Source organism: Kitasatospora sp. NPDC032121 (assembly GCF_055580145.1).
In genome coordinates this window covers 762,966-988,125 of the sequence record NZ_JBVILX010000001.1, presented here as the reverse complement: position 1 = coordinate 988,125, position 225,160 = coordinate 762,966, and the positions used below count along the sequence as shown (strand labels likewise).

Sequence of the window (225,160 nt, the reverse complement as noted above, 5' to 3'; positions counted from 1 at the left end):
AGTAGCTGCTGTACGAGGTGTCCGGGCTGCTGCCGCCCTCCTGGTAGCCGCCGATCACGCCGACCACGGTGCCGGTCCTGGTGGCCGGGTCGAAGTCGGTGACCCAGGGGCTGCCGCTGGTGCCGCCGGTGTAGTCGGGGCAGTCGATCCGCAGCTGGGTGGGGCTCTGCTGGGCGGTGGTGTTGGAGCAGGTGATCGGGACGCCGCTGCTGCTCGGGTAGCCGGTGACCTTCACCGGGAGCCGGTAGCCCCGGTTGACGCCGAGCCGGTTGGCGCCGAGCACCTGTTGGACCTGCAGCCCGTTCTGCGCCTGGACGATCGCGAAGGCGACGTCCACGTCCGGGTCGGCGTGGTCGTTCCAGCCGTCGTCCACGGTGACGGCCAGCAGTGGCCAGATGCCGCTGGGGGTGTCGCCGTCGCGGTAGCCGGGGACGAAGACCAGGTCGCTGCGCCGGCCGAGCCGGGGGTCCCAGACGCAGTGGGCGGCCGTGACGACGAGGTTGAGCCCGGCGCTGTCGACCACGCTGGCGGTGCAGAAGTGGTCGCCGTCGGCGTTGCGCGTGAACACCGCGCCGACCAGGCCGTTGAGCACGGTGGGCTTGGCGGTGCGGGTGACGCCGGTGTGCCGGTCGGCCGCGCTCCTGAGCCGCTGCCGGTTCCAGCCGTGGCGGTCGGCGGAGGCGGCGGTGGGCGGCGCCGAGGTGACGGTCGGGGCGCTCCCGCCCGGCCCCGCCGCGGTGGTGCAGCCCGCCGCGGCCAGCACCAGTGCGAGTGCCGCGGCCGCCGCTCCCCTCCCACGTGTCGTCATCCGTCCAGGCTGCCCCGGACGGACGCCCCGCCGCCACCCGGGCTGCGCCGACCGGGAGTCGAGCACCGTCGCGTACCCAGCTGCGCCCCCGGCGCGCACCACGGGTGATCGACCGGCTATGCTGCCCGGGACGGCCTCGCTGGGGCCGTCTGCTGCTGCCGTGCCGACGACCGGCGCGTGCGGCGAACCGGGGCGGTAGCTCAGCCGGTTAGAGCAGGGGACTCATAATCCCTTGGTCGTGGGTTCGAGTCCCACCCGCCCCACCTTCTCGGTGTGCGACGAGCGTCGTACGCGTCTTTCGCGGGCGGGCCGCCGGGCCGGAGCCCCGCCGCCCTTTCACCGCCTGCGACGTCGCAGAGTCTAGGCCGCGGCCATCCCCTTTCCCGGGTGGCGCGCCGGAATTCACCCGCCCGTGGGCATCGGCCCCGACTCTCCCTGACGTCTGTCCGTCGCCTCCCCGCGGCGCTCGTCCCCCTTTCCCCGTTGCCGGACGCTGGCGCCGTGCGCGCAAAAAGTGATATCACTTTGACAGCTGAAGCGGGCACCCGCGCAGCGGACATCACCATTGGGGGAGTCGGTCCCATGACCACACTGCGTTCCACCGTCGAGGACGGCCCTGTCCTGGACCTCCCGGTCCCCAAGTTCACCGAACGGGCCATCACCGGGGCGGCCGGCCTGCCGGTGCTCGGCGGCACCCTGCTCGGCCTGCTCGCCGGCGTCGGCTCGTTCGTCGTCGGCGCGGCCCAACTGTCCGTGAAGGCCAACGGTTTGGGCATCGCCCTGGTGGTCGTCGGACCGCTGCTGGTGCTCGGCTCGGTGCTGCTGATGTGCGGGCTGACGGTGGTCTCGCCCGGCCAGGCCCGGGTGGTCCAGCTGCTCGGGCGCTACCGCGGCACCGTCCGCGCCGAGGGCCTGACCTGGCTGAACCCGTTCACCAGCCGGCGGCGGATCTCCACCCGGATCCGCAACCACGAGACCGAGACCACCAAGGTCAACGACGCGGACGGCAACCCGATCGAGATGGCCGCCGTGGTGGTCTGGCAGGTCGAGGACACCGCGATGGCGATGTTCGAGGTGGACGACTACGCCGACTTCGTCGCCATCCAGACCGAGACGGCCGTACGGCACATCGCCACCAGCTACCCCTACGACGCCCACCACGAGGGCCAGTTGTCGCTGCGCGACGGCGCGGACGAGATCGCCCGCAAGCTCTCCGCCGAGATCTCCGCCCGGGTCGCCTCGGCCGGGGTGCGGGTCATCGAGTCCCGGATCACCAGGCTCGCGTACGCTCCGGAGGTCGCCCAGGTGATGCTCCAGCGCCAGCAGGCCGGGGCCGTGGTCGCGGCGCGCAGGCTGATCGTCGAGGGCGCCGTCGGTATGGTCGAGGAGGCGCTGGACCGGCTCGCCGAACGCGATGTCGTGGAGCTGGACGAGGAGCGCAAGGCCGCCATGGTGAGCAACCTCCTGGTGGTGCTCTGCGGCGACCGCGGCACCCAGCCCGTCGTGAACACGGGCTCCCTCTACCAGTAAGGCGAGGCCTTGGCGACGGAACGGAAGAAGATCCTGTTGCGACTGGACCCTTCAGTTCACGACGCGCTGGCCAGATGGGCCGGGGACGAACTGCGCAGCACCAACGCCCAGATCGAGTTCCTGCTCCGCCGCGCCCTCACCGACGCGGGACGGATGCCCAGCGGTGCGGCCCGGCTTCCCCGGCGCGGCCGCCCACCCAAGGAGAGCCCGGAGAGCGGCGAGTCCGGCGAGGACTGACCGCGGACCGGGGCTCGGAGAACCTTCGGAGACCGAGATGGACCTGCCCGGCAACCTGCCCGAGAAGCTGTACCTGCTCGCCCACGACCCGCGGCGCGAGCGCACCACCCGGAACTCCTCGCCCAACCTGCTGCTCCAGGCGGCGGCGCTGACCGAGCTGCTGCGCAGGGGCCTGCTGTACGAGGAGGGCCGCAAGGCCGTCGCCCGGGCCCGCGGCGGCGCGGCCGAGGAGGGCCTCGATCCCTACAGCGCCCGTCTGTTGGGCCAGATCAGGGAGAGCCGGCCGCACAGCTGGAACTCCTGGGTCAGCCGTGCCAGGAGCACCGGCCACGACCAGCCGGTCCGCCGGGTCAGGGACGGTCTGGCGGACTCCGGCCGGCTCACCCTCCGGTCGCACCGGGCGGCCGGGCTGTTCCCGGTGACCCTGGTCACCCTGACGGACCCGGGGGTCCGCGAGGCGCTGGCGGCCTCCGTCACCGGGGCGCTGACCGGGCCGCTCAGCCGGGTCGACCCGGCCGACGCGGCGCTGACCGCCCTGGTCGCTGCGGGCCGGCTCGGCTCGGTCCTGAACGGCAGGCAGCGCCGGGAGCACCGCGGCCGGATCGCGAAGCTGGCCCCGGCGGCCGGCCCGGTCCCGCGCGCGCTCGGCACGGCGCTGGCCTGGCGGATGGCGGGCCACGCGGCGGAGAGCGCGGCCCTGGGCTGACGGTCCGTCCGCGGGGGAGACGGCCCGCAAGGGGGCGCGGAGCCCGGTCACCGGTCCGGTGGCCGGGCTCCCGGCCGTCCGGGCGTACGGACGTACCGGCCCGTAAGCTGGCCGGATGCTCGAACCCGCCCTGCTGCCGACCCCGCTGGTGGACTGCACCGACGAGGCCTACGCCCGGGCCGGGGTGGAGTTGCGGCTGAAGCGGGACGACCTGCTGCACCCGACCGTCCCCGGCAACAAGTGGCGCAAACTGGCGCCCAACCTGGCCGCCGCCGTGGAGCAGGGCCACACCCGGCTGCTGACCTTCGGCGGCGCCTACTCGACCCACCTGCGGGCCGTCGCGGCCGCCGCCGGGGCGCTCGGACTGGAGAGCGTCGGGCTGGTCCGCGGCGAGGAGCTGGCCGACCGGCCGCGCAACTGGTCGCTGCGGGCCGCCGAGGAGGCCGGGATGCGGCTGGAGTTCCTGACCCGGGCCGAGTACCGGGAGGCCACCGGCCGGGCCGAGGGGGAGCACGGCACGGACGCCCTGCTCCGCCGCTGGGGCCCCTGCCTGGTGCTCCCGGAGGGCGGCTCCAACGCCCTGGCCGCCGTCGGCGCGGCCGCGATCCCGGCCGAACTGCCCGGTCTCGGCGAGCGGGACGTGGTCTGCTGCCCGGTCGGCACCGGCGGCACCCTGGCCGGCATCGCGGCCGGCCTGCCGGCGGGCGCCCGGGCGCTCGGGGTCGCCGTGCTGCGCGGCGGCGAGGGCTACCTGGAGGCGGAGGTCACCCGGCTGCACCGGGCCGCCTACGGGCGGGGGTTCGACAACTGGCGGATCGACCACGCGCACCACGGCGGCGGCTACGGCAGGGTCCCGGCCGGACTGGCCGCCTTCGCCGAGCGGTTCGAGCGCCGCCACGGCATCGCGCTGGAGCGCCGCTACGTCGCCAAACTGCTCGCCGCGCTGGCCGACCTGACGGCGGAGGGCGCCTTTCCCCGCGGCACCCGCCTCACCGCCGTCGTCACCGGGCTGCCGGATCCGCGGTAGGGCCGCCCCGGCTCCGACGCGGACGGCCCGCGCTCCCGCCGTTCGGCGGGGAGGGCGGGCCGTCCGTCCGGCGGGAGGGCGCTATCAGCCGAAGGTCAGGTTCGCGCACGGGTCGGTGTCGGCGTTGCGGGTGTTCTCCGCTATGCCGGTGGGGATGCCGCTCGGCAGGCCCGGGGCGGTGCCGGGGGTGCTGCCGGCGGTGGCGCCCGGGATGGTGCCGGGGACGCTGCCCGGGGCGGCGCCCGGGGTGGCAGCGGCCGGGACGCCGGGCTCCGGGCTCGGGGCGGCCACCGAGTCGGTCCGGGTGCCCGCCGCGCGGTAGTCGGCGCCGAGGGTGACGGTGATCGCCTCCGTGCCGGGCTCCTCGACCGTGGTGGCGCCGGGGAAGAGCGCCGCGACCTGGTCGGCGGTGGCCTTCAGCGCGGGGTCGTAGGCGACCCGCGTGGTCTGCCGCCCGGCGGAGGTGTGGCCCAGCGTGACGTTGCGGAACCCGCGCGCCTTGAGGGTGTCGGCGCCGGAGCCGGCCAGGCCGGGCGTGCCGACCCCGTTGACCACCGTGATCGGCGCCGCGGCCTGCTCCGCGGTGAGCGGGGTGCCGGGGGCCGTCGCGGCGGCGCCCGGGTCGGCGGTGGGGGAGGAGGCCGGCTGGCCCGTCCCTGAGGTGCTCTGCCCGTCCAGGGTGCGGTCCTCGCGCAGCAGCTTCCAGAGGGTGTCGGCGTCCGGCTGGACCAGCCGCACCCGGTCGCCGGCGAAGCGCCAGGGGGCGGTGACGAAGGAGACGTCGGAGAGTTTGATGTCCTGGATCGAGTGGGCGAAGTCCACCAGCTTCATCGCGGTGCCCAGCCCCTCGTCCACGGTGAGCGACTTGGTGGCCGCGTCGGCCAGCGGCAGCAGGGTGGGCAGCGAGAAGCCCTGGCTCTGCACCTTCTTGATCATCGAGGAGAGGAAGGCCTGCTGACGCTTCATCCGGCCTATGTCGGAGTTGTCGCCGATGCCGTGGCGGGCCCGCAGGTAGTCCACCGCGGACTGCCCGGAGAGCTTCTGGAGGCCCTTCTTGAGGTGTATGCCGTACTCGTTGACGTCGTTGGGGACGCAGGCGTCCACGCCGCCCACGGCGTCGGACATCGCGGCCGCGCCCTTGAAGTCGACCACGACGGTGTGGTCGACCCGCAGTCCGGTGAGCTTCTCCACGGTGTTCTGGGTGCAGGCCGGGTTGCCCTTCTCGGCCAGGCCCACGGTGAAGGCGGAGTTGAACATCTGGTCGGTCTTCGGCGCCGTCCAGGTGCCGTTCGGCAGCTTGCAGGACGGGATGGTGACCAGGGTGTCGCGGGGGATCGAGACGCCGACGGCGTGCTTGTGGTCGGCGTAGACGTGCACCAGGATCGCGGTGTCCGAGTGGCCGACGCCCTCGTCGCCGCCGCCCAGCGAGTCGTTGCCCTCGTCGCGGGTGTCCGAGCCGAGCAGCAGCACGTTGACCGGTACGGAGGCGCCCGGGCTGGCCGGGACGGGGGCCGGCGGGCGTTCGGTGGCGACGCCGCCCGGGTCGAAGGTGGTGATGTTGTTGTCCAGCCGGTGGTAGAACCAGGCTCCGGCGCCCACCACCGACAGCACCAGTACGGCGGCCAGGCCGATGGCGGTCCGCAGATAGCGGCGCCGGCGCGTGCTGCTGCTCATCCTCCGTGCCCCCCGTCTTCAGGTCTCTCGCGTTCGATGTTCGAACGTTAGACGTTCCGGGAGGCGGTTCGGTTACCCCCCTGGGGCCTACGAGCAGCCCCCGGGTCCTGTGATGCTGGTCACGCGCCGGGGCCGGAGGCGCCCGCGAGCATCCTGCGGAGCAGGTCGCGCAGCGCCGTCCGCTCGTCCGGACCGAGCGCGGCCAGCGGCTCGCGGGCGAAGTTCAGCGACTCGCGGAGCTCCTCGGAGGCGGCCGAGCCGGTGTCGGTGGCGGCGACGAGCTTGACCCGGCGGTCGTGCCGGTCGGCCTCGCGGGTGACGAAGCCGCGGGATTCGAGCCGGTCGACGATGCCGGTGATGTTGGACGGCTCGCAGCTGAGCGTCTGGGCGATCTGGCGCATCGGCATCGGCCCGCGTCGCAGCAGGGCGAGCACCTTGGCCTGGGCGCCGGTGAGCGAGCGGGCGGCGGCGGCGTCCTCGTACTCGCGGTGGAACAGCGCGACCAGGTTGGCCATCAGGTCGACGACCTCGCGGGTGATCTCGTCGGGCTGCGGCGCGGCGTCCTCGACCGGCTGGGTGTCCATGGTCGAGAGTCTACCTGAAAAGTTGACAATGTGAACCTTTCATGCCCATCGTTACTTCAGTTGCTCAACCTTTTAGGTGTTCGAACCTCTCCGAACCCGCGTCCCGACCCGCCCCCGAACCGCAAGGAGCACACCCATGGCAGAGCAGGCCGCCACCCCCGCGACCGCCCGTGAATGGCACCTCGCCGCCCGCCCAAAGGGCTGGCCGGTGCCGGCCGACTTCGCCCTGGTCGAGGCCCCGGTCCGCACCCCGGGCCCGGGCGAGATCCTGGTCCGCAACGCCTACCTCTCGGTGGACCCGTACATGCGCGGCCGGATGAACGACGTGAAGTCGTACGTCCCGCCGTTCCAGCTGGGCCAGGCCATGGACGGCGGCGCGGTCGGTCACGTCGTCGCCTCCGGGGCCGAGGGCTTCGCCCCGGGGGACACGGTGCTGCACGGGCTCGGCTGGCGCGAGTACGCGACGCTGGACGCCCGGCACGCGGTCAAGGTCGACCCGGCCGCCGCCCCGCTCTCCGCCTACCTCGGCGTGCTCGGCATGCCCGGCCTGACCGCCTACTCCGGGCTGCTGGCCGTCGGCGGCCTCAAGGAGGGCGACAGGGTCTTCGTCTCCGGCGCGGCCGGCGCGGTCGGTTCGCTGGTCGGCCAGATCGCCAGGCTCAAGGGCGCCTCGCTGGTGGTCGGTTCGGCCGGCTCGGCGGAGAAGGTGGCCAAGCTGGTGGACGAGTACGGCTTCGACGCGGCCTTCAACTACAAGGACGCCCCGGTCGCCGAGCAGCTCGCCCAGGCCGCCCCGGACGGCATCGACCTCTACTTCGACAACGTCGGCGGCGACCACCTGGAGGCCGCGATCGGCGCGTTGAACGTGCACGGCCGCGCGGTGCTCTGCGGCGCGATCGCCCAGTACAACGACACCGCCGCACCCGCCGCCCCGCGCAACCTCGCGCTCGCCATCGGCAAGCGGCTGCGCCTGGAGGGCATGCTGGTGAGCGACCACGCGGGGCTCCAGCAGCAGTTCGTCGCGGAGGTGGCCGGCTGGTTGAAGTCCGGTGAACTGCGCACCGAGGAGACCGTGGTCGACGGCGTCGAGAACGCCGTCGAGGCCTTCATCGACCTGCTGCGCGGCGTCAACACCGGCAAGATGGTCGTCCGCCTGGGTGACTGACGAAGCGTCAGGCATCCTGATCGCCCCGCCGCCCCGACCGGGCGGCGGGGCGTTCGTCATGGGCGGACCGCCGCCGGGCGCGGGTGCCGGAGGCGCACTACCGCATTCCGGCCGGATCCGAAAGTGCGTCATCCATCCCGTGGCGCCGCGCGGTACGGTGGTTCGGCCGGTGATGGGGCCGTTCGGGGGAGAGATCCGGCCGAGGGGTAGACCTCGTTGAGGATTCGACTAGCATTGAGCGAAAGCCTGTCCGTTTTGCTCAATTTAGTAGCTTAATGTCAGCTAACGTGAGTAACTGCGGATCAACTGCAGGCACGAGGCAGCTGGGGAAGGCGACCCTCGTCCACAGCCTGGAGGTCCCGGTGACGACACGTGGAGTCCTGTACGTCCACTCCGCGCCCCGCGCGCTGTGCCCGCACGTCGAGTGGGCCGTCGCGGGGGTGCTCGGTGTGCGGGTGAGCCTGGACTGGATCCGCCAGCCGGCCGCACCCGGACACTGGCGCGCCGAGCTCTCCTGGCAGGGGGAGCCCGGTACGGCCTCGAAGCTCGCCTCCGCGCTGCGCGGCTGGCAGTTGATGCGCTACGAGGTGACCAGCGAGCCCTGCGCCACGGCGGAGGGGGAGCGGTACAGCAGCACGCCCTCGCTGGGCATCTTCCATGCCGTCACCGGCATCCACGGCGACATCCTGATCCCCGAGGACCGGTTGCGCGCCGTCCTGGTGCGCGCCCGCAGCGAGGGGGCCGACCTGGAGGCCGAGGTCGCCCGGCTGCTCGGCAAGCCCTGGGACGACGAGCTGGAGCCGTTCCGGTACGCGGGCGAGGGCGCGCCGGTGCGCTGGCTGCACCAGGTGGTCTGAGGCCCGCCCCGGGGCCGTACCGGGGACATGCGAAGGGGCCGGCGCTCGCGGAGAGCGCCGGCCCCTTCGTCGTGGGCGTCAGCGGGTGCGGAAGGCCAGCACCACGTTGTGGCCGCCGAAGCCGAACGAGTTGTTCAGCGCGGCGATCCGGCCCTCGGGCAGCTTGCGGGCCCCGCCGCGGACGATGTCGGCGTCCACGTCGTCGTCCAGCTCGTCCACGTTGATGGTCGGCGGGGCGACCCGGTGGTGCAGGGCCAGCACGGTGGCGACGGTCTCGATGCCGCCGGCGCCGCCCAGCAGGTGACCGGTCATCGACTTGGTGGCCGAGACGGCGATGTGGTCGAGGTCGTCGCCCAGTTCCTTGCGCAGCGCCTTCAGCTCGGCGGTGTCGCCCTGCGGGGTCGAGGTGGCGTGCGCGTTGACGTGCACGATCTCGGCCTTGTCCAGCTCGTTGCGCTCGAACAGGTCGGCCAGCGCGCGGGCCACGCCGGCGCCGGTCGGCTCGGGCTGGGCGATGTGGTGGGCGTCCGAGGACAGGCCCTGGCCCACGGCCTCGCAGTAGATCCGGGCGCCGCGCGCCTCGGCGTGCTCGACCGACTCCAGCACGACCACGCCGGCGCCCTCGCCCAGCACGAAGCCGTCGCGGGCCTTGTCGTACGGGCGGGAGGCGCGCTGGGGGTCGTCGTTCTTCTTGGACATCGCCATCATGTTGGCGAACGCGGCGATCGGCAGCGGGTGGATCGCCGCCTCGGTGCCGCCGGCCACCACGACGTCGGCGCGGCCGGTGCGGATCATCTCGATCGCGTAGCCGATCGCCTCGGCGCCGGAGGCGCAGGCGGAGACGGGGGTGTGCACGCCCGCGCGGGCGCCGACCTCCAGGCCGACGTTGGCCGCCGGGGAGTTGGGCATCAGCATCGGGACGGTGTGCGGGGAGACCTTGCGGGCGCCCTTCTCCTTCAGCACGTCGTACTGGTCGAGGAGGGTGGTCACGCCGCCGATGCCGGAGGCGATGACGGTGCCCAGGCGCTCGGGGGCGAGCTTGGAGGACTCGTCGGTGGCGGGGGTCTCGAAGCCGGCGTCGGCCCAGGCCTCGCGGGCGGCGATCAGCGCGAACTGGGCCGAGCGGTCCAGCTTGCGGGCCAGCGGGCGGGGAAGGATGTCGCCGGGCTCGACGGCGGTCCGTGCCGCGATCTTCACCGGCAGGTCCTCGGCCCACTCCTCGGTCAGGGCCGCCACGCCGGACGTGCCCGCGACCAGGTTCTCCCAGGTGCTGGCGGCGTCGGCGCCCAGCGGCGTGAAGGCGCCGATACCCGTGACGACCACGGTGCGATTTTCAGCGGTCACTGGTTTCTTCTTCTCTCACGTGTGCGGGGGTCGGCGGCGTGCCGAGGATGGGCCCGGCCGGGCGCCCGATGAGGGCGTCCCGGCCGGAGAGGCCGGCCAGGCTCGACGAGCCCGGCCGACCGGTCAGCCCGGGCCGGCGTACGGGACGCCGGACGGGCTGACCGAGTCGAACGAGTCGGTCGCTCAGGCGTTGAGGATGTAGTCCACCGCGTCGCCGACGGTCTTCAGGTTCTTGACCTCGTCGTCCGGGATCTTGACGTCGAAGCGCTCCTCGGCGGCCACGACGACCTCGACCATGGACAGCGAGTCGACGTCCAGGTCATCGGTGAAGGACTTGTCGAGCTGGACGTCCTCGGTCGGGATACCGGCGATCTCGTTGACGATCTCGGCGAGACCTTCCAGGACCTCGTCCTTGGTAGCCATACTGGCTGCTCCTCTTCGGTGTTGAACGTGTCCGGCCGGCGGCCGGGCACAGGCTTGTGGACGGCGCGAACGCGCCTAGGGGAGAGTAACGACTGCGGCGGCGTAGACGAGACCCGCCCCGAACCCGATGATCAGGGCCAGGTCCCCGCTGTGGGCCTCACCGCTCTCCAGCATGCGCTCCATCGCCAGCGGGATGGAGGCGGCGGAGGTGTTGCCGGTCTCGGCGATGTCGCGGGCGACGGGCACCGAATCCGGCAGCTTGAGCGCCTTGATCATGGCATCCGTGATCCGCATGTTGGCCTGGTGGGGGATGAACGCGCCGAGCTGGTCGGCGGTGATCCCGGCGGCGTCCAGCGCCTGCTGGGCCACCTTGGCCATCTCCCACACGGCCCAGCGGAAGACCGGCTGGCCGTCCATCTTCAGGGCCGGCCACTTCGTCTCCTCGCCCGCGCCGTTGACGGCGTCGGACTTGGCGAAGGCGGTGTCCCAGGCCTGGGTCTGGGTGATCAGCTCGGCCTGCGAGCCGTCCGAGCCCCAGATCAGCTTGCCGATGCCGGGCGTGTCGGACGGGCCGACGATCGCGGCGCCGGCGCCGTCGCCGAAGATGAAGGCGGTGGAGCGGTCCGACTTGTCGGTCAGGTCGCTGAGCCGCTCGACGCCGATGACCAGCACGTACTCGGCGTTGCCGCCGCGGATCATGCCGTCGGCCAGGCCCAGGCCGTAGCCGAAGCCGGCGCAGGCGGCCGAGATGTCGAAGGCCGGGGCGGTGCCGCAGCCGAGCCGCTCGGCGATCTCGGTGGCGATCGCGGGGGTCTGCTTGAAGTGCGAGACGGTCGAGACGATCACGCCGCCGATCCGGTCGGCGGTGATCCCGGCCTGGGCGATGGCCTTGCCGGCCGCCTGGACCGACATCTCGGCGACGGACTCGTCCGGGCCGGCCCAGCGGCGCTCGGCGATACCGCTGCGGGTGCGGATCCACTCGTCCGAGGAGTCGATCCACTCCAGGACCTCGGAGTTGGGGACGACCCGGACCGGACGGTAGCCGCCGACGCCGTGGATGCGCGCGTACTGCGCGCCGTTCACCGGGCGGATCTGGGGCTTGGTCATGCCTGGGTCTCCTGCTCCTGACCGCCGTGCTCCGCGACGAGCGCGCGGGCCTTGTCGAGATCGGCGGGGGTCTTGAGGGCGAGCGTGGCCACACCCTTGAGGTTGCGCTTGAGCAGCCCGGTGAGGGTGCCCGCGGGGGACAGCTCGATCACGGCCGTCGCGCCCAGCTGCCCGAGGGTCTCCATGCAGAGGTCCCAGCGGACGGGGTTGGAGACCTGCGACACCAGGCGCGAGAGCACCTCGGCGCCGGACTCCACGACCGCGCCGTCCTTGTTGGAGACGTAGCGGACCAGCGGGTCGGCCGCGGTCAGGGTCGGGGCCAGCTTGGCCAGCCGCTCGACGCCCGGGGCCATGTGCTCGGTGTGGAAGGCGCCGGCCACCTTGAGGGTGATCAGCTTGGCGCGCTCCGGCGGGTCCGCCTTCAGCGCCTCCAGCTGGGCCAGCGTGCCGGCGGCGACGATCTGGCCGCCGCCGTTGTTGTTGGCCGCGGTCAGGCCGTGCTCGGCGAGCTTCGCCGCGACCTCCTCCGACTCGCCGCCGAGCACGGCGAGCATGCCGGTCTCGGTGACGGCGGCGGCCTCGGCCATGGCCTGGCCGCGCTCGCGCACGAAGGCCAGCGCGTCGTGGGCGGTGAGCACCCCGGCGCCGGCGGCGGCGGTGATCTCACCGACGCTGTGGCCGGCCACGGCGCCGACCAGCTTGCGGGCGACGTCCTCGTCCGGGAACAGCTCCCGGGCGGTCACCAGACCGGCGGCGACCAGCAGCGGCTGGGCTACGGCGGTGTCCTTGATCTCCTCGGCGGACGCCTCGGTGCCGGCGTGCACCAGGTCGAGCCCGGCGACCTCCGACCAGCCGCGCAGGCGGTCGGCGACGCCGTCGAGCTCCAGCCAGGGGCTGAGGAAACCGGGGGACTGGGCACCCTGTCCAGGGGCGACGATTACGAGCACGGTTCAACCCTCTCTCGCCAGGCGCCCAGGGGCGGGTAGGCGACGGTAACGAAGAAAACCATCCGGGATTGTATGGTCCCTACACTCCGACTCAGCCGGGCTCTCCGACGGCGCCCAGCCGGCCGAGGGCCAGCGCGATCCGCAGCGTGAACGCCGAACGTACGTCGGAGGGGGCGTACCCCGTGACGTCAGTCACACGTCGCAGCCGGTAGCGCACCGTGTTGGGGTGCACAAAGAGCATCCGGGCCGCGCCCTCCAGCGAGGAGGCCTGCTCCAGGTAGACGCTCAGCGTCTCCAGCAGGGCGGAGCCGGCCTCGTCAAGCGGTGTGTAGATCTCCTCCACCAGCTGACGGCGCGCGGCCTGGTCGCCGGCCAGTGCCCGCTCGGGCAGCAGGTCGTCGGCCAGCACCGGGCGGGGGGCGTCCGGCCAGGCGGCGCAGGCGCGCAGGCCGGCCGCGGCGGCGTGGGCCGAGCGGGTCGCGGAGAGCAGGTCGGGCACGGTCGGGCCGACCACCACCGGGCCCGGCGCGAACTGGCCGATCAGCGCCCGGGCCGCGTGCACCGGCTCCTTGTCGCCGCCGACCACGACCACCAGGCGCTTGCCCAGCACCCCGGTCAGCACGTTCAGCTTGGCGTACCGGGCGGCCCGGCGGATCGCCTCGACCACCAGTTCGCTGTCGCCGTCCGGCGCGCTGCCCATCACCACCCGGACCTGGCTGGGCTGGCCCCAGCCGAGCGCCGCGGCCCGCGAGAGCACGCCCTCGTCGGCGTCGCCGGACAGCAGCGAGTTGACCACCAGCGCCTCCAGGCGGGCGTCCCAGGCGCCGCGCGCCTCGGCGGCCTGGGCGTACACCTGGGCGGTCGCGAAGGCGATCTCCCGGGCGTAGACCAGCACCGACTCGCGCATGTCCGCCTCGTCGCCGGGCGCGGCCACCTCCTCGATGGCCTCCTCCATCACCTCGATCGTGGTGCGGATCAGCTCGACGGTCTGGCGCAGGGTGATCGCCCTGGTCAGCTCGCGCGGGGCGGTGCCGAAGACGTCGGTGGAGATCGCCTGGGCGGCGTCGGGGTGGCGGTACCACTCGGTGAACGCGGCGATGCCGGCCTGGGCGACCAGGCCGATCCAGGACCGGTGCTCCGGCGGCATCCGCCGGTACCAGCCGAGCTGGTCGTCCATCCGCGAGATCGCGGCGGTGGCCAGCTTGCCGGAGGACTTCTCCAGCCGCTTGAGCGTCGCCGCCCGGCGCTCGGCGCGCTCGGCGGCGTTTCTGCGCTCCTGCGCGGTCAGGCGGGGCGCCGCGCGGCCCGGGCGGTCGCGGCCCGACCGGGCGGTCGGGCTCTTCCCGGTGGGGTCGGGTGCGGGGCTGGAGCTGGGGTCGTTCGTGGAGTTCGTGGAGGCGGCTGGCACAAGGACAAGACTGCCTCACGTGAGTGACTGCTCGTGCACAATCCCCGGCGGAGCGGCACGGTGGCAAGAGTCACACTCCGACGCCCACCCACTACGGTGGGGGCGTGACCGAAGCCGCCGCCCGCCCCCGTGCCGACCTGCGCCGCACCGCCGAGCGCTACCGTTCCGCCCCGGCCGAGGGCGTCGAGACCAGGCACGCGTTCTCCTTCTCCGGCCACTACGACCCGAAGAACACCCACTTCGGCGCGCTGCTCGCGTGCAACGAGGAACTCCTCGCCCCCGGGGCCGGGTTCGAGGAGCACAAGCACCGGGACACCGAGATCCTCACCTGGGTGCTGGAGGGCGCGCTGGCCCACCGGGACTCGCAGGGCCACAGCGGGGTGGTCCGGCCCGGGATGGTCCAGCACCTCAGCGCCGGCTCCGGCGTCACCCACACCGAGCGCAACGTCGGCGGCGCCACCGGTCCGGTCCGCTTCGTCCAGATGTGGCTCCAACCCGACGAGTTCGACGCGCCACCCGCGTACGGTCTGCGCAAGGTGGAACCGGCGGACGGCGGGTTGACGCTGCTGGCCTCCGGGCTGGAGCGCGACGCCGGGACGGACGCCCTGCGGCTGCGCCGCGGCGACGCCGCGCTCTGGCTGGCCACCGCCGGGCCGTGGCAGCCGCTGCCGCCGCTGCCCGAGGCGCCCTGGCGGTACGCGCACCTGACGGCCGGCTCGCTGGGCTACCGGACCGTCCCCGGGCCCAAGGGCGCCGGCCGCTCGATGGTGCCGGGCGACAGCGTACGGATCACCGGTGAGGCCTTCGCCGACCCGGCGGCGGGCGAGACCGGCGCCGAACTCCTGCTCTGGGAGATGCACTCGCCGGTCTCGTACGGCTAGCGCCGGCCGTACGGCTCGGCTCAGCCCTTCGCGAGCTCTCCGAGGACCGCGTCCGAGAAGGCCGGCCAGGCCTCGACCGCCCACGGGCCGAAGTCCCGGTCGGTGAGCGCGACGCAGGCCACGCCGGCCCGCGGGTCCACCCACAGGAAGGTGCCGGACTGGCCGAAGTGCCCGAAGGTCCCGGGGGAGTTGGCGGAGCCGGTCCAGTGCGGGCTCTTGCCGTCGCGGATCTCGAAGCCGAGGCCCCAGTCGTTCGGGCGCTGGTGGCCGTAGCCGGGCAGCACGCCGCTGGTGCCGGGGAAGGCGACCTCGCGGGTGGCCCGCAGGACGGTGGACGGGTCCAGCAGCTTGGGCGCCTGCAGCTCGGCGGCGAACCGGGCGAGGTCGGCGACGGTGGACAGGCCGCCGGCGCCGGCCGGGGACTTGTGCGCGGTGTGGAGCAGGGTGTCCGTCATGCCCAGCGGCTCGAACACCGCCTCGGCGGCGTAGCGGGAGAACTCGATCCCGGCGGCCTCGGACAGTGCCCGGGCCAGCGCGTCGAAGCCCGCGTTGGAGTAGAGCCGGCGCTTGCCGGGCTCACCGAACACCCGGTCCTCGTCGAAGCCCAGGCCGGAAGTGTGCGCGAGCAGGTGGCGGACGGTCGCCCCGGGCGGCCCGGCCGGGTCGTCCAGCTCGAACACGCCCTCCTCGACGGCGACCAGCGCCGCGTACGAGGTGAGCAGCTTGGTGACCGAGGCGAGCGGGAACAGGTGCTGCTGCGGCCCGTGCGCGCCCAGCACCGCGCCGTCCGCCCCCCGGACCACGGCCGCCGCGGCATGGGGCACCGGCCAGTTCTCGATCATCCGCAAGCTCTCCATGGGCCCGACTCTAGTCGCCGGGAAAACCTCCGGAGAAGGTGGTGGCGGAGCCACCCGGGTAGCGGCTTGCTTGGAGTGCACTCGAAGTCGGTAGCGTCGTTCACGTCGCACAGGACAGGGGGAACGAGCGATGGCCACACCCGAACGCGTCGAGATCGACCTGCGCAGCTGCTCCGAGGTGTTCAGCAGCCCGGCCGGCGATCCGGACCGCTCGCCGCGGCACACCATCAGCGAGGTCGCCGCGGCCAGCGGACTGACCGCCCACACCCTGCGCTGGTACGAGCGGATCGGCCTGCTGGACCCGGTCGGCCGGGCCGCGGGGGGCCGGCGCCGCTACTGCGACGCCGACCTGCACCGGCTGGCCTTCCTGGGCCGGCTGCGGCTGACCGGCATGTCCGTGGCGGACATGCTCAAGTACGTGGACATGGCCCGCCAGGGCGAGCGGACCTACGAGGACCGGCGGCTGCTCCTGGAGGCCCAGCGCGAGGAGGTCCGGCAGCGGATCGTGGACCTCCAGGCCACCCTCGCCGTCCTCGACTACAAGATCGATCTCTATGCCGGGAAGGTCGCCGACGGCACCGGTGCCCCGGTCCAATGCCAGAACATCCGTGTAGAGGAAGAGCAGAGCGCATGACTCAGACCGTCCTTCCCACCGTCGAACTCGGCACCGGAGGCCCGCTGGTGGGCGTCCAGGGCCTCGGCTGCATGGGCATGAGCGAGTTCTACGGCCACACCGACACCGGTGAGGCGCTCGCCACCCTGGACGCCGCGCTGGAGGCCGGCGTCACCCTCTTCGACACCGCCGACATGTACGGCTCCGGCCGCAACGAGGAGCTGATCGGCCCCTTCGTCCGGGCCAACCGGGACAAGGTGGTGCTCGCCACCAAGTTCTCCATCGTGCGCTCCGCGCAGGACGCCTCCGTCCGCGGCATCCGCAACGACCCGGAGTACATCCGGACCGCGGTCGACGCCTCGCTGCGCCGCCTCGGCGTCGACGTGATCGACCTGTACTACATGCACCGCCGCGACCCGGCCGTGCCGCTGGCCGACTCGGTCGGCGCCATGGCCGAGCTGGTGGAGGCCGGCAAGGTGCGCCACCTCGGCCTGTCCGAGGTGACCGGGGCGGAGCTGCGCGAGGCGCACGCGGTCCACCCGATCGCCGCGCTGCAGTCCGAGTGGTCGGTGTTCGCCCGCGACGTCGAGCGCACGGCGGTGCCGGCCGCCGCGGAGCTGGGCGTCGCCTTCGTGCCGTACTCGCCGCTCGGGCGCGGGTTCCTGACCGGCGCCTTCCAGAACGCCGAGGAGCTCCCGGCGGACGACTTCCGGCGGAACTTCCCGCGCTTCACCGGCGACAACGCCGCCGCCAACGGCGAACTGCTCGCCCCGCTGCGGGAGATCGCGGCGGCCCACGGCGTGACGCTCGCCCAGGTCGCGCTGGCCTGGGTGCACCAGCGGGCCGAGGTGCACGGGCTGGCCGTGGTGCCGATCCCGGGCACCCGCAAGCGCAGCCGGCTCGCCGAGAACACCGCGGCGGCGACGCTGCGGCTGACCGCCGAGGAGCTGGCGCTGCTGGAGCCGGTGGCCGGCCGGGTGGCGGGCAACCGCTACGCGGACATGAGCTCGACCTCGGCCGCGCGCGAGTAGCCGGACGCCGACGGCCCGGCGGGGCCGGGGAGTCCGTTCGGCGCTCCCCGGCCCCGCCGCGTCGGGTCAGACCGTACGGCCGGTCCAGGCGGCCAGCCGGGTGTGCACGTCGGCGTCCTCTGCGACCGGCCGGACGGCGGCGAACGGGACGCCCGGCACCCGCCGTTCGGCCGGCAGCGCGGACTCGGCGATGCCCAGCGCGGTCCGCGCCAGGTCGTCGTCCAGGGCGAAGCCGTTGTCCAGGGCGACGGCGATGTCCCAGGAGTGGGTCACCAGTTCCATCAGGTAGCCGCCCACCGCCGCCGCGCCGGGCACCTCGCCCCAGGGGGCGACGGTCGGGCGGCCGAGCTTGGCGTCGTCCGCCCAGGCGGCGGTCACCCGGGCCCGGGCGCGGCCCAGTGCGGCCGGCCAGCCCTCGTCCGAGGGGTCCTCGATGGCGGCCACGACGTCCCGGGCGTTGCCGCCCTCGCCCAGGTAGGCGAACCGGTGGACGCCGCCGACCACGTGGTTCAGCAGCTGGCGCAGGGTGAACTCGGGGCAGGGCGTGGGCCGTTCGAGGTCGGCCGGGGTGATCGTGGCGAACAGCTTCTCCAGCTGGTCGAGGGCACTGCGGTACTGCGGTCGGGCATCCTGGACGGCGGTCATCCGCGCTCAACTCCCTGGTGTCGGGTGGTTCTTCGGGCTCGGAACGCAATCTCCCAGTAAAACCTGACAACTGCCGTCAGGATTACTGGGATTCTTGGTGCATGAAGGCCGACCGCCTGCTCTCGATCCTCCTGCTGCTCCAGACCCGCGGCCAGGTGTCCGCCACCGAACTCGCCGAGCGGCTGGAGGTGTCCGTGCGCACCATCTACCGCGACGTCGAGTCGCTCTCCGCCGCCGGGGTGCCGGTGTTCACCGAACGCGGGCGGCACGGCGGCATCGGCCTGCTGCCCGGCTACCGCACCGACGTCACCGGCCTGACCGCGGACGAGGCCAGGGCGCTGTTCGTGCTCTCCGCCCAGGGCGCGCACAGCGACCTCGGGCTGGACGGCGCGCTCGGCTCGGCGCTGCGCAAGGTGATGGCCGCGCTGCCGGCCCCGCACCGGCCCGGCGCCGAGCGGATCAGCGAGCGGATCCTGGTCGACCCGGCCCGCTGGATGCAGACCCCCGGCGCGGCCGGCCCCGCCGCCGGGCCGGACCTCGGCGAACTGCAGTACGCCGTCTTCGCGGACCGGCGGCTGCGGCTGCGCTACCGGCACGGCGGCACGCCCGCGCCGGTGGAGTACACCGTCGACCCGTACGGGCTGGTGAGCAAGGCCGCGGTCTGGTACCTGGTGGCCGACCTGCACGGCGAGCCGCGGCTGTTCCGGGCCGACCGGGTGCTGGCCGCCGAGACCACCGAGGAGGCGGTGCGGCGCCGGGCCGGGGTCGGACTAGGCGACGTCTGGGCGGTGCTGCGCGAGCAGGTGGAGCGGCTGCCGAAGGACGTGCCGGTGCGGGTACGGGTCCGGCGCGGACGGCTGGACATGTTCCTGCGCATCCACGGCGGCCGGGTCACCGCCCCGCCGCCGGAGCCGGGCGCGGGGCCGGCCGAGGAGTGGGTCGAGGTGGCGATGGCCTTCCCGGCCCCGGCGGCCGTCCGGTCGCTGCTGGCCTTCGGGGCGGAGGTCGAGGTGTTGGCCCCGCCGGCCGCCCGGCGGGAGCTGGCCCGGGCGGCGGCGGACGCCCTGCGGCTGTACCAGGAGCAGGGTGCCTAGGCGCCGGGCGTCCAGGCGCCGGGCCCCTACTGGTTGGGGTTCGGCCGGAGCACGTCCTGGTAGTGGCCGAGCGAGATCGCCGCGAAGTTGTGCAGGCTGTCGGTGCCCCCGCTGAAGTAGCCGTTGTGGCCGACCGCGCGGGCCGAGGAGATCTGCTCGGATCCGAAGCCGCTCGCCGTCGGGTCGGCGCCGTGGCCGAGCCCGCCGACCTCCAGGAACGGCACGTTGCCGATCCAGTCGCTGGGGTTGCGGGTGGCCCAGACGTGCACGCCGGCGCCCAGCTCGGTGGTGCTCTGCACGCCCATGCCCGGGCTGCCGAAGACCATCAGGTCGGTGACGCCGGAGGTGTCGGACGGCGAGGCGGCCGCACGCGGGATGTCCGGAGCGGCGGTGCCGCAGACCACCGAGCCGTACGAGTGGCAGAGCAGCGACGGCGGCGCGTCCGGCCGGGTGGTCTCCTTGAGCCCGGCGAGCAGCCGCTCCAACCGGGGGGCGGCGACGTCGGCGAGCCGGGAGGTGGCCGCGTCCGGGCCGAGGCCGGAGGGGGTGACGTAGCCCGTCCAGGAGATCACGGCGGTCCGGGTGCCCGGCGCCTGGTGCCGCTCCTCGGTGTACAGGGCGCGGGCCATCCCGGCCGGGGAGCGCAGCGGATCGGCGGCCTGGTCGTGGTGGCCGAGGTCGGCGTCCGAGCCGGGGACGAGCACGGAGATCCGCTCGGCGTCGGCGAGGTCGCCCCACACCTCGGTGACCAGGCCGCGGCCGCGCGGGTCGAAGGCCAGGACCTGCCGGTCCGGGGCGAGCAGGTGCTCGACGTCGTTGGCGCGGGAGACGGCCAGCGCGCGGGCGTCGGAGTCCAGCTTTCGGTCCGCGGCGCGGGCCCGGGCCTGGTCGCGCTCGGCGGCCAGGGCGATCCGGTTGGCGCGGTAGCGCAGGTCCAGCGGGGCGCCGTCGTAGTTGCCGACGACCAGCGGGTAGTCCTGGATCAGCCGGTCCAGTTCGGTGGGCGCGAGCGAGGCGAAGAACGCCGCGGCGGCGGCCGGCGTGGTGGTGGCCGGGTCGGGCAGGGAGCGGCCGAAGGAGTGGTCCTGGATCCAGGCGGCGCTGCCGGCCGGAGGCGTGGAGATCGCCAGCTGTTCGGAGGAGACCGCGGCCGCGGCGGCGGAGGCTCCGGCGTCGGCGAGCACCGCGCAGCCGGCGAACGCCCCGATCAGTACCCGCTTCCAGCGTCGACGGTTGCGCACCGCACCAACTCCCTTGGGGCCCGTCACCGTTTCGCGGGCGGTGCCCGGAGGGTGCGATGGTTCTGCTGACTTCCCTGCGCAAGCCTAGGGGGCCCGAAGGGGCGGCGGGAACGCCTAAACTGTGGGATGGATCACATGAACCGGGGGTGTCCTCACGGCGTCTCCCAGTGGTTCGGGCGGTGCGTGCGGCCGGGTGCCACAGGGGCCGGCGGGTGGCGCTCAGGCGTCGAACTCGCGCACCAGGCGCTTCGGCGCCGTCCGCCGCCAGGCCTCGGTGACCAGGTCGTGCAGCTCGTCCCGGTCCACCAGGTCCAGCCGGACGCTCACCCAGCCGTGGCGCCCGACGTACGGGGCGGGGAAGAACACCTCGGGCTCGGCGGCGAGCAGTTCGGCCTGGTCCTCGGGGGAGGCCTTCACGCTGACGCGCTCCCCGTCGGGCGCGCCCATCGCGAAGATCCGGCCGCGGACCCGCAGCGTCTCGATGTCCCAGGTCGGCTCCTGGGCGGCCTCGGGCAGGGCCAGAGCCATCGCGCGGAACTCGTCGAACGTCACCATGGCGGCAGGGTAGGGCAGGGCACCGACAGCGCGCCCCCGGCGCGCGGCACGGCGCACCGGGGGCGGCTCACGCCTGGCGCGCCGTCACACCACGCCCAGCGCGTACGCGGCGAACAGCGCCGCCGCTGCCCCGGCCACCGCCTTGCCGCCCCGGGAGAAGGCCGTCCACGGGCCGTCGAACCGGCGGGTGAAGCAGCCGACCGCCACCAGTACGGCGCCGAACAGCGGCAGCAGCGCCAGCCGGGCGGCCACCCAGCCGAGCGAGTCCGGCGCGGTGGTCAGGCCCGGGACGGCGCCCAGGACGGCCGCGCCCGGCACCGCGACCGCGAGCATCGCGCTCTGGTGCCAGCAGAAGACCGTCATCGCCGACAGGTTGACCACCACGACCGGCAGCCACAGCAGCGGGCGGCGGGTCAGCAGCCGGCCCAGCCGCTCCCGCAGCAGCACCGCGGCGCCGCACTGGAACGCGGCCAGGGCGAGCACCAGCAGGGACGGCGGGTGCGAGTTGGTCCGCGCGGCCCCCGGCACGCCGACCATGCTGGCCGGGTAGTGGAAGACCAGCAGCAGCGCGGCGAACAGCGCCCCGCCGCCGAGCAGCAGCACCCGGGCCGCCGGGCGGCCGAGCCGGCCCTGTGCCCAGAGCACGCCCAGCTGGTAGCCGAACAACCAGCCCGGCAGGATGTTCAGCAGCGCCACCCAGGACGGCACCGCCCCGGCCCACGGCCCGTACCGCAGCAGGTCGACGGCGGCGACCACGAGCACCGGCAGGCCCGCCGACCAGCCGCCGAGCCGGCGCCCGGCGGCCACGCAGAGCGGGGTGAGCGCGGTCAGCCCCAGGTAGACGGCGATGTACCAGAGCGGCTGCACCACCAGGGTGGCGCCGGTGCGCAGGGTGTCCGCGGGGACGCCGAGCGCGGGCAGCAGCGGGACCAGTGCCGCCCAGACGGCCGCCACCCCGAGCACCGGGCGCAGCAGCCGGACGGTACGGGCCCACAGCCAGTCGCGGGTCCGCAGGCCCTTGGCCCGGGCGCGCTCCAGCGAGCGGACCGAGGAGTGGCCGCCGACCAGGAAGAACACCCCGAGCATCTGGAGCACCCAGCTGAGCGGGGCGAAGAAGCCGAGGGTGGAGAGCGGGCTGGCGTTGTGCAGGGCGCCGTCGGGGGTGCGGGTGAAGCCGCCGAGCATCCAGTGCCCGACGGGTACGGCGAGCAGGGCCAGGGCGCGCAGCCCGTCCAGGGCGCGGTCGCGGTCGGCCGGGGTCTTCGCGTCGACGCGGGCGGCGGCGCGGCGCAGGGCGGTGAGCGGGCTGGGGGTGGTGGTGCCGGCCATGGCGTGGTGTTCCTTCCGGTGCGGGCGGTCAGGCGTGGCCGAGCGCGACGTCGGCGTAGGCGGCGAGGGAGGCGGTGCCGGGGGCGAAGTAGCCGGTGTGGCCGTGGGATCCGGTCGCGGGCAGCGGGCGGGCCCCGAAGCCGGGGGTGGTCGGGTCGGCGTCGTGGCCGAGGCCGAACAGCCGGACGTTGGGCACCTCGCCGATCCAGTCGGAGCCGTTGCGGGCGGTGGCCCAGAGCGGGACGCCGGGGTCGAGGTCGGCGGCCGAGTCGACGCCCATGCCGGGCGAGCCGAGCACCACCACGCCGGAGGCCTGCGCGGGCGTGGGGCGGGCCAGGCCGCAGACCACGGAGCCGTAGCTGTGGCAGAACACGGTGGGCGGGGCCTGCGGGCGGGTGGTGACGGCGAGTCCGTCGAGCAGCCGGGTGAGGCGCGGGGCGCCGGCCCGGGCCAGGTCCTCGGTGGCGGCGTCCGGGCCGAGGCCGAGCGGGGTGGTGTAGCCGGCCCAGGCGATCACGGCGGTCTGCCCGCCGGTGGCGTCCAGGAGGGCGCGGGCCATGCCGGCGGGGGTGCCGTACGGGTCGGAGGCGCGGTCGAAGCGGAGCAGGTCGATGTCCGAGCCGGGGACGATCACGGCGGTGCGGTGGGCGGTGGCGAGGTCGCCGTACACCTCGGCGACCTGGCCGCGGCCGCGCGGGTCGAAGGCGAGGACCTGGCGGCCGCCGTCCAGCAGGGCGCGGTAGCGCTCGGCCCGGGTGCGGGCGGCCGCGTGGTCCTGCGGGGTGAGTGCGGGGTCGGTGGCCCGGGCGAGTTCGCGGGTGCGTTCGGCGGCCAGGGCGAGGGCGTTGGCCCGGTACCGGAGGGCGACCGGGGCGCCGTCCAGGTTGCCGACCACCAGCGGGTGCCGGGCGGCCAGGGCCTCCTGCGTGGCCGGGGCCAACCCGGCGAAGAACGCGGCGACCAGGGCCGGGGCGGCGGTGGCCGGGTCGGGCGGCCGCACGCCGAGCGAGGTGTCGGCGGTCCAGGCGGCGCTGCCGGGCGGCGGGCCGGTGACGGGGGTCTGGGTGTCGGCGGCCCAGCCGCCCGTGCCGAGCGCCACCGCCAGTGCCAGCGCGGTGGCGGCGATCGCCCGCCTGGTCCGGAACCTGCGCATGTCCGTGCTCCCCCTCGTCGGCGCGGCCGCCGAGTCGGTTCGGCGTCCGGTGGAGAGGAAGGTAGGAACGCGACGGCCCCGCGGACGTCACACCGCGGGGCCAACTCCCGGGTGCTACCCGGGTATCAGGGGGGTCGCCCGAGCGGGCGGGCACGAGCTACTGACCCGGTGTCACCAGGCCCGACTCGTAGGCCAGGACGACCGCCTGGGCGCGGTCGCGCAGGCCGAGCTTGGCGAGGATCCGCCCGATGTGCGTCTTGACGGTCTGCTCGGCGAGCACCAGTCCGGCGGCTATCTCCTGGTTGGACAGGCCGCGGGCGATCAGCTCCAGCACCTCGGTCTCGCGCGGGGTCAGGCCGTTGAGCCGCACCTTGGGGTCGCGGCGCTTCGCCGGGCGGGTGCGGGCGAAGTCCTCGATCAGCCGGCGGGTCACCGAGGGGGCGAGCAGCGCCTCGCCGGCGGCGACCACCCGGACCGCGGCGATCAGGTCGGCCGGCGGGGCGTCCTTGAGCAGGAAGCCGCTGGCCCCGGCGCGCAGCGCCTCGTACACGTAGTCGTCCACGTCGAAGGTGGTCAGCATCAGCACCTTGGGCCGGTGGGCGCCGGGCACCTCGGGGTCGAGCAGCCGCCGGGCCGCCTCCAGGCCGTCCATGACGGGCATCCGGACGTCCATCAGCACCACGTCCGGGTGGGTGCGGCCGTTGACCTCCAGGGCCTGGGCGCCGTCCGCCGCGTCCCCCACCACGTCGATGTCGCTCTGGGCGTTGAGCAGGGCCGCGAAGCCGGCGCGCACCATGGCCTGGTCGTCGACGATGATCACGCGGATGGTCATGCGGTGGTCTCCCGGGGGTTGTCGGGGCTGTCGGGGCGGTCGAGGGGCAGGGCGGCGGCCACCTTGAAGCCGCCGTCCGGCAGCGGACCGGTGTCCAGCCTGCCACCGACCAGCCGGACGCGTTCGCGCATTCCGACCAGCCCCTGCCCGGTGCCCTCCACCGAGGCCTCCAGCGACTCGGTGTGTTGCGGCGGGGGCGCGTTGACCACCGTCACCAGCAGCGCCGGGCCGTCCGTGGCCAACGAGACCCAGGTCCGCGCGCCGGGGGCGTGCCGCACCACGTTGGCCAGCGCCTCCTGCACGATCCGGTACGCGGACAGCCCGACGGCCTGCGGCACCAGGTCCGCCAGGTCCGCCGCGTCCGGCTCCAGGGTCAGTTCGGCCGGCACCCCGGCCCGGCCCACCGTCTCGACCAGCTGGGCGAGTTGGCCGACCCCGGGCTGGGGCGCCCTGTCCCCGCCGGACTCCTCGCTGCGCAGCACGCCGAGCAGCCGGCGCATCTCGGCCAGCGACTCGCGGGCGGTGCCGGCTATCGCGGTGAACTCCTCGGCGGCCTCGTCCGGTACGCCGCCGATCCGGTACGGCGCGCTGGCCGCCTGCACCGCGATGACCGACATGTGGTGGGCCACCACGTCGTGCAACTCCCGTGCGATCCGGGCGCGTTCCTCCAGCAGCGTGCGGCGTTCGCGTTCGACCTCGCTGATCTGCTCCTGCTCGGTGAGCAGTCGGCGGGCCACGGCGCGGTCCCGGACGGCCCAGCCGAGCAGCAGCGCGGCGCCGCTGAGTGCGATCAGCAGCACGGTGGTGCCGTCGCCGGGTCGGGGCAGGCCGAGGGTGGTGGTGACCACGGTGAGCAGGACGGTGGCGACCCAGACCGAGACCAGGGTGGCCCGGCTCTCCCGCAGCGCGAGGGCGAGCAGCAGGAAGACGTACGCGATGATCATCGGAGCCGTCCACGGCCAGCTGCCCATCGCCTGGTGGTGGCGGGCGGTGATGGCGGCGGTGGCGACCAGGCTGGCGGCGCTGATCCACCAGGCGGCCAGCGGCCGGGTGACGGCGAGGAACAGCGGCGTGGTCTGGGCGACGGTCAGCGCGCCGGCCACCGGCACCGCCAGGTCGTAGAAGTCGACCAGGTTGACGATCCCGGTGGGGATCAGCGAGGCCTGCAGGATGATCACGACGATGTACGGGAGCCGGCGCACCCAGCGCCGGCGGGAGTCCCCGAGCAGCGGGGTGTGGTCCTCGCTCGGGGTGGTCAGGTGGTGCCGCAGGGTGCGCAGTTGGCGCAGCGCGAACCCGCGGCCGTCGGCTCTGGTGGGCGTCTTCATCGGGGGCCACCCTAGGCGGCCGGGCCCGTGTCGGGCGTCGGACTGGAGCGCGAACTTCCGGGTGGTACCGGGGTATCGGGTGATACCCCGGTATGACGGGCGGGGCCCGGGCGGTGCTACGGGTGGGTGGTTGCCACGGGTGGGTGGTGCTACGGGCGCCAGTGGCCGGCCAGGGCGGGGCCGAGCTGGTCGAAGTAGCGCTCGATCACCGCGACCATGCCCTCGGGGCCGGCCGGCTCGCGTTCGACGCTCCAGGCCAGGTGGGCCGAGCGCAGCAGGCTGGCGAAGACGGCGGCGAGCACGGCCGGGCGCAGGTCCTCGGCCGGGTCCAGGCCCTCGCGTTCGGCGAGCACCTGGATCACCACCTGCTCCTGCTCGGTGACCCGGCGCAGGTGGGCGGCGAGCAGCGGGGGCGTCTCCTCGATCATCCGCATGAGTTCGAGGGCGCTGTGGATCGAGTCGGGGCCGGAGGCCTCCGCGCTGCCGAGGTCGAGCCAGGCCTTGACGATCGCGGCGCGCAGGGCCTGGAGCGGGGTCTCCTCGGCCGGGCGGCGGCGCAGGCACTCGATGAAGTAGTCCTCGGCCACGGCCATCACGGCGAGCGCGACCTCGTCCTTGTTGGCGAAGTAGCGGAAGAAGGTGCGCTGGGAGACGTCGACGGCGGAGGCGATCTCGTCGACGGTCGTGTGGGCGAAGCCCTGCCGGAGGAAGAGCACGTGGGCGGCCTGGATCAGGGCGTCCCGGGTCTGCTGCTTCTTGCGCTCGCGCAGCCCCGGTGTGCGGGCGGGGCCCTCCGGGGCGTCGGTGGTGCGGGGGGCGTGAGCGGCCATGGCGGGGGCCTTCCGGAGCGCGGGGTGTGGCGGGTGGGAGCACAACCTTAGCGCTCTGACAAATGTCAGTGCTGGTCAGAAGTCACTGTTTGCCGTATGTCAGAGGCTGACATAATCTGCCGAGGTGGCGCCCGTCGGGCCGGGGCACCTGTGGGGACGGGTGGGCCGGGGCGCCACGACCACGTCCTGAACCGAGCCACGCCCCCGGAGGGCCCAGATGAGCCAGTCCGTCGTGAAGAACTCCGAGGCGGACACACCGCCGCCGAACCCACCGTCGGGGGGCGGCCTCAAGGGGCACCCCTGGCTGACCCTGCTGACCGTCGCGGTCGGCGTCATGATGGTCGCGCTGGACGGCACGATCGTCGCCATCGCCAACCCGGTGATCCAGGAGAAGCTGCACGCGGCGCCCTCCGAGATCCAGTGGGTCACCAGCGGCTACCTGCTGGCCCTGGCGGTCTTCCTGATCACCGCCGGCAAGATCGGTGACCGCTTCGGCCACAAGACCACCTTCCTGGTCGGCGCGGTGGGCTTCGCCGCCACCTCGGCCGCGATCGGCTTCGCCGGCAACATCCAGACCGTGATCGCCTTCCGGGTGCTCCAGGGCCTGTTCGGCGCGCTGCTCCAGCCGGCCGCGCTCGGCCTGCTGCGCGGGGCCTTCCCGGCCGAGAAGCTCAACATGGCGATCGGCATCTGGGGCGGCGTGATCGGCGCCTCCACCGCGGCCGGCCCGATCGTCGGCGGCCTGCTGGTCGAGCACGTCAACTGGGAGTCGGTGTTCTTCATCAACATCCCGGTCGGCCTGATCGCGCTGGCGCTGGGCCTGTGGATCCTCAGGGACGTCCGGGCCGAGAACGCCGCCAAGTCCTTCGACCTGCCCGGCATCGCGCTGCTCTCGGTGGGGATGTTCGCGCTGGTCTTCGGCATCATCAAGGCCCCCGAGTGGGGCTGGGGCGACACCAGGACGCTGCTGTTCCTGGGCGGCGCGGTGGTCCTGATGGTGCTGTTCGCGCTCTGGCAGGGCCGGGCGAAGGAGCCGCTGATCCCGCTCGGCCTGTTCCGCTCGGTGCCGCTGTCGGCGGGCGTGCTGCTGATGGTGCTGATGGCCTTCGCGTTCTTCGGCGCGATCTTCTTCGTGACCTTCTACCTCCAGAACGTGCACGGGATGAAGCCGGTCGAGGCCGGCGTCCACCTGCTGCCGATGACCGGCATGATGATCGTCGGCTCGCCGCTGGCCGGCATCGCGATCGGCAAGCTGGGCCCGCGCATCCCGATCGTGGCCGGCATGCTGATCACCACCACCGCGATGTACGGCATGTCCACCCTGGACACCGGCTCCGGCAACGGCGTGATGTCGCTCTGGTTCGTCCTGATGGGCCTCGGCATCAGCCCGGTCATGGTCGGCGCCACCGAGGTGATCGTCGGCAACGCCCCGCTGGAGCTCTCCGGCGTGGCCGGCGGCCTCCAGCAGGCCGCGATGCAGGTCGGCGGCAGCCTCGGCACCGCGGTGCTGGGCGCGCTGATGGCCGCGAAGGTCGGCGACGTGCTTCCGGGCAACTGGGCCAAGGCCGGCCTGCCGCCGGTCGAGGGCGCGGCGGGCGAGGGCCTCAAGCAGGCCGCCCAGCTCGGCATCGCCCCGCCGGCCCCGGCCGGCACCCCGCAGCAGGCGGTGGACGCGATGGCCGGCGCCGTCCACGAGTCCTTCGTGAGCGGCATGTCGCTCGCCTTCGCGGTGGCCGCCGTGGTGGCCTTCGGCGCCGCCGTGCTCGGCCTGCTCACCCGCCGCGGCACCACCGACGCGGGCCCGGCCGTGCACATCTGACGGGCTCCCCCGACGCCGCAACGCCACGGCCCCGGACTCCTCGGAGTCCGGGGCCGTCGTGGTGCTCGCGCGGGCCCGGGGCCACACCGGGGGTGCGGGGCGGGCCCGCCGTTTACGCCGAAGGGCCGGACCCCCGTGCGGGAGTCCGGCCCCTCAGTGCCTACGGGCTGATCAGGCGTCGCCGCCGGCGGCACCCGGGTCGGCCGCGGCCACGTCCAGCAGCTGGTAGCGGTCGATCGCGTCCTTCAGCGCCGAGCGGTCGATCCTGCCCTGCTTGGCGAGCTCGGTGAGCACCGCCAGGACGACCGACTGCGCGTCGATGTGGAAGAAGCGACGGGCCGCGCCACGGGTGTCGGCGAAGCCGAAGCCGTCGGCGCCCAGCGACTGGTACTGGCCCGGCACCCAGCGGGCGATCTGGTCCGGCACCGCGCGCATCCAGTCGGACACCGCGACGACCGGGCCCTCGGAGCCCTGGAGCTTCTGGGTGACGTACGGCACCCGCTGCTGCTCCTCGGGGTGCAGCAGGTTGAACTCCTCGGCCTCCACCGCGTCGCGGCGCAGCTCGTTCCAGGAGGTCGCGGACCAGACGTCGGCCTTGACGTTCCACTCCTCGGCGAGGATGCGCTGGGCCTCCAGGGCCCACGGCACGGCCACGCCGGAGGCGAGGATCTGGGCCGGGATCTGGCCGGCGGTGCCCGGCGCGTACTTGTGCAGACCCTTGAGGATGCCCTCGACGTCCACGTTCTCGGGCTCGGCCGGCATCTTGATCGGCTCGTTGTAGACGGTGAGGTAGTAGAACACGTCCTCGCCGTGCGGGTGTTCGGCGCTGGAGCCGTACATCCGGCGCAGACCGTCCTGGACGATGTGCGCGATCTCGAAGCCGTACGCCGGGTCGTAGGCCACGACGCCCGGGTTGGTCGAGGCCAGCAGGTGCGAGTGGCCGTCGGCGTGCTGCAGGCCCTCACCGGTCAGCGTGGTGCGGCCGGCGGTGGCGCCCAGCACGAAGCCGCGGGCCAGCTGGTCGGCCATCTGCCAGAACTGGTCGCCGGTGCGCTGGAACCCGAACATCGAGTAGAAGACGTACACCGGGATCAGCGGCTCGCCGTGGGTGGCGTAGGACGAGCCGGCGGCGATCAGCGAGGCGGTGCAGCCCGCCTCGGAGATGCCGTCGTGCAGCATCTGGCCGGTCGGCGACTCCTTGTAGGCGAGGAGGAGGTCCCGGTCGACCGACTCGTAGGTCTGGCCGAGCGGGTTGTAGATCTTCGCCGACGGGAAGAGCGAGTCCATGCCGAAGGTGCGGTACTCGTCCGGCGCGATCGGCACGAAGCGGTTGCCGATGCCCTTGTCCCGCATGAGGTCCTTGAGCAGCCGGACGAACGCCATGGTGGTGGCGATGGTCTGGTTGCCGGAACCCTTCTTGACCGCCTTGTACGCGTCGTCGCCGGGCAGCTCCAGCTTCCGCGGGCGGACCTTGCGGGTCGGCACGTAGCCGCCGAGCTCCTCCCGGCGGTCGTGCATGTACTGGATCTCCTCCGAGTCGCGGCCCGGGTGGTAGTACGGCGGGAGGCCGTCCTCGAGCTGCTTGTCGGTGATCGGCAGGTGCAGCCGGTCGCGGAAGCGCTTCAGGTCCTCGACCGTCAGCTTCTTCATCTGGTGGGTGGCGTTGCGGCCCTCGAAGTTGGGGCCCAGCGTCCAGCCCTTGACCGTCTGGGCGAGGATGACCGTCGGCTGGCCCTTGTGCTCGCGGGCCGCCTTGAACGCCGCGTAGATCTTCTTGTGGTCGTGGCCGCCGCGACCCAGGTGCTGGATCTGCTGGTCGGACATGTTCTCGACCATGGCGCGCAGGCGCAGGTCGCCGCCGAAGAAGTGCTCGCGGATGTACTGGCCGGACTCGGTGGCGTAGGTCTGGAACTGGCCGTCCACCGTGGTGTTCAGCTTGTTCACCAGGACGCCGTCGCGGTCCTGCGCGAGCAGCGGGTCCCAGCTGCGGTCCCAGATGAGCTTGATCACGTTCCAGCCGGCGCCCCGGAACTGGGACTCCAGCTCCTGGATGATCTTGCCGTTGCCGCGGACCGGGCCGTCCAGGCGCTGCAGGTTGCAGTTGACCACGAAGGTCAGGTTGTCCAGGCCCTCGCGGGCGGCCAGGGACAGCTGGCCGAGCGACTCGGGCTCGTCCATCTCGCCGTCGCCGAGGAAGGCGTAGACCTGCGAGTCGGAGGTGTCCTTGATGCCGCGGTGCTCCAGGTAGCGGTTCATCCGGGCCTGGTAGATCGCGCCGAGCGGGCCGAGGCCCATCGAGACGGTCGGGAACTCCCAGAAGTCCGGCATCAGCCGCGGGTGCGGGTAGCTGGAGAGGCCGTAAGGCGCCTTCGACTTCTCCTGGCGGAACGCGTCGAGCTGCTGCTCGGACAGTCGGTCCAGCAGGAAGGCGCGGGCGTAGATGCCGGGGGAGGCGTGGCCCTGGAAGAAGACCTGGTCGCCGGACTCGCCCTCGGCGTCCTTGCCGCGGAAGAAGTAGTTGAAGCCGACGTCGTACAGCGACGCGGAGGAGGCGAAGGTGGCGATGTGGCCACCGACGCCGATGCCCGGGCGCTGGGCCCGGGAGACCATGACGGCCGCGTTCCACCGGGTCGCGTTGAGGATCTTGCGCTCGATCTCCTCGTTGCCGGGGAAGAACGGTTCGTCCTTGGTCGCGATGGTGTTGACGTAGTCCGTGCTGCGCATCTCGGGCACGGCGACACGCTTCTCGCGGGCGCGCTCGATCAGCCGCAGCATCAGGTAACGGGCACGCTCACGCCCCCGCTCGTCGATGGCCGCATCGAGCGACTCCAGCCATTCCGCGGTCTCCTCGGGATCGAAGTCCGGGACCTGACTCGGAAGGCCGCCAATGATGATCGGGTTGCGATCGGATCCGGAAGCCACGCTGTTCCTTCACTGTCGGTCGAAACTGAGGTGTGTCGCGCCGCCTCCATCGTGCTACCGCGCTCGGAGATCCGTCATCTCTACCGATCGGTAACCGTTCCGCCTGGTGGGCGGTCCGGTCTGGTGGCGCGCGGTGCGGGCGTCTTCGTCCGCTCCGCACACCCCCGGGTGTTACGAAAAGAGGTGGTCCGACCTGGTGTCCCGTCCGCCCGATGGCGGGCGGCCGGGGTGAGGGCCAACAGGAGACTCTACGCCCGCGCACGCGCGGACCCGAATGCCGTTCGCATCTCGGTCGTGCGTACGGCCTGTGGGCCAGGACCACCCGAAGCATCCTCGGCCCATGCAGAAAAGGGCAAATCGGTGTGATTCCCGCCACGCCGCGCGGCGTGTCCCGCTGCGACACGTCAACCTTTGGAGGGGATCGGGGGTCGGGTACTTGCGCGAACCGCCGCGCCCGTGTGGACTACGGCCACAGCCTCGGCATGGATGCCGAGCCGAATACTGGAGGTTATTCCCGTGAGCGCGACCGCGGACCCCGCGGACAAGTCCAACCCGGCGACCCGTCTCGGCTTCGAAGAAGGCCAGATCATCCAGGAGCTGGGGTACGACGAAGACACTGACCAGGACCTCCGCGAGGGCATCGAGGAGCTCACCGGTACGGATCTCGTCGACGAGGACTACGACGACGTCGCCGACGCCGTCCTGCTGTGGCACCGCGACGACGACGGGGACCTCACCGACGCCCTCGTCGACGCGCTGGAGTACCTCGCTGAGGGCGGCCTGATCTGGCTGATGACGCCCAAGACCGGGCGGGACGGCCACATCGAGGCCTCCGAGATCAACGACGCGGCCAAGACCGCGGGCCTCTCCCAGACCAGCTCGATCAACATCGTCAAGGACTGGGCGGCCACCCGGCTCGCCACCAAGTCCACGGCGAAGGGCGGCAAGCGCTGAGCGGGCTCTGAAGCCCCGCACCGGGCCCCGCCGGAGGAACCCCTCCGGCGGGGCCCGGTGCATTTCCCGGCGCCGCCCCCCTGGCGCGGCGTTCCCCGGCGCCCCCTCCCCGACACACCCGGACGGCCCCGCCGCCCCGTTCGCGCACGGCGAACGGACCGGGGCCGCGACCGGCCGCCTCATCCGTTCGGTCGAACCGCCGTAAACGAATGCGAGGATGTGGCCTGCCGCGCCCGCCGCGCGGCGCGGTCGCGTCAGAAAGGTCCCGTCCATGGCCATCGAGGTCGACACCCCGGCTCCGGACTTCGAGCTCAACAACCAGCACGGGGAGACCGTCCGGCTCTCCGACTTCCGCGGCCGCAAGAACGTCGTCCTGGTCTTCTACCCGTTCGCCTTCACCGGCGTCTGCACCGGCGAGCTGGGCGCGATCCAGCGGGAGCTGGCGGGCCTGCAGAACGACACCGTGCAGGTGCTCGGCGTCTCCTGCGACTCGCAGTTCTCCCAGCGGGTCTTCGCCGACCGGGAGGGGCTGGAGTTCCCGCTGCTGGCCGACTTCTGGCCGCACGGCGAGGTCACCCGCGCGTACGGCGTCCTCGACGAGGAACGGGGCTGCCCGCTGCGCGGCACCTTCGTGATCGACACCGAGGGCACGGTGCGCTGGAGCGTCGTCAACGGCCTCCCGGACGCCCGGGACGAGCAGGAGTACCTGAAGGTCCTCGCGGCGCTCTGAGGCCCCCGCCCAGCGCCCCGACGGCGCCGCGCTCGCTGCCGCGGCACCCGCCGGCCGGGTGTCGTCGGGTCGTGTCCGGCCTGATCAGGGGTGCGGACGGGAACCCCGTACTACGCTCGGGCCGTTGGCGGGGTGGGGTGCGGGAGCCGATGGGCCTCCCGACGCCCCGGACCGCACCACCGGGGGCACCACTGGACGTGCCTCCCGATTCTTGGAGGACTAGTGGGAGTCAGCCTCAGCAAGGGCGGCAACGTCTCGCTCACCAAGGAGGCACCGGGCCTCACGGCCGTGGTCGTCGGCCTGGGCTGGGACGTCAGGACCACCACCGGTGCGGACTTCGACCTGGACGCCAGCGCCCTGCTGTGCAACGCCCAGGGCAAGGTCGCGTCGGACGGCAACTTCGTGTTCTTCAACAACCTGAAGAGCCCGGACGGCTCGGTCGAGCACACCGGTGACAACCTGACCGGCGAGGGCGAGGGCGACGACGAGGCGATCAAGGTCAACCTGGCCGGCGTGCCGGTGGACGTGGAGAAGATCGTCTTCCCGGTCTCGATCTACGACGCCGAGACCCGCGGCCAGAACTTCGGCCAGGTGCGCAACGCGTTCATCCGCGTGGTGAACCAGGCCGACAACTCGGAGCTGGCCCGCTACGACCTCTCCGAGGACGCCTCCACCGAGACCGCGATGGTCTTCGGCGAGCTGTACCGCAACGGCAGCGAGTGGAAGTTCCGTGCCATCGGCCAGGGCTACGCCTCCGGCCTGCGCGGCATCGCGCAGGACTTCGGGGTCAACGTCTGAGCCTTCGGGCACACCCTTCGGCGCGGGTCCCGCGCCGTTCCGCCGGGGCGGCCCCGGACCTCCGTGGTCCGGGGCCGCCCCGGTTCCGTCCGCCCCGGTGCCGCGGTGGTCCGTCGCGCTGCGAGGATGTGAGTTCAGGAAGTTCAGCCGACCGGAGCCGGTCGGCCGGGGCCGCGGGGGATTACACCTGGAAGGCGCCCCGGGAGAAGCAAGGGAGGAAGAACGTCATGGTGGTCACGCTCGCCAAGGGTGGCAACGTCTCGCTCACCAAGGCCGCGCCGAACCTGACGCAGGTTCAGATCGGCCTCGGCTGGTCCGCCCGTTCGACGACGGGCGCCCCGTTCGACCTCGACGCGAGCGCCCTGATCTGCGGTGGCGGGCGGGTGCTCGGCGACGAGTACTTCGTCTTCTACAACAACCTCAAGAGCCCCGAGGGCTCGGTGGAGCACCAGGGCGACAACCTCACCGGCGGCGACGACACGGGTGACGACGAGGTGGTCCTGGTCAACCTGGACCTCGTCCCGGCCCAGGCCGACAAGGTGATCTTCGCGGTCTCGATCTACGAGGCCGAGGCGCGGCTCCAGAACTTCGGTCAGGTCCGCAACGCCTACATCCGGGTCGTCAACTCGGTCGACGGCCAGGAGATCGCCCGCTACGACCTGTCCGAGGACGCGTCCAGCGAGACTGCGATGATCTTCGGCGAGCTGTACCGCTACGCGGGCGAGTGGAAGTTCCGCGCGGTGGGCCAGGGGTACGCCTCCGGCCTGCGCGGCATCGCGCTCGACTTCGGCGTGAACGTACAGTAAGGGCGAAAATCGGACTTATCTCACCCGATCCGATCATGAGAACAAAAAGGGCAGTGCGGGGGTGACCTGACCGGGCCCGGCCCGGTCAGGGCGTCTCGGGACGAGGCCGCCCCCGGCACGGCCAGAACCCGAAAGGTAGCCAACTCCCGTGTTCCTCCGCACATTCGGCTGGTCGTTCGCGATCACCGCCATCGGTCTGGTCGCGGCCGGACTGCTCTGGGGAGCCCAAGGCTTCGGCATCGTGCTGATCCTCTCCATCCTGGAGATCTCCCTGTCGTTCGACAACGCGGTGGTCAACGCCACGGTGTTGAAGCGGATGAACCCGTACTGGCAGAAGATCTTCCTGACCGTCGGTGTCCTCATCGCGGTCTTCGGCATGCGCCTGGTCTTCCCGCTGCTGGTCGTCGGCCTCACCGCGAAGCTCAACCCCGCGACGGTCATCGACCTCGCGCTGCACTCCGACAAGACCCACGAGGGCCTCACCTACGCCCAGTACCTGGAGGCGGCCAACCCGGCCATCGCGGCCTTCGGCGGCGTCTTCCTGCTGATGATCTTCCTCGACTTCATCTTCGAGGAGAAGGACTACAACTGGCTGGCCTGGATCGAGCGGCCGCTGGAGAAGGTCGGCAAGCTGGAGGCCTTCTCCAGCGTCGTCGCCCTGGTCGCCCTGCTGCTGGCCTCCAACTTCTTCGCCGAGGAGCACGCGGAGACCGTCCTGCTCGCCGGCGTCCTCGGCCTGGTCACCTACCTCGCCGTCAACGGCCTCTCCTCGATCTTCGAGTCGGGCCTGGAGGCCGAGGAGGAGCGCGAGGAGGCGGCGGAGAAGGCTGGCAAGTCGATCGTCCAGGTCGGCGGCAAGGCGGCGTTCTTCCTCTTCCTCTACCTGGAGGTCCTGGACGCCTCGTTCTCCTTCGACGGCGTGGTCGGCGCGTTCGCCATCTCCAGCGACATCTTCCAGATCACCCTGGGCCTCGGCATCGGCGCCATGTACATCCGCTCGCTGACCGTCTTCCTGGTCCGCAAGGGCACCCTGGACGACTACGTCTACCTGGAGCACGGCGCGCACTACGCGATCGGCGCGCTGGCGGCGATCCTGCTGGTCGGGATCAAGTACCACATCCCGGAGATCGTCACCGGCCTGATCGGCGTCGCCTTCATCGGGCTGGCGCTCGGCTCGTCGATCCTGCGCAACCGGCGCGAGGGCGCGGACGAGGAACCGGAGCTGGTCGGCAGCGGCAACAAGTAACCGCCGTCCGACGACCGGCACGCGAAACGGCCGCCTCCGGGGTTTCCCGGGGGCGGCCGTTCGTCGTGTGTCCCTGGTCGTTCCTGTGGGTGCGGGGCCCGTTCCTGTGGGGTGCGGGGCCCGTCAGCCGAGCTGCTGCTCGATCGCGCGCAGCTTGCGCTCCAGCGAGTCCAGCTTCGGCATCGACAGGGTGTCGTCGTCGGCCGTCAGGTCGACGGTCGAGCCGCTGCGGGACGACCCGGTGCCGGAGGCCGAGGAGGACGTGTAGGAGGAGGACGCGTACGAGGAGCCGACGGCGGCGCGCGGCCGGCGGCCGGAGTCCAGGGTGGCCGGCTCGAGCGGGTCGGCGGACTGCTTCGAGGCCGAGTACGAGGAGGCCGAGGTCGAGGTGGTGGCGTCGGTTCCCGCGGCTAGGGCAGGCTCCGTAGCGCTCGGGCCGTCTCCGGCAGCCGTGAGGGCGGGAACCTGGCGGCCGCCGCGGGCCCGGGCGAGCATGCCGGTCTGGCGGGAGATGGCCTTCAGCTCGGCCCGCTCACGGCGGTCGGCGGTACGGGCGCGGGCCTTGGCGTCCAGCTTCGCCTGGCGCTCCTCGCGCACCTCGTCGACCGCCTCGTCCAGGCTGCGGACGTTCTCCAGCAGCATCAGCGACCAGGCCGCGTAGGTCTCGCGCGGGGCGCGCAGCCAGCGGACGATGCGGATCTGCGGCAGCGGGCGCGGCACCAGGCCCTGCTCGCGCAGCGCGGCCTTGCGGGTCTGCTTCAGCGCCCGGTCGAACAGGATCGCCGCCGAGATCGACATGCCGGAGAAGAACTGCGGGGCACCGTCGTGCGACACGCCGCGCGGGGCGTGCACCCAGTTGAACCAGGCCGAGGCGATCGCGAACACCCAGACCAGCAGGCGGGAGCCGAGCGCGGCGTCACCGTGGCTGGCCTCGCGGACGGCGAGCACCGAGCAGAACATCGCGGCGCCGTCCAGGCCGAACGGGACGAGGTACTCCCAGCCGCCGGACAGACCCAGGTTCTCCTTGCCGAAGCCGACCAGGCCGTGGAAGGACAGCGCGGCGGCGACACCGGCACAGCAGAAGAGCAGTGTGTACGAGGAGATGCCGTAGATCATCTCCTTGCGGCGGCGGCGCTCCTCGCTGCGCTCCCAGGAGTCGCCGGACTCGTCCTTCTTCGAGCTCTTGAAGCGCAGCGTCGCCACCAGGACGGCGACGAACAGCAGGGCTGCGCCGCCGACGACGGTCCAGACCAGCTGTATGGAGGTCAGGTTCATTGCGGGTCGGGCCTCGGGTTTCCGCAGGGGACAGGATCACAGTGCGACACAGACGGTCAGGACCCGCCGTGCGGGCACTGCCTGACGGTTCGTTCGTCGCCGCACGGCATGCCCGCCACGCCCGCGCAGGGGCGGACGGGACACCTGTGCGGCTAGACGATATCGCGTCCGAAGGGGCGGCATGTTACGGGAGGGCGGCTTCTCCGGGCCAATCGACCCGCCGGTCGGGCCCGGTTGGGTAGGGGAGGGGGTGAACGGGGTATCCGACGGCCGGGCCGATGCCCGATCATTGGTCGGCGGGCCGTCAGAACGCCTGACGGGAGCAGGGGGAGAGGACTGCATGGTCTCGATCTGGGAGTACCTGCGCGGGGACAAGAGCTACACCTTCGACAACCCCGGTGGTCAGCACAAGGTCATACTCACCAAGTCGGCCCCGCAGCACGCGATCACCGGGTCGGCCGCCACCACCGGCTACCTCTACGTCAACCTGCACTGGACGATGAGCTCCGGGGGGGCCGCCCGGACGAGCCCGCGGGAGTCCGTCAGGCGGTTCTTCAGCCCGCGGATCCTGCGGCCGCAGGATCCGGACTCGCCGCAGAACGCCGAGCCGACCAACGTCGACCTCGACCTGGCCTGCATGTACGAGCTCTCCGACGGGAGCACGGGCGTGGTGCAGCCGCTCGGCGGGCTGTTCGGCGACCTCCAGAACGCGCCGTACATCAAGCTCAGCGGCGACGACCAGTACGGGGCGCCGTCCGGCGAGACGATGTACGTCAACCTGGAGAAGAAGGACAAGTTCAAGCGGCTGCTGATCTTCGTCTACATCTACGACGGCACGCCGGCCTTCGAGCAGTCGAACGCGGTGGTCACGATCGTGCCGCAGACCGGGCCGCGGATCGAGATCAAGCTGGACGAGCGGGCCCGGGCGGCGCGTTCCTGCGCGGTGGTGCTGATCGAGAACGCGGGGGACAACCAGCTGAGGGTGCGCCGCGAGGTGCGGTACGTCAACGGGTTCCAGGCGGACATTGACCGGCTGTACGGGTTCGGGATGCAGTGGCAGCGCGGGTACAAGAGCGACTGAGCGGTTGAGCGGTTGAGTGACTGAGCGGTTGAGTGCGGCTGAGCGGCCGATGGCGATCGGTGGTCCTGTGGCGGGCGGGGCCGGGTTCGGCGGCGGGGCCGGCTCCTGGCGGGCGGGGCCGGGTTCGGCGGGCGGCCCCGCCGGGGGCGTCAGCGGGGCTGGAACTGCGGGCCCTGCGGGGGCAGCGCGAACTCCTCGCCGGTGGGTGCCGGGGGCTGGGCCGTCGGCGGCTGCGGCGGGACGGGCGGCTGCTGGCCGGTGCCGGGCTGCGGGTAGCCGTAGCCGGCGGGGCCCTGCTGCTGCGGGACGGGCTGGTGCTGGGGGGCGGGCTGGTTCGGCTGGACGGGCTGGTTCGGCTGGGGGTAGCCGTAACCGCCGGGCTGCGGGTAGCCGTAGCCGCCGGCGGGCTGCTGCTGGTGGGGGTAGCCGTAGCCCGTGCCGGGCTGGGGGTAGCCGTAACCGTTGCCGGGCTGACCGGGCTGACCGGGCTGGTGGGCCGGGGGCGCGGTGGGCGGCGGAGGCATGGTCGGCGGGGCCGCGGGCGGCGGCGGGGTCGCCGGTGCGGGCGCGGGGCCCGCGGCGCCGGCGGCGGCCGGTGCGGCGGCCGGAGCTTGGGCGGGCGGCTGGACGGGCGGTGTCTGCGGGACGGCCGGGGCCAGGGTGAAGGTGCCCGGCTCGGGGGTGGTCGAGCGCGGGTCCGGCATCGGGGTGCTGCGCGGGTCGAGCGTGCCGGCCGCGGTGGTGGTGGACCCGGGCGCCTGGGCCTGGGCCTGGTCGGCCTCCGCCTCGTCGTCCACGGTGATGCCGAAGTCGGTGGCGAGGCCGATCAGCCCGGAGGTGTAGCCCTGGCCGATCGCCCGGAACTTCCAGGCGCCGGAGCGGCGGTACAGCTCGCCCGCGACCAGGGCGGTGACGTTCTCGGCGTCGTCGATCCCGAACTCGGCGAGTGCGGGCGCGCCCTCGCCGGCCGTGGCGTCGAAGAGCAGCAGGCGCAGCCCCGGCACCGCGCGGAACGGCCCGCCCTCGGAGGAGCCGGCCAGCACCACGCGCTCCACCCCGGCGGGCAGCTTGCCCAGTTCGACCTCGACCGTGTCGATGATCTCGGCGCCGCCGGAGGTCTGCTGCTTGGGCAGGTGGCGGACCAGGCCGGAGGGGTGGCGGGGCTGGTTGTAGAAGACGAAGTCGGCGTCCGAGCGGACCTTGCCGGTGGCGCCGAGCAGCAGCGCGGACGCGTCCACGTCCGGCGCACCGGGCGTGGCGCTCCAGCGCAGCACGGCGCGGACCGCCGCCGCCGGCAGTGCGATGTTGGCGCCCTTGGCCATCACGTGCGTCATAGCCGACCATCCTGCCTGTTCGCCACCCCTTCGGACAACGTGACCGGAGCGGTCCGTGCCGCGTCGGACTTTGCCAAGACTTGCGCTTTCCGAGGTTTGCCGCCGTCGATTCCGAGGTCCATGGCCGTCACAACCGTGATCATCCATGATCGTCCAAGTGGACCGGGATGTTCCGGGAGTTCAGTGCCGGGGAACCGGGACCGGCCGGATCCCGTCCGTACGATGGGCGGTCGAAAGGTCCCCGGGGGGTCGGCACAGGGGCGTCCGGCGGAGGCGTGCCCGGGAACCATGGCACCCGGTCGGCCGGTTGACCAGGGTGTCGTCGGCAACGGGCCGCAGTCCGGTCCACTTCCTGGAGGAGAGCACCTTGCGCCATTTCGGCCACCTCGCCGAGGACGTACGCGGCCGGCTCTTCCTGGAACAGCCGCGCCCGTTCAGCGCGCGGAGCGGGCCGACGGTGCTCGCCACCGCCCTGGGCGGCACCCTCTACAGCCCGGCCACCAGGCCCGCGCTGGCCGCGGACATCCGCAAACTCGCTGGTCGGGGCGTGGTGTCGATGGTGCTCTGCCTGGAGGACGCGATCGCCGACCACGAGGTGGACGCGGGCGAGCGGAACCTGGTCGAGCAACTGAATGACCTGGTCAAGGATTTCACCGACTGTACACAGAGCCACCCCTTGCTCTTCATCAGGGTCCGTGCCGCCACCCAGATCCTTGACCTGGCCGAACGCCTCGGACCGGCCGTCGAACTGCTCAGCGGCTTCGTGCTGCCGAAGTTCACCCCGGCGAACGGCGGTGAGTACCTGGCCGCGCTGGCCGCCGCCGAGGCCGCGACCGGGCGGCGGCTGTTCGCCATGCCCGTCCTGGAGTCGCCCGAACTCGCCCACCTGGAGACCAGGCGGGAGCAGCTCTTCGGCATCGCCGAACTGCTCGCCGGCCACCGCGACCGGGTGCTCGCCGTCCGGCTCGGCGTCACCGACCTCTGCTCCGCGTACGGCCTGCGGCGCTCGCCCGACCTCACCGCGTACGACGTGGCGCTGGTCGCGGCGGTGATCGGGGACGTGGTCAACGTGCTCGGCCGGGCGGACGGCACCGGGTACACCGTCACCGGGCCGGTCTGGGAGTACTTCCCGGTGCAGGAGCGGATGTTCAAGCCGCAGCTGCGCCGGACCCCGTTCGCCGGGGCCTCGCTCTCCGCCGCCTCCGGGGCGCTCCGGGCCTCCGGCGAGGAGGTCCGCCGGCGGATCATCGAACACGACCTGGACGGGCTGATCCGGGAGGTCGAACTCGACCGGGCCAACGGCCTGCTCGGCAAGACCTGCATCCACCCCAGCCACGTTCCGGCCGTGCACGCCCTCTCCGTGGTCACGCACGAGGAGTACTGCGACGCCCGCGACATCCTCCGGCAGGAGCAGGACGGCGGCGGGGTGCTGCGCTCGGCGTACACCAACAAGATGAACGAGGCCCGGCCGCACCGGGCCTGGGCGGAGCGGGTGCTGCTGCGGGCGGAGGTGTTCGGGGTGGCCCGGGAGGACGTGAGCTTCGCGGAACTGCTGTCGGCCTGCCTGTGCGGCTGACCGTGCGGCCGGTTCCGGAGTGGCCGACTCCCGTACGGCTGGCTCCTGTACGGCTGATGCCTGTACGGCTGGCTCCCGTACGGCTCTCGCTCCCGGGTGGCCGGTACCCCGGGGCCGACTGTTTCCGTGGCCGAACCCGAGCCGTTCCCTCCGGTTCCCCCGGGGTGGATAGGACGGATCCGTGAGCGCGGATATGACCAACGCACCATCGCACCACCGAAGGCAGGACCAGTAGTGACAGCAACACCGCAGACGTGGACCGGCCGTTGGGTCGCCGACCGGGCCGGGATCGCGCTGACCGGCTCCGAGCGCCTCCCCGAACTCGTCGGCCTGGCCCTCCGCTCGGGGAACCCCAAGCGCTCCCACCTGCTGGTCTCCACCGTGCTCGGCAAGCACGTGCCGCAGCGGCCCTCAGTGGTCCACGGCACCGGACTCGAACTCGGCCGCCGGGTCCGCGAACTGCTCGGCGCGCGGGCGGCCGGGCAGGCCGTCGTGCTCGGCTACGCGGAGACCGCCACCGGCCTCGGCCACAGCGTCGCTGACGGCCTGGACGCCCCCTACCTGCACTCCACCCGCCGCCCGGTGCCCGGTGTGGCCCCGGTCGGCGGCTTCGAGGAGGAGCACTCGCACGCCACCTCGCACCTGCTGCTCCCGGCCGACCCCGGGCTCCTCGCCGGGGACGGGCCGCTGGTGCTGGTGGACGACGAGTTCTCGACCGGGCAGACGGTGCTCAACACCATCCGTGCCCTCCACGCCCGCCACCCGCGCGGGCACTACGTGGTGGTCGCCCTGGTGGACCTGCGCTCCGCGGCGGACCGGCGGCGGCTCGACCTGACCGCCGCCGAACTCGGCGTCCGGCTGGACCTGGTGGCCACCGCGAGCGGCGGCGTCGAGCTGCCCGAGGACCTGCCGAGCCGGGCCGAGCGGCTGATCGCCGAGGCGGCGGGGGAGGCGGCGGGGGATCCGGGGGTTGCGGGTCAGGGGGTTGCGGGTCAGGGGGTTGCGGGTCCGGGGGCTGGGCGCGCGGCGGCCGGGCACCCGGAGGCGGCAGGCGTCGCGCCGCTGGCCCGGGTCGAGCTGGACTGGCCCGCCGGCCTCCCGGACGGCGGCCGGCACGGCTTCACCGCCCGCGACCGTGCCCGACTGGACGCCGAACTGCCCCGGCTGGCCGGTCAGTTGGCCGAGGCCGTGCCCGCCGGGGTGCAGCGGGTACTGGTGCTCGGCTTCGAGGAGCTGATGTACGCGCCGCTGCGCCTGGCCGACGCCCTCGCCGAGCGGCTCGGCGGCGACCGCGTCCGGTTCTCCACCACCACCCGCTCGCCCGTCCTGGCGGTGGACGACCCCGGCTACGCCATCCGCACCCGGCTCGCCTTCCCCGCCCACGACGACCCGCAGGACGGCGGCTCGCCCGAGCGCTACGCGTACAACGTCGCCCCCGGCAGCGACCCGGCGCGGCGCTTCGACGCCGTGGTGCTGGTGGTCGACGACGTGGCCGACACCCCGGCGCTGCACAAGGGCGAGCGGGCGCTGCTCGGGCAGCTGCGGCGGGTGACCGACCAGGTGGTGCTCGCCGTGCTGCCCTCGCACCGGCCGGTGGCCGTGGCCGCCTCGGCGTCCGCGGGCGCTTCGCCATCTGCGGGCGCCTCGCCGTCCGTGGGTGCCTCGCCGTCCGCGGCGCGGTCCGTGGCCGAGGCACCGTCCGTGGTCGAGGCGCTGCCCGTGGTCGAGGTGCCGTCCGTGGCCGCGTCGCTGCCCGCACCCCTGTACGGGCCGGCGTTCTCCTCGTACCAGGCCGAGGAGGTGGCCTGGCTGCTCAAGGACCTCTCCGGGGTCGCGCTCGAGGCGCCCACCGAGGAGCGCGAGGAGGCCGTCCAGAACGGCGGCGCGCACTACGCCGAGTCGCTGCCGGTCGAGTACCAGCCCAGCCCCGAGTACCAGGAGCTGTTCCACCAGGCGCTGCGCGACTCCGCCGGCCGGATCGCGCTCGCCGTCGGCACCGTCGCCGAGACGCTGCTGCGCGAGCGCGGCCCGGGGCTGGTGCTCGCCTCGCTGGCCCGGGCCGGCACGCCCGTCGGCATCCTGGTCCGCCGCTGGCTGGCCTTCGCGCACGGCCTGTCCGTGCCGCACTACACGGTCTCGATCGTGCGCGGCCGTGGCATGGACCCGGTCGCGCTGCGCTACCTGGCCGCCCACCACCGCGCGGAGGACGTGGTGTTCGTGGACGGCTGGACCGGCAAGGGCGCGATCACCCGTGAACTCGCCGGCACACTGGCCGGCACCGGCTTCGACCCGGACCTCGCGGTGCTCGCCGACCCGGGCCGCTGCGTGCGGACGTACGGTACCCGGGACGACTTCCTGATTCCGTCCGCCTGCCTCAACTCCACTGTCTCCGGGCTGGTTTCGCGCACGGTGTTGCGGGCCGGGCTGATCGGGCCGGACGACTTCCACGGCGCCAAGCACTACGCCGAACTGGCCGGGAGCGACGTCTCGGCGGCCTTCCTGGACGCGGTGGCAGCCCGCTTCGGCGAGGTCCGCGCCGCGGCCGTCGCGGGCGCCGACCGGCTCGCCGACGACCCGCACCGGGCACCCGACTGGGCGGGCTGGGCCGCGGTCGAGCGGATCAGCGCCGAGTACGGCATCGACAACGTCAACCTGGTCAAGCCCGGCGTCGGCGAGACCACCCGGGTCCTGCTGCGCCGCGTCCCCTGGCGGATCCTCGCCCGGCGCGGCGCCGGTGCGGACCTCGACCACGTCCGGCTGCTCGCCGCCCAGCGCGGTGTGGAGGTCGAGGAGGTGGACGGCCTGCCGTACACCTGCGTCGGCCTGATCCACCCCCGCTACAGCCGCGGGGCGACCGGGGGCGACGGGCACGCCGTGGCGTCGGTTCCGGGGGCGGTTCCCGGTGCGGGTTCGGGCGCGGTTCCGGGCTCGGGCTCGGGCTCGCTTTCGGATCCGGTTTCGATTTCGGTCCCGGGGAGGGATTCCTGATGGGTGTTCTGGTGGCCAGTGACCTCGACCGGACGCTGATCTACTCCGAGCGGGCCATGGCCCTGGCGGCCCCCGACCGGTCGGCGCCGCGGCTGCTCTGCGTCGAGGTGTACCAGGGGAGGCCGCTGTCCTTCATGACCGAGCGCGCCGCCGGACTGCTCGCCGAACTCGCCCGCGAGGTCTGCTTCGTCCCGGCCACCACCCGGACGCCGGAGCAGTACGGGCGGGTCAACCTGCCGGGGCCGACGGCGGACTGGGTCCCCGCGTACGCGATCTGCGCCAACGGTGGGCAACTGCTGGTGGACGGCGTCCCGGACGGGGACTGGCGGGCCGAGATCACCGCGCGGATCGCCGCCGGTTCGGCCCCGCTGGAGGAGGTCGTGCGGCGGCTCGCCCTGTGCGCCGACCCGGAGTGGACGCACAAGCGGCAGGTCGCCGACGAGCTGTTCGCCTACCTGGTGGTCGAGCGCGCGGCGCTGCCGGAGGGCTGGCTGGCGGAGCTGACCGGCTGGTGCGCCGAACGCGGCTGGACGGTCTCCCTGCAGGGCCGCAAGGTGTACGCGGTGCCCGCGCCGCTCACCAAGAGCGCCGCGCTGGCCGAGGTCGTCCGGCGCACCGGCGCGGACACCGTGCTGGCGGCCGGGGACTCGCTGCTCGACGCGGACCTGCTGCTCGCGGCGGACGCCGGCTGGCGCCCCGGGCACGGCGAGCTCGCGGACAGCGGCTGGACGGCCCCCGGCGTCACCGCCCTGACGGAGGTGGGGGTGACGGCGGGGGAGGAGATCGTCCGGCGGTTCCTGGCGGGGGCGTCGGCGCTGCCGGTCGGGGTCTGACCGGCTCGGAACGACTTCCGGGTCAGCCGCAGCAGCCGCCGCCGCAGCAACCCCCGCCGCCCCCGCCCCCGGCGGCGGGGGCCGGCTGGGCACCGGCCGCGCCGGTGACGGCCACGGTGGACAGCAGCTTCACGGTGTCCTCGTGGCCCTGGGGGCAGACGGCGGGGTCGTTGGCCTGGGCCATCGGACGGCGGAGCTCGAAGGTGGCGCCGCAGGAGCGGCAGCGGAAGTCGTAGCGAGGCATACCGGCAGCGTACCCAGCGGGGCGCCCGCCGGTCGCCCGGTCGAGGTGTTGGTGACAGTCGCCCGGCCGCGCGTCACCGGTGGCCGCCGAGGTCCCCGCGGATCAGTTCGATCACCCGGGCCGCCGTGTCCCGCACCGCCGCGAGCTCGGTCAGGAAGTGCCAGTAGTCGGGGTGCCGGCCGGCCGCCTCCAGCGCGGCCACCGCGCGGTCCAGCCGGGCCACCGCCTCGTCCAGCGGGGCGGCGTGCCGCGGGTCCGGCGCGCTGCGCCCGGCCATCGCCAGCCGCTGGGCGTCCCGGATCGCGAAGCGGGCGCGCTCGATCTCCCGGTTGGGGTCGTGCTGCACCTCGTTCAGCTGCCGCAGCCGGTCGTTCACCGCGGACACCGAGCCGTCGGCGGTCTCCAGCAGCGCGCGGACCGTCCCGATCGCGGCAGTGGCGTCCGCCCAGCGCTGCTCGTCCCGGGCCCGGGCGGCCTCGGCGAGCTTGCGCTCGGCGGCGCGCCCGGTCTCCGCGACCTGCTCCGAGACCCGCTGGAGGTCCTGCCAGCAGGCGGTGCTGAACCGACGGCGCAGCTCGCTCAGGGCGGGCTCGACCGTCTCGGCCTTGGTCTCCAGCGCCTGGATGCGGGTGCGCAGGCTCGCCACCCGCCGGTCGATCTCCCGCGCCCGCTCCGGCAGCTGCCCGGCGTCGGCGGCGATCGCCTCGGCGCGCTGCTTCACGTCGTCCGCGCGCCGCAGGGTGTCCGCGACCCCGTGCCGGGCCGGGCCCTCGTTCAGCCGGCCGAGCTCGGGCGCCAGCTCGGCCAGCCGGGCCGCCAGGTCGTCCGCCCGCAGGCCGGCGCCGCGTGCCTCGTCCAGCGCGGTGGTGGCCGCGAGCAGCGCGCGCTTGGCCTGCTCGACCGCCGGGGTGACCCGCATCAGCTGCTGCTCGGCGTGCTGGATGGTCGGCTGCAGGCGGCGCAGGAAGTCGTTCAGCTCCGCCCGGGCCGAGCCGAGCTGGCCCTTCACGTCCTCCAGGAGGCGCTTGGCCTGCGCGGCCGTGCCCGCGTCCAGGGTCTCGCTGTCCAGGTTGTGGGCATCGAGCGCGGCGAGGTAGTTCACGGTGACCTGCTCGACCCGGCCGGAGATCGCCGCCAGATCGGCCAGCGCGTGCTGCGCCGCCCGGCCCTCCTCGGCCGCGCGGACCGTCTCCACCGCGAGCTGCACCTCGCGCTGGGTCTCCTCCAGCTCGTAGAACGCCTCCTGGGCAGCCGCCCGGGCCTCCCGGGCCTGCGCCCGTCCGCCCTCACCGCCGCCGCGCCGGCCCCACCAGCCGGTGCTCCCGGCCGAGGCCAGCCCGACCGCCCCCAGCGCACCCGCCAGCACCACCGGCAACACCAGTGCGTCGGCCAGCGCACTCCCCGCCCGACGCCGCCCCCGCCCGCTCCCGCCGGCCACCGTCACTGCGCGCTCCCTGCTCCGAACCGCTGATCCGGCCCCATTCTCCCCGATCCCCCCACCGGCCCGTCACCCCCTCCCACCCCGTCCACCCCACCGCGCCCCGCCCCCTCACCCGCCGCCCCACCAGACACCCGTCCCCCACCACCCCCCGGGACCAGGTACCCTAGGCACTCGTCGTGCGCCCGCCGGGCCACGACGGGGGGCGCGTAGCTCAGTGGTAGAGCGCTGCTCTTACAAAGCAGATGTCGGCGGTTCGAAACCGTCCGCGCCCACCGACCCGAGGGCCGGTCCGGGAGGTGTACGCCTCCCGGACCGGCCCTTGATCGTTCCCGGTGTCCCGCCGATCCGCCGCACGCACCTGCTGGTCCCCGTCGGTCGTACTGGGCCCGGCCGCGGGCCGGGAACGGGCCGGTGGTAGGGAGGGGGGATGGTGACCAGGGCGTTCGATGCGGTGCTGTGCGATGTGGACGGGGTGATCCGGTTCTTCGACGGGGACCGGGTGGCGGCGTTGGAGCGGGCGGCGGGGCTGGAGGAGGGGAGTACGGCGGCGGTCGGGTTCGCGCCGGAGAACGATCTGCCGTTGCTGCTCGGGCGGATCGGGAAGGCGGAGTGGGTGGACTCGATCGCGCGGGGGCTGTCCGGCCGGGTGACGCGGGCGCGGGCGCGTGGGCTGGCGGAGGCGTTCGCGGACTCGCCGTTCCGGGCGGACGAGGTGGTGGTGGGCCTGCTGCGGCGGGTGCGGGAGCACTGCCGGGTGGTGCTGGTGACCAATGCGACGGTGTGGCTGGACGAGGACCTGGCGCTGCTGGGGCTGACGGACCTGGCGGACGGGGTGGTGAACAGCTCCCGGGTGGGCAGCGCCAAGCCGGACCGGCGGATCTACGAGATCGCCGTCGAGCGGGCGGGCGTGGCGCCGGGGCGGTGCCTGTTCGTGGACGACCGGCAGGAGAACGTGGACGCGGCGGTGGCGATGGGCATGACCGGGGTGCGCTACCGAGGGCCGGAGGACCTGCGGCGGGCCCTGGCGCCGGTGCTGGACAACGCGTGGTAGGGGAGCCGCCGTTGAGGCGGAGGGTCTGTCCGGGGATGTGACGGGTGCCGGGGGAGTCGGGGAAGTGGGTGGTGCGGGCGCCGCGCGATCCTGGCGGGCCTGTCGGACGAACCGCTGGACGGCGTGCGGGTGCGGGGGACGGGGTGGGGGGTGAGGATCGGGGGGACCGGGCGGACCCATGGGAGTGGTGGGCGGATGGCTGAGCAGGTCGGGGAGTCGCGGGCGGAGCTGTCCTCGCGCCTGAACTGGCTGCGGGCGGCCGTGCTGGGGGCCAATGACGGCGTGGTGTCGACGGCCGGTCTGGTGACCGGTGTGGCGGGGGCGGCGGGTTCGCGGACGGCGCTGCTCGCGGCCGGGGTGGCCGGGCTGTTGGCGGGGGCGATGTCGATGGCGGCCGGCGAGTACGTGTCGGTCAGCACCCAACGGGACACCGAGCGGGCCGCGTTGGCGCAGGAGCGGCGGGAGCTCGCGGAGGATCCGGCGGGGGAGCTCGACGAGCTGACCGACTACTACCGGGGGAGTGGGCTGGAGGACGGGCTGGCCCGGGAGGTGGCGACGGCGCTGACCGAGCGGGATGCGCTGGCCGCCCACGCGCAGACCGAACTCGGCATCGACCCGGACGTGTTGACCAACCCGTGGGAGGCGGCGCTGGCCAGTGCGGCGGCGTTCACGCTGGGCGCGCTGGTGCCGCTGCTGGCGGTGCTGCTGCCGCCGGAGTCGTGGCGGCTGCAGGTGACGGTGGCGGCGGTGGTGGTGGCGCTGACCCTGTCGGGCTGGGCGAGCGCCCGGCTGGGGGGTGCCGGCCCGGGTCGGGCGGTCCTGCGCAACGTCATGGGCGGGTTGTTGGCGATGGCGGTGACGTACAGCGGCGGTGTGCTGCTGGAGCAGGTCGCCGGGTGACCGTGTGTCCCCGGCCTGCCGACCGGGCGCGGGCGTGACCCGGGCACGCCGGGTGACGGCGCCGGGCGGCTCGACAGGCGAGCGGGTGCGGCCTGTGTTTGTGTGGCTGCAAACCGCTTGGGAGAGGTGAATCGCCGTGACCATGCCCCCGTTCGGATCGAACGATCCGTTCTCCGACCTGCTCAGCCGGTTCTTCGGGATGAGCCCGCTGGCCTCTCCGCCCGCCGTGCAGCGGGTGCCGATCGGGCGGCTGCTCAGCGAGTCCTCGCAGGAACTGCTGACGCTGGCCGCGCGGCGGGCCGCCGAGGACGGCTCCAGCGACCTCGACACCGCGCACCTGGCCTGGGCGGCCACCCGGGTGGAGCCCTCGCGCCGGATGCTGGAGCGGGCCGGCATCGACCCGGACCGGCTCTCCGGCGACCTGGAGCGCGCCCTGCCGTCCGGAAGCCCCGACGTGGTGGGCGGCCGGCCGGCGCTCACCCCCTCGGCCAAGCGCGCGCTGCTCGCCGCGCACGCCCGCTCGCAGGAGGTCGGCGCCTCGTACATCGGTCCCGAGCACATCCTCGGCGCGCTGCTCGACCAGGAGCGCTCGGGCGCCGGCGTGGCGCTGCGCAACGCCGCGCCCTCGCAGGAGGCGCTGAAGTCGGTGCTGGAGGGGCACGGCACCGGCGGTGAGCGCAGCAGCACGGGAGCCCACCCGAGCGAGACGCCGACGCTGGACGAGTACGGGCGCGACCTCACCGAGGAGGCGCGCTCGGGCCGACTGGACCCGGTGGTGGGGCGGGCCGAGGAGATCGAGCAGACCGTCGAGATCCTCTCCCGGCGGACCAAGAACAACCCGGTGCTGATCGGCGAGCCGGGTGTCGGCAAGACCGCGATCGTCGAGGGCCTGGCCCAGCGGATCGTCTCCGGGGACGTGCCCCGGAGCCTGCGGGAGAAGCGGGTGGTCACCCTCGACCTGACCGCGTTGGTGGCCGGCTCCAAGTACCGGGGCGAGTTCGAGGAACGGCTGAAGAACGTGATCGACGAGGTCACCGCGGCCGAGAAGAGCGTCATCCTGTTCCTGGACGAGCTGCACACCGTGGTCGGCGCGGGCAGCGGCGGCGAGGGCTCGATGGACGCCGGCAACATCCTCAAACCGGCGCTCGCGCGCGGCGAGTTGAGCGTGGTCGGCGCGACCACGCTGGACGAGTACCGCAAGCACGTGGAGAAGGACGCCGCACTGGAGCGCCGCTTCCAGCCGGTGCTGGTGCCCGAGCCGAGCGTCGAGGAGACGATCGAGATCCTCCAGGGGCTGCGCGACGCGTACGAGGCGCACCACCAGGTGCGGTTCACCGACGAGGCGTTGGACGCCGCCGCGACGCTCTCCGACCGGTACGTCAGTGACCGCTTCCTGCCCGACAAGGCGATCGACCTGCTGGACCAGGCCGGTGCGCGGGTCCGGCTGCGCAGTCTGAGCGGGTCCACCGAGGCGACCGGGGTGCAGGACCGGATCACCAAGCTGAAGCGGGAGTTGGAGGAGGCCGTCGCGGACGAGGAGTTCGTCCGGGCCGCCAACCTGAAGACGGAGCTGCGGCAGACCGAGGACGAGCTGGCGGCGATCACCGAGTCCCACGAGGGGGTCGTCGACGTGACGGCCGACGACATCGCGCAGGTGCTGTCCTCCCGGACCGGCATCCCGGTCGCGGAGCTGAACGCGACGGAGAAGGAGCGGCTGCTCAAGCTGGAGGAGCACCTGCACGAGAAGGTGATCGGCCAGGAGGAGGCGGTCACCGCCGTCGCCCAGGCGGTGCGCCGCGGCCGGGCCGGGATGGGCGACCCGGAGCGGCCGACCGGCTCCTTCCTCTTCCTCGGCCCGACCGGCGTCGGAAAGACCGAGCTGGCGAAGGCGCTGGCGGCGCTGCTGTTCGGCGACCCGGACCGGATGATCCGCTTCGACATGAGCGAGTTCCAGGAGAAGCACACCGTCTCCCGGCTGGTCGGCTCCCCGCCCGGGTACGTCGGCTACGAGGAGGCCGGGCAGCTGACCGAGGCGGTGCGCCGCAAGCCGTACAGCGTGCTGCTCTTCGACGAGGTGGAGAAGGCGCACCCGGACGTCTTCAACCTGCTGCTCCAGGTGTTGGACGACGGGCGGCTGACCGACTCCCAGGGGCGTACGGTCGACTTCCGCAACACCGTGGTGATCATGACCAGCAACATCGGTTCGCAGCGGATCCTCGACCGTGTCGGAAACGTGGATGCCCGGAGCGGAGCTCCTGATCAGACACTCAAGGACGACCTGATGCGCGACCTGCGGCAGCAGTTCCGTCCCGAGTTCCTCAACCGGATCGACGAGGTGATCGTCTTCCACGCGCTCACCCGGAAGGACCTGCTGTCGGTGGTGGACCTGCTGCTGGAGCGCAGCCGGCGGCGGCTGCGGGCCCAGGACGTCCGCTTGGAGGTCACCGAGGCGGCCAAGGAGTACCTGGTCAACCGGGGTTACCAACCGGAGTTCGGGGCCCGGCCGCTGCGCCGGACGATCCAGTCGGAGCTGGACAACCGGATCTCCAACCTGCTGCTGGACGGTTCGGTGCGGGAGGGGGACACCCTGATCGCGGACGTGAGCGACGGGGAGCTGGTGGTCACCCTGGCGCGGCCGGAGGCGTCGGCGACCTTCGCGGAGGCGGAGGCGGAGGCGGAGGCGGGGGCCGGCGCGGCCGCCGCGGAGGGCTGAGGACGACCGGCCGAGGGCGTACTTCCCATGGGCGTACTCCAGCGGGAGTACGCCTGAACGCCACTGGTGGAGGACGCGCGGGGACGGGGCGCGGGTCTAGCTTGTGGGCATGATGCCGCCCACGCCCCCGCCGACCGAGCCGCCCCAGGCACAGCGGCCGGCGGAACAGCCACCGGGGCAGCCGCCCCGGAAGCCACCGGAGCGGCCGCCCGAAGAGCCGCCCGAGGAGCCGCCCGAGCCGTGGCGCCCGCCGTGGGCGCGTGCGGCCGGGGCGGGGTACCCGCTCGGGGTCGCGGCGGCGGTCGCGGTGCTCCAGGTGGTCGGCTCGACCTTCGCCGCGCACGAACAGCGCGGGCGGGCCCCGCTGGACGCCTTCGGCTACCTGCTGCTGCTGATCGGGCCGGCCCTGCTGGTGCTGCGCCACCGCAGGCCGGTCGCGGTGGTGGTCGGCACTTCGGTGGTCACCGCCGGGTACCTGGCCGCCGGGTACCCGTACGGGCCGGTCTTCGTGAGCTGGCTGATCGCCTGCTGCGTGGCGATCGGCTCCGGGCACCGCCGGGCGGCCTGGGCCGGCGCCGGCGGCGTCTACCTGGTGCACCTGCTCGGCTCCTTCGCCCTGCCGGAGAGCTGGCAGCGTGCCGCCCCGCCGTCCGGCAGCGTCTGGCCGCAGGAACTCGGGCTGCTGGCCTGGCTGCTGCTGGTGATGGCGGGCGGCGAGCTGGTCCGGTTCCGACGCGAGCGGATCGCCGCCCACCGGGCCTACCGACAGCAGCTGGAGGAGCGCCGGGCCGACGACGAACGGCTCAAGATGGCCCGGGAGTTGCACGACATCCTGGCGCACAGCCTGTCGCTGATCAACATCCAGGCCGGGGTGGCGCTCGCGTTGCTCGACCGGCGGCCGGAGGAGGCCCGCAGCGCTCTGGTGACCATCAAGTCGACCAGCAAGGAGGCGCTCGGCGAGGTCCGCCAGGTGCTCGCCACGCTGCGTGGGCCCGGGGCGGCGCCACGCGGGCCGGCCCCGGGGCTGGACCGGCTGGACGAACTCACCGAGCAGGCGGACCGGGTGGGCCTGGAGGCGGAGGTGCAGGAGCGTGGGGAGCGGCGCGCGCTCTCCGCCACCGTCGACCTCACCGCCTTCCGGATCGCCCAGGAGGCGCTCACCAACGTGGTCCGGCACTCGGCGGCCCGGCAGGCGGTCGTGGTGCTGGACTGGACGGACCAGGCCGTGCTGGTGGTCCGGGTGGAGGACCCGGGGCCGGCGGTGCTCGGCGACGCGGGCGGATCCGGCAGCGGGCTGGTCGGGATGCGGGAACGCGCGGCGGCGTTCGGTGGCACCATCAGCGCGGGGCCGCTGCCCGACGGCGGCTTCCGGGTCCGGGCCGAGCTGCCGACACCGAAGGCGGAGAGCGATTGATTCGGGTACTGCTGGCGGATGACCAACTGCTGGTCAGGGCGGGCTTCCGGGCCCTGCTGGACCTCCAGGACGACGTCACGGTGGTCGGCGAGGCGGACGACGGGGAGGCCGCGCTGCGGCTCGCCCGCGAACTCGTGCCGGACGTCGTGCTGATGGACGTCCGGATGCCGCGGATGGACGGGCTGGAGGCGACCAGGAGGATCGCCGACGACCCTGCGCTGTCCTCCGTGCGGGTGGTCGTGCTGACCACCTTCGAACTGGACGAGTACGTCTTCGAGGCGCTGCGCTCCGGGGCGGCGGGCTTCCTGGTCAAGGACACCGAGCCGGCCGACCTGCTGCGGGCGATCCGGGTCGCCGTCGCGGGGGACGCGCTGCTCTCGCCGGGGGTCACCAGGCGGCTGATCGGCGAGTTCGCCGCCCGGTCGAAGGCGCCCGAGGCCGGGCCGCAGGGGCTGCCGGACATCTCGATGCTGACCGAGCGGGAGCGCGAGGTGCTGGCGCTGGTCGGCATGGGGCTGTCCAACGAGGAGATCGCCCGGCGGCTGGTGGTCAGCCCGCTGACGGCGAAGACGCACGTCAGCCGGGCGATGGTGAAGGTCGGCGCGCGGGACCGGGCGCAACTGGTGGTCCTGGCCTACGAATCGGGGCTGGTGAGGCCGGGGTGGCTGGGCTGAGCGGGGCATGGTCCGTGAGCGGGTCGCGGTCCGTGAGCGGGCCTGCTTCCGGCCCGGCGTGTCGCGGACGGTGCCTACTCTCCGGGGAGTATCCCAACTGCCGCCGCTGGTGGGACGCGTGATGAGACCTCTCGGAGGGACGCTCTAGGCACCTCGGGAACCACCCGAGGTCCTGGAGGCCCACCACCGAGGAGTTGAACCACCATGTACACCCAGCTGGCCGACTGGTACGGCCCCGGCCCGTGGATCCTGCTGATCCCTCTGGTCTGGATCGCCGTGGTGGTCCTGGTGATCGCGCTGTTGCGCCGCACGGTCTGGCGGCGGCGCGCCTGCGCGTTCGGAGCCGGGTTCGGAGCCAGAGCCGGGGCCGGGGTCGGAGCCGCGGCGGAGCATCCGCTGGCCGTCCTCGGCCGCCGCTACGCCGAGGGCGAGATCGATGCCGAGGAGTACCGCGCCAAGCGGGCTGTGCTCAGCGAGCCGTCCCAGGACGACGCTGGGGGAGGTGGCGCCAGGTGACCACCCCGGAGGTCGTGCGGGGCGCCGCGGGCGGTGCCGCCGACACCGTGAAGGGCCACGTCGTCGGCGGCGCCGACCTCGGCCGAGCCGGAGGCGAGGCGGCAGGAGGCGGCGGAACGAAGGCGGTGGCGGGGCGGCTCAGCCCGCGGCCTGCGGGAAGACCTCCCGCAGCAGCGGGTCCGGCAGGCCGCGCTTGCGCCACTCGCGCGGGTAGCCGAGCGAGACCTCCGTGAACGGGACGCCGTCGTAGGTGGTCCGGCGCGGGATGTGGAGGTGGCCGTAGATCATCGCCGCGGTGTTGAACCGGGTGTGCCAGTCTGCGGTCAGCTCGGTCCCGCACCACTGGGCGAACTCGGGGTACCAGAGGATCTCGGTGGGCTGCCGGACCAGCGGGTAGTGGTTGACGAAGACGAGCGGGACGTCCGGGTCACAGGCCGCCAGCCGCTTCTCGGTCAGCCGGATGCGCTCGCGGCACCAGGAGTCGCGGTCCGGGAACGGGTCCGGGTAGAGCATCCGCTCGTCCGCGCACACGATGCCGCTCTCGTAGGCGGCCGCCAGGGAGGCCTCCTTGGTGGTCGTGCCGGGAGCACGGAAGGTGTAGTCGTAGAGGAGGAAGAGCGGGACGATGCGGACCGGTCCGCCGGGGCCCTCCCAGAGCGGGTACGGGTCCTCGGGAGTCACCACGCCGAGCCGGCGGCACAGCTCCACCAGGTGTTCGTAGCGGGCCACCCCGCGCAGCTGGACCGGGTCCTCCGGGTGGGTCCACAGCTCGTGGTTGCCCGGGACCCACACCACGCGGGCGAAGCGTTCGGCGAGCAGGCCGAGGGCCCACTCGATGCTGGTGGTGAGCTCGGCGACGTCACCGGCGACGAGCAGCCAGTCGTCGGGGTGGGAGGGTTGGAGCTTCTCCACCAGGTCGCGGTTCTCCTGGTAGGAGATGTGCAGATCGCTCACGGCGAGCAGCCGTCCCCCCGTCGGGGTGGGCCGCGTCGCCTGTGCGTCGCTGCGGTTCTCCGTGGTCACTCCTGCCCCCTGAGGTCGTCCGGCCGGTGCGGCCGATGGGCCCACTCTATGTGGCGGGCCGGGGGATCGGGGCAGGTTGACGGGATCAGTCGTTCGAACCGTCGGCCCGGGGGGCGAGGTTCGCCCGGTGCCTCAGGGGCGGACGGTGGCGCGGAGACGGATCGGGAGGTGCGGGACGGAGGTGCGGGACGGAGGTGCGGAACAGAGGGGGAGACGGAGTCAGGAGCCGGGAGTGGAAGGGGAGTTGTATCTGGTTCAGGAGCCGATGTCGATGATCACCCCGTGGGAGGTGACGGCGGTGACGGCGAGGATCACCAGCGAGGTGATGCCGAGGGTCAGGCCGAGGAGGGCGCGGCCGCGTCGGCGGGTGCCGCGGAGCAGGGCCAGGGTGGCCAGGGTGATGGCGATCGGTCCGAGGACGATGTTGAACAGCAGTAGGCCGGGCAGGCCGAGGAGGAAGGAGGCGATGGCGAGGCCGTCGGCCTCGGCCGTGCCCTGACGGGTGGTCGCCTGGCTGTGGGGCTCCGGGCGGCTGGTGCTCCGAGGGCCGATCGCCTGGCGGTCGGTGATGATGCTCATGGTGGTGCGGGTCCTCTCTGGGCAGTGGCCACGGGGCGGTCCGCAGTGCGGCTGGGTCGGCGGTGCAGCTGGGTCGGTGGTGCGGCCGGGGCGGCGGTGCAACTGGGTCGGTGGTGCGGCCGGGTCAGCGGTGCCGGAGGCGGGCGATGCCCTCGCGTGCGCCGAAGGCGAGCAGCCAGGCGGTGATGGCGGCGGAGGCGGCGAGGAAGACCGGGAGCGAGGTGTGGGCGGCGGTGCCGATCAGGATGCCCATGGCGACGAGGGCGGAGAGCAGGATCACGGCTGGCTCCTTCGGCTGCGGCTGGGACTGCGCCGATTTCGGTTGACAACTGTTCACTGACTTCGTCCTCACTGTACGCCCGGCTGGCCAAGTTCAGCAAACGAATGTTTACTGAATGGCGTGAGTCACACCGTTGGGGCCAGGCAGGCCCAGAAGCAGCAGAGTCGGCGGGCATTGCTGGACGCCGGGCTGCACCTGTTGGCCGATCAGAACCTGGCGAGCCTGGGCGTCCGCGAGGTCACCCGGGAGGCCGGGCTCTCGCCGGCCGCCTTCTACCGGCACTTCCCGGATCTCGCCGCCCTCGGGGTGGCGCTGGTCGAGGAGTCGCTGGCCAGCCTGCACGTCATGATCCGCTCGGTGCTCGCCGAGTCCGGCGGTGCCGAGGAGCTGATCGACCGTGCGGTGGACGTGATCGAGCGGCACGTCCGCGAACACCGGGGGCACGTGCGCTTCCTGGTGCGCGAGCGGCACGGCGGAGTGCGGCAGGTGCGCGAGGCGATCGACGCCGAACTCGGCCGCTTCGCCGCCGAGGTGGGGGCCGCCCTGGCGCTGCAGCCGGAGTCGCGCGGGTGGAGCGAGCAGGACCTGCGGATGCTCGCCGAGCTGTACGTCGACCACATGGTCTCCACGGCCGCCGCCTTCCTGGAGGCACTGGAGACGGACCCGGCGCGGGAGCAGCGGATCGCCGCCACCGCACGTCTCCAGCTGCGCCTGATCAGCATCGGCCGGGAGCACTGGCCGGCGGGCTGAGCGCCTCCTTCGGGGAGTTGACGGACACTTCGTGTGATGGACGGGCTGGGTCTCGGGCCGTGGGTCGCGGGTCTCGGGCCGCGGGTCGAGGCGGGCTGGGCCTCGTGCCGGGTGGCGGCGGTAACCGGCCATTGAGGCTTGGGCGGTTCTTGGTGTTGCTTTGACTCTTGACAGTGAGTCATGTCCGCGACAGCTTTGGTGCACCCCCACCCGTGGACCCCCACAGCGAGAGGTCTCTCATGAAGAAGCCGCTCATAGGCACGGTCGCCACGTTCCTGGTCGCCGGGGCCACCGCCTTCGTCGGTGGCGTTCCGGCTCAGGCCGCCGCCCCTGCCGCCACGTCTGTCACGTCTGTCACGTCCGCTGACAAGTCCGTCGCCAAGCCCGTCGCCGCCGTCAACTTCGCCGGGACGGTCGCACTCAGCAACTGCTCCGGGTCGTTGGTGCGGATGCCCGGCTCGACCGCGAGCGACCCGGCCCTCGTGCTCTCCAACGGGCACTGTCTGGAGACCGGCATGCCCGGCCCGGGTCAGGTGGTCCTCAACCAGTCCTCCAGCCGCAGCTTCACCCTGCTCAACGCGAGCGGCAGCGGTGTCGCCACGCTGCGCGCGACCAAGATCGTGTACGGCGCGATGACCGACACCGACGTGTCGATCTACCAGCTGAACACCACCTACGCCTCGATCCAGTCCCGGTACGGGATAGCCCCGTTGACGATCGCGGCCACCCACCCCGTCCAGGGCACCTCGATCAAGGTCGTCTCCGGCTACTGGAAGAAGATCTACTCCTGCTCGGTCGACGGCTTCGCCTACCGGCTGAAGGAAGCCGACTGGACCTTCAAGGACTCGCTCCGCTACACCTCCACCTGCAACGTGATCGGAGGGACCTCCGGCTCGCCGGTGGTCGACGCCTCGACCAACCAGGTGGTCGCGGTGAACAACACGATCAACGAGAACGGCGAGACCTGCACCCTGGACAACCCCTGCGAGGTGGACCAGAACGGCGCGGTGACGGTCCGTCCGGGCATCGGCTACGCCCAGGAGACCTACGGGATACCGGCCTGCTTCGCTGCCGGCAACCGCTTCGACCTCACCCTCCCGGGCTGCACCCTGCCCCGCCCGTAGAGCACCAGGGCAACCCCGCTGACCAGCACTTTCCTCCCGATGGGCCATCCGCGAACGGCGGGTGGCCCATTCGGCCGTCCATCGGCCGACCGCCGTACCGCCTGCCGTACCGACCGCACCGAGCGCACCGACCGCTGTACCGCCTGCCACACCGACCGCCGTACCGATCGCACCACCTGCACCGCAGATATGGAGAGTTGATGACCACCACCGTGAGAAGACTGCTGGCCTCCGCCCTGCTGATACCGCTGCTCGCGGTCGGCGGCCTGGCGAGCCCGGCGTCCGCCGCCGACGGCCGGAGCGCCACCCAGGGCGACCAGGGCGACCAGGGCGCGCAGGGCGGCCAGGGTGACCAGAACGACCAGGGCAACGGCTCCCGCCACGGCCGGAGCCCCGCCGACGACCCGACCGCCGACATCAAGGACCGCCTGGCGGCGATCCCCGGGGTGACCGTCACCGAGGAGAAGCCGACCACCACCGGTCACCGCTACTTCATCGCCACCTACACCCAGCCGATCGACCACAACCGCCCCTGGCTGGGCACCTTCCAGCAGCGCTTCAGCCTGCTGCACCGCGGCTACGACCGCCCGACCGTCTTCTACACCAACGGCTACACCCTGGGCACCAACCCGTCCCGCACCGAGCCGACCCGGCTGGTGGACGGCAACCAGGTGTCCATCGAGTACCGGTTCTTCACCCCCTCCCGCCCGGACCCTGCGGACTGGTCCAAGGCCGGCATCCGTCAGGGCGCCGCGGACTCGCACCGGCTGGTGACCGCGCTCAAGCGGATCTACCAGGAGGAGTGGCTCTCCACCGGCGCCAGCAAGGGCGGCATGTCCTCGACCTACTACCGCCGCTTCTACCCGGACGACGTGGCCGGCACGATCGCCTACGTCGCGCCGAACAACACCAACGTCAACGACTACGAGGCGTACAGCGAGTTCTTCCGCACCGTCGGCACGCCCGAGTGCCGGGCCCGGCTGAACGCCGCCCAGCGCGAGCTGCTGGTGCGCCGCGACCGTCTGGAGGCCCGCTACGTCGCCGACAACAAGGCGGCCGGCTCCACCTTCAACACCCTCGGCACCCCGGACCGCGCGTACGAGGCCGGCGTGCTGGACGTGGTCTGGGCGTTCTGGCAGTACAGCCTGGAGTCCGACTGCGCCAAGGTCCCGGTGGCGGCCACCGCGACCGACGACGAGCTGTACGCCTGGTTCGACTCGCAGTCAGGCATCACCGGCAACAGCGACCAGTCGCTGGCGAAGTACACCGCGTACTACTACCAGGCCGCGACCGAGCTGGGCGCGCCGTTCTTCGACGTCTCGCACCTCAAGGGCGTGCTGCACTACGACTACAAGGAGCTCTACTCGGTCCGCAGCTACGTGCCGAAGGAGATCCCGACCGTCTTCAACCCGAACGCGATGCCCGACATCGACCGCTGGGTGAAGCGCGAGGGTGAGCGGATCATGTACGTCTACGGCGGCAACGACCCGTGGGGCGCCAAGCCGTTCCACCTCGGCCGGGGCAGCGAGGACAGCTACGTCTACACCGTGCCCGGTGGCAACCACGGTTCCAAGATCGGGCAGCTGCCCGCCGCGCAGTCGGCGGAGGCCACCGCCAAGGTGCTGGAGTGGGCGGGCCTGAGCGACCCGAACGCCGCCCGCTCGCTCGCCAAGTCGCCGGGGGCGGGTGCGGACTTCGGTCCGCTGGACGTCGAGGGCCAGCGGCTGGAGCAGGAGCGCCGCCCGCTGTAACGCCGACGCGCGCAGCAGGCGGTACCACCAGGCACGCAGTCGAGGAGGCCGCCCCGGGTTCCGGGGTGGCCTCCTCGCGTCGTTCGGGGAACGGCGGGCGCAGCCGAAGAAGCCGCGGACCAACCCCTCCCCGAAGCAGTGAATCAGTGCTTCAATGCTTCCATGGCCTACCGACGCACGCCCGCCGTACAAGCCCGCCTGGACGCCCAGCGCGAAGCGGTGCTCCAGGCAGCGGTCGGCCTGCTCGCCGAGCGTGGTTACGGCGGCTGCACGATGGCCGCCGTGGCGGACCGCGCCGGGATCGCCACCGGCAGCCTCTACCAGCACTTCAGCGGCAAGGCCGAGCTGTCGGTGCAGTTGTTCCGCCGGGTGGTCACGCGCGAGATCGACGCGGTCAACGCCGCCGTCGCGCTCCGCGACACCCCGCGGCAGCGGATCGCCGCCGTGGTCGAGACCTTCGCCGCCCGCGCCCTGCGCGCACCCCGGCTGGCGTACGCGCTGCTGGTCGAGCCGGCCGACGCCGTCGTGGACGAGGAGCGCCTGGTGTTCCGGCGGGCGTTCCGGGACGTGATCGCCACCGAGATCGCCGCCGCGGTGGCGAGCGGCGAACTGCCCGAGCAGGACCCGGTGCTGACCGCGGCCGCCCTGGTCGGCGCGGTCGGCGAGGCGCTGGCCGGCCCGCTCGCCGCCGCACCGGTCGGAACCGCCCGGCCCGGACCCGGCGAGTCCGGCAACGGCAGGCCCGAACCCGGCGAGCCCGGACGCAGCGCGCCTGGAAGCGGCGAGCCCGGACGCGGTGAGCCCGGACACGGCGACTCCGAACACAGCAAGAACACCACGGTGGTCCCCGCCCTGGTCTCCTTCACCCTGCGTGCCCTGGGAGGACGCGATGACAGCGACGCATGAGGTCACCAACCAGGTGCCCCTGCCGTACGGACACGACACCGCCGCCGACCCCACCCTGCTCGCCGCCCTCCAGCGGGCCGACGCCGGCTGGGCCGAGCCCGAGCTGCGCGAGCTGGGCCGGCTGGCCGGCTCCGAGCAGGCCGCCGAGTGGGGCCGGCTGGCGAACGAGAACCCGCCGGTGCTGCGCACCCACGACCGCTTCGGAAACCGCGTCGACGAGGTCGAGTTCCACCCGGCCTGGCACGAGCTGATGCGCACCGCCGTCTCGTACGGCCTGCACGCCGCGCCCTGGCGCGACGAGCGTCCCGGCGCGCACTCCGCCCGTGCCGCCAGGTTCTTCGTCTGGGGCCAGGTCGAGGCCGGCCACACCTGCCCGATCTCGATGACCTACGCCGCCGTCCCGGCGCTGCGCGCCAACCCCGCGTTGGCCGCCGAGCTGGAGCCGCTGCTGGCCGCGCGGGAGTACGACTTCGGGCTGCGCGAGCCGCGCACCAAGCGCGGGCTGATCGCCGGCATGTCGATGACCGAGAAGCAGGGCGGCTCGGACGTCCGCACCAACACCACCACCGCCGCTCCGCAGCCGGACGGCACCTACCGGCTCACCGGCCACAAGTGGTTCACATCGGCGCCGATGTCCGACCTCTTCCTGACGCTGGCCCAGGCGCCGGGCGGCCTCAGCTGCTTCGCGCTGCCGCGCGTCCTGCCGGACGGCAGCCGCAACCGCCTGCAGCTGATGCGCCTCAAGGACAAGCTCGGCAACAAGTCCAACGCTTCCGCCGAGTTGGAGTACGACGGCGCGGTCGGCTGGCTGGTCGGCGAGGAGGGGCGGGGCGTCCCGACCATCATCGAGATGGTCAACATGACCCGCCTGGACTGCACCATCGGCGCGGCCTCCGGCATGCGCTACGGCGCCACCCGGGCGGTCCACCACGCCCTGCACCGGCGGGCGTTCGGCAAGGCGCTGGTCGACCAGCCGCTGATGCGCAACGTGCTCGCCGACCTGGTGGTGGAGTCCGAGGCGGCCACGATCGTCGCCATGCGGCTCGCCCAGGCCACCGACCGCACCCTCGCCGGGGACGGGAACGAGGCGCTGGTCCGGCGGCTGGGCCTGGCCGTGGCCAAGTACTGGGTGTGCAAGCGCGGTCCGGCGCACTCCGCCGAGGCGCTGGAGTGCCTGGGCGGCAACGGCTATGTGGAGGAGTCCGGGATGCCCCGGCTCTACCGGGAGGCGCCGCTGGTGTCGATCTGGGAGGGCTCCGGCAACGTCGCCGCCCTGGACGCGCTGCGCGCCATGGCCAAGCGCCCCGAGAGCGTGGAGGCCTTCCTCGGCGAACTCGACGCCGCCGCGGGTGCGGACCGCCGGCTGGACGCGGCCGTCGCCGCGCTGCGCAAGGAGCTGACCGACCTGGGCGACCTGGAGTACCGCACCCGCCGACTGGTCGAGTCGATGGCACTGGCCTTCCAGGGCTCGCTGCTGGTCCGCTACGGCAGCCCGGCGGTGGCCGACGCGTTCTGCGCGAGCCGGCTGGGCGGCGACCACGGCGCGGCCTTCGGCACCCTGCCGGCCGGGGTCGACACCGGAGCGATCATCGACCGCGCCCTGCCGGTGCCCGCGTGAACGACCGAGCGGCGAACGGCCGAACAGTGAGCGACCGAGCGGCGCACGGCCGGGCGGTGAACGGCCGAGCAGTGAACGGCCACGAGGCGGACGGTCCGGAAACGGACGGCCAGGAGGCCGAGAAGGTCAGGGAGTTCTGGCAGACGCTCGGCCTGCCCGGGCTGATCGACGTGCACACCCACTTCATGCCGAAGAACGTTCTCGACAAGGTGTGGGCGTACTTCGACGCGGCCGGTCCGCTGGTGAACCGTCCCTGGCCGATCACCTACCGCGAGGCCGAGGAGCAACGGGTCCGGCGGCTGCGGGACTTCGGCGTCCGGGCGTTCACGTCCATGCTGTACCCGCACAAGCCCGGCATGGCCGGCTGGCTGAACGCCTGGGCCGCCGACTTCGCCGCCCGCACCCCGGACTGCCTGCACACCGCGACCTTCTTCCCCGAGCCCGAGGCGACCGGCTACGTGGCCCGGGCGATCGAGGACGGCGCCCGGGTGTTCAAGGCGCACCTCCAGGTCGGCGGCTACGACCCGGCGGACCCGCTGCTGGACGAGGTCTGGGGGCTGCTCGCCGAGACCGGCACCCCGGTGGTCACCCACTGCGGATCCGGGCCGGTGCCGGGCAGGTTCACCGGCCCGGGCCCGATCGGCGCGGTGCTGGAGCGGCACCCCGGCCTGGTCGTGGTGGTCGCCCACCTCGGGATGCCCGAGTACCGCGGCTTCCTCGACCTGGCCGAGCGCCACCCGGCCGTCCGGCTGGACACCACCATCGCGTTCACCGACTTCGCCGAGGCGGACGACCCGTTCCCGCGTGAGGAACTGCCGCGCCTGCGCGGGCTGGCGGACCGCGTCCTGCTCGGCAGCGACTTCCCCAACATCCCCTACCGGTACGTCCACCAGCTGGAGGCGCTGGCCGGGCTGGGGCTGGGGGAGGAATGGCTGCGGGCGGTCTGCCACGACAACGCGGCCGCCCTCTTCGGCATCAAGCCCGAAGGCTGATCACCGCACCACTGATCCGGCACGACCGATCCGGCACCACTGATCCGGCAGCACAGGCCGGCGCCACAGGTCCCGAACCACCGAACACCGCACCGCCGAACACCGCACCACCCATCACCGCACCACCCATCACCGCACCACCCATCACCGCACCGTCCGCAGCACCTCCAGCGCCCGAGCGTGCAGCCCGGGCGCGGCGGCGAGGAAGCCGTCGGAGCCGGCCGTCCAGGCCGACCCGGCGGCGTCCGTCACCGCCGCGCCCGCCTCGCGCGCGATCAGCGCGCCGGGCAACAGGTTGCCCGCGTCGAGGCCGTACTGCCAGAACAGCGCGAGGTGCCCCGAGCCGACCTGGGCCACCTGGAGCGCGGTCGGGCCGAGGTTGCGCACCGCCAGGACCGCTCCCGCCATCGCGGACAGCGACTCGCCCGCCCGGCGCAGCGCCACCGGGTCGGCGGCCACCCGCGGCGGCTGGCTGGTGGCGGCGACGGTGACGGCCAACTCCCGTTCCAGCGGCGCGATCGGCCGCCCGTCCAGCCGGGCCCCGCCGCCGAGCACCGCCCGGTAGGTGCGGCCGTCCTGCTCCGGGGCGTGCACCACGGCCAGTACCGCCGTGCCGTCCCGCACCAGGGTGGCGGTCACCGCCCAGTGCGGCTGCCCGAGCAGGTACTGCACCGCGCCGTCGGTCGCGTCGCACAGCCACCACTCGCCCTCCGCGGGCACCGTGCCGTCCAGTTCCTCGGGCACCCAGCCGGCCTGCGGACGCAGTGCCGTCAGCCGCTCCCGCAACGCTGCTGCGGCCGGGCCGTCCAGTTCGGCGAAGGCGGCCGCCGCCTCCTCGATGGTCCGCGCCGTGACCGGGTCGGCGGACCGGCGTGCCGCCAGCCCCGCCCCGACCTCGCGCACCGCGGCCTCCACACCGTCCGCCAGCGTCCACAGTTCCTTCGTCACGGCGACTCCTCCTCGATTCCTCACGTTCGATTCCTCACGCCGGGGCGGGGCTCCGGCCCGGCGTCCGCTCCGTCCGCTCCGGCCGGTCGGTCGGGACAAGGAGTACCGTCAGGCTGCCGATCAGGACGCGACTACTGCCGAGAGTGACGGGAATCCGACACCATGGACCTCTCCACCACCGATCCGGACAGCGTGCTGGACACCCTGGACCGCCGCCTCGTGTGCGCCCTCCAGGTGGACGGACGGGCCGAGCCCGGCCGGATCGCCGGGGTGCTGGGCGTCTCCGCCCGGACGGTCACCCGCCGGCTGGGCCGGATGCGGCAGGCCGGGGTGCTGCGGGTGGTCCGGTTGCCGGACGTCGAGGACGCCGCCGTGGGCGCGCTGCTGCTGCGGGTCCGGGTGCTGAGCGGCCGGGTGGACGCCATCGCCCAGGCCCTCGCCGACCGCTCCGACGTCCCGTTCGTCGACGTGATGCTCGGCGGCCACGAGGTGGGCGCCGTGATGCTCACCGACGCCGGCTCCCGCGACCGGCTGCTGTACGGGCAGTTGCCCGCGACCGGTGCCGTCACCGAGACCACCACCCACGCCGTGCTGCACGCCTTCGCCGATGCCGGGCAGTGGCGGGCCGGGTACCTCACCGACGAGGAGGCCGCCGCACTCGCCAGGCCCACCACTTCCCGCCCAGCCACTTCCCGCCTGGCCACTTCCCGCCCCGCCGCGCCCCCGCCGCTGGACGGCCTCGACCGCGCGCTGCTGGAGCGGCTGGGCGAGGACGCCCGGCAGTCCCACGCCGCGCTGGCCGGGGCCGTCGGCGCGCCCGAGTCCACGGTGCGCCGCCGACTGCATCGGCTGGACGAGGCCGGGCTGCTGCGCACCCACGCCACCGTGGACCCGCGGCTGCTCGGCATGGCCGTGGACGCCAACCTCTGGCTGGACGTGCCGCCCGGCCGGATCGCCGAGGTCGGTACGGCGCTGGCCCGGCACCCGCAGGTGCACGGGGTGTTCGCCACCAGCGGCCCGGCCAACCTGCTGGCCACGGTGTTCTGTCCGGACCACGGCGAGCTGTACCGCTTCCTCACCGACACCCTCGGCCCGCTCGGTGCCGCCCGGGCCGAGACCACCATCACCGCCCGCGCGGTGAAGCGGGCCGGCGTCCTGCTCCGGCAGCCGGCCCGGCGGCCGTAGCGGGCCGGTCGTCACCCGTGGGGGAGACGGGCCCTCAGCCCCCGGCCCGGTTCCCGGGCCCTGCCCCCGGCCCGCCGTTACCTGAGGGGTAATCGACGCCCGCCGCCCCACGGGGCAGGGTGGTGGCATCCGGTGCGGCCGCCACGGCCCCGGGATCCCACCCCCTGACAGGAGGCGATCCGCCATGTCCGCCCACGCGAACACCCTCACGCCCGCCCGACCCGGTTCCGCCTTCTCGCCGTGGACGGTGCGCGGTGCCCTCACCCTGGACGCCCTGGTCACCGGCGGCAACGGTCTCGCCTACCTGGCCTTCTCCGGCCCGCTCGGCGAACTGCTCGGGGCCGGCCGCACCACCCTGGTCGACCTCGGGCTCCTCCTCCTCGGCTACGCGCTCGCGGTCGGCGCGCTGGCCGCCCGTCGGCGGCCGCCGGTGCTCGGGGTGCGGGCCGTGATCGACCTCAACCTCGTCTGGGTGGTGCTCAGCCTGATCGCGATGGAGCTGTGGCTGGAGCCGACCACCGCCGGGTTCGTCTGGATCCCGGCACAGGCCGCGGCGGTGGGCCTGTTCGCCGTCCTCCAGTTCACCGCCCTGCGGCGCCAGGCCCAAGGCCAGGCCCAAGGCCAGACCCGGGGTCAGGCCGCGGGCCAGGGCTAACGGTCCGGCCCGATCGCGGCTTGCAGGAACCGCACCGTCTCCGCGTCGGCCGGCAGGAAGGTCTCCATGGCCAGCTCGGAGACGGTGACGTCCAGCGGGGTGTTGAAAGTGGCGATGGTGGAGAGGAAGGAGAGCACCTGCCCGTCGTGCCGGACCCGCATCGGCAGCGCGAACGGGAACCCGTCGGCTCCCCCCGGAGCGCCCGCAGCCGCGCCGCCGCCCGCCGCGCCGCCGCCCGCCGCGCCGCCGCCCGCCGCGCCGCCGCCCGCCCCGCCGCCGCCCGCGCCCGGGTCGTCCGCGGGGTCGCCGACCGGCTCGGGGTAGCCGCGGACCTCCTCGTACAGCCGGCGCAGCGGCTCGGCCCGCACCAGTTCCAGCTGCCGTTCCATCCGCTCCAGCAGGTGCTGCCGCCACTGCCGAAGGTTGAGGATGCGCGGTGCCAGCCCGTCCGGGTGGAGGGTGATCCGGATCGCGTTGAGCGGCGGCTCCAGCAGGTGCGGGGCGATGCCGTCCAGCAGCAGTCCGAGCGCGCGGTTGGCCGCCAGCACCCGGAAGGAGCCGTCGACCACCACCGCCGGGTACGGGTCGTGGGCGGCCAGCAGCCGTTCCAGCCCGCCGCGCAGCGCGGACATCGACGGGTCGTCCAGCGGCGTCTCGGGGTAGTGCGGGGCGTAGCCGGCCGCGAGCAGCAGGGTGTTGCGCTCGCGCACCGGCACGTCCAGGTGCTCGGCCAGCCGCAGCACCAGCTCCCGGCTCGGCCGGGAGCGGCCGTTCTCGACGAAGCTGAGGTGGCGGGCCGAGGAGTCGGCCCGCAGCGCCAGTTGCAGTTGGCTGAGCTGTCGTCGCTCCCGCCAGCCGCGCAGCAGCGGCCCGACTCCGGTTCCCGTCGGGCTGCCCATGCCCGCCATGATCGTCATGGCCCAGGACGGTACTCGAACGACCCCGGTCGGCGGGAGGGGGCGGTGGCGATCAGGGGCCGGGGAGCAGCGGCCCGAAAGCCGGGGAGTCAGGGAGCAGGGAGCAGGGGAGCGGCGGCTCAGACGCCGGTGCTCGACCCCGGGCGGATGACCATGATCACCACGACCACGGCCCACAGCAGGTTGAACACCCCGGCGGTCATCGGCAGCAGCTTCAGGCCGCTGACGGCCTTGCCGTGCTGCTCGTCCGACGGGTCCAGTTCGAGCGCGTCCACGGCGGCCTGCTGGCCGGGCAGCACGAAGAGCAGCAGTGCGAGCGCGGCGAGGCCGGTCAGCACCATCGAGACGATCACCCAGGACTGCCCGAGCACGTCCATCATCTGGGCCAGGCCGATGCCGAGCACCGGCACCGCGACCCCGAGCAACGCGTAGATCTGGGTGATCCGGTGCAGTACGCGCAGCACACCGGCGTCGGAGGCCCGGTCCGGTCCGCCGGCCAGCGCGGCCTTCGCCCGGCGGGGGAACATGCTGACGGCCACCGCGACCGGGCCTATGAACAGGACCGACACGAGGACGTGCAGGCTCAGCAGGAACTTGGCCATGGCGGGGCACCCTTTTGAATCCGGTGGGCAGCTGGTCGGCGGGCGCGCGTCCGGCGTGCCCACGACCAGGCACGCTAACACCGCTTATCCACGGGCCCACCGCGCGGGCCCGCCCCGGCCCCGCTCGAAGGCCCGCCCCTGCCCCGCTCCAAGGCCCACCCCCCGCCCCGCTCAGCTCGAAGCCGTGAGCTCCACGATCCGGGGCGGGGCGGTGCTGACGGCCGCGACGGCGGCGACGTGCTCCGGGTCGGCCCGGTCGGTCCAGTCGAGCAGGTGCAGGTCCTCGTACCGGCTGCGCAGCGGCGCGCCCGGCGGGACGGCCAGCGGCAAGGCGGAGAGGTCGACCCGGCCGAGGGTGTCCAGGGTGGCCCTGCCGATCTTGATCAGCGACTCCTTGCGCACCCAGAGCCGCAGGAACGCCTGCTCCGGCTGCGGGTCCGCCTCGACGAGGGCGAGCTCGGCCGGGGCGAGCACCCGGCGGGCGACCGAACTCAGCGAGCCGCCCCGGGTGGACAGCTCGACGTCCACCCCGACCGGCTGGAACCCGGCACCGGCCGCGACCACGCCCCGGGTGTGGGAGAGGCTCACGTGCACCCCGGGGTGGTCCGGCAGGTAGGGCTTGCCGTGGTCGGCGAGCCCGCAGTCCGGGCACTGCTGGGCGAGGACGAGGCCGGCCGTCGGCACGCCGAGCAGCCGGGCGGCGCAGAGCCGGACCAGCAGGTGCCCGGCGGTGAAGTCGATCCGCCCGGACTCGTGCCGGAAGCGCGCGGCGCGCTCCCGCTCCATGGCGGTCAGCAGGTGCTCGCCCGCCTCGGGGTGCCGCAGTACGGCGCCGGCGGACGCGACGGCGACGAGCGGTGTGCTCTCTTCCTGGGCCTCGGTGCTCATGCCTCCAACCTAAGGCTTCCCTCGAACTCGCGTCCGCCCGGGCGGGCGCTGCTCCGTACGGATGAATTTCGGACCCGATCTGAGGATCCGTAGGGTGAGAATGTCTGATTTGATGTTTGATGTCCCGAATCTCTGGAATCGCCGGCAGACGTCGCAGGCGTCGCAGCAGCGCAGACATCACGTCACGGCAGGTCGTCCCGGCCTGCCCTTTCTCATGCACGGAGGAATTGTCGATGGGTCAGGCCACCGGTTCGCCGGAGCACAGAACGACCACCGTGAGAACTCCGGCCCCGCGCGGGCGCCGGGCCGTCCTGGTCGCCGTGGCGACCACCGTCACCGCGCTGCCGCTGGCCGCGGTCCTGACGGTCGGTTCGGCCGCTCCGCTGGCCCCGCCGCTGGGCGCCTGCTCCGGGCCCGACTGCCCCAGCACCTGGCCGCCGGCGGACAACGGCGACTTCCCCGGCCGGGACGCCACCGTCAACGTCTTCACCGGCGGCGACTACACCGTGAACGGCCGGGCCGCGGAGGCCGAGGGCAAGATCGTCGCGCTGGGGAACCTGACCGTCGACAAGAACGGCGGCGGCGCCTACAACATGGGTGTCGTCGGCGTCGGCTCGCGCGTGGTGCCGCCGAACGGCAGCGACTTCGTCACCACCGGCGGCGACGTCGACGTCAGGACCGGCAACACCGTCCTGATCGGCGGCATCGACTCGCGCGGCCCGGCCTTCGGCCATCTGCGCCACGCGGGCTCGGTCACCGGCGCCGTGAACATCGACCCCACGGGTGAGTCGATCCAGGACCCGAACGCCGCCGCGCCCTACCGATCGGTGCTGACCCGGATCGAGGAGGTCTCCGGCTGCGTCGGCCGGGCCACCGCGACCGGCACCGTCGCCGTCACCTCCAGCGAGGCGACCTTCACCGGCGACGGGACCAGCGCGAAGCAGGTCTTCAACGTCACCCAGGACCTCGCCTCGCCGTCCGGTGGGCAGATCGGCCTGGTCTTCGCCGGCATACCGGCCGGCGCCACCGTCGTGGTGAACATGCTCGGGGACAGCCCGGTCGTCAACACCTACACCGGCACCGGCCTGGCCGGGGACCAGACCACCGAGATGCGCTCGAAGCTCATGTACAACTTCCCGACCGCGACCTCGGCGCAGATCCTCGGCAGCGCCCAGTTCCAGGGCTCGGTCCTGGCCGGCAACCCCCGCGGCACCACGACCATCGCCCAGCCGGGCATGAACGGCCGGGTGTACCTCGCGGGCAGCCTGGTCCACACCGGCACCGGCGGCTACGAGATCCACAGCTACCCGTTCGACGGCGACCTGCCGGACTGCGCCGTGACGCCCAGCCCGTCGCCGACCTCGTCGACGCCGTCGCCCTCGCCGACGTCCCCGGCGCCCACTTCGCCGAGCCCCACCTCCCCGGCCCCGACCTCCCCGACCTCCCCGGCGCCCACCTCGCCGACCTCGTCCACCTCGCCGACCTCGCCGTCGGCCGGTGCGACGACGTCGAGCGCCGGCCCGGCCCCGACCGGCCTCCACCCGACCGAGGAGCCGACCGGCCACCCCGGTGGCGGCGGTCAGCTGCCCTCCACCGGCGCGGGCAACGCCCCGGTGGTCTTCGGCGTGGCGGGCGTCGGCCTGCTCGGCCTCGGCGGTCTGGCCGTGCTGGCCGCCCGCCGCCGTCGCGGCCGCCACGGCTGACGGCCGTACGGCCCGTACGGCCGAGAAGCCGGACAGCCGGACAGCCGGACCCCGGACAGTCGGACAGCCGAACTGCCGCGCAGGCCGCCCGAGTCGACCCGACCGGGCGGCCTGCGCCGTTCCCGCTCCGCCCTCGCCCTGCTCCGCCCTCGCCCTGCTCCGCCCTCGCCCCGAACGCCGCCCGGGTCGCCTACCGCCCGGCCGGGTAGTGGGCGAGGCCCGAGGCGAGCAGCCCGAAGGCCCGCTCGACCGCGGCCTCGACCCGGGTCCGTACCGTCCCGGCCGGTTCCCCGGCCACCATCGCCCGCCGGATCTCGCCGAGCACCGCCCGGTGGGCCCCCGCGACGGCTCCGGCCACGATCCGGGGGAGCGGGTCGTCCCGGTCGGCTCCCGACTCCTCGGCCAGGACGGCCGCCAGTGCCGCCTCGGCCCGGTCGCCGAGCTCCAGCAGTCGGGCCCGCAGGGCGGCGCTGTCCTCGACGATCCGCCAGAACGCCGCCACCCCGGGGTTCAGTCCGACCGTCGGTTCCCCCTCCGCGAAGGCCGCCAGCAGGTCGGCCCGGACGGCGTCCACGGCCGAACTGCCCGCGGGGCGGCGGCGGACCACCTCGGCGAGGCGGGCGACCACCTCCTCCTGCCGGTCGAAGAACAGGTCCTCCTTGGTCGGGAAGTAGTTGAAGACCGTGTTCGGCGAGACCCCGGCGGCCCGGGCCACCTCGACCACCGTGACCCGGTCGAAGCCGCGCTCGGCGAACAGGCCCATGGCGGTGTCGGAGAGCAGTTCCCGGGTCTGCTGCTTCTTGAGTTCGCGAAGTCCCATGGCCGGATCCTATCCGAGAATCATGGAGTCACTTGAAATTTGCAGTGACACCAAAAATATCCGCTACGGTGACGGCATGACCTTCACCTTCGGCATCTATCCCGGCGGACTCCTCGGTGACGACAGCGGCGTCATCGCGCCCGCCCGCCCCGACGAGCCGGCCCGGATAGCCGCGGCGCTGCGCGAACTCCAGGGCGACGCAAGGGAGTTCCTGGTCCGCGCCTACCGCTCGTACCCGGGCGGCGAGCACACCCCGGAACGGCCCGAGCAGTACGCCGGCGAGGGCCGCCGGCTCGACCTGGTGGTGCAGTACCGGGAGCGCGGCGGCGAGTTGGCGGGCTGGCTGGACTTCGTCCGGCGCACGGTCCGGGCCGAGGGCCACCGGCTCGCCCTGCTCCAGATCTGCGAGGAGCCCAACCTCGACCTCCCGCCCGTGGACGGGAGCATCCCGAACGTCCGCCGCGCGCTGGTCGAGGGCGTGGTCGCGGCCAAGGAGGAGGCGCTGGCCCGTGGATTCGACCGGCTGGCCGTCGGCTTCAACGCGGTGCCCTCCTTCGACCCCGCGGACACCTTCTGGTCCGAGCTCGGCCGGCTCGCCGACGAGCGCTTCCACCGTGCCCTGGACTACGTCGGCCTGGACTTCTTCCCGGACGTCTTCCGCCCCGTCCGACCGGAGCAACTCGCCGACGCGGTACGGGCGGTGCTCACAGGCTTCCGCCAGGGCGCGCTGCCCCGGGCCGGGATCGGGCCCGGCGTCCCGGTGCGGATCTGCGAGAACGGCTGGCCCACCGGCCCCGGGCGGAGCGAGGCGCGGCAGGCCGAGGTGGTGGCGGAGGTGGTCCGGGCCGTCGCCGGGCTCGCCGCCGAACTCAACGTCACCGGCTACGCGTTCTTCGCGCTGCGGGACGCGGACAGCGCGGGCGCCGGGCTGTTCCCGCACTTCGGCCTGCTGCGCGACGACTACACGCCCAAGCCGGCCTTCGCCGTCTACCGTGAACTGATCGCCGAGCTGACGCAAGCCGGCGGAGCGGACGGCGAACTCCCGCCCCGTGCAGGCTAGTTCGCCTCGAAGAAGCGCTCCACCGTGCGCCGCCGGGCGGCGACGGCGTGCACCGGCTCGCCGATCACCCGGCCGGCCAGGGTGACGGCCAGCTCGCCGACGTCCCGGCGCAGCACCCGGGCCGCCTCGGCCCGGTCGGCGGCGATCCGGGCGCGGCCGGCGGTGAGCAGTTCGTCCCGGTCGCGGATGCCCTCCGCGCGGGCCGCGACCATAGCCGCCGCGCCGCGCTCGGCGTACTCCTCGCGGATCCGGGCCGCCTCGTGCCGGGCCTCGGCCAGCTCCCGCAGGCGGGCCTCCCGGGTGGCCTCGGCCTCGGCGAGCAGGGCCTCGGCGTGTTCGGCGCGCCCCTCGGTGGCCTCCCAGCGTTCGGACTGCACCCGCTCGATCCGGGGGAGCAGGTGGCGGCCGAGCGTCCACAGCAGCAGGAAGAACAGCGCCAGCCCCAGGAGCAGCGGGGCCGGTTCGGGCTTGAGCGGGCCGAGTTCGAGGTTCACGCACTACCTCCCCAGGGTGTGACGTTCCGTCAGTCCGGAGCCTCCCCAAGGACGAAGGGGGTCGAACTCGGCCCGGACATGAGCTGCGTCACGACCGGCCCCGGCCCCGGCCCCCGGCCCCCGGCCCCGGCCCCTGGTCCCTGGGCTCGGCCCCGGCCCCCGGTCCCCGGTCCCCGGGCTACGTCACCTCGCCCCGGCGGGAGAAGCGCTCCGCCCGCCACTCGCCGCTCTCCAGCACCTCGGCCAGCTGCCGGGCCGCGTCCCAGACCTCGGTGTACGAGAGGTAGAGCGGGGTGAAGCCGAAGCGCATCAGGTCCGGCGCGCGGAAGTCACCGATCACCCCGCGCTCGATCAGCGCCTGCACCACCGGGTAGCCGTCGGCGTGCCGCAGCGCGACCTGGCTGCCGCGCCGGGCGTGCTCGCGCGGGGTCACCACCTCGACGCCGTCCAGCCCCTCGGTCAGCGACACGAACAGGTCGGTCAGGGCCAGGCTCTTCGCCCGCACCGCGGCCAGGTCGGCCCGCTCCCAGACGTCCAGCGAGGCGCCGAGGGCGGCCTGGCCGAGCAGCGAGGGCGAGCTGGTCAGGAAGCGGCCGATGCCCGCCTTCGGGTCGTACCCGGGCTCGAAGGCGAACGGTCGGGCGTGGCCGAACCAGCCGCTCAGCGGCTGGAGCGGGCCGGCCGCCAGGTGCCGCTCGGCGACGTACAGGAAGGCCGGTGAGCCGGGGCCGCCGTTCAGGTACTTGTAGGTGCAGCCGATCGCGAAGTCCGCTCCGGCGGCGTCGAGTTCGACCGGCAGCGCGCCCACCGAGTGGCAGACGTCCCAGATCATCAGGGCGCCCGAGGCCCGCACCCGGGCGGTGATCCCGGGCATGTCCAGCAGCTCACCGGTGCGGTAGTCCACGTGCGAGAGGACGACCGCGGCGACGTCCCCGTCCAGGTGCCGGTCCAGCTCCTCGGGGCGGATCAGCGCGCTGCGCGCGCCCTCGACCAGGCCGGTCACGCCCTCGGCGATGTACAGGTCGGTCGGGAAGGCCTCGGCGTCGCCGAGCACGGTGCGCCGGCCGGGGCGCAGCCGCAGCGCGGCCGACAGCACCTTGAACAGGTTGACCGAGGTGGTGTCGCAGACGACCACTTCCGCCGGGTCGGCGCCGACCAGCGGCGCGATCCGCCGCCCCAGCCGGTACGGCTGCTCGAACCAGCCGGCGTCGTTCCAGCTGCGGATCAGCTCCCGGCCCCACTCCTCCTCGACCACCCGGCGCACCCGCTCGGGCGTGCGCGCCGGCAGCGCGCCCAGCGAGTTGCCGTCCAGGTAGATCACCCCGTCCGGCAGGGTGAACTCCTTGCGGAATTCCGCCAGCGGGTCGACGGCGTCCAGCGCCGCGCAGTCCTCGCGCGTGGTCATGCCCGTCCCTCCCTCGTCATCCGTGTGCACGGTTCGTCCCGTCCAGTCCAGTCCCGTCCGGGCACGTCCGGGCACGTCCGTTCCCGTCCCGGTCGTGCCCCGCCCCGCGGCCCGCGCCGGCGAGCCACGGCCCGCGGCCCGCGCCGGCGAGCCACGGCCCGTCGCAGCCCGTCACAGCCCGTCCCGGATCGTCCAGAGCTCCGGGAAGACGTCCTGCTCGGCCGACTTGCGCAGCCAGGTCAGCCCGCTGGAGCCGCCCGAGCCGGGCTTGCCGCCCATGGTCCGCTTGACCGCCGAGAGGTGGCGCTGGCGCCACCGGGTGACCCGCTCGGCCACGTCCAGCAGGGCCTCGCCGAGCGGCTGCAGCGCGGCGAGCTCCGGCTCGGTGTAGACCCGCCGCCAGGCCGCCTCGACCTCCGCGGACGGCTGGTAGCGCTGCTCGGAGGGCGCCCGGTGCGGGGCCAGGCCGCGGCGGGCCAGCAGCGCCAGCGCCTCGTCGTACAGCCCGGGGGTGCGCAGCGCCTCGGTCAGCTCGGCCTGGGTGTCGGGCATCCCGTCGTACATCGCCAGCAGTGCGGCGTTCTTGTTGCCGAGCAGGAACTCCAGCCGCAGGAAGGCCGCGGACTGGAAGCCGGAGGCCTCGCCGAACAGCGCGCGGAAGGAGTTGAACTCGTGCGGGGTCATGGTGGCCAGCAGGCCCCAGGACTCCACCAGCACGTCCTGCACGTGGGTGCCCCGGCGCAGCGCGGCCAGGGCGGCGGCCAGGTCGTCCTCGCGCAGCGCCCGCCGGGCGAGCGTCCACTCGTGCCGCAGCAGGTCGAACAGCAGCTCCATCACCTGGGTGGTGACGATGAACGACAGCTCGGCCGGCTCCTCGCTGCGCGGGTGCTGCAGGCCGTGCAGCTCGTCCAGGCGCACGTACTGGGCGTACGGGGTGCCCCGACCCGGCGCTCCGCCCCGACCGAACGACAGGTTGGGTGTCTCCACCGTGTCGTGCCCCATCCCGATCCTCCTGCTCCTCCGGGCCCCGTCGCCCGGTCCGGTGAACCAGCCGGACTGCCGGGTTCCACCGGGTGCCCATTGTGCGGCGGCGGTGGCCCCCGCTTGAATGGGTGACGGGCATCGCAACCGCCCTTTGAGCTGTCGTTCGCGAGGCGTTCCGCCGATCCGCCTTACGAACGGAAACCCCTTGATCCCGACCGCCCGGGAGGCCGCCTTGGACGCCGTCGACCGCCGCCTGCTCGCCGAGCTCCAGGCCGACGCCCGGCTCTCGTACAACGAACTCTCCCGCCGGGTGAGCCTGTCCGCACCCGCGGTGGCCGAACGGGTCCGCCGGCTGGAGTCGGAGGGGGTGATCAGCGGCTACCACGCCCACGTGGACCTCACCCGGGCCGGGCTGCCGATCACCGCGCTGGTCCAGATCCAGTGCTACGGCCCGCGCTGCGTGCTGCGCGACCCGGACGTGCCGACCTGGCCGGAGGTGGTCCAGCTGCACCGGGTCACCGGCGGGGCGTGCTGCGTGCTGCTGGTCGCGGTGTCGACGATGGCCGAGTTCGAGGCGGTGTGCGACCGGCTCGGCGGCTACGGCCAGCCGTCCAGTTCGATGATCCTCTCCAGCCCGGTGCCCTGGCGGCCGGTGGTGCCGCGCTGAGCGCGGCCCGGGTGGTCCCCGGTGGTTCCCGGGCGGTTCCCGGCGGTCTCCCGGCGGTCCCGGCGTCCGCTGGCGTTGACGCGGGCGTCAAGGAGTAGGTTGCCCGGCATGCCGAACGAGCGCCACATCCTGCTGCTGCCCGGGAGCCTGCGGGCCGGTTCCACCAACGAGACGGTGCTGCGCACCGCGGCCGAGGTGGCCGCCGCCACCCCGGGCCTGCGGGCCACGTACTACGCCGGGCTGGCCGGGTTGCCGCACTTCAACCCGGACCACGACACCGACCCGCTGCCGGAGCCGGTGGCCGCGCTGCGGGCCGCTATCGAGGCGGCCGACGCGCTGCTGGTCTGCACGCCCGAGTACGCCGGGACGCTGCCGGGCGCGTTCAAGAACCTGCTGGACTGGACGGTCGGCGGGGTCGAGATCTCGGACAAGCCCACCGGCTGGATCAACGCCGCGGGCCCGGGCCGCGGTCTGGGCGCCGAGGCCACCCTGCGCACCGTCCTCGGCTACACCGGCGCCGCGGTGCTGGACGAGGCCTGCGTCCGGCTTCCGCTGGAGCGCGGCGCGGTCGGCCCGGACGGGCTGGTCGCCGACCCGCTGGTGCGCGAGCGGATCGGCGAGGTGCTGGCCCGCCTCGCGGCGGGCCGACCGGCGGGCTGACCGGCGGGACGGCCGACCGACCGACGGGCTGACCGGCTGACCGGCTGGCCGGCGGGACGGCCGACCGACCGGGCCGAGGGTGGCCCGGCTCAGTGCCCGTCCGGCAGGTGCACCCCGAGCCCGGACAGCCCCTCCAGGAACAGCTCGACGCCGACCGCCGCCAGCAGCAGTCCGAGCAGCCGGGACAGCACCTCCAGCGAGGTGCGGTGGGTGCGCCGCATCAGCGGGGCGAGCACCGCCACGCAGAGGTAGTTGATCACCGCGACGGCCACGTACGCCCCGGAGACGGCGGCCTTCCAGCCCCAGTTGTCCTGGTTGAGCGAGGCGACCAGGACGGCCGTGATGGCGAGCGGGCTGGCGATGTACGGCAGCAGCAGTTCGCGGATGCCGTCCACCAGCGGGTTCGCCAGGTGCTCGTCCTCGTCGCCGTCCGCGCCGAGGTGGACGCCGAAGACCAGCGCGACGGCGTAGACGAAGAAGATCGCCCCGCCGGCGAGCCGCAGGGACTGGTCGCTGATGTGGAACAGGGTGGTCAGTTCGTCGGCCCCGAAGCCGAGCACCAGGCCGATCACCGACGAGATGGCCGTGCTCAGGGCCGCCAGCCGGCGCAGCTCCAGGTTGCTCCTGGTCCCGGCCAGCCGGGCGAAGGCCAGCAGGGTCTTCGGTGGGCCGACCACGGCGAAGAAGGTGATGAAGGCGCTGCTCAGGTTGAAGACGAACATGGGCAAAGCATGACCGCGGGGCTGCGGGCGGCCGGTCCGCCACGCTCCGCGTCCGGGCGTGGCGTGCGTCTCGTCGGCCGCGGTTCATTCCCGGTCGCGGAGGAATTCGCCCGGATGGCGGCCCCGGCTCGAAGGGACGCGCGCTCTCGGGTCCCATGGAGGTAGGACTGCCGCCGAGCAGGACCACTCCGCCGCGGAAGCGAGGATGCGACATGGGCACGTGCCTGAACCGTAAGGACCTGGGCCTGCTGGCCCTGCGCGGCGCGGTCGGCGGGGTGCTGATCGCGCACGGCACCCAGAAGCTGTTCGGCTGGTTCGGGGGCGGCGGCCTGGAGGGCGCCACCCAGGCCATGGAACAGATGGGCTTCCACCCGGCGCGGCAGAGCGCGCTCGCGGCCGGCCTCGGCGAGGCGGGCGGCGGCGCGCTGCTGGTGGCCGGGCTGGCCACGCCGGCGGCCGGCGCGGTGGTGGCCGGGACGATGGCGGGTGCCGTGTCGGTGCACGCCCCGGCCGGCTTCTTCGCGATGTCCGGCGGCTACGAGTACCCGGCCTTCCTCGGCGCGACCGGGCTGGCGATCGGCCTGGCCGGGGCCGGCCGCTACTCGCTGGACCACCTGACCGGCCACGTCTTCGACCGGCCGTGGGTCGGCCTGGTGTCCTTCGTGACGAGCGCCGCCGGGGCGTACGCCACGGTCGCGCGGCGCCGGCACGTGATGCGGCTGCGAGAGGAGCGGGCCGCGGTCGAGGCGGACGCGCAGGAGGGCTCGGGGCTCTCCTAGGGACCGGACTGTCCCTTGGGTTCGGCGGACCGGGCAGGGATCCAAGCGAGGCCCTGGCCGGGAGCCGCCCCGGGCACCGGCCCGCGGCCGACTCACGGCGGCGCGGCCGGGTCACCCGGAGGCAGCAGCCCTGCTGGCGGCGGTCCGCCGGCCCTCGGAGGGTGGGCGGGGAGGTGTGCCGGGCAGCCCGGCGCCGACCGGAAGCGAGGGACCGCATGGACCGCCAGCCGCTCACCCGAGCCAGCCACCCGACCCCGCCGAGGGCCACCGTGCAGGATCTGGACGCGCCGCCGCTGAGCCGCCGACGGCGTGCGGTGGCAGGGGTGTTGGCCGTGGCGGTGGTCGGTGCGGCGGCGCTCGCGGGCTGCTCCTCCGAGAAGAGCGCGGAGAGCGTGGCCTCCTCGGCGGCGGCCGCGGTGAAGAAGGGCGCGAGCGCCGCCGCCTCCGCCGCCTCGGCGCTGGCCTCGGCGGCCGGCGGGGCGGGCTCGGCGATCGCCTCGGCCCAGGCGCAGGCCTCGGCGGCGGTGTCGGCGGCCTCCTCGGCCATCGCCGGGATCAAGGGCGGGCTGGACGCCAAGGGGGACATCACCGTCGGGGCGGTGACCACCGGTTCGGACGGCAAGCCGCAGGCGCCGTTGAGCGTCACCAACCACGGGCAGCAGTCGTACCGGTACGCGATCCAGGTGAACTTCACCGACGAGTCCGGCAAGGTGCTGGACGCGGCCGCGGTGACCGTCCAGGACGTGGCCCCCGGGCAGAGCGCCCAGGCCACCGCGCACGCCCACCGGGACCTCTCCGGCACGGTCAAGGCCGAGGTGGCCAACGCCGTCGGCTACTGATCTCCGGTGCCGGGGCCGGGTGCGGCCGCCCAGGTCGGTGCGGGGGTGGAACCTTAAGCGGGTCTCAAGGCCCGACGGGCCCCCTTGACGGGTGAGTTGGTCTAGTCCATTTTTATTGCCCAGGTGCAGGGAGCCCCTGAACCGGCGTCGGCGACCGCGTGTCGCCGGCGCCGGTTCGGCACATCCCGGTAGTCCGTCATGGCCCGATCCGCTCGATTCCCCACCCATGCCTGTCATGTCCCGGTCGTCCGGCCCCACCCCGGACGCGCGCCCCCGGGACGGCGGGAACCCCCACAACCAGGAGTCACGCACCCATGCTGCGCTCACGCATTGAAAGGGCCGGGACCCCGGCTCCGCAGGGCGGCCGCCGACGTCGCCCCAAGAGCATGGCCGCCATCGCGGCCGGCACCACCGCCTCCCTGCTGCTCGGCGCCGGCCTCGCGCTGTCCGGCGGCGGCGCGGCCAACGCCGCGACCACCAACTCCACCGGTGCGCCCGCCACCAGCGGCGGCATCAAGGTCGCGTACTACGACCAGTGGTCGGTCTACGCGAACGCGTACTACCCCAAGACGATCCAGGACACCGGCGTCGCCGGGAAGCTGGACTACCTGATCTACGACTTCGCCAACATCCACCCGACCGACCTCGGGTGTTTCGAGGCCACCAAGGCCGCGGACACGAACGACAACAACCCCAACGCGGGTGACGGCGCCGCCGACGCGTTCGCCGACTACCAGAAGAGCTTCGGCGCGGACATCTCGGTCGACGGCGTCGGCGACGTCTGGAACCAGCCGATCGCGGGCAACTTCAACCAGCTGAAGAAGCTGAAGGCGAAGAACCCGAACCTCAAGGTCCTGCTCTCGCTGGGTGGTTGGACCTACTCCAAGTACTTCTCGCCGGCCTCGGCCACGGACGCCTCGCGCAAGCACCTGGTGTCGTCCTGCATCGACATGTTCATCAAGGGCAACCTGCCCGTCGACGCGGGCTTCGGCGGTCCGGGCTCGGCGGCCGGCGTCTTCGACGGCATCGACATCGACTGGGAGTACCCGGGCGGCGGCGGCCACACCGGCAACATCTCCAGCCCGGCCGACAAGCAGAACTTCACGGCGCTGCTGAAGGAGTTCCGCACCCAGCTGGACGCGCAGGGCGCGGCCGACAAGAAGACCTACGCCCTGTCGGCGGCGGTCGGTGCCGGCCAGGACAAGATCATGAACGTCGAGACCGACAAGATCGGTCAGTACCTGACCTTCCTCGACGTCATGACCTACGACATGCACGGCGGCTGGGACGCGCAGGGCCCGACCAACCACCAGGCCGCGCTCTACGCGGGCCCGAACGACCCGTCGACCCCGGTCAAGCCGGGCAACGGCAAGTACTCGATCGACAACGCCATCAAGGCGTGGACGGTCGGCGACAAGGACTACGGCATCCCCGGCGGCTTCCCCGCCAACAAGATCAACATGGGTGTGCCGTTCTACTACCGCGGCTGGACCGGCGTGAAGGACAACGGCCAGCACGGCCTGTTCCAGCCCGCCACCCAGCCGGCGGCCGGTGCGGCGATGTCCGGCAACGTCCCCGGCATCCAGATGTACAAGGAGCTCGCGGGCTTCGTCGACAACCCGTCCAAGACCTTCTGGGACGACGCCGCGCAGGCCACGTACTTCTACGACGGCAACACCTTCTGGAGCGGTGAGGACGCCAAGTCGATCCAGGCCAAGCTCGACTACGCGCACTGCAACGGCCTCGGCGGCTCCTTCGCCTTCTCGCTGTACGACCTGGGTACCAAGACCGCCCTGTTCGACAAGATGGTGAGCGCCACCAACGGCTCCGCCACCGGCTGCCCGGCCCCGCCGTCCCCGACCCCGACCCCGACCGGTTCGGCGACCCCGACCCCGACCCCGACCGGCTCGGGCACCCCGACCCCGAGCCCGACCCCGACCAGCACCCAGACCACGCCGGCGCCGGCCTGCTCGGCGGCCCCGAGCTGGGATGCGAACACCACCTACGCGGCCGGTGGCACCAAGGTCTCGTGGAAGGGCCACTACTACACCAACAAGTGGTGGACCATGGGCGACGACCCGAGCCTGAGCGGCCAGTGGGGCGTCTGGACCGACAACGGCCCCTGCTGACGGCCGACCGGCCGCCGAGGGCCTTGACGGACCCTCGCAGCACCTGAAGTGACGAAGTCCGGCCCGCCGGGAGGATCATCCTCCCGGCGGGCCGGACCCGTTCGCGTTCCCGGAGCGGCTACACCAGGTCGTCGGTGCGCCCGAGCGCGTCCGGCTGGCTCTCCTCGATCCGCCGCAGCATCCGGCCCAGTGTCGCGGAGAGCTCGGCGCGCTCCTCGCCCGCGACGTCCTGGAGGAACTCCTCCTCGAACACCGCCGCCATCCGCATCGACTCCAGCCACTTGTCGCGGCCGGTCTCGGTCAGCTCGATGATCACCCGAACCCGGTTGGTCTCGTCCCGCTCCCGGGTGACCAGGCCGTCGGCCACCATCCGGTCGATCCGGTGCGTCATCGCGGCCGGGGTGAGCCCGAGCCGCTTGGCCAGCTCGCCCGGCCCCAGCCGGTACGGGCGGCCGGAGACCACCAGGGCCTTGAGCACCTCCCACTCGGCGGAGGTGATCCCGAGCACGGTCAGCTGCCGGTCGTACGCCACGCCCATCCGCCGGGAGACCCGTAGGAGGGTCTGCACGATGGTCTCCACCTGCGGGTCGACAGTGGGGAACTCCCGCTGGTAGAGCGCCACTTGCTCGGCGATGCCGAGCTCCAGGCGGGTGGCCGGGGCGGGCTTGTCGGCATCCGGCCGCGGCTTGTCCGTAGTCATGCCGACCAGTCTCCCACGTGCGTGCACCCCTTAAGCCTTTGACTCCGCACTCTTCCGGTGCTAAGACTTTATCTCGTCAAACTTTAGCTCTGAAATCTTCTGGACTTAAGAGTATCCAGTCGAAACCAGGAAGGGATGTGCACGGTGACCGGCACGGTGAAGCAGCAGAGGCGGCGGCGTGGAGCGGGCGGCCCGCTGCGCCGCGTCCAGATCGGCAACGCGCTCAGCGCGTTCGGCAGCGGATTCACGCTTCCGTACATGTACGTGTACGTGGAGCAGGTGCGCGGGCTGGGATCGATGGTCGCCTGGATGGTGTTTACGCTCTTCGCGCTGGCCGCCCTCGCCGTCCTCCCGTTCATCGGCCGCGGCATCGACAGGTACGGCCCCCGCCCGGTGCTGCTGGCCGGTACGGCGCTCGCCGCCACCGGCGCGTTCGCCTTCGGGCACGCCACCGGCACCCCGGGTCTGCTGGTCTCCTCCTTCCTGTTCGGCGCGGGCGTCACGGCCTGCCAGCCGGCGCTCGCCACGATGATCGTCCGCTGCTCCACGGCGGCCACCCGCTCGCACGCCTTCGCGCTCCAGTTCACCCTGGTCAACCTGGGCATGGGCATCGGTGCGCTGGTCGGCGGCCAGATCGTGAACGTGGCCGACCCTTCCAGCCTCACCCGGCTGTTCACCATCGAGGCGGCCACCTTCCTCGGCCTCGCCCTGGTCACCGGCACCGCCCGGATACCGAGGGCCCAGCTGACGGCGGTCCACGAGAAGGCGGACGGCCCGACGGGCCTGCGCGCGCTGGTCGCGGACAAGGCGATGCTGCGGCTCTGCCTGCTCGCCGGGCTGATCTTCTTCACCTGCTACGGCCAGTTCGAGTCCGGTGTCGCGGCCTTCGCCACCTCCACCGTCCACACCGCGCCGTCCACCCTGGGCTTCGCGATCGGCGCCAACGCGCTGACCATCGTGGTGCTGCAGATGTTCGTGGTGCGGATCACGGCGCGCCGCCGCCGCACCACCGCGATGGCCGCGGCCGGCCTGGTCTGGCTCGGCGCCTGGGCGATGGCCCTGCTGGCCGGCCTGATCCGGACCGAGACCATGGCCGCCACGATCGCCATCGTCTCCGTCTACGCCCTGTTCGGCGTCGGCGAGTCGCTGCTGGCGCCCACCATGGGCCCGATCGTCGCGGACCTCGCCCCGGCCCGGCTGCTCGGCACCTACAACGCCGGGTACGCCCTGGTGAAGCAGATCGCGGTCGCGGTCGGTCCGGCCGTCGGCGTGCTGCTGGTCGGCTCCGGCGCCTGGCCGCTCTACCTGGCGGCCATGGCGGGCTGCACGCTGCTGATCGTCACCCTGGCGCTGCGGCTGCGCCCGTACCTCACGCCGGAGCAGGACAACGCGGCCCCGGCCGTGGTCCACACCGTCCAGGTCCGGGAACTGCAGACCGCCGCGTAGCGGAACGGCCCGCGAGGGCGTTCGCGACGGGCGCCGGCCAGGTCACCTGGTCGGCGCCCGTCGCGCTTGGCTTCGCGCGCACCGCCACATAGTGTCAGTGGCTGTTGGCCGCCCGGCCCAGGCCGGAGCGGCACGACCCCGGGCGGAGCCAGGACCCGGGCAGAACAGACAGGCGAATCGGCGAGGCTATGACGCAAGCGGCGCTCACGCACCCACCGGCGGCCCCGGCCCCCGCGGCCCCGGCAAAGGCCTCGCGCGGCGGTCTGGTCCGCTGGGCGGCCGACCGCTCCGGCTGGCTCGGACCGATCGCCGTCGCGCTCTTCGCCGGCCTGCTGCGGTTCTGGAACCTCGGCCACCCCAACGCCTTCGTCTTCGACGAGACGTACTACCCCAAGGACGCGTGGTCCCTGCTCCAGCAGGGCTACGAGGGCACCTGGCCCGACCACGCCAACGCCGACATCCTGTCCGTCCCGCAGTCGATCCCGCTGAGCTCCGCGCCCGAGTTCATCGCGCACCCGCCGCTCGGCAAGTGGGTGATGTCGATCGGCGAGCAGCTGTTCGGGCTGAACCCCTTCGGCTGGCGGTTCATGACCGCCCTGCTCGGCACCGTCACCGTGCTGATGCTGGCCCGGATCGGCCGCCGTCTCTTCGGCTCCACCCTGATCGGTTGCACCGCCGCGCTGCTGATGGCGGTGGACGGCCTCCAGCTGGTGATGAGCCGGGTCGGCCTGCTCGACGGCATCCAGATGTTCTTCGTGCTGGCCTCCTTCGGCAGCCTGCTGATCGACCGCGACCACGCCCGCGCCCGGCTCGCCGCGGTCGCCGAGGGCGGCGGCGACGCCGACGCGGTGCGGCTCGGGTGGCGCCCCTGGCGGATCGCCGCCGGGGTGCTCGTCGGCGCCGCCTGCGCGGTCAAGTGGAACGGCGCCCCGATCCTCGCCGCCTTCGGCATCCTGACCGTCCTGTGGGACCAGGCCGGCCGCCGCGGCGCCGGCGCCCACCGCCCCTGGCGCTCCATGCTGCGCCGGGACGCCCTGCCCGCCTTCCTCGCCATGGTCGGCTCAGCCGTCGTGGTGTACGTCGGCGCCTGGAGCGGCTGGCTGGCCAGTGGCGGCAACGGCCAGGGCGGCTACGACCGGCACTGGGCCGACGGCCGCGCCGGGCTCTCCCCGGACAGCGTCCTCGGCATCCCGCTGCCGCAGGTCCCGATGAGCTGGGTGCCCGCCCCGCTGCGCAGCCTGTGGCACTTCCACTCGCAGATGTTCGACTTCAACACCGGCCTGAACCAGCCGCACACCTACCAGTCCAACCCCTTCGCCTGGCTGGTCGACGGCCGCCCGGTGTCGATGTACTGGGAGCAGATCCCGTATGGGCAGCACGGCTGCACCTCCCCGGGCGGCTGCGCGGCGCAGATCCTCGGCCTCGGCACGCCGTTCCTGTGGTGGACGGCCTGCTTCGCGCTGGTCTACCTGCTGTGGCGCTGGTTCTTCCGGCGGGACTGGCGCTCGGGCGCGGTGCTCTGCGCGGTGGCCGCGATCTACCTGCCCTGGTTCAAGTACCAGGAACGGACGATCTTCTCCTTCTACATGGTCGTGCTGGTGCCGTTCCTGTGCCTGGCCGTCGCCCAGATGCTCGGGGCGATGCTCGGCCCGGCCGGGTGCAGCCCCGAGCGCCGTCGGATCGGTGCGATCGGGGCCGGGGTGATCGTGCTCGCGATCGTCGGCTGCTTCGCCTTCTTCTACCCGCTGTACACGGCGGAGGTGATCCCCATGTCGTCCTGGCAGGACCGGATGTGGTTCACCAGCTGGATCTGACGGGCCGGACGTGACGCCGCCCTCGGCCCTGGTGCCCTCGGCCGGTCCGATGGCGTCCGGTGGCCAGCTGCTGCCCGTCACCCCGGTGCTCGGGGTGGTCACGGCCGTGCTGCTGCTGGCCGCCGTCGCGGTGGCCGGGTGGGGCCTGCTCGGGCACGGCCACGCGGTGCTGCGGGCCGGACTGCGCGCGGTGGTGCAGCTGGCCGCCGTCGCCGCGGTGATCACCTGGGTGGTCGGTTCGCTCTGGTGGTCGGCGCTGTTCGTGCTGCTGATGTTCTCGGTCGCGGTGCGCACCGCCGGGCGGCGGATGACCCGCGGCCCGGGCTGGGTCTGGGCGGCCGCCCCGATCGGGGCGGGGGTGCTGCCGGTGCTCGCCCTGCTGCTGGGCGTCGGACTGCTGCCGCCCGAGGGCCTGTCCGTCATCCCGGTCGCCGGCATCCTGATCGGCGGCGCGCTCAGCGCGACCTCGCTGGCCGGGCGGCGGGCCCTGGACGAGCTGCGGCTGCGGCGCGGCGAGGTGGAGGCCGCGCTCGCGCTCGGCTTCGAGGAGCGCGACGCCCGGCTGGAGATCTGCCGGACGGCGGCCGCGACCTCGCTCGTCCCAGCGCTGGACCAGACCCGGACGGTCGGCCTGGTCACCCTGCCCGGGGCCTTCGTCGGGATGCTGCTGGGCGGGGCCTCGCCGGTCCAGGCGGGGGCGGTGCAGCTGTTCGTGCTGATCGGGTTGCTGGCGGTGGAGTCGGTGGCGATCGTGGCGGTACTGGAACTGGTCGGGCGCGGGCTGGTCGCCGCCGAGCCGGAGGAGGGCTTCCGGTAGCGGCGGGCCGGTCGGCGCGGTCGGGTACGCTTGGGGCCGTTGAAGGGGAGTAGCCCTCCACCGGACCGTCGACATACTGGCCCCCAGGGGCCCGGCGCCCGGGGCACCGCCCGAAGGGGCGTTGCCGGCGAGACCTTCGGCCGCAGTGCTGTGACCATGACCAGTGCTGTCGGGCCGAAGCGTCCCCTGACGGGCCTGCGGAGGCCTGGCAGCCCGACCGAGGAACTCCTGATGAGTATCACCGTTGCCGCGTTGACCTTCGGCATCATCTTCCTGGCCGAACTGCCGGACAAGACCGCGCTGGCCAGCCTGGTGCTCGGCACGAAGTACCGCGCGAGCTACGTCTTCGCGGGCATCGCCGCCGCCTTCGCCCTCCAGGTGGGCATCGCGCTCGTGGCCGGGCACCTGCTCTCGCTGCTGCCGCACCGCTGGGTGGAGGGCGTCACCGGCGTGCTGTTCCTGGTCGGTGCGGCGATGCTGCTGTTCCACGGCGGGGGCGACGACGAGGACGGGCACGCGGCCAAGGAGCCGTCCTCGAACAGCTTCTGGAAGGTGGCCGGGGCCAGTTTCGTGGTCGTCGCGATCGCCGAGTTCGGCGACCTGACCCAGATCATGACCGCCAACCTGGCCGCCAAGTACGCCGATCCGCTGGCCGTCGGCATCGGCTCCTGGCTGGCGCTGTGCGCGGTCGGCGGGATCGCCATCGTGGGCGGGCAGAAGCTGCTCAAGTACGTGCCGATGAAGCTGATCATCCGGGTGGCGGCAGCGATCATGGTGGCGCTGGCGGGCTACAGCCTCTTCGGGGCGATCACCGGCTGACGACGGCCGGCGAGGCGCGGGTCGACGTGCGAGGCGACGGCTGCCGGTGGGCGGTCGCCGCCTTTCGCGTGTCGCGGGTCAGCCGCCGCCTTTCGCGTGTCGCGGGTCAGCAGCCCGGGTCGGCGGTGAGGGTGGCCTGGGTCTTGGGGCCGTAGACGCCGTTCTCGCCCTTGATCCGGTTCTCGCGCTGGTAGCCGCTGAGCACCGTCCTGGTCCAGTCGTCGAAGGTGCCGCTGACGATCGACTTGTCGACGAATCCGCATTCGGCCACGTACAGGCGCTGCTGCATGTCCCTGACGTCCGGCCCGGTCATCCCGACCTGGAGCAGCCGGGGGCTGGGCGTCGAGGTGGGCGTCGGCGTGGGTGCGGGCGTCGGGGTGGGGGCCGGCACGGGTGCCTGGACCGGGGGAGGCGGCGTCGTCGGCGCGACGGTCGGCGGCGGGGTGGCCGTCTTCGTCGGGCTCGGCTTGCGGGTGGGGGTGGGCGTCGGGCTCGGCGCCTCGCTGGTCGGCGGCGGCGCGCTCGGGGCGGGTGCGGCCAGGGTCGGCGGGTCCACCGGGGCGGGCGCCAGGGTGGTCGTCGGCAGCGGCTGCGCCTGCTTGGCCGACGGCTCGGCGGAGGGCGTCACCGCGTACGCGACGCCGATGGTGAGCGCCACCAGGGCGGCGCCGACCCCGGCGAGCAGCCCCTTGCGCTGGGCGAGCGGGCGGCGCCCGGCCTGCTCGGCCGCCCGTCGGGCGGCCCGGCCGCCCGCCTCCGGGCCGGACGGGCCCGGCCGGACGTCCTGGGCCTGCCCGAAGGGGAAGAGGCCGATCTCGTTCCCGTCCGGCGCCGAAGCCGGTGTCCGCGGCTGCGCGGCCGCCGCCGGGTACCCGCCCGGCCCGGCCGGCGGGACCGGGGGCAGCACGGTGGTGGCGTACGCGTCCGGGTGGCCGTCGCCGACCGGGTGGGCGCCGGTGCCCGGGTAGGCCCCGTCCGGGCCGAACGGCGCCTGCCCCGCACCGAACGGCGCCTGCTCCGGGCCGAACGGCGCCTGCCCCGGGCCGAACGGTGCCTGCTCCGAGCCGACCGGCGGCAGCACCGTGGTGGCGTACGCGTCCGCGTCCGGTCCCAGCGGGGGAACGACCGGCGACCCGGGCGCGGCAGGCTGCCCCGGAGGCACCGGCGGCAGCACCGTGGTCGCGAACGGGTCGACCACCGGGGTGTTCGGATGTGCCTCGTCGGCCACCTGGTCGGCCGTCCGCGGGACGTACGGGCGGACCAGCGGCGGGCCCTCCAGGTGGGGCAGGACGGCGGTCTCGGTGAGGCTCGGGTCCGGGACGCAGCCGCACCCGGTGGAGCGTGCGGCGCCGCACGTCGGGCAGTGCTGGTCCGGCATCGGCCGGTCCTCCTCGGTTTCGCGTCGAATTTCGTGGGCGGTCGTTCGGGTCGTTCGGGTCGTCCGTCCGTCGGTCGGCCGGCTGTCGTCCGGTCCTCCCGAGCGCGCTCAGGGCGGACCCGGGCGGCGCGCGGACGCGCCTGATTATGCAGGACCGTCCGAGGGGTGGACAGGGGCGTCCGTCCCTCGGCGGGGTGTCGTGCCGGTTGGTGCCGGTCGGCCCTTCGGGGAACGCCCGGAGCGCGGCGGTTGTCCCCGGCGCTTACGCTCGGCTCAAACCGACGGAACGAATCGGGACGAAACGACCAGCGTGGTCAGCTGGGAGTGATCATCCGCACGGCCCGGCCGACGGGCCCGCGACCCCATGGAGACGCCATGCCCACGGAGACGCCGTGACGCCCGCGGAGAAGCCGTGACGGAGCCGAGCACCGCGTCCGACCGGAGCCCGGCGGGCGAGCCGGTCCCGCCGGCGGTCACCGTGCACAACGTCTGGGTGCCGATCGGCGCCCTGCTGCTGGCGATGCTGCTCGCCGCCCTCGACCAGACCATCGTCTCCACCGCGCTGCCGACCATCGTCAGCGACCTCGGCGGCCTCGAGCACCTCTCGTGGGTGGTCACCGCCTACCTGCTGGCCTCCACCGCCGCGACCCCGCTGTGGGGCAAGCTCGGCGACATGTACGGCCGGAAGCGCTTCTTCCAGGCCTCCATCGTGATCTTCCTGCTCGGCTCGGTGCTGTGCGGGATCGCCCAGAACATGGGCGAGCTGATCGCCTTCCGCGCCCTCCAGGGCCTGGGCGGCGGCGGGCTGATCGTGCTCTCCCAGGCGATCGTCGGCGACCTCGTCGCCCCGCGGGACCGCGGCCGCTACCAGGGCCTGTTCGGCGCCGTGTTCGGCGTCACCAGCGTGCTCGGGCCGCTGCTCGGCGGACTGTTCGTCGACCACCTCAGCTGGCGCTGGGTCTTCTACATCAACCTGCCGATCGGCATCGTCGCCCTGGTGGTGATCGCGGCGGTGCTGCACGGGCTGGAGGTCCGGCGCGAGCACCGGATCGACTACCTCGGCACCGTCCTGATCGCCGCCGTCGCCACCTGCCTGGTGCTGATGACCTCGCTCGGCGGGACCACCTGGGCCTGGACGTCCTGGCAGATCGTCGGCCTCGGCGTGCTCGGGCTGGTGCTGCTGCTCGCCTTCGTCCTGGTCGAGCGGACGGCGGTGGAGCCGGTGCTGCCGCTGCGGCTGTTCCGCTCGCGGACGTTCAGCCTGGTCGCGGTGATCTCCTTCGTGGTCGGCTTCGCGATGTTCGGCGCGCTGACGTACCTGCCGACCTTCCTCCAGGTGGTCCAGCAGGTCTCGCCCACCCTGTCCGGCATCCACATGCTGCCGATGGTGCTCGGCATGCTGCTCACCTCGATCGGCTCCGGCCAGATCGTCGCCCGCACCGGCCACTACCGGATCTTCCCGATCGTCGGGACGGCCGTGACCACCGTCGGACTGCTGCTGCTCTCCCGGCTGGACGAGCACAGCAGCACCGCCGAGATGAGCCTCTACTTCCTGGTCTTCGGGCTCGGACTGGGCCTGGTGATGCAGGTGCTGGTGCTGATCGTGCAGAACTCGGTCGGCTACGAGGACCTGGGCGTGGCCACCGCGGGCGCCACCTTCTTCCGCTCCATCGGGGCCTCCTTCGGCGTCTCCATCTTCGGGACGGTCTTCGCGAGCGGACTGCGCAGCCGGCTCGCCGACGCCCTGGCCGGGGTGCCGCTGCCGCCCGGGTTCCAGCCGGAGGTCATCACCGCCGACCCGCGGGTCATCCCCCGGCTGCCGGCCGCCGTCCAGCCGGGGGTCTACCACGCGTACGCCGAGTCGATCACCCGGGTGTTCCTGTACGCGGTGCCGGTCGCGGTGGTCGCCTTCGTGCTGTCGCTGTTCCTGCGCGAACAGAAGCTGCGCTCCACCGTCACCGCCCCCGACCTCGGCGAGTCCATCGGGATCAACCCCGTGGAACGCAGCTCGCTGGACGAGATCGCCCGCGCCCTGTCGGTGCTGAACAGCCGGGAGGCCCGGCGCGACCTCTTCCGGCGGATCACCGAGACCGCTGGGCTGGACCTGCTGCCCGCCTCCAGCTGGCTGCTCCTCCAGATCCACCAGCACGGCTCGGTCGAGCCGGCCGAACTGGCCGAGGCACGGGTCGTCCCGATGGCCACCGTCGAGGAGGCCGTCCGGGAGGTGGAGGGCCGGGGGCTGGCGGCGCGGTCCGGCGGGCTGCCGCTGCGGCTCACCGAGCAGGGGGAGGAGACGGCCCTGCGGCTGGTGGCCGCCCGGCGCACCCAGCTCGCCGAACTGCTGGGGGACTGGGACGAGCAGCGGCACGCCGAGATCGCGGGGCTGCTGAACCGGCTCAGCTCCTCGCTGTGCGCGGACCCGCGGGACCGGCCGGACCCGTCGGGGCCGCAGGGGCCGTACCGTGGGGAGGGGCGGTCGTTCTGATGATCCGACGGTCCGACGGTCCGACAGCCCGATGGCTCGACGGCTTGACGGCCCGTTCGGCGTGATGGGGAAGGGTGGTGCGGCATGCCGCTGGAGATCGAGCGCAAGTTCCTGCTGAGCGCCTTCGAGCCGCCGCAGACGGCGGTGCGGCAGCACATCGAGCAGGGGTACATCGCGATCAAGGACGACGGGACGGAGGTGCGGCTGCGGCGGATCGGCGGCAGCCGCGTCCTCGGCGTCAAGCGGAGCGCCTCCTCCGCGGAGGGTTCCCCCGTCCGGATCGAGGTGGAACGCGAGCTGGAGGAGCAGGAGTTCACCGAGCTCTGGCCGGCCACCGAGGGCGCCCGGCTGATCAAGGACCGGTACACCTTCGAGGACTCCGGCGTCACCGTCTACGCGGACGTCTACCAGGGGGAGTTGGCCGGACTGCGCACCGTCGAGGTCGAGTTCGGCTCCGAGGCGCAGGCGGCGGCGTTCTCGGTGCCGGAGTGGTTCGGCGCCGAGATCACCGGCGTGAAGGCGTACAAGAACCAGACCCTCGCGACCCGGGGAATGCCCGAGTCCTGAATCCGCCGGGGGTGTTCGGCCCTACGGTGTGCCGAACCAGGGCGGGGTGTCGAGGCGGAACGGGTCGCCGGGGGCGAGTCGGCGCAGGCCGTCCTCCAGCAGTCTCAGCTGCTCCTCGCCGAGGACTTCCGACCACTCCGCGCGCAGCTCGTCGAAGATCCGGGCCGAGCGGAGCAGGCAGTCCGTCCCGCGCTCGGTGAGCCGGACCACCTTGCGCCGGGTGTCGGCCGGGTCGGCGGCGCGCTCGACGTAGCCGAGCTGCTCCAGATTGTCGACGGTCTTGCCCGCCGCCTGTTTGGTGACGCCGAGGCGGCGGCCGAGTTCGGAGGCGGTGGTGCCCTGCGGGCCGATCGCCTGGAAGACGAAGCCGTGCATCGGGCGCAGGTCGGGATGGCCCTCGCGGGTGATGCGCTCGTGCAGTTCGTCGATGATCGCCCGGAAGGCGAGCAGCAGGCGTAGCGGCAGCTCAAAACCCGGCGGGGGTGATTCACTTGGCACGATAGACAACCTCATTGACCATATGGACAACGGCATTGTCCAGCCTAGGGGGTTCCTTCGCCGCGCCCGCCCCGCCCACGCCTTTGGCGGCCCACGACCCGCCCACGCCTTGGCGGCCCACGACCCGCCCGGCCGTGAGGTGTAGCAGACTGCTCCCGTAGGCAGTCCCCGTCACCGCACCGGCGGCCGCACCAGCGCGCCGGCGGAGCAGTAAGGAGCCCCCATGTCCGTCGTCAAGATCAACGTCCTGACGGTGCCGGCCGAGCAGCGCGAGGTGCTGGAGCAGCGCTTCGCCTCCCGGGCCGGCGCGGTGGAGAACTCGGACGGCTTCGAGTGGTTCGAACTCCTCCGCCCCGTCGAGGGCACCGACCAGTACCTCGTCTACACCCGCTGGCGCAGCGAGGAGGACTTCAAGGCCTGGATGGAGGGCCCGATGAAGGCGGCCCACCAGCACGGCGGCGAGGGCGAGGCCCCCAAGCGCCCGGCCGCCTCCGGCTCCACCCTCTGGTCCTTCGAGGTCGTCCAGTCCGCGGGCCCCAAGAACGCCTGAGCCACCCCGTTCCGCCGGGCCCCTCCCCTCGACGGGGAGGGGCCCGGAGTGCTTCGCGGCCCCGGCTAGCGGCCGGCGGTGGCGCGGAGGCCGGGGAGGGGGGTGTGGTCGGCGGGCCAGAGGAGGCGCAGGTGGAGGGGCGGGGGGTCGAGGGGGAGGCGGACGAGGGCGCCGGTGGCGAGATGGTCGTGGACGGCGTGGACGGGGAGCAGGGCGATGCCGAGACCCTGGGCGGCGCAGGCGCGGGTGGCGGGGACGGCACCGGTGTGGAGGCGGCGGACGCGCCGGCCGAGGAGGCGCTCACCGGCGAGGCGGTAGGAGCAGCCGGGGGAGCCGACCAGGAGGCGGTGGCCGTGGAGGTCCTCGCCGGTGAGGGCGGTGGCGCGGGCGAGCGGATGGGTGGGGGCGGCGACCAGGGCGAGGGGGACGTCCTGGAGGTCGACGTGGTCGAGCGGGGCGGGCGGCAGGTGGAAGCCGAGGGCGCCGAGCGGGCCGGGGGCGTCGAGGACGAGGGCCGCGTCCAGGGCTCCGGCCGCGACGCCGTCGAGCAGGACGTCCCGGGTGGTGTCGGTGCGCAGGGACACGTCCAGGTCGGGCCGGTGGCCGGTGAGGCGGGCCAGGACGGCCGGGAGCTGGGCGGCGGTGACGGCCGAGAGGACGCCGAGGCGCAGGCGGGTCCGGGTGACGGCGACCTCGCGGCGGGCCTGTTCGGCCTGGGCGAGGAGTCGGCGGGACCAGGGCAGCAGCCGCTCCCCGGCGGAGGTGAGGGCCAGGTCGCACCTGGCCCGGTCGAACAGTTCGGTGCCGAGGCTGCGTTCGAGGGTGTGGACCTGCTCGGCTACGGAGGACGGGGCGAGTCCGAGGGCCACGGCCGCGCCGCTGACGGTGCGGTGGGTGACGACGGCCTCGAAGACGCGCAACTGACGTAGTTCCACTGGCTCCCCCGAACGCCCTCGCTCCCGGTGCTGCGGGACAGCGTACGGGGGACGGCGGTGTGGAGGGGCCTCAAGGGGCACCGGTGTCTCCCGGTCCATGTGGGTCGGCTTCTCCGGGTTGCGCACCGAGTGGATGCCGGTGATCAGCCCCTGGGGAGCTGCCACTTCGTGGGAAGTCGGACGGGCCGACTTCCCGCGCGGGTCCGTCTGCCGCCCCGCGGCCTACCCGGCGAGCGTGCCGTCCAGGTACTCCTGCACCGGCGGGAACATCGGGAACGGCACGTACTCGGCCAGCTCGGCGTGGGACGCCCACACCACCCGGTCCAGCTCGTCGGAGTCCATCACCATGGCGGTGCCGCCGACCACCTCGCAGGCCGTGTACGCCATCCGCCGCCCGCTCTGCGGATGCACCCGCTCGCCGAGCAGCCTGGCCGCGGCGACGTGGAGGCCGGTCTCCTCGGCGGTCTCGCGAACGGCCGCCTCCTCGGGGGACTCGTCTGGCTTGACCTCCCCGGCCGGGAACTGCCAGGACAGCTCACCCTCGGCGACCCGCCGCCGCACCATCAGCACCCGGCCGTCCCTGACCACGATCGCGACGGCGACGGCGGGGAGTTGCTCGGGGTTCTGCTCGGTCATCGCTCTGCTCCTCGGGCCTGCGCCGGTGTCGACGCCATCTTGGCCCGCGCCCACGGCCCCGGTCGGCAGGCCTCCGCCGGCCGCGTGTCGTGGGCCGCTGCGGGCTACAGGTGGGCTGATCCGTAGAGCGCGGACGGCGCGTCGGTGGCCAGCGCCCAGTAGCAGCCCCCGTACGACCGGTGCCACCAGTCGGTGGGGTAGTTGACGAGCCCGGCGCCGGTCAGGGCGTCACTGAGCAGCCGTCGGTTGGCGCGGGCCATGAGGGCGGCACGGACGCGGCGGGCGAGACGCGGGATGAGGAGCGCTTCCACCTGGGAGTGGCTGTGGAAGGCGTACTCGCCGATCTCACCCGGGACGGCTCGCCGTTGGGCGTGTCCCCCGGGCCCGAGCCGAACCCGCCCCACCGGAGCCGGCTGCGGGTGCACCTGTCCCTGGCTGGACGTCAGGCGAGACGGGCGGAAGGGCCCGGCGGCACTGGTATGTTCCAGGCGTGAACCGGGACATCAGCGATCTCGTCTCTCGTCTTGGTCGGCCTCTGCGGCTGATCGTCACCGGCGGCGGAACGGGCGGCCACACCTACCCGGCGCTCACTGCGATTCGCGCCCTGCGCTCGCGGCTCGCCGAGGCCAATGGTGTGCTGGAGGTGCTGTGGATCGGCACCGCCGCCGGCCTTGAGGCCAAGGTCGCCGTCGCCGAGAACATCCCGTTCAGGACCGTCGCCACGGGGAAGATCCGGCGCAGTGCCAACCCGTTGAAGCTGGTGTCGCCCGCGAACGTCAAGGACATGGGCCGCGTTCCCCTGGGAGTAGCACAGGCCCGCTCCGCGGTCGCCGAGTTCGGCCCGGACGTGGTGCTAGGTACGGGTGGCTACGTCGCGGTGCCGGTCGGGATGGCCGCCCGGATGTGCCATCGGCCGTTGGTGGTCCACGAGCAGACCGTTCGGCTCGGTCTGGGCAACCGGGCTCTGGCGCGGATGGCGACCCGGGTCGCGGTCTCCTCCGAGTCGACGCTCCGGTTCCTGCCCGAGTCGGCCCGTGCCACCGCCGTGGTGACCGGCAACCCGGTGCGCCCGGAGGTGCTGACCGGGCAGGGTGACAAGGCGGTCCAGGCGCTGGGGCTGTGGGGCTTCGACCGTTCGCTGCCGACCGTGTACGTCACCGGCGGTGCGCAGGGCTCCCAGCAGATCAACGAGTTGGTGAGCGAGATCCTGCCGTGGCTGCTCGGCCACGCCAATGTGGTCCACCAGTGCGGGCCCAGCCACGAGGAGCGGCTTCGGGCGCGGGCGGCGGTGCTGCCGGAGCAGTTGCGCTCCCGGTACCTGGTGACCGGCTTCGTCGGCCCGGAGCTTCCGGATGTGCTGGCCCTCGCGGATGTGGTCGTCTCCCGTAGTGGTGCGGGGACGCTGGCCGAGCTGACGGCGCTGGGGCGGGCCGCGGTGTTCATCCCGCTGGCGACGTCGGCCGGAAACGAGCAGGAGTACAACGCCCGTCACCTGGCGGATGCCGGGGCGGCGGTGGCCCTGCTCGGCCGTGCGGCGCCGGACACCCTCCAGGATGCGATCGGTCCGCTGCTGACGGACCCGGCCCGCCGCGCGGACATCGCGCGGCGGGCCGCCGAACACGGTCGGCCGGATGCCGCCGACCGTCTCGTGGACGTGCTGCTGTCGGTCGTGGACCGTTAGTTCGGCAAGTCCAGCAGGTGCCGGACGGCACCGGCCTGGATGGTGTCCACGCACGCCTGGTAGGCGGTGTAGTCGCCCTCCCAGGGGTCGGGCACGTCCTCGTCGCTGATGTAGAGGTCGAGCTTGCCTGCGGTCGGGGTGTCGTCCGTCATGGCCTTGAGTTCGGCGAGGACGGCGTGGTCCATGGCCAGCACGGTGTCGGCCCAGTCGAGCATGCGGTGGTTGACCTTGACCGCGCGGTGGTCGCGGATGTCGTAGCCGGCGGCCTCGGCGGCTCACCCTGTCCTTTGCTTCCGGGCCGCAACCATCACGCCGAGCCCGTAGCGTCGAGTGACGCTACGGGCTCGGTGCGTGAGGGAGTGTGCGAATGGCGCAGGACACAGCTGCTGCGATGAGGCGGTGTGACGCGCGCCCCGGGCTCACGAGCCCGGGGCGCGCCGGGTTGTGCGCGCACGCGCCGCCCGAATGGGTGGTGTGAGTGGGAGTTTGATGGAGCGTTACCGCATTACGGTGAACATTGCCGTGCCGGGTGCTCCACGGGGCGCTCGGTGCGTGAGCAAAAAGTGATCCCCGGCGGTGCGCCAACACCCCGGGGTTTGGCACCAGGAGAAAGCGCTCCAGATGCAGATTCATCGTATCCCGCAGCATGCGCCCGGATACACGATCCTCGACAACGGCCACGTCATCCGTAAGCACTCGCTGAGTTGGGCCGCGCGCGGGCTGCTGAGCTACCTGCTCAGCCTGCCGGACGGCGCCCGCGAGGACATTCGCACCCTCGCCGCCAAGAGTGTGGAGGGGCGGACGACCGTCGCCCGAGCGTTGCGGGAGCTGGAGGCGGCGGGGCACTACGTCCGACGCACGCAGCGGGACCCGCAGACCGGGCAGGTGCGGACGGTCGTCTCGGTGCACGAGGTGCCGGTGACGGGCAAAGCGGTGCACACCGTGCCGCCGCTTCCCGCGCCCCCGGCCGCCGGTGTCCCAGCTCCAGGCGTGCCAGCTGTCGGGAGGGCGGGAGGCCCGTCCAAGGAACCGGAAACCAAGGACGTGGAAGAGCCTTCCGTCCGTCCATCCGAGAAGTTGACGGCGGGCATGGCGCTGTTGCTCGAACTCGGCCGCCGGGAGCCGAGGATGGCCCTGGCGGGGAAGCCGCTGTGCGACCAGGCCGCGCGGGTGGAGGGGCTGCTGGCGGGCGGGTGGAGTCGTGAGGTGCTCGCCGGGATTCTGTCGGCGCCCCTCCCGGACAGGGTCACGCACAGCGTTGGGGCGATCGTGGCGGCGCGGATCGCCAAGGTGCCGGCCGTTCCCGCGCCCCGACAGGCGGGCGACGGCCCGAGGAGGCACGAGTGCCCCGGGCGCAGCGGGTTGTGCGGGCGGCCCGTGGCCGGGCCCGGGCAGGTGTGTGGCGCCTGCCGGGCGGCAGCGGAGTAGGAGTAACCCTCAGGGGATTCTCCGGTCGGCGGGAGGGGCATGGCCGGGCCGGGCGCGAAGGATCGGGCCTGTCGAGAAACCTGACTCCTGGCGGCCAACGCCTACTTCCGCCGCTCCCGGCGGCTCACGACTCCGGCGGGCGGAAGGCGACCGGGGCGTCGAAGGCGGCGCGGCGGGTCGTGCGGCGCAGGGCGCGCAGGACGGGGGTGCCGAGGGTGAGGCACAGGACGACGGTCAGGGCGGCCCGGGGCAGGTCCCAACCCAGGGACGTGGTCAGGCAGTACGCCGCGAAGCGGACCAGGTTGGCGGGCAGCGCGTCGCCCGGCACGAAGGAGATGGAGCCGGCCAGGCCGCCGATGTACGGCCAGCCCTGGAGGTTCATGATCGTGCCGTACAGCAGCGACGCGACGGCCCCGTACCCGGCGAGCAGCAGGAGTTCACGGCGGCCACGCAGGGAGGAGGCCCCCGGCAGCAGGCCCGCGCCCAGGCACACCCAGCCTATGGCGAGCATCTGGAACGGCAGCCACGGCCCGACCCCGCCCGTGAGCAGCGCGGAGGCGAACATCGACAGCGAGCCGAGAACGAAGCCGAAGCCCGGCCCGAGCACCCGCCCGGACAGCACCATCAGGAAGAACATCGGCTCCAGTCCGGCCGTGCCCGCGCCGAGCGGCCGCAGCGCCGCGCCCGCCGCCGCCAACACTCCCAGCAGGGCCACGGACTTGGCGTCCAGCCCGGGCGCCCCGCCGCCCGCCGTGCGGCCCTCGGAGATCTGGGCGACGACGACGGCGAGGAGCAGCGGCAGCAGCAGCGCGAACAGCCACGGCGCGTCCGCCGAGTGTCCGACCAGCGCCGACTTGGTGGAGGCGAGCAGCGGCCAGCCGAAGGCGGCGACGCCGACGAAGGAGACGGACAGCAGCGCCGCTATCGACCGGCGGCCCAGCGGGACGGGACGAGTGCTCATGCGCCCAGTGCCTCCGCGACCTGCCGCACGGTGAGCCACGGCCCGGGTGCCAGCACCTTGGCGACCTGCGGGGCGAAGGCCGGGGAGGAGACCACCACCTCCGCCGTCGGGCCGTCCGCGACGATCTCGCCCTCGGCCAGGATCACCGTGCGGTGGGCGAGATCGGCGGCCAGTTCGACGTCGTGGGTGGCGAGCAGCACGGCGTGGCCCTCGACCGCCAGCGAGCGCAGGATCTCCACCAGCCGGGCCTTGGCGGCGTAGTCGAGGCCGCGGGTCGGCTCGTCCAGGAGCAGCAGCGGGGGCCGGGCGGTGAGCACGACGGCGAGGGCGAGGGTGAGTCGCTGGCCCTCGGAGAGGTCGCGCGGGTGGGCATCGTCGGCGATGCCGGGCAGCAGGCGCTCGACCAGGGCGCGGCAGGTGCCGGCGGCGGCGCCCGCGTCGGTGTCGGCGGCGGCGCACTCGGCGGCGACGGACTCGCCGTACAGCAGGTCGCGCGGGTCCTGCGGGACGAGGCCGACCTCGCGGATCAGCTCGGCGGGCCTGGTGCGGTGCGGGGTGCGGCCGCCGACCCTGACGCTGCCGGAGGTGGGGGCGTGCAGGCCGACCAGGCTGCCCAGCAGGGTGGACTTGCCGGCGCCGTTGCGGCCCATCAGGGCGGTGATCTCGCCGGGGTGGAGGGCGAGGTCCACGCCGCGCAGCGCCGGGACGGGGCCGCGCCGGACGGCGAGGCGGTCGGTCACGGCCAGCGGGGACGCGGTCGGGGCGGAGGCGGGGGCCGGGCCGCGGCCGTCCAGTTCGGCGCGCAGCGGGGCGGCCTTGCGGCGGGCGTCGCGGACGGACAGCGGCAGCGGCCGCCAGCCCGCGAGCCGGCCGAGGCCGACCACCGGCGGGTGCACCGGGGAGTGGGCCATCACCTCGGCGGGTTCGCCGAGGACGGGCGGGGCGTCGGGGGTGAGCAGCAGCACCTGGTCGGCGTACTGGACGACCCGCTCCAGCCGGTGCTCGGCCATCAGCACGGTGGTGCCGAGGTCGTGCACCAGCCGCTGGAGGACGGACAGCACCTCCTCGGCCGCGCCCGGGTCGAGCGCCGAGGTGGGTTCGTCCAGCACCAGCACGCGCGGGTGCACCGTGAGCACCGAGCCGATCGCGACACGCTGCTGCTGGCCGCCGGACAGGGAGTTGAGGGAGCGGTCGCGCAGGTCGGCGAGGCCGAGCAGGTCGAGGGTCTCCTCGACCCGGCGGCGCATCACGTCGCCCGGCAGGCCCAGCGACTCCATGCCGTAGGCGAGTTCGTCCTCCACCGTGTCGGTGACGAAGTGCGCCAGCGGTTCCTGCCCCACCGTGCCGACCAGGTCCGCGAGTTCGCGCGGCCGGTGCTCGCGGGTGTCCCGGCCGTCCACGGTGACCCGGCCGTGCAGCACCCCGCCGGTGAAGTGCGGCACCAGGCCGCTGACCGTCCCCAGCAGGGTGGACTTGCCGGAGCCGGACGGGCCCACCAGCAGGCAGAGTTCGCCCTCGGGGACGGTGAGGTCGACGCCGTTCAGCACGGGCGCGGCGGAGTCCGCATACCGGACGGAGACCTGCTCGAAGGTGATCACGATGCCCTCCGGGGCGGGGTCGGGGCGGCGAACGCCGGTACCAGGCCGAGCAGGACGGTCAGCACGGCGGCCAGGGGCAGCGCGGGGACGGTCGGCGGGACGACGGTGGGGGCGAACGCGGCCGGGTCCTGCGCGGCCAGGTAGGTGGTGAGGGCCGCCACGGCCACTCCGGAGCCGGCGGTCAGCCACTCGGGAAGGGCCCAGGGGTCGGGTCGGTAGCGGCTCCTGATGGACCGTCGGCTGCCGAGCAGCAGTCCGGCGAAGGCGGCGGCCAGGCCGAGCGCCAGGACGGGCAGCGCCCAGCCCGCGCCGTCGGCGGTCAGCAGCCCGTACGCGGCCAGGCAGATCCCGAGCAGCCCGGCCAGGGTGAGCGCGGCCGTCGCCCGGGCGAGCCGGCGCGGGACGTCGGCGGTGCGGCCGAAGCCTCGGGTGTCCATCGCGGCGGCCAGCGCGATGGACCGCTCCAACGCGCCCTCCAGTACCGGGAGTCCGACGCTCAGCACGGCCGCGATGCCCTTGTCGGTGCGGCCGCGCAGCCGGCGGGCGGCGCGCAGTCGGCGGACGTCCGCGATCAGGTTCGGCGCGAAGGTCATCGCCACCACGACGGCGACGCCCGCCTCGTAGAGCGCGCCGGGCAGGGTGCGCAGCAGGCGGGCCGGGCTGGCCAGGGAGTTGGCGGCGCCGACGCAGATCAGCAGGGTCGCCAGCCGCAGCCCGTCGTACAGCGCCGCGAGCAGCCCCTCGACGGTGACCCGCCCGCCGATCCGCACGCCCTGCGCCCAGGCGGGCAGCGGGAGTTCGGGCAGTGTGAACAGCACGTGGGTGCCGGGGATCGGCGAGCCGAGGAAGACCGCGAACACTAGCCGGATGCCCAGCACCAGCAGGCCCAGGCGCAGGAAAGCCCCGTACGAGCGCGACCACGGCGCATCGCCGCGCCGGGCCGCGACCACGTACCCGGCGACGGCGGCGAGCAGCAGCAGGATCGCCGGATTGGTGGTGCGGGTCGCCGCCGCGCCCAGCCCGAGTGCCCACAACCACCAGGCCCCGGGGTGCAGTTGACGGGGGCCGGTGGGCGGCCGGGTGCTACGGGCGGCGGTGCTGCTCACGGAGGTTTCCTGAGTGGGGGACTAGGAGTGACGGCGGCGGCGGGCCTGCCAGACGGCTCCGCCGGCGAGGACGGCGACCAGCGCGCCGCCGGCGAGCAGGCCGACGTCGGGGCCGCTGCCGCTGCCCTGGTCGGCCGACGCGGCGCCGGCGTCCGGCTGGGCGGCGCCCGCCGCGCCGACCTGGTCGCCGCAGCCCGCCTTCGGGTACCCGGCGATGGCGCACAGCAGCCCGTTGGTGTCGTAGCGCAGCGGCGGGGCGACCGCGGCCAGCACCTCGGCCGAGGTGGCGCGGGGCGCGACGCTCGCGCAGGCCGTGCGCTGCTCGGGCGCGGTGGCCGAAGAGCCGGTGGCCGAAGAGCCGGTGGCCGAAGAGCCGGCGCCGGACGCGCCGGTGTCCTCGGCGGTCCCGAAGTCCAGCACGACGGCCACCCGCTTGCGCCCCTCCTGCGCGGGGGTGTTCGCGCAGATCCCGGCGAAGCTCCCGGCGGCCCGCGGCTTCGCGGCGTCCTGCCCGCCGTCCGGGCTCAGCGCGAACCGCCACCCGTCCACCGCCCCGTCCGGCGGCACCGCGACGGCGGGCCCCTGCTGCTGGTACGTCCAGCTGCCGCCCTCGCCGCCGCGCCAGAACGACCAGTACCGGTACCCGGCGGCCTGCGCGGGCGCGGCGAAGGCGAGCAGCAGCACCACCCCGAGGAGGGGCAGGAGCAGTGCGGCAAGGCCGGTGGAGGACCGCCGGCCCGGGGCGGGGAGGGGAGCGGCGCGCATCAGAGGTGCTGGTTGCGCTTGCGCTGGAGGCTGAGCAGGAGGCCGCCGCCGACGCCGATGAGGAGGCCGACGCCGATGAGCCAGTACTGGCCGATGCCGCCGTCCTTCTTCTCCTTCGGGGCCTGCGTCGCCGAGGAGGCCGAGGCGGCCGCAGTGGCCGCGGTGGCCTTGGGCGCCGGGCCGAGGGCGGTGAGCCGGCCGGTCAGGGCGGCGGTGTCGCGCTGGGCGGCCTGGTCGACCAGCAGGAGGGTGGCGGTGGCGCCGGCGTCGGTGCCGCCCTTCGTCCAAGTGGCGCCCTCCTGGTCGAGCCAGCCGACGGCGCCGGCGGCCTGCTGGGGGTGGCCGCTCTGGATGAGGGCGAGGGCGGCCCAGGCGGTGGCGGTGTAGTCGGGGGTGGGGGCGGCGCCCGGGGTGGTGAGGCTGAGGTGGTTGCCGCCGGCCGCGAGCTGGGCGGTCAGGTAGGCGCCGACGGCCTCGCCGGAGTCCGCGTGGGCGACCGGGGCCGGGGAGGCCGCCGCGGCGTCGGAGGCGCAGGCGAGGGCCTTGGGGGCGGCGTCGGCGCGCACCGAGGTGGCGACCGGCAGGTGGCCGCCGCCGGCGGCGAGCGCGGCCTGGGCGCTGGCCAGGGCGTTCGGGGTGAGGGCGCCGGAGGCCGGGTCGGGCTGGTACGCGAAGGCGCCGCGCTGGTCGGCGGGGGCGGCGCAGCCGAGTTGGAAGAGGGCGAGCCCGTCGAAGGCGGACTTGCCGGCCTTGGCGACGCCCGCCGGGTCGGTCCTGGCGGCGAACAGCGCGTTGACGGCGAGCCCGGTGGAGTTGGCGTCGCCCGGGCTGCCCGGGTTGTAGGCCCAGCTGCCGTCGGCGTTCTGGTTGGCCTTGAGCCAGGCGACGCCCTTGTCGACGGCGTCCCGGTGCCCGCCGAGGGCGACCAGGGCCTGGACGGCGACGGCGGTGGCGTTGCTGTCCTCGGTCTTGGGGTCGCAGGCCGCGCCGGCGGCCCGGTACGAGGGCCAGCCGCCGTCCTCGCACTGCTGTCCGGTGAGCCAGCCGACCGCGGAGTCGGCCGGGGTGACCTTGGCCGCCGTGAGCGCGGTGAGCGCCAGTGACTGCCGCCAGACGCCGTCGTACGTCGGGTCGCTCTTGCCGTACAGCCCGTCGGCGGTGGGCGGGGTCGGCGCGGGGCTGTCGGCGAGGGCCGGGCCGGCGGCGAGGCCGGTGAGCAGCGCGGCGGACAGGGCGGCGGCGCCCAGGCGGGCGGCGGTCAGCATGGTGCGGTGTGCCTTTCGGTGAGCGGTGGTGGCCCGGGGCGGGGCCGTTCCGTAGTCCTCGACGGTGCCGGGCGCGTGCGTCCGGACTGGCCGCTCGCCCCTCCCCGGGTGTTCCGACTCGCCCGGGCGGCCGCGTGCGGCGCCGGACTCACGGCTGCGGGGTCAGCGCCGGATTCGCACCGGCTTTCCCCGGGGGAGGAGCGGGATGGAGTTCTGCTGGCTGTCGACTCTAGCCGCCGGAGCGCGCGCAGCGGCCCGGGCCCGGCAGGAACAGGTTCCAGTCGGAGGGTGCGCAGGGGCTGTTCCGGGGCGCGGTGGTCGGCCGGTTCACGGCAGGGTGAGCAGCCGGGCCGCGGTGTGCAGGTCGGCCCGCACCTCGGCGATCGAGGCGCGGCCGGAGAGCCAGGCGACCAGCGCCGAGTGCCAGGTGTGCTCGATCACCCGCACCGCCGCGCGCTGGCTCTCGGTGGGCGGTTCGGACTGGCCGATCGCGTCCAGGATGAGCTGCCCGGTGGCGACGCTGACCCGGTCCACCTCGGCCCCGACCGAGCGGTCCGCGAAGGACAGCGCCCGGACCATCGCCTCGGCCAGCAGCGGTTCGCGCTGCAGCGCGTGGAAGGCCCGGGTGAGGGTGTCGGCGACCCTCGGCGCCGGTTCGAGGTCGGTCGGCGGGTGCCGCCGGATGTGCTCGCGCAGGCCCTGGAGCTGCTCCAGCATCACCGCGACCAGCAGGTGCACCTTGGACGGGAAGTAGCGGTAGAGCGTGCCGAGGGCGACGTGCGCGCCCTCCGCGACCTCCCGCATCTGCACCGCCTCGTACCCGCCCCGCACCGCCAGCGCGGTGGCGGCCCGCAGGATGCGCCGGCGCCGTTCGGCCTGGCTCGCGGTCAGCGGCGGCTCGCCGGGCGGCGGTACGGTCGGCGGGACCGGCGGCAGCGTCGAAGGAGGGGGTGGCGGCAAGGGTGCTCCCGGGCGGGCGAGAGTGGCGGCGTGCTCCACATGGTCGGCAGGATTCGCGTGGTGGGAATCACCAGCCCTGGCTCCTGAGGAAAAGCTACGGGCCGGTATCTTCGAGGTCTCTCATTGTTCACGTGGTCGACGGCGAGTTCCCCGGCCACTGAAACCTGATCTACTTTAGCGACCGGAAGCACGACCGGCAGCACCGTCAGCAGCTAGAGAAGAGGGCCCAGGATGATCGCGCAGCCGCTGCGGATTGCCCTGTTGTCGTACCGCGGTGACCCCTTCTGCGGCGGTCAGGGCGTGTACGTACGACACCTCTCCCGGGAGCTGGCCAGGCTCGGCCACCACGTGGACGTGATCGGCGCCCAGCCCTTCCCGGTGCTGGACGAGGTCGAGGGCCCCGGCTCGGTGCGCCTGGTCGAGCTGCCCAGCCTGGACCTCTACCGCGCCGACGACCCGTTCCGCACCCCGGCCCGCGACGAGTTCCGCGGCCCGGTGGACGTGCTGGAGTACGCCACCATGCGCACCGGCGGCTTCCCCGAGCCGCTCACCTTCTCGCTGCGCGCCCGCCGGTACCTGGCCGCCCACAAGGGCCGCTACGACGTGGTGCACGACAACCAGACCCTCGGCTACGGCCTGCTCGGCCTGGCCCGGCACGGCTTCCCGCTGGTCACCACGATCCACCACCCGATCACCGTGGACCGGCAGCTGGAGCTGGACGCCGCCACCACCCGGGGCAAGCGGCTCTCGCTGCGCCGCTGGTACGCCTTCACCCGGATGCAGCGCAGGGTGGCCGCCCGGCTGGACCACGTGATCACCGTCTCCGGCACCTCGCAGCGCGAGATCGCCGAGCACCTGGGCGCCGCGCCGGGCGCGATCTCGGTGGTGCCGATCGGCGCCGACACCCGGCTCTGGTCGCCGTCGGACGCGGTCGAGCGCGTCCCCGGCCGGATCGTCACCACCTCCAGCGCGGACGTCCCGCTGAAGGGCCTGGTCTTCCTGGTCGAGGCGCTCGCCAAGGTCCGCACCGAGCGGGACGCCCACCTGGTGGTGGTCGGCAAGCCGCAGAAGGAGGACGGGCCGGTGGCCGAGGCGGTGCGCCGCTTCGGACTGGCAGAGCACATCGAGTTCCGCAGCGGGCTGACCGACCGGGAACTGGTCGACCTCTACCGCTCGGCCGAAGTGGCCTGCGTCCCCTCGCTGTACGAGGGCTTCTCGCTGCCCGCCGCCGAGGCGATGGCCACCGGCACCCCGCTGGTCGCCACCACCGGCGGGGCGATCCCCGAGGTGGCAGGACCGGACGGGGAGACCTGCCTGGCCGTCCCGCCGGGGGAGGCGGACGCGCTGGCCGCGGCGCTCGGCCGGCTGCTGGACGACCCGAGGCTGCGGGCCGCGCTCGGTGCGGCCGGACGGGAGCGGGTGCTCGCCCGGTTCACCTGGGAGCGGGCGGCCGAGCTGACCGCCGAGGCCTACCGCGCGGCGATCGCCACCGGCGTCGGCGCCCGTGCCCGCTCGGGGCCGGGCTGGCGGTACGTGGCCTAGCCACGGCCCCGCCGTTGTCGGGCAGGCGGGGCTTGTCCGACGGAGCGTCAAGAACGCTTGGTAGCAAAAGGAATGGGAGTCCTGAAGTGCTGACCGTCGATTTCTCGCGCTTTCCGCTCGCCCCCGGCGACCGGGTGCTCGACCTGGGCTGCGGCGGGGGCCGGCACGCGTTCGAGTGCTACCGCCGCGGCGCCAACGTGATCGCCCTCGACCAGAACGCCGAGGAGATCGCCGAGGTCAGGAAGTGGTTCGCGGCGATGGAGCAGGCCGGTGAGGCCCCCGAGGGCGCGTCGGCGGTCGCGATGGAGGGCAACGCGCTGGCGCTGCCGTTCGAGGACGAGTACTTCGACAAGATCATCATCTCCGAGGTGATGGAGCACATCCCGGACGACAAGGGCGTGCTCAACGAGATGTTCCGGGTCCTCAAGCCGGGCGGCCTGCTCGCCGTCACCGTGCCGCGCTGGCTGCCGGAGAAGATCTGCTGGGCGCTGTCCGACGAGTACCACGCGAACGAGGGCGGCCACATCCGGATCTACCGGGGCGACGAACTGCTCGGCAAGCTCAAGGACGCCGGCCTGGAGCCGTACGGCACCCACCACGCGCACGCGCTGCACTCGCCGTACTGGTGGATCAAGTGCGCGGTCGGCGTCGACAACGACAAGGCGCTGCCGGTCAAGGCCTACCACCAGCTGCTGGTCTGGGACATCGTCGGCACCCCGGTGATCAGCACCCTCACCAAGGCAGCCGAGCGGGCGCTCAACCCGGTGATCGGCAAGAGCTTCGTCGCGTACGCCTCCAAGCCCAACCGCATCGAGCCCAACCGCATCGAGCCCGACCGCATCGAGCCAGACCACGCCGAGCCAGACCACGCCGAGGCCGACCACGCCGAGGCCGACCACGCGCCGGGCGGGTCGGCATGACCGCCGCCGTCCCCGAGGTGCTGCTGCTCGACGGGGTGCTCGACGCCGAGCAGGCCGCCGACACCGTGCGCAGCATCCTGGCCGAGCAGCGCCCCGACGGCGCCATACCCTGGTTCGCCGGCCACCACCTCGACCCCTGGGACCACACCGAGGCCGCGATGGCCCTCGACACGGCCGGCGAGCACGCCGCCGCCGAGTCCGCCTACCGGTGGCTCGCGGCCGCCCAGAACCCGGATGGCTCCTGGTACGCGGCGTACACCGACGGCGCGGTCACCGACCGGGCCAAGGAGAGCAACTTCTGCGCGTACATCGCGGTCGGGGTCTGGCACCACCACCTCAGCACCGGTGACGACGCCTTCCTGGAGTGGATCTGGCCGGTCGTCCGGCGCGCCCTGGACTTCATCGTCGGAATGCGGCTGCCCGGCGGCCCGATCGCCTGGCGGGTCGACGAGGACGGCGCCGCCACCGACGAGGCACTGCTCACCGGCTCGTCCAGCATCCTGCACGCCCTGCGCTGCGGCCTGGCCATCGCCGAGTACCTGGAGGAGCCGCAGCCCGACTGGGAGCTCGCGGCCGGGCGGCTGGGGCACGCCGTCTCCCACCACCCCGAGCGGTTCCTGGACAAGGACCGCTACTCGATGGACTGGTACTACCCGGTGCTCGGCACCGGCCTGCGCGGCGACGCGGCGCTGGCCAGGATCGAGCGGGACTGGGAGCGCTTCGTCGTCCCCGGCCTCGGCGTGCGCTGCGTCAGCGACCGCCCGTGGGTGACCGGCGGGGAGAGCGCCGAGTTGGCGCTCGCGCTCTGGGCGATCGGCCAGTCCGACCGCGCGGTGGACATCCTGCGCTGGATCCAGAAGCACCTGCGGCACGAGGACGGCTCGTACTGGACCGGGTACGTCTTCGAGGACGACGCCGTCTGGCCGGAGGAGCGCACCACCTGGACGGCCGGGGCGCTGCTGCTCGCGGTGGCCGCGCTCGGCGGGGACCCGGCGACGGTCGCGGTCTTCGGCGGGGAGCAGCTGCCCGTCGGGCTGGTGGTCGAGGACTGCTGCTGAGCCGGCGGACGCCGAACGCGCGAACGCCGAACGCGTGAACAGCGAACGCGCGAACGGCGAAGGGGCGGGACCGGTTCTCCGGTCCCGCCCCTTCGCGTGTGCGTCCGAGCGCGTCGGCCCGCGGTCGGCCGTGCGCCGACCGGGCCGTCAGCCGCGCTGGATGCCCGTGGTGTCGGCCAGCACGCCCTGGCTGCCGTCCGGCAGCTGCGCCACCAGCGCGGCGCCGCGCTGCTCGACGGCCAGGTACCAGGTGCCCGGCACGACCTCGCCGACCGGGGCGCCGGCCGGGTTGTCCTTCGGGGCCAGCTGGCGCGGGGCCGGGACGGCGAACCAGAAGGGCTGGAAGTCCGCCGGGGCGGGCGCCTGCTGCGCGGCCGGGGTCGGCTGCGGGGCCTGGGCGGCGGCGTCGTGCGGCTGGGCGGCCTGGACCGGCTGGCCGGGCTGCGGCTGGCCGGCACCCGGGTAGCCGTAGCCGCCCTGGCCGCCGAACGCCGGGTCCTGGCCCTGGGCCGGGTAGCCGTACTGGCCGGGCTGGGCGGCACCCGGGTGGCCGGGCTGGCCGGGGTAGCCGTACTGGCCGGGGACGGCCGCCGGGCGGTCGGCGACGAGCGGGGCCTTCAGCGCGGGCACCAGGGCGCTCGCGGCGGCGGCGCCGGCCAGCACGACCAGGGCGATGACGCCGAGCCAGGCGCCGAAGCCGTGGCTGAAGCTGGGGGCCTTCGGGCCACCGCCCAGCGACCAGAGCGAGGCCCACAGCGCCGCCACGGAGAACGCGATGCCCCACTGGTCCAGCCGCAGGCCGAGCACCTGGCGGGTGGCCGCGGCCGGGCCCTGGAAGCGCTGCACCAGGATCAGCAGGGCGGCGGCGATGCCCAGCAGGTAGATCGAGGGCAGGACGGGGAACAGTTCGGTGCTCCACGCGTTCTGCGTCGTGTCGCCGCAGTACCGGCCGCTGCAGTCCACGGTCCAGTAGGGCAGGAAGGAGGCGATGAAGAGCAGGACGGCCGCGCCCGCGACGGCGGCGTCTCCCCTCGTGAGAGCGCGCAGATTCACTAACGTTCCCCTCGTTGACGTGTCGTGGACGGTGGTTCGTACGGTCGGGCTGACCGGCCGAAACTCCCGAACGGACCAGAAGCCTAGGCCCAACCGTCCTGCCGGTGCACGGCGGGACCGGGAATGGGGCGAAGTCGTTGCAAACCGTGCGGTCCGGCCGAAGCGTCGTCCTCCGGGGGGCTGCGGCTCAACTCCCGCGTCGCTCTTCGGCCTTCTCCTGGGTCGTCAGGAACGCGGTCAGCGCGTCGGCGATCCCCTGGGCCGCTTGCTGGCGCCACTGAGGGTCCGTCATCCGCTTCGCGTCCGTCGAGTTGCGCATGTTACCGCACTCGATGAACACCTTGGGGACAGTGGAGAGGTTGAGGCCGCCCAGGTCGGAGCGGGTGTCCAGGCCGTCCTTGGCGATGTAGTCCGCGTACGGCTCACCGGTCGCGGCGTGGAACCGGTCGCGCAGCAGCAGCCCGAGCCGGTGCGAGGGATCGACGATCGCCGCGTTGTCCGCCTTCCCGGCCACCACCCTGGCGGGCATGATCACGTGGAACCCGCTGCCGCCCGCCGGGCCGCCGTCCCCGTGCACCGAGAGCGCGACGTCGGCGTGCGCGTCGGCGCCCGCACGGGCGCGTTCGTCGATGCACGGGCCCCACGGGCGGTCGCCGTCCTGCACCAGCACCACCTTGGCGCCCCGGGCGGCCAGGATGGCGCGGGCCCGGCGGGAGACGTCCAGGGTGTACTCGGCCTCGGTGTAGCCGGCGTTGGTCTCGGTCCCGGTGGTGTCGCACTCCTTGCGGGCGTTGCCGATGTCCACCTGGCGGTTGATCTCGGCGGTGTGGGCGGAGTTGCCGGGGTTGTGGCCGGGGTCGAGCAGGACGGTGCGGCCGGCCAGGGCGGCGCCCTCGCCGCCGGCGGGCGGGGGTGGGGTCCCGGCGGGTGCGCTGTCGGTGGGCGCCGGGGCCACGGGTGGGGTGAGGGGCGTCGCGGCCGCGCCGTCGGCGGTGCTCGGCTGTCCGGTCGCAGGAGTCGCGGGCGCTGCCGGAGTCGCGGGCGCCGCGGCCTGGGTGGCCGGGGCCGCGGTGGCGCCCGCCGGGTCGGAGCGGTCGAGTGCCCGCCAGCCGAACCAGCCCGCCGTGCAGAGCGGAACGGCCACCGCGGCGGCCGTGGTGGCGCGCAGCAGGGCGGAGCGACGGGGCGGTCGGGGGGCGGAGCCGGTCACTGGTCGGTCAGATCCTGTCCTGGGTGCGCGGAGTCAGGCCGTAGCTCTTCGCGATCGCGTTCCACTTGTTCATGAAGTCCTTCTTCGCCTGGGTGGCCTGCGGGTTGAGCTCGTCGGCGTGCTTCTTGTCCTGGGTGGCCGGGGCCCTGCCGGTGCACCCCTGGGCGGCGACGGAGCGCGCCCAGCTCGCGTACGCCTTGTCGATGTCGGCGGACAGCTGCCAGGCGGACTTCAGCGAGTTCACCGCGTCCGCGCCGCCCGGCACGTCCGTGACGCTCAGCTGGGAGAGCTTGGCCAGCAGGGCGGTCCGCTGGGTCGCGCCGTTGTCGAAGGTCTGCGCGGCGCTCTCGATGTCGGCCTTCGGCGGGCAGCTGGTCACCTTGGCGACGGCGCTGCCGATCGGGGCCTTGGCGCTCTCGCCCTCGCTGAGCAGGGCGTCCAGCGCCTGGGCCTGGGCCTGGGCGCCAGGGCCGGGGGCGGTCGAGGTCGGGGACGGCGCGCCGGACGCGCTCGCGGCGGCGCTCGGCGCGCCGTCCGTACCCGTGGGCGCGGGTGCGGGCGGCAGGCTGTCCGCGCCGGTTGCCGGGGCGGAGGTCGGGGCGGGCGCGGCCTGGCCGTCCTTGTCGCCGCCGCCGCGGACGGCGAACAGCAGACCGCCGCCGACCGCCAGCACCAGGAGCAGCGCGAAGCCGATCAGCAGCGGGGCCCTGCGGTTGGCCGGCCGCTCCTCCTCGCCGACGGGGCCGGTCGGGTAGTCGGGCTGGAAGGCGTACGGGGGCGGCGGGGCGGCGGCGGGCGGGGGCGGCGGCGCGGCGGCGGGCGGCTGCAGGAAGTAGTCGTGGCCGGGGTCCTGCTGCGGCACGTGGGACTGCGGGCCGGCGTGGGAGGGGAACGGCGAGGCCGCGGGCGGGGTGGCCGGGGGCGGCGGGGCGGCGGCGGGGAACAGCCGGGCGGTCGGCGGGTCGTAGCCGGGCGGGGTGGCCGGGTGCGGGCGGGCGCCCGGCGGCGAGCCCTGGTCGCCGACGGCGCCGGGCACGGGCGGCAGGGGTGCGGTGGGCGCGGCGGGTGCCGGGGCGGCGGAGGCCTCGGACGCGGACCGGGCGTCGGCCGGGCGCTGCGGGCCGCGCACCCAGCCGCCGGCGCCACCGCGCGCGGTGGGGTCCCAGACCGCCGGAGCGCTGTTCTGCTGGTCCGTCATGTCGCTGCTGGCCCCCAACCGTCCGCCGATGCTCTGCCTGGTGCTGCGCGGCCACCGTACCGGTGGAACCCCCGCCCGACAGCCCTGGCACGACGTTAGAGCATCGGCTCGGGGAGGCGGGAACGAACGGGTGACCGGGCGGCGGGAACGCACGGGCCGCACAGGCCGCCGCCCGGCCGGGCTCAGCCGGCCGAACGGGCCGAACGAGCTGAACGGGCTCAGCGGGTTCGGCGGGCTCAGTGGGCTCAGCGGGCGGCGCGGCGCAGGACGCGCAGGGAGCCGGTCACCGAGACCTCCTCGAAGCCCTCGGCCAGCGCCCGCAGGTACACCCGGTACGGGGCCTGGCCGCCGTCCGCCGGGTCCGGGAAGACGTCGTGCACCACCAGCAGGCCCTCCGGCGCCAGATGCGGGACCCAGCCCTCGTAGTCGCCGGTCGCGTGCTCGTCGGTGTGCCCGCCGTCGATGAACACCAGGCCCAGCGGGCGCCCCCACAGCGCGGCGATCCGCGGCGAGCGGCCGACCAGGGCCACCACGTGCTCCTCCAGCCCGGCCGCGTGCAGGGTGCGGCGGAACCGCGGCAGGGTGTCCATCAGCCCGACCTCGGGGTCGACCAGCGTCGGGTCGTGGTACTCCCAGCCGGGCTGCTGCTCCTCCGAGCCGCGGTGGTGGTCGACGGTCAGCGCGACCGTCCCGGCCTCCCGGGCCGCCGCCGCCAGCAGGATCGCCGAGCGGCCGCAGTAGGTGCCGATCTCCAGCACCGGCAGCCCGGTGCCGCGCGCCGCCGCCACCGCCGCCGCGTACAGCGCGAGCCCCTCGTCCACCGGCATGAACCCGGTGGCCCCCTCGAACGCCGCCAGCACCTCGGGCGCCGGTTCGGCGCTCAGCAGCAGGTCGGACATGGGTGCTCCTCGGGGTCGGGACGCGGGCGGACGTGCACGGACCCTACTCGACGGTAGCGGGAGCGGTGGCGCCCGGGGCGTCCGGTGCCGGCCGGGGCGTCCGGGCCGGTCGGGGCATGGAACGCGTTCTAGTCGCGCTTCGCCGACCGTGCCAGAATCGGCGCGACCGTCGATCAGAGGAACACCGGCACCCCGGGAGCAGCACCATGCGCGCAGCCGTCCTGCACGAGACCGGCCAGGAGACCCTCGACGTGCGCGAGGACGTGACGGCCGTGGGCTTCGGGCCGGGCACCGTACGGGTCCGGATGCGCGCCGCCAGCCTCTGCCACTCGGACCTCTCCGCGATGAGCGGCGTGCTGCCGCAGCCCGCGCCGTTCGTCCCCGGGCACGAGGGCGCCGGGGACGTGGTGGAGGTCGGCGAGGGCGTCACCGGTCTCGCCGTCGGCGACCGCGTGGTGCTCTGCTGGATGGCCCCGTGCGGCCACTGCGACCACTGCCGCCAGGACCGCGGTCACCTGTGCGTCGCCAGCCTGCGCGGCCTCGGCGCCCCCGGCTTCCGGATCGCCGAGGGGGAGCTGAGCGCCTCCGGCTTCTACGGCACCGGCGCCTTCGCCGAGGAGGTCGTGGTCGCGGCGAACGCCGTCATCAAGGTGCCCGCCGACCTCCCGTACGAGGCCGCCGCGCTGATCGGCTGCGGCGTGACCACGGGCATCGGCGCCGCGGTGAACACCGCCGGGGTCCAGCCCGGGGCCTCCGTCGCGGTGATCGGGGCGGGCGGCGTCGGCGTGGCCACCGTGCAGGGCGCCCGGGTCTGCGGCGCCGGCCGGATCACCGTCGTCGACCCGGTGGCCTCGCGCCGCGAGCGCGCCCTGGCGTTCGGCGCCACCGAGGCGATCGCGCCCGAGGAGCTGAAGGCGGTGGCCAGGAAACTGCCCGGCGGCGGCTTCGACCACGTCTTCGAGGCGGTCGGCCGCGCGGCCACCGTCCGGGCCGGCTACGACGCCGCCCGGCGCGGCGGCGCGGTGATCGTCATCGGCGCGGGCGCGCAGGACGACCTCGCGCAGTTCACGATGGGCGAGCTGTTCTTCAACGAGAAGCGCCTGCTGCCCTCGCTCTACGGCGGGGCGACGGTGTCGCGCACCATCGGCCTCGTCGTGGACCTCTGGCGCGCCGGGCGGATCGACCTCGACGGCATGGTCACCCACCGTGTGGGGCTCGCGGACGTCAACGAGGCGATCGCGCAGATGCGCAGCGGCGAGGCGCTGCGGACGGTCGTGACGATGGACTGAGGGCGCCGTTCCCCCGGCGGGCTCCGGAAACGGGTCGGGCCCGCCGGGGGAGTGGGGGCACTCCCGGCGGGCCCGCTGCCGGTTCGGTCAGCCCCGCGCCCCGGCCGCGCGGTGGCGGCCGTGCGGGTCGGTCTCCGGGCTGTCGTCGGCGGCGGAGCCACCGCGGTGGCGGCCGTGCGACGCGGTGTCCTTGGCCGTCTTCTCGTCGGCGTCGGTCCCGGTAACCGCGGGTCCGGTGGTGTCGGTGAGGGTGTCGGACATGAGAATCGTCTTTTCCGTGCGGAGGGTGCAGGTCATCGGCGCCCGGCCGGCGCCGGTGGCGCACGGTCGGGTCCCCGATCGGGCGCTCGGTACGCGCCCGCAGCCAGTGATCGCGGCCCGTGCCCCGGCCACCATAACGGCCGCGGCGGACGAGATCCTATCGAGATCGTGACGCGAGTCCCGGGCTGGTCGGAGGCCCGGAAGCGAGCCGACGGCCGCCCGGTCCGGGGTGGGTCGGGGACGCCGCGGCGGGGGACGGGCCGGGCCGACAACCGGCTCCCACCTGCGGCGGGTTCACTCGGATCGCCTAGCGCGGCGCCTCCGGGCCCGGAGGGCTACCGCCCGGTCAGCCCGGACGACCCGGTCAGCCCGGTCAGCCCGGTCAGCCCGGTCAGCCCGGTCAGCCCGGACGGCCGGTCCGCAGGAACGTGGCCAGCAGCTCGTGCAGGACGGCGGCGCCCTCGTCGGCGAGCACCTCGTGCCCGGATCCGGCCGCCTCGACGTACCGGAAGTCCTCGCCCTCGACCCGGCCGATCCGCAGCAGTTCGTGCCGCAGCGAGCGGGACTGGCTCACCGGCACGACCTCGTCCCGGTTGCCGTGCACCACCAGCAGTGGCGCGCTCAGCCGGTGCGCCAGCTGCAGCACGTCGCGCGGTCCGCGGGGGTCCGCGATCGGCTCGCCGCCGCCCAGCCGGGTGGTCAACGCCCGTACGGGGGGCGCCGATTCGGCCAGCAGCCGGGCACCGGACAGGAACGGCGCGACCACCGCGCAGCGGGCGACCTGCTCGGCCGGCGCGTGCGCCGCCGCCAGCAGCGCCAGGAAGGCGCCGTAGCTGACCCCGAAGAGGGCCGGCGGCTCCAGGCCGAGAGCGGCGCGCTGGCCCGCGATGCCGTCCAGCAGGTGGAGGACGTCGTCCAGGTCCGGGCCGCCCCAGGCACCCCGGATGGCCAGCGCGTGCGCCACGCCGTAACCGGTGGAGCCGCGCTGGTTGGGGGCGACGACCGCCAGGCCCTCGGCGGCCATCCGCTGCAGCGCCGGCTCGAACTCCAGCCGCCAGGCGTCCGCCGGGCCGCCGTGCAGCGCCAGCACCAGGTGCGGGCTGCTCAGCCAGGCGTCCCCGCCGTACACCACGGCCTCCAACGGGCCTGCCGGGCCCGCCAGTTCGAGGCTCTGCGCGGGGTGCCAGCGGCCGCCGTCGCCGGGCGGGGTGCTGCCGTCGAGCCGCCAGCCCGGCGGTTCGGTCCGCACCGGGCGCACCCCGCCGGGCTGCCAGGGCAGGACGGTGTCCCGCCACGGGCCGGGCAGCCCCGAGGCCAGCGGCGCGAGTCGCAGCGGCAGCGGCGTCGGTCCGGAGACGGCCGGGAGCGGGCCGTGCGCCAGCAGCGCGTCCACGTCGAGGGTGGCCAGCGCGGCCGGGTGGTCGGGCGATGAGTACGGCAGCCGCAGCCCCGCCGCACCCCAGTGGCCGACCGCGCCGAGCCGCCCGGGCGGCACCGGCAGCGGGTCCAGCCGCCCGGTCGAGGGCCGCCACAGCGCGAGCGCCGACCCCGCGCCGTGGTCGATCTGCACCGCGACCCGCGGGCCGTCCGCCGCCACCCGCAGCGCCACCGGCCGCAGGACCATGCCCGCGACGTGCAGGCACTCCGGGAACCGCAGCGGCTGCCCGGCGCCGAGGACGCCCCAGCCGAGCCGGTCGGTGCCGGGCGCGTCGCTGCGCACCATCGCGAACCGGCTGTCCGGGTCGAACAGCACCAGGCGGTCGTTGCTCTGCGGGCCGATCTCCAGCAGCGGGCTGGTGCGGCCGGTGCGCAGGTCGAGCACCACGCTGCGGACCAGGCCGGCGTTCACCCGGTCCAGCGCGAGCAGTGCGCCCGTACGGTCCAGCCAGGTGCCGCCGCCGTGCAACCCGGGGATCTCGGCGACCTGTTCGGGCTCGCTGCCGTCCGTGCGCACCAGCCAGGCGGTGGTCGCCGGGCGGGTGTCGCTGCCGAGCGCGACCGCCACCGGCGTCCGCGGGCCTGCGCCGTCCCGCGCCGGGAGCGGCAGCAGGCGCAGTCCGGCCATCCGCAGTGAGCCCGACTGCTGCTCCAGGGCGCCGGTTTCGCCGGGCGAGAGGCGGACCAGGTCGTGCCGGTCGCCGTCGTGCCGGCAGGTCAGCACCGAGCCGTCCGACAGGGCGACCAGCTGCGAGCGCGGGCTCTCCGAGCGGTTGCCGGGCAGCAGCAGCGGGGTCGGCGCGGCCGGCTCGCCGTCCGGCGGCAGTCGCCAACTCTCCACGTACCAGCCGCTGTCGGCGGCGGAGGCGAGGCAGGCGGCGTGGCTGCCGTCGGCGGCGAAGGCGAAGCTCAGCCGGCGCAGGGCCTGGGTCGCGGTCCGGGTGGCCACGTTCATGCTCCGCTCACCCCGGTGGTGCCGGACGGGTCCGTTCGGTCGGACGGCTGCCGGCGTACGGCCGGTGGTGCCGTGGCCGGCCGGAGCCGGGGCCCGCCGTGGCGCCGCAGCCGGGCGGCCACCCAGCTGCCCAGGGGCTGCCCGGTGATTCGTTCCTGCACCAGGAAGAGGGAGTCCTCCTCTTCGATCGGTTCGAGGGGGCGCGGCGCCGGCTCCCGCCCCGCCGGCCGGTCGAGCAGCGCGGCCTCGTCCCGCCGCGCCTCGCGGGCGTCGGCACCGGCCAGTGCCGCCCGCGTCGTCTCCGGCCGCGAACCCGCCGCTCCCGGTCCGCGGTCCACCGATCCCCGCTCCCCGGCCGTACGCAGCGATGTGCCCGCCCCCATCCGCCACCACATCCCTTCGTCGCGGCCGCCGTCCCCGGGTGCCCACTGCTCGCTCGGCACCCGGGCGCGCGGCCCGGCCTGATCGGTTCCCTCGGAAGGAGCGGCGGTGCCGCCCCGGGCGGGAGCGCCCACCCGGATCCCGTCCGGCCCGGTGTGGCATCCGCCCGACCCCTGGCCGTGGCTGCCGCCGGGGCAACTCCCGTTCGCATGAGTGAAGTTACTTTCGAGCCAACCGAAGCCTCAACGCAGATCCGGTCACTTCACTCGTAAGGGTGATCAGGGCGCGGTTTCGAATTCGTACGAGAACACTGCTGTGAGTAACGGGCGCCCGGCGCGCGGCCGCGTACGGAGCGCGTGGAGACCGCCGGGCGCCTCCCGTCGCGGATTGACGCGCACCCGTACGCCCACAGCTCCCGCGTCCGAACGGCGGCGACGGTTCCCCCGGCAGCCCGCCGAACGGCCGAGGCCCGACCGCCCCCGCGCGCACGGTAGTCTCGACAGGTGCCGAAACTGTCCGACGTCATCACCGCGCTCGAAGAGGTCTACCCCCCGCAGTGGGCGGAGTCCTGGGACGCCGTCGGCCTGGTCTGCGGAGACCCTCAGGCCGAGGTCAACCGCGTGCTGTTCGCCGTCGACCCCGTCCAGGCGGTCGTCGACGAGGCCGTGGAGTGGGGCGCCGACCTCGTGGTGACCCACCACCCCCTCTACCTGCGCGGCACCACCAGCGTCGCCGCCACCACCTTCAAGGGCCGGGTGGTGCACACGCTGATCACCAACGGCATCGCCCTGCACGTCGCCCACACCAACGCCGACCACGCCGACCCCGGCGTCTCGGACGCCCTCGCCGAGGCGGTGGGCCTGCGGGTGACCGGCCCGCTGGTGCCGGACCCGACCGACCCGCTGGGCCGCCGCGGCACCGGCCGGATCGGCCTGCTGGAGCCCCCGCTGACCCTCGCCGCCTTCGCCGCGCAGGTGGCGAGGGGCCTGCCCGCCACCGCCGCGGGCGTCCGCGTCTCCGGCGACCCCGACCGGCTGATCGGCCGGGTCGCGGTGTGCGGCGGCTCCGGCGACAGCCTCTTCGCCGACGTCCGGTCGGCCGGCGTGGACGCCTACCTGACCGCCGACCTGCGTCACCACCCGGCCTCCGAGGCCGCCGAGGCGGCGCCCGTCGCGCTGCTCGACGCCGCCCACTGGGCCACCGAGTGGCCCTGGCTCACCCTGGCCGAGCGGGCCCTGCTGGCCGCCGCCGACAAGCGCGGCTGGGCCGTGGAGACCAAGGTCTCCCACCGGGTCACCGACCCGTGGACCGCGCACGCCCCCATGTCCTTCACCGCCTGACCCGATTCACAGGAGCACTCCGCTTGAACGCCGCGCCCGCCGACCAGATCCGCCTGCTCGACCTCCAGGCCATCGACTCGAAGCTCGACCAGCTGGCCCACCGGCGCCGGAGCCTGCCCGAGCACGCCGAGATCGAGAAGGCCACCGCCGACCACACCGCCCTCAAGGACCTCGTCGTCGCCGCCGAGGCCCAGAAGGGCGACACCGCCCGCGAGCTGGCCAAGGCCGAGCAGGACGTCGAGCAGGTCCGCTCCCGTGCCGCCCGCAACCAGCAGCGCCTGGACTCCGGCGCGATCACCTCGCCGAAGGACCTGGAGAACCTCCAGCACGAGATCGGCTCGCTCGCCAAGCGCCAGGGCGACCTGGAGGACGTCGTGCTGGGGATCATGGAGCGCCAGGAGAGCGCCACCAGCCGGGTCGAGGAGCTGACCGCCCGCCTGGAGCACTCCACCGTCGTGCTCAAGGAGGCCGAGGGCCGCCGCGACGCCGCCTTCGCCGAGATCGACGCGGAGGCCGACAAGGTCAAGCGCGACCGCGAGACCATCGCCGCCGTCATCCCGGCCGACCTGCTGAAGGTCTACACCAAGCTGCGCGAGACCCAGGGCGGCGTCGGCGCGGCCCGCCTCTACCAGCGCCGCTGCGAGGGCTGCCGCACCGAGTTCTCGATCACCGAGCTGAACGCCATCAAGGCCGAGCCGGCCGACAAGGTCGTCCGTTGCGAGAACTGCTCGCGGATCCTGGTCCGCACCTCCGACTCGGGCGTCTGAGCCGGTGACGGCGCGCTTCATCGTCGAAGCCGACGGCGGGTCCCGGGGCAACCCGGGGCCGGCCGGCTACGGCGCGGTGGTCCGCGACGGGGACACCGGGCAGATCATCGCCGAGGCCGCCGAGTTCATCGGCCACGCCACCAACAACGTGGCCGAGTACAAGGGCCTGATCGCCGGGCTCAAGGCGGCCCGGGAGCTGGACCCGGACGCCTCGGTGGACGTCCGGATGGACTCCAAGCTGGTCGTCGAGCAGATGTCCGGGCGCTGGAAGATCAAGCACCCCGACATGCAGCCGCTCGCCGCCGAGGCGCGCACCGTCTTCCCGCGCGCCAGGGTCACGTACACCTGGATCCCGCGCGAGCGGAACAAGGACGCCGACCGGCTGGCCAACGAGGCGATGGACGCGGGCAAGGCCGGGCGCCAGTGGGAGCCCCGCAAGCCGGCGGCCGCCGCCGTCGAGGAGCCCCTGCCCGAGCCCCCCGCCGCCAAGGCCGGCTGGGCCGCCCCCGCCGACCTCGGCACCCCCACCACCTTCGTCCTGCTGCGCCACGGCGAGACCCCGCTCACCCCGGAGAAGCGCTTCTCCGGCAGCGGCGGCAGCGACCCGGAGCTCTCCGACAAGGGCCGCTGGCAGGCCGAGCGGGCCGCCGAGGCGCTGGCCGCGCGCGGCAGCGTCCAGGCGGTCGTCGCCTCCCCGATGCGCCGCACCCGGCAGACCGCCGAGACCGTCGCCGCCCGGCTCGGCCTGGAGGTCCGGTACGAGGACGGGCTGCGCGAGGTCGACTTCGGCGACTGGGAGGGCCTGACCTTCGCCGAGGTGCGGGAGCGGTACCCGGACGACCTGACCGCCTGGCTCGGCTCCGCCAAGGCCAAGCCGACCGGCAGCGGCGAGAGCTTCACCACGCTCACCCACCGGGCCGGCGTCGCCCGGGACAAGATCCTCGCCCGGTACGCGGGGAAGACCGTGCTGGTGGTCTCGCACGTCAGCCCGATCAAGACCCTGGTCCGGCTGGCGCTCGGCGCCCCGCCGGACTCGATGTACCGGATGGAGCTGTCCGCCGCCTCGATCTGCGCCGTCCAGTACTACGCGGACGGCAACGCCTCGCTGCGGCTGCTCAACGACACCTCGCACCTGCGCTGACCCGCCCCTCGGGGGGAGGGTCAGTGCACCTCGGTGACCACCACGTCCAGCTGCCACGGCTTGCGCGCCGTGCCCTGGGCCGCCAGCTCCACGTGGTGGCCCAGGTCCAGCAGCGCCTCCATCAGCGCGTCGGGGGTCTTCGGCTCGGCGCCGGCGAGCAGCAGGTCCCGGACGATCCGGCCCTTCGTCGCCTTGTTGAAGTGGCTGACCACGGTGCGCTTGCCGTCGCGCTCCTGGAGCACCCGGACGGTCGCCGTGCGGGAGGCCACCTCACCGGCCGGCTTCCAGGCCGCCGCGTACGCGGAACTGCGCAGGTCCAGCACCAGGCCGTCCGCGACGTCCGGAAGCACGGAGGCCGTCGCGCTCCGCCAGTACGCGCCGAGCGCCCCCAGCTCGGGGAGTTTCACGCCCATCGAGCAGCGGTAGGACGGGATCCGGTCGGAGATCCGCACGGCGCCCCAGAGGCCGGAGAAGACCAGCAGCGAACGCTCGGCCCGGTCGTACGCGGCCTCGTCCAGGGTGGCCAGGCCGAGGTTGTCGAACAGCACCCCGGTGTACACCTCGCCCGCCGGGCGGGCGCCGGCCGTCGGCAGCGCGGCGTTCCTGGCGATCTCGCCGCGCAGGCCGGGGGAGAGGCCGAGCACCCCGGCGGCGGTGTCCTCGTCGCCCCGGCACAGGCCCACCAGCGCGTCCAGCACCGCGCCGCGCGCCGCCGTCAGCCCGGGCAGCGACAGCCGCTCCAGCTCCACCGGCGCGCCGTCCCCGGACCCGGACTTGCCCTCCGAGGGCGGCAAAAGCACCAGCACAGCGGACACCTCGACAATCTGTTGCAGACGAACCCCGCAACCCTACTGCGGCCGCCGCCCCGACCCCGCCCCCGCGACCACGGCGGCCCCGGCCCCCAGTGCGGCACAGAGCGGCGAGTAGTACCGCGCGTTCAGCCGGCGGAACCGCTCCGAGCGCTCACCGACCCGCCCGAACACCACCGGACCGGCCAGCCCGCGCGCCAGCAGCACCCCCGCCACCGTCCGCACCCCGGCGCGCCGCAGCCGTCGCGGCCCCACCGCCGGCAGCACCCCGGCCTCCGCCCCCACCAGGTACGCCCCGGCCCCGAGCGCCCCCGCCACCACCAGGCACGCGGACACCGGCGGCACCCCGTCGCCCCGGCCCACCACGGCGTCCGCGAACTCCTCCGCGGACCCCAGCGGCCATGGCGTCACCGTCCACACCGCGTGCAGCACCCCGGTCGCCCCCAGCACCGCGGCCACCGCGCCCCCGGCCGCCCGCACCGCACCACTCATCGCCCGAACCCCCTTCGTCCACCGTCGGCTGCCCCCACCGTACGAGCGCTTACGCCGCCCCGGGCCCCCGCCCGCCGGAGCCGGGGAAGGCCGCGCCCGCCCGCGACGCGCCGACTGCCGCTCCCGCGCCCGCCGCCTGCGACACGCCCGCCGCCGCTCCGGCGCCGCCACCCGGACGCGCCGCCCACCCGCCCGGGCACGTCCCGCGGTGGGAGGATCGGTCCGTGCCCGCCCCCCAGCCCCGCACCGCCGCGCCCGCGCCCGCCCTCGGGCCCCGCCGCCGTCTGCTCGTCCTGGCGATCTGCTGCCTGAGCCTGTTCATCGTCGGCCTCGACAACACCGTGGTGAACATCGCCCTGCCGGTGATCCAGCGGGACCTGGGCGCCCCGGCGTCCGGGCTGCAGTGGATCATCGACGCCTACACCCTGGTGCTGGCCTCGCTGCTGATGCTGTTCGGCTCGGTGGCCGACCGCTTCGGCCGCCGCCGGGTGTTCCAGACCGGCCTGGTCTGCTTCGCGCTCGGCTCGCTGCTGTGCAGCCTGGCACCGAGCCTGGGCTGGCTGGTGGCGTTCCGCGCGCTGCAGGCGGTGGGCGGCTCGATGCTCAACCCGGTGGCGATGTCGATCATCACCAACACCTTCACCGACCCGAAGGAACGGGCCAGGGCGATCGGCGTCTGGGGCGGCGTGGTCGGCATCTCGATGGCGCTCGGACCGCTGCTCGGCGGCTTCCTGGTGGGCGGCGCGGGCTGGCCGTCGATCTTCCTGATCAACGTCCCGGTGGCGCTCGCCGCCATCGCGCTGACCGCCCGCTTCGTCCCCGAGTCCCGCGCGCCCCGGCCGCGCCGGCTGGACCCGGTGGGCCAGCTGCTGATGATCGTGCTGCTCGGCTGCGGCACCGCCGCGATCATCGAGGGTCCGGCCCACGGCTGGACCTCCCCGCTGATCCTCGCCCTGGCCGCGACCGCCGGGGCCGCGCTGATCGCCTTCCCGCTCTGGGAACGGAGGGTGGCCCAGCCGCTGGTGGACCCGCGGTTCTTCGCCAGTGCGCCGTTCACCGGCGCCACCGTCACCGCGGTCTGCGCCTTCGCCGCGCTCGGCGGCTTCCTCTTCCTCAACACCCTCTACCTCCAGGACGTCCGCCACTACAGCCCGGTCGAGGCCGGCCTGTGGACCCTGCCGATGGCCGGGATGATGCTGGTCTGCGCGCCGCTCTCCGGACGGATCGTCGCGGCCCGGGGCCCGCGCCTGCCGCTGGTCGCGGCCGGCCTCGGCATCGCCGCGAGCGGGCTGCTGCTCACCCGGCTCGCCGCCGACTCCCCGCCGGCCCTGCTGCTGGTCGCGTACGGGCTGTTCGGCTTCGGCTTCGGCATGGTGAACGCGCCGATCACCAACTCCGCCGTCGCCGGCATGCCGCGCGCCCAGGCGGGGGTGGCGGCCGCGGTCGCCTCGACCAGCCGTCAGGTCGGCCAGTCGCTGGGCGTGGCGGTGATCGGCACGGTCGTCACCTCGGCCGTGGTCGGGCCGGTCGCGACCGGCTTCGCCCCGGCCAGCCACGCCGGCTGGTGGATCCTGGTCGGCCTCGGCGGCGCGGTCCTCGCCCTCGGACTGGCCACCACCACCGCCTGGGCGAGCGCGACGGCCGCCCGGGTGGCGGCCCGTCTCGGCTCCGAGGCACCGCCCGTCCGGTCCGGTGTACGGGAGGCACCGCCCGAGCGGCTACGATGACCACTACGGCGGAAGAGCCGACCGGGCGGTCGCGACGGGTCCCAGACCCGCCGAGGAACGTCCGGGCTCCACAGAGCAGGGTGGTGGGTAACGCCCACCCGGGGTGACCCGCGGGACAGTGCCACAGAAAACAGACCGCCCACCGCTTTTCGTGGTGGGTAAGGGTGAAACGGTGGTGTAAGAGACCACCAGCGACCGGGGTGACCCGGCCGGCTAGGTAAACCCCACCTGGAGCAAGGTCAAGATCGGTGCCCTCGGGCACCGTGCGCGGACGTTCGAAGGCTGCTCGCCCGAGTCCGCGGGTGGACCGCACGAGGCTGTCGGCAACGGCAGCCCTAGATGGATGGCCGCCTCCCCGGGCCGCGTGAGCAACCCGGGAGACAGAACCCGGCGTACAGGTCGACTCTTCCGCCCCTGGCTTCACGAGGGCCCTGCGACCTGCGGAAACGACAGGTCGCAGGGCCCTTCGTCATGCCCGGTCCGGCGCCTCCGGGGAGCTCCGGATGCGTGCCGCGGCGGGGCGGCGCCACGATGGAGGCAGCGGGCAACGCCCGAATCCGAGAGGAAGGGGGCGCGACCATGGCCCCTCCGGCACAGGACACGTGCGGTCGCATGCGGGTGTGGATGACCACGGCCGAGCACGCGGTGGACCGCGACCAGACGGCGGTGGCGGACGACCAGACCCGGCTCGCGCAGCTGAACGCCCAGAACCCTCCCGATCCGGTGAGGGTCTCCGAGGCCGAGGCGGGACTGGCCGCGGACCGCCGACAGCTGTCGTACGACGAGAAGCGGCTGTCCGACCTCCAGCACAAGTACGACCAGGAGTGCGCGGTCCCCCCGCCCTCGGCGACGCGGTGACGCCCCGAACGGGAGATGCCCGCCCCGGCCGGGGCGGGCATGGCGGTCTCAGGCGGGGTGGGCGCCGACGGCGTCGCGGATCTGGTCGCCGAGGCCGCCGCTGACGCGGGCGCAGTTGGCGCAGCAGAAGAACATGCCGGCGACCTCGACGCCGTGGCCGACGATGCGGACGTGGCACTGTTCGCAGCGTGGCGCGAGCTTCTCCATCGCGCACTCGAAGCTGTCGAAGGTGTAGGTGTCGCCGGTGACCGTCTTGATCTCGAAGGCCAGCCAGTAGTCGTTGCCGCAGGTGACGCAGATTGCCATGGCGGCCGTCTCCTTCCGGTGGGGCCGCGGCCCGGGGTGGTCGCGCGGTCACCTCCAGTCTTGGAGGCTCCCGGGGAGACGGCCACTCGGCGTCGCCGTCAGGCGGAACGGGCGGAGAGTTCCTCCAGGGCGCGGAGGGCGCGGTCGGCGTCGTCGGCGGCGACGAACAGGTGGTCATGGTGGAAGCCGGCCACCACGTTGCAGCTGATGCCCTCCTCGGCGAGCCGGCCGGACACGGCGGCGGTGAGTCCGACGGCCTCCAGTGCCGAGTGGATCCGCAGGGTGATCCAGGCCGCCACGTACTCGTAGCGCAGCCCGAGCGCGTCCGCCTCCTCCTGGGCGACCACCATCGTCACCCCCTCGGGCTCGGCGACGGTCACCACCGGCCGCATGCCGGCGGGCACCCGCGCGGGGAGCGTGCAGTAGACGTACCGCCCCGGGTTGAGCTGCGGGCTCATCGCGCGCAGCAGTGTCGCGAGGTCTCGTTCTGCGGCCATGCCCGCCACCGTAGCGGCTGGGCGGGGGATGCGCGGTGCTCCGCGGGCGTGTCGGAATCCGTTGACGAGCGATAGTCACCGATATATCGTCGAACTATCGAGACAGTGACTCGACTGCCTCGTTGAACCTCTGGGATTCGAGGAGGTGGGCGCGATGCGCTCAGAACGTCAGGGAAGGCGATTCCGCTGGGAGGACCCGCGCGGCGGCGGTCGGCGCCGCGGCCCGGGCCCGGAGTTCCGGGGGATGCCCGGGCAGGGCGCCGAGGGCCGGGAGGCGTTCGGCGGGTTCGGCCCGCCGTTCGGCGGCGGCCCCGGCCGGCCGATGGGCGGCCCGTACGGGCACGGCTTCGGCGGGCACGGTGGCCGGCGCGGTGGTCCGCACGGGCGGCGCGGCGGGCGGGCCCGGCGCGGTGACGTCCGGGCCTCGCTGCTGGCGCTGCTCAAGGAGCGGCCGATGCACGGCTACGAGATGATCGCCGAGATCACCGAGCGGACCGGCGGGGCCTGGCGGCCCAGTCCCGGGTCGATCTACCCCAACCTCCAGCTGCTGGAGGAGGAGGGTCTGATCACCGCGGAGGAGGTCGGCGGCAAGCGGCTGGTCTCGCTCACCGAGGCGGGCCGGGCCGAGGCCGACGCCGGGCCGGCCGAGCCGTGGGCGGAAGCCGGCCGGGAGGTCGACTGGGAGGCCGTCCAGGAGGTCGGCCAGGCGCTCGCCGCCGTCGACCAGGCGATCCGCCAGGTCATGGCCACCGGCACCGAGGCGCAGCGCGCCAAGGGGCTGACGGTGCTGACCGAGGCCCGCAAGAAGCTGTACCTCATCCTCGCCGAGGATGACTGACCGGGACGGGGTGGGCGGTGTCGCTGCCCGGGCGGTCCGGGGGTCGGGCGGTCAGGCGGAGGGCCTCACGGCCGGACCACGAACAGTGCCACGCACACCAGCAGCAGCACCGCCCAGCCGAACCAGAGCCAGGCGCTCGGCCCGATGACCACGCTGTGGACGCACACCGCCGGCAGCAGCAGCCCGGTGACGCCGGCCACCTGCCGGTTGTGGTGCTCGACCGCCCGGGAGCGGCTCCTCGGGTGCCGTACCGTCCTCGCCATGCCGACCTCCCGGGGGGAGCGTGCGGAGGAAGGGGGCGGCCGTCAGCCGGAGGCCGCCTCGTCGTACTCGTAGCGCCAGAACCAGCTCAGGCCCCGAACCTGCTTGCTCCGGACGTACACCAGTGTGCGTGCGGGGGCCTCGCCGTGCGCGGGGACCGGGACCTTGTACTTCTTCGGCACGCCGAGTATCGGCCCCAGCGGGATCGGGAGGATCGTTCCGTCCAGGGGGCCGCCGACGAATTCGGTGTCCGCGCTCTTCATCCCCCCAGGGTCTCACCTCCGCCGGGGAGCCGGGGCCGGCCCGGCACCGGCCCGGGAGTGGTCCCGGAGCGACCGGGGCCGCGCCGGGAGTGTGACCGGAGAGGCACCGCCCCCGGTCATCCGGAAGCCCTCCGCACCCTTATCCTTCCTGTTACGCCCTCGGGGTCCACCCGGGTCAGCGGGCCCCGTACGGGCCGGGCGAGGCGCGAATCCGCGCGCCCTCCGGCCGACTTGGCGCGGACAGCGTGCTGCCGCGACTGCGTACCGTGACCCGGGCGTCGGCCGTCCGGTGACCCCGGGCCGCGGCCGGCAGGGCGCGGACGTCAGGGCCGAGCACCCCGGGAAGCAGCCGGGGGCGCCGTGCGTTGCGTCGAGTGGTACGTCGAACGCTGTGTCGCACCAGGCACGGCAGTTGCGCGGAAGGGGCCCGATGGAAGCCGGCAGCAGGTGGACGACCTGGTGGCAGAAGCGTGATCGTCAGCGGGCGGGGGGCTCGGACGACCCGGCCGCCGGACTCGATCAGCTGCTCGGCGCGGTGCGCGCCGGATTCCCGCTCGCGCCGGCCACCCACCCGGCCGGCTACCGGTGCTCCTGCGACCGGGTGGCCTGCCCGGCCCCCGCCCAGCACCCGGTCTCCTTCGCCTGGCAGACCCAGGCCACCACCGACCCCGAACAGCTCTCCCGCTGGCTCGCCCGCGACCCGCAGGCCAACTTCGTCACCGCCACCGGCCGGGTGCACGACGTGCTGGACGTCCCGGCGGAGGCCGGCCGGCTGGCGCTGGAACGGCTGACGGCGCTGGGCGTCGAGGGCCCGGTCGCCGCCGTCGGCGAGGACCGCTACCTCTTCTTCACCGCCACCCGCGGCACCCCGCAGGACGAGGATGAGTGGTGGCCGAGCGCGCTCGACTCCACCCCGGACACCATGTCCGAGCACCCCGGCCTGCGCTGGCACTGCCGCGGCTCGTACACCCTGCTGCCGCCGGCCGCGCTGCCGGACGGCTCCCACGTGCGGTGGCTGCGCGGGCCCGAGCAGCCGCTGCCGGACCCGCTGCGCGTCCTGGACGTGCTCACCGACGCCTGCACCGAGGTGGGCGCCGTCGCCGAGGAGCAGTGGCTGATCGGCTAGACGCCCACCGGGCGGCGCCGGACACCGCTGCGCGGGTCGCGGCGCCGCGGGTCACGGCAGGGTGAGGATCTCCGCGCCGTCCGCCGTGACCACCAGGGTGTGCTCGAACTGGGCGGTGCGCTTGCGGTCCTTGGTGACGACGGTCCAGCCGTCCTCCCAGATCTCGTAGTCGTAGGTGCCCAGGGTCAGCATCGGCTCGATGGTGAAGGTCATGCCCGGCTTGATCACCTCGGTGGCCCGCTCGCTGTCGTAGTGCGGGATGATCAGGCCGGAGTGGAACGACGTGTTGATGCCGTGCCCGGTGAAGTCCCGCACCACTCCGTAGTCGAAGCGCTTGGCGTAGGACTCGATGACCCGCCCGATGACGTTGATCTGACGGCCCGGCTTGACCGCCTTGATCGCCCGGTTGAGGGATTCCCGGGTGCGCTCGACCAGCAGCCGGGACTCCTCGTCCACGTCGCCGACCAGGTAGGTGGCGTTGAGGTCGCCGTGCACCCCGTGGATGTACGCGGTGGCGTCGATGTTGACGATGTCGCCGTCCTGGAGCACGGTCGAGTCCGGGATGCCGTGGCAGATCACCTCGTTGATCGAGGTGCAGACGGACTTGGGGAAGCCCCGGTAGCCGAGGTCGGACGGGTAGGCGCCGTGGTCGCACATGTACGCGTGGGCGACGGCGTCCAGCGCGTCGGTGGTGACACCGGGGGCGATCAGCTTGGCCGCCTCCTCCATCGCCCGGGCGGCGATCCCGCCCGCGATCCGCATCTTCTCGATCGTCTCGGCGGTCTGCACCTCGGGCCCGGTGTACGGCGTCGGCGCGGGCTTGCCGACGTACTCGGGGCGCGCGATGTTCGCCGGGACCTTGCGGATGGGGGACTGGATGCCGGGTACGAGAGCCATGCCGCGAGTCTAGTCGCCGGGCCGAGCCGGACCCTGGGCGATCCCTGCCGGTCCCTGGCCGGTCCAGGGCGGTGTGCATCCCGGCCCAGGGCAGGGAATGATCGGTACCGACCCGGTCCTTCCGGCCTTCTGAACAGGAGAGCGCGATGCCCCTCGGATTCAACCGCAAGCCGACCGGCAAGCCCGGCGAGTGGTTCTACTGCATCAAGCACGACAAGGTCGAAGAGGGCCCGGAGTGCCCGGCGAAGGACCGCCTCGGCCCCTACGCCAGCCCCGAGGAGGCCGCCCAGGCCCTGCGCATCGCCGACGAGCGCAACCGCGAGTGGCAGAACGACCCGCGCTGGAGCGACCAGCCGAAGGACGACGCCGAGTAACCCCGGGCCGGCGACACCGACTCGATCGGCCCATGTGTACACCTGCGCTCTTATGTACACTTGGGCGTATGACGCAGCCGCTGCCCATAGAGTCGATCCGCGATGTCCGCGCGCACCTGGCCGAGGTCGTCGAGCGGGCCGACCGGGACGACGTGCCCACCGTGATCACGCGTCGCGGCAAGGAGGTCGCCGCCGTCGTGTCGATCGAGGTGCTGCGGAAGTACCAGCGGTGGGAAGAGCGCGAGATCAACCGGATCATCGACGAGCGGATGGCCAACCCCGCGCCGGGCGTGCCGATCGAGGACGTCATGAGGGAGACGCTGGCCCGAGGTGAGTGAGTACCGCACCGTCTTCCGGCCGGAGGCCCAGGCCGAACTCCGGAAGATCCCCCGCGACATGGCGCTTCGTATCCTGGCCAAGCTGACCGAGCTGGAAAGCGATCCGTTCGGCTTCAGCACCACCGCGCTCGTCTCGCAGCCCGACCGGCGGCGACTGCGGGTGGGTGACTATCGCATCGTCTACACGGTCGACAACGGGCAGTTGGTGGTGTGGGTGGTCCACGTCGGCCACCGCTCCACGATCTACGGCCCCTGACGGGCGTCGAGTAGCCCCGGGGCGCGGTGCCGGTCACGTCGCCGGGGTGGCCTCGGGCTCGGCGTGTTCATGGGCGGCGCGGACGGCGGCGGCGTGGGGGTCGGTGCGGTCGTCGTAGGCGAGCAGCTTCGGGAGGGCGGCGGCGACCGCGAGCACGGCGACGACGCAGGCCACGCCGCCGCTCCAGACTGCGGCGCGCACGCCGATCATTCCGGCCATGGTGCCGGCCCTGACCTGGCCGAGCTGCGGACCGACGGAGTAGCTGAGCAGTTCGACGCCGGCCATCCGGCCGCGCAGCTCGTCCGGGATGGACTGGTTCCACATGGTCGAGCGGGCGAGCCCGCTGATCTCGTCGGCGCCGCCGGCCAGCGCCAGGCCGAGCAGTACCAGCCAGATGTGCTCGGACAGGCCGGCGAGTGCCATTGCCCCGCCCCAGCCGACGGCGGCGGCCACCAGCAGCCGTCCGTGCCGGTGGACGCGGGAGGTCCAGCCGCTGGTCGCGCCGACCAGCAGGGCGCCGAGGGCGGAGGCCGCGTACATCGGCCCGAGCGCCCAGTCCGCCCCCAACTCCGAGGCCAGGAACGGGAAGACGGCCACCGGGTAGGCGAACAGCATGGCGCAGGTGTCGATCGCGTAGGTGCCGAGCAGGTCCTTGCGGCTCCAGGCGTACCGGACGCCGTTCAACACCGCCTGGACGGAAGGCCGTTCGGCACCGGTGGGCGGCGGCACCGCCTTGATCCGGACGAGCAGCAGCAGCGAGGCGGCGAAGGTGAGGATGTCCAGCGCGTACGCGGTCTGCACCCCGGCGAAGGCCACCACCACACCGGCCAGCGCCGGCCCGGCGATCGAGGCGACGTTGTGGTAGAGCGACTTGAGGGCGAACGCGGCCGTCAGGTGCTGGTGCGGGACGACCCGCGGGGTGAGCGAGTCCAGTGCCGGGCGCTGGAGGCCGTCGGCGGCCGCGGCCAGTGCGGCGACCACATAGACCGGCCAGAGCAGCGGGTGCGGCAGCAGGGCGTTGAGCAGCAGCAGCCCGGCCAGCAGGCCGAGCGCGGCCTCGGCGCGCAGCACCAGCTTCCGGCGGTCCAGGGCGTCGGCGAGGGCGCCGCCCCACAGGCCGAAGACGATCAGCGGGACGAGTTCGACGGCGCCGATCAGACCGACCGCGAAGGAGGAGCCGGTGAGCTCCTTGATCTGCATCGGTACGGCGATGAAGGTCAGGAAGCTGCCGAAGCTGGTGACGCAGCCGGACGTCCACAGGTAGCGGAAGTCACGGGAGGCGCGCCAGGGGGACAGGTCGGGCGTCAGCGAGCGCACCAGCTTCCGGGCGCGTCCGGGCACGGGGGGATGCGGGGGTTCGTCGACGTTCACGAACCATCATCCTCGGGTGGTGGTCACGCCTTCCGCAAAGGGTTTTCACGTGGTGACGGACCGGCACGTGCCGACGGACCGACAGGTGCCGACGGACCGAAGGGCCGCCCCAGGCCGCCCCCGGCTACCAGCGGCTGATCGCGGGCGTCGAGGTCAGCCGCCCGGCGAGGTCGGCGAGCCGGGCCCGGACGGAGCGGCGGCCGGGCCGCTGCCCGGCGGCGGCGCTGACCAGGTGCTGGGCGAGGTCGAAGGGCTCCTCGGCGGCGGTGCCGACGACCAGCCGCTCGTGCGCGAGCTCGCGGAGCTCGTCGAGACCGTCGAGACCGCCGAGACCGTCGAGACCGCCGTGACCGCCAGGACGGGCGAGGCCACCGAGGCCGCCGGGTTCACCGGGCCCGCCCGGCCCGCCCCCGTCCAGCGCCAGCACCGTCGCGCCGTGCCGCCGGGCGTCGTGCACCCGCTCCAGCAGCGGGGCGCCGGCCGTCCGCGGGACCACCAGCAGCACGGTGGCGCCGCGCCCGGCCTCGGCGAGTCTGCGCAGATCGTGCGTCAGATGGGCGGGGGCGTCGGCCGGCGGGCTGTGCCGCAGCAGGGTGGGTGCCAGCCCGGGGACGTCCGACCAGGCGGCCTGGTCGTCCAGGTGGGCGGCCAGGTGCCAGGGCTCGTACGTCTCGGTGCCGACCAGCAGCAGCCCGCTCGCCCCGCGCCGGTCCACCGATCGGCGCAGCGCCCCGGCGAAGCCGCCGACCGCCTCCAGCCAGCCCGTTCCCGTCAGCCGTTCCCGGAGTGCCGAAACTCTCACCGCGTCCATGCGGCCCAGGATGTCCCGCGGGGCCCGGGATTTGGCAGGATCGGCCCATGACTTCCCTCGATTCAGCGACAAACCCGGCCCACGAGGTACCCGACGTCTCGCAGTTGGTGGTCGGTGTCCTCGGCGGCACCGGCGACCAGGGGCGGGGCCTGGCCCTGCGGCTGGCCAAGGCCGGCCAGCAGGTGATCATCGGCTCCCGCGACGCCGCCCGGGCCGAGGCCTCGGCGGCCGAGCTGGGCGTCGGCGTGCGCGGCGCCGACAACGCCACCGTCGCCCGGGAGAGCGACGTGGTGATCATCGCGGTCCCGTGGGACGGCCACGCCGCCACCCTGACGGCGCTGCGCGAGGAGCTCGCGGGCAAGATCGTCGTCGACTGCGTCAACCCGCTGGGCTTCGACAAGCAGGGCGCGTACGCGCTGAAGCCGGAGGAGGGCAGCGCCGCCGAGCAGGCCGCCGCGCTGCTGCCGGACTCCCGGGTCACCGCCGCGTTCCACCACCTGTCGGCGGTGCTGCTCCAGGACGAGTCGGTGGAGTCCATCGACACCGACGTCATGGTGCTCGGCGACGACCGGGAGGCCACGGACATCGTCCGGGGCCTGGCCGGCCGCATCCCCGGGATGCGCGGCGTCTTCGCGGGCCGGCTGCGCAACGCCCACCAGGTGGAGGCGCTGGTGGCCAACCTGATCTCGGTCAACCGCCGCTACAAGGCCCACGCGGGCCTGCGGATCACCGACGTCTGAGCGACGGCCCGTCCTACCGGTCGTCCCCGGGTCCGTCCTGATCGACAGGACGGGCCCGACGGCCGTGTCGACCTCACCCCTGGCCCGGCGCCGGAGGTGAGGTCGGCGACAATGGGTGGCGGCCGTGACCCGGCCGCCCGCACCCGTTCTAGGAGCCTTCCGCCATGCCTCGCACGTCCGTCTTCGCCCTGGCCGCCGTCGTCCTCGCGCTCGTGGCCCTCGTGGTCTCGCTGGTCCAGGGCTTCTGGCTGGGCCTGATCTGGCTGCCGCTGGCCGGGGTGGCCAGCAACGTGCTGTGGATGAACCGCCGCCGGGCCAAGATCGCCGCCGCGGTTGCCGAGCAGGGCTGAGCCGGCCCGGCAACCAGCCGGGGCTAGTTCTTCCAGAAGCTGAACAGGTACCGGCCGAGCGTCGCGTAGTCCTGGTCCACGCCGAACAGGGTCATCAGGCCGTGGACGATCCCGAAGAAGAACTGGTTCACCTGGGGCTGCCACAGCAGCGCGAACACCGCGAGCATCCCGTACGGCGCGAACGGCTCGACCGCGCGCCGGGTCTTGTACGACAGCCAGGGCTCGACGATGCCGTAGCCGTCCAGCCCGGGCACCGGCAGCAGGTTCAGCACCGCGGCGCTCAGCTGCAGGAAGCCGAGGAAGCCCAGCGCGCCGGAGAACGGCGAGATGATCAGCTCGTAGCCGTTCCAGTACGCGTGCACGGTGGGGTCGTCCAGCCAGCCCGCGCCGATCGGGATCAGCAGCGCCGCCGCGATGAGCAGGTTGACCAGCGGGCCGGCCGCCGAGACCAGGCTGTGCTTGAGCCGGCCCTGGATGCGGTGGCGCTCGATCCAGACCGAGCCGCCGGGCAGGCCGATGCCGCCGAGGATCACGAAGACGATCGGCAGCACGAAGCTGAGCAGTACGTTGGCGTATTTCAGCGGGTTGAGCGTGAGGTAGCCCTTGGCGCCGACGGTGATGTCGCCGCCGTGCAGCGCGGTGCGCGCGTGGGCGTACTCGTGCAGGCAGAGGGAGACCATCCAGCCCGCGACCACGAACAGGAACACCCCGAACGAGGCGTTGCCGTAACCCTGGTACACCGCCCAGCCGGAGGTGCCGAGGACGGCGAGGAGCACCCAGAACACCGGGCTGATCCGGCGGTCCTCGCTGCGGGAGCGCGGCGTGGCGGCGAAGGTCATGGTGTGGGTGCTCCGTGGGCAGGGGAAGAGGATCGGGTTCGGACCGTGATCGATCATGCCGGGCGGTCCGGTGGCCGGACAAGCGGCTCCCGGTGAACGTCCGGGAGCGCGGTGGCGTTCCACCCTACGCGTCCGCCGGGGGAGGGGCCCAGGACAAATGTGCGACCCTTCCCCCGGCGATCGACCAGAATGGTCCGGTGTACTACGGCATCCTCGGGACGACGACGGCCCACCACGACGACGGCACCCCGGTGCCGATCGGCGGCGCCCGGCTGAGGGCCCTGCTCAGCGCCCTCGCCCTGCGGCAGGGCCGTCCGGTCCCGGCCGACCTCCTGGTGGACGAGGTGTGGGACGCCGATCCGCCGCAGGACTCCTCCGCCGCGCTCCAGACCCTGGTCGGCCGGCTGCGCCGCACCATCGGCCGGGACGAGGTCGGTTCCGGCCCGGCCGGGTACTGGCTGACCGGCCCGGCCTCCGACCTCGCCGACTTCCAGCGGCTGACCGGCGAGGGCCGCCGCGCCCTGGACGCCGGGGACGACGCGCTCGCCGCCGAGAGGTTGCGCGCGGCGCTGGCCCTGTGGCGCGGCCCCGCGCTGGCCGACCTGCCGGACCGCGGCGGCCCGGCCGTCCGGCTGGAGGTCCAGCGCGAGGAGGCCCGCCGCCACCGGATCACCGCCGACCTCGGCCTCGGCCGGGCCGCGGAGCTGGTCGCCGAACTGGCCGAGCTGTGCGAACGGCAGCCGCTGGACGAGCCGTTGCAGCTGCTGATGATCCGGGCGCTGCACGGGAGCGGGCGGACGGCCGAGGCGCTGCGCCACTACGAGCGGACCAGGCGCGCGCTGGCCGAGGAGCTCGGCGTCGATCCGGGCCGCGGACTCCGCGCCCTGCACGCCGAGTTGCTCGCCCCGACGCCCGCGACGCCCCCGACGCCCGCGACGCCCCTGACGCCCGCGACGCCCCTGACGCCCGCGACGCCCCCGACGCCCGCAGCCCCCGCAACCCCCGCAACTCCCGCAGCCCCCGCGGAGCAGCGGGCGCCGAAGCCGGAGCCCGCCGGCACCCCGCCCCCCGGGCCCGACGCCGCACCCGCGCCCCAACTCCCGCGCCCCGGCGGAAACCTGCGCGGCCGGCTGACCAGCTTCGTCGGCCGTGAGGACGATCTCGCCGCGCTGCGCGGCATGCTGACGGACCGTCGACTGGTGACCCTGACCGGCCCCGGCGGCTCCGGCAAGACCAGCCTCTCGACCGAGGCCGGCCGCGCCGAACAGTCCGCCGGGGGCTGGCCGGACGGCGTCTGGGTGGCCGAACTCGCCCCGCTGGAGAGCCCGGACGCGGTGCCCGCCGCCGTGGTCTCGGCGCTCGGCCTGCGCGAGATCGTGCTGCACAGCACCAGCATGGTCGCCGAGGTGATCGAGAAGCGGGCCGAGGACCCGGTGCGCCGGCTGGTCGAGCACTGCCGCCACCGCCGGATGCTGCTCGTCCTGGACAACTGCGAGCACCTGATCCAGGCCGCCGCCGACCTCGCCGACGCCCTGCTCGCCGAGTGTCCCGGGCTGACGGTGCTCGCCACCAGCCGTGAGCCGCTGGGCGTGCCCGGTGAGACGGTGCTGCCGGTCGAGCCGCTGCCCGACCCGGTCGCGCTGCGGCTGTTCGCCGAGCGCGCGGCCACCGCCCGTCCGGGATTCGACCCGCAGGGCGACCCGGAGGCCTGCGCGGAGATCTGCCGCCGGCTGGACGGGCTGCCGCTGGCCATCGAACTGGCCGCCGCCCGGCTGCGGGTGATGACGGCGCGCCAGATAGCCGACCGGCTGGACGGCCGGTTCGCGCTGCTCACCGCGGGCAGCCGCACCCTGCTGCCGCGCCAGCAGACGCTGCGCGCGGTGGTCGACTGGAGCTGGGACCTGCTGGGCAAGCGGGAGCGGGCGGTGCTGCGCCGGCTCTCGGTGTTCGCGGGCGGCTGGCAGCTGGAGGACGCCGAGACGGTCTGCGCCGACGGCGTGGAGGTGGCCTCCGGCGAGGTCGCCGACCTGCTGCTGTCACTCGTCGACAAGTCCCTGCTGGTGGCCGACCTGGACGGGGCCAGCCTGCCGCGCTACCGGATGCTGGAGACCATCCACGAGTACGCGACCGAGCGCCTCGCCGAGTCCGCCGCCGAGCGCACCGCCACCGAGGCCCGCCACCTGGCGCACTTCCGCACCCTGGTCGCCGTCTCCGACGGGCAGATCCACGGCCCCCGGCAGCTGCACTGGCTGGCCGTGCTGGAGCGCGAGCAGGACAACATCCGGACGGCGCTGCGCCGGGCGATCGACCTGCGGGACGAGGAGCAGGCGCTGCTCATCGCGGTGGGCATGAGCTGGTACTGGTCGCTGCGCGGCTACAGCCTGGAGGCGCGCACCTGGTACAACGCGGTCGCCGCGCTCGGCCCGGACCCGTTCGGCCCGGACGCCCCGCGGCCGGTGCCGCTGGAGCGCAGCGTCTTCGCGTACGAGCTGCCGCTGTCCGCCGGGGTGGTCGAGGAGGCCCGCCGGCTGCTCGCGATGTTCCGGCTGATCGGGCTGTTCGAGGGCAACCTGGACGTCCTGGGCGACCCGGAGGCGATCCGGGTCGCCCAGCGGCTGATGGACGCCTACACCCCGGACCTGCCGCAGGCCTACCGCTTCCCCGGGCTGATGCGGGTGTTCGGCGCTTTCCTGGCCGGCCGCACGGACGTGATGAAGGAGCTGATCGACGACGCCGTCCGCGGCTGCGAGCAGTACGGCGAGGTGAGCGACCTGGCCTTCATCCTCCAGGTGCGGGCCAGGATGATGAACGACTGGCCGAGCGGTGCGGAGCAGAGCATCGTGGACGGCGAGCGCTCGCTGGAGCTGTACGAGCGGTCGGGCGACCTCTGGGGGATCTCCCAGGCGCTGTCCGCGCACGGCGAGTCGCTGGCCAACCGGGGCGAGTCCGCGGCCGCCGCCGAGGCGTACGCGCGGGCGATCGAGCTGATCGAGGAGCTGGGCGCGTCGCAGGAGGTGCCGATCCTGCGGGTGAACCTGGGCAGCGCCCTCCTGGAGCACGACATGGACCGCGGCGAGCGGGTCATCCGCGAGGCGCTGGCCTCGATCGACACCCCGGGCCTCAACCAGTCCACCACCGGGGCACTGATGTTCGGTCACATGGCGCTCTGCGGCATCCACGCCCAGCGCGGCGAGTTCGCGCAGGCGCTGGCCGAGCTGGACAGGCTGGACACGGTCCGGGTCGGCGGTTTCGCGCCGAGCCTGGTGAGCGGGATGCTGCGGAGCTCCCGCGGCTGGATCATCGCCCGGGCCGGGGATCCGGAGGCGGGGTTCGAGCTGCTGCGCGACGGCTGGCGGCAGCTGCGGGCGGTGACGGCGGCGAGCGGCTTCGCCGAACACATGACGGTCCTGGTGGTGCCCGCGGTGACGGCGGTGCTGTGCGCCTTCGCCCAGCGCGACGGGGACCTGGAGCGGGCCCGGGTGGCGGCCGTGCTGAGCGCCGCGCACGGCGGCCTGAACGGCCCCAAGGGCGGCTACCTGGACCGGGCCGAGCGGGTGCGCACCGAGGCCGTCCTGCGGGAGCTGCTGGGCGGGGCCGGGTACGAGGAGGCCCGGGCCGGCGGGGTCGGGATGACCCAGGAGCAGGTCTTCGAGGTGCTGGAGGGGCTGATCGGCTAAGCCCGCGCGGTCGAGCCGGTGCGGCGCCGCGCGGTCGAGCCCGTACGGCCGGCGCCCGTCCCCTGGTCACCGGCCGCACGGGCCCGTACGTCGGCCGGCGCCTGTCCCGGGCGGCCGGCCGTCCTGCCCGTCGGCCTTTCGCCCGCGGGGCCGACGGTGGTCGGGTGGGTCAGGTCCGCTTGCGGAAGCGGGCGACCGCCAGCGGGGCGAAGACCGCGGTGACGGCGGCCGACCAGATCAGCACGATCATCACCGGATGGGCCACCGGGCCCTCGCCGTTGAGCAGCGAGCGGGAGGCGTCGGCCAGCGCCGACAGCGGGTTGATCTTGGTGAAGGCCTGCAGCCAGCCCGGCATGGTGTCGGTCCGGGCGAAGATCGAGCTGCCGAACTGCATCGGCATCAGGACCAGCATGGCCACGCCCTGGACGGCCTGGGCGCTGCGCAGGGCCATGCCCAGCAGCATCGAGATCCAGACGATCGACATGCCGAACACCAGGCCCAGGCCGATCGTGGCCAGCACCTCCAGCAGACCGGTCTTCACCTCGAAGCCGATGCACATCGCGAAGCCGATCAGGATCGCGAAGGAGAGCAGCCCGCGGAGGGTCTCGGCGGCGATCTTGGACAGCAGCACCGAGGACCGGCCGATCGGCAGGGTGCGGAAACGGTCCATCACGCCGGTCTGGAAGTCGCTGTTGAGGCCGGTGCCGACGGCCATCGCGAGGGTGAGGCCGGTCTGCCCGAGGAGCCCGGGGATCAGGTACTGCTTGTAGGTGTCCTGGTCGCCGGCCATCGCGCCGCCGAAGACGTAGACGAACAGCACGGTGAAGATGATCGGCATCAGCACGGCGTCGAACATCGACTCCGGGTCGGCCTTGATCCGCATCAGGTTGCGCCGGGTCAGCGCGCCGACGTGGCGCAGGGTGCCGACCAGGCCGATCCGGCTGTCCTCCGCCGACGGCCGGGTGGTGCGGTCCGGTGCGGGGGCGAGCGTGGCGGTGGTCATGCGACGGGCTCCTTGGCGAGGCTGGGGGCGGTGTCCGCGGCGGACGCGGGCTTGCCGGTGATGGCGAGGAAGACCTCGTCCAGGCTGGGCACCTTGGTGTCGATGCCGGCGATGGCGAAGCCGCGGGTGCCGAGCACCCCGATCACCGCGGTCAGCTGCGCGTCGTCGGTGATCGGCACCGCGAGCAGCCCGGTGTCGGTGGACACGGTGGCGTTGGTGATGCCGATGTCCCGCAGGCAGTGGGCCATGTCCGGCAGCTCGGCCGGGTCGGCCGGGCGCACCTGGAGGGTCTGGCCGCCGACCTTGGCCTTGAGCTCGGAGACGGCGCCGTTGGCGATCACCCGGCCGCGGTCGATGACGGTCAGCTCGTTCGCGAGCTGCTCCGCCTCCTCCATGTACTGGGTGGTCAGCAGCACGGTGGTGCCCTCGGAGACCATCCGCTGCACCTCGTCCCAGACCTCGTTGCGGGTGCGCGGGTCCAGGCCGGTGGTGGGCTCGTCCAGGTAGAGCACCCGGGGGCGGCCGATCATGCTGGCGGCCAGGTCGAGCCGGCGGCGCATGCCGCCGGAGTAGGTCTTGGCGGTCCGCTTGGCGGCCTCGGTGAGCGAGAAGCGCTCCAGCAGCTCGGTGGCCCTGGCCTTGGCGTCGCGGCGGGAGAGGTCGAGCAGCCGGCCGATCAGGTAGAGGTTCTCGTACCCGGAGAGCAGCTCGTCCACGGAGGCGTACTGGCCGGTGAGCCCGATCGTGCGGCGCAGCTGCTTGGGCTGGCGCAGCACGTCGTAGCCGCCGACGTACGCGGTGCCGGCGTCCGGCTTGATCAGGGTGGAGAGGATGCGCACCAGGGTCGTCTTGCCGGCGCCGTTGGGGCCGAGCACGCCGAGGACGGTGCCCTCCCTGACGGTGAGGTCGACCCCGTCGAGGGCTTTGGTCCCACCGAAGTGTTTGACGATGCCGTGCACCTCCACGGCGTGTGCGGAGGTGGTTCCCCGGTCGTTCGGGGCCGTCGCGATTCGTGTCATGCCCCCAGGCTGTCCGCCGCCGCTGTCAGCTCCCTGTCGGCCCGCCCCGTCCGCTGTCAGGCCGCTGTCACCGGTTCTCGGCCGCGCCCGCGGGCACGACAGCGGCCCCGCTCCGGGCTGGGGAGCGGGGCCGTGGGGCCGTGTGCGTCGGCGGAAGGCGCCGTCGCGTCAGTGGAAGCTGTGCTCCGCCGCCGGGAAGGCGCCGGTGCGCACGTCCTCGGCGTACGCCCGGGCGGCGTCGCCGAGGACGGTCCGCAGGTCGGCGTACTGCTTGACGAACTTGGGCACCCGGCCGGCCGTCATGCCGGCCATGTCGGTCCAGACCAGCACCTGGGCGTCGGTGTCCGGCCCGCCGCCGATGCCGACGGTCGGGATCGCCAGCTGCTCGGTGACCTGGGCGGCCAGCTCGGCCGGGACGGCCTCCAGGACCACCGCGAAGGCGCCCGCCTGCTGGACGGCCTTGGCGTCGCGCAGCAACTGGTGCGCCGCCTCGTCGCCGCGCCCCTGGACCGGGTAGCCGCCGAGGGCGTGCACGGACTGCGGGGTGAGGCCGATGTGGGCCATCACCGGGACGCCGGCCTCGACCAGCAGCTCGATCGAGCGGGCGCTGCGCTCCCCGCCCTCCAGCTTGACCGCGCCGACCCCGGCCTCCTTCATCAGCCGGGCCGCGTTGTGCATGGCCTGCGCGGGGGACTCCTGGTACGAGCCGAACGGCAGGTCGGCGACGATCATGGACCGCTTGGTGCCGCGGACGACGGCGGCGGAGAGCATCACCATCTGATCCATGGTCACCGGGACGGTGGTCTCGTAGCCGAGGTGGCAGTTGCCCGCCGAGTCGCCGACCAGCAGCACCGGGATGCCGGCCTCGTCGAACACGCCCGCGGTGAGGGCGTCGTAGGCGGTGAGCATCGACCACCTCTCGCCGCGCTGCTTGGCGGCGGCGAGGTCGCGGACGGTGACCCGGCGGTTGGTGACCCCGCCGTAGAGGGAGGTGGTCGACGCCTGGTTCTGGGCAGGCGAAGGCGTAGAAGCGTTCATCGAACGGACTCCTGAAGGGTTGTCGTCTCGTGGCGCCGTGCGGCGTCCCCGGATCACCTCCATGCTTGCACGCCCCGGCTCCGGCGCAAAGAGGGGTGCGGTCGTCCCGGTGCGATCCGGGACACACCGGGCGTGTGGGCCGCCCCGGGCCGGGGTGCGCGGGAGCCTCCCGAATTTGCCCGCCCTTTACGAAACGGATTCGGCTCGTATCGTATCGGCCGCTACTCTGGTGGGGGGGTTGCGAGACGTGCTCGGCTCGTAAATGCCCGCCAGTGCCACGCCAACACGGACGGGAAGAACCATGACCACCGCAGCCGCGCCACCCCGTGTGCCGGAAGCCATCCACCGTCGGCGCTGGGTGATCCTCGCCACCCTGCTGCTCGCCCTGCTCGTCGTCGTCCTCGACAACTCGATCCTCAACGTCGCGATGAAGACCATCGCGACCCCCGCGCCGGTCGGCCTCGGAGCCACCCAGAGCGACCTGGAATGGTCGATCAACTCCTACACCCTGGTCTTCGCGGGGCTGCTGTTCACCTCCGGCCTGCTCGGCGACCGGTTCGGCCGCAAGCGCGCGCTGCTGGCCGGCATGCTGGTCTTCGGAGTGGCCTCGCTGCTGTCCGCGCTGGCCACCTCGCCCGGTGAACTCATCGGCTACCGCGCCCTGATGGGCGTCGGCGGCGCGCTCGCGATGCCCGCCACGCTGGCGATCATCATGAACGTCTTCGAGCGCTCCGAGCAGCCCAAGGCGATCGGGATCTGGGCGGGCGCGGTCGGTCTGGCCATCGCCATCGGCCCGATCACCGGCGGCCTGCTGATCGAGCACTTCTGGTGGGGCTCGGTCTTCCTGGTCAACGTCCCGATCGTGGTCGTCGCGCTGGTCGCGATGGTGATCCTCGTCCCCGAGTCCAAGGACCCCGCCCCCGGCCGGATGGACCCCGTCGGCGTGCTGCTGTCGATCGTCGGCCTGGTCGCGCTGATCTACGGCATCATCAAGGGCGGCGAGCTGGCCGACTTCACTGCGGCCGAGGCCTGGGTGCCGACCCTGGTCGGCGTACTCGCCCTGGCCGCCTTCGTCTGGTTCGAGCGCCGCACCCCGTTCCCCGCGCTGGACGTCACCTGGTTCCGCAACCGGGTGTTCAGCGCCTCCGTGGTGGTCGTCGGCGTGATCTTCTTCGCGCTGATGGGCGTCTCCTTCTTCGGCGTCTTCTACATCCAGAGCGTGCGCGGCTACAGCGCCCTCCAGGCCGGCGTGCTGATGCTGCCGCTGGCCGCCGCCCAGCTGGTGTTCGCCCCGCGGGCCCGGCTGGTGGTCGACCGGCTCGGCGTCGCCGCCACCGCCACCGGCGGCATGCTGCTGGTCGCGCTCGGCTTCCTCGGCTACGTCGTGCTGACCGCCACCAGCCCGATCTGGGTGCTGGTCCTGCTCGGCCTGGTGATGGGCGCCGGCATGGCGCACGTCATGCCGCCGGTCACCGTCGCGATCATGGCCTCGCTGCCCCGGGAGAAGGCCGGCGCCGGCTCGGCCGTCAACAACACCTTCCGCCAGGTCGGCGGCTCGCTCGGGGTCGCCGTGCTCGGCGCCGTGCTCTCCACCGCCTACCGCGACGGGATGGCCGACACCCTCACCCGGCTGCCCGAGGACCTGCGCGACAAGGCCGGGGAGTCGCTGGAGGCCACCCTGGCCATCGCCGACCGCATCCCCGGCGGCCAGGCGCTGATCGCCCCGGCGAACGACTCCTTCATCCACGCCATGCACGTGGTCGCCTCGCTCTCGGTGGGCGTCTCGCTGGTCGGCGCCGTGGTCGCCTGGTTCCTGCTGCCGCGCCGCCCGGCCACCCCCGCGGGCCCGGCCGGTCCGGCCCCCGAACAGCGCGGCCAGGCACGGGAGGCCGCGGCCGCGGACGCCCGACCTGCGGCCGGAGCGCGCCGTGACTGAGTGACAATGGCCCTGTCATCCGGGTACGCCACCGGGTGGCGGGGCCGACCACGAGGGAGAGACAGCGGGGATGAAGACGGACACGCCGACCGCCGGCACCGGGCAGCACTGCGCCGAGGTACGCCGTGGCCGGCCCCGCAGCGAGGCCGCCGAGCAGGCCATCCTCACGGCCGTCGAGGACCTGATGGCCGGCGGCACCGCGCTGTCGGAGCTCACCATCGAGGGCATCGCCGCCGCGGGCGGCGTCGGCAAGGCCACCATCTACCGGCGCTGGCCCAACAAGGAGGCCCTGCTGGTCGACGTGGTCAGCCGACTGGAGGAGCCGCTGCCCGAGTCCGCCGGCGCCGGCGCCCGGGCCGACCTGATCGCCCTGGTGGACCACATCCGCCGGCGCGGCCTGGCCAAGCGCACCCGCTGGGTGCTCAAGGCCGCCCTCGGCCAGATGCAGACCCTGCCCGAGCTGTACTCCGCCTACCGCGAGCGGGTGATCAAACCGCGCCGGGAGGTCGGGCTCCGCCTGATCCGCCAGGCCGTCGCCGAGGGCGTGATCCGCGACGACCTCGACGTGGACCTGCTCAACGACCTGCTGCTCGGGCCGATCCTCTACCGCAGCATCCTGTGGGACGACTCCGACCTGGAGGACCCGGACCTGGCCCGCAAGCTGGTCGACTCCGTGCTCGAGGGCCTCGCACCCCGCTGACCGGGCGCCCCTGCCCGCCCCTGCCCGCCCCCCGCCCGGCCTCGCCCGCCCCCCGCCCGGCCTCGCCCGCCCCCCGCCCGACCTCGCCCCGGACGTGGCCTCCCTCACCAAACCGGGCCACGCCGGAACCCGCTCAGCAGGCCCGACGTCTGTCCCGGCATAGGCTGAGCCGGGTCCGACCACACCGGCACCGACCCGGTACACGCCCGCACCCTCGACGGGCCGGGCACCGGAACGGCGACGGCACGAGCGACGGGAGCCACTTCATGGCGCAGGCGGACAGGACCGAGCGGATCGCGGCCCCCGGGGGCGGCACCGACGGCCCGGCCCCCACGGCGCGCCGCGGCGGCTTCCTCGGCCTGCGCCACTGGGGCCGGGACGCCCGCGGCAGCGGCACCTGGCGGCGCGGCCTGGTGATCGCCGCGCTGGCCGTGCTCACCGCCGCGCTGCTCGCCTTCCACGCCGAGGTGCCCAACAGCGTCGGCAACCTCGGCAGCCTGCTGGAGACCTTCCTGCCCTGGCTGGGCCTGGCCGTCCCGGTGCTGCTGGTGCCCGCTCTGCTGCGCCGCTCCGCCACCGCGCTGGTCGCCCTGCTGCTGCCCCTGGTGCTCTGGGTCAACCTGTTCGGCGGCCTGCTGTCGGACAAGAGCGGCGGCAAGGGCGACTGGACGGTGGTCAGCCACAACGTCGCCGCCGCCAACACCGACGTGCCGGGCACCATCCGCACCCTGGTGGACTCCGGCGCCCAGATCGTCGCCCTGCAGGAGCTGGCCGGCCGGCAGCTGCGCTCGTACGAGACCGGGCTCGCCGCCGCCTACCCGCACCACACCGTGGAGGGCACGGTCGGGCTCTGGTCGAAGTACCCGATCGGGGACGTCTCCCCGGTGGACCTGAAGATGGGCTGGACCAGGGCCTTCCGCGCCGAGGTCACCACCCCGCAGGGCCCGCTCGCGGTGTACGTGGCGCACCTGCCCTCGGTGCGGCTGAAGGCCGAGGGCGGCTTCACCGTCAACCAGCGGGACCTCAGCGCGCAGGCGCTCGGCGACGCGATCGAGGCCGAGCCGCTGAAGAAGGTCCTGCTGCTCGGCGACCTCAACGGCACCATGAACGACCGCAGCCTGGCGCCGGTCACCTCGCAGATGCGCTCGGCCCAGGGCGCCGCCGGGGACGGCTTCGGCTTCAGCTGGCCGGCCGCCTTCCCGATGGCCCGGATCGACCAGATCATGAGCAAGGGCGGGCTGGACCCGGTGGACTCCCGCACCCTGCCCCGGGACGGCAGCGACCACCTCGGGGTGGCCGCCAGCTACCGCTACCAGCCCGTCCGCTAGCCGCGCCGCCAGCGGTTGGTGATCGGCAGGCGGCGGTCCCGGCCGAAGTTCTTGGCCGAGATCTTCGGGCCCGGCGGGTACTGGCGCCGCTTGTACTCGGCGGTGTCGACCAGCCGGACCACCCGGTCCACCAGGGCCGGGTCGAAGCCGGCCGCGACGATCGCGTCCCGGCCCTCGTCGCCCTCGATGTAGCGGGTCAGCACGCTGTCCAGCACGTCGTAGTCGGGCAGCGAGTCGGTGTCCACCTGGTCCGGCCGCAGCTCGGCGGACGGCGGCTTGGTGATGGTGTGCTCCGGGATCGGGGGCACCTCGCCGCGCCGCTCGGCCTCCTCGTTGCGCCAGCGGGCCAGCCGGAAGACCAGCGACTTGTAGACGTCCTTGATGGGCCCGTAGGCGCCCACCGAGTCTCCGTACAGGGTCGAGTAGCCGACTGCCAGCTCGCTCTTGTTGCCGGGCGCGAGCACGAGGTGCCCCTCCTGGTTGGAGATCGCCATCAGCAGGGTGCCGCGCAGCCGGGACTGGAGGTTCTCCTCGGCCAGGCCGGTCAGTTCGGTCGCCCCCAGGTAGGCGTCGAACATCGGGGCGATGGAGACGGTCCGCAGCGACAGCCCGGTGCGGCGGGCCAGTTCGGCCGCGTCGTCCCGGGAGTGCAGGGAGGAGTAGCGGCTGGGCATGGAGACGCAGTGCACGTTCCGCGCGCCTACCGCGTCCACCGCGATCGCGGCCACCAGCGCCGAGTCGATGCCGCCGGAGAGGCCGAGCAGCACCGACCGGAAGCCGTTCTTGGTCACGTACGCCCGGGTGCCGGAGACCAGCGCGGCCCAGATCTCGGCCTCGTCCGAGATCCGCGGCGCCACCCCGGCGGTGAGCCGCACCGCGGGCGCGGCCTGCGGCTCGCCGCCCAGCTCGGTGAGGACCAGGTGCAGGCCGTCGCTCAGCAGCAGCCCGTCGGTGTCGTCGCTCGCGGCGGCCGGCAGGTCGAGGTCCAGCACCACCAGGTGCTCCTCGAACTGCGGTGCGCGGGCCAGGACTTCGCCGTCCGCGCCGACCACGATCGAGTCGCCGTCGAAGACCAGCTCGTCCTGGCCGCCGACCATGTTGACGTACGCCAGGGTGCAGCCGGCCTCGGCCGCCCGGCGCCGCACCAGCTCCAGCCGCTGGTCGTCCTTGTTCCGCTCGTACGGGGAGCCGTTGACCACCAGCAGCAGCCCGGCGCCGGCCTCGCGGGCGGCGGTGACCCGCCCGCCGTCCTGCCAGATGTCCTCGCAGATGGCGAGGGCGACGTCCACCCCGCGCACCCGCAGCACCGGCAGCTGGTCGCCCGGGACGAACCAGCGGAACTCGTCGAACACGCCGTAGTTGGGCAGGTGGTGCTTGGCGAAGCGGGTCACCACCTCGCCCCGGTGCAGCACCGCGGCGCAGTTCTGCGGGGAGCCGGCCGGGCGGTTGAAACGCGGCGAGGCGTGCTCCGAGCGCCCGAGGTAGCCGACCACCACCGGGACCTCGCCCAGCCCGTCCGCCGCCAGCCGGCCGGCCAGTCCGACCAGCGCGGCGCGGGAGGCCTCGACGAAGGATCCGCGCAGGGCGAGGTCCTCCACCGGGTACCCGGTGAGGGCCATCTCGGGGAAGGCGACCAGCTGCGCGCCGGCCTCCACGGCCAGCCTGGTCCAGCGCACCACCTCGTCGCCGTTGCGGTCGAGGTCACCGACCCAGGGGTCGATCTGGCTCAGGGCGAGACGGAGATTGGGCATGCCCCGAGTGTAATCGTCTAACTGACGCTATGTCCTGGGTGGAGGGCGACGGCGCGGGGGTCGGCGCTGCCGGGTCGGGCGGAGATCGGCCATGATGGGGGCAGCCGCTTTACGAGGTCTTTGCGGGGGCCTCCGAGGCGTAACACGAGCGTAAAGAGCAGAGGTGAGACTGTCCCCATGGGCAAGCAGCAACAGTTCGTGCTTCGGACGCTCGAAGAGCGTGACATCCGGTTCGTCCGGCTGTGGTTCACCGACGTGCTCGGGTTCCTGAAGTCGGTCGCGGTGGCCCCGGCCGAGCTGGAACAGGCCTTCGAGGAGGGCATCGGCTTCGACGGCTCGGCGATCGAGGGATTCGCCCGGGTGTACGAGTCCGACATGATCGCCAAGCCGGACCCGACCACCTTCCAGATCCTGCCGTGGCGCTCCGAGACCCCGGGCACCGCCCGGATGTTCTGCGACATCCTGATGCCCGACGGCTCGCCGTCCTTCGCCGACCCCCGGTTCGTGCTCAAGCGCACCCTGGAGAAGGCCTCCGAGCAGGGCTTCACCTTCTACACCCACCCGGAGATCGAGTTCTTCCTGCTGAAGAACCTGCCCGGCGACGGCACCCCGCCGATCCCCGCCGACCAGTCCGGCTACTTCGACCACACCCCGCGCGGGGTGGGCCACGACTTCCGCCGCCAGGCGATCACCATGCTGGAGTCGATGGGCATCTCGGTCGAGTTCTCGCACCACGAGGGCGCCCCCGGCCAGCAGGAGATCGACCTGCGCTACGCCGACGCGCTGTCCACCGCCGACAACATCATGACCTTCCGACTGGTCATGAAGGAGGTCGCGCTGGAGCAGGGCGTGCACGCGAGCTTCATGCCCAAGCCGTTCTCCGAGCACCCCGGCAGCGGCATGCACACCCACGTCTCGCTGTTCGAGGGCGACCGCAACGCCTTCCACGAGTCCGGCGCCGAGTACCAGCTGTCCAAGGTCGGCCGCTCCTTCATCGCCGGCCTGCTGAAGCACGCCGCCGAGACCGCCGCCGTCACCAACCAGTGGGTGAACTCGTACAAGCGGATCTGGGGCGGCTCCCAGCGCACCGCCGGAGCCGGCGGCGAGGCGCCGTCCTACATCTGCTGGGGCCACAACAACCGCTCGGCGCTGATCCGGGTCCCGATGTACAAGCCGGGCAAGCAGGGCTCCACCCGGATCGAGGTCCGCTCGCTGGACACCGGCTGCAACCCCTACCTCGCCTACGCCGTCACCCTCGCGGCCGGCCTGAAGGGCATCGAGGAGGGCTACGAACTCCCGCCCGGCGCCGACGACGACGTGTGGGCGCTCACCGACTCCGAGCGGCGCGCCCTCGGCATCCAGCCGATGCCGCAGAACCTCGGCGAGGCCATCGACCTGATGCAGCGCAGCGAGCTCGTCGCCGAGACCCTCGGCGAGCACGTCTTCGACTTCTTCCTGCGCAACAAGAAGCACGAGTGGGAGGAGTACCGCTCCGAGGTCACCCCCTTCGAGCTGCGCAAGAACCTCCAGGTTCTCTGACGGTTCGTCGGCCGGTTCGGGCCGCTCGGGCGGTGTACCCCACGCACGCTAATCCGCTGGGCCAATGAGGTTACTCTGCAGCGGTGCGCGCCATGGCGGGGTGACGCGGAGGCGTAAGCAGAAGATCCGTTCTGCGGATCATCCTGGAGTGTCATGCGTACTCGAATCACCGCCCTGGCCCTGTCCGGACTGACCTCGGCCGCCCTCGTGTTGGGTGCCGGCTCCGCGGCCTACGCCTCGCCCGTCGCCGACCACCACACAGCCGCCGTACCGGCGGAGGCCCAGGGTGAATGGGTCGACGGGCTCCTCCGTGCGGCGGCGGAGGGCAGCGGTAGAGCCACCCATACCTGGAACTTCGACAGCCGTGGCGCCGTCCCGTCCGAGCTGGTGGCCCGTCAGTCCTCGCGGACGGAGGGCACCAAGACAGTGACGGCGACGGCCGAAGCGCCCGCGGCCAAGGCCCCGGAGCCCGCGGCCAAGGCCCCGGCGGCGGCTCCGGCCCAGGCCGTCGCCCAGGCCCCGGCCGCGGCTCCGGCTCCGGCCCAGGCCCCGGCCGTCACCGCCGCCGAGCCGGGCGGGGAGGAGCCGCCGGCCGAGGAAGGAACCGGGCCGGGCGAGGAGGACGGCGAGCGCGGTCGGAACACGGCCCTGCCGTCGACGTTCGGGTACCTCGACCGACTGGGCGAGCTGGACCGACTGTCGGGCCTCACCGGCAAGCACTGCCACCACCACCACCACGCCTGCCCCTGCAAGCCCTGTGACCACGGTGGGGGCGAGGGCCCCGGCGACCACGGTGGGGGCCACGGTGGTGGCGGCAACGGCGGCGGTGGCGGGAACGGCGGCAACCAGTCCGAGAGCCAGAACCAGAGCCAGAACCAGAACCAGAACCAGTCACAGTCCCAGAACGGCCAACAGAGCCAGGACCAGAACGTCAACGTGACGGTCGTCGTCCAGAACACCGTCGTCAACACCGTCGACAACAGCGCGAACAACAGCGCCACCGCCAGCGCGAACAACTCCTCGCAGAACACGGCGAGCAACAGTCAGTCGGCCTCGCAGACCAACAACATCTCCAATGTGAACAAGGCCAAGTACAGCGAGGGGCCGGGGCACGGGCCGAGCCACCCGAGCCACCCGAGCCACCCGAGCCACCCGGGCCACGAAGGCCATGAGGGGCACGAGGGCCACGGAGGTCACGAGGGCCACCACGGCGGCCACGAGGAGGAGCACGGCTGGCACCACTGGGAGCTGGCGGAGACGGGGAGCGACACCTCGCCGGCCCTGTTCGGCCTCTCGGCGGCGCTCATCGCGGCGGGTGCGGTGGCCATGCGCGCCGGCCGGCGCTCCGACCGGAGTGCCCGGTGACCGACCGACGGATCTGACCGGCTGGCGGACGGGCGGTGCGCGTGGCGCACCGCCCGTCCGTCGCATGTCCACCGGACCGGCTCAGCGCAGCTCGGCGGGCGGCGTGCGGTCCGGGTCCATCGACTCCTCCCGGGCGAGGCTGCCCCAGACGGCCATCCGGTACAGCGAGGTGTAGACCGGCGTGCAGGTCGTCAGGGTGATGTAGCGGCCAGGCCCGCCGTACGGCGAGCCGACGGGGACCGGGGCGATGACACCGGTGTCGTCCTTGGCGGTCTCGGGCAGCGTGGCGTCGACGCGGTAGACGTACCAGCGGTCCCTGGTCTCCACGACCAGCGGGTCGCCCGGCCGCAGCCGGTCCAGGTCGTGGAACCTGGCGCCGTGACCGTCGCGGTGGGCGGCCAGGGCGAAGTTGCCCGAAGCCTCCCAGGGCATGGCCGAGCGGTACGGCGCCGTGTAGGCCCCGGCGACCCCGTCCGCGAGGGTCTCCCCGTCGGTACCGACCTTGATCAGCACCTGGTAGCCGGCGCCCAGGGCCGGGACGTGGAGGAAGCCGACGGCGTCGCCCTGGCCGAGCGGCGGTGCGGCGTCGGTCGGCGGGGCGGCCGGGGCCGACCAGGACTGGCGCAGCCGGGCGGCGGAGAGGTCCGCGTGACGGTCGGCCGTGAGGTTCGTCCACCACAGCGAGTGGACGACCAGCAGGGCGAGCAGCACGCCGAGGGTGAACAGCAGGTCGCCGAGCGCGCCGATCGCGAGCCGCAGGGGGTGTCGGCGCGGGGCTCTGCGCTCGGCCGGGTGCTCGGTCGCCATGGGGTCGTCCCTTCGGGCGGGAGTGCGGGGGAGTGGGCGGGCGGGGCCGTGCCGGGCACCGCCCCGGCGGGCGTCCCGGCCGGCCATGCGTACTCCACCGCGCCGTCGAGCCGGTGGGCAAGCCGACACGCCACGCCGTGCCCGGGGGGGCGCGCCGCCCGGCCCGCCGTTGCTCGGGCGGACCGGGCCCGTGGCATGCCCGGCGGGGCGGCCCGCAGGCGCGTAACCTGCTTGGGCGGACGGATGGAGGGGTCGATGGCGGTGGAGGAGCAACGGGCCGGGAGCCGGGTCAGCCGGCCGGAGAACCGGCTGGTCCGGCGCGGGTTCACCGACCCGGCGCGGGCGGTGCGGCTGCTGGAGGGCCCCGGGCTGGAGGGCCTGGCAGACGACCCCGTGCTGCTGGACGCGCTCGGCGCCACCGCCGACCCCGACCTCGCGCTGCTCGGCCTGGCCCGGCTGCTGGAGGCCGCCGACGAGGCCGACCGGCACACCCTGCGCGACACCCTCACCACCTCCAAGCCGCTGCGCGACCGGCTGCTCGGCGTGCTCGGCGTCTCCACCGCGCTCGGCGACCACCTGGCCCGGCACCCGCACGACTGGCACGTGCTGGTCACCTTCGAGCTGCGCGACATGCACCCCGGCCCGGAGGACTTCCGTCGCGCCCTCGCCGAAGGCGTCCGCGCCGACCTGTCCCTCGGCCCCGCGAACGCGCTGCGCGTCGCCTACCGCCGCTGCCTGCTCGCCATCGCCGCCCGCGACCTCACCGGCACCACCGACCTCGCGCAGGCCGCCGCCGAACTCGCCGACCTGGCCGGCGCCACCCTCCAGACGGCCCTGGACCTCGCCGCCGAGCAGGACCCGGAGGCCGCCGCGGCCTGCCGGCTCGCGGTCATCGGCATGGGCAAGTGCGGCGGCCGCGAACTCAACTACGTCTCCGACGTGGACGTCATCTTCGTCGCCGAGCCGCGCGAGGGCGTCGAGGAGCACGACGCGGTCAGGGCCGCCACCCGGCTGGCCGCCGCCCTCACCCGGCTCTGCTCGGACACCACCGGGGAGGGCACCATCTGGCCGGTGGACGCCAACCTGCGCCCCGAGGGCCGCAACGGCCCGCTGGTGCGCACCCTGGCCAGCCACCTCGCCTACTACCAGCGCTGGGCCAAGACCTGGGAGTTCCAGGCGCTGCTCAAGGCCCGCCCGGTCGCCGGGGACGCCGAGCTCGGCGCCGCGTACGTCGAGGCGCTCGCCCCGATGGTCTGGCAGGCCGCCGCCCGGGAGAACTTCGTCGCCGACGTCCAGCAGATGCGCCGCCGGGTCGTCGACTCCATCCCGGCCACCGAACTGGACCGCCAGCTCAAGCTCGGCCCGGGCGGGCTGCGCGACGTCGAGTTCTCCGTACAGCTGCTCCAGCTGGTGCACGGCCGCACCGACCCGGCGCTGCGCAGCGGCAACACCCTGGAGGCGCTGGCCGCGCTCTCCCGCGGCGGGTACGTGGGCCGGGCGGACGCCGCCTCGCTGGACACCGCGTACCGCTTCCTGCGCTCGCTGGAGCACCGCATCCAGCTGTACCGGCTGCGCCGCACCCATCTGATGCCCACCGCCGAGGAGGACCTGCGCCGCCTCGCCCGCTCGCTCGCCGCGCTGATCAACGACGACACCCGCGCCGACCCGGTGGCCGCCCTGCAACGCGAGTGGAAGCGGCACGCGGTGGAGGTCCGGCGGCTGCACGAGAAGCTGTTCTACCGGCCGCTGCTCGACGCCGTCGCCGAACTGCCGCCGGGAGCCACCGGGTTGACCCCGGAGGCGGCCCGGGCCCGGCTGGAGGCGCTGGGCTACGCGGACCCGGCGGCCGCGCTGCGCCACCTCAGCGCGCTCGCCTCGGGGGTGAGCCGCAAGGCCGCGATCCAGCGCACCCTGCTGCCGGTGCTGCTCGGCTGGTTCGCCGAGTCCGCCGACCCGGACGCCGGGCTGCTCAACTTCCGGCAGGTCTCCGACGCGCTCGGCCGCACCCCCTGGTACCTGCGGCTGCTGCGCGACGAGAGCGCCGCCGCCGAACAGCTGGCCCGGGTGCTGTCGGCCGGCCGGCTCGCGCCCGACCTGCTGCTGCGCGCCCCCGAGGCGGTGGCCATGCTGGGCGACCCGCAGGGCCTGGAACCGCGCGGCCGGGCGGCGCTGCAGTCGGAGGTGCTGGCCGCCGTCGGCCGGGCCGGCTCCACCCGGGCCGCGGTGGCCGCCGCCCGCTCGGTGCGCCGCCGGGAGCTGTTCCGTACCGCCGCCGCGGACGTGCTCGGCCGGCTCGGGGACGATCCCGCCGAGGCGCTGGACACCGCGGGGGAGGCGCTCACCGCGCTCAACGCCGCCACCCTGGGCGGCGCGCTGCGCGCCTGCGTCGCCGGCTGGGAGGCCGAGCACGGGGACCTGCCGACCCGGATCTCGGTGATCGCCATGGGCCGCTTCGGCGGCCACGAACTGGGCTACGGCTCGGACGCGGACGTGCTCTTCGTCCACGAGCCGCTGCTCGGCTCGCTGGAGGAGGAGGCCGCCCGGGCCGCCCAGGCGGTCTGCCACGAGCTGCGTTCCCAGCTGGGCGCGCCCTCCACCGAGCCGCCGCTGCTGGTCGACGCCGACCTGCGGCCGGAGGGCCGCAGCGGCCCGCTGGTGCGCACCCTCGCCTCGTACACGGCGTACTACCGGCGCTGGTCGCACGCCTGGGAGAGCCAGGCGCTGTTGCGGGCCGAGCCGGTGGCCGGGGACGAGGAGCTGGGCACGCGGTTCCGGCAGCTGATCGACCCGCTGCGCTACCCGGGCGGCGGGGTGCCGGAGCGCGACGTGATGGAGATCCGCCGGATCAAGGCGCGGATCGAGGCCGAGCGGCTGCCGCGCGGGGCCGACCCGACCACCCACACCAAGATCGGCCGGGGCGGGCTGGCGGACGTCGAGTGGACGGTGCAGCTGCTGCAGCTCCGGCACGGGCACGAGCTGCCGGGCCTGCGCACCACCCGGACCAGGGCGGCCCTGGCGGCCGCCGTGGCGGGCGGGCTGGTCGAGCCGGAGGACGCCGAGGTGCTGGACGCGGCCTGGGTGCTGGCCTCCCGGGTGCGGGCGGCGGTGATGCTGGTGCGCGGGCGGCCGGGGGACAGCTTCCCGGGGGAGGCCAGGGAGCTGGCCGGGGTGGCCCGCTACCTCGGGTACGGCTCCGGGCACAGCGGCGAACTGCTGGACGACTACCGGCGGACCACCCGTCGGGCCCGGGCGGTGGTGGACCGGCTGTTCTACGGCGTCGGCTGACGGGTGCGACCGGCGGGCGCGACCGAGGGATGAGCGCCGGCGGGTACGCGGAAGGGGCCCCTGTTCAGGGGCCCCTTCCGGGAGGTCCTGGGGACGGGCCTAGCGGCGGGCGCTGCTGACCGCGGGCTCGCTCCACTGCTCGGGGACGGTGATCGGCTGCTCGGCCACCGCCTCCCGGGCGGGCACCTTGGGCAGTCGGTACACCCACTCGTGGTACATCCAGCGGGCGGCGAGGAAGCCCACCGCCAGGCAGAGCACGCCGCCGACGGCGTCCATCCAGAAGTGGTTGGCGGTGGAGACGATGACCACCAGGGTGGCGGCCGGGTAGAGCAGGCCGAGCACCCTGACCCACGTCCGGCGGGCCAGGAAGAAGATCGCCAGACCGCACCACATCGACCAGCCGATGTGCATGGAGGGCATCGCCGCGTACTGGTTGGAGACGTGTGCGGCGGGCCCGGAGGCCATCGAGCCCCAGGTGCCGTGGACCTTCACGGTGTCGATGAAGCCGCCGTCGGTCATCAGCCGGGGCGGGGCCAGCGGGAAGAAGTAGAAGCCGACCAGGGCGATGCCGGTGGTGACGAACAGCACCGAGCGGGCCGCGACGTAGCGCCCGGGGTGGCTGCGGTAGAGCCAGACCAGCACGCCGATCGTGATCACGAAGTGCAGCGTCGCGTAGTAGTAGTTCATCCCGGTGATGAGCCACCCGACGCTGTCCACGGCGTGGTTGATCGAGTGCTCGACGGCGATGCCCAGGTGGTGCTCCAGGTCCCAGATCCAGCGGGCGTGCTTCTGGGCTATCGCTTCCTGTTCGGGAACCGCGTTGCGCACGATCGAGTAGATCCAGTAGCTGATCCCGATCAGCGCCAGCTCGAACCAGATCCGCGGCCTGGCCGGTGAGCGGCGCTGGGCGCTGATGTGCGCGCGCAGGGCTGCGGGACGGGACTGGGCGGCACGGGTGGCTCCATCGGGCAGGCGGCCGGGGACGGCCTTCGCTGCTTCGGAACCGCCACCGCTCGCCGCGTCGGCGCGCCCGGCGCCGCCTCGCTGGATCTCGGTCGGTTCCCCCATGGACGGCAAGTCTGCCAGACCGCTCGTAGCCGTCTGCTCATCCTCTGGAAGTGGATTCTTCACCGGCTGTCCCCCTTGAGGGCTACGGGCCGGCTCCCACCGGGGTAGGGGGTGTTCGGGGGTTGGGTGCATACCGGTGGGACGGACATACGTCCCATTGTCACGCTCGTCGCTCAAGGGGAGTAACCGGGGTGGTCGGAGACGGTCGCCCACCTGGAATTTCCCGCTACGAAACGGTTTCTGCATCTTGCTGAAACATATTGCAGGCCGCTAGCTTCCTGGGAAATCGATCGCCCCTTCCCCTAAGGGAGCCCTCAGTGGCCGATGCCCCGCTCCGCCCCCGACGGAGCACTGCCCGACGCACCACCGGCCGTCGCAGACCGCCCGGCCGCACGGCCGTCCTGCTGGCCGCCGCACTGACCGCCGCCACCCTCGGCAGTGCCCCCGCGGCCCTCGCCGCCGCCCCGCCGGCCCCGCCCTCGGACGCCGCGCTGGCGGCCACCGCCGGGCGGCACGACCTCAGCCGCGAGCAGTTCTACTTCGTCCTGCCCGACCGCTTCGCCAACGGCGACGCCGCCAACGACACCGGCGGCATCACCGGAGGGCGACTGGAGAACGGCTTCGACCCCGCCGACAAGGGCTTCTACCACGGCGGCGACCTGGCCGGGCTGATCCAGCGGCTCGACTACATCCAGAACCTCGGCACCACCGCGATCTGGATGGCCCCGATCTTCAAGAACAAGCCGGTGCAGGGCAGCGGGGCCGACGCCTCGGCCGGGTACCACGGCTACTGGATCACCGACTTCACCCAGGTCGACCCGCACTTCGGCACCAACGAGCAGCTCAAGGAGCTGATCGGCAAGGCGCACGCCCGCGGCATCAAGGTCTTCTTCGACGTCATCACCAACCACACCGCCGACGTCATCGACTACGCCGAGAAGCAGTACGGCTACCGCTCCGCCGGCGCCTACCCGACGCTCGACGCGGACGGGAACCCGGTGGACGAGACCGCCGTCGCCGATGCCGGCTCGCCCTGGCCGAAGACCACCAGGGACTCCTTCCCCTACACCCCGGTCTTCCGCACCCCGGCCGACGCCACGGTCAAGACCCCGTCCTGGCTCAACGACCCGGCGCTCTACCACAACCGGGGCGACTCCACCTTCGTCGGCGAGTCCGCCACCGAGGGCGACTTCAGCGGCCTGGACGACCTCGACACCCAGAACCCCAAGGTGGTGAAGGGCTTCGAGAAGGTCTACCAGCAGTGGGTCAAGGACGCCGGCGTGGACGGCTTCCGGATCGACACCGTCAAGCACGTCAACATGGCGTTCTGGCAGCAGTGGGCCCCCGCGCTCAAGGACTTCGCCGCCAAGCAGGGCAACAAGAAGTTCTTCATGTTCGGAGAGGTCTACTCCGGGGACCCGGCGGTCACCTCGCCGTACGTCACCAAGGGCAGGCTCCAGGCCACCCTGGACTTCCCGTTCCAGGGCGCGGCCCGCTCCTACGTCTCGCAGGGCGGCTCGGCGCGCAACCTCGCCGACGTCTACGCCCAGGACTACCGCTACACCAGCGCCGACACCGACGCGTACGAGCTGCCGACCTTCCTCGGCAACCACGACATGGGCCGCTTCGGCTCCTTCCTGCTCGCCGACAACCCGGGTGCCGACGAGGCGACCCTGCTGAAGAAGGACCGGCTCGGCAACGAGCTGCAGTTCCTCACCCGCGGCCAGCCCGTCGTCTACTACGGCGACGAGCAGGGCTTCACCGGCGCGGGCGGCGACAAGGACGCCCGGCAGGACATGTTCGCCTCGCGCACCGATTCCTACAACGCCGACCGGGTGCTCGGCGGCCCCGCCGGCCCGGCCGACCGGTACGGGCAGGGCGGCGAGCTCTACCAGGGCGTCGCCGGGCTGGCCAAGCTGCGCCGGGACAACCCGGCGCTGGCCGACGGCGCCCAGATCGAGCGGTACGCCGCCGACGGCGCCGGCGTGTACGCCTTCTCCCGGATCGACGCCGGGCAGCAGGTCGAGTACCTGGTGGCGGTCAACAACGCCGCCGAGGCGAAGACCGTCACCCTGGACACCTTCTCCGCGGGGATGGGCTTCGACCGGATCCACCCGTCCGCGGGGGAACGGATCACCAGCGGCGCCGACCGCAAGGTGACGGTCACCGTGCCGGCGCTCTCCTCCGTAGTGTTCAAGGCGGGCGGGAAGCTCGCGGCCGTCGGTTCGGCGCCGCAGCTCTCGGTGCAGCCGCCGGCCGACGGCTCGACCGGGCTGGTCACCGTCGGCGCCACGACGGACAAGGGCTTCAACCGGGTCAGCTTCGCCGCCCAGATCGGCGACGGGCCCTGGCAGACCCTGGGCACCGCCGACACCGGAAAGTACGCGGTGACCCAGGACCTCGGCGCCGTCGCCCCCGGCACGGTGGTGCGCTACAAGGCCGTCGTGCAGGACTCCAGCGGCCACCTGCGCTCCGCCACCGCGAGCTTCACCACCGGTGCCCCCGCGCCCAAGCCGGTGCCCACCGCCGGCTCCCGCCCGTACGCCGTCGTCCACTACAACCGGCCGGACGGCGACTACGACGGCTGGAACCTCTACGCCTGGGGCGACCTCGCCGACGGCGAGTCCACCCAGTGGCCGGCCGGGCACGCCTTCACCGGGCGGGACGCGTACGGCGCCTTCGCGTACGTGCGGCTGAAGCCCGGCGCCTCGGACGTCGGGTTCATCGTGGAGAAGGACGGCGTCAAGGACGTCGACGCCGACCGGCACCTCGACGTCGGCAGCACCGGCGAGGTGTGGCTCCGACAGGGCGACCCGGCCGTGCGCACCGCCGACCCCGGGCCGCCGAACAGCCAGCCCGCGAACACCGCCGTCATCCACTACAACCGGGCCGACGGCGACTACGACGGCTGGGGCCTGCACGACTGGACCGGCGCCGCCACCCCCACCGACTGGGGCAAGCCGCTGGCGCCGGCGCGCCGCGACGCCTTCGGCGCCGTCTTCGAGGTGCCGCTGGCCCCCGGGGCGACCAGCCTCAGCTACATCCTGCACAAGGGCAACGACAAGGACCTGCCCGCCGACCAGTCGCTGGACTTCGCCGTCAACGGCAAGGAGGTCTGGATCCTCGGCGGCCGCGAGGGCTACCTGCTGCCGCAGAACCCGGCCGCCTCCTCGCAGGTCGACCTCGCCGCCGCCAAGGCCCAGTGGATCGACGCGCGGACCGTCGTCGTCCCGGCGAACTACGGCTCGGGCGACGACGCCCTGGCCGGCGGCACCAGCGCCCAGCTGGTGTACGACCCCGAGGGCGGCATCCGGGCCGACCGGGGCACGCTGACCAAGCCCGGCAAGTGGCTGCGGCTCACCCCGGTCAAGGGCGGGCTGACCGACGCGCAGAAGGCGAAGTACCCGCACCTGGCGGGCTACCGGGCCTTCACCGTGGACCCGAGGGACACCGCCCGCGTCCCGGCCGCGCTGCGCGCCCAGCTGCTGTTCACCGAACACCTGCCCAGCGGCGCGGTGTCGGCCGCCACCGGCGTGCAGATCCCGGGCGTGCTGGACGACCTGTACGCCGGGAAGACCGGCAAGGTCGACTTCGGGCCGGCCCACTACAACGGCAAGGTGGCGCTGTCGCTGTGGGCGCCGACCGCGCAGGAGGTCTCCGTCCAGGTCTACGACAGCGCCACCGGGGGCACCCCGAAGACGCTGCCGCTGAAGCTGGACGACGAGACCGGGGTGTGGGAAGTCGTCCGCGACAAGCGCGAGTTGGACGGCAAGTACTACCTGTACCAGGTGAAGGTCTGGGCGCCCTCGGTGCAGCAGGTCGTCGTCAACACCGTCACCGACCCGTACTCGGTGGCGCTGTCCACCGACTCGAAGCGCAGCCTGGTCGCCGACCTCGACGCCAGGGAGCTCAAGCCGAAGGGCTGGGACGACCACGCCCGCCCGCAGGCCGTCCCGCCCGCGCAGCAGCAGATCCAGGAACTGCACGTCCGGGACTTCTCGGTCGAGGACTCCACCGTCCCGGCCGCCGAGCGCGGCACCTACCTGGCGTTCACCGAGTCGGACTCGGCCGGGATGCGGCACCTCCGGGAGCTCGCCAAGGCCGGGGTGACCACGGTGCACCTGCTGCCGACCTTCGACATCGCCACCGTCCGGGAGAACCGGGCGGACCAGAAGCTGCCCGCCTGCGACCTCAAGTCCCTTGCGGCGGACGGCCCGAAGCAGCAGGAGTGCGTGGCGGTCGTGGCCGCCGACGACGCGTACAACTGGGGCTACGACCCGCTGCACTACAACGTGCCCGAGGGCTCCTACGCCACTGACCCCAACGGAGTGGCCCGGACGGTGCAGTTCCGGCAGATGGTGCAGGCGATGCACGCGGCCGGGCTGCGGGTGGTGCTCGACGTGGTCTACAACCACACCGCCGCCAGCGGCCAGGCCGAGCACTCGGTGCTGGACCGGGTGGTGCCCGGCTACTACCAGCGGCTGGACGCCAACGGCAAGGTGACGACGGACAGTTGCTGCTCCGACACCGCGCCCGAGCACGCCATGATGAACCGGCTGGTGGTCGACTCGGTGACGCTGTGGGCCCGCGAGTACAAGGTGGACGGCTTCCGCTTCGACCTGATGGGCCTGGACCCGAAGTCCACCATGCTGGACGTGCAGGCCGCGCTGCGGAAGATGACGCCGGACTCGGACGGCGTGGACGGCCGGAACGTCCTGCTCTACGGCGAGGGCTGGAACTTCGGCGTGGTCGCCAACGACGCCCGGTTCGTGCAGGCCACCCAGGTCAACATGGCCGGCACCGGCATCGCCACCTTCGACGACCGGATCCGGGACGCCGCCCGCGGCGGCAACTTCATGCTGAACTCCGCCCAGCAGCAGGGCTTCGCCTCGGGCCTGTACACCGACCCGAACGGCTCGGCCGCGAACGGCACCCCGGAGGAGCAGAAGGCCCGGCTGCTGCACCAGATGGACCAGCTGAAGGTCGGGCTGACCGGCAACCTGGCCGGATACTCCTTCACCGACAGCTCGGGCAAGCCCGTCACCGGTGCCCAGGTCGACTACAACGGCGCCCCGACCGGGTACGCGGCCAAGCCCGGCGAGGCGGTGGAGTACGTGGACGCCCACGACAACACCGACCTCTTCGACGCGCTCGCGTACAAGCTGCCGACCGGCACCGCGCCCGCCGACCGGGCCCGGATGCAGGCGCTCGGGCTCTCGCTGACCGCGCTCACCCAGGGCGCGGGCTTCGCCCAGGCCGGCAGCGACCTGCTGCGCTCCAAGTCGCTCGACTCCAACTCCTACGACTCGGGGGACTGGTTCAACGTGATCCACTGGGACCCCGCCGACGGCAACGGCTGGGGCCGTGGCCTGCCGATGGCGAAGGACAACCAGGAGCAGTGGGCGGCGGCCCGATCCCTGCTGGCCGACCCGAAGCTGACCGTCGGCGCGGCGGACATCCGGGCGACCTCCGCGCAGTACCAGGAGTTCCTGCGGATCAAGCAGTCCTCGCCGCTGTTCTCGCTGCCGACCCTGGCCGCCGTCCAGCAGCGGCTCTCCTACCCGCTCTCCGGCACGGCGGGTGAGACGCCCGGGGTGATCACCCTGCACCTGGACGGCACCGGGCTGCCGGGGGCGGAGAAGGGCATCACGGTGGTCTTCAACGCCACGCCCGCGGCGCAGGCGCAGACCGTGCCGGCGCTGCGGGGCACCGGTCAGGCGCTGCACCCCGTCCAGGCGGGCGGGGCGGACCGGGTGGTGCAGCGGTCCGGCTTCGACGCCGCGACCGGGACCTTCACCGTGCCGGGCCGCACCGTGGCGGTGTTCGTCCAGCGCTGACGATCCGACACCGGCCGGTCCGACGCCGGTCCGTCCGGTGCGGGTTCGTCCGACACCGGTTCGTACACCTCGGCAACTTCCGGGCCCCGTATCACCGTTCAGGTGGTGCGGGGCCCGGCTGTGTGTGGGGGAGGGCCGGTTCCGTTCCGGACGCACTCTGGCCGGAAACCGTCGATGGCACGGCCGGAACTGTGACGTGCCGGGTCTGCCGGGCGCTGTCGGCCACCCGTCGCCGGGGGAAGCGGACCTGAGTGCTGGTCACCGACATCCGGCAGTGATCGAACTTTGTTCGGGGCATGAAAACCGTGTTCACGAGTTCGTCGCGGGGTAACACAACTGACGAACCGGCCTGCATACGGTTTCGGTAATGAATCGGCCAATCCGTGGCATGCATCTGTCATTAACGGCTCGTTTGCTGCCACGATTCCCCCGGCTGTAGACGAGGGGGCCCCACCCCCCGGTGCAGCTGTTCCAGTTCAGGTGCAGCGCGTCCCGACCCTGCAACGAGTTGTGAGCACCGCATCCCGCACTCCCGTCGCACCCGGCGGGGGCCCCCACTGCGCCGCAACCGCGGCCCAGGTTTTCTCTCCACCGTGCGCGACCCAGCGCCGGTCGGAAAAGGAGTCCGCATGTCCCGTTACGCTCACGCCCGGAAGGCGGCGGTTGTCATGGCCGCCTCCACCGCGCTGCTGGTCACCGGGTTCCCGGTGATCGCCCAGGCGGCCACCCCGGACGCGCCGGCCGCCGTCGCGGCCCAGCAGGCCAGCCGCGCCCAGCTGATCTCCGTCGCGAACCAGCAGACCGCCACCCTCGCCCAGAGCCTGGGCCTGAGCGGCGAGGAGAAGCTGGTCACCAAGGACGTCATCCAGGACGCGGACGGCACCCGCCACCTGCGGTACGAGCGCACCCTCAACGGACTGCCCGTCCTGGGCGGGGACCTGGTGGTGCACCAGGCGCCCACCGGTGCGACCAAGAGCGTTGACCGGGCCAGCACCGCCTCGCTGAGCGGTGTCAGCACCACGCCGAAGCTGGCCGCGCCGGCCGCGCAGAGCGCCGCGCTCGCCGCCGAGTCGGGCACCGCGGTCGACACCGCGCCGCGCCTGGTGGTCTGGGCCGCCGACAACAGCCCCCGGCTGGCCTGGGAGACCGTCGTCTCCTCCACCAAGTCCGACGGCACCCCGAGCAAGATGCACGTCGTCACCGACGCCACCAGCGGCCAGGTCATCCAGCAGTGGGACGGCATCGAGACCGGCTCCGGCAAGGGCGTCTTCGTCGGCAACGTCACCATCGGCACCACCCAGTCGGGTTCGACGTACCAGATGAAGGACTCCGCCCGCGGCGGGATGTACACCACCAACCTGAACCACGGGACCTCGGGCACCGGCACGCTGTACAGCAAGTCCACCGACACCTGGGGCGACGGCACCGTCAACAACGGCGAGTCCGCCGCGGTCGACGCCCACTTCGGCGTCGCGGCCACCTGGGACTACTACAAGAACACCTTCGGCCGCAACGGCATCCGCAACGACGGTGTCGGCGCCTACAGCCGCGTCCACTACGGCAACAACTACGTGAACGCGTTCTGGGACGACTCCTGCTTCTGCATGACGTACGGAGACGGCAGCAACAACACCGCGCCGCTCACCGAACTGGACGTCGCGGGCCACGAGATGAGCCACGGCGTCACCGCGGCCACCGCCAACCTGACCTACTCCGGTGAGTCCGGCGGCCTCAACGAGGCCACCTCGGACATCTTCGGCACCATGGTCGAGTTCTCCGCCAACATCCCGACCGACAACCCCGACTACCTGATCGGTGAGTTGATCAACATCAACGGGAATGGCACCCCGCTGCGCTACATGGACAAGCCGTCCAAGGACGGCGCCTCGGCCGACTACTGGTCGTCCACCGTCGGCAACAAGGACGTCCACTACTCGTCCGGCGTCGCCAACCACTTCTTCTACCTGCTCTCCGAGGGCAGCGGCGCGAAGGTCATCAACGGCGTCAGCTACGACTCGCCGACCCAGGGCAACATCACGGTCACCGGCATCGGCCGGGACAAGGCGGCGGCCGTCTGGTACCGCGCCCTGACCACCTACATGACCTCCAGCACCAACTACGCCGCGGCGCGCACCGCGACGGAGAAGGCGGCCACCGACCTGTACGGTGCCGGCAGCGCCGAGCTGACCGCGGTCAGCACCGCCTGGGCGGGCGTCAACGTCGGCACGGCGCCCTCCGGCGGCGTGACCGTCACCAACCCGGGCAACCAGTCCACCGCCGTGGGCGGCGCGGTCAACCTCCAGATCAGCGCCACCGGCGGCACCGCCCCGCTGACCTACACCGCGACCGGCCTGCCCACCGGCCTGTCGATCTCCTCCTCCGGCGCGATCACCGGTACCGCCTCCACCGCGGGCACCTACAACGTGACCGTCACCGCGAAGGACTCGGCCGGCAAGACCGGCAGCACCAGCTTCACCTGGACCGTCTCGACCGGTGGCGGTGGCTGCACCCCGGCGCAGCTGCTGGGCAACGAGGGCTTCGAGACCGGTACGGCCACCCCGTGGACGGCGTCCAGCGGCGTGATCGACAGCAGCACCTCCCAGGCGGCCCACAGCGGCTCCTGGAAGGCGTGGCTGAACGGCTACGGCTCCACCCACTCGGACTCGCTGTCGCAGACGGTGACCATCCCGGCGGGCTGCAAGGCGACGCTGAGCTTCTGGCTGCACATCGACACCGCCGAGTCGGGCAGCACCGCGTACGACAAGCTGACCGTGTCGGTCAACGGCACCACGCTGAAGACCTACTCCAACGTGGACGCCGCGGCGGGCTACCAGCAGCGCACCTTCGACCTGTCGTCCTACGCGGGCCAGACGGTCACGGTGAAGTTCGCCGGGACCGAGGACGCCTCGCTCCAGACCAGCTTCGTGATCGACGACACCTCCGTCCAGACCGGCTGAGCCGGGACCGGCTCCTGACGGGCCGGTGAACCAGGACAGGTGAGGGGCCCGGTGGCTACGGCTGCCGGGCCCTTGTCGTGCCGGGGTGTCGTCGGACCAGGGTCCTGTCGTGCCGGGGGCCCTTGTCGTGCGGGTGTCGTCGGACCAGGGTCCCTGTCGTGCCGGGGTCTTGACGGTCCCTCCGGGCGCCTCTAGGTTCAGCGCTGCAAGTTTCCGGCAAGTTACAGAAAATCCCTGCAGACTTCGCCCCCTTCGGCTGCCCCACCCCAGCCACCCCCCAGGAGACGACGTGGTCACCACCGCCCCCGCCCGCCGGCCCGCCCGCGCGGCCGGTGCGCTCGCCGCCTCGGCGGCGCTCGCGCTCTCGCTCGGCACCGCCCTCGGCGCCCCCACCGCCCAGGCCGCCCCGCCCGCCGGCAACGGCAAGGACGTCACCGCCACCCTCTTCGAGTGGCGCTTCGACTCCGTGGCCCAGGCCTGCACCTCCACCCTCGGACCCAAGGGCTACGGCTTCGTCGAGGTCTCCCCGCCGCAGGAGCACATCCAGGGCGCGCAGTGGTGGACCTCCTACCAGCCGGTCAGCTACAAGATCGCCGGGCGGCTCGGCGACCGCACGTCCTTCAAGAACATGGTCGCCACCTGCCACGCGGCCGGCGTCAAGGTGATCGCCGACGCGGTGGTCAACCACATGTCGGCGGGCTCCGGCACCGGCACCGGCGGCACCGCGTACACCAAGTACAACTACCCGGGCACGTACCAGAACCAGGACTTCCACACCTGCCGCCAGCCGATCACCAACTACCAGGACCGCGGCAACGTCCAGAACTGCGAGCTGGAGGGCCTCTCCGACCTCGACACCGCCAGCACGTACGTCCAGACCACCATCGCGCACTACCTGGACGACCTGGCCTCGCTCGGCGTCGACGGCTACCGGATCGACGCGGCGAAGCACATCGCCGCCGCCGACCTCGCCGCGATCAAGGCCAAGATGGCCAACCCCAAGGCCTACTGGGTCCAGGAGGTCATCTACGGCGCCGGCGAGCCGGTCCAGCCCACCGAGTACACCGGCACCGGCGACGTGGACGAGTTCCGGGTCGGCATGGACCTCAAGCGGATGTTCACCGCCGACAAGCTCGCCAACCTCAGCGGCTGGGGCGCCTCCTGGGGCTATCTGCCGAGCGGCCAGGCGCGCGGCTTCGTCGACAACTGGGACACCGAGCGCAACGGCTCCACCCTCAACTACACCTACGGCAACACCTACACGCTGGCCAACGTCTTCCTGCTGGCCTCGCCGTACGGCGCCCCCAACGTCTACTCCGGCTACTCCTTCACCAACAAGGACGACGGCCCGCCGAACGGCGGCACCGTCAACGCCTGCTACCAGGACGGCTGGAACTGCACCCACGCCTGGCGGCAGGTCGCCAACATGGTCGGCTTCCGCAACGCGGTCGCGGGCACCGGGGTGACCGACTGGTGGTCCAACGGCAACAACGCGATCGCCTTCGGCCGCGGCAACAGGGGCTACGTGGCGATCAACCACGAGAGCGGCGCGATCACCCGGACCTTCCAGACCGGGCTGCCGGCCGGCACCTACTGCGACGTCCAGCACGGCGACCCGCAGGCGGGCGGCGGCTGCACCGGGCCGACGTACCAGGTGGGCGCCAACGGGCAGTTCACCGCGACGGTCGGCGCGGGCGACGCGGTCGCGCTGTACGTCCAGTCCGGCGCGAGCGTCTCCGCCGCCTCGTTCAACGTCAACGCGACCACCTCGCCCGGGCAGAACATCTACGTGGTCGGCGACGCGGCGGCGCTCGGCGCCTGGGACCCGGCGAAGGCACTGCCGCTCTCCTCGGCCGGCTACCCGGTCTGGTCGCTGGCGCTGTCGCTGCCGGCCGGCACGTCCTTCCAGTACAAGTACGTCCGCAAGGACGCGAGCGGCGCGGTGACCTGGGAGTCCGGCGCCAACCGGACGGCGACGGTGCCCTCGGGCGGGACGGTCACGCTGAACGACACCTGGCGGCCGTGAGGCCCGGCCTCCGGGGCGTCCCGGATCCCCGCCGGCCGTTCCGGCGGGGATCCCCCTCGCCGCCGCTCCCGGGGGCGGGTGGCGGCGACGACGGGCGGGGGTGGCGGAGCCGTCCGTCACCCCCGCCCGATGTACGGCATGGCCGTCGCCATCACGGTGGCGAACTGCACGTTGGCCTCCAGCGGCAGCCCGGCCATGTGCCGTACGGTGCGCGCCACGTCGGCGACGTCCATGGTCGGCTCGGGGGCGATCCGGCCGTCCGCCTGCCGCGCGCCCGAGCCCATCGCGGCGGTCATGTCGGTCGCCGCGTTGCCGATGTCGATCTGACCGCAGGCGATCCGGTACGGGCGGCCGTCCAGCGACAGCGACTTGGTCAGACCGGTGACGGCGTGCTTTGTCGCGGTGTAGGCGATCGAGTGCGGGCGCGGGACGTGCGCGGAGATCGAGCCGTTGTTGATGATCCGGCCGCCCTGCGGATCCTGCGCCCTCATCTGCCGGAACGCGGCCCGGGCGCAGAGGAAGGCGCCGGTCAGGTTGAGGTCGACCACCGCCCGCCAGTCCTCGACCGCCAGCTCCTCCACCGGGACGGCCGGGCCGAAGGCGCCGGCGTTGTTGAACAGCAGGTCCACCCGGCCGTGGCGCCCGGAGGCCGCGGCGAACAGCGCGTCCACCGCGGCCGGGTCGGTGACGTCGGTCGGCACCACGTCGGCCGGGGCGGCGCAGAGCCCGGCGGTCTCCCGCAGCGGCCCGGGCCGCCGGCCGGCCAGCACCGTCCGCCAGCCGGCCGCGGCCAGTTCGACGGCCACGGCCCGGCCGACGCCGCTCCCGGCTCCGGTGACGACGGCGATCCGCGGCTTCGCGGCACCCTTCATGGAACCCTCCTCGATGGCAGTTCCCGGTCGGTCCCGGGGCCTCGCGCGCCGGCGTGCCCCGGGCCCGTGTCGGGCGTGTCCTGTGGATCCTCGCGGACCGCCGGGCCGTCCGTCACCGGGCAAAGCCCCCGAAATCCGGACGGCCCGGCGGGGGTCGGACGGGCCACCCCCGCCGTCCGGCCCCCGCCGGTCGGGGGGACCGGTGAGGGTCTTTACCCGATCGCGAACAAACATTGGATTTCCGGTGGCGACCTCGCAACCGGGCCGCCCCGGCCTACGTCATAAGATCGCAGGAAGGCGCACCCCCGCGAGGGGCGGCGCGCCATCGCTCCGGGGGACGTGCCATCGCTGTGCCCCCGGGTCTGTCCGGCCCCACCGGGGGGCCGCCGCCCGGCCAGACGGACCGGGCGCGACATCGGTCGGAGAGTCCTCACCGTGCTTAGGCAGTCGTCCCGTTCCCGCGCCGTCCTGTCCGGCGCCGCCGTGCTCGCCCTGGCCGCCTCGCTCGCGGCCTGCGGGAGTTCCGGCGGTGGGAAGGGGGGCGGCGCCGCGGCGAACGCCACCCCGGCCGGCGGCAGCAGCTCGGCCGGCAGCCCGAGCGCCGCCGGCACCAGCCCGGCCACGACCGGCAGCGCGACCCCGACCGCCGCCGGCAAGGTGCTGATGCCCACCGGGCCCGCCGCCGCTCTCAACAAGGTTCGGGACACCTCCGCCGGCCCGATCATGATGACCAAGGTGACCGGCGCGAAGTCCGGCGTCACCGGGCAGGTCTGGGTCTGGCTGCCGCCCGAGTACAACGACCCCAAGTTCGCCAAGACCGGCTTCCCCGTGCTCACCCTGTTCGCCGGCGGCCAGAGCAACGGCTACAACACCTGGACCGACAACCAGCTGCCGATCCAGGAGGAGAACGAGCGCCTGGTCAAGGAGGGCAAGTCCCACCCGTTCATCATGGTCATGCCGGTGCAGAACTTCAACGGCGACGAGAAGAACGCGCTGGACTGCTCCGACATACCGGGCCAGCCCAAGATGGGCACCTGGATGGCCGAGGACATCCCGGACTTCGTCCGCGCCAACTTCCGCACCGTGAAGGGCCGCGACGGCTGGGGCGTGATGGGCGCCTCCACCGGCGGCTTCTGCAGCGCCAAGCTCGCCCTCCAGTACCCGCAGGTCTACAAGGCCGCGGTGCCGATCGACGGCTACTTCATCCCGGACTCGGGGCTGTGGAAGGGCCACGACGCCGAGCGCGCGGCCAACAACCCGGACGTGCTGGTCGCCCAGGGCAAGGCCGACGTGAGCATGCTGGTCACCGCGGGCGGCGCCAACCCGTACGAGACCAAGGTGGTCAAGAGCTGGGTGGCCAAGGCGGTCGCGCCGGTGAAGATCGAGTACTACGAGCAGCCCGGTGGCAAGCACCTGACCTCGGACTTCAAGAAGATGATCCCGGACACCCTGGTCTGGCTCACCGCCCACCTGGCGCCTCCGGAGTCCGACTGAGGCCCCGGCTCCCACCCGTTCGCACCTGCCGCCGCCGGTGCCGGGGCGCATTCGGCGCTCCCGGTGCCGGCGGTCCTGCTTTCCGGCGGATCTCCCCTCCGTCTCCCACTGTTTCCCGCTGTCCCCCGCTGTTTTCCGTCCGGGGCCGAGGCTCGTCCACAGGCCCGTGACCTGCGCGTCAATCGGACATTGATTCGCTTCTGATCGACTGCCAGCACCTTGGCTGGGGCGGTCCTCCACCGGCCGCCACCACCCGCCGTGCCCCAAGCCGTGAAGAGAGTGCCATGCCGATCCACCTGGTGCCCCAGCCCGTCCCCACCGTGCCCGTGCAGGGCCAGTCCGGAGCCGTCCCCCTGGGTGCGGACGTGTACGGACGGGCCGCGGACGAGGAACCGGCCACCCTGCGGTTCGCCGGGCTGCGCCTGGTGCACGCCGCACTGCGCCGGGACCTCGCCCGGCTGCCCAACGCGCTGCGACTGCTCCAGCCCGACGAGGACGACAAGGGCGAGGCGCTGCTGCGGCACTGGAACTTCGTCACCGCGATGCTCACCTGCCACCACGAGCAGCAGGACACCCGGCTCTGGCCGATCGTGCGCCGCTTCGCGCCCGAGCTGCGGCTGCTGCTCAACTGGCTGGAGGACGACCACCACAACCTGGACCACTCCTTCACCCGGGTCACCACGCTGGTGCGGATAGCCAGCCGGGACACCGGCAGCGCCTGGCCGGTCGCGTACGCGATGGAGGACCTGGCCGCCCGGCTGGAGACCCACCTGCGGATCGAGGAGCGGCAGCTGCTGCCCCGGATGGAGCGGGTGGTCGCCGAGGGCTCCCGACTCGGCGGGCTGGGCGAGCTGCTGGACCTGCTGCGCCTGGCCGACGGCCCGGGCGTCGCGGACGCGCTGGTCTGGTTGCTGGAGGGTGTGGAGCCGGTGCTGGTCGAGCGGCTGCTGGCCGAGTGCGACGACGACGTGGCCCGCAGCTGGCCGCACTGGCACGCGACCTACCAGCGCTGCACCTCGCCGCTGTGGGGGCCGGCGGACGGTCCGGTCGGCAGCGTCGCGGCGGTCGGCGGCGTCGGAAGTGTCGGGAGCGTCGGGAGCATCGGGAGCATCGGCCTGGGGAGCGTCACCGACTGATCCGGGGAACTTTCGCCGGCCGTTGATCTACGCGCGTGGCACGAGCCTCCAGCACAGGCCTCCGGCATGTGCCAGAAGCCGTGGGAATCGGGTGGAACCTCAACTCCCCACGTCCCCTAGGGGATTCGACCCATCGCACTCGGGGTCCAGGCGCCCCGGACGCTCCGGGCCGTGCCAGGGAAGGCGTCACGCCGGCGGTCGATGGCGGGCCGCGCCCGCCGCCCTACCGTCGACGGCATGACCACAGCGCGCAGCACCCCCGACCCGCACCGCCCCCGCCCCCGGACAGGCTTCCGGGCCCACTTCGGGACTCGGTCCCGCGCCCGCTCCCGGCGCGGCCCCGCGTTCCTCGCCGCCGGCGCCGTCCTGGTGCTCGGCGCCGGACTGACCGCCTGCGAGGGCGGCGTGGCCCTCTGCCTGGACGACCACAAGTGCACCGTCGGCATCAAGACCGACAAGGCCGACGGCACCAAGACCGTCAAGGTCTTCGGCGGCGACAACCCGATGGAGATGACCGTCGGCCACGTCACCGACGACTCGGCCGAGGTGACCATCGGCGACCGGAAGAAGACCGCCGCCATGGACTCCGAGACCTCCGTCAACAGCGTCAGGATCACCCTGCGCAAGACGAACAAGGCCGACCACTACGCCGAGTTGCACGTCGAGCGGGACTGACCCCGGCCTCGACCGCAGGCTCCCGACACCGACGAAGCGCTCCCCGGCGCCTACTCCGGCAGGCGGTTGAGCCACTCCAGCGGGGCGACCCGGATCGCCGTGTGCGGCGAGCCGTCCCACTCCACCGGAAGCCCGACCGCCTCCAGTGCGGCGACCACCGCCCGCCCGACCTCCAGCGTCCGGCACTCCGAGGCCGCGGTGCTCTCCTCCTCTGCGCGGAAGCCGCCGTAACGCAGCATCAGCCCCCGCCCGGCGGCCGCCGCCTCGGTGTCCTGCTGGTGGAAGAAGACGAAGCCGACCGAGTCCGCCGCGGCCTCGCCGCCGATCTCCGCGTAGCCGCAGCCCGCGCAGCAGGTGAAGTCCATCGCCGCGACGATGCCCTGGTCCTCCAGCGCGTCGAAGGCGTCCGCCAGTCGGTCCACCTCGGTGGTCTCCGGCCAGGCCGCCTGCTCGGCCAGCCGCTCCGTCCACAGCGGAGCGACGATCCGCTCCGCCTCCTCCTGCGTCAGCCCCTGGTCGTCGAGGTCATCGACCAGGGACTCGGCTATCTCGTCCGGCTCCTGGAAGCCGCACCGGATCAACTCGCGGGCCCGCTCCTGGGCGTCGCGCAGCACGTCGGGGGTGAGAACCGTCTCCTCGGTCATGTCCGCATCCTCGCACCCGCCACTGACAATCCGAGGGCGGCCGGCGCGGTCGCCCTGCTACCGTCCGCCGGTGACCTCTCTGCTGCAACCGCCGCTGATCACCCGGCTGCTGGCCGCCGAGCGCGTCCTGGTCGCCGGAGCCGGCGGGGGCTTCGACGTGTACGCCGGGCTGCCGATCGCCCTCGCCCTGCGGGCCGCCGGCAAGGAGGTGCACCTGGCCAACCTCTCCTTCACCCACCTCTACGGCCTGCCCCTCGACGTCTGGGCGGAGCCCGACGTGGCCCGGATCGGACCGGACACCGCCGCTCCCGAGGGCTACTTCCCGGAGCGCACCCTGGCCCGCTGGCTGAACCGGCACGGGATGCCCGACACCGTGTGGGCCTTCCCGACGGTGGGCGTGCAGCCACTGCGCGAGGCCTACCGTGCGCTGGTCGGCCGCCTCGGCGTGGACGCGATCCTGCTGGTGGACGGCGGCACCGACATCCTGATGCGCGGCGACGAGGTCGGACTCGGCACCCCGGAGGAGGACATGGCGAGCCTGGGCGCCGTGGCCGGCCTGACCGAGGTGCCCGAGCGGCTGGTCGCCTGCCTCGGCTTCGGCATCGACGCCTACCACGGCGTCAACCACTCCCTGGTGCTGGAGAACCTCGCCGCGATCGACCGGGCCGGCGGCTACCTCGGCGCCTTCTCCATTCCGCGCGACAGCCGGGAGGGGGTGCTCTACCTGGACGCCGTCGAGCACGCCCGGGCCGCCTTCCCGGAGCACCCCAGCATCGTCAACGGCTCGGTGGCGGCCGCGCTGCGCGGCGAGTTCGGGGACGTCCGCTTCACCGACCGGACCAAGGGCGAGCAGCTCTTCGTCAATCCGCTGATGACGCTCTACTTCGGCGTCACGGTCGAGGCGCTGGCCGCCGAGCACCGGTACCTGGACCGGCTGGAACGCACCGTGGTGACCCGCCAGATCGCCACCGTCATCGCGGAGTTCCAGGACGAGCTGCCCCGGCAGCGGCCGCCCCGGCAGTTCCCGCACTGACGCGGGGGCGGCGGCGGGGCCCGTCCGGAGCACGGGCCGGCGGGCCGGTCAGAACGCGGCGAGCCGGAACTCCAGGTTCCCGAACCGCACCTGGTCGCCCGGGCGGACCCGTACGCCACCCGCTATCCGGCGCCCGTTCACGTGGGTGCCGTTGGTCGAGCCGAGGTCGTACAGCACCCAGCCGCCCTGCTCGTGCCGCAGCTCCGCGTGGTTCCGGGACACCGAGGCGTCGTGCAGCCGCAGCCCCGAGCCCGGGAGCCGGCCGATCGTCAACTGCCCGGCCCCGGCCTGGGGCAGGCTCAGCCCGGGCAGTCGCTCGGTGCGCCAGGCCCGGCCCATCCGGTCGCCGAGGGCGGACACCCGCCCGACCGTGCGCAGCACGAAGCGCTCGACCGGTCCGCCGGTCGGCAGCCCGGCCACCGCCGCGTCCAACTCGCCACGGCTGGTGGCCTGCAGGACGATGTCCATCCGGCCGAGGAAGGTGTCGTGCGAGAGCCGCCCGCTGCCCGCGCCGTCCCGCAGCGCCCCGAGTGCCTGCTCCCGCTCGGCGTCGGAGGGGCGGACCGCGCCGGTCGGCCCGCCCGCGCCGGTGGGGAGTTCAGGAGGCGTCATGGCCGAATTCTCGGCGCGGCCGACTCCGGCTGTCCAGATCGCGCGGTGCCCGGGCGCGGGGTTCGTACGTCACGGCAGTCCAGACGCCCTTTCCCGCCGGGCGGTTCCGCGCGCTCGGGGCGTGCGGCCGGCTCCGCTCCCGGGTGCCGTACGGCCGGTTCCCGGGTGCCGTGCCGTGCCGGCCGGTTCGGGGCGGCCGTACGGGCCGTCAGCCCTTGCGGGCGGCGGCCAGGATCTTCTCGGTGGTGTGCAGGAAACGGGAGGTGACCGCGCCCCGGTAGGCCTTGCCGAACATGTCCTTGGTGACCCACTTGCCGTCCTGGAGGTGGATCACGACGTACGCGGCCCCCGGATCGGCGCCGAGCACCTCGACGTCGCCCTTCGGCGAGCGGTGGGGGAGGGCGAGGTCGGCCGGCAGCGGCTCGGAGAGGAAGGCGACGACCAGCCGGACGTCCGGCGTCACCTCGACGCCCCGGAACGGCTCGGCGGCGAGCAGGCCGGCCACCTCGTCCACCGTCCGCAGCAGCACCGGCACCGGGTACCCGAGCGCCTCCTCCAGGTGCTCCTCGATCCGTCCGGTCAGCGCCGCGCGGTCCTGCTCGTCGGTGGTGAAGAAGACGTTGCCGCTCTGGATGTAGGAGCGGACGCCGCCCAGCCCGAGCTCGGAGAAGAGCGCCCGCAGCCGCTCCATCCGCACCGTCCGTCCGGCGACGTTGATGGCGCGCAGGAAGGCGATGTACGTGGTCGTGGTGGTCACCCCGCCAGTCTGGCACCGGCCACCGACAACGGTCCGGCGCCCCCTGTCCGTCCGCTCCTGCCCGCTCTCCCCCCGCGCGCCCGTCCGGGTGGTCCGCGGACGGCGGCCGTCGGTGCCGGGTGCCAGACTGGCGCCATGGCTACCTGGCAGGATTTCGAGCACGAGGCCCCCGATCTGGCGCCGCTGGTCCGGGCCCGGTTCGAGGCGAACAAGCACCACGTCCTGGCGACGCTGCGCAAGGACGGATCGCCCCGGGTGAGCGGAACGGAGGTCGACTTCGTCGGCGCCGACCTGTGGATCGGGTCGATGTACGGCGCGGTCAAGGCGCGCGACCTCCGGCGCGACGCCCGGTTCGCGCTGCACGCGCACCCGGGGGACGAGACCATGGCCGGCGGGGACTCCAAGGTGTCCGGCCGAGCGGTGGAGGTCGCCGACGAGACCGAACTCGCCGCCTTCGCCGCCGATCTGCCCGAACCGCCGCCCACCCCGTTCCACGCGTTCCGGCTGGAGCTCGACCAGGTGGTGCACACCACCGTGGAGGGCGACCACCTGCTCGTCCACAACTGGCACCCGGGCCGGCCGGTGGAGCGGATCCAGCGCCACTGACCGGCGCCGGTCCGCCGGCAACCGCCCTACGGCAGGACGGACTTGAGGGCCTCGGGGGTGCGGGCCACGACGGCGTGACCGTCGTCCGCGGTGATGATCGGGCGCTGGATCAGGATCGGGTGCTCGGCCATCGCCGCGATCCAGCGGTCCCGCTCACCCGCTTCCCGGGGCCAGTCCTTCATCCCCAGGTCCTTGGCGGCCTGCTCGTCGGTGCGGGTGATGTCCCACGGCTCCAGGCCCAGGCGCTCCAGCACCCGCACCAGCTCGGCCGCGGTCGGCGGCTCCTCCAGGTAGCGCCGCACGGTGTACTCGACCCCGGCGCGGTCCAGCTCGCCGAGCGCGGTCCGGCACTTGCCGCACCGCGGGTTGATCCAGATCTCCATGCCGGCCACCCTATCGAGCCGCCCGCGTCCGGCCCGTCCCGCCGCGCGAGCCGCCCGCGTCCGGCGGCCGCGGCGCGCCCCACCTGTCGTGCACGGTCCGAGCCGTACGGGAACTCCACTGCGTCCACCGGAGGTTGACCATGCGGGAAGCCTGATCTCGTGGAGGGGAACACCGGATGGACGGCGCGGCGATCATCGAGCAGCTGATGACCACGGAGGGCACGGCCGACCCGTACCCGCTGTACGCCAAGGCCCGCGAGCTGGGGCCGGTGGTCCCGATCGGGAACGGCATGTTCATGGTGAGCGGCTACGCCGCGGCCAACAAGGTGCTGCGCATGCCCGCCTTCGGCGTCGCGACCGCCGAGATGCTGGCCGGCCTCACCCCCGGCTACACGGAGCACTCCTCGCTGGTCCTGTTCGGCCGCTCGATCCTCCAGCGCAACGCCCCCGACCAGCCCCGGGTCCGCTCGCTGATCGCCTCGGTGTTCACCGCCCGCAGGGTCGCCGCGCTGCGCCCGGCCGTGGAGGCGGCGGTCGACCGGCTGCTGGACGAGATGGCCGAGCAGGGCGCCGACGGCTCGCCGGTGGACTTCATGGACGCCTTCGCCTTCCGGCTGCCGGTCGGGGTGATCTGCGAGCTGCTCGGCGTGCCCGAGCAGGACCGCTACCGCTTCCGCGGCCTCGCCTCCGACCTGACCGTCGCCCTGGAGTTCGTCCAGGACCTGGACGAGCTGACCGACGCCGACAAGGCCGCCGACGAGCTGACCCGCTACTTCACCGAGCTGGCCGCCGAGCGCCTGGCCCGTCCGCAGGACGACCTGGTCACCGACCTGGCCCGGATCGCGGCCGCCGACGACGAGCGGCTCTCCGCCGAGGAACTGCTGGCCAACCTGGTGCTGCTGCTGGTGGCCGGCTTCGAGACCACCACCAACCTGCTCGGCAACGGCCTGAACCTGCTGTTCCACCGCCCCGAGGTGGTCGCCGGGCTGCGCAGCGGCGCGATCACCCCGGCCGGCTTCACCGACGAGGTGCTGCGCTTCGACGCGCCGGTCCAGGTCAGCGGTCGGGTCGCGCTGGCCGAGGGCCTGGTCATCGACGGCGTGCCGATCCCGCCCGGCCACGGGGTGACCCTGCTGATCGGCTCGGCCAACCACGACCCGGCCCGGTACGAGCGCCCCGAGGTGTTCGACCCGACCCGCACCGACAGCCAGCCGCTCAGCTTCGGTGGCGGCGCCCACTTCTGCCTGGGCTCCCAGCTGGCCCGGCTGGAGGCCGAGGTCGCGGTGCCCGCGCTGCTCGACCGCTTCCCCCGGCTCGCCCCCGGCGGCGTCCCCACCCGGCGCGACCGCCTGGTGCTGCGCGGCTTCGAGACCCTGCCGGTGACCGTCCGCTGAGGGTCCGCCGAGGGTCCGCCGACCAGCGGCCGCCGGGACCGGAATGAGCTCCTCCGACCCCGGCGGGCGGGACGTTCGGCCGTTCGTGGCGCTGCCGTTCGTGGGAGATCATGGGGGATGAAAGCGGCCAATCCGGACCGATCACCCGGAACGGCCACCTGCCAGGAGGTCCCCACCGTGCCCACAGCACCCCGCCCGCCGCGCCCCGCGGCGCCGCAGCCCGAGGTGCCGCGATGGGTGCCCTGGCTGCCGGCGATCCTGCTGGTGCTGGACCTGATCGCCGAGGCCGTCGTCCCGCAGGCCGTCGCCGCCGGCTTCCTGCTGACCGCGCTGCCCGCGGTGGCCGCGTTCAGCTACGGTCCGGTGCTGACCGCCGTCACCACGGTCGGCTCGCTGGCGCTCCAGCTCCTCCTGGCGCTGCGCATGGACCACATCTCCGAGCAGCACCACGTCTGGATCTACATCACCACCCTGATCTCCGGCGTCATGGGCACCGCGCTGTCCTGGCAGCGCACCCGGCAGAACCGCAACCTGATCCAGGCCCGCACGGTCGCCGAGACCCTGCAGCGCACCGTGCTGCGCCCGGTGCCCGAGCGGACCGGCGGGCTACGGCTGTCCGGCCTCTACCGCCCGGCCCAGGCCGACGTGCTGGTCGGCGGCGACCTGTACGAGGTGTGCGACACCCGCTTCGGCGTACGGGTGCTGCTCGGCGACGTCCGCGGCAAGGGCCTGGGCGCCGTCCGCACCGTCGCCGACGTCCTCGGCGCGTTCAGGGCGGCCGCGTACGACACCCCCGGGCTGGTCGAACTGGCCGACCAGCTGGACCGCGCGGTGCTGCGCGACGCCGCCGACCGCGGCGACGACGAGCTGTTCGTCACCGCCGTCCTGCTCCAGTACCGGCCCGGCTCGGACTGCGTGGAGATCGTCAACCGCGGCCACACCAGGCCGCTGCTCCTCGGCGGAGGCGGCATATCCCCGGTGTCCTGCGCCGACGAGCTCCCGCTCGGCCTCGGCCACCTCGGCCCCGCCGACGAGCGCAGCAAGGCGATCGCCGTCGCGCTGCCGCCGGGCCACACCGTCCTGCTCTACACCGACGGCGTCAGCGAGGCCCGCGACACCACCGGCGCCTTCTATCCGCTGGCCCCCCGCCTCGCCGCCCTCGGCAGCACCGCCCCCGACCGGGTGGTCTCCTTCCTGGCCCAGGACGTCCACCGCTACGCCGGCCTCCTGGCCGACGACCTCGCCGTCCTCGCCCTCACCCCGGACGCCCCGTAGGCGAGGCCTCTCCCCGTTCCTCTCCCCGTTCCTCCCCCCGTCACCCGGACGGGTCCGCCGGGATGCCCCCGGGCGCGGGAGTGCGCAGGCTGCTGGCAACCACCGGGCCCGGCCGGGCCCCGAGGGCAGGGCACGGGAGGACGAGATCGACGGGACACGGACGGCGGACACCGGCGGGGGAGCCGGCGCGCGGCTGCTGGCGCGCGTCGCCCTGCTGGCGGCGGCGGGGGCAGTCGGCATGCTGCTGTTCGCACTGGGGGAGGGCGGACTGCTGGTGGTCGCCGCGGGGCTGCTCGGACTGGTCGTCTGGGCCGCCGGCATCTGGTGGTTCCTGGCCTACCGGGGAGCGGTCCGGGTGTTCGGGCTGCTCGTCGCGATCGCGGCACCGGTCGCGGTGCTGGTGCTCTTCGCCCACCACCGGCTGTGGCTGACCGCCCTGGCCCTCGTCCTGTGCTGGGGAGCCGCGCTGGCCCTCGCCCGCGCGGCACTGCGCAGGGCCGCTCCGGAACCGCCGATGCAGGCGGTTGCCGCGCCCCGGCCGCAGCGGCCGGTCCTGATCATGAACCCGAAGTCCGGCGGCGGGAAGGTCGGCCGCTTCGGACTGGTCGAGCGGGCGGAGGAACTCGGCGCCCGGGTGGTCCTGTTCGACCGCACCGTCCCCACCGATCCCGCCGCGCTCGCCCGTACGGCCGTGGCCGAGGGCGCGGACCTGCTCGGCGTGGCGGGCGGCGACGGCAGCCTGGCGCCGGTCGCGGCCGTCGCCGTCGAGCACGACCTGCCGTTCCTGGTGCTCCCCGCCGGCACCCGCAACCACTTCGCCCTGGACCTCGGCCTCGACCGCACGGACCCGTCCCGCGCCCTGGACGCGCTGACCGACGGCGAGGAACTGCGGGTCGACCTCGGCGAGGTCTCGGGCCGGGCCTTCGTCAACACCGTCTCCTTCGGGGTGTACGCCGACATCGTGCAGCGCCCCGAGTACCGGGAGGACAAGGTCGGAACGGTGCTGGCGCTGCTGCCCCAGCTGCTGGTCGGCGAGGGCGTGCCGCGCATCGACGTCCGGGCCGACGCCACCGTGCTCACCGGCGAGCAGGCGGTGCTGGTCAGCAACAACCCGTACGGCTCGACCGAGGGCCTCGGCATCGGCGACCGCCGCCCCCGGCTCGACGGCGGCGAACTCGGCGTGTTCGGCATCCGGGTGGAGGGCGCGGCCGAGGCCGCGGACGTGGTCCTGCGCGGCGGCCGCTCCACCGGGCTGAGAGCACTGACCGCCCGGCGGGTCGAGGTGACCGCGGACGGGGCCGAGATCCCGGTGGCGGTCGACGGCGAGGCACTGCGGATGCCCGTACCCGTCGTGTGCACCCTGTGCCCGCGGGCGCTGCGGGTCCTGGTGCCGCGCGACCGCCCGGGCGTCCCCGCCTCCGCGCCGCCCGTGAACTGGCACCGGCTGGCCGACCTCGCGCTGGGCCGCGGCCTCCCCGGCACCCGCGGCCACTCCGACCCGACCACCGAGGGGCCGACCCGTGACTGATCCGAAGCACCACGCCGCCCCGCCCGCCCCGCAGGCCGTGCTCACCGACCTGCGGACGCTCGACGGAGCCGTCTACGCGGCCGTCGCCGGCACCCCCACTCCGGCCCTGGACTCCGCGCTGCGCCGCCTCTCCCGGGCCGCCGACCACTCGAAGATCTCGCTGGCCGTCGCCGCGCTCCTCGCCCTTGTCCCCGGCCGTCCCCGGCAGGCCGCGGTGGCCGGGGTCGGCGCGGTGGCGCTGGCCTCGGTGACGGCGAACCTGGTCGGCAAGCAGCTGGTCCGCCGCCCCCGGCCCGACCGGGAGCAGGCCAAGGTGGTGGTCGGCCGACAGGTGCCGATGCCCGAGTCGGCCTCCTTCCCGTCCGGTCACATGGCCTCGGCGACGGCCTTCGCCACCGCGGTCGGCGTGCTGCTGCCGCCGATGGCGGTCCCGCTCGGCGCGGTGGCGGCCGCGGTCGGCTACTCCCGGGTCCACACCGGCGTGCACTACCCGGGCGACGTCGCGGCCGGCGCCCTCCTCGGCTTCGCCGCCGCCGTGGCCTCCCTGGCCGTCGTCCGGACCCTGCCGCCGAGCCTCCCGGCGTGAGCCGTCGGCGCCCCCGTCCGACCTCCGCCCCACCCCGTCGGCAATCGGCCCGTACGGGCACGGGAACGTCTGTGCGCTATCTTCTGCCGTGACCATTTTCCCCCGGCAACGATCAGGTTCCTCGGGCCGCCGCGAGTCCGCGAAGGGCGGCCGGCTCGCCGTCCTGGACGGACTGCGCATCCTGGCCGCGCTGATGGTGGTCTTCCACCACTACGTCGGCTACGGCGGCGGCGGCTCGGCCACGGACAGTGCCTGGGGCCAGCCGGTGGAGCAGGTGTTCCACCGCGCCTCCTTCCTCGGCGCCTATCTGTGGACCGGCGTCTGCCTGTTCTTCGTGATCAGCGGCTTCGTGATCTGCATGAGCAGCTGGGGCCGCCCGGTGGGCGACTTCGTCCGTTCCCGGGTCATCCGGCTCTACCCCGCGTACTGGTTCGCCGTCCTGCTCACCACCGCGGTCGTCACGATGTGGCCGCTCGTTCGCCAGCCGCTTCCCCCGGAGCAGGTGCTCGCCAATCTGACGATGTTCCAGGAGGGCCTGGGCATCAAGCACGTCGACGCCGTCTACTGGACGCTCTGGATCGAGCTGCGCTTCTACCTGCTCTTCGCCATCGTGGTCTGGCGGGGCGTCACCTACCGGCGGATCGTGGCCTTCTGCTCGATCTGGACGGTCGCCGGCATCGTCTCGGAGAGCACCAAGTCGCCGGTCCTGGAGTTCTTCGCGATGTCGCAGGTCTCCTCGTTCTTCGTCGCCGGCCTCGCGCTCTACCTGGTCCACCGGTACGGTCCCAACCTGATGCTCTTCGGCATCGTCGGGATCAGCTGGATCGTCTCGGTCCTCTACACTCTCCAGCACCAGGTGAACGTGAGCCGCTTCCTCGGCCGCGTCGACCTGCCGACCTGGCCCGCCGTCCTGCTGACCAGCCTCTCCTACCTCGTCATGATCGGGGTCGCCCTGGGCTGGGGCTCCCGGATCCAGTGGCGCTGGCTGACCTTCGCCGGAGCCCTCACCTACCCCCTCTACCTCCTCCACGAGACCATGGGCTGGACCGCCCTGCGCGCCCTCTACGACCACGGCACCAAGCCCTGGACGGCGGTCGCCATCGTCACCGCCGGTATGCTCGTCGCCTCCTGGCTGGCCCACCGGCTCATCGAGAGGCCCCTGACACCCCGCCTCAAGGTCGGCATGACGAAGAGCATCGACCAACTCCGCGCCGCCGAACCCCTCCCGCAGCCCGCCACCCGGCCCCGCGGAATCCCGGAGACCGTCACCACCCCCTGGGCCACCTCCTTCACCCCCCGGGACACCCACCCCCCACAGCAGCCCGCCCCCGACTCCCGCTGACCTCGTCCCACCCGCGCCGACGGCCACAGCACGCACCGGGCGGCCGGCCCGACCTCCGTCGGACCGGCCGCCCGGTACACCTGTCAGCCCCGCGGCTCCTTACAGGTCGTAGTACAGCTCGAACTCGTGCGGGTGGGGGCGGAGGGCGATCGGGGCGATCTCGTTGGTGCGCTTGTAGTCGATCCAGGTCTCGATGAGGTCCGGGGTGAAGACGTTGCCGGCGAGGAGGTACTCGTGGTCGGCTTCGAGGGCCTCCAGGACGGCGGGGAGGGAGGAGGGCACCTGGGGGACGTTGGCGTGCTCCTCGGGGGCCAGCTCGTAGAGGTCCTTGTCGACCGGCTCCAGGGGCTCGATCTTGTTGCGGATGCCGTCGAGGCCGGCCATCAGCATGGCGGCGAAGGCCAGGTAGGGGTTGGAGGCCGGGTCGGGGGCGCGGAACTCGATGCGCTTGGCCTTGGCGTTGGAGCCGGTGATCGGGATGCGGATCGCGGCGGAGCGGTTGCGCTGGGAGTAGACCAGGTTGACCGGCGCCTCGAAGCCGGGCACCAGGCGGTGGTAGGAGTTCACCGAGGGGTTGGTGAAGGCCAGCAGCGAGGGGGCGTGCCGCAGCAGGCCGCCGATGTAGTAGCGGGCGGTGTCGGAGAGCCCGGCGTAGCCCTGCTCGTCGTAGAAGAGCGGGGTGCCCTCGCTCCACAGGGACTGGTGGACGTGCATGCCCGAGCCGTTGTCGCCGAAGATCGGCTTCGGCATGAAGGTGGCGGTCTTGCCGTTCCGCCAGGCGACGTTCTTGATGATGTACTTGAACAGCATCAGGTCGTCGGCGGCGTGCAGCAGGGTGTTGAACTTGTAGTTGATCTCGGCCTGGCCGGCGGTGCCGACCTCGTGGTGCTGGCGCTCGACCTCCAGCCCGGCCTTGGCGAGTTCCAGCGACATCTCGGCGCGCAGGTCGGCGAAGTGGTCGACCGGCGGGACGGGGAAGTACCCGCCCTTGTACTTGACCTTGTAGCCGCGCACGTCGCCCTCGGCGGCGCCGGTGTTCCAGGCGCCGGCCTCCGAGTCGATGTGGTAGAAGGACGCGTTGGCGCTGGTCTCGAAGCGGACCGAGTCGAAGACGTAGAACTCGGCCTCGGGCCCGAAGTAGGCGGTGTCGGCGATGCCGGAGGAGGCGAGGTAGGCCTCGGCCTTCCTGGCGACGTTGCGCGGGTCGCGGCTGTACGCCTCGCCGGTGACCGGGTCCTGGATGAAGAAGTTGATGTTGAGGTGCTTCTCGGCCCGGAAGGGGTCGAGGCGGGCCGTGGCGAGGTCCGGGACCAGGGCCATGTCGGACTCGTGGATGGCCTGGAAGCCGCGGATCGACGAGCCGTCGAACATCAGGATCTCGGACGGGTCGAAGGTCGCCGCAGGTACGGAGAAGTGCTGCAAGACGCCCGGCAGGTCGCAGAATCGGACGTCGACGAACTTCACGTCGTTGTCCTGGATGAACTGCTTCACTTCGGCGGCGTTGTTGAACATCCATCCTCCTCGGCGTGCGAATTGGGCTCACCATAGGAATGGGCCGTTTCCAGTCGGTGACCCGCTCGTTTCCTAGATGTTAACCACGGTCGCCGGGCGTATGGCAAAGGCGTACGGGACGGTACAAATCACCCCGCCCAGCTGGGCACCGTTCCGTAAGTGGTCTGGACCACTCGGAAACTGCCTGGAAAGCTCCCGGAACGACGATTCACCCGGTCGGGGGTGATGCCCGGCGGGGAGGGGAGCCGGTGGCGGAGCGGGCCGTCAGCCCGGTTAGTGTGGATTCGTGGACACCAGAGAAGCGTTGGGATCGTGGATCGACGGCCCCCGGGCGGCCGCCGAGAAGATGGGCGCCGACTTCGGCTACCGCGGCGAACGCCTCGGGCTGCCCAAGGAGGGCCCCGGCTCGATCGCCGGCCCCGGCCGCCGGATCGGGGCCCTGTTCGTGGACGGCTGGCTGGTCTCCCTGATCGCGTACGGGCTGCTCGCCCGTGGCGACCAGGCCGAGGCCAACCTGTGGACCAGCCCGCTGTACTTCCTGGTCGTGTCGCTGCTGCTGTCCACCACCGGCACGACGGTCGGCAAGCGGCTGTTCGGCCTCCGGGTGATCCGCCTGGACGGCCGCCGCGCGACCATCCCGCAGGTCCTGCTGCGCACCCTGCTGCTCTGCCTGGTGGTGCCGCCGCTGGTCTGGGACCGCGACACCCGCGGCCTGCACGACAAGGCGGTCGGCACCGTCGAGGTCCGGATCTAGCGCCCGGCGCCGTACGGACCGCCACACGGCACGCCGTACGAACGTCGGAACGGCCCCGCCGCGGAGCTTCCGCGGCGGGGCCGTTCTCGTGTCGTCAGGGGAGGGGGAGGGTCAGCGGACCTGGCCGCCCTTGGGCATCCGGGCGCCCTTCGGCATCGGGCCCTTGGGGATCGGCGCCTTGGAGAGCAGGTCGCCCAGCGCGCGCAGGCGGTCGTTGGTCTCGGTGACCTGGGCGGCGGTGATGGCGCGGGGCAGGCGCATCAGGTGGATCTGGAGCTTCTTCAGCGGGATCTCGCCCTCGCCGTTGCCCACCACGATGTCGTGCACCGGCACGTCGCCGACCACGCGGGCCATCTTCTTCTTCTCGGAGATCAGCAGCTGGCGGACCCGGTTCGGGTTGCCCTCGCCGATCAGCGCGATGCCGGCCCGGCCCACGGCGCGGTAGACCGCGTCCTGGTTGCGGGTGACCGCGACCGGGGTGGTGTTGGAGCTCCAGCCTCGCCGGATGTTGTTCAGCACCGCGGCGACGGCGCCCGGCTGCCCCTCCATCTGACCGAACGCGGCGCGCTCGGCCCGGCGCCCGAAGACGATCGCCATGGCCAGCACGGCCACGATGAAGCCCAGGATGCCCAGGTAGACGGGATGCTCGATCGCGAAGCCGATGGCGAGGAACACGCCGAAGGTCAGCAGGCCGACGCCGGCGATGATCAGGCCGATCTTGGTGTCGACCTTCTTGGTCATGGTGTACGCCAGACGGATCTGCTTCAGCCGCCCGGGGTTCTCGGATGTTTCCCTCGCCATAACGCTCATGGTACGTGGCACGGGTACGGGATATCCAAGCCCGGGTACCCGTTCGCCCCAACCGTGACCCGCGCGCCCACACGCCGTCGCGCAGAGCGACGCCGGGGTGGGGACGGCGGTCCCGGCGGTGCCGGAGCGTTACTGCCGAACGGGTCGTGTCGGCACCGTCGTCGCCGCCGCCGCGTGGTCGTGCCGGCGGTCCGCCGCGTGCCGGCGGTCCTCGCACACCGCCGCCCACGCGTTGCGGCGCGCGTGCCGCTGGCCGGGGGCCAGCAGGACGCTCTCGGCGAACCGCAGCGCCACCCTCACCGACCGGATCCGCATCCGCATGCCGAACAGCTCCTCCCGTGGCTGAGAAGAATCGAACGCCCACCAGGCGTCCAGCGTCCCCACCCTGTGTTACCAGGCCGTGACCAGGTCGTCAAAGCGTGGTGAAGGCGAAAGGGCGGAGCCGAAGCTCCGCCCTTCCCATGGCTCGAACCGGTCGGTGGACCGCGAGGCCGGCGTCAGCGCGCGGTTGACCGGCGTCAGCGCGCGGTCAGACCGCGGCCTGCTCGCGCCGCTCCAGCGCCTGCCGGTACAGCCGGCCGGCCCGGTACGAGGACCGCACCAGCGGGCCCGACATGACGCCCGCGAAGCCCAGCTCCTCGGCCTCCTCCTGGAGCTCGACGAACTCCTGCGGCTTCACCCAGCGCTCGACCGGGTGGTGGCGCAGCGAGGGGCGCAGGTACTGGGTGATGGTGATCAGCTCGCAGCCGGCGCCGACCAGGTCGGCCAGCGCCTGGCTGACCTCCTCGCGGGTCTCGCCCATGCCCAGGATCAGGTTGGACTTGGTGACCAGCCCGGCCGCGCGGGCCTGGGTGATGACGTCCAGCGAGCGCTCGTAGCGGAACGCCGGGCGGATCCGCTTGAAGATCCGCGGCACCGTCTCGACGTTGTGCGCGAGCACCTCGGGGCGGGAGGAGAAGACCTCGGCCAGCTGCTCGGGCACGGCGTTGAAGTCGGGGATGAGCAGCTCGACGCCGGTGCGGCCGGCCTCGCGGCCGGCGGTCATCGCGTGCACCTGGCGCACGGTCTCGGCGTACAGCCAGGCGCCGCCGTCCTCCAGGTCGTCGCGGGCGACGCCGGTGATGGTGGCGTAGTTGAGGTCCATGGTGACGATGGACTCGGCGACCCGGCGCGGCTCGTCGCGGTCGAACTCGGCGGGCTTGCCGGTGTCGATCTGGCAGAAGTCGCAGCGGCGGGTGCACTGGTCACCGCCGATGAGGAAGGTCGCCTCGCGGTCCTCCCAGCACTCGAAGATGTTGGGGCAGCCGGCCTCCTGGCAGACCGTGTGCAGCCCCTCCTTCTTCACCAGCGACTGGAGGGCGTTGTACTCCGGGCCCATCTTCGCGCGGGTCTTGATCCACTCGGGCTTCCGCTCGATGGGGGTCTCGCTGTTGCGGACCTCCAGGCGGAGAAGCTTCCTGCCGTCGGGCGCGACAGCGGACACGTGCGACTCCTAGAACTAGACGGGGTACCCCCAGGGTACGCCTGTGGTTGTACGGCCTTCGCCGGGCCTGCCGCCCTGCAATCGCAGGGCAACATGGCTACCGGCCGGTAGATTCCCGGCGGCCGCAGGGAATCCCGCCGGATCCCCGGCGGGGCGGAGGGTTCAGCGGCCGAGCGCCGGTTCCGGCAGCTCGGCGAGGACGGCCGCCAGGTGCCGTTCGACGGCCGGCGCCGCCTCGGCGGCGCTCAGCCCGCGCTTCAGCTCGCCGCTGAGCGAGGCCACGCCCGCGTCCCGGATGCCGCACGGCACGATCTTGTCGAACCAGGTCATGTCCGGGTCGCAGTTGAGCGCGAAGCCGTGCATCGTCACCCCGCGGGCGACCCGCACGCCGATCGCGGCGAGCTTGCGGTCGTCACCGCGCTGGCCGGCGTTGGAGGGCGCGTACTCGGGGCCCGCCAGCCGAGGGTCGATGCCCAGCGGCAGGCCCATCCGCAGGGTCAGCTTGCCGATGTCCACCACCTGCGCCGGGTCCACCACGGCGTCCGGGATGGAATCGCCCAGCACCCAGACCCCGCTGCGGCCCTCGACCCGGGTGGAGTCGATGCCGAACTCCCCGGCGGTGCGGATCAGCGCCTCCTCCAGCCGGCGGACGTAGGCGATGACGTCGATCGGGTCGGGCAGCTTGACGATCGGGTAGCCGACCAGCTGGCCGGGGCCGTGCCAGGTGATCTCCCCGCCCCGGTTGACCTCGACCACCGGGGTGCCGTCCAGCGGCAGGTCGGCGGGGTTGGTGCGCTTGCCCATGGTGTACACCGACTGGTGCTCCAGGAGCAGGACGGTGTCGGGGATCTCGTCGGCGACCCGCAGGGCGTGCAGTCGCTGCTGCTCCTCCCAGGCCTCCTGGTAGGGCACGGTCCGCTCGCCGATGCCCATGTGAACAAAACGCACGTTCTCGCTCACCGCTACCGCTCCTTGCCAGGCGTTCGAGACCAACCTCGCCACTGTACGCCCCGCCCGCGAGGACCCCTCAGCCGCCCGCGAGCCGCCGCCACCCCGTACCCGCTCCCTCGCTCCCCCCGCTCGGTCAACCCGCCGCGAGCAGCTGCAACCGCAGCGCGAGCTGCAGTTCCAGGGACCGCTCCGGCTGGTTCCAGTCCCGCCCGAGCAGCGCCTCGACCCGGTCCAGCCGCTGGACCACCGTGTTCACGTGGACGTGCAGCTCGTCCTTGGCCCTGGTCAGGCTGCCGCCGCAGTCGAAGTAGGCGCGCAGGGTGCGGACCAGCTCGGTGCCGCGCCGGGCGTCGTAGGCGAGCAGCGGGCCGAGCGTCGCGCCGACGAAGCCGTCCACGTCGTGGCCGTCGCCGAGCAGCACGCCGAGGAAGCCGAGCGCCCGGGCGGAGGCGCCCTCCCCGGCGCGGCCGAGCACCCGCAGCGCCCGCAGGCAGCGCAGGCCCTCGCCGTACGAGGCGGCCACCGCGGACGGCCCGGCGGCCGGGCGGCCCGCGCCGACGGTGACCGGGAACCCGGCCAGCCGGGCCAGCCGCTCGGCGGCCCGCCGGGCGGTCTCCTCGGGGTCGGCGCCGCCGCCGGTCTCGACGGGCACCAGCAGCACCACCGTCTCGGCGTGCTCGGCGCTGACACCGCGGGAGCCGAAGAGGTAGCGCCGGGCCGCGCCGGCCAGCCGTCCCCGGTCGTCGCCCTTCCCGTCGGCCGGTTCCGCGACCAGCACCAGGTGCGGCCGGGCGAGGTCGACGCCGAGCCGGCGGCCGCGCGCGGTGAGCCCGGCCGGGTCGCGCTCGGGGGCGGTCAGCAGGTCGGTGAGCAGTTCGCCGCGGATCCGGTTCTCGGTCTCCGCGACCGAGCGGCGCAGCAGCAGGAGCAGCGCGGTGACCACGCTGGCCCGCTCGAACAGTCGCCGGTCGGCGTCGTCGAGGTCGGGCCGGCCGCGCAGCACCATGGTGCCGAGCGCGTCGTGCCCGGCCAGCACCGCGCAGACCCACTGCTCGCCGTGCCGTACGGACCGGCCCTCGGCGCGGGAGGAGGCGACCGCCTCCGCCAGTTCGGCGGCGGGTGCGGAGCGTCCGGCCAGCGGCTCGCCCTCGGCGTCCAGGACCGCTATCTCCCCGCCCAGCAGGGCGGCGACGGCGGCGGCGACGTCCGGCACCTCGGCGCCGCGCAGCACCAGGTCGGTGAGCCGGTCGTGCGCCTGCTCGGCGCGCTGCACGGCGGCGGAGTGGGCCCGGACCAGCTCGTTGGCGGCGTTCAGCTCGGCGAGCGCGGCACGGGTGTCGGCCAGCGACTTGGCGGTGTCCAGGGCGATCGCGGCGTGCGCGGCCAGCGAGCAGAGCAGCGCGACCTCGTCGGGGGAGAAGGCGCGCGGCGAGCGGTCGGCGGCGAACAGGACGCCGATGACCTGCCCGCCGATCAGCAGCGGTACCCCGATGATCGCCACCAGTCCCTCGTCCAGCACGCCCGCGTCGATCGTGCCGGTGTGGTGGAAGCGCTCGTCGTTGCGGTAGTCGGGGGTGGCGTACGGGCGGGCGGTCTGCGCGACCAACCCGCCCAGGCCGTCGCCGAGGCTGAGCCGCAGGGTCTGGAACAGGACGGAGACCGAGCCGTCGGTGACCCGCATGTAGGTGTCGCCCGCGGCCTCGTCCGGCAGGGTCAGGTAGGCGGTGTCGGTGCCGAGCAGCATCCGGGCCCGGCGGACGATCGCCTGGAGCACCGAGTCCAGGTCCCGGGAGGCGGCGAGGTCTCCTGCGGTGTCGAACAGGGCGGTCAACTCGGCTTCGCGGCGCCGGTGTTGACGCAGGGTGCGGTGGACCCGCAGGGCCTGCCAGGTGGCGTCGTCGATCTCGGCGAGGACGGCGGCCGGCGCCCCGCGGCGGCGGGCGTCGGCCAGCACGTCGGCGAAGTCCTCGGTGGCGGCGCCGGAGGCGAGCAGGTCGAGCAGCCGCCGCAGCGCGGGCGCGGCGCTTTCGTGAGGGTGGTTCATGGTGCGTGCTGCCAATCGGCGTCGGTTCCGTCGGTTCCGAGAAAGCGCGATCGTACCGGCTCGGTCCTCAGGCGACGGCGGGCTTCCCGCGGTCGCCGGCACCGGCCTCCCGGCCCTCCGGCCCGGCCTGGGCACCGTCTGCGGCCTCCCCGTCGACCTCCGTGAGGTCCCGGCCCCTGGTCTCCCGGCCGCAGAGCACCGCCAGGACGGTGATCGCCGCCGCGATGGCGACGTAGACGGCGATGGGGGTGGAGCTGCCGTAGTCCTTGAGCAGCGCGGTGGCGATCAGCGGCGCGGGGGCGCCGGCCGCCACCGAGGAGAACTGGGCCCCGATCGAGGCGCCCGAGTACCGCATCCGGGTCGCGAACAGCTCGGAGAAGAAGGCGGCCTGGGGCGCGTACATGGCGCTGTGGAAGACCAGGCCGACGGTGACGGCGGTGACCAGCGAGCCGAAGGACCTGGTGTCGACCATGCCGAAGAAGACGAAGGCCCAGACACCCACCCCGACCGCGCCCACCAGGTAGACCGGCTTGCGCCCGATCCGGTCGGACAGCGCGCCGAACAGCGGGATCAGCGCGAACTGGATCGCGGAGGCGATCAGGACGGCGTTCAGCGCGGTCTGCTTGGAGAAGTGGGCGTGGGTGACGGCGTAGGTGAGCACGAAGGTCGTCATCACGTAGTAGGAGATGTTCTCCGCCATCCGCGCGCCCATGGCCACCAGCACCTCCCGCCAGTGGTTGCGCAACACCTCCACCAGCGGCAGCCGTTCGGCCGTCCGCTGCTCCGCCTGCCGCTGCTGCTGGGCCGCCAGCGCCTGCTTGAACAGCGGCGACTCGTCCACCGCGAGCCGGATCCACATCCCGACCGCGACCAGCACCGCGGACAGCAGGAACGGCACCCGCCAGCCCCACGCCAGGAACGCCGCGTCCGACTGCACCGCCGTCATCAGCGACAGCACCCCGGCCGCCAGCAGGTTCCCGGCCGGCGCCCCGCCCTGCGGCCAGGACGCCCAGAACCCCCGCCGCCGCTGGTCCCCGTGCTCCGACACCAGCAGCACGGCACCGCCCCACTCACCGCCGAGCGCGAAGCCCTGCACCAGCCGCAGTGCCGTCAGCAGCACCGGCGCCGCGACCCCGATCGAGTCGTAGGTCGGCAGCAGCCCGATCGCCGTGGTCGACCCGCCCATCAGCAGCAGGCTCACCACCAGCAGCTTCTTGCGCCCCACCCGGTCCCCGAAGTGACCGAACACCAGCGCCCCGAGCGGCCGCGCCGCGAACCCGATCGCATAGGTCAGGAAGGACAGCAGCGTCCCGGTCAGCGGATCGCTGTGGGGGAAGAACAGCTTCCCGAACACCAGCGCCGCCGCCGTTCCGTACAGGAAGTAGTCGTACCACTCGATCGTCGTGCCGATCAGGCTCGCAGCCACCACTTTCGGGAGTGAGCTGCTCGCCGCCGTACCTCGCGCGGAGGTGTTCATGGCCACCACTTCCAGAACCAGGGGGAGTCGATGTCGCCACAAGGTAGGAAGCGCCCGACCCCGGGACTATGTGGGTGGTCCACACAGTCCCGGGGTCGAATGTGCCGCTCTGCCCTATGAGCGGGCGGCGGGGGCGCGGAGCGTCCCCACTCAGTGCGCCGTCCAGCCGCCGTCGACGGGGAGGCTGGCGCCGGTGATGTAGGAGGCGGAGGAGGAGCAGAGCCAGAGGGCGAGTCGGGCGACCTCCTCGGGCTCGATGAGGCGCTTCACGGCGGTGCGGTCGAGCATGATCCGCTCGACCACCTCGTCCTCGGGGATGCCGTGGGCGAGCGCCTGGGCGGCGATCTGCTTCTCCACCAGGGGGGTTCGGACGTAGCCCGGGTTGATGCAGTTGCTGGTGACGCCGTGCGGCGCGCCCTCCAGGGCGACGGTCTTGCTCAGGCCCTCCAGGGCGTGCTTCGCGGTGACGTACGCGGACTTGAAGGCGCTGGCGCGCAGGCCGTGGACGGAGGAGACGTTGACGACCCGGCCCCATCCCTGCTCGTACATGTGCGGCAGGGTGCGGCGCAGGATGCGGAACGGGGCCTCGACCATGACGCGCTGGATGAGCGTGAAGCGGTCCGGCGGGAACTCGTGCACGGGCGCGACGTGCTGGAGACCGGCGTTGTTGACGACGATGTCGGCGTCGTCCGGCAGGGCGTCCACGGCTCCGGGGTCGGCGAGGTCGGCGACGATCGCGCGGCCGCCGATCCGCTCGGCGAGTTCCTCGGCCGGGCCGGCCGCGAGGTCGACGACGTAGACCCGGGCTCCGGCCTCGGCGAAGGCCTCGGCGCAGGCCCGGCCGATGCCCGAGGCGGCCCCGGTGACCATGGCCGTGCGGCCGGCGAGCGGGCGGGCAGTAGAGGTGTCCATGGCCGAGAACGGTAGGAATCCGACGGCCTCGCTCCCATGTGGCAGACCTCCACAGCACACCGCTGGGCTGTGGTGCCGTCCGCCATGACGCCGGAGCGAGGTCCGAACGGCGGATCGACCCCCGCGGAAGCCCTCGGGAAAGCCCCCGGAACGACCGAAGGTTCGACCCCGGACGACCAAACCCATCCCGAGCCCGCTTCCCCACAATGGGCGCGCTTGCTTCACCCGTTCGGTGGATTGCTCGGTCAGATCCACCCATAGCGCCCGAATGCTCGCTACATTCACGCCGATTCCCGACAGGGGGCGCCGCCCCAGGCCGCCGAAGTGCTGGTGAAGCCCGGTGCGACGTCCGAGAGGTGTTGACAGACATGCCCCAACGGCCTGCAACCGACAGCCCGGCGTACGGACCGCTCGACCCGCTCGGCCAGCGCCGAGGGCCGGTCGGCCGGACCCTTCCGGACGCCCCCGACGCCCTGACCGCCGAGACGCTGCCCGCCGACGCCCCGGACGCCGACGACCTTCGGCTGCCGGTGCAGGCCACACCCGACCGGCACGAGAACCCGGTCGCGCCCGCCCCGGCCCGCGGCCCCGGCCACTCCGGCCCGGCCCCGCAGAACGGCCAGCTCGCGGCGCTGATCGAGGAGGCCGGCTTCTCGCACGCCGGCCTCGCCCGCAGGGTCGACCAGCTCGGCCTGGAGCACGGCCTCGACCTGCGCTACGACAAGACCTCGGTCACCCGCTGGCTGCGCGGCCAGCAGCCGCGCGGGGCCACCCCGGCGCTGATCGCCGAGGTCTTCACCCGCCGGCTCGGCCGCCGGCTCACCGCCCAGGACCTCGGCCTGGACGCCTGCGCCCCGGTCTACGCGGGCCTGGAGTTCGCCGAGACGCCGCAGGAGGCGGTGGACATCGTGGCGAGCATGTGGCGCAAGGACAACGGCCCGCAGTCCGAGCTGCGCCGGATCGCCTTCACCCCGGCCGGCCTGGTCGTCCCCAGCCGGGACTGGCTGATCGGCCGCACCGACGAGCGGGTCGCCCGGGACGGCTCCACGCTGGCCCGGCCGGACGCCGGCCCGCCCGCCGGCAGCGCCACCTCCGTGGCCATCACCGGCGCCCCTGCACCGGGCGCGCCCGGCGCGTCCCCCGGGAGCCCGGCGCGCGGCCCGGCGCCCGGCGCCCCCACCGCCCGCAGCACGGCCGGGACCACCGGCACCGCCCCGACCATCGGCCGGGTGCCGATCCAGAGCCGCCGGCCGCCGGTCGCCGTCGAGCCGCCGTACGGCGACCCGGCCCGCGAGTCCCGCCCCACCCTGCGGGTCGGCCGCGGCGACATCGCCGCCATCCGGGCCGTCGGCGACCTCTTCCGCGCGCTCGACCACGCCTACGGCGGCGGCCACGCCCGCCAGGCGCTGGTCCGCTACCTGGAGAGCGAGGCCGAGCCGATGCTGCGCGGCCGCTACGGCGAGCAGATCGGCCGGGCCCTGTTCGGCGCGGTCGCCGACCTCACCAGGCTGGCCGGCTGGACGTCCTTCGACATCGCCGCGCACGGCCTCGCCCAGCGCTACTTCGTCCAGGCGCTGCGGCTCTCCCAGGCCGCCGGGGACCGCGCACTCGGCGGGTACGTCCTGGTGACGATGAGCCAGCAGGCCGTCCACCTGGGCCACGGCCGGGAGGCCGTCCAGCTCGCCCGGGTCGCCCAGCAGGGCGTGGGCACCGCCGTGCCGCCGGTCGTCCAGTCGCTGATGCACGCCGCCGAGGCGCGCGGACACGGCCTGCTCGGCGACGTCAGGTCCTGCACCACCGCCCTGGTGCGCGCCGAGCGCTCGCTGGCCGCGGCCCGGACCGGCGACGAACTGCCCTCCTGGGCGCGGTACTTCGACGAGGCCCAGCTCTCCGACGAGTTCGCCCACTGCTACCGCGACCTCCAGCAGTGGCGGACGGCCGCGCAGCACGCCGAGAAGTCGCTGCGGCTGCGCTCGCCCGCCTACGCCCGCAGCCGGATCTTCTGCCGCCTGGTGCTGGCCACCGCCCGGCTCGGCATGGGGGACCTCGACGAGGCCTGCACCATGGCCACCGACGCGCTGCGGGCGGCGGGGGAGATGCGCTCGGCCCGCTCGCTGGAGTACGTCCGGGACTTCCACCGCCGCCTCACCCCGTACCGCGGCAGCCCGGTGGCCCGCGCCTTCGAGGAGACGGCCCGGCAGGCGGGGGTGATCTGACCGGCGGAGTGATCCGCCCCGGCCGGCGGGAGCCGGTCGCCCACCGGCGGGCCGGGTGCGTGGGGACGGCCCCACGCACCCGGCGCACGGAGGCCGGGCCCGGCCCGGTGCCTCCGCGGACCAGGACGCCGGGCACGCCGTCGGTCTGTCACCCCGGCAGACCGCTGCCGTGTCCCGGCGCCGCGAAGTGCGCGGGCGGGGCGGCGGGGCCGGCAGGTGCCCCGCCCGTCAGGCCGCCGCCTCCGCCTCCGGGGCCTCGGCCGGGACGCCGAGGTCGCTCAGCACCGCCTGCGCCGCCCGCCGCCCGGAGACCAGCGCGCCCTGCACGGTGCTGGTGTCCCGGTGGTCCCCGGCGACGTACAGCCCGGCCAGCAGCCGCACCGGGCGGCGGGGGTTGTGCGGCGGCGGCATCGCGGGCAGCGCGTCCGGGACGTGCCGCACGCCGAGGAACTGCCAGCCCGACGTCGGGCCGCCGTACAGCTCGGCCAGCCGGGCCCGGACGGCCGGCTCCAGCCCGGCCGGGCCGCCCACGTCGAAGGCGCGACGCCCGAGCACGGTCGTGGCGATCAGCGCCTGACCGGCCGGGGCGTAGGACGGGTGCAGCTCGCTGAGCACCAGCGAGTGCGAGACCAGTGGCGGCTGACCGTTCGGCCGGTCGCCGTCGAGCAGCAGGACGGCCTCGCCCAGCGGGGCGGCGTCGGCCGCGTGGAAGAAGGTGGTGACGGCGTGGAAGGCCGGCAGCCGTAGCCCGGGCAGCAGCTCGGCGGCGGAGCGGGCGTCGGTGGCGACGACGACGGCCTGGGCGCCGATCCGCCCGTGCGCGACGGTCTCCACGCCGTCCGCGGTGACCGAGGTGACCCGCACCCCGGTGCGTACGGTGCCGGCGGGCAGGGCGGCGGCCAGCTGGGCCGGTACCGCCGCGATCCCGTCGGCGGGCAGACACAGGCGCCCGCGCGCGTACGAGCGCAGCACCAGGTCGGCGACCCGGCTGCTGGTGCCGAGGGCCGGATCGGAGAGCAGGGCGCTGAGCAGCGGGCGCAGGAAGCCGTCCACGGTGCGCTGGGCGAGGCCGTGGCCGGCCAGTGCGCGGGCGGCGGTGGTCTCCGGCCGGGCCTGGAGGCGGCCGACCGGGGTGGCGGCGAGCCGGCCGAGCCGGCCGGCCAGCCGGGCCTTGTCCAGCGGGCTGCCGAGCGGGGCCCGGGCGGCGGCCTGGCGGGCGACGGTGAGCTGGGGATCCCCGGCGCGGTAGCGGCGTCCGGCGCTGTGCACCAGTACGCCGGGCGCGAGCGGGCGCAGGTCGAGGTGGTCGAGGTCGAGCGTGCGGCGCAGCTCCGGGAAGGCGGTGTTCAGCAGGTGACTGCCGTCGTCGAGCCGGAAGCCGTCCTGCTCGCGGGTGGCCATCCGGCCGCCGATCCGGTCGGTGGTCTCCAGGACCTGAACGGTGAGGCCGTGGCCGGTGAGCGCGCGGGCGGCGGCCAGGCCCGCGAGTCCGGCGCCGACCACGACGACGTCCGGGTCGGACGGCCGGCGGGCGCGGCGGGTGAAGTCGTACGTGGGCACTGGGGTGCTCCCTCCCTGGTCCCGGGGCTCCGGCCGACGCAGGCAGCGGGGTGCCGGGACACGGTCCGTGGAGGGTGATGCCCCGTCAGTGTGAGTGTCAGACAGTCACACCCGACCGGATCCGAGGGGCGGGGAGGGTAGTGCGGCACCGGGCGGGGGCGCGGTCACGGACAGTGCGCCGTGGCGGCCGGGTTCGGGGGTCGGCGGGCGCGTACGGTCACCGGGGGCGTGCGACGCGCCCGCCGTGTGCTCCCGTGCGCCCCCTCCTCGGGCCCCCTCGGAATCCGCCCGGCATATGCCGCTGGCCAGGGCGGATGCCGTAGTCGGAGTACGCACGGGTCCGCGCGACCCGCACGCGCGCAGACCCGCCCAGCGCGCGCAGCCACCCCGCGCGCCCCGCCGTCCGGCACCGGCGCCCACCGCCCGAGCACCCACCCCGTCCGCCGTCCGCCGTCCGCCGCCCGATGCCCGACCTGTCCGCCGTCCCCCGGCGCCCGACCCCGCCGCCGTCCCCCGGCGCCCGAACCCGCCGTCGTCCCCGGCGCCCGCCCCGTCCGCCCGTCACAACGCCGCGAGCACCGCCGAGTACACCTCCGGGTGGGTGAAGCGGAAGCCCGCGTCCAGCAGCCGCCGCGGCACCACCCGGTGGCTGCCGACCACCTCGACCGCCAGCTCGCCCAGCACCGCCTTGAGCACCGCCTCCGGCACCGGGAACGGCGTCGGCCGCCGCAGCGCCCGGCCGAGCGCGGCCGTCAGCTCGGCGTTGGTCGCCGGGTTGGGCGCGGTGAGGTTGAAGGCGCCGGAGAGGTCGTCGTGGTCGATCAGGAACCGCAGCGCGGCCACCTCGTCGTGCAGCGAGATGAAGCTCCAGTACTGCCGCCCGTTGCCGAGCCGCCCGCCGAGGCCCAGCTTGAACAGCGGGAACAGCCGTGCGCCAGCCCCGCCGGCCGAGGAGAGCACCATCCCGGTGCGGGGGTGGACGACCCTGATCCCGGCCCGCTCGGCCGGCCTGGCGGCGTCCTCCCACTCCCGGCAGACCTCGGCCAGGAAGTCGTCGCCGGCGGGGGAGTCCTCGTCGATCACCCGGTCGCCGGTCTGCCCGTACCAGCCGACCGCGGAGGCGCTCACCAGGACCCGCGGCGGCTCCTTGAGCGCGGCCAGGGCGACGGCCAGCGTCTCGGTGCCGTACACCCGGCTCTCCCGGATCTCCCGCTTGTAGGAGTCCGACCAGCGGCGGTCGCCGACCCCGGCGCCGGCCAGGTGGACCACGGCCTGGACCCCGTCCAGGCCGCCCCGCTGGACCTCGCCGCCCAGCGGGTTCCAGCCGATCGCCGTGCTGCCGTCCGGCCGTGGGCCGGTCTTCGAACGGTGCCGGACCAGCCGGACCACCTCGTGGCCGTCCGCCAGCAGGGAGCGGACGAGCGCCGAACCGATCAAACCCGTGGAACCCGTGACAGCGATGCGCATGCACCCATCCTCGCAGTTCCCGGCTTCTCCGACTGTCCGTCACACCCCGCGCGCACCTCATTTAGCATGGCGCGCATGCCTGACGACGATCTGATCATCCGTACGGCGCGGAGCGACGACGAGCGCGAGCTCGCCGTCCTCAACCACGCGGCCTGGTCCTTCCTGTCCGACGTCTCCCCGCAACCGGCCGTCGAGGACCCGATCTTCGACGAGCGGCACGCCCCCGAGCACTACCTGCTGGCCGTGCTGGACGGCCGGATCGTCGGCTACGTCCGCCAGGTCCCGCCCACCCCGCTGGCGAGCAACCGGCACGTACGGCAGATCCAGGGCCTCGCCGTCGACGACACCGTCCGCGGCCGGGGCGTCGGCCGCCGGCTGGTCGAGGCGGCCTGCGCGGCGGCCCGGGCGGAAGGCGCCCGCAAGATGACCCTGCGGGTGCTCGGCTGGAACGCCCCGGCCCGCCGCCTCTACGAGAGCTGCGGCTTCGTCGTCGAGGGCTCGCTGGCCGAGGAGTTCCTGATCGACGGCCGGTTCGTGGACGACGTCTGGATGGCCCGCGGCCTGACCGACTGAGCCACCAGAAGGCCTGCCCGGGCCTCGCCGCGGCCCTGCCCCGGACTCGCCGGCACCCTGCCCGGGGCCCCGCCCGGACAGGCGGCCGACCGCTCGAACAGGCTTGCCGCGAAAGGCGGTTCACCGCCCGCGAGTGGTGCGGAGTCGTGACGGTTCCGCCCTGTCCGGACCGCCGTCGCGCCGGGTACCGTACGGCCGTGAGCAACTCGACGCCTCCCGGGTGGTACCCGGTCCCGGGTGCGGACGGCGCCCCCGGTCACGAGCGCTGGTGGGACGGCAACGCCTGGACCAGCGAGGTCCGACCGCTCCGGGGCGGCGTCGCGGGCGGGCTCGCCGACGCCCCCACCCAGACCTCGCCGCCCTCAGACCGGCAGCCGCCCGGCCACGGCCACCCGGGCGGCCGGGCGGCACCGGCCTACGGCTACCCGGGTCAGGACGCCTGCCAGGCCCAGGCCCAGCCCCCGCTCGGTTACCCGGCCCCGGCCCAGGGCGGCTACCAGGCCCCGGCCAACGGTTACCCGCCCCAGGCCGGCTACCCGCCCCAGGACCCCGGCTACGGCTACGGCTACCCGGGCCCGGGCTACCCGCCGCCGAAGACCGGGTCGAGGACCGGCCCGGTCATCGGCATCGCGGTCGCCGTGCTGGCCGTGGTCGGGATCGTCGCCGGGGTCGCGCTCAGCGGCGGCGGCGACCCGAAGGCGGACCCGGCCCCGACCGTCACCGTGACCGAGAGCGGCAGCCCCTCGCCGAGCCCCAGCCCGACCGTACCCACCGGCAGCCCCGTCGCGCCCAAGCCCCTGCCGGCGGTCAAGAGCACCGTCCCCGACCCCCAGCACGCGATCACCGTGCCGGTCTTCGACGGCTGGGACGTGTCCGCCGACCCGCCGCACTCGACGGTCTACCTCGGCACCGGCCGTTACACCTGCCCGGACGGCAGCTCCTGCATCCGCGGCCAGTTCTCGGTCGAGAAGGACACCGTCCAGGGCACCACGCCGAAGGCGGCCGCCGACGCCCAGATGCCCGTCTACGCCGCGCAGGTCTTCTCCGGGGTCAGCTCGCACACCGACGCCGGCTCCGGGTACGTCAGCGTGGCCGGGGTGCTCGGCTACGCCACCCGCTGGCACATCCGCACCACGGACGGCACCCAGGGCTACGTCCTGGTGGCCGCCCTCCCGGCCAAGGGCGGCGGCTACGTGGTCATGGAGGGCGGCGTGGACGACAACCCGGCGGCGCCGGAGTTCGCGGCGCTGGACCGGATCCTCCGGGGCATCAAGCAGGACGGCACTGCCGGCAGCAGTGTCTGAGGACCGACACCTAGTCCCCGTACCGCTCCCAGAGCTTGGGGAAGCGCTTCGCCATGACGTCCGGGTCGTCGAAGTCCAGCGCCGTCCCGGACGGCCGCGCCGGCTGCCGCCCGCCCACCTCGGGCAGCGGCAGACCGGTCAGCTGCTCGTACGCCTCGTCGGCGGCGTAGCCGAGGTCCTCGGCCTCGCCGTCCTCCTCCTCGTCGAACTCGGGCAGGAGGTCCGCCAGGTCGTCCGGCTCGGCCAGCCCGCCCTCGAAGACCTCCCGGCCCTGGCCGATCAGCCAGGACCGGAAGTAGTCGAAGGTGTCGTCGGAGGCGCCGTCGAGCAGCAGGTAGGCCGCGCCCCACAGGTCGTGGCGGTAGGCCCGGTGGAACCGCGCCTGGAACAGCCGGGCGAAGTCGATCACGTCGTCCGGGGTCAGCTGGAGGAGCCGTTCCACCAGGAGGTCGGCCTGCTCGTCGGGGTCGCCCTCGGCGGCGTCCCGGGTCTCGTCGATGATCTGCCAGAAGTCCGTCTCGTCCATCACGGCTCCAGCATCCCCGTTCGGCCGCGTCCGCCGCGACTCGGCGCGCGTCCGGGACTCGGTCCGTCAGGGGCCGGGAACGGCGGAACCCCGCGCCGTCCGGGGACGACGCGGGGTTCCGTACGCGGGTTTCCGCGGGGACCTGGTGGGGTCAGAGGCCGAGCTCGACCTCGAACTCGCCGGCCTCGAGGATCTCCTTGACCGCGACCAGGTAGCGGGCGGCGTCGGCGCCGTCCACCAGGCGGTGGTCGTAGGAGAGCGACAGGTAGGTCATGTCGCGGATGCCGATGGCGGTGCCGCCGTCGGCCTCGATGACCACCGGGCGCTTGACGGTGGCGCCGATGCCCAGGATGGCGACCTGGTTCGGCGGCACGATCACGGTGTCGAACAGCGCACCGCGCGAGCCGGTGTTGCTGATGGTGAAGGTGGCGCCGGACAGCTCGTCCGGGGTGATCTTGCTGTCGCGGACCTTGGCGGCCAGCTCGGCGGTCTTCTTCGAGATGCCGGCGATGTTGAGGTCGCCCGCGCCCTTGATGACCGGGGTCATCAGGCCCTTCTCGGAGTCCACCGCGATACCGATGTTCTCGGTGTCGAAGTAGGTGACCGTGCCCTCGGCGTCGTTGATCCGGGCGTTGACGACCGCGTGGACCTTCAGCGCCTGGGCGGCGGCCTTGACGAAGAACGGCATCGGGGAGAGCTTGACGCCCTCGCGGGCCAGGAAGCCCTCCTTGGCCTTGGCGCGCAGCGACATGATCCTGGTGACGTCCACCTCGACCACGCTGGTGAGCTGGGCCTGCTCGTGCAGCGCCTTCATCATGTTGTCGCCGATGACCTTGCGCATGCGGGTCATCTTGACGGTCTGACCGCGCAGGGCGGACGGCGCGACGGCGGCCTTCGGCGCGGCGGCCGGGGCGGCAGCGGCGACGGGGGCCGGAGCGGCCTTGGCGGCCTCCGCGGCGGCGATGACGTCCTGCTTGCGGATGCGGCCGCCGACGCCGGTACCGGCGACGGAGGACAGCGCGACGCCGTGCTCGGCGGCGAGCTTGCGCACCAGCGGGGTGACGTAGGCGTCACCGTTGTCGGCCACCGGAGCGGCCGGAGCGGCAACCGGGGCCGGGGCGGCGACCGGGGCCGGGGCGGCAACCGGGGCCGGGGCGGCGACCGGGGCCGGGGCGGCAACCGGAGCAGCCGGGGCGACCGGGGCCGGGGCGGCGACCGGGGCCGGAGCGGCCGGGGCAGCGGGGGCCGGGGCGGCAACCGGGGCCGGAGCGGCAACCGGGGCCGGGGCGGCAACCGGGGCCGGGGCGGCAACCGGAGCCGGAGCGGCGGCGACGGCACCGGCGGCACCGATCAGCGCGAGCTGGGCGCCGACCTCGGCGGTCTCGTCCTCGCCGACCAGGATCTTCACCAGGGTGCCGGCGACCGGCGACGGGATCTCGGTGTCGACCTTGTCGGTGGAGACCTCGAGCAGCGGCTCGTCGATCTCGACGGTGTCACCCTCGGCCTTCAGCCAGCGGGTGACGGTGCCCTCGGTGACCGACTCGCCCAGCGCCGGCAGCAGCACCGGGGTGGCGTCGGCGGCCGGAGCGGCGGCGGGGGCCGGGGCGGCGACCGGGGCCGGAGCCGGAGCGGCCGGAGCCTCGGCGACCGGAGCGGCCGGAGCCGGGGCGGCGGCGGGCGCGGCCTCGGCGGCCGGGGCCGCGGCGGCGACCGGGGCGCCCGAACCGTCGTCGATGACCGCCAGCTCGGCGCCCACCTCGACGGTCTCGTCCTCGGCGACCTTGATGGAGGACAGGATGCCGGAAGCCGGGGCCGGGATCTCGGTGTCGACCTTGTCGGTCGACACCTCGAGCAGCGGCTCGTCGACCTCGACACGCTCACCCTCGGCCTTCAGCCAGCGGGTGACAGTGCCCTCGGAAACGCTCTCGCCCAGCGCGGGCAGTGTTACTGAGACCGCCATGGTTTCAGCGACTCCTATCAAGTCTTGCGTACGGGAAGTACTTGCGTACGGGAAGTACCGGGAAAGGGGGTGGGGCGTGATCAGTCGTGCGCGTGCAGCGGCTTGCCGGCCAGCGCCAGGTGCGCCTCGCCCAGGGCCTCGGACTGGGTCGGGTGCGCGTGGATGAGCTGCGCGACCTCGGCCGGCAGGGCCTCCCAGTTGTAGATCAGCTGGGCTTCGCCGACCTGCTCGCCCATGCGGGCGCCGACCATGTGGACGCCGACCACGGCGCCGTCCTTGACCTGGACGAGCTTGATCTCGCCGGCGGTCTTCAGGATCTTGCTCTTGCCGTTGCCGGCCAGGTTGTACTTGAGGGTGACGACCTTCTCCTTGCCGTACAGCTCGACGGCCTTGGCCTCGGAGATGCCGACGGAGGCGACCTCGGGGTTGGAGTAGGTCACGCGCGGGACGCCGTCGTAGTCGATCGGCATCGGCTTGAGGCCGGCCAGGCGCTCGGCCACCAGGATGCCCTCGGCGAAGCCGACGTGGGCCAGCTGCAGGGTCGGGGCGAGGTCACCGACCGCGGAGATGGTGGGCACGTTGGTGCGCATGTACTCGTCGACCAGGACGTAGCCGCGGTCCATCGCGACGCCGTTCTCCTCGTAGCCGAGGCCGGCCGAGACCGGGCCGCGGCCGATGGCGACGAGCAGCAGGTCGGCGTCGATCTGCTTGCCGTTCTCGGTGGAGACGCGGACACCGGTCTCGGTGTACTCGACGCCCGAGAAGCGGGCCTTCAGCTCGAACTTGATGCCGCGCTTGCGGAACGCGCGCTCCAGCAGCTTGGAGGAGTTCTCGTCCTCCAGCGGGACGAGGTGCGGCAGCGCCTCGACGATGGTGACCTCGACGCCGAAGGACTTCCAGACCGAGGCGAACTCGACGCCGATCACGCCGCCGCCGAGGATGACGGCCGACTTCGGGATGCGGTCGAGCTTGAGGGCGTGGTCCGAGGAGATCACGCGGTTGCCGTCGATCTCCAGGCCCGGGATCGAGCGCGGCACGGAACCGGTGGCCAGGACGATGTGGCGGCCTTCGATGCGCTGGCCGTTGACGTCCACCGAGGTCTGCGAGGAGAGCTTGCCCTCGCCCTGGATGAAGGTGACCTTGCGGGACGCCACCAGGCCCTGGAGGCCCTTGTACAGGCCGGCGATGACGTCGTCCTTGTACTTGTGGACGCCGTTGATGTCGATGCCCTGGAAGGTGGCCAGCACACCGAACTCGGCGGCCTCCTTCGTCTCGTCCGCGATCTCCGCGGCGTGCAGGAGAGCCTTGGTCGGGATGCAGCCGCGGTGCAGGCAGGTGCCGCCCAGCTCACCCTTCTCGACCAGGGCAACGCTCAGGCCCAGCTGAGCGGCGCGGAGCGCCGCGGCGTAACCGCCGCTTCCGCCTCCGAGAATGACTACGTCGAAAACGGTGCTGGCGTCGTTCGCCACGTCACGTCCTCCATGCATGGGGTGGGTCGCCGGGCCGGTCGCGGTCCGGTGTGTCGGAAGCCTTTGTGGGGCGCCCAGTCGTGCCGGAAATACATCTTCGCACTTGTTCACGGTGGCTGATGTCCGGGCCCGAGTCAGGGGTGTCCCGCGGAGCGGTCACCGGGGCGGGAATGCCCCCGACGGAAGGGCATCATCGCAGCTCAGCGAGGTGTTGACAGCCGCCGGACGCGCGTCGGCCGCGCCGCTCGCCGCAGCTTCTTCCGCAGTGCGGAACAAAGTTTCGCCCGCAGCGAACAGGGGTGCGCCCCGGCGCCCCGACCTACTCGCAGGTAACCCGGCCGGAACTCCGGAACGTCCGGCCGGAACGCCGACGGGGCCCGGCGCACGCGCGCCGGGCCCCGTCGCAGCGGGTCCCCGACCAGGAGCCCCCTCGATCGGGGTCCTGGATCGGGCCTCGCCGGTTCGGTCTCGCCGGTTCAGGCCGTTCCGGTTCAGGCCGCTCCGGTTCAGGCCTTGCCGGTTCAGGCCGCTCCGGTTCAGGCCTTGCCGTTCGCCCTCTGCTCGGCGAAGCGGACCAGGGTGCGCACCGCGCTCGCGGTGCCGCCCTTCGGGGTGTAGCCGTACGGCGCGCCCTCGTGGAACGCCGGGCCGGCGATGTCCAGGTGCGCCCAGTCGGTGCCCTCGGCCACGAACTCCTTCAGGAACAGGCCGGCCACCAGGCCGCCGCCCATCCGCTCGCCCATGTTGGCCAGGTCGGCGATGGTCGACTCGGTGAAGCCCTTGCGCAGGTCGGCCGGCAGCGGCATCGGCCAGGACTGCTCGCCCGCCTCGCCGGCCAGGACGTGCAGCTCCTCGCGCAGCTCGTCGTCGTTGGCCATCACGCCGAAGGTGCGGTTGCCCAGGGCCAGCACCATGGCGCCGGTCAGGGTGGCCACGTCGACGATGACGTCCGGGTTCTCCTCGCCGGCCCGCACGATCGCGTCGGCCAGCACCAGGCGGCCCTCGGCGTCCGTGTTCAGGACCTCGACGGTCTTGCCGCCGTACATCTTCAGCACGTCGCCCGGGCGGGTGGCGGAGCCGGACGGCATGTTCTCGGCCAGCGCCAGCCAGGCGGTCACGTTGACGACCAGGCCCAGGCGCTTGGCGGCCACCACGGCGGCGAACACGGCGGCGGCGCCGGCCATGTCGCACTTCATGGTCTCGTTGTGGCCGGCCGGCTTCAGCGAGATGCCGCCCGAGTCGTAGGTGATGCCCTTGCCGACGAAGGCGAGGGTGGCCTTGGCCTTCGGGTGGGTGTAGGCCACCTTCACCAGGCGGGGCGGGTTCTCCGAGCCGCCGCCGACGCCCAGCAGGCCGCCGAAGCCGCCCTTGGTCAGTGCCTTCTCGTCCAGCACCTCGACCTTGAGGCCGTGCTCCTTGCCGGCCGCCTGGGCGATCGCGGCGAAGCTCTTCGGGTTCAGGTCGTTCGGCGCGGTGTTGACCAGGTCGCGGGCCCGGTTCATCTCCTCGCCGATCGCGGCGGCGCGCTCCACGGCGGCCTTGGCGTCCTTGCTGCCCTTGCGGACGGTCAGCAGGACCAGCTCGCCGACCGGCTCCTTGCCGTTGCCGTCGCCCTTGTACGCGCCGAAGGCGTACGAGCCGAGCAGACCGCCCAGCGCGACCGCCTCGACCTCCGCGGCGGACTCGGCCGGCAGGGCCAGCGCGGCCTTCTTGGCACCGGCCAGGGTGCGGGCGGCGACACCGGCGGCGCGGCGCAGCGTCTCCAGCTCGTAGGCGCCCTCGGCGGCCTCGCCCAGGCCGACCGCGAGCACGAGCGCGGCCTTCAGGCCGGCGGGGGAGGGGACCTTGACGGCCTCGCCCTCGGCGCCGGTCGCGCCCAGGGTGCTGAGGACCTCGGTCAGCTTGCCCTCGAACGCCTCGTTGACGGCCTCGGCGCCGGGGGCCAGCACGATGCCCTTGGGGCCCTTCGCGACACCGACCACCAGGGCGTCCGCGCGCAGCGAGGCGGCGGAGGAGGTGCTCACAGACAATGCAGTCACGTAATGCGTCCTGTTCTTTCGCGGTCCACGGCCGGCCACGGCGAGGCTGCCGCACCGGCGCAGCCCGCCGTCGCAGGCCGTCCGCCGGCGGGCCTCCGCGGGTCCGGGCCCCCTGGTGCGCGCGGCCGTCCGCGCGGCCGCGCACACCAGAGGCCCCGGCTCCTCGGTGCGCGCCGGGCGGGCAGGACCTGCCACGGTGCAGGGCTGCGGTGCTCCACGCATGGTAGTCCGCATGCTGGGATCACGCGCCGCCCGGTATCAGCCGAGCAAGGCCAGGGCGAACAGCGAGGCGGTCGCGGCGGTTTCGGCCATCGCGCCGAGCACGTCGCCGGTGATCCCGCCGAACCGCCGCACACACCGGCCGAGCAGCAGTCGGGCGCAGCCGGTACCGAGCACAACGGCCAGTGGGAGAAAGAGAATTGACCATCCGTCGAACAGTCCCGCGGCGGCCAGGGCGAGCGCCGCGGCGGCCGTTGCGGCGGCGGCCCCGGCGGGCGGCACGGTGCCCGCCACCATCGCCCCCAGCCCGCCGGGCCGGGCGGCCGGCACCGACCGCAGGCAGCCCCAGGAGAGCGCGCACCGGGCGGCCGTCGCCGAGGCGAGCACCGCGAGCGCGCCGCGCAGCGGGGAGTGGTCGAACTGCCCGGCCAGTGCGGCGACCTGGGCGAGCAGCACGAGGACCAGGGTCAGTACGCCGAACGGACCGATGTCGGACTGCTTCATGATGCGCAGCGCGTCCTCGGCCGGCTTCCCGCTGCCCAGCCCGTCGGCGACGTCCGCCAGACCGTCGAGGTGCAGCCCTCGGGTCAGTCCGGCGAGCACCCCCACCGCGGTCACCGCGCCGAGCAGCCCGCCCGCCCGCCAGGCCACCAGCGCCCCGGCCGGGGCCGCCAGGGCCCCCAGCACCAGCCCGACCAGCGGGGCCGTCAGCATCGCCCGGGCCGCCGCGGTCCGGTCCCACCGCTCCACCCGCACCCGCAGGACGGACAGCGTCCCGAACCCGAACCTCAGGCCGTCGGCCCAGCCGGCCCGATCGCCGCCGCTCGCCATGAATCGCGTTCCTCTCACGAACAAGCAAGAACGCCCCTGACCAGGGGCGTTCTTGTGGGGTGTCAAGCAGTCAGCCGGGCCGTGCCGCTACAGCTTCCGCAGCAGGTCCGCCGCCGAGGGCAGCTTGGGCTGCTCCCTCGGCGCGCTCGGCGCGGCCGGTACGAACGGCTTCGGCGCCTCGTCGGCGAGCACGTCGCCCGCGGCCTGGAGCAGCGGCAGCGCCAGCAGCGCGCCGACGCCCTCGCCCATGGTGATGCCCTGGTCCTGCAGCGGCGTCAGGGTCAGCCGGTCGTACGCCTTCGCCTGGGCCGGCTCGCCGCTGGACTGCCCGGCCCGCCACCACTCCGGGGCCCGGAAGGCGATCCGCTGCGCGACCAGCGCGCAGGCCGCCGAGACCACGCCGTCCAGCACCACCGGCAGCCGTCGGACGGCCGCCTGGAGCAGGAAGCCGGTGATCGCCGCGAAGTCGGCCCCGCCGGTGGCGCCGAGCAGCGCCAGCTGGTCGCCGAGCACCGGCCGGGCCCTCCGCAGCGAGTCCCTGATGGCGGCGCACTTGACCATCCACACGCGGTCGTCGATGCCGGAGCCGCGCCCGGTCACCGCCGCCGCGTCCGTCCCGCAGAGCGCGCCGACCAGCACGCCGGCCACCGTGGTGGCGCCGACCCCGAGGTCGCCGAGCAGCACCAGGTCGGTGCCGGCGTCGGCCTCCTCGTCGGCGACGGCCATGCCGGCCCGGAACGCCCGGACGGTCTCCTGCGCGGTGAGCGCGTCCTCGACGTCGATCCGCCCGGAGCCGCGCCGGATCCGGCGGGCGACCACCTCGTCCGGGAACTCGTGCGGGTCGGCGTCCACCGCGACGTCGACGACCCGCACCTGGGCGCCGTAGCGCGCGGCCAGCCGGGACACCGGCGCGCTGCCGTCGAGCACGGCCCGCACCCGGGCCGCGGTGCCGCCCTCGGCGGGCATCCGGGAGACTCCGAGCGCCGCCACGCCGTGGTCGGCGGCGAACAGCAGCACCTTGGGGGCGGAGACCGGCAGCACCGGCGAGCGCCCCTGTACGGAGGCCAGCCAGCTGCCCAGCTCCTCCAGCCGGCCGAGCCCGCCGCGCGGCCGGTCGGCCGCCTGCCAGCGTTCCTCGGCGGCCCGCCGGGCGCTCTCGTCGGGGCGCTCGACGAGCGAGGAGAACGTATCGAGATCCACGGTCGTGTCCATCGTCCGGAAGGCTACACGCCGAAGGTGTTCAGTTTGAGGCTGGCTTGACGTCCGGCTTGATGGTGAGCGCCTGTCCGGCCACCACCAGCAGGACGCGCTCCGAGGCGTCCGCCACGGCCATGTTGAGCCGGCCCAGGGTGTCGCGGAAGCGGCGGCCCGCGGGGGTGGCCGGGACGACGCCCATGCCGACCTCGTTGCTCACCGCGACGGCCGTCCGTCCGGTGGCGGCCCAGGCCCGGGCCAGCGCGTCGCAGCGGCGCCGCACGGCGGCCTCGCCGCCGTCCGCCCAGACCGCGTCGTCCCAGGCGCCGCACTCGTCCATCACGGCGGTCAGCCACAGGGCGAGGCAGTCGATCAGCACCGGTGCCGGGTCGGCCGGGTCGGCGAGCACGGCCTCCAGGTCGCAGGTCTCGGCGGTGCGCCAGCTCCCCGGCCGGCGCTCCCGGTGCAGCGCGACCCGCTGGGCCCACTCGGCGTCGCCGTCCCGGGTGCCGCCGGTGGCCACGTACAGGACGTCCGGGTGGTCGGCCAGCAGCTGTTCGGCGCGGGTGGACTTGCCGGAGCGGGCGCCGCCGAGCAGCAGCGTGCGGGGCAGCGGGGGACGGGTGGGCTCGGGTGGGGTCGCCATGCCGCCATCCTGCCCGAGAGGTATACGGCGGGTCGGGTCGGGCAGGCTATGGTGCGCAGCACACAGGCAGCGTCAGTGGGAGGAGCCGGGCATGGTCTGGACGTGGCGGTACGAGAAGGCGGACGGCAGCGCGGTGACGCCCGGCGGCGGCCAGGAGGAGTTCGCCGGCCAGGGGGACGCCGAGACCTGGATCGGGGAGACCTGGAAGCAGCTCGCCGAGGAGGGCGTGGACACCGCGGTCCTGCTGGAGGACGGCAACAAGGTCTACGCGATGAGCCTGCACGAGGGCTGAGCCCGGGGCCGGGCGCGCGGGGCTACTTCGCCCCGATCACGTGCAGGAGCGCGGCGACCTGCCGGTACGGGTCGGTGCGGCCGGCCCGGTCCTCGGCTTCCAGGAGCTGGGCCAGCTGCCGCCCGTCCACCGGCGGGGCCGCGTCGTCCGCGGCGTTGTCGGTGAAGACCCGCACGCCGTACCAGTGCCGCAGCGGCACCGACACCTCGGAGAGGGTGACGGTGAGGTCGGAGAGCCGGTCGGCCCGTGCGGCCAGTCCGACCCGGTTGTAGTACCGGTCGCTCTCGAAGGCGTGCAGGGCGGCCCGCCAGTCCCCGGCGGCGGCCGGCCGCAGGGCGAGCGAGTCGCGGTTGCGGACGAGCAGCGAGAGCAGTCCCCCGGGCGCCAGCAGCCGGGCCAGCGAGGCGATCATCGGGTCCGGGTCGGGCAGGTACGTCAGCACGCCGTGGCAGAGCACCACGTCGAAGCTGCGCGGGCCGAACCAGCGTCCGCACTGGTGGCCGTCGCCGCTGAGCAGCTGCATCCGGCCGCGGACCTCCGGCGGCTCCTCGGCGAGCGCCGCCTGGGCGACGCCGAGCGCGACCGGGTCGGAGTCGATCCCGGTGACGTAGTGGCCGGCCCGGGCCAGCCGCAGCGCCTGGGTGCCCTGGCCGCAGCCGATGTCGAGGACGCGCTGCGCGCTGCGGCCGGACAGCTGTTCGGCGAGCTGGCGGGCGACGAGCTCCTGGCGGACGAAGTTGCGCAGTCCGCCGGGCCGGGTCGGCCAGGCGGCGGTGCCGCCCGCGAAGGACCCGCTGCGCGAGGGCAGCCGGCGCTCCTGCGCGATCCGGTCGTGGCCGCCCTCGCCCTGCCCCGGAAGCGTGCGCCCCTGTCCGGGAACCGCGTAGAGGCCGGGCCCCTCCCAGGAGGGCGGAGCCCAGCCGGAGTCGACCGGTTCGGCGGTCAGGGCTTCTCCCCGCGCCGCACCTGCGGCTTGGGCAGGCGCAGCCGGCGCATCTGGAGGGTGCGCATGATGCCGTACGCGACGGCGCCGCGGGTGTTCTGCCCGGCGAAGCGCTCGGCCAGCTGCTTGCGCAGGCCGAGGCCGAGGCGGACGAAGTCCAGGACGACGAACACGAAGAACAGCAGGAACAGCAGCGTGGAGAGCAGCTGGAGGGTCGGCACCTTGACGATGCTGAGCACCAGGATGACCACGGCGGCCGGCAGGAAGAACTCGGCGAGCGACCAGCGGGAGTCCACGTAGTCGCGCGCGAACTTGCGCACCGGGCCCTTGTCACGGGCCGGCAGGTGGCGCTCGTCGCCGTTCATCAGGGCCTGGCGCTGCTTCTCGCGCTCGGCGCGCATCCGCTCGCGCCCCTGGCGGGCGGCCTCCTTGCGGTCCTTGGGCACGGTCACCCGGGTACGCCGGTTGGCCTCGGCCTCACTGCGCTTGGGGGTGGGGCGGCCCTTCTTGGCCTGCGGGTCGCGGGCCTGGGTCGTCTCGTCCTGCTTCTCCAGCACGGTGGCGGAGGCGGCGGCATCATCTGAACGGCGTCGGAACACACCACCAGCGTACGGGGTGCCGGGCGGCTTCCAGGGGTGACCTCGGACCCAAACGCATATCGATACCGCAGGGACGGCGTCCGGGCCGCGTTTCCGGGGGCCTTCCCGTAGGGGATCAGTCGGATGGACGATGGGAGGTATGAGGGGCGGATCCACCCGGGGGAGGAGGAAACGCCTCCGGTCGCTGTAGCAGTCTTGTTGCAGGCAGGTGCACTGCGGCGACGGGCTCGCTGCACATACACTCGTCGTGTCTGGTAACGAGATAGAGACCGCAGGCCGGAGAAGGGGGCACCCGAGGCCCATGAGCGACGGAATCATGAAGCGTATGGGGCTGATCTTCCGCTCCAAGGCGAACAAGGCCTTGGATCGGGCGGAGGATCCGCGTGAGACGCTCGACTACTCGTACCAGAAGCAGCTCGAGTTGCTGCAGAAGGTACGGCGCGGTGTCGCGGACGTCGCGACCTCGCGCAAGCGGCTCGAGCTCCAGCTGACCCAGCTCCAGCAGCAGTCGGCCAAGTACGAGGACCAGGGCCGCAAGGCGCTGTCGCTCGGCCGCGAGGACCTCGCCCGCGAGGCGCTGACCCGCAAGGCCAACATGCAGTCGCAGATCACCGACCTGGAGACGCAGTACCAGCAGCTCCAGGCCGAGGAGGAGAAGCTCACGCTCGCCTCCCAGCGACTTCAGGCCAAGGTGGACGCCTTCCGCACCAAGAAGGAGACCATCAAGGCGACGTACACGGCCGCGCAGGCGCAGACCCGCATCGCCGAGTCCTTCTCCGGCATCTCGGAGGAGATGGGCGACGTCGGCCTGGCGATCCAGCGTGCCGAGGACAAGACCGCCCAGATGCAGGCCCGCGCCGGCGCCATCGACGAGCTGCTCGCCTCCGGCGCGCTCGACGACGCGAGCGGTCTCGGCCGCAAGGACGACATCGAGGCCGAGCTGGAGCGCGTGGCCGGCGGTTCCGACGTCGAGCTGGAGCTGGCCCGGATGAAGGCCGAGCTGTCCGGCCCGTCCTCGGCCGGTCCCGCCGCGATCGAGCAGGGCAAGCAGCCGGGTGCCCAGCCGCAGCCGCAGCAGGACACTCCGCGCATCAATTACAACAAGTGATCTGAGCTCGACCCCACGAACCAGGGAGACGCACGGCATGATCATGAGGGTCATGGGTGAAGGGCAGTACGAGGTGGGCGAGGACCACCTGAACCTGCTCAACGAGCTCGACGCGGAGCTTGTCACCGCAGTGGAGTCGGGGGACGAGACGCTCTTCCGCCAGGCCTACGGCAAGCTCATCGACGCGGTGAAGCAGTTCGGCACCCCGGTGCCGCTGGATTCCCTGGAGCCGTCCGAGCTGATCCTGCCGAGTGCCGACGCGACGATCGACGAGGTCCGCGAACTGCTCATGGCCGACGGCGAGGGCGTGATCCCGGGCTTCCCCGAGTAGCGCCTGCGGCTGCTGCCAGACGAAAGGGCGGGCCCCCTCCGGTGGGAGGGGGCCCGCCCTTCGTGCGTACGGCCGCGGGTTCCCGGGCCCGGGAACTGCGGACTACGGCAGGGCCAGCATCCGGTCCAGCGCCGCCTTGGCGTACTTCTCGGTCTCCGGGTCGACGGTGATCACGTTCGGCACCCGGCCCTCGACCAGCGACTCCAGCGCCCAGACCAGGTGCGGCAGGTCGATCCGGTTCATGGTCGAGCAGAAGCAGACCGCGCGGTCCAGGAAGACGATCTCCTTGTCCGGGTGCGCCTTGGCCAGGCGGCGGACCAGGTTCAGCTCGGTGCCGATGGCCCACTTGGAGCCGGGCTCGGCGGCGTCCAGTGCCTTGATGATGTACTCGGTCGAGCCCACCATGTCGGCGGCCGCGACGACCTCGTGCTTGCACTCGGGGTGCACCAGGACGGTCACGCCGGGGATCCGCTCGCGGACGTCGTTCACCGAGTCCAGGCTGAACCGGCCGTGCACCGAGCAGTGGCCGCGCCAGAGGATCATCTTCGCGTTCCGCAGCTGCTCGGCGGTCAGGCCGCCGTTGGGCCGGTGCGGGTTGTAGACCACGCAGTCGTCCAGCGAGAAGCCCATGTCCCGCACCGCGGTGTTGCGGCCGAGGTGCTGGTCGGGCAGGAACAGCACCTTCTGGCCCTGCTCGAAGGCCCACTCCAGGGCGCGCTTGGCGTTGGAGGAGGTGCAGATGAGGCCGCCGTGCCGGCCGGTGAAGGCCTTGATGTCGGCGGAGGAGTTCATGTACGAGACCGGGACGGTCACGTCGGCTATGCCGGCGTCGGTCAGCACGTCCCAGCACTCGGCGACCTGCTCGGCGGTGGCCATGTCGGCCATCGAGCAGCCGGCGGCGAGGTCCGGCAGGACGACCTGCTGCCGGTCGCTGGTGAGGATGTCCGCGGACTCGGCCATGAAGTGCACGCCGCAGAAGACGATGTACTCGGCCTCGGGGCGGGCCGCCGCGTCGCGGGCGAGCTTGAAGGAGTCGCCGGTGACGTCGGCGAACTCGATCACCTCGTCGCGCTGGTAGTGGTGGCCGAGGATGAACACGCGGTCGCCGAGCGCGGCCTTGGCCGCGCGGGCGCGCTCGACGAGGTTCGGGTCGGAGGCCGGGGGGAGGTCACCGGGGCATTCGACGCCGCGCTCGCTGTTCGGGTCGGCCTCGCGGCCGAGCAGCAGCAGAGCGAGCGGGGTCGGGGTGGGGTCGACGCCGTGGGTCTCGGTGATGGTGGTGGTCACGGGCGGGTGCCCTTCTGTGCGGCCGAGCTAGCGGTGGGGCCTTTTCGTCTAACTGACGCTATCTATTCTAACCGCTTAGCGTCAGAGTGACGATGGCCATCCTGTCGATGTGACGAGAACCGCTCGTCGAAACGGATGCTTCCGCCGGTGGCCGAATCGATATTTCCAAGCCCGCGGGTATGGCTGAGCCCATGAAAGCAATCGCGATCAACCGCTACGGCGGCCCCGAGGTGGTCGAGTACACCGACCTGCCCGACCCCAAGGTCGGCCCCGACTCCGTGCTGGTCGAGGTCCGGGCGGCCGGGGTGAACCCGGTGGACTGGAAGGTCAGGGACGGCGCCCTGGACGGCATCCTCGACGCGCACTTCCCGCTGGTCATGGGCTGGGACGTGGCCGGCGTGGTCCGCGCGGTCGGCGGCGCGGTCACCGAGTTCGCCCCGGGCGACGAGGTGTTCGGCTACGTCCGCAAGGACGCCGTCGAGCACGGCACCTACGCCGAGCTGGTCTCCGCCCCCGTCCGCACCCTGGCCCGCAAGCCGGCCGCGCTGGACTGGGCGCAGTCCGGCGGCCTGCCGCTGGCCGGGCTCACCGCCCTCCAGAGCCTGCGGGCACTGCGCCTGGCCGAGGGGGAGACCGTCCTGGTGCACGCCGCCGCCGGCGGGGTCGGCCATCTCGCGGTGCAGCTGGCCAGGGCCGCCGGCGCCCGGGTGATCGGCACCGCGGCCGAGCGCAACCACGACTTCCTGCGCGGCCTCGGCGCCGATCCGGTGGCCCACGGCGAGGGCCTGGTCGACCGGGTCCGTGCGCTCGCCCCCGACGGGGTGGACGCGGCGCTCGACCTGGTGGGCCACGGCGCCGTCCGGGTCTCGGCCGAGCTGGTGGCGGACCCGGGCCGGATCGCCTCGGTCGCCGACTTCGGGGTCAAGGCGGTCGGCGGCCGGTACGTCTGGGTCCGCCCGGACGCCGGCGGCCTCGCCGAGCTGGCCGCGCTCGCCGACGACGGGCGGCTGACCGTCACCGTCGCCTCCACCTTCCCGCTGGCCCAGGCCGCCTCCGCCCAGGCGCTCAGCGCCGAGGGCCGCACCCGGGGGAAGATCGTGCTGCTCGTCCCGTGACGGCTTCCCGACGTCCCGTGACGGCCTCCCGCCCGTCATCCGGCGGCGGTGAACTCGTCCAGGTCATCCGCCAGAATGGTGACGAACCGTTTCGGTAGTGGCAGTCCGCCGCCCGGAGCGACCCCGCCGACCCCCGTACGACCCGTGGAGCCCCGTACCCATGACCAGCAGCCGAGCGCACGAGGTGGTCGGGGCCGACCTGGACGAGACCGACCGGCTCCTGCTCGCCCGGCTCGGCAGCGACGGCCGCGCCTCGTACGCCGAGATCGGCCTGCAGGTGAACCTCTCCGCCACCGCCGTGCGCCGGCGGATCGACCGGCTGCGGGCGCGCGGCGTGGTGCGGGGCTTCACCGTGGTGCTCGACCCGTCCGTGCTGGGCTGGCAGACCGAGGCCTTCGTCGAGGTCTACTGCCGCGAGCGCACCGCCCCCGAGGAGATCCTCGCCAGCCTGCGGCAGTTCCCCGAGGTGGTCGCCGCCTGGACGGTCACCGGCGACCCGGACGCCCTGGTCCACCTGCGGGCCGCCGACATGCGCCACCTGGAAGCCGTCATCGAGCGCATCCGGCGCGAGCCCGGCGTGCAGCGCAGCCGCTCCTCGGTGGTCCTCTCCCAGCTCATCGGGTAGCGCCCGCCGGCCGTACGCAGGAATCCTGCGCGGACCCGCCCGAAGACGCCCGAAACCTGCCTGACCAGCCGCGTTCCGACGCGCGGCGGGGCGTCCGCGCTGCCTACTCTGATCACGTCCGGTCGTCGCGGTGAAGCCTCCCGCCGACCGGGCGCCCCCCGACACCCCACGCCGAGAGGGACAGCCGTGTCCGCAGCACCCGACCGCATGCACCGGCCCGACAACGAACTGGTCGACCTGGTTTTCGACTACATGCGGGAGCGGCTGCAGTACGACCCCGTCCCGCTCGACCACCCCGGTGACGGCGAGCACCTGCGCGCCCAGCTGGCCGGCCTGCTCAACCAGCACGGCAACAACCCGGTCGACGTGCTCAAGCTGTACGACCACGAGCTGTCCCGGGCGGTCATCTCCGCCGACAGCCCGCGCTACCTGTCCTTCATCCCGTGCGCCCCGACCAAGGCCGCGCTGCTGTTCGACATGGTCGTCTCCTGCGCCTCCCTGCAGGGCATCTCCTGGCTGGAGGCGGCCGGCGCGATCGCCGCCGAGAACCAGGTGCTGCGCCTGATAGCCGACCGGGCGGGCCTGCCCCAGTCGGCCGGCGGCACCTTCGTCTCCGGCGGCTCGGCCGGCAACCTCTCCGCCCTGGTCGTCGCCCGCGACACCGCCCGCCGCCGGCTGGGCGTCGGCCCGGAGGCCCGGCTGCGGATCGCCGTCGCCGACCAGGTGCACTCCTCGGTCAAGAACACCTTCAACATCATCGGCGTCGAGGCCTTCAAGGTCCCGACCGTCGACCGGCGGTTCACCGGCGAGGCGCTGCGCGCCGCGCTGGCCGCCGACCCCCACCCCGAGACGGTGATCGCCGTCGTCGGCACCGCCGGCACCACCAACGAGGGCATCGTCGACGACCTCAAGGGCCTGGCCGAGGTCGCCCGCGAGCGCGACCTCTGGTTCCACGTGGACGGCGCCTACGGCGGCGCCGGCCTGTTCGCCCCCTCGGTGCGCGAGCGCTACGACGGCATCGAGCACGCCGACTCCTTCGTGGTCGACCCGCACAAGTGGCTGTTCGCCCCCTTCGACTGCGCCGCGCTGATCTACCGCAACCCGCAGCTCGCCCGCGCCGTGCACACCCAGGACGCCTCCTACCTGGACGTCCTGCACACCGAGGGCGACGAGTGGAACCCCACCGACTACGCCTACCACCTGACCCGGCGCGCCCGCGGCCTGCCGCTCTGGTTCTCGCTGGCCGTGCACGGCGTCCAGGCCTACACCGACGCCATCGAGGCCGGACTCACGCTGGCCCGGGAGACCGCCCAGCTGATCCGCGAGACCGAGCACCTGGAGCTGCTGTTCGACCCGCAGCTCTCGGCGGTCTGCTTCAAGCGCGTGGGCTGGACCAACGACGACTACTACCGCTGGTCGCAGCAGCTGCTCGCGGACCAGATCGGCTTCGTCACCCCCACCGGCTGGGACGGCGAGACGGTCGCCCGCTTCGCCTTCCTGCACCCCGGCACCACCATGGAGATGGTCCGGGAGATCCTGGACACCATGGTCTGAGTCCCCTGACGTCCACGGCCCCGCCGGCATTCCGGCGGGGCCGTACGCGTGCCTACAGGAACGCCCCGCTCGGCAGGTACGGCGTCGGCGGCCGCATCCCGCGCACCCCGACGAAGCCGCCGGCCCGCGGCGTCAGCCCCACCTCCAGCCCGACGTCCAGCGCCCACTCCTGCTCCGCGGTCAGGTGCTCCACCCGTGCCTCGACGCCGTCCGGCACCCGGGCCAGCGCCTCGCGCAGCAGCCGGGCGGCGATCCGCTTGCTGGTGGCCGCGAGCAGCCGCACCACGCCGCCGTCCCGGTAGCAGTAGCCGCTGCCGGCCAGCGCGTCGGCGATCAGCAGCTCCTCGAAGTGGCCCAGCATCAGCTCGTGGTCCGGCCCGTGCGCGGACCCGCGCAGCCGCCGGTCCACCGAGTCCAGCAGGTGCAGGTGGGTCGCGTTGCCGCGGTGCACCGGGATGTCCCCGGGGTCGAGCAGCCCGTCCCGGTCCACCCGTCCGGCCAGCCGCATCGCCGGGTGCAGGGTGAACCCGGCCAGCCGGTAGCGGCGGGCCGCCGCCGGGGAGTCCGCGGCGCAGACCATTCCGCGCAGGCAGCCCCGGGAGTGCGCCGCCGCCCGCTCCAGCAGCAGCCGCCCGACGCCCTTGCCCTGGGCGGACGGCCGGACGGCGAACAGGGAGGGCGCCCACAGGCCCTCCCGACGGATCGACAGCACCGCCCCGACCGGCTCGCCGCCGCTCTCGGCCAGCCAGCAGCCCCCGGGATCGGTGCGCGCCAGGTGTCTGGTCCCGGCCAGCCGCAGGGGCGTCGGCCCCGGCGCCGCCCCGGCCGGGGAGGTGTCGGCGAACGCGGCGTCGGCGAGCTCCCGGACGACCTCCGCGTCCGCGGCGGTGTCCCTGACCGGGCGAATGATCATGAGGACCATCCTGGCGTCCGGCGGCCCGCCGCGGGGCCGGTTCACCCGGATCCACGACCTCGGGACCGCGCGACGGTGACCCGCCGTCCGGGGGTGTGCGAGCATGGGGAGCGTAGGGGACGCGGGTGGCACACCCGGCCCACGGATATCCAGCCGCGAACAGGCCGCGCAATTCATCGCCCACCCGGGAAATGAAACCGGACGGCGGTTGGTTGGCACTGGCGGCAGACCGTCGTCAAGACCGGGAGAAAGCAGATGACCGTCCAGGACGAGACCACCGTCGAGAGTGGCATCCTCCTCACCGATGCCGCCGCGGCCAAGGTCAAGGCCCTGCTGGAGCAGGAAGGCCGCGAGGACCTCGCGCTGCGCGTCGCCGTCCAGCCCGGCGGCTGCTCCGGCCTGCGTTACCAGCTGTTCTTCGACGAGCGCTCGCTCGACGGCGACGTGATCAAGGACTTCAACGGTGTCAAGGTCGTCACCGACCGGATGAGCGCCCCGTACCTGGGCGGCGCCACCGTCGACTTCGTCGACACCATCGAGAAGCAGGGCTTCACCATCGACAACCCGAACGCCACCGGCTCCTGCGCCTGCGGCGACTCGTTCAGCTAAGCCCGCTGCGGAAGGCGGCCCCGGGGTCACCCCGGGGCCGCCTTCTCGTTCCTCCGGCCGCGGCGCGGCTACCGTCCGGCGACGTCCGGGCTCACCGGGTCAGGCCCGATGTGCGGGTCGCCCTCCAGCGGCACCTCCTGGCCGCTGGTCCGGTCCACCACGGTCCGCCCCGCCAGCGGCGAGCGCAGGTCGGCCGACACCGACTGTCGCTTGGCCAGGGCGTTGCACACCTGACCCGGCTGGACGGTCGGCGGTCCCGGCACGACCAGCACGTCCACCCGGCCCGGCTGCGACTCGTCCGCCTTCAGCGCGTACGTGCTGCAGACCCCGCCGAAGAAGTAGACGGTCAGCTTGGTGGTGCCGTCCACCCGGTAGCCGACCGGCGGGCGCACCGGCGAGCCCGACCCGTTCGGGTTCGGCTCGCCCACCGCGATCCCGTTGCCCGGGGGAGTGGCCGGGGCCGGCTGCCCGGGCGCCGGCGAGGCCGCCGTGGCCGTCTGGCCGGCCGGCGGCTGAGCGGCACCGGAAGCCGGCCCGGTCGCGGCCGCCGAGGACGGGCTCGCGGAGTCCGCCGGGGCCTGCGCGGAGGCACTCGCCGAGGCGGAGGCGGCGCCCGCGCCGCTCACCGCCGAGTCCGAGGCGGACTTGCCGCCCCCGTCACAGCCGGCCACCGTCACCACCGCCGCCAGTGCCAGAGCGGCCAGGGCCACCGCCCGCCGACCACGCCGGGGCATCGTCTCCAGGTCCATCTGCACATCCTCCCGAGGGCTCAGCGGTGCCGCCTCCTCGCCGCTCCGCGCGGATGTGACGTGCTCCGGTCGGATCCGGTTCCGCCCCGGTCCCGACCCGTTCCGATAACCCGGCCCGGCGGGCTCAGAACCCGTACTCGGCCATCCCGGCGACCACCCGCCGCGCGCCGGAGGGCACCCGGAAGCCGGTCGGCGAGGGAGCGGCGGGCTCCGGGCCGGCCGCGACCTCGGGCCAGAACCGGCGCAGCCGCCGGGAGGAGTCCACCAGGGCGTCGAGCGTCTCGCCGTCCTCGGTCCGCAGGACGGGCGGGGCGCAGTGGTCGGTCGTCATCGGTATCGCTCCGATCCGGGGCCGTGGCCACGCTGCCACGGTCTTCGACGGGGCCCGCACGACGGGCCCTCCACGGCCGACCCTAGGCAGCGGCCCGGCCGCCCACCAGTGCTACCGGGAGGTAGTACACGTTGGGGGGCAACGGGTGCCACCCTGGCCTTACGGGCGGCAACTTGCGGCACTCCTGCCTGGGCGCTCCCCGGGGCCGGGTACCGTGGGTGGGTTCATCCCCGCCTGCCCGCTGGCCCAGCAGCCACCCTGAGGAGACCTTCCGTGCGTATCGCCGTCGCCGGCTCGATCGCCACCGACCACCTGATGACGTTCCCGGGTCGGTTCGCCGACCAGCTCGTCGCCGAGCAGCTGCACACCGTGTCGCTGTCCTTCCTGGTCGACGCCCTGGACATCCGCCGCGGCGGCGTCGCGCCGAACATCGCCTTCGGCATGGGGGTCCTCGGCCTGCGCCCCGTCCTGGTCGGCGCCGCAGGCGCGGACTTCGCCGAGTACCGCAGCTGGCTCGAGCGCAACGGTGTGGACTGCGACTCCGTCCACATCTCCGAGACCCGCCACACCGCGCGCTTCATGTGCACCACGGACGAGGACCACAACCAGATCGCCTCGTTCTACACCGGCGCCATGGCCGAGGCCCGCAACATCGAGCTGAAGCCGATCGCCGACCGCGTCGGCGGCCTGGACCTCGTCCTGATCGGCGCCGACGACCCGCAGGGCATGGTCCGCCACACCCAGGAGTGCCGCACCCGCGGCTACGCCTTCGCCGCCGACCCCTCCCAGCAGCTGGCCCGCCTGGAGGGCGACGACATCCGCGAGATCGTGGACGGCGCCGCGTACCTCTTCACCAACGAGTACGAGGCCGCGCTGATCGAGAGCAAGACCGGCTGGGGCGCCGAGGAACTGCTCACCCGCGTCGGCACCCGGGTCACCACCCTGGGCAGCAAGGGCGTGCGGATCGAGCGCAAGGGCGAGGCGCCGATCCTGGTCGGCTGCGCCAAGGAGGAGGCCAAGGTCGACCCGACCGGCGTCGGCGACGCCTTCCGCGCCGGCTTCCTGGCGGGCCTGTCCTGGGACCTCGACCTTGAGCGTTCCGCCCAGCTCGGCTGCATGCTCGCCACCCTGGTGATCGAGACCGTCGGCACCCAGGAGTACGAGCTGCGCCCGGCCACCTTCCTGAAGCGCTTCGAGGAGGCCTACGGCGCCGAGGCGGCCGGCGAGATCGCCGCGCGCCTGGTCAAGTAGTCCGCCCCGCTCAGGAGCGGCGCACCACGAGGTAGGCCGAGCCCCGGTCGCCGCCGTACTCGGCGGCCGGGGCCTCGCCCGCGTACTCCTGCCCGCGCATCCCGCACCAGGCCGGGATGTCCAGCCGGGCCGCGTCGTCGTCCGCCAGCACGACGACCGTGCCGCCCGGCGGCACCTCGCCGATCCGCTTCGCCAGCTCGATCACCGGCAGCGGGCAGCGCTTGCCCAAGGCGTCGATGACCGTGACTCGCCCGCTCGCCTCCGGGCGCTCGGACCCGGTGCCGACACTCGTCGCTCCGGCACTCCCTCCTTCGTCGGTCGCTTGTCGCTCCTCACTTTCGGCACCGGCGCGCCCTTCGGCTCGGGGCGGGGTGACTCGCCCGCCCACCTCAGGAGGCTCGGCGCCGGTGACCTCCACGGGCGCCGCCGGCGCCGGCAGGTCCAGCCCGAGCGGCGCCCGGACGCCGGCCACCACGTCCGGCAGCACCGCGAGGAAGCGCTCCACGTCGGCCTCGGCCGTTCCGTACGGCAGCGAGACCCGCACGTTCCCCTCGGTGAGCACTCCCATCGCCGCCAGCACATGGCTGGGCGTCAACGTGGACGAAGTGCAGGAGGAGCCGGAGGAGACCGCGAAGCCCGCCCGGTCCAGCTCGGTCAGCAGCACCTCCCCGTCCACGTACAGGCAGGAGAAGGTGACGATGTGCGGCAGCCGCCGCACCGGGTCGCCGACCACCTCGACCTCGGGCACCAGCCGCGGCACCCGGGTGCGGATCCGTTCGACCAGTGCGTGCAGCCGGGCGTTCTCCCGTTCGGCCTCGGCCCGTACGGCGCGCAGCGAGGCGGCCGCGGCCACGATCGCCGGGACGTTGACGTAGCCGGGCACCCGGCCGCCCTCGCGCTCGTCGGCCGGCAGCGGCGAGGCGTACCGGACGCCCTTGCGCACCGCCAGCACCCCGACCCCGGGCGGGCCGCCCCACTTGTGGGCGCTCGCCGTCAGCAGCGACCAGCCCGCCGGGACGTCCAACCGTCCGGCGCTCTGCGCCGCGTCCACCAGCAGCGGGACGCCGGCCTCGGCGCACAGCGCGGCGACCTCGCCGACCGGCTGCACCGTCCCGACCTCGTGGTTGGCGCTCTGCACCGCGGCCAGCGCGGTGTCCGGGCGCAGCAGCGCGCCGAGCGCCGCCGGGTCGACCCGGCCGCCCCGGTCCACCGGCGCCACCGAGACCTCGCCCCCGCCCGCCAGCTGGCGCTCGGCGACGTGCAGCACGCTGGAGTGCTCCACCGCGGAGTGCACGAAGTGGCCGCCGCGCCGCCGGTTCCCGGCCAGGGCGCCCAGCAGGCCCAGTTGGACGGCCTGGGTGCCACTCGCGGTGAAGGCGATCTCGTCGGCCCGCGCGCCCAGCACCGCGGCGACCGTCTCGCGGGCGGCGTCCAGCAGCATCCGGGCCTGCCGGCCGGAGCGGTACAGCCGGGCCGGATCGGCCCAGCCCTCGTCCAGGGCGGCGGTCAGGGCCTGCCGCGCGACGGGGTGCAGGGGGGCCGTCGAGGCCACGTCGAAGTACACGGTCACATTTAACGACACACCCGGTCCGCGACCCGGTCCGACCGCGCGACTCACCCGCCGTCAGTCGATCATCCCGAATGTCCGCTTCGTCCGCGCCCGACGGGCCGTCACGGGTGTCGTCCGAGGTCATCCCCCGATCGGGCGTACGGACCTCGAATGCCTGCGATGACCTGCGACGCAGCCCCTGCCGGGCCTGATCGGGCTAGCAGGCGGCGCGTTACCGGGGGCTGCCCGTCAGGAGCGCATAAGGCTGGAGTAGGGTTTGGCCCGCATAAGCATTCAAACCGTGCCCGTGGACGGGTCGCCGGGGAGGCTCACACTCCTCCCCGGGGCGACGCGAAGGCGGGCGAGACTTCGGGAAGGCGCTACGTGAGTCCCAACGGCTCCGACCGCTCGCCGCGGCGCACGATGCGGCGGAAGCTGCCTCAGGCGCTGGCACTGGGCCTCGTCATCGCGACCGCCACCGGCTGCTCGGCCAACGACCTCCCCAGGCTTGGCCTCCCGAGCCCCGTCACCGAGGAAGGGCCCATGGTCCTCCGGATGTGGCAGGGCTCCTGGATCGCGGCGCTGGTGGTCGGCGTACTGATGTGGGGTCTGATCATCTGGAGCGTGATCTTCCACCGGCGCAAGCGCACCGGTGTGGAGATCCCCCCGCAGACCCGGTACAACGTGCCCATCGAGGCGCTCTACACCGCGGTCCCCATCATCATCGTCTCGGTCCTCTTCTACTTCGTCGCCCGCGACGAGTCGAAGCTGACGCAGGTCTCCGAGAAGCCGCAGCACTACGTCAACGTGGTCGGCTTCCAGTGGAGCTGGGCGTTCAACTACGAGAACACCGAGACCCCCGACCCGGCCAACAAGGACGCCGCGTACGAGGTCGGTACGCCCAAGGACGCTCCGACGCTCTGGCTGCCGGTCAACGAGAAGGTGCAGTTCCGCCTCACCTCGCGTGATGTCATCCATGACTTCTGGCCCGTCAACTTCATGATGAAGATGGACGTCGTGCCGGGCGTGGTGAACAAGTTCGAGGTCACGCCGACCGTCAAGGGCGAGTACATGGGCAAGTGTGCCGAGCTCTGCGGCGTCGACCACTCGCGCATGCTGTTCAACGTCAAGGTCGTCGACCGTGCCGACTACGACAAGCACCTGGCCGAGCTTCGCGCCAAGGGCCAGAACGGTGCGGTGCCCTCCGGCCTGATCACCATGGGAAGTGAAGAGAAGTGACAATCCTCAACGAGCCCGCCGCGGCCGGCGGGGGCGCCGAGGCCGTCACGGTCGGGGCGCAGCGGACCCGGAAGCCGGGTTCGACCATCATCAAGTGGATGACCACCACTGACCACAAGACGATCGGCACGCTGTACCTGGCCACGTCGTTCGCCTTCTTCCTGATCGGTGGCATCCTCGCCCTGGTCATGCGCGCCGAGCTGGCTCGTCCCGGGACCCAGATCCTGTCGAACGAGCAGTTCAACCAGGCGTTCACGATGCACGGCACGATCATGCTGCTGATGTTCGCGACGCCGCTCTTCGCCGGCTTCGCGAACTGGATCATGCCGCTCCAGATCGGCGCCCCGGACGTGGCGTTCCCGCGTCTGAACATGTTCGCGTACTGGCTGTACCTCTTCGGTTCGACCATCGCGGTGGCGGGCTTCGTCACCCCGAACGGCGCCGCCGACTTCGGTTGGTTCGCCTACTCCCCGCTGTCCGACGCCGTGCACTCGCCCGGCATCGGCGGCGACATGTGGATCATGGGTCTGGCCTTCTCCGGCTTCGGCACGATCCTCGGTGCGGTCAACTTCATCACCACGATCATCTGCATGCGCGCTCCCGGCATGACGATGTTCCGGATGTCGATCTTCGTCTGGAACGTCCTGCTGACCTCGGTGCTGGTCCTGCTGGCCTTCCCGGTGCTGGCCGCCGCGCTGTTCGCCCTGGAGGCGGACCGCAAGTTCGGTGCCCACGTCTTCGACCCGGCCAACGGCGGGGCGATGCTCTGGCAGCACCTGTTCTGGTTCTTCGGCCACCCCGAGGTGTACATCATCGCGCTGCCGTTCTTCGGCATCGTGTCCGAGATCATCCCGGTCTTCAGCCGCAAGCCGATGTTCGGCTACTCCGGCCTGATCGCGGCCACCATCGCGATCGCCGGTCTGTCCGTGACGGTGTGGGCGCACCACATGTACGTCACCGGGCAGGTACTGCTGCCGTTCTTCTCGTTCATGACCTTCCTGATCGCGGTCCCGACCGGTGTGAAGTTCTTCAACTGGGTCGGCACCATGTGGAAGGGCTCGCTGAGCTTCGAGACCCCGATGCTCTGGACGGTCGGCTTCCTGGTCACCTTCCTCTTCGGTGGTCTGACGGGTGTTCTGCTGGCCTCCCCGCCGATCGACTTCCACGTCTCGGACTCGTACTTCGTCGTCGCCCACTTCCACTACGTGGTCTTCGGCACCGTCGTCTTCGCGATGTTCGCCGGCTTCCACTTCTGGTGGCCGAAGATGACCGGCAAGATGCTGGACGAGCGCCTCGGCAAGATCACCTTCTGGACGCTGTTCGTCGGCTTCCACACCACCTTCCTGGTGCAGCACTGGCTCGGCGCGGAGGGCATGCCCCGCCGCTACGCCGACTACCTGGCCGCGGACGGCTTCACCACCCTGAACACCGTCTCGACCATCGGCTCCTTCGTGCTCGGCCTGTCGATCCTGCCGTTCCTCTACAACGTCTGGAAGACCGCCAAGTACGGCGAGAAGGTCGCCGTGGACGACCCGTGGGGCTTCGGCCGCTCGCTGGAGTGGGCGACCTCCTGCCCGCCGCCGCGGCACAACTTCCTCACGCTCCCGCGGATCCGCTCCGAATCCCCGGCCTTCGACCTCCACCACCCGGAGATCGCCGCGCTGGACTACCTGGAGAACCACGGTGAGCCGGCCAAGCACCTCGCCGGCGTGACCCCGGCGAAGTACGACGCCCCGAAGCTGGACAAGGGCAACAAGGAGGGCGACGCCTGATGAAGGAACAGGGAAAGATCTTCCTGGGCCTGTCGGTCTTCGTGCTGGCGATGGCCCTGACCTACGGTCTGTGGACCAACCACTCGGACCTCGGCATCGAGGCCGCCGGTACCACCGCGCTGTTCCTGGCCTTCGGCCTCTGCGCGTTCATCGGGTACTACCTCGCCTTCACCGCCCGCCGGGTGGACAGCGGCGCGGGTGACAACCCCGAGGCCGAGGTCGCGGACGACTCCGGCGAGCTGGGCTTCTTCGCCCCGCACAGCTGGCAGCCGCTCTCGCTGGCGCTCGGTGGCGCGCTCGCCTTCCTGGGCGTGATCTTCGGCTGGTGGCTGATGTTCTGGGCCGCCCCGATCATCATGATCGGCATCTTCGGATGGGTCTTCGAGTTCTACCGGGGCGAGAACCAGAACCAGTAGGGTTCCCGCTTTCCGGCACCAGGGCCGGTCCTCCCGCACGGGAGGACCGGCCCTGCTGCATCCTCCAGGGTGACGGACTCACTCCGGTGGGTGAATCGGAAGTCCCCCGGATGTCGCTCCACCAGATGGCGTTCCTACGATCTGATCAATCGTGCGAACCTTCGGAGGCGGTCATGGCCGACAGGCGGGGAATCGCAACTCTCGGCGGCATCTCGCTGGCCCTCGCGGTGCTGGCCCCCCTGGCCGCCTGCACGGCCGGGGAGGAGGAGCCCGTCGGACCGCACCGGATCGACGCGGCCCCACTGGTCCACCTCTCCGCGAAGGACAAGGTCGACCCGTCCCAGCCGGTCACCGTGACCGCCGTCAAGGACAGCCGGCTCACCGACGTCACCGTGGTCGGCCCGGACGGCCGGGTGGTCGCCGGAAAGCTCGCCGAGGACCAGCGCAGCTGGCAGACCACCGGCCGGCTGAAGGCCGCCACCGCGTACGCCGTGCGGATCTCCGCCGACGACGGCAAGGGCGGCCGCGGCGACACCACGGCGAACTTCAGGACCCTCCCCGGCCAGCGCCTGCTCACCGCCAAGCTCGGCCCGGACTCCTCCGGCAGCGGCGTCTACGGGGTGGGCCAGCCGCTCACCGTGCAGCTCTCCGAGGCCGTGAAGGACCCGCAGGCCCGCCTGGAGGTCGAGCACGTGCTGACCGTCGGCTCCCAGCCCGCCGTCACCGGCGCCTGGTACTGGGTGGACGACAAGAACCTGCACTTCCGCCCGGAGGCCTACTGGCCGGCCGGGACGACCGTCTCGCTGGCCTTCGACGGCACCGGCAGCCGGATCGCCGACGGCCTCTACGGCGGTGACCGCAGCTCGCTGAAGCTGCGGATCGGCGAGCGGGTGGAGTCGGTGATCGACGCGGGGACCCACGAGCTCACCCTGAAGCGTGACGGCGAGGTGCTGCGGACCATCCCGGTCACCACCGGCAAGCCCGGCTTCGACACCCGCAACGGCATCAAGGTGGTGCTCGGCCAGGAGCGCTCGGTCCGGATGAACGGCGAGACCATCGGCATAGCGGCGGGCAGCGCGGAGTCGTACGACCTCGACGTGAAGTGGGCCACCCGGGTGACCTGGAGCGGCGAGTACGTCCACGCCGCGCCCTGGTCGGTCGGCTCGCAGGGCGTCGAGAACGTCAGCCACGGCTGTACCGGCATGAGCACCGACAACGCCGAGTGGTTCTACCAGCACACCAGGGTGGGGGACCTGGTGACGGTGGTGAACAGCCTCGGCGGCCCGATGGAGCCCTTCGGCAACGGCTTCGGGGACTGGAACGTGGCCTGGACGGAGTGGGTCAAGCACAGCGCCTCCGGACAGCCCGTCAGCACCACCTCACCGGTCTCCCAGGCCCCCGCCGCGGGGATGATCCGTCCGGAGCTCTGACGGGCCCGTCAGAGCTCCGGGTAGGCCAGCCGCAGCGCGGTGTCCACGGCGGCCAGGGCGTCGGCGTGGGAGATGCCCAGGCGGTGCGCGCGGGCGGCGTACTCGGCGGCGGCCTCGGCGGCCAGTCGGTGGGCGGTGTCCCCGGTGGCGGCGATCAGCGTGCCGCGCCGGCCGTGGGTCTCCACGACGCCGTCCGCCTCCAGCTCGCGGTAGGCCCGGGCGACCGTCCCGGCGGCCAGCCCCAGCTCCTCGGCCAGGGCCCGGACGGTGGGCAGCCGCAGCCCGGTCGGCAGTTCGCCGGAGCGGGCCCGCTCGGCGATCTGGGCGCGGATCTGCTCGTACGGGGGAGTGGCCGAGGCGGGGTCGACGGAGAGCTGCACGGGGGCTCCTGGTGACGCGGGCGGGTACGGGAAAGCCCGAGGGCCGCCGACCAGAAGAACTCTGGTCAGCGGCCCTCGGGGTGACTCGGTGGTGCCTACGGGATCAGTGGTGGCCGTGGCCGCTGGTGATCTCGTGGTGCTCCTCGGCGGTCGGCTTGGGGATCTGGCTGCCCTCGCCGTAGAAGCCGCGGGAGAGCTTGGCCCGGGTGCGGGTGAGGACGCCGGCCTTGCGGGCCACGCCGTTCTCGTCCGTCTGGGCCGGCAGCTCGACCGGCTGGTTCTGGTCGTGCGCGGTGAGCTTGTACAGGTCCTGCTGCGGCAGCTGGGCGTGCACCTCGATGAACTCGCCGTGCGGCAGGCGCTTGATGACGCCGGTCTCGCGGCCGTGCAGCACCTTCTCCTTGTCGCGGCGCTGGAGGCCGAGGCACCAGCGCTTGGTCACGATGAAGACCACGACCGGGACGACGAAGAAGCCGACGCGGACGAAGTAGGTCACCGAGTTGATCGACAGGTGCAGGTGGGTGGCGAACAGGTCGTTGCCACCGGCCATCAGCAGGATCAGGTAGAGGCTGATCCAGGCGGCGCCCAGGGCGGTGCGGACCGGGGCGTTGCGCGGGCGGTCCAGAATGTGGTGCTCGCGCTTGTCACCGGTGATCCAGCCCTCGATGAACGGGTAGGCCGCGATCGAGACCAGGACCAGCGGGAAGATCGCCAGCGGGACCATGACACCCAGGTTGAGGGTGTGGCCGCCCCAGACGCTGATCTCCCAGCCCGGCATGACACGGATCAGACCCTCGGAGAAGCCCATGTACCAGTCGGGCTGGGCGTCCGTGGAGACCTGGTCCGGACGGTACGGGCCGTACGCCCAGATCGGGTTGATCGTGGCGATCGCCGAGACGACGGCGATGAGGCCGAACACCAGGAAGAAGAAGCCACCGGCCTTGGCCATGTAGACCGGCATCAGCGGCATGCCGACGACGTTCTTCTCGGTCTTGCCCGGGCCCGCCCACTGGGTGTGCTTGTGGTAGAAGACCAGGATCAGGTGCGCCACCAGCAGGCCGAGCATGATGCCCGGGATCAGCAGCACGTGGATGGTGAAGAACCGCGGCACGATGTCGTGGCCGGGGAACTCGCCCCCGAACAGGAACATCTGGACGTAGGTGCCGATCAGCGGGACGGCGAGGATCGCGCCTTCCATGAAGCGGATACCGGTGCCCGACAGCAGGTCGTCCGGCAGGGAGTAGCCGAAGAAGCCGTCGAACATGCCCAGGACCAGCAGCAGGAAGCCGAAGACCCAGTTGATCTCACGCGGCTTGCGGAACGCGCCGGTGAAGAACACGCGCATCATGTGGACGAGCATCGCGGCCACGAAGACCAGGGCGGCCCAGTGGTGGATCTGACGGATCAGCAGACCGCCGCGGACCTCGAAGCTGATGTCCACCGTGGAGGCGTAGGCCTCCGACATCGGGATGCCCTTGAGGGGCACGTACGAGCCCTCGTAGACGACCTCGGCCATCGAGGGCTTGAAGAACAGCGTCAGGTAGACACCGGTCAGGATGATGATGACGAACGTGTAGAGGCAGATCTCGCCCAGCATGAAGGACCAGTGGTCCGGGAAGATCTTCCGCAGGTTGGCCTTGGCGAGGGAGTAGATCCCCAGCCGGCCGTCAGTCCAGTCAGCCGCGGCTTCCCACTTGTTGGCGGGCTTCTCACGCGTGCTGGAGGGCTTGGCGGCACCGGTCGTGGTGCTGCTCGCGCTACTCATCGAGCACGCTCCCAGTAGCTCGGGCCGACGGGCTCATCGAAGTCGCCGGTGGCGACCAGGTTGCCCTTCTCGTCAGTGATGATCTTCAGCTGCGGCAGCGGGTGGCCGGCCGGGCCGAAGATGACGCGGGCGCCGTCCGCCAGGTCGAAGGTCGACTGGTGGCAGGGGCAGAGCGCGTGGTGGGTCTGCTGCTCGTACAGGCTGATCGGGCAGCCGACGTGGGTGCAGATCTTGGAGTAGGCCAGGATGCCCTCGAAGCCGAGGTCCTTGGACTTCTCGTCCTTGATGTCCTCGGGCGCGATCCGGACCAGCATCAGGGCGTCCTTGGCGATCCGCTGCTGGAAGTCCTCGTCGTGCGTGGACAGGCCCTCGGGCATGGCGAAGGTGAGCGAGCCGACGACGATGTCCTCGGGCTTCATCGGCTGCATGGTGTTCATGTTGATGAGCGCCAGCGGCTTGGTCTCGGTCGCCTCCTTCCAACCGGTCTCCTTGAGCTTCTTCTCGGGAAGCGGGCCCAGGTCACGGAGCAGGACCACGCCGGAGAGCGGGACCAGCGCCATGGAGCCGATCAGGGTGTTGCGGATCATCTTGCGGCGGCCGAAGCCGGACTCGGCGGCACCGGTCTTGAACTGCTCGATGACGTCCGCGCGGACCTCGTCGGAGGCCTCGATCGGGTGACGCTCGGACGGCATCTCGACGTCCGACATCAGGGTGCGGGCCCAGTGGACCGCGCCCGCGCCGATCATGAACAGCGCCACGCCCAGGGTCAGGCCGAGCGCGAAGTTCAGCGCGCTGACGTGACCGAGCGGGAAGATGTAGACGATCTTGTCCGGGTCGATGGCCACGTACGAGGCGATGAAGCCGACGGTGGCGAGCATCGAGATCACGAACATCAGCGAGACCTGGCGCTCGGCGCGCTTGGCGGCCCGCTCGTCGATGTCGGTGCGACGGGGCTCGTGGGCCGGCAGGCCCGGGTCGGCGAACGGGCTGCCGTGGTCGGCCACCTCGCCGGCGGAGCCGTGCGGCTCCGGGAGCTTCTCTTCTGACATGTCGTGGCTCATGACTTCTTGGCCTTGGTGGTGTGGGCGGCGACCCAGATCGCGACCGCGATGAGCGTGCCGAGGCCGAAGATCCAGCCGAACAGGCCCTCGGTCACCGGACCGAGGCTGCCCAGGGTGAGACCGCCGGGGTTGGGCTCATCGTTGGTGGTGTGGCGGACGAAGGCCACGATCTGCTTCTTCTGCTCCTCGGGCATGGTGGTGTCCGGGAACGACGGCATGTTCTGCGGGCCGGTCTGCATGGCCTCGTAGATGTGCTTGGCGTCCACGCCCTCCAGCGACGGGGCGTACTTGCCCTTGGTCAGGGCACCACCCTGGCCGGCGAAGTTGTGGCACTGGGCGCAGTTGGTGCGGAACAGCTCGCCACCCTTGGAGATGTCCTCGGGGTTGGTCGAGGTGAACTGCTCCTCCGTCGGGGTCACCGGGCCGGGACCGAGGGAGGCGACGTAGGCGGCGAGCTGGTCGATCTCGGCCTGCGTGTAGATGTTCTTCTTGCGCGGGACCTGCGCGCCGGGCTGCTGGGCGGGCATGCGGCCGGTGCCGACCTGGAAGTCGACGGCGGCGGAGCCGACGCCGACCAGGCTCGGACCGTCACTGCTGCCCTGGCCGTTCAGGCCGTGGCAGGAGGAGCAGCCCACGGCGAAGAGCTTCTTGCCCTCATCGATCGCGAGCGACTGCGCGGCGACGTCGGCCTGCGCCTTGTCGGCGGGCGCGAACGCGGCGTACAGCCCCCCGGTTGCCGCCAGGGCGAGAAGTAGGACGACCAGCGCCGCCAATGGGTGGCGCCGTCGTGCGGAGAGCTTTTTCACGGAATAACCCCGGTGTCAGGATCTGGTCGACTGGTGGGTGCACCCGGCGGCCGGTCTGGCCGGCACGAGGCTGCCTGTCTAGGGCTGCGCGCGCGGTCGGTCGGTGGGAGCGTCGGCACCGGCAGAAGCGGCCCGTCGCCGGTGAGGGCGGGGGCCGCAGCCGGTGGCCAGCGACCTGATCAGCTGGTTACTTGATCAGGTAGATGGTCGCGAACAGGCCGATCCACACGACGTCGACGAAGTGCCAGTAGTACGACACGACGATCGCGGCGGTGGCCTGCTCGTGCGTGAAGCGCTTGGCTGCGTACGTCCGTCCCAGGACCAGCAGGAAGGCGATCAGACCACCCGTCACGTGCAGCCCGTGGAAGCCGGTGGTCAGGTAGAACACCGTGCCGTACGGG

At 73.5% G+C, this 225,160-nt stretch carries 203 protein-coding genes, 2 tRNA genes, 1 other RNA gene, 3 pseudogenes and 1 riboswitch (2 of these 210 only partly in view); of the genes and pseudogenes, 105 read left to right on the top strand and 104 right to left on the bottom strand.

What is annotated here, in order from left to right:
* Positions 1-808 carry the 5' portion of a trypsin-like serine peptidase gene (locus ACZ5OX_RS04525; RefSeq protein ID WP_465628686.1) on the bottom strand. 44 nt of this gene lie to the left of the window's left edge, so 808 of the gene's 852 nt are visible here — the first part of the coding sequence; its start codon is at positions 806-808; its stop codon lies beyond the left edge, outside the window.
* 189 nt (positions 809-997) lie between these two features.
* On the opposite strand from ACZ5OX_RS04525, the gene ACZ5OX_RS04520 reads away from it, so the two are divergent.
* The 5 genes from ACZ5OX_RS04520 to ACZ5OX_RS04500 all read left to right on the top strand — a co-directional run bounded on the left by ACZ5OX_RS04520 (position 998) and on the right by ACZ5OX_RS04500 (position 4,308).
* A tRNA-Ile gene (locus ACZ5OX_RS04520) sits at positions 998-1,071 on the top strand.
* A 319-nt stretch (positions 1,072-1,390) separates the two neighbouring features.
* Positions 1,391-2,338 carry an SPFH domain-containing protein gene (locus ACZ5OX_RS04515; RefSeq protein ID WP_465628685.1) on the top strand — a complete coding sequence of 316 codons (948 nt, stop codon included), beginning with the start codon at positions 1,391-1,393 and terminating at the stop codon, positions 2,336-2,338.
* A 9-nt stretch (positions 2,339-2,347) separates the two neighbouring features.
* The gene (locus ACZ5OX_RS04510) at positions 2,348-2,575 is read left to right on the top strand and encodes a type II toxin-antitoxin system antitoxin (RefSeq protein WP_392869752.1); all 228 of its coding nucleotides are present in this window, start codon (positions 2,348-2,350) and stop codon (positions 2,573-2,575) included.
* Positions 2,576-2,612: 37 nt separating this feature from the next.
* Entirely contained in the window at positions 2,613-3,281 is a 669-nt protein-coding gene (locus ACZ5OX_RS04505; RefSeq protein ID WP_465628684.1) for a GOLPH3/VPS74 family protein, read from the top strand.
* A 115-nt stretch (positions 3,282-3,396) separates the two neighbouring features.
* A complete protein-coding gene (locus tag ACZ5OX_RS04500) occupies positions 3,397-4,308 on the top strand; it encodes a 1-aminocyclopropane-1-carboxylate deaminase/D-cysteine desulfhydrase (RefSeq protein WP_465628683.1) in 912 nt (303 codons plus the stop codon).
* 84 nt (positions 4,309-4,392) lie between these two features.
* Here ACZ5OX_RS04500 and ACZ5OX_RS04495 read toward each other — a convergent pair whose 3' ends face one another.
* On the bottom strand, positions 4,393-5,982 hold the full coding sequence (locus tag ACZ5OX_RS04495; RefSeq protein ID WP_465628682.1) for an LCP family protein: 1,590 nt from the start codon (positions 5,980-5,982) through the stop codon (positions 4,393-4,395).
* 119 nt (positions 5,983-6,101) lie between these two features.
* A complete protein-coding gene (locus ACZ5OX_RS04490; protein ID WP_449789146.1) occupies positions 6,102-6,566 on the bottom strand; it encodes a MarR family winged helix-turn-helix transcriptional regulator in 465 nt (154 codons plus the stop codon).
* Positions 6,567-6,702: 136 nt separating this feature from the next.
* On the opposite strand from ACZ5OX_RS04490, the gene ACZ5OX_RS04485 reads away from it, so the two are divergent.
* Complete coding sequence (locus ACZ5OX_RS04485) at positions 6,703-7,731, top strand: NADP-dependent oxidoreductase (protein WP_465628681.1); 1,029 nt, start codon at positions 6,703-6,705, stop codon at positions 7,729-7,731.
* Between the two features lie 362 nt (positions 7,732-8,093).
* On the top strand, positions 8,094-8,588 hold the full coding sequence (locus ACZ5OX_RS04480; protein ID WP_392869740.1) for a DUF3145 domain-containing protein: 495 nt from the start codon (positions 8,094-8,096) through the stop codon (positions 8,586-8,588).
* 78 nt (positions 8,589-8,666) lie between these two features.
* On the opposite strand, the gene fabF is transcribed toward ACZ5OX_RS04480, so the two are convergent.
* The 5 genes from fabF to ACZ5OX_RS04455 form a co-directional block, all read right to left on the bottom strand.
* The gene (fabF, locus tag ACZ5OX_RS04475; RefSeq protein WP_465628680.1) at positions 8,667-9,932 is read right to left on the bottom strand and encodes a beta-ketoacyl-ACP synthase II; all 1,266 of its coding nucleotides are present in this window, start codon (positions 9,930-9,932) and stop codon (positions 8,667-8,669) included.
* Between the two features lie 183 nt (positions 9,933-10,115).
* Positions 10,116-10,355: an acyl carrier protein gene (locus tag ACZ5OX_RS04470; RefSeq protein ID WP_355251392.1), complete on the bottom strand. Its 240-nt coding sequence runs from the start codon at positions 10,353-10,355 to the stop codon at positions 10,116-10,118.
* A 75-nt stretch (positions 10,356-10,430) separates the two neighbouring features.
* A complete protein-coding gene (locus tag ACZ5OX_RS04465) occupies positions 10,431-11,462 on the bottom strand; it encodes a beta-ketoacyl-ACP synthase III (RefSeq protein WP_449789149.1) in 1,032 nt (343 codons plus the stop codon).
* On the bottom strand, positions 11,459-12,409 hold the full coding sequence (locus ACZ5OX_RS04460; RefSeq protein ID WP_465628679.1) for an ACP S-malonyltransferase: 951 nt from the start codon (positions 12,407-12,409) through the stop codon (positions 11,459-11,461). The genes ACZ5OX_RS04465 and ACZ5OX_RS04460 overlap by 4 nt, the downstream gene beginning before the upstream one ends.
* A gap of 91 nt (positions 12,410-12,500) precedes the next feature.
* Entirely contained in the window at positions 12,501-13,697 is a 1,197-nt protein-coding gene (locus tag ACZ5OX_RS04455) for a PucR family transcriptional regulator (protein ID WP_392870105.1), read from the bottom strand.
* Between the two features lie 224 nt (positions 13,698-13,921).
* Here ACZ5OX_RS04455 and ACZ5OX_RS04450 point away from each other — a divergent pair, with 224 nt between their 5' ends.
* Positions 13,922-14,698, top strand: coding sequence for a pirin family protein (locus ACZ5OX_RS04450; protein ID WP_465628678.1), 777 nt, complete (start codon positions 13,922-13,924; stop codon positions 14,696-14,698).
* A 20-nt stretch (positions 14,699-14,718) separates the two neighbouring features.
* Here ACZ5OX_RS04450 and ACZ5OX_RS04445 read toward each other — a convergent pair whose 3' ends face one another.
* On the bottom strand, positions 14,719-15,555 hold the full coding sequence (locus ACZ5OX_RS04445; protein ID WP_465628677.1) for a serine hydrolase domain-containing protein: 837 nt from the start codon (positions 15,553-15,555) through the stop codon (positions 14,719-14,721).
* A 130-nt stretch (positions 15,556-15,685) separates the two neighbouring features.
* Here ACZ5OX_RS04445 and ACZ5OX_RS04440 point away from each other — a divergent pair, with 130 nt between their 5' ends.
* Positions 15,686-16,189 carry a MerR family transcriptional regulator gene (locus tag ACZ5OX_RS04440; RefSeq protein WP_449789153.1) on the top strand — a complete coding sequence of 168 codons (504 nt, stop codon included), beginning with the start codon at positions 15,686-15,688 and terminating at the stop codon, positions 16,187-16,189.
* The gene (locus ACZ5OX_RS04435; protein WP_465628676.1) at positions 16,186-17,199 is read left to right on the top strand and encodes an aldo/keto reductase; all 1,014 of its coding nucleotides are present in this window, start codon (positions 16,186-16,188) and stop codon (positions 17,197-17,199) included. The genes ACZ5OX_RS04440 and ACZ5OX_RS04435 overlap by 4 nt, the downstream gene beginning before the upstream one ends.
* 66 nt (positions 17,200-17,265) lie before the next feature.
* On the opposite strand, the gene ACZ5OX_RS04430 is transcribed toward ACZ5OX_RS04435, so the two are convergent.
* Positions 17,266-17,844: a TIGR03086 family metal-binding protein gene (locus ACZ5OX_RS04430; RefSeq protein ID WP_465628675.1), complete on the bottom strand. Its 579-nt coding sequence runs from the start codon at positions 17,842-17,844 to the stop codon at positions 17,266-17,268.
* A gap of 101 nt (positions 17,845-17,945) precedes the next feature.
* Here ACZ5OX_RS04430 and ACZ5OX_RS04425 point away from each other — a divergent pair, with 101 nt between their 5' ends.
* Positions 17,946-18,938, top strand: coding sequence for a helix-turn-helix transcriptional regulator (locus ACZ5OX_RS04425; protein WP_465628674.1), 993 nt, complete (start codon positions 17,946-17,948; stop codon positions 18,936-18,938).
* A 26-nt stretch (positions 18,939-18,964) separates the two neighbouring features.
* Here the strand turns inward: ACZ5OX_RS04425 and ACZ5OX_RS04420 are convergent, their stop codons facing one another.
* From ACZ5OX_RS04420 to ACZ5OX_RS04390, 7 genes are all read right to left on the bottom strand, one after another.
* Positions 18,965-20,179 carry an alpha/beta hydrolase gene (locus tag ACZ5OX_RS04420; RefSeq protein WP_465628673.1) on the bottom strand — a complete coding sequence of 405 codons (1,215 nt, stop codon included), beginning with the start codon at positions 20,177-20,179 and terminating at the stop codon, positions 18,965-18,967.
* A 219-nt stretch (positions 20,180-20,398) separates the two neighbouring features.
* Complete coding sequence (locus ACZ5OX_RS04415) at positions 20,399-20,734, bottom strand: MmcQ/YjbR family DNA-binding protein (protein ID WP_465628672.1); 336 nt, start codon at positions 20,732-20,734, stop codon at positions 20,399-20,401.
* Positions 20,735-20,818: 84 nt separating this feature from the next.
* Positions 20,819-22,063 (bottom strand): acyltransferase family protein, encoded by a 1,245-nt coding sequence (locus tag ACZ5OX_RS04410; RefSeq protein ID WP_465628671.1) that lies wholly within the window; start codon positions 22,061-22,063, stop codon positions 20,819-20,821.
* 28 nt (positions 22,064-22,091) lie between these two features.
* Complete coding sequence (locus ACZ5OX_RS04405; protein WP_465628670.1) at positions 22,092-23,216, bottom strand: alpha/beta hydrolase; 1,125 nt, start codon at positions 23,214-23,216, stop codon at positions 22,092-22,094.
* A gap of 157 nt (positions 23,217-23,373) precedes the next feature.
* Positions 23,374-24,048 carry a response regulator gene (locus tag ACZ5OX_RS04400; RefSeq protein WP_402409630.1) on the bottom strand — a complete coding sequence of 225 codons (675 nt, stop codon included), beginning with the start codon at positions 24,046-24,048 and terminating at the stop codon, positions 23,374-23,376.
* Complete coding sequence (locus ACZ5OX_RS04395) at positions 24,045-25,376, bottom strand: sensor histidine kinase (protein WP_465628669.1); 1,332 nt, start codon at positions 25,374-25,376, stop codon at positions 24,045-24,047. Before ACZ5OX_RS04395 ends, ACZ5OX_RS04400 begins: the two co-directional genes overlap by 4 nt.
* A 149-nt stretch (positions 25,377-25,525) precedes the next feature.
* The gene (locus tag ACZ5OX_RS04390) at positions 25,526-26,206 is read right to left on the bottom strand and encodes a TetR family transcriptional regulator (protein ID WP_449789162.1); all 681 of its coding nucleotides are present in this window, start codon (positions 26,204-26,206) and stop codon (positions 25,526-25,528) included.
* A 217-nt stretch (positions 26,207-26,423) separates the two neighbouring features.
* Between ACZ5OX_RS04390 and ACZ5OX_RS04385 the strand changes: the two genes are divergently transcribed.
* Positions 26,424-28,025, top strand: a complete 1,602-nt coding sequence (locus ACZ5OX_RS04385; protein ID WP_465628668.1) for an MFS transporter — start codon at positions 26,424-26,426, stop codon at positions 28,023-28,025.
* A 171-nt stretch (positions 28,026-28,196) separates the two neighbouring features.
* On the opposite strand, the gene aceE is transcribed toward ACZ5OX_RS04385, so the two are convergent.
* Entirely contained in the window at positions 28,197-30,947 is a 2,751-nt protein-coding gene (aceE, locus tag ACZ5OX_RS04380) for a pyruvate dehydrogenase (acetyl-transferring), homodimeric type (RefSeq protein WP_465628667.1), read from the bottom strand.
* Between the two features lie 516 nt (positions 30,948-31,463).
* Here aceE and ACZ5OX_RS04375 point away from each other — a divergent pair.
* From ACZ5OX_RS04375 to ACZ5OX_RS04355, 5 genes are all read left to right on the top strand, one after another.
* Entirely contained in the window at positions 31,464-31,901 is a 438-nt protein-coding gene (locus ACZ5OX_RS04375) for a DUF3052 domain-containing protein (RefSeq protein WP_402409620.1), read from the top strand.
* Positions 31,902-32,172: 271 nt separating this feature from the next.
* Positions 32,173-32,631, top strand: coding sequence for a peroxiredoxin (locus tag ACZ5OX_RS04370; RefSeq protein WP_392869702.1), 459 nt, complete (start codon positions 32,173-32,175; stop codon positions 32,629-32,631).
* A 222-nt stretch (positions 32,632-32,853) separates the two neighbouring features.
* Positions 32,854-33,429, top strand: a complete 576-nt coding sequence (locus ACZ5OX_RS04365) for a TerD family protein (protein ID WP_392869701.1) — start codon at positions 32,854-32,856, stop codon at positions 33,427-33,429.
* 227 nt (positions 33,430-33,656) lie between these two features.
* On the top strand, positions 33,657-34,235 hold the full coding sequence (locus ACZ5OX_RS04360; protein WP_403059902.1) for a TerD family protein: 579 nt from the start codon (positions 33,657-33,659) through the stop codon (positions 34,233-34,235).
* 148 nt (positions 34,236-34,383) lie between these two features.
* Positions 34,384-35,481, top strand: coding sequence for a DUF475 domain-containing protein (locus ACZ5OX_RS04355; protein WP_465628666.1), 1,098 nt, complete (start codon positions 34,384-34,386; stop codon positions 35,479-35,481).
* 123 nt (positions 35,482-35,604) lie between these two features.
* Here the strand turns inward: ACZ5OX_RS04355 and ACZ5OX_RS04350 are convergent, their stop codons facing one another.
* The gene (locus ACZ5OX_RS04350; protein ID WP_465628665.1) at positions 35,605-36,756 is read right to left on the bottom strand and encodes a DUF2637 domain-containing protein; all 1,152 of its coding nucleotides are present in this window, start codon (positions 36,754-36,756) and stop codon (positions 35,605-35,607) included.
* A gap of 340 nt (positions 36,757-37,096) precedes the next feature.
* Here ACZ5OX_RS04350 and ACZ5OX_RS04345 point away from each other — a divergent pair, with 340 nt between their 5' ends.
* A complete protein-coding gene (locus ACZ5OX_RS04345) occupies positions 37,097-37,837 on the top strand; it encodes a Tellurium resistance (protein WP_449789167.1) in 741 nt (246 codons plus the stop codon).
* Positions 37,838-37,986: 149 nt separating this feature from the next.
* On the opposite strand, the gene ACZ5OX_RS04340 is transcribed toward ACZ5OX_RS04345, so the two are convergent.
* Complete coding sequence (locus ACZ5OX_RS04340; RefSeq protein WP_465628664.1) at positions 37,987-39,171, bottom strand: TerD family protein; 1,185 nt, start codon at positions 39,169-39,171, stop codon at positions 37,987-37,989.
* Between the two features lie 367 nt (positions 39,172-39,538).
* Between ACZ5OX_RS04340 and ACZ5OX_RS04335 the strand changes: the two genes are divergently transcribed.
* The 3 genes from ACZ5OX_RS04335 to ACZ5OX_RS04325 all read left to right on the top strand — a co-directional run bounded on the left by ACZ5OX_RS04335 (position 39,539) and on the right by ACZ5OX_RS04325 (position 44,568).
* The gene (locus ACZ5OX_RS04335) at positions 39,539-40,747 is read left to right on the top strand and encodes an HpcH/HpaI aldolase/citrate lyase family protein (RefSeq protein ID WP_465628663.1); all 1,209 of its coding nucleotides are present in this window, start codon (positions 39,539-39,541) and stop codon (positions 40,745-40,747) included.
* 234 nt (positions 40,748-40,981) lie between these two features.
* Positions 40,982-43,735, top strand: coding sequence for a phosphoribosyltransferase (locus ACZ5OX_RS04330; RefSeq protein WP_465628662.1), 2,754 nt, complete (start codon positions 40,982-40,984; stop codon positions 43,733-43,735).
* Positions 43,735-44,568 (top strand): HAD family hydrolase, encoded by an 834-nt coding sequence (locus tag ACZ5OX_RS04325; RefSeq protein ID WP_465628661.1) that lies wholly within the window; start codon positions 43,735-43,737, stop codon positions 44,566-44,568. The genes ACZ5OX_RS04330 and ACZ5OX_RS04325 overlap by 1 nt, the downstream gene beginning before the upstream one ends.
* A 22-nt stretch (positions 44,569-44,590) precedes the next feature.
* Here ACZ5OX_RS04325 and ACZ5OX_RS04320 read toward each other — a convergent pair whose 3' ends face one another.
* A complete protein-coding gene (locus ACZ5OX_RS04320; RefSeq protein WP_392869684.1) occupies positions 44,591-44,812 on the bottom strand; it encodes an FmdB family zinc ribbon protein in 222 nt (73 codons plus the stop codon).
* A gap of 73 nt (positions 44,813-44,885) precedes the next feature.
* Positions 44,886-46,256 (bottom strand): hypothetical protein, encoded by a 1,371-nt coding sequence (locus ACZ5OX_RS04315; RefSeq protein WP_465628660.1) that lies wholly within the window; start codon positions 46,254-46,256, stop codon positions 44,886-44,888.
* A gap of 197 nt (positions 46,257-46,453) precedes the next feature.
* Here ACZ5OX_RS04315 and ACZ5OX_RS04310 point away from each other — a divergent pair.
* From ACZ5OX_RS04310 to ACZ5OX_RS04280, 7 genes are all read left to right on the top strand, one after another.
* Positions 46,454-46,525: transfer RNA gene (locus ACZ5OX_RS04310), tRNA-Val, on the top strand.
* Between the two features lie 155 nt (positions 46,526-46,680).
* Complete coding sequence (locus ACZ5OX_RS04305) at positions 46,681-47,304, top strand: HAD family hydrolase (RefSeq protein WP_465628659.1); 624 nt, start codon at positions 46,681-46,683, stop codon at positions 47,302-47,304.
* Between the two features lie 195 nt (positions 47,305-47,499).
* Positions 47,500-48,204: a VIT1/CCC1 transporter family protein gene (locus tag ACZ5OX_RS04300; protein WP_465628658.1), complete on the top strand. Its 705-nt coding sequence runs from the start codon at positions 47,500-47,502 to the stop codon at positions 48,202-48,204.
* A 142-nt stretch (positions 48,205-48,346) separates the two neighbouring features.
* Positions 48,347-50,917, top strand: a complete 2,571-nt coding sequence (locus ACZ5OX_RS04295) for an ATP-dependent Clp protease ATP-binding subunit (RefSeq protein WP_465628892.1) — start codon at positions 48,347-48,349, stop codon at positions 50,915-50,917.
* A gap of 109 nt (positions 50,918-51,026) precedes the next feature.
* Complete coding sequence (locus tag ACZ5OX_RS04290) at positions 51,027-52,331, top strand: sensor histidine kinase (protein ID WP_465628657.1); 1,305 nt, start codon at positions 51,027-51,029, stop codon at positions 52,329-52,331.
* Positions 52,328-53,005, top strand: coding sequence for a response regulator (locus ACZ5OX_RS04285; protein ID WP_465628656.1), 678 nt, complete (start codon positions 52,328-52,330; stop codon positions 53,003-53,005). Before ACZ5OX_RS04290 ends, ACZ5OX_RS04285 begins: the two co-directional genes overlap by 4 nt.
* A 204-nt stretch (positions 53,006-53,209) precedes the next feature.
* A complete protein-coding gene (locus ACZ5OX_RS04280) occupies positions 53,210-53,521 on the top strand; it encodes an SHOCT domain-containing protein (RefSeq protein ID WP_465628655.1) in 312 nt (103 codons plus the stop codon).
* A 144-nt stretch (positions 53,522-53,665) separates the two neighbouring features.
* On the opposite strand, the pseudogene ACZ5OX_RS04275 reads toward ACZ5OX_RS04280, so the two are convergent.
* The 3 genes and pseudogenes from ACZ5OX_RS04275 to ACZ5OX_RS04265 form a co-directional block, all read right to left on the bottom strand.
* Positions 53,666-54,544: pseudogene (locus tag ACZ5OX_RS04275) on the bottom strand (metallophosphoesterase family protein); the annotation flags it as partial.
* Positions 54,545-54,799: 255 nt separating this feature from the next.
* On the bottom strand, positions 54,800-55,123 hold the full coding sequence (locus ACZ5OX_RS04270) for a DUF4190 domain-containing protein (RefSeq protein ID WP_465628654.1): 324 nt from the start codon (positions 55,121-55,123) through the stop codon (positions 54,800-54,802).
* Positions 55,124-55,247: 124 nt separating this feature from the next.
* On the bottom strand, positions 55,248-55,403 hold the full coding sequence (locus ACZ5OX_RS04265) for a hypothetical protein (RefSeq protein ID WP_402412358.1): 156 nt from the start codon (positions 55,401-55,403) through the stop codon (positions 55,248-55,250).
* A 120-nt stretch (positions 55,404-55,523) separates the two neighbouring features.
* Here ACZ5OX_RS04265 and ACZ5OX_RS04260 point away from each other — a divergent pair, with 120 nt between their 5' ends.
* From ACZ5OX_RS04260 to ACZ5OX_RS04235, 6 genes are all read left to right on the top strand, one after another.
* On the top strand, positions 55,524-56,153 hold the full coding sequence (locus ACZ5OX_RS04260) for a TetR family transcriptional regulator (protein WP_465628653.1): 630 nt from the start codon (positions 55,524-55,526) through the stop codon (positions 56,151-56,153).
* Positions 56,154-56,392: 239 nt separating this feature from the next.
* Entirely contained in the window at positions 56,393-57,277 is an 885-nt protein-coding gene (locus tag ACZ5OX_RS04255; protein WP_465628652.1) for a S1 family peptidase, read from the top strand.
* Between the two features lie 200 nt (positions 57,278-57,477).
* Positions 57,478-59,028 (top strand): S28 family serine protease, encoded by a 1,551-nt coding sequence (locus ACZ5OX_RS04250; protein WP_465628651.1) that lies wholly within the window; start codon positions 57,478-57,480, stop codon positions 59,026-59,028.
* Positions 59,029-59,190: 162 nt separating this feature from the next.
* The gene (locus tag ACZ5OX_RS04245; protein ID WP_465628650.1) at positions 59,191-59,934 is read left to right on the top strand and encodes a TetR/AcrR family transcriptional regulator; all 744 of its coding nucleotides are present in this window, start codon (positions 59,191-59,193) and stop codon (positions 59,932-59,934) included.
* Positions 59,918-61,552 (top strand): acyl-CoA dehydrogenase family protein, encoded by a 1,635-nt coding sequence (locus tag ACZ5OX_RS04240; protein WP_465628649.1) that lies wholly within the window; start codon positions 59,918-59,920, stop codon positions 61,550-61,552. Before ACZ5OX_RS04245 ends, ACZ5OX_RS04240 begins: the two co-directional genes overlap by 17 nt.
* Before the next feature lie 56 nt (positions 61,553-61,608).
* Complete coding sequence (locus ACZ5OX_RS04235; RefSeq protein ID WP_465628648.1) at positions 61,609-62,544, top strand: amidohydrolase family protein; 936 nt, start codon at positions 61,609-61,611, stop codon at positions 62,542-62,544.
* Between the two features lie 144 nt (positions 62,545-62,688).
* On the opposite strand, the gene ACZ5OX_RS04230 is transcribed toward ACZ5OX_RS04235, so the two are convergent.
* Complete coding sequence (locus tag ACZ5OX_RS04230; RefSeq protein ID WP_465628647.1) at positions 62,689-63,492, bottom strand: inositol monophosphatase family protein; 804 nt, start codon at positions 63,490-63,492, stop codon at positions 62,689-62,691.
* A 162-nt stretch (positions 63,493-63,654) separates the two neighbouring features.
* Between ACZ5OX_RS04230 and ACZ5OX_RS04225 the strand changes: the two genes are divergently transcribed.
* Both ACZ5OX_RS04225 and ACZ5OX_RS04220 read left to right on the top strand, forming a co-directional pair.
* Positions 63,655-64,677 (top strand): Lrp/AsnC family transcriptional regulator, encoded by a 1,023-nt coding sequence (locus ACZ5OX_RS04225; protein ID WP_465628646.1) that lies wholly within the window; start codon positions 63,655-63,657, stop codon positions 64,675-64,677.
* Positions 64,678-64,861: 184 nt separating this feature from the next.
* The gene (locus tag ACZ5OX_RS04220) at positions 64,862-65,332 is read left to right on the top strand and encodes a hypothetical protein (protein ID WP_465628645.1); all 471 of its coding nucleotides are present in this window, start codon (positions 64,862-64,864) and stop codon (positions 65,330-65,332) included.
* Here the strand turns inward: ACZ5OX_RS04220 and ACZ5OX_RS04215 are convergent.
* From ACZ5OX_RS04215 to ACZ5OX_RS04205, 3 genes are all read right to left on the bottom strand, one after another.
* Positions 65,329-66,249: a helix-turn-helix domain-containing protein gene (locus ACZ5OX_RS04215; RefSeq protein WP_465628644.1), complete on the bottom strand. Its 921-nt coding sequence runs from the start codon at positions 66,247-66,249 to the stop codon at positions 65,329-65,331. The two genes, ACZ5OX_RS04220 and ACZ5OX_RS04215, sit on opposite strands and share 4 nt — an antisense overlap.
* Positions 66,250-66,368: 119 nt before the next feature.
* Positions 66,369-66,851 (bottom strand): hypothetical protein, encoded by a 483-nt coding sequence (locus ACZ5OX_RS04210; RefSeq protein ID WP_465628643.1) that lies wholly within the window; start codon positions 66,849-66,851, stop codon positions 66,369-66,371.
* Between the two features lie 171 nt (positions 66,852-67,022).
* Positions 67,023-67,739, bottom strand: coding sequence for a 4'-phosphopantetheinyl transferase family protein (locus ACZ5OX_RS04205; RefSeq protein ID WP_465628642.1), 717 nt, complete (start codon positions 67,737-67,739; stop codon positions 67,023-67,025).
* A 233-nt stretch (positions 67,740-67,972) separates the two neighbouring features.
* Between ACZ5OX_RS04205 and ACZ5OX_RS04200 the strand changes: the two genes are divergently transcribed.
* Positions 67,973-69,442: a choice-of-anchor A family protein gene (locus ACZ5OX_RS04200; RefSeq protein ID WP_465628641.1), complete on the top strand. Its 1,470-nt coding sequence runs from the start codon at positions 67,973-67,975 to the stop codon at positions 69,440-69,442.
* 190 nt (positions 69,443-69,632) lie between these two features.
* Here the strand turns inward: ACZ5OX_RS04200 and ACZ5OX_RS04195 are convergent, their stop codons facing one another.
* Positions 69,633-70,262, bottom strand: a complete 630-nt coding sequence (locus ACZ5OX_RS04195) for a TetR/AcrR family transcriptional regulator (protein WP_465628640.1) — start codon at positions 70,260-70,262, stop codon at positions 69,633-69,635.
* A 76-nt stretch (positions 70,263-70,338) separates the two neighbouring features.
* Here ACZ5OX_RS04195 and ACZ5OX_RS04190 point away from each other — a divergent pair, with 76 nt between their 5' ends.
* Positions 70,339-71,322, top strand: a complete 984-nt coding sequence (locus ACZ5OX_RS04190) for a hypothetical protein (RefSeq protein WP_465628639.1) — start codon at positions 70,339-70,341, stop codon at positions 71,320-71,322.
* On the opposite strand, the gene ACZ5OX_RS04185 is transcribed toward ACZ5OX_RS04190, so the two are convergent.
* From ACZ5OX_RS04185 to ACZ5OX_RS04175, 3 genes are all read right to left on the bottom strand, one after another.
* Positions 71,319-71,816, bottom strand: coding sequence for a F0F1 ATP synthase subunit B family protein (locus ACZ5OX_RS04185; RefSeq protein WP_392869640.1), 498 nt, complete (start codon positions 71,814-71,816; stop codon positions 71,319-71,321). The genes ACZ5OX_RS04190 and ACZ5OX_RS04185 overlap by 4 nt on opposite strands.
* 178 nt (positions 71,817-71,994) lie before the next feature.
* Positions 71,995-73,221: a kynureninase gene (kynU, locus tag ACZ5OX_RS04180; protein WP_465628638.1), complete on the bottom strand. Its 1,227-nt coding sequence runs from the start codon at positions 73,219-73,221 to the stop codon at positions 71,995-71,997.
* 171 nt (positions 73,222-73,392) lie between these two features.
* Positions 73,393-74,223: a tryptophan 2,3-dioxygenase gene (locus tag ACZ5OX_RS04175; protein WP_465628637.1), complete on the bottom strand. Its 831-nt coding sequence runs from the start codon at positions 74,221-74,223 to the stop codon at positions 73,393-73,395.
* 187 nt (positions 74,224-74,410) lie between these two features.
* On the opposite strand from ACZ5OX_RS04175, the gene ACZ5OX_RS04170 reads away from it, so the two are divergent.
* Together ACZ5OX_RS04170 and ACZ5OX_RS04165 are read left to right on the top strand one after the other, a co-directional pair.
* Positions 74,411-74,872, top strand: a complete 462-nt coding sequence (locus tag ACZ5OX_RS04170; protein WP_392869634.1) for an Lrp/AsnC family transcriptional regulator — start codon at positions 74,411-74,413, stop codon at positions 74,870-74,872.
* A gap of 108 nt (positions 74,873-74,980) precedes the next feature.
* The gene (locus tag ACZ5OX_RS04165; RefSeq protein WP_465628636.1) at positions 74,981-75,532 is read left to right on the top strand and encodes an NADPH-dependent FMN reductase; all 552 of its coding nucleotides are present in this window, start codon (positions 74,981-74,983) and stop codon (positions 75,530-75,532) included.
* Positions 75,533-75,621: 89 nt separating this feature from the next.
* Here ACZ5OX_RS04165 and ACZ5OX_RS04160 read toward each other — a convergent pair whose 3' ends face one another.
* Positions 75,622-76,254, bottom strand: a complete 633-nt coding sequence (locus ACZ5OX_RS04160) for a MarC family protein (protein ID WP_449789198.1) — start codon at positions 76,252-76,254, stop codon at positions 75,622-75,624.
* 212 nt (positions 76,255-76,466) lie between these two features.
* On the opposite strand from ACZ5OX_RS04160, the gene ACZ5OX_RS04155 reads away from it, so the two are divergent.
* From ACZ5OX_RS04155 to ACZ5OX_RS04145, 3 genes are all read left to right on the top strand, one after another.
* Positions 76,467-77,033, top strand: a complete 567-nt coding sequence (locus tag ACZ5OX_RS04155; protein ID WP_465628635.1) for a DoxX family protein — start codon at positions 76,467-76,469, stop codon at positions 77,031-77,033.
* 215 nt (positions 77,034-77,248) lie between these two features.
* The gene (locus ACZ5OX_RS04150) at positions 77,249-77,872 is read left to right on the top strand and encodes an FxLYD domain-containing protein (RefSeq protein WP_465628634.1); all 624 of its coding nucleotides are present in this window, start codon (positions 77,249-77,251) and stop codon (positions 77,870-77,872) included.
* Between the two features lie 314 nt (positions 77,873-78,186).
* Positions 78,187-80,001 carry a glycosyl hydrolase family 18 protein gene (locus ACZ5OX_RS04145; protein ID WP_465628633.1) on the top strand — a complete coding sequence of 605 codons (1,815 nt, stop codon included), beginning with the start codon at positions 78,187-78,189 and terminating at the stop codon, positions 79,999-80,001.
* Between the two features lie 118 nt (positions 80,002-80,119).
* Here the strand turns inward: ACZ5OX_RS04145 and ACZ5OX_RS04140 are convergent, their stop codons facing one another.
* On the bottom strand, positions 80,120-80,701 hold the full coding sequence (locus ACZ5OX_RS04140; protein WP_465628632.1) for a MarR family winged helix-turn-helix transcriptional regulator: 582 nt from the start codon (positions 80,699-80,701) through the stop codon (positions 80,120-80,122).
* Between the two features lie 144 nt (positions 80,702-80,845).
* Here ACZ5OX_RS04140 and ACZ5OX_RS04135 point away from each other — a divergent pair, with 144 nt between their 5' ends.
* The 4 genes from ACZ5OX_RS04135 (at position 80,846) to ACZ5OX_RS04120 (ending at position 85,597) form a co-directional block, all read left to right on the top strand.
* Positions 80,846-82,147: an MFS transporter gene (locus tag ACZ5OX_RS04135; RefSeq protein ID WP_465628631.1), complete on the top strand. Its 1,302-nt coding sequence runs from the start codon at positions 80,846-80,848 to the stop codon at positions 82,145-82,147.
* A gap of 188 nt (positions 82,148-82,335) precedes the next feature.
* Positions 82,336-83,961 (top strand): dolichyl-phosphate-mannose--protein mannosyltransferase, encoded by a 1,626-nt coding sequence (locus ACZ5OX_RS04130; RefSeq protein ID WP_465628630.1) that lies wholly within the window; start codon positions 82,336-82,338, stop codon positions 83,959-83,961.
* 49 nt (positions 83,962-84,010) lie between these two features.
* The gene (locus tag ACZ5OX_RS04125; RefSeq protein ID WP_465628891.1) at positions 84,011-84,778 is read left to right on the top strand and encodes an ABC transporter permease; all 768 of its coding nucleotides are present in this window, start codon (positions 84,011-84,013) and stop codon (positions 84,776-84,778) included.
* Between the two features lie 228 nt (positions 84,779-85,006).
* Positions 85,007-85,597 (top strand): TMEM165/GDT1 family protein, encoded by a 591-nt coding sequence (locus ACZ5OX_RS04120; protein ID WP_392870090.1) that lies wholly within the window; start codon positions 85,007-85,009, stop codon positions 85,595-85,597.
* Between the two features lie 106 nt (positions 85,598-85,703).
* Here the strand turns inward: ACZ5OX_RS04120 and ACZ5OX_RS04115 are convergent, their stop codons facing one another.
* A complete protein-coding gene (locus ACZ5OX_RS04115; RefSeq protein WP_465628629.1) occupies positions 85,704-86,975 on the bottom strand; it encodes a peptidoglycan-binding domain-containing protein in 1,272 nt (423 codons plus the stop codon).
* A gap of 412 nt (positions 86,976-87,387) precedes the next feature.
* On the opposite strand from ACZ5OX_RS04115, the gene ACZ5OX_RS04110 reads away from it, so the two are divergent.
* Positions 87,388-89,460 (top strand): MFS transporter, encoded by a 2,073-nt coding sequence (locus tag ACZ5OX_RS04110; protein ID WP_465628628.1) that lies wholly within the window; start codon positions 87,388-87,390, stop codon positions 89,458-89,460.
* Between the two features lie 84 nt (positions 89,461-89,544).
* Positions 89,545-90,027: a CYTH domain-containing protein gene (locus tag ACZ5OX_RS04105; RefSeq protein ID WP_465628627.1), complete on the top strand. Its 483-nt coding sequence runs from the start codon at positions 89,545-89,547 to the stop codon at positions 90,025-90,027.
* A 21-nt stretch (positions 90,028-90,048) separates the two neighbouring features.
* Here ACZ5OX_RS04105 and ACZ5OX_RS04100 read toward each other — a convergent pair whose 3' ends face one another.
* Positions 90,049-90,525, bottom strand: coding sequence for a MarR family winged helix-turn-helix transcriptional regulator (locus ACZ5OX_RS04100; protein ID WP_465628626.1), 477 nt, complete (start codon positions 90,523-90,525; stop codon positions 90,049-90,051).
* Positions 90,526-90,748: 223 nt separating this feature from the next.
* On the opposite strand from ACZ5OX_RS04100, the gene ACZ5OX_RS04095 reads away from it, so the two are divergent.
* Entirely contained in the window at positions 90,749-91,075 is a 327-nt protein-coding gene (locus ACZ5OX_RS04095) for an antibiotic biosynthesis monooxygenase family protein (RefSeq protein ID WP_465628625.1), read from the top strand.
* A 65-nt stretch (positions 91,076-91,140) separates the two neighbouring features.
* Here ACZ5OX_RS04095 and ACZ5OX_RS04090 read toward each other — a convergent pair whose 3' ends face one another.
* The 3 genes from ACZ5OX_RS04090 to ACZ5OX_RS04080 form a co-directional block, all read right to left on the bottom strand.
* Entirely contained in the window at positions 91,141-92,010 is an 870-nt protein-coding gene (locus tag ACZ5OX_RS04090; RefSeq protein WP_465628624.1) for a LysR family transcriptional regulator, read from the bottom strand.
* A gap of 222 nt (positions 92,011-92,232) precedes the next feature.
* The gene (locus ACZ5OX_RS04085) at positions 92,233-92,646 is read right to left on the bottom strand and encodes an NUDIX hydrolase (protein ID WP_465628623.1); all 414 of its coding nucleotides are present in this window, start codon (positions 92,644-92,646) and stop codon (positions 92,233-92,235) included.
* A gap of 104 nt (positions 92,647-92,750) precedes the next feature.
* On the bottom strand, positions 92,751-92,957 hold the full coding sequence (locus tag ACZ5OX_RS04080; RefSeq protein WP_465628622.1) for a hypothetical protein: 207 nt from the start codon (positions 92,955-92,957) through the stop codon (positions 92,751-92,753).
* A gap of 179 nt (positions 92,958-93,136) precedes the next feature.
* On the opposite strand from ACZ5OX_RS04080, the gene ACZ5OX_RS04075 reads away from it, so the two are divergent.
* Positions 93,137-94,327 carry a UDP-N-acetylglucosamine--N-acetylmuramyl-(pentapeptide) pyrophosphoryl-undecaprenol N-acetylglucosamine transferase gene (locus ACZ5OX_RS04075; RefSeq protein ID WP_465628621.1) on the top strand — a complete coding sequence of 397 codons (1,191 nt, stop codon included), beginning with the start codon at positions 93,137-93,139 and terminating at the stop codon, positions 94,325-94,327.
* Here the strand turns inward: ACZ5OX_RS04075 and ACZ5OX_RS04070 are convergent.
* Positions 94,324-94,584, bottom strand: a pseudogene (locus tag ACZ5OX_RS04070) (arsenate-mycothiol transferase ArsC); the annotation flags it as partial. The gene ACZ5OX_RS04075 and the pseudogene ACZ5OX_RS04070 sit on opposite strands and share 4 nt — an antisense overlap.
* Before the next feature lie 364 nt (positions 94,585-94,948).
* Here ACZ5OX_RS04070 and ACZ5OX_RS04065 point away from each other — a divergent pair.
* Positions 94,949-95,755, top strand: a complete 807-nt coding sequence (locus ACZ5OX_RS04065; protein ID WP_465628620.1) for a helix-turn-helix domain-containing protein — start codon at positions 94,949-94,951, stop codon at positions 95,753-95,755.
* A 124-nt stretch (positions 95,756-95,879) separates the two neighbouring features.
* On the opposite strand, the gene ACZ5OX_RS04060 is transcribed toward ACZ5OX_RS04065, so the two are convergent.
* The 6 genes from ACZ5OX_RS04060 to ACZ5OX_RS04035 all read right to left on the bottom strand — a co-directional run bounded on the left by ACZ5OX_RS04060 (position 95,880) and on the right by ACZ5OX_RS04035 (position 102,410).
* Positions 95,880-96,716, bottom strand: a complete 837-nt coding sequence (locus ACZ5OX_RS04060) for an ECF transporter S component (RefSeq protein WP_465628619.1) — start codon at positions 96,714-96,716, stop codon at positions 95,880-95,882.
* Complete coding sequence (locus tag ACZ5OX_RS04055) at positions 96,713-98,314, bottom strand: ABC transporter ATP-binding protein (protein ID WP_465628618.1); 1,602 nt, start codon at positions 98,312-98,314, stop codon at positions 96,713-96,715. Before ACZ5OX_RS04055 ends, ACZ5OX_RS04060 begins: the two co-directional genes overlap by 4 nt.
* Positions 98,311-99,420, bottom strand: coding sequence for a CbiQ family ECF transporter T component (locus ACZ5OX_RS04050; RefSeq protein ID WP_465628617.1), 1,110 nt, complete (start codon positions 99,418-99,420; stop codon positions 98,311-98,313). The genes ACZ5OX_RS04055 and ACZ5OX_RS04050 overlap by 4 nt, the downstream gene beginning before the upstream one ends.
* 21 nt (positions 99,421-99,441) lie before the next feature.
* Positions 99,442-100,185, bottom strand: coding sequence for an SCO2322 family protein (locus ACZ5OX_RS04045; RefSeq protein WP_465628616.1), 744 nt, complete (start codon positions 100,183-100,185; stop codon positions 99,442-99,444).
* Positions 100,185-101,450, bottom strand: a complete 1,266-nt coding sequence (locus ACZ5OX_RS04040; RefSeq protein WP_465628615.1) for a prenyltransferase/squalene oxidase repeat-containing protein — start codon at positions 101,448-101,450, stop codon at positions 100,185-100,187. Before ACZ5OX_RS04040 ends, ACZ5OX_RS04045 begins: the two co-directional genes overlap by 1 nt.
* Positions 101,451-101,557: 107 nt before the next feature.
* Positions 101,558-101,639: riboswitch (cobalamin riboswitch) on the bottom strand.
* Between the two features lie 138 nt (positions 101,640-101,777).
* Entirely contained in the window at positions 101,778-102,410 is a 633-nt protein-coding gene (locus ACZ5OX_RS04035; RefSeq protein ID WP_392869594.1) for a TetR family transcriptional regulator, read from the bottom strand.
* Between the two features lie 231 nt (positions 102,411-102,641).
* Between ACZ5OX_RS04035 and ACZ5OX_RS04030 the strand changes: the two genes are divergently transcribed.
* From ACZ5OX_RS04030 to ACZ5OX_RS04020, 3 genes are all read left to right on the top strand, one after another.
* Entirely contained in the window at positions 102,642-103,952 is a 1,311-nt protein-coding gene (locus ACZ5OX_RS04030; protein ID WP_465628614.1) for a glycosyltransferase family 4 protein, read from the top strand.
* A gap of 86 nt (positions 103,953-104,038) precedes the next feature.
* Positions 104,039-104,872, top strand: coding sequence for a class I SAM-dependent methyltransferase (locus tag ACZ5OX_RS04025; protein ID WP_465628613.1), 834 nt, complete (start codon positions 104,039-104,041; stop codon positions 104,870-104,872).
* The gene (locus ACZ5OX_RS04020; protein ID WP_465628612.1) at positions 104,869-105,930 is read left to right on the top strand and encodes a prenyltransferase/squalene oxidase repeat-containing protein; all 1,062 of its coding nucleotides are present in this window, start codon (positions 104,869-104,871) and stop codon (positions 105,928-105,930) included. Before ACZ5OX_RS04025 ends, ACZ5OX_RS04020 begins: the two co-directional genes overlap by 4 nt.
* 147 nt (positions 105,931-106,077) lie before the next feature.
* Here the strand turns inward: ACZ5OX_RS04020 and ACZ5OX_RS04015 are convergent, their stop codons facing one another.
* The 4 genes from ACZ5OX_RS04015 to ACZ5OX_RS04000 form a co-directional block, all read right to left on the bottom strand.
* Entirely contained in the window at positions 106,078-106,983 is a 906-nt protein-coding gene (locus ACZ5OX_RS04015; RefSeq protein ID WP_465628611.1) for a hypothetical protein, read from the bottom strand.
* Positions 106,984-107,170: 187 nt separating this feature from the next.
* A complete protein-coding gene (locus ACZ5OX_RS04010; RefSeq protein WP_465628610.1) occupies positions 107,171-108,193 on the bottom strand; it encodes an N-acetylmuramoyl-L-alanine amidase in 1,023 nt (340 codons plus the stop codon).
* Positions 108,194-108,200: 7 nt separating this feature from the next.
* Positions 108,201-109,391, bottom strand: a complete 1,191-nt coding sequence (locus ACZ5OX_RS04005) for a hypothetical protein (RefSeq protein ID WP_465628609.1) — start codon at positions 109,389-109,391, stop codon at positions 108,201-108,203.
* A 245-nt stretch (positions 109,392-109,636) separates the two neighbouring features.
* Positions 109,637-110,290: a class I SAM-dependent methyltransferase gene (locus tag ACZ5OX_RS04000; RefSeq protein ID WP_449789225.1), complete on the bottom strand. Its 654-nt coding sequence runs from the start codon at positions 110,288-110,290 to the stop codon at positions 109,637-109,639.
* A gap of 206 nt (positions 110,291-110,496) precedes the next feature.
* Here ACZ5OX_RS04000 and ACZ5OX_RS03995 point away from each other — a divergent pair, with 206 nt between their 5' ends.
* Positions 110,497-111,579 carry an alcohol dehydrogenase catalytic domain-containing protein gene (locus tag ACZ5OX_RS03995; RefSeq protein ID WP_465628608.1) on the top strand — a complete coding sequence of 361 codons (1,083 nt, stop codon included), beginning with the start codon at positions 110,497-110,499 and terminating at the stop codon, positions 111,577-111,579.
* Positions 111,580-111,666: 87 nt separating this feature from the next.
* On the opposite strand, the gene ACZ5OX_RS03990 is transcribed toward ACZ5OX_RS03995, so the two are convergent.
* The 3 genes from ACZ5OX_RS03990 to ACZ5OX_RS03980 all read right to left on the bottom strand — a co-directional run bounded on the left by ACZ5OX_RS03990 (position 111,667) and on the right by ACZ5OX_RS03980 (position 114,570).
* On the bottom strand, positions 111,667-111,840 hold the full coding sequence (locus ACZ5OX_RS03990; RefSeq protein ID WP_392869578.1) for a hypothetical protein: 174 nt from the start codon (positions 111,838-111,840) through the stop codon (positions 111,667-111,669).
* A 400-nt stretch (positions 111,841-112,240) separates the two neighbouring features.
* Positions 112,241-114,232 (bottom strand): alpha/beta fold hydrolase, encoded by a 1,992-nt coding sequence (locus tag ACZ5OX_RS03985; RefSeq protein WP_465628607.1) that lies wholly within the window; start codon positions 114,230-114,232, stop codon positions 112,241-112,243.
* Positions 114,229-114,570: a hypothetical protein gene (locus ACZ5OX_RS03980; protein ID WP_465628606.1), complete on the bottom strand. Its 342-nt coding sequence runs from the start codon at positions 114,568-114,570 to the stop codon at positions 114,229-114,231. The genes ACZ5OX_RS03985 and ACZ5OX_RS03980 overlap by 4 nt, the downstream gene beginning before the upstream one ends.
* Positions 114,571-115,116: 546 nt before the next feature.
* On the opposite strand from ACZ5OX_RS03980, the gene ACZ5OX_RS03975 reads away from it, so the two are divergent.
* Genes ACZ5OX_RS03975 through ACZ5OX_RS03965 form a run of 3 tightly spaced genes read left to right on the top strand, consistent with a single transcriptional unit; the run spans position 115,117 to position 117,861 of the window.
* Positions 115,117-115,953 (top strand): Nif3-like dinuclear metal center hexameric protein, encoded by an 837-nt coding sequence (locus tag ACZ5OX_RS03975; RefSeq protein WP_465628605.1) that lies wholly within the window; start codon positions 115,117-115,119, stop codon positions 115,951-115,953.
* 23 nt (positions 115,954-115,976) lie between these two features.
* On the top strand, positions 115,977-116,720 hold the full coding sequence (locus tag ACZ5OX_RS03970; RefSeq protein ID WP_449789230.1) for a zinc ribbon domain-containing protein: 744 nt from the start codon (positions 115,977-115,979) through the stop codon (positions 116,718-116,720).
* A 4-nt stretch (positions 116,721-116,724) separates the two neighbouring features.
* Entirely contained in the window at positions 116,725-117,861 is a 1,137-nt protein-coding gene (locus tag ACZ5OX_RS03965; protein WP_392916573.1) for a bifunctional RNase H/acid phosphatase, read from the top strand.
* A gap of 20 nt (positions 117,862-117,881) precedes the next feature.
* Here ACZ5OX_RS03965 and yaaA read toward each other — a convergent pair whose 3' ends face one another.
* Positions 117,882-118,667 carry a peroxide stress protein YaaA gene (gene yaaA / locus ACZ5OX_RS03960; RefSeq protein WP_465628604.1) on the bottom strand — a complete coding sequence of 262 codons (786 nt, stop codon included), beginning with the start codon at positions 118,665-118,667 and terminating at the stop codon, positions 117,882-117,884.
* 42 nt (positions 118,668-118,709) lie between these two features.
* Positions 118,710-119,162 (bottom strand): DUF3995 domain-containing protein, encoded by a 453-nt coding sequence (locus tag ACZ5OX_RS03955; protein ID WP_465628603.1) that lies wholly within the window; start codon positions 119,160-119,162, stop codon positions 118,710-118,712.
* A 224-nt stretch (positions 119,163-119,386) separates the two neighbouring features.
* Between ACZ5OX_RS03955 and ACZ5OX_RS03950 the strand changes: the two genes are divergently transcribed.
* From ACZ5OX_RS03950 to ACZ5OX_RS03940, 3 genes are all read left to right on the top strand, one after another.
* The gene (locus ACZ5OX_RS03950; protein ID WP_465628602.1) at positions 119,387-120,889 is read left to right on the top strand and encodes an MFS transporter; all 1,503 of its coding nucleotides are present in this window, start codon (positions 119,387-119,389) and stop codon (positions 120,887-120,889) included.
* A gap of 13 nt (positions 120,890-120,902) precedes the next feature.
* An RNA gene (gene rnpB, locus ACZ5OX_RS03945) (RNase P RNA component class A) lies at positions 120,903-121,300 on the top strand.
* 213 nt (positions 121,301-121,513) lie between these two features.
* Positions 121,514-121,747: a hypothetical protein gene (locus ACZ5OX_RS03940; protein WP_465628601.1), complete on the top strand. Its 234-nt coding sequence runs from the start codon at positions 121,514-121,516 to the stop codon at positions 121,745-121,747.
* 48 nt (positions 121,748-121,795) lie between these two features.
* Here the strand turns inward: ACZ5OX_RS03940 and ACZ5OX_RS03935 are convergent, their stop codons facing one another.
* Positions 121,796-122,053 (bottom strand): Prokaryotic metallothionein, encoded by a 258-nt coding sequence (locus tag ACZ5OX_RS03935; RefSeq protein ID WP_449789237.1) that lies wholly within the window; start codon positions 122,051-122,053, stop codon positions 121,796-121,798.
* A 98-nt stretch (positions 122,054-122,151) separates the two neighbouring features.
* Entirely contained in the window at positions 122,152-122,550 is a 399-nt protein-coding gene (locus ACZ5OX_RS03930) for an ACT domain-containing protein (RefSeq protein WP_465628600.1), read from the bottom strand.
* A 154-nt stretch (positions 122,551-122,704) separates the two neighbouring features.
* On the opposite strand from ACZ5OX_RS03930, the gene ACZ5OX_RS03925 reads away from it, so the two are divergent.
* A complete protein-coding gene (locus ACZ5OX_RS03925; protein ID WP_465628599.1) occupies positions 122,705-123,388 on the top strand; it encodes a PadR family transcriptional regulator in 684 nt (227 codons plus the stop codon).
* A gap of 65 nt (positions 123,389-123,453) precedes the next feature.
* On the opposite strand, the gene ACZ5OX_RS03920 is transcribed toward ACZ5OX_RS03925, so the two are convergent.
* Together ACZ5OX_RS03920 and ACZ5OX_RS03915 are read right to left on the bottom strand one after the other, a co-directional pair.
* Positions 123,454-123,651 (bottom strand): hypothetical protein, encoded by a 198-nt coding sequence (locus ACZ5OX_RS03920; protein WP_449807234.1) that lies wholly within the window; start codon positions 123,649-123,651, stop codon positions 123,454-123,456.
* A gap of 42 nt (positions 123,652-123,693) precedes the next feature.
* Positions 123,694-123,912 (bottom strand): hypothetical protein, encoded by a 219-nt coding sequence (locus tag ACZ5OX_RS03915; RefSeq protein ID WP_392869552.1) that lies wholly within the window; start codon positions 123,910-123,912, stop codon positions 123,694-123,696.
* 430 nt (positions 123,913-124,342) lie between these two features.
* Between ACZ5OX_RS03915 and ACZ5OX_RS03910 the strand changes: the two genes are divergently transcribed.
* Positions 124,343-125,038: a bifunctional DNA primase/polymerase gene (locus ACZ5OX_RS03910; protein ID WP_392869550.1), complete on the top strand. Its 696-nt coding sequence runs from the start codon at positions 124,343-124,345 to the stop codon at positions 125,036-125,038.
* A 51-nt stretch (positions 125,039-125,089) separates the two neighbouring features.
* Here the strand turns inward: ACZ5OX_RS03910 and map are convergent, their stop codons facing one another.
* Complete coding sequence (gene map, locus ACZ5OX_RS03905; protein ID WP_449789241.1) at positions 125,090-125,935, bottom strand: type I methionyl aminopeptidase; 846 nt, start codon at positions 125,933-125,935, stop codon at positions 125,090-125,092.
* A 146-nt stretch (positions 125,936-126,081) separates the two neighbouring features.
* On the opposite strand from map, the gene ACZ5OX_RS03900 reads away from it, so the two are divergent.
* The 3 genes from ACZ5OX_RS03900 (at position 126,082) to ACZ5OX_RS03890 (ending at position 126,903) form a co-directional block, all read left to right on the top strand.
* The gene (locus ACZ5OX_RS03900; protein WP_392869546.1) at positions 126,082-126,309 is read left to right on the top strand and encodes a hypothetical protein; all 228 of its coding nucleotides are present in this window, start codon (positions 126,082-126,084) and stop codon (positions 126,307-126,309) included.
* A 68-nt stretch (positions 126,310-126,377) separates the two neighbouring features.
* A complete protein-coding gene (locus tag ACZ5OX_RS03895; protein ID WP_465628598.1) occupies positions 126,378-126,647 on the top strand; it encodes a type II toxin-antitoxin system Phd/YefM family antitoxin in 270 nt (89 codons plus the stop codon).
* Positions 126,640-126,903 carry a type II toxin-antitoxin system RelE family toxin gene (locus ACZ5OX_RS03890; protein WP_465628597.1) on the top strand — a complete coding sequence of 88 codons (264 nt, stop codon included), beginning with the start codon at positions 126,640-126,642 and terminating at the stop codon, positions 126,901-126,903. The genes ACZ5OX_RS03895 and ACZ5OX_RS03890 overlap by 8 nt, the downstream gene beginning before the upstream one ends.
* 33 nt (positions 126,904-126,936) lie before the next feature.
* On the opposite strand, the gene ACZ5OX_RS03885 is transcribed toward ACZ5OX_RS03890, so the two are convergent.
* A complete protein-coding gene (locus ACZ5OX_RS03885) occupies positions 126,937-128,274 on the bottom strand; it encodes an MFS transporter (RefSeq protein WP_465628596.1) in 1,338 nt (445 codons plus the stop codon).
* Between the two features lie 124 nt (positions 128,275-128,398).
* Complete coding sequence (locus tag ACZ5OX_RS03880) at positions 128,399-129,085, bottom strand: hypothetical protein (RefSeq protein WP_465628595.1); 687 nt, start codon at positions 129,083-129,085, stop codon at positions 128,399-128,401.
* A 47-nt stretch (positions 129,086-129,132) separates the two neighbouring features.
* Here ACZ5OX_RS03880 and npdG point away from each other — a divergent pair, with 47 nt between their 5' ends.
* Together npdG and ACZ5OX_RS03870 are read left to right on the top strand one after the other, a co-directional pair.
* Positions 129,133-129,825 carry an NADPH-dependent F420 reductase gene (gene npdG, locus ACZ5OX_RS03875; protein WP_465628594.1) on the top strand — a complete coding sequence of 231 codons (693 nt, stop codon included), beginning with the start codon at positions 129,133-129,135 and terminating at the stop codon, positions 129,823-129,825.
* A gap of 164 nt (positions 129,826-129,989) precedes the next feature.
* Positions 129,990-130,175, top strand: a complete 186-nt coding sequence (locus tag ACZ5OX_RS03870; protein WP_392869538.1) for a hypothetical protein — start codon at positions 129,990-129,992, stop codon at positions 130,173-130,175.
* Between the two features lie 23 nt (positions 130,176-130,198).
* Here the strand turns inward: ACZ5OX_RS03870 and ACZ5OX_RS03865 are convergent, their stop codons facing one another.
* Positions 130,199-131,014: a site-2 protease family protein gene (locus ACZ5OX_RS03865; protein WP_449789245.1), complete on the bottom strand. Its 816-nt coding sequence runs from the start codon at positions 131,012-131,014 to the stop codon at positions 130,199-130,201.
* Positions 131,015-131,211: 197 nt separating this feature from the next.
* On the opposite strand from ACZ5OX_RS03865, the gene ACZ5OX_RS03860 reads away from it, so the two are divergent.
* Positions 131,212-134,691, top strand: a complete 3,480-nt coding sequence (locus tag ACZ5OX_RS03860) for an AfsR/SARP family transcriptional regulator (RefSeq protein ID WP_465628593.1) — start codon at positions 131,212-131,214, stop codon at positions 134,689-134,691.
* A 169-nt stretch (positions 134,692-134,860) separates the two neighbouring features.
* On the opposite strand, the gene ACZ5OX_RS03855 is transcribed toward ACZ5OX_RS03860, so the two are convergent.
* The 3 genes from ACZ5OX_RS03855 to panB form a co-directional block, all read right to left on the bottom strand.
* Positions 134,861-135,694, bottom strand: a complete 834-nt coding sequence (locus ACZ5OX_RS03855) for an ABC transporter permease (RefSeq protein ID WP_465628592.1) — start codon at positions 135,692-135,694, stop codon at positions 134,861-134,863.
* Positions 135,691-136,713: an ATP-binding cassette domain-containing protein gene (locus tag ACZ5OX_RS03850; protein WP_465628591.1), complete on the bottom strand. Its 1,023-nt coding sequence runs from the start codon at positions 136,711-136,713 to the stop codon at positions 135,691-135,693. The genes ACZ5OX_RS03855 and ACZ5OX_RS03850 overlap by 4 nt, the downstream gene beginning before the upstream one ends.
* Positions 136,714-136,881: 168 nt before the next feature.
* On the bottom strand, positions 136,882-137,751 hold the full coding sequence (gene panB / locus ACZ5OX_RS03845) for a 3-methyl-2-oxobutanoate hydroxymethyltransferase (RefSeq protein WP_465628590.1): 870 nt from the start codon (positions 137,749-137,751) through the stop codon (positions 136,882-136,884).
* A gap of 301 nt (positions 137,752-138,052) precedes the next feature.
* On the opposite strand from panB, the gene ACZ5OX_RS03840 reads away from it, so the two are divergent.
* The 3 genes from ACZ5OX_RS03840 (at position 138,053) to ACZ5OX_RS03830 (ending at position 141,715) form a co-directional block, all read left to right on the top strand.
* On the top strand, positions 138,053-139,687 hold the full coding sequence (locus ACZ5OX_RS03840) for a DHA2 family efflux MFS transporter permease subunit (RefSeq protein ID WP_465628589.1): 1,635 nt from the start codon (positions 138,053-138,055) through the stop codon (positions 139,685-139,687).
* Between the two features lie 70 nt (positions 139,688-139,757).
* Positions 139,758-140,387 (top strand): TetR/AcrR family transcriptional regulator, encoded by a 630-nt coding sequence (locus ACZ5OX_RS03835; RefSeq protein WP_449789251.1) that lies wholly within the window; start codon positions 139,758-139,760, stop codon positions 140,385-140,387.
* Between the two features lie 266 nt (positions 140,388-140,653).
* Positions 140,654-141,715: an endonuclease/exonuclease/phosphatase family protein gene (locus tag ACZ5OX_RS03830; protein ID WP_465628588.1), complete on the top strand. Its 1,062-nt coding sequence runs from the start codon at positions 140,654-140,656 to the stop codon at positions 141,713-141,715.
* Here ACZ5OX_RS03830 and ACZ5OX_RS03825 read toward each other — a convergent pair.
* Positions 141,712-143,466 (bottom strand): NAD+ synthase, encoded by a 1,755-nt coding sequence (locus ACZ5OX_RS03825; protein ID WP_465628587.1) that lies wholly within the window; start codon positions 143,464-143,466, stop codon positions 141,712-141,714. The two genes, ACZ5OX_RS03830 and ACZ5OX_RS03825, sit on opposite strands and share 4 nt — an antisense overlap.
* Before the next feature lie 177 nt (positions 143,467-143,643).
* On the opposite strand from ACZ5OX_RS03825, the gene ACZ5OX_RS03820 reads away from it, so the two are divergent.
* Both ACZ5OX_RS03820 and ACZ5OX_RS03815 read left to right on the top strand, forming a co-directional pair.
* Positions 143,644-145,005, top strand: a complete 1,362-nt coding sequence (locus tag ACZ5OX_RS03820) for a glutamine synthetase family protein (RefSeq protein WP_402412135.1) — start codon at positions 143,644-143,646, stop codon at positions 145,003-145,005.
* A 153-nt stretch (positions 145,006-145,158) separates the two neighbouring features.
* Complete coding sequence (locus ACZ5OX_RS03815; RefSeq protein WP_465628586.1) at positions 145,159-146,370, top strand: hypothetical protein; 1,212 nt, start codon at positions 145,159-145,161, stop codon at positions 146,368-146,370.
* An 81-nt stretch (positions 146,371-146,451) separates the two neighbouring features.
* Here the strand turns inward: ACZ5OX_RS03815 and ACZ5OX_RS03810 are convergent, their stop codons facing one another.
* Positions 146,452-147,177, bottom strand: coding sequence for a class E sortase (locus ACZ5OX_RS03810; protein ID WP_465628585.1), 726 nt, complete (start codon positions 147,175-147,177; stop codon positions 146,452-146,454).
* Positions 147,178-147,432: 255 nt separating this feature from the next.
* Between ACZ5OX_RS03810 and ACZ5OX_RS03805 the strand changes: the two genes are divergently transcribed.
* Entirely contained in the window at positions 147,433-150,462 is a 3,030-nt protein-coding gene (locus ACZ5OX_RS03805; protein WP_465628584.1) for a bifunctional [glutamine synthetase] adenylyltransferase/[glutamine synthetase]-adenylyl-L-tyrosine phosphorylase, read from the top strand.
* A gap of 99 nt (positions 150,463-150,561) precedes the next feature.
* Here the strand turns inward: ACZ5OX_RS03805 and ACZ5OX_RS03800 are convergent, their stop codons facing one another.
* Positions 150,562-151,530 carry a phosphatase PAP2 family protein gene (locus ACZ5OX_RS03800; protein ID WP_465628583.1) on the bottom strand — a complete coding sequence of 323 codons (969 nt, stop codon included), beginning with the start codon at positions 151,528-151,530 and terminating at the stop codon, positions 150,562-150,564.
* A 317-nt stretch (positions 151,531-151,847) separates the two neighbouring features.
* Between ACZ5OX_RS03800 and pulA the strand changes: the two genes are divergently transcribed.
* From pulA to ACZ5OX_RS03785, 3 genes are all read left to right on the top strand, one after another.
* Positions 151,848-157,367, top strand: coding sequence for a pullulanase-type alpha-1,6-glucosidase (gene pulA / locus ACZ5OX_RS03795; protein WP_465628582.1), 5,520 nt, complete (start codon positions 151,848-151,850; stop codon positions 157,365-157,367).
* Positions 157,368-157,996: 629 nt separating this feature from the next.
* Positions 157,997-160,324, top strand: coding sequence for a M4 family metallopeptidase (locus ACZ5OX_RS03790; RefSeq protein WP_465628581.1), 2,328 nt, complete (start codon positions 157,997-157,999; stop codon positions 160,322-160,324).
* A gap of 289 nt (positions 160,325-160,613) precedes the next feature.
* Complete coding sequence (locus ACZ5OX_RS03785; protein ID WP_465628580.1) at positions 160,614-162,350, top strand: carbohydrate-binding module family 20 domain-containing protein; 1,737 nt, start codon at positions 160,614-160,616, stop codon at positions 162,348-162,350.
* 116 nt (positions 162,351-162,466) lie between these two features.
* Here ACZ5OX_RS03785 and ACZ5OX_RS03780 read toward each other — a convergent pair whose 3' ends face one another.
* Positions 162,467-163,222 carry an SDR family oxidoreductase gene (locus tag ACZ5OX_RS03780; protein WP_465628579.1) on the bottom strand — a complete coding sequence of 252 codons (756 nt, stop codon included), beginning with the start codon at positions 163,220-163,222 and terminating at the stop codon, positions 162,467-162,469.
* 435 nt (positions 163,223-163,657) lie between these two features.
* On the opposite strand from ACZ5OX_RS03780, the gene ACZ5OX_RS03775 reads away from it, so the two are divergent.
* The 3 genes from ACZ5OX_RS03775 (at position 163,658) to ACZ5OX_RS03765 (ending at position 166,527) form a co-directional block, all read left to right on the top strand.
* Positions 163,658-164,716: an alpha/beta hydrolase gene (locus ACZ5OX_RS03775; RefSeq protein ID WP_465628578.1), complete on the top strand. Its 1,059-nt coding sequence runs from the start codon at positions 163,658-163,660 to the stop codon at positions 164,714-164,716.
* Positions 164,717-165,000: 284 nt separating this feature from the next.
* A complete protein-coding gene (locus tag ACZ5OX_RS03770; protein WP_465628577.1) occupies positions 165,001-165,852 on the top strand; it encodes a hemerythrin domain-containing protein in 852 nt (283 codons plus the stop codon).
* Positions 165,853-166,089: 237 nt separating this feature from the next.
* Positions 166,090-166,527: a hypothetical protein gene (locus tag ACZ5OX_RS03765; RefSeq protein WP_465628576.1), complete on the top strand. Its 438-nt coding sequence runs from the start codon at positions 166,090-166,092 to the stop codon at positions 166,525-166,527.
* Between the two features lie 50 nt (positions 166,528-166,577).
* Here ACZ5OX_RS03765 and ACZ5OX_RS03760 read toward each other — a convergent pair whose 3' ends face one another.
* A complete protein-coding gene (locus ACZ5OX_RS03760) occupies positions 166,578-167,171 on the bottom strand; it encodes a DUF6891 domain-containing protein (RefSeq protein ID WP_449790783.1) in 594 nt (197 codons plus the stop codon).
* A gap of 70 nt (positions 167,172-167,241) precedes the next feature.
* Here ACZ5OX_RS03760 and ACZ5OX_RS03755 point away from each other — a divergent pair, with 70 nt between their 5' ends.
* Positions 167,242-168,204 carry a DUF1152 domain-containing protein gene (locus ACZ5OX_RS03755; protein WP_465628575.1) on the top strand — a complete coding sequence of 321 codons (963 nt, stop codon included), beginning with the start codon at positions 167,242-167,244 and terminating at the stop codon, positions 168,202-168,204.
* Positions 168,205-168,252: 48 nt separating this feature from the next.
* On the opposite strand, the gene ACZ5OX_RS03750 is transcribed toward ACZ5OX_RS03755, so the two are convergent.
* A complete protein-coding gene (locus tag ACZ5OX_RS03750; protein WP_465628574.1) occupies positions 168,253-168,816 on the bottom strand; it encodes an FHA domain-containing protein in 564 nt (187 codons plus the stop codon).
* Positions 168,817-169,024: 208 nt separating this feature from the next.
* The gene (locus tag ACZ5OX_RS03745) at positions 169,025-169,573 is read right to left on the bottom strand and encodes a DUF1697 domain-containing protein (RefSeq protein WP_465628573.1); all 549 of its coding nucleotides are present in this window, start codon (positions 169,571-169,573) and stop codon (positions 169,025-169,027) included.
* Between the two features lie 135 nt (positions 169,574-169,708).
* Here ACZ5OX_RS03745 and ACZ5OX_RS03740 point away from each other — a divergent pair, with 135 nt between their 5' ends.
* Positions 169,709-170,179 (top strand): pyridoxamine 5'-phosphate oxidase family protein, encoded by a 471-nt coding sequence (locus ACZ5OX_RS03740; protein ID WP_449790780.1) that lies wholly within the window; start codon positions 169,709-169,711, stop codon positions 170,177-170,179.
* A gap of 26 nt (positions 170,180-170,205) precedes the next feature.
* Here the strand turns inward: ACZ5OX_RS03740 and ACZ5OX_RS03735 are convergent, their stop codons facing one another.
* A complete protein-coding gene (locus ACZ5OX_RS03735) occupies positions 170,206-170,562 on the bottom strand; it encodes an arsenate reductase family protein (RefSeq protein WP_449790779.1) in 357 nt (118 codons plus the stop codon).
* 176 nt (positions 170,563-170,738) lie between these two features.
* Between ACZ5OX_RS03735 and ACZ5OX_RS03730 the strand changes: the two genes are divergently transcribed.
* The 5 genes from ACZ5OX_RS03730 (at position 170,739) to ACZ5OX_RS03710 (ending at position 176,687) form a co-directional block, all read left to right on the top strand.
* A complete protein-coding gene (locus ACZ5OX_RS03730; RefSeq protein ID WP_465628572.1) occupies positions 170,739-171,956 on the top strand; it encodes a cytochrome P450 in 1,218 nt (405 codons plus the stop codon).
* Positions 171,957-172,133: 177 nt separating this feature from the next.
* Positions 172,134-173,231: a PP2C family protein-serine/threonine phosphatase gene (locus tag ACZ5OX_RS03725; protein ID WP_465628571.1), complete on the top strand. Its 1,098-nt coding sequence runs from the start codon at positions 172,134-172,136 to the stop codon at positions 173,229-173,231.
* Positions 173,232-173,469: 238 nt separating this feature from the next.
* The gene (locus ACZ5OX_RS03720) at positions 173,470-174,759 is read left to right on the top strand and encodes a diacylglycerol/lipid kinase family protein (protein WP_465628570.1); all 1,290 of its coding nucleotides are present in this window, start codon (positions 173,470-173,472) and stop codon (positions 174,757-174,759) included.
* On the top strand, positions 174,752-175,345 hold the full coding sequence (locus tag ACZ5OX_RS03715; protein ID WP_465628569.1) for a phosphatase PAP2 family protein: 594 nt from the start codon (positions 174,752-174,754) through the stop codon (positions 175,343-175,345). The genes ACZ5OX_RS03720 and ACZ5OX_RS03715 overlap by 8 nt, the downstream gene beginning before the upstream one ends.
* 88 nt (positions 175,346-175,433) lie before the next feature.
* A complete protein-coding gene (locus ACZ5OX_RS03710; RefSeq protein ID WP_465628568.1) occupies positions 175,434-176,687 on the top strand; it encodes an acyltransferase family protein in 1,254 nt (417 codons plus the stop codon).
* 99 nt (positions 176,688-176,786) lie between these two features.
* Here ACZ5OX_RS03710 and glnA read toward each other — a convergent pair whose 3' ends face one another.
* A complete protein-coding gene (gene glnA, locus ACZ5OX_RS03705) occupies positions 176,787-178,199 on the bottom strand; it encodes a type I glutamate--ammonia ligase (protein WP_465628567.1) in 1,413 nt (470 codons plus the stop codon).
* 286 nt (positions 178,200-178,485) lie between these two features.
* On the opposite strand from glnA, the gene ACZ5OX_RS03700 reads away from it, so the two are divergent.
* On the top strand, positions 178,486-178,953 hold the full coding sequence (locus ACZ5OX_RS03700; RefSeq protein ID WP_465628566.1) for an RDD family protein: 468 nt from the start codon (positions 178,486-178,488) through the stop codon (positions 178,951-178,953).
* A 111-nt stretch (positions 178,954-179,064) separates the two neighbouring features.
* On the opposite strand, the gene ACZ5OX_RS03695 is transcribed toward ACZ5OX_RS03700, so the two are convergent.
* The 7 genes from ACZ5OX_RS03695 to ACZ5OX_RS03665 form a co-directional block, all read right to left on the bottom strand.
* Positions 179,065-179,763 (bottom strand): DUF4191 domain-containing protein, encoded by a 699-nt coding sequence (locus ACZ5OX_RS03695; protein WP_449790793.1) that lies wholly within the window; start codon positions 179,761-179,763, stop codon positions 179,065-179,067.
* Positions 179,764-179,892: 129 nt separating this feature from the next.
* A complete protein-coding gene (locus ACZ5OX_RS03690; RefSeq protein ID WP_465628565.1) occupies positions 179,893-180,084 on the bottom strand; it encodes an SCO2195 family GlnR-regulated protein in 192 nt (63 codons plus the stop codon).
* 208 nt (positions 180,085-180,292) lie between these two features.
* Positions 180,293-181,246 carry a lipoyl synthase gene (lipA, locus tag ACZ5OX_RS03685; protein ID WP_360349931.1) on the bottom strand — a complete coding sequence of 318 codons (954 nt, stop codon included), beginning with the start codon at positions 181,244-181,246 and terminating at the stop codon, positions 180,293-180,295.
* A gap of 162 nt (positions 181,247-181,408) precedes the next feature.
* The gene (gene lipB / locus ACZ5OX_RS03680) at positions 181,409-182,179 is read right to left on the bottom strand and encodes a lipoyl(octanoyl) transferase LipB (RefSeq protein ID WP_392920508.1); all 771 of its coding nucleotides are present in this window, start codon (positions 182,177-182,179) and stop codon (positions 181,409-181,411) included.
* 151 nt (positions 182,180-182,330) lie between these two features.
* On the bottom strand, positions 182,331-184,241 hold the full coding sequence (locus ACZ5OX_RS03675) for a helix-turn-helix domain-containing protein (protein WP_465628564.1): 1,911 nt from the start codon (positions 184,239-184,241) through the stop codon (positions 182,331-182,333).
* Between the two features lie 67 nt (positions 184,242-184,308).
* A complete protein-coding gene (locus tag ACZ5OX_RS03670; RefSeq protein WP_465628563.1) occupies positions 184,309-185,718 on the bottom strand; it encodes an MFS transporter in 1,410 nt (469 codons plus the stop codon).
* A gap of 150 nt (positions 185,719-185,868) precedes the next feature.
* Positions 185,869-186,630, bottom strand: a complete 762-nt coding sequence (locus ACZ5OX_RS03665; protein WP_465628562.1) for a 3-hydroxybutyrate dehydrogenase — start codon at positions 186,628-186,630, stop codon at positions 185,869-185,871.
* A 368-nt stretch (positions 186,631-186,998) separates the two neighbouring features.
* On the opposite strand from ACZ5OX_RS03665, the gene ACZ5OX_RS03660 reads away from it, so the two are divergent.
* The gene (locus ACZ5OX_RS03660) at positions 186,999-188,846 is read left to right on the top strand and encodes a regulator (protein ID WP_465628561.1); all 1,848 of its coding nucleotides are present in this window, start codon (positions 186,999-187,001) and stop codon (positions 188,844-188,846) included.
* Between the two features lie 228 nt (positions 188,847-189,074).
* Here ACZ5OX_RS03660 and ACZ5OX_RS03655 read toward each other — a convergent pair whose 3' ends face one another.
* Positions 189,075-190,406, bottom strand: a complete 1,332-nt coding sequence (locus tag ACZ5OX_RS03655) for an FAD-dependent oxidoreductase (protein ID WP_465628560.1) — start codon at positions 190,404-190,406, stop codon at positions 189,075-189,077.
* A 561-nt stretch (positions 190,407-190,967) separates the two neighbouring features.
* On the bottom strand, positions 190,968-191,873 hold the full coding sequence (locus ACZ5OX_RS03650) for a TIGR01777 family oxidoreductase (RefSeq protein ID WP_465628559.1): 906 nt from the start codon (positions 191,871-191,873) through the stop codon (positions 190,968-190,970).
* A gap of 66 nt (positions 191,874-191,939) precedes the next feature.
* Between ACZ5OX_RS03650 and ACZ5OX_RS03645 the strand changes: the two genes are divergently transcribed.
* Together ACZ5OX_RS03645 and ACZ5OX_RS03640 are read left to right on the top strand one after the other, a co-directional pair.
* Positions 191,940-192,446, top strand: coding sequence for a GNAT family N-acetyltransferase (locus ACZ5OX_RS03645; RefSeq protein WP_465628558.1), 507 nt, complete (start codon positions 191,940-191,942; stop codon positions 192,444-192,446).
* A gap of 197 nt (positions 192,447-192,643) precedes the next feature.
* The gene (locus ACZ5OX_RS03640; RefSeq protein WP_465628557.1) at positions 192,644-193,750 is read left to right on the top strand and encodes a DUF2510 domain-containing protein; all 1,107 of its coding nucleotides are present in this window, start codon (positions 192,644-192,646) and stop codon (positions 193,748-193,750) included.
* Positions 193,751-193,760: 10 nt separating this feature from the next.
* On the opposite strand, the gene ACZ5OX_RS03635 is transcribed toward ACZ5OX_RS03640, so the two are convergent.
* From ACZ5OX_RS03635 to cobU, 7 genes and pseudogenes are all read right to left on the bottom strand, one after another.
* On the bottom strand, positions 193,761-194,276 hold the full coding sequence (locus ACZ5OX_RS03635) for a DUF4240 domain-containing protein (protein ID WP_449790791.1): 516 nt from the start codon (positions 194,274-194,276) through the stop codon (positions 193,761-193,763).
* Between the two features lie 151 nt (positions 194,277-194,427).
* Positions 194,428-196,236 (bottom strand): 2-oxoglutarate dehydrogenase, E2 component, dihydrolipoamide succinyltransferase, encoded by a 1,809-nt coding sequence (gene sucB, locus ACZ5OX_RS03630; protein WP_465628556.1) that lies wholly within the window; start codon positions 196,234-196,236, stop codon positions 194,428-194,430.
* Positions 196,237-196,316: 80 nt separating this feature from the next.
* Complete coding sequence (lpdA, locus tag ACZ5OX_RS03625; RefSeq protein WP_263455757.1) at positions 196,317-197,723, bottom strand: dihydrolipoyl dehydrogenase; 1,407 nt, start codon at positions 197,721-197,723, stop codon at positions 196,317-196,319.
* A 518-nt stretch (positions 197,724-198,241) separates the two neighbouring features.
* Positions 198,242-199,744, bottom strand: coding sequence for a leucyl aminopeptidase (locus ACZ5OX_RS03620; RefSeq protein WP_465628555.1), 1,503 nt, complete (start codon positions 199,742-199,744; stop codon positions 198,242-198,244).
* Positions 199,745-200,002: 258 nt separating this feature from the next.
* On the bottom strand, positions 200,003-200,794 hold the full coding sequence (locus ACZ5OX_RS03615) for an adenosylcobinamide-GDP ribazoletransferase (protein WP_465628554.1): 792 nt from the start codon (positions 200,792-200,794) through the stop codon (positions 200,003-200,005).
* An 87-nt stretch (positions 200,795-200,881) separates the two neighbouring features.
* Positions 200,882-202,006 carry a nicotinate-nucleotide--dimethylbenzimidazole phosphoribosyltransferase gene (locus tag ACZ5OX_RS03610; RefSeq protein ID WP_465628553.1) on the bottom strand — a complete coding sequence of 375 codons (1,125 nt, stop codon included), beginning with the start codon at positions 202,004-202,006 and terminating at the stop codon, positions 200,882-200,884.
* A gap of 28 nt (positions 202,007-202,034) precedes the next feature.
* Positions 202,035-202,688 (bottom strand): annotated as a pseudogene (cobU, locus tag ACZ5OX_RS03605) (bifunctional adenosylcobinamide kinase/adenosylcobinamide-phosphate guanylyltransferase); the annotation flags it as partial.
* Between the two features lie 37 nt (positions 202,689-202,725).
* Between cobU and ACZ5OX_RS03600 the strand changes: the two are divergent.
* Positions 202,726-202,926 carry a hypothetical protein gene (locus ACZ5OX_RS03600; protein WP_392869445.1) on the top strand — a complete coding sequence of 67 codons (201 nt, stop codon included), beginning with the start codon at positions 202,726-202,728 and terminating at the stop codon, positions 202,924-202,926.
* A gap of 22 nt (positions 202,927-202,948) precedes the next feature.
* Here ACZ5OX_RS03600 and ACZ5OX_RS03595 read toward each other — a convergent pair whose 3' ends face one another.
* Together ACZ5OX_RS03595 and ACZ5OX_RS03590 are read right to left on the bottom strand one after the other, a co-directional pair.
* Complete coding sequence (locus ACZ5OX_RS03595; RefSeq protein ID WP_392870075.1) at positions 202,949-203,671, bottom strand: class I SAM-dependent methyltransferase; 723 nt, start codon at positions 203,669-203,671, stop codon at positions 202,949-202,951.
* Positions 203,672-203,868: 197 nt separating this feature from the next.
* A complete protein-coding gene (locus ACZ5OX_RS03590) occupies positions 203,869-204,468 on the bottom strand; it encodes a DUF3043 domain-containing protein (protein ID WP_449790758.1) in 600 nt (199 codons plus the stop codon).
* A gap of 301 nt (positions 204,469-204,769) precedes the next feature.
* On the opposite strand from ACZ5OX_RS03590, the gene ACZ5OX_RS03585 reads away from it, so the two are divergent.
* The gene (locus tag ACZ5OX_RS03585) at positions 204,770-205,576 is read left to right on the top strand and encodes a PspA/IM30 family protein (protein ID WP_392869442.1); all 807 of its coding nucleotides are present in this window, start codon (positions 204,770-204,772) and stop codon (positions 205,574-205,576) included.
* 37 nt (positions 205,577-205,613) lie between these two features.
* Positions 205,614-205,907 carry a PspA-associated protein PspAA gene (pspAA, locus tag ACZ5OX_RS03580; protein ID WP_392869440.1) on the top strand — a complete coding sequence of 98 codons (294 nt, stop codon included), beginning with the start codon at positions 205,614-205,616 and terminating at the stop codon, positions 205,905-205,907.
* 102 nt (positions 205,908-206,009) lie between these two features.
* Here the strand turns inward: pspAA and nadA are convergent, their stop codons facing one another.
* Complete coding sequence (gene nadA, locus ACZ5OX_RS03575) at positions 206,010-207,194, bottom strand: quinolinate synthase NadA (protein ID WP_392869438.1); 1,185 nt, start codon at positions 207,192-207,194, stop codon at positions 206,010-206,012.
* 191 nt (positions 207,195-207,385) lie between these two features.
* Here nadA and ACZ5OX_RS03570 point away from each other — a divergent pair, with 191 nt between their 5' ends.
* The 3 genes from ACZ5OX_RS03570 (at position 207,386) to ACZ5OX_RS03560 (ending at position 210,488) form a co-directional block, all read left to right on the top strand.
* Positions 207,386-208,309, top strand: a complete 924-nt coding sequence (locus ACZ5OX_RS03570) for an NADP-dependent oxidoreductase (protein ID WP_465628552.1) — start codon at positions 207,386-207,388, stop codon at positions 208,307-208,309.
* Between the two features lie 160 nt (positions 208,310-208,469).
* The gene (locus tag ACZ5OX_RS03565) at positions 208,470-208,934 is read left to right on the top strand and encodes an Lrp/AsnC family transcriptional regulator (protein WP_049651848.1); all 465 of its coding nucleotides are present in this window, start codon (positions 208,470-208,472) and stop codon (positions 208,932-208,934) included.
* Positions 208,935-209,120: 186 nt separating this feature from the next.
* On the top strand, positions 209,121-210,488 hold the full coding sequence (locus ACZ5OX_RS03560) for a pyridoxal phosphate-dependent decarboxylase family protein (RefSeq protein WP_465628551.1): 1,368 nt from the start codon (positions 209,121-209,123) through the stop codon (positions 210,486-210,488).
* A gap of 52 nt (positions 210,489-210,540) precedes the next feature.
* On the opposite strand, the gene ACZ5OX_RS03555 is transcribed toward ACZ5OX_RS03560, so the two are convergent.
* Positions 210,541-211,401, bottom strand: coding sequence for a GNAT family N-acetyltransferase (locus ACZ5OX_RS03555; protein WP_465628550.1), 861 nt, complete (start codon positions 211,399-211,401; stop codon positions 210,541-210,543).
* Between the two features lie 255 nt (positions 211,402-211,656).
* On the opposite strand from ACZ5OX_RS03555, the gene erpA reads away from it, so the two are divergent.
* Positions 211,657-212,010 carry an iron-sulfur cluster insertion protein ErpA gene (gene erpA / locus ACZ5OX_RS03550; RefSeq protein ID WP_316520866.1) on the top strand — a complete coding sequence of 118 codons (354 nt, stop codon included), beginning with the start codon at positions 211,657-211,659 and terminating at the stop codon, positions 212,008-212,010.
* Between the two features lie 68 nt (positions 212,011-212,078).
* Here erpA and ACZ5OX_RS03545 read toward each other — a convergent pair whose 3' ends face one another.
* Positions 212,079-212,759, bottom strand: coding sequence for a hypothetical protein (locus tag ACZ5OX_RS03545; RefSeq protein ID WP_465628549.1), 681 nt, complete (start codon positions 212,757-212,759; stop codon positions 212,079-212,081).
* Between the two features lie 124 nt (positions 212,760-212,883).
* Positions 212,884-213,090, bottom strand: coding sequence for a hypothetical protein (locus ACZ5OX_RS03540; RefSeq protein WP_449790752.1), 207 nt, complete (start codon positions 213,088-213,090; stop codon positions 212,884-212,886).
* 273 nt (positions 213,091-213,363) lie between these two features.
* On the opposite strand from ACZ5OX_RS03540, the gene ACZ5OX_RS03535 reads away from it, so the two are divergent.
* A complete protein-coding gene (locus ACZ5OX_RS03535) occupies positions 213,364-214,341 on the top strand; it encodes a carbohydrate kinase family protein (RefSeq protein WP_402405398.1) in 978 nt (325 codons plus the stop codon).
* Between the two features lie 10 nt (positions 214,342-214,351).
* On the opposite strand, the gene ACZ5OX_RS03530 is transcribed toward ACZ5OX_RS03535, so the two are convergent.
* On the bottom strand, positions 214,352-215,911 hold the full coding sequence (locus ACZ5OX_RS03530) for an aminotransferase class V-fold PLP-dependent enzyme (RefSeq protein ID WP_465628548.1): 1,560 nt from the start codon (positions 215,909-215,911) through the stop codon (positions 214,352-214,354).
* A gap of 363 nt (positions 215,912-216,274) precedes the next feature.
* Here ACZ5OX_RS03530 and ctaC point away from each other — a divergent pair, with 363 nt between their 5' ends.
* The 4 genes from ctaC to ACZ5OX_RS03510 all read left to right on the top strand — a co-directional run bounded on the left by ctaC (position 216,275) and on the right by ACZ5OX_RS03510 (position 220,747).
* Complete coding sequence (ctaC, locus tag ACZ5OX_RS03525; RefSeq protein WP_392869423.1) at positions 216,275-217,129, top strand: aa3-type cytochrome oxidase subunit II; 855 nt, start codon at positions 216,275-216,277, stop codon at positions 217,127-217,129.
* Positions 217,126-218,901: an aa3-type cytochrome oxidase subunit I gene (gene ctaD, locus ACZ5OX_RS03520; protein WP_449790750.1), complete on the top strand. Its 1,776-nt coding sequence runs from the start codon at positions 217,126-217,128 to the stop codon at positions 218,899-218,901. The genes ctaC and ctaD overlap by 4 nt, the downstream gene beginning before the upstream one ends.
* Positions 218,901-219,317 carry a cytochrome c oxidase subunit 4 gene (locus ACZ5OX_RS03515; protein ID WP_392869420.1) on the top strand — a complete coding sequence of 139 codons (417 nt, stop codon included), beginning with the start codon at positions 218,901-218,903 and terminating at the stop codon, positions 219,315-219,317. The genes ctaD and ACZ5OX_RS03515 overlap by 1 nt, the downstream gene beginning before the upstream one ends.
* Positions 219,318-219,490: 173 nt before the next feature.
* Positions 219,491-220,747, top strand: a complete 1,257-nt coding sequence (locus tag ACZ5OX_RS03510) for a L,D-transpeptidase (protein WP_465628547.1) — start codon at positions 219,491-219,493, stop codon at positions 220,745-220,747.
* Positions 220,748-220,755: 8 nt separating this feature from the next.
* Here the strand turns inward: ACZ5OX_RS03510 and ACZ5OX_RS03505 are convergent, their stop codons facing one another.
* The 5 genes from ACZ5OX_RS03505 to ctaE form a co-directional block, all read right to left on the bottom strand.
* Positions 220,756-221,127, bottom strand: a complete 372-nt coding sequence (locus tag ACZ5OX_RS03505; protein ID WP_465628546.1) for a GntR family transcriptional regulator — start codon at positions 221,125-221,127, stop codon at positions 220,756-220,758.
* 103 nt (positions 221,128-221,230) lie between these two features.
* A complete protein-coding gene (qcrB, locus tag ACZ5OX_RS03500; RefSeq protein WP_449807199.1) occupies positions 221,231-222,892 on the bottom strand; it encodes a cytochrome bc1 complex cytochrome b subunit in 1,662 nt (553 codons plus the stop codon).
* On the bottom strand, positions 222,889-223,941 hold the full coding sequence (qcrA, locus tag ACZ5OX_RS03495) for a cytochrome bc1 complex Rieske iron-sulfur subunit (protein ID WP_449790746.1): 1,053 nt from the start codon (positions 223,939-223,941) through the stop codon (positions 222,889-222,891). The genes qcrB and qcrA overlap by 4 nt, the downstream gene beginning before the upstream one ends.
* Positions 223,942-223,949: 8 nt before the next feature.
* The gene (gene qcrC / locus ACZ5OX_RS03490; protein WP_360353819.1) at positions 223,950-224,759 is read right to left on the bottom strand and encodes a cytochrome bc1 complex diheme cytochrome c subunit; all 810 of its coding nucleotides are present in this window, start codon (positions 224,757-224,759) and stop codon (positions 223,950-223,952) included.
* Positions 224,760-224,946: 187 nt separating this feature from the next.
* A protein-coding gene (gene ctaE / locus ACZ5OX_RS03485; RefSeq protein ID WP_049651835.1) for an aa3-type cytochrome oxidase subunit III crosses the window boundary here: on the bottom strand, positions 224,947-225,160 show its 3' portion. It continues 407 nt past the right edge of the window; the window shows 214 of its 621 coding nt (coding positions 408-621); its start codon lies off the right edge, out of view; its stop codon occupies positions 224,947-224,949.

Coding starts and splice junctions, on each gene's coding strand:
- ACZ5OX_RS04515 (WP_465628685.1), top strand. CDS start 1,391: ATGACCACACTGCGTTCCACCGTCGAGGACGGCCCTGTCCTGGACCTC.
- ACZ5OX_RS04505 (WP_465628684.1), top strand. CDS start 2,613: ATGGACCTGCCCGGCAACCTGCCCGAGAAGCTGTACCTGCTCGCCCAC.
- ACZ5OX_RS04500 (WP_465628683.1), top strand. CDS start 3,397: ATGCTCGAACCCGCCCTGCTGCCGACCCCGCTGGTGGACTGCACCGAC.
- ACZ5OX_RS04495 (WP_465628682.1), bottom strand. CDS start 5,982: ATGAGCAGCAGCACGCGCCGGCGCCGCTATCTGCGGACCGCCATCGGC.
- ACZ5OX_RS04490 (WP_449789146.1), bottom strand. CDS start 6,566: ATGGACACCCAGCCGGTCGAGGACGCCGCGCCGCAGCCCGACGAGATC.
- ACZ5OX_RS04485 (WP_465628681.1), top strand. CDS start 6,703: ATGGCAGAGCAGGCCGCCACCCCCGCGACCGCCCGTGAATGGCACCTC.
- ACZ5OX_RS04470 (WP_355251392.1), bottom strand. CDS start 10,355: ATGGCTACCAAGGACGAGGTCCTGGAAGGTCTCGCCGAGATCGTCAAC.
- ACZ5OX_RS04465 (WP_449789149.1), bottom strand. CDS start 11,462: ATGACCAAGCCCCAGATCCGCCCGGTGAACGGCGCGCAGTACGCGCGC.
- ACZ5OX_RS04445 (WP_465628677.1), bottom strand. CDS start 15,555: ATGGAGAGCTTGCGGATGATCGAGAACTGGCCGGTGCCCCATGCCGCG.
- ACZ5OX_RS04440 (WP_449789153.1), top strand. CDS start 15,686: ATGGCCACACCCGAACGCGTCGAGATCGACCTGCGCAGCTGCTCCGAG.
- ACZ5OX_RS04435 (WP_465628676.1), top strand. CDS start 16,186: ATGACTCAGACCGTCCTTCCCACCGTCGAACTCGGCACCGGAGGCCCG.
- ACZ5OX_RS04430 (WP_465628675.1), bottom strand. CDS start 17,844: ATGACCGCCGTCCAGGATGCCCGACCGCAGTACCGCAGTGCCCTCGAC.
- ACZ5OX_RS04425 (WP_465628674.1), top strand. CDS start 17,946: ATGAAGGCCGACCGCCTGCTCTCGATCCTCCTGCTGCTCCAGACCCGC.
- ACZ5OX_RS04415 (WP_465628672.1), bottom strand. CDS start 20,734: ATGGTGACGTTCGACGAGTTCCGCGCGATGGCTCTGGCCCTGCCCGAG.
- ACZ5OX_RS04410 (WP_465628671.1), bottom strand. CDS start 22,063: ATGGCCGGCACCACCACCCCCAGCCCGCTCACCGCCCTGCGCCGCGCC.
- ACZ5OX_RS04405 (WP_465628670.1), bottom strand. CDS start 23,216: ATGCGCAGGTTCCGGACCAGGCGGGCGATCGCCGCCACCGCGCTGGCA.
- ACZ5OX_RS04400 (WP_402409630.1), bottom strand. CDS start 24,048: ATGACCATCCGCGTGATCATCGTCGACGACCAGGCCATGGTGCGCGCC.
- ACZ5OX_RS04395 (WP_465628669.1), bottom strand. CDS start 25,376: ATGAAGACGCCCACCAGAGCCGACGGCCGCGGGTTCGCGCTGCGCCAA.
- ACZ5OX_RS04390 (WP_449789162.1), bottom strand. CDS start 26,206: ATGGCCGCTCACGCCCCCCGCACCACCGACGCCCCGGAGGGCCCCGCC.
- ACZ5OX_RS04385 (WP_465628668.1), top strand. CDS start 26,424: ATGAGCCAGTCCGTCGTGAAGAACTCCGAGGCGGACACACCGCCGCCG.
- ACZ5OX_RS04370 (WP_392869702.1), top strand. CDS start 32,173: ATGGCCATCGAGGTCGACACCCCGGCTCCGGACTTCGAGCTCAACAAC.
- ACZ5OX_RS04360 (WP_403059902.1), top strand. CDS start 33,657: ATGGTGGTCACGCTCGCCAAGGGTGGCAACGTCTCGCTCACCAAGGCC.
- ACZ5OX_RS04350 (WP_465628665.1), bottom strand. CDS start 36,756: ATGAACCTGACCTCCATACAGCTGGTCTGGACCGTCGTCGGCGGCGCA.
- ACZ5OX_RS04345 (WP_449789167.1), top strand. CDS start 37,097: ATGGTCTCGATCTGGGAGTACCTGCGCGGGGACAAGAGCTACACCTTC.
- ACZ5OX_RS04340 (WP_465628664.1), bottom strand. CDS start 39,171: ATGACGCACGTGATGGCCAAGGGCGCCAACATCGCACTGCCGGCGGCG.
- ACZ5OX_RS04325 (WP_465628661.1), top strand. CDS start 43,735: ATGGGTGTTCTGGTGGCCAGTGACCTCGACCGGACGCTGATCTACTCC.
- ACZ5OX_RS04320 (WP_392869684.1), bottom strand. CDS start 44,812: ATGCCTCGCTACGACTTCCGCTGCCGCTCCTGCGGCGCCACCTTCGAG.
- ACZ5OX_RS04305 (WP_465628659.1), top strand. CDS start 46,681: ATGGTGACCAGGGCGTTCGATGCGGTGCTGTGCGATGTGGACGGGGTG.
- ACZ5OX_RS04300 (WP_465628658.1), top strand. CDS start 47,500: ATGGCTGAGCAGGTCGGGGAGTCGCGGGCGGAGCTGTCCTCGCGCCTG.
- ACZ5OX_RS04295 (WP_465628892.1), top strand. CDS start 48,347: ATGCCCCCGTTCGGATCGAACGATCCGTTCTCCGACCTGCTCAGCCGG.
- ACZ5OX_RS04290 (WP_465628657.1), top strand. CDS start 51,027: ATGATGCCGCCCACGCCCCCGCCGACCGAGCCGCCCCAGGCACAGCGG.
- ACZ5OX_RS04280 (WP_465628655.1), top strand. CDS start 53,210: ATGTACACCCAGCTGGCCGACTGGTACGGCCCCGGCCCGTGGATCCTG.
- ACZ5OX_RS04270 (WP_465628654.1), bottom strand. CDS start 55,123: ATGAGCATCATCACCGACCGCCAGGCGATCGGCCCTCGGAGCACCAGC.
- ACZ5OX_RS04255 (WP_465628652.1), top strand. CDS start 56,393: ATGAAGAAGCCGCTCATAGGCACGGTCGCCACGTTCCTGGTCGCCGGG.
- ACZ5OX_RS04250 (WP_465628651.1), top strand. CDS start 57,478: ATGACCACCACCGTGAGAAGACTGCTGGCCTCCGCCCTGCTGATACCG.
- ACZ5OX_RS04245 (WP_465628650.1), top strand. CDS start 59,191: ATGGCCTACCGACGCACGCCCGCCGTACAAGCCCGCCTGGACGCCCAG.
- ACZ5OX_RS04240 (WP_465628649.1), top strand. CDS start 59,918: ATGACAGCGACGCATGAGGTCACCAACCAGGTGCCCCTGCCGTACGGA.
- ACZ5OX_RS04225 (WP_465628646.1), top strand. CDS start 63,655: ATGGACCTCTCCACCACCGATCCGGACAGCGTGCTGGACACCCTGGAC.
- ACZ5OX_RS04220 (WP_465628645.1), top strand. CDS start 64,862: ATGTCCGCCCACGCGAACACCCTCACGCCCGCCCGACCCGGTTCCGCC.
- ACZ5OX_RS04215 (WP_465628644.1), bottom strand. CDS start 66,249: ATGACGATCATGGCGGGCATGGGCAGCCCGACGGGAACCGGAGTCGGG.
- ACZ5OX_RS04210 (WP_465628643.1), bottom strand. CDS start 66,851: ATGGCCAAGTTCCTGCTGAGCCTGCACGTCCTCGTGTCGGTCCTGTTC.
- ACZ5OX_RS04205 (WP_465628642.1), bottom strand. CDS start 67,739: ATGAGCACCGAGGCCCAGGAAGAGAGCACACCGCTCGTCGCCGTCGCG.
- ACZ5OX_RS04200 (WP_465628641.1), top strand. CDS start 67,973: ATGGGTCAGGCCACCGGTTCGCCGGAGCACAGAACGACCACCGTGAGA.
- ACZ5OX_RS04195 (WP_465628640.1), bottom strand. CDS start 70,262: ATGGGACTTCGCGAACTCAAGAAGCAGCAGACCCGGGAACTGCTCTCC.
- ACZ5OX_RS04190 (WP_465628639.1), top strand. CDS start 70,339: ATGACCTTCACCTTCGGCATCTATCCCGGCGGACTCCTCGGTGACGAC.
- kynU (WP_465628638.1), bottom strand. CDS start 73,221: ATGACCACGCGCGAGGACTGCGCGGCGCTGGACGCCGTCGACCCGCTG.
- ACZ5OX_RS04175 (WP_465628637.1), bottom strand. CDS start 74,223: ATGGGGCACGACACGGTGGAGACACCCAACCTGTCGTTCGGTCGGGGC.
- ACZ5OX_RS04165 (WP_465628636.1), top strand. CDS start 74,981: ATGCCGAACGAGCGCCACATCCTGCTGCTGCCCGGGAGCCTGCGGGCC.
- ACZ5OX_RS04160 (WP_449789198.1), bottom strand. CDS start 76,254: ATGTTCGTCTTCAACCTGAGCAGCGCCTTCATCACCTTCTTCGCCGTG.
- ACZ5OX_RS04155 (WP_465628635.1), top strand. CDS start 76,467: ATGGGCACGTGCCTGAACCGTAAGGACCTGGGCCTGCTGGCCCTGCGC.
- ACZ5OX_RS04150 (WP_465628634.1), top strand. CDS start 77,249: ATGGACCGCCAGCCGCTCACCCGAGCCAGCCACCCGACCCCGCCGAGG.
- ACZ5OX_RS04145 (WP_465628633.1), top strand. CDS start 78,187: ATGCTGCGCTCACGCATTGAAAGGGCCGGGACCCCGGCTCCGCAGGGC.
- ACZ5OX_RS04140 (WP_465628632.1), bottom strand. CDS start 80,701: ATGACTACGGACAAGCCGCGGCCGGATGCCGACAAGCCCGCCCCGGCC.
- ACZ5OX_RS04130 (WP_465628630.1), top strand. CDS start 82,336: ATGACGCAAGCGGCGCTCACGCACCCACCGGCGGCCCCGGCCCCCGCG.
- ACZ5OX_RS04125 (WP_465628891.1), top strand. CDS start 84,011: ATGGCGTCCGGTGGCCAGCTGCTGCCCGTCACCCCGGTGCTCGGGGTG.
- ACZ5OX_RS04115 (WP_465628629.1), bottom strand. CDS start 86,975: ATGCCGGACCAGCACTGCCCGACGTGCGGCGCCGCACGCTCCACCGGG.
- ACZ5OX_RS04105 (WP_465628627.1), top strand. CDS start 89,545: ATGCCGCTGGAGATCGAGCGCAAGTTCCTGCTGAGCGCCTTCGAGCCG.
- ACZ5OX_RS04095 (WP_465628625.1), top strand. CDS start 90,749: ATGTCCGTCGTCAAGATCAACGTCCTGACGGTGCCGGCCGAGCAGCGC.
- ACZ5OX_RS04085 (WP_465628623.1), bottom strand. CDS start 92,646: ATGACCGAGCAGAACCCCGAGCAACTCCCCGCCGTCGCCGTCGCGATC.
- ACZ5OX_RS04065 (WP_465628620.1), top strand. CDS start 94,949: ATGCAGATTCATCGTATCCCGCAGCATGCGCCCGGATACACGATCCTC.
- ACZ5OX_RS04060 (WP_465628619.1), bottom strand. CDS start 96,716: ATGAGCACTCGTCCCGTCCCGCTGGGCCGCCGGTCGATAGCGGCGCTG.
- ACZ5OX_RS04045 (WP_465628616.1), bottom strand. CDS start 100,185: ATGCGCGCCGCTCCCCTCCCCGCCCCGGGCCGGCGGTCCTCCACCGGC.
- ACZ5OX_RS04040 (WP_465628615.1), bottom strand. CDS start 101,450: ATGCTGACCGCCGCCCGCCTGGGCGCCGCCGCCCTGTCCGCCGCGCTG.
- ACZ5OX_RS04030 (WP_465628614.1), top strand. CDS start 102,642: ATGATCGCGCAGCCGCTGCGGATTGCCCTGTTGTCGTACCGCGGTGAC.
- ACZ5OX_RS04020 (WP_465628612.1), top strand. CDS start 104,869: ATGACCGCCGCCGTCCCCGAGGTGCTGCTGCTCGACGGGGTGCTCGAC.
- ACZ5OX_RS04005 (WP_465628609.1), bottom strand. CDS start 109,391: ATGACGGACCAGCAGAACAGCGCTCCGGCGGTCTGGGACCCCACCGCG.
- ACZ5OX_RS04000 (WP_449789225.1), bottom strand. CDS start 110,290: ATGTCCGACCTGCTGCTGAGCGCCGAACCGGCGCCCGAGGTGCTGGCG.
- ACZ5OX_RS03995 (WP_465628608.1), top strand. CDS start 110,497: ATGCGCGCAGCCGTCCTGCACGAGACCGGCCAGGAGACCCTCGACGTG.
- ACZ5OX_RS03990 (WP_392869578.1), bottom strand. CDS start 111,840: ATGTCCGACACCCTCACCGACACCACCGGACCCGCGGTTACCGGGACC.
- ACZ5OX_RS03985 (WP_465628607.1), bottom strand. CDS start 114,232: ATGAACGTGGCCACCCGGACCGCGACCCAGGCCCTGCGCCGGCTGAGC.
- ACZ5OX_RS03955 (WP_465628603.1), bottom strand. CDS start 119,162: ATGAGTGGTGCGGTGCGGGCGGCCGGGGGCGCGGTGGCCGCGGTGCTG.
- ACZ5OX_RS03940 (WP_465628601.1), top strand. CDS start 121,514: ATGACCACGGCCGAGCACGCGGTGGACCGCGACCAGACGGCGGTGGCG.
- ACZ5OX_RS03935 (WP_449789237.1), bottom strand. CDS start 122,053: ATGGCAATCTGCGTCACCTGCGGCAACGACTACTGGCTGGCCTTCGAG.
- ACZ5OX_RS03930 (WP_465628600.1), bottom strand. CDS start 122,550: ATGGCCGCAGAACGAGACCTCGCGACACTGCTGCGCGCGATGAGCCCG.
- ACZ5OX_RS03925 (WP_465628599.1), top strand. CDS start 122,705: ATGCGCTCAGAACGTCAGGGAAGGCGATTCCGCTGGGAGGACCCGCGC.
- ACZ5OX_RS03920 (WP_449807234.1), bottom strand. CDS start 123,651: ATGGCGAGGACGGTACGGCACCCGAGGAGCCGCTCCCGGGCGGTCGAG.
- ACZ5OX_RS03915 (WP_392869552.1), bottom strand. CDS start 123,912: ATGAAGAGCGCGGACACCGAATTCGTCGGCGGCCCCCTGGACGGAACG.
- ACZ5OX_RS03910 (WP_392869550.1), top strand. CDS start 124,343: ATGGAAGCCGGCAGCAGGTGGACGACCTGGTGGCAGAAGCGTGATCGT.
- map (WP_449789241.1), bottom strand. CDS start 125,935: ATGGCTCTCGTACCCGGCATCCAGTCCCCCATCCGCAAGGTCCCGGCG.
- ACZ5OX_RS03900 (WP_392869546.1), top strand. CDS start 126,082: ATGCCCCTCGGATTCAACCGCAAGCCGACCGGCAAGCCCGGCGAGTGG.
- ACZ5OX_RS03895 (WP_465628598.1), top strand. CDS start 126,378: ATGACGCAGCCGCTGCCCATAGAGTCGATCCGCGATGTCCGCGCGCAC.
- ACZ5OX_RS03880 (WP_465628595.1), bottom strand. CDS start 129,085: ATGGACGCGGTGAGAGTTTCGGCACTCCGGGAACGGCTGACGGGAACG.
- npdG (WP_465628594.1), top strand. CDS start 129,133: ATGACTTCCCTCGATTCAGCGACAAACCCGGCCCACGAGGTACCCGAC.
- ACZ5OX_RS03870 (WP_392869538.1), top strand. CDS start 129,990: ATGCCTCGCACGTCCGTCTTCGCCCTGGCCGCCGTCGTCCTCGCGCTC.
- ACZ5OX_RS03865 (WP_449789245.1), bottom strand. CDS start 131,014: ATGACCTTCGCCGCCACGCCGCGCTCCCGCAGCGAGGACCGCCGGATC.
- ACZ5OX_RS03855 (WP_465628592.1), bottom strand. CDS start 135,694: ATGACCACCGCCACGCTCGCCCCCGCACCGGACCGCACCACCCGGCCG.
- ACZ5OX_RS03850 (WP_465628591.1), bottom strand. CDS start 136,713: ATGACACGAATCGCGACGGCCCCGAACGACCGGGGAACCACCTCCGCA.
- panB (WP_465628590.1), bottom strand. CDS start 137,751: ATGAACGCTTCTACGCCTTCGCCTGCCCAGAACCAGGCGTCGACCACC.
- ACZ5OX_RS03840 (WP_465628589.1), top strand. CDS start 138,053: ATGACCACCGCAGCCGCGCCACCCCGTGTGCCGGAAGCCATCCACCGT.
- ACZ5OX_RS03835 (WP_449789251.1), top strand. CDS start 139,758: ATGAAGACGGACACGCCGACCGCCGGCACCGGGCAGCACTGCGCCGAG.
- ACZ5OX_RS03830 (WP_465628588.1), top strand. CDS start 140,654: ATGGCGCAGGCGGACAGGACCGAGCGGATCGCGGCCCCCGGGGGCGGC.
- ACZ5OX_RS03825 (WP_465628587.1), bottom strand. CDS start 143,466: ATGCCCAATCTCCGTCTCGCCCTGAGCCAGATCGACCCCTGGGTCGGT.
- ACZ5OX_RS03820 (WP_402412135.1), top strand. CDS start 143,644: ATGGGCAAGCAGCAACAGTTCGTGCTTCGGACGCTCGAAGAGCGTGAC.
- ACZ5OX_RS03815 (WP_465628586.1), top strand. CDS start 145,159: ATGCGTACTCGAATCACCGCCCTGGCCCTGTCCGGACTGACCTCGGCC.
- ACZ5OX_RS03810 (WP_465628585.1), bottom strand. CDS start 147,177: ATGGCGACCGAGCACCCGGCCGAGCGCAGAGCCCCGCGCCGACACCCC.
- ACZ5OX_RS03805 (WP_465628584.1), top strand. CDS start 147,433: ATGGCGGTGGAGGAGCAACGGGCCGGGAGCCGGGTCAGCCGGCCGGAG.
- ACZ5OX_RS03800 (WP_465628583.1), bottom strand. CDS start 151,530: ATGGGGGAACCGACCGAGATCCAGCGAGGCGGCGCCGGGCGCGCCGAC.
- ACZ5OX_RS03790 (WP_465628581.1), top strand. CDS start 157,997: ATGTCCCGTTACGCTCACGCCCGGAAGGCGGCGGTTGTCATGGCCGCC.
- ACZ5OX_RS03780 (WP_465628579.1), bottom strand. CDS start 163,222: ATGAAGGGTGCCGCGAAGCCGCGGATCGCCGTCGTCACCGGAGCCGGG.
- ACZ5OX_RS03770 (WP_465628577.1), top strand. CDS start 165,001: ATGCCGATCCACCTGGTGCCCCAGCCCGTCCCCACCGTGCCCGTGCAG.
- ACZ5OX_RS03765 (WP_465628576.1), top strand. CDS start 166,090: ATGACCACAGCGCGCAGCACCCCCGACCCGCACCGCCCCCGCCCCCGG.
- ACZ5OX_RS03760 (WP_449790783.1), bottom strand. CDS start 167,171: ATGACCGAGGAGACGGTTCTCACCCCCGACGTGCTGCGCGACGCCCAG.
- ACZ5OX_RS03750 (WP_465628574.1), bottom strand. CDS start 168,816: ATGACGCCTCCTGAACTCCCCACCGGCGCGGGCGGGCCGACCGGCGCG.
- ACZ5OX_RS03740 (WP_449790780.1), top strand. CDS start 169,709: ATGGCTACCTGGCAGGATTTCGAGCACGAGGCCCCCGATCTGGCGCCG.
- ACZ5OX_RS03735 (WP_449790779.1), bottom strand. CDS start 170,562: ATGGAGATCTGGATCAACCCGCGGTGCGGCAAGTGCCGGACCGCGCTC.
- ACZ5OX_RS03730 (WP_465628572.1), top strand. CDS start 170,739: ATGGACGGCGCGGCGATCATCGAGCAGCTGATGACCACGGAGGGCACG.
- ACZ5OX_RS03720 (WP_465628570.1), top strand. CDS start 173,470: ATGCTGCTGTTCGCACTGGGGGAGGGCGGACTGCTGGTGGTCGCCGCG.
- glnA (WP_465628567.1), bottom strand. CDS start 178,199: ATGTTCAACAACGCCGCCGAAGTGAAGCAGTTCATCCAGGACAACGAC.
- ACZ5OX_RS03695 (WP_449790793.1), bottom strand. CDS start 179,763: ATGAGCGTTATGGCGAGGGAAACATCCGAGAACCCCGGGCGGCTGAAG.
- ACZ5OX_RS03690 (WP_465628565.1), bottom strand. CDS start 180,084: ATGCGGATGCGGATCCGGTCGGTGAGGGTGGCGCTGCGGTTCGCCGAG.
- lipB (WP_392920508.1), bottom strand. CDS start 182,179: ATGGGCATCGGCGAGCGGACCGTGCCCTACCAGGAGGCCTGGGAGGAG.
- ACZ5OX_RS03675 (WP_465628564.1), bottom strand. CDS start 184,241: ATGAACCACCCTCACGAAAGCGCCGCGCCCGCGCTGCGGCGGCTGCTC.
- ACZ5OX_RS03670 (WP_465628563.1), bottom strand. CDS start 185,718: ATGAACACCTCCGCGCGAGGTACGGCGGCGAGCAGCTCACTCCCGAAA.
- ACZ5OX_RS03665 (WP_465628562.1), bottom strand. CDS start 186,630: ATGGACACCTCTACTGCCCGCCCGCTCGCCGGCCGCACGGCCATGGTC.
- ACZ5OX_RS03660 (WP_465628561.1), top strand. CDS start 186,999: ATGCCCCAACGGCCTGCAACCGACAGCCCGGCGTACGGACCGCTCGAC.
- ACZ5OX_RS03650 (WP_465628559.1), bottom strand. CDS start 191,873: ATGCGCATCGCTGTCACGGGTTCCACGGGTTTGATCGGTTCGGCGCTC.
- ACZ5OX_RS03645 (WP_465628558.1), top strand. CDS start 191,940: ATGGCGCGCATGCCTGACGACGATCTGATCATCCGTACGGCGCGGAGC.
- ACZ5OX_RS03635 (WP_449790791.1), bottom strand. CDS start 194,276: ATGGACGAGACGGACTTCTGGCAGATCATCGACGAGACCCGGGACGCC.
- sucB (WP_465628556.1), bottom strand. CDS start 196,236: ATGGCGGTCTCAGTAACACTGCCCGCGCTGGGCGAGAGCGTTTCCGAG.
- lpdA (WP_263455757.1), bottom strand. CDS start 197,723: ATGCATGGAGGACGTGACGTGGCGAACGACGCCAGCACCGTTTTCGAC.
- ACZ5OX_RS03615 (WP_465628554.1), bottom strand. CDS start 200,794: ATGGCGAGCGGCGGCGATCGGGCCGGCTGGGCCGACGGCCTGAGGTTC.
- ACZ5OX_RS03610 (WP_465628553.1), bottom strand. CDS start 202,006: ATGGACACGACCGTGGATCTCGATACGTTCTCCTCGCTCGTCGAGCGC.
- ACZ5OX_RS03600 (WP_392869445.1), top strand. CDS start 202,726: ATGGTCTGGACGTGGCGGTACGAGAAGGCGGACGGCAGCGCGGTGACG.
- ACZ5OX_RS03585 (WP_392869442.1), top strand. CDS start 204,770: ATGAGCGACGGAATCATGAAGCGTATGGGGCTGATCTTCCGCTCCAAG.
- pspAA (WP_392869440.1), top strand. CDS start 205,614: ATGATCATGAGGGTCATGGGTGAAGGGCAGTACGAGGTGGGCGAGGAC.
- ACZ5OX_RS03570 (WP_465628552.1), top strand. CDS start 207,386: ATGAAAGCAATCGCGATCAACCGCTACGGCGGCCCCGAGGTGGTCGAG.
- ACZ5OX_RS03565 (WP_049651848.1), top strand. CDS start 208,470: ATGACCAGCAGCCGAGCGCACGAGGTGGTCGGGGCCGACCTGGACGAG.
- ACZ5OX_RS03555 (WP_465628550.1), bottom strand. CDS start 211,401: ATGATCATTCGCCCGGTCAGGGACACCGCCGCGGACGCGGAGGTCGTC.
- erpA (WP_316520866.1), top strand. CDS start 211,657: ATGACCGTCCAGGACGAGACCACCGTCGAGAGTGGCATCCTCCTCACC.
- ACZ5OX_RS03545 (WP_465628549.1), bottom strand. CDS start 212,759: ATGGACCTGGAGACGATGCCCCGGCGTGGTCGGCGGGCGGTGGCCCTG.
- ACZ5OX_RS03540 (WP_449790752.1), bottom strand. CDS start 213,090: ATGACGACCGACCACTGCGCCCCGCCCGTCCTGCGGACCGAGGACGGC.
- ACZ5OX_RS03515 (WP_392869420.1), top strand. CDS start 218,901: ATGAAGGAACAGGGAAAGATCTTCCTGGGCCTGTCGGTCTTCGTGCTG.
- ACZ5OX_RS03510 (WP_465628547.1), top strand. CDS start 219,491: ATGGCCGACAGGCGGGGAATCGCAACTCTCGGCGGCATCTCGCTGGCC.
- qcrB (WP_449807199.1), bottom strand. CDS start 222,892: ATGAGTAGCGCGAGCAGCACCACGACCGGTGCCGCCAAGCCCTCCAGC.
- qcrA (WP_449790746.1), bottom strand. CDS start 223,941: ATGTCAGAAGAGAAGCTCCCGGAGCCGCACGGCTCCGCCGGCGAGGTG.